General features: G+C 63.0%; 217 protein-coding genes, 3 tRNA genes, 1 other RNA gene and 1 riboswitch. Of the genes, 131 read left to right on the forward strand and 90 right to left on the reverse strand.

Going from position 1 to position 225525, the window contains the following annotated elements; genetic code table 11:
• The 12 genes from MOV80_RS09295 to speB all read left to right on the forward strand — a co-directional run.
• Positions 1–663 (forward strand): GspH/FimT family pseudopilin (locus tag MOV80_RS09295; RefSeq protein WP_249605072.1); only part of this gene is annotated, 663 nt, incomplete at its 5' end.
• A gap of 2 nt (positions 664–665) precedes the next feature.
• On the forward strand, positions 666–1235 hold the full coding sequence (gene pilV, locus MOV80_RS09300) for a type IV pilus modification protein PilV (RefSeq protein ID WP_052052115.1): 570 nt from the start codon (positions 666–668) through the stop codon (positions 1233–1235).
• Positions 1232–1990 carry a PilW family protein gene (locus tag MOV80_RS09305; RefSeq protein ID WP_249605073.1) on the forward strand — a complete coding sequence of 253 codons (759 nt, stop codon included), beginning with the start codon at positions 1232–1234 and terminating at the stop codon, positions 1988–1990. Before pilV ends, MOV80_RS09305 begins: the two co-directional genes overlap by 4 nt.
• Complete coding sequence (locus MOV80_RS09310; protein WP_019104580.1) at positions 1987–2394, forward strand: PilX N-terminal domain-containing pilus assembly protein; 408 nt, start codon at positions 1987–1989, stop codon at positions 2392–2394. Before MOV80_RS09305 ends, MOV80_RS09310 begins: the two co-directional genes overlap by 4 nt.
• A gap of 11 nt (positions 2395–2405) precedes the next feature.
• Positions 2406–6785, forward strand: a complete 4380-nt coding sequence (locus tag MOV80_RS09315) for a PilC/PilY family type IV pilus protein (RefSeq protein WP_043592429.1) — start codon at positions 2406–2408, stop codon at positions 6783–6785.
• A 9-nt stretch (positions 6786–6794) separates the two neighbouring features.
• The gene (locus MOV80_RS23430) at positions 6795–7244 is read left to right on the forward strand and encodes a type IV pilin protein (protein ID WP_019100700.1); all 450 of its coding nucleotides are present in this window, start codon (positions 6795–6797) and stop codon (positions 7242–7244) included.
• 293 nt (positions 7245–7537) lie between these two features.
• Positions 7538–8038, forward strand: coding sequence for a D-glycero-beta-D-manno-heptose 1-phosphate adenylyltransferase (gene rfaE2, locus MOV80_RS09330; protein ID WP_043592428.1), 501 nt, complete (start codon positions 7538–7540; stop codon positions 8036–8038).
• On the forward strand, positions 8035–9000 hold the full coding sequence (locus MOV80_RS09335; protein ID WP_019100846.1) for a biotin--[acetyl-CoA-carboxylase] ligase: 966 nt from the start codon (positions 8035–8037) through the stop codon (positions 8998–9000). Before rfaE2 ends, MOV80_RS09335 begins: the two co-directional genes overlap by 4 nt.
• Positions 8997–9713 carry a type III pantothenate kinase gene (locus MOV80_RS09340; RefSeq protein WP_019100845.1) on the forward strand — a complete coding sequence of 239 codons (717 nt, stop codon included), beginning with the start codon at positions 8997–8999 and terminating at the stop codon, positions 9711–9713. Before MOV80_RS09335 ends, MOV80_RS09340 begins: the two co-directional genes overlap by 4 nt.
• The gene (locus MOV80_RS09345) at positions 9710–10525 is read left to right on the forward strand and encodes an SPOR domain-containing protein (RefSeq protein WP_019100844.1); all 816 of its coding nucleotides are present in this window, start codon (positions 9710–9712) and stop codon (positions 10523–10525) included. The genes MOV80_RS09340 and MOV80_RS09345 overlap by 4 nt, the downstream gene beginning before the upstream one ends.
• Positions 10526–10671: 146 nt before the next feature.
• Positions 10672–11451, forward strand: coding sequence for a YoaK family protein (locus tag MOV80_RS09350; RefSeq protein ID WP_019100843.1), 780 nt, complete (start codon positions 10672–10674; stop codon positions 11449–11451).
• A 150-nt stretch (positions 11452–11601) separates the two neighbouring features.
• The gene (gene speB / locus MOV80_RS09355) at positions 11602–12567 is read left to right on the forward strand and encodes an agmatinase (protein WP_019100842.1); all 966 of its coding nucleotides are present in this window, start codon (positions 11602–11604) and stop codon (positions 12565–12567) included.
• Between the two features lie 31 nt (positions 12568–12598).
• Here speB and MOV80_RS09360 read toward each other — a convergent pair whose 3' ends face one another.
• The 4 genes from MOV80_RS09360 to cobT all read right to left on the reverse strand — a co-directional run bounded on the left by MOV80_RS09360 (position 12599) and on the right by cobT (position 15511).
• A complete protein-coding gene (locus tag MOV80_RS09360) occupies positions 12599–13063 on the reverse strand; it encodes a GNAT family N-acetyltransferase (RefSeq protein WP_019100841.1) in 465 nt (154 codons plus the stop codon).
• Between the two features lie 89 nt (positions 13064–13152).
• Positions 13153–13881 (reverse strand): adenosylcobinamide-GDP ribazoletransferase, encoded by a 729-nt coding sequence (gene cobS, locus MOV80_RS09365; protein ID WP_019100840.1) that lies wholly within the window; start codon positions 13879–13881, stop codon positions 13153–13155.
• Positions 13869–14471 carry a histidine phosphatase family protein gene (locus tag MOV80_RS09370; protein WP_019100839.1) on the reverse strand — a complete coding sequence of 201 codons (603 nt, stop codon included), beginning with the start codon at positions 14469–14471 and terminating at the stop codon, positions 13869–13871. The genes cobS and MOV80_RS09370 overlap by 13 nt, the downstream gene beginning before the upstream one ends.
• Positions 14468–15511, reverse strand: coding sequence for a nicotinate-nucleotide--dimethylbenzimidazole phosphoribosyltransferase (gene cobT, locus MOV80_RS09375; protein ID WP_043592424.1), 1044 nt, complete (start codon positions 15509–15511; stop codon positions 14468–14470). The genes MOV80_RS09370 and cobT overlap by 4 nt, the downstream gene beginning before the upstream one ends.
• 149 nt (positions 15512–15660) lie before the next feature.
• Positions 15661–15906, forward strand: a riboswitch (cobalamin riboswitch).
• A 180-nt stretch (positions 15907–16086) separates the two neighbouring features.
• On the opposite strand from cobT, the gene MOV80_RS09380 reads away from it, so the two are divergent.
• From MOV80_RS09380 to MOV80_RS09415, 8 genes are all read left to right on the forward strand, one after another.
• Positions 16087–17946, forward strand: coding sequence for a TonB-dependent receptor (locus MOV80_RS09380; protein WP_118266337.1), 1860 nt, complete (start codon positions 16087–16089; stop codon positions 17944–17946).
• A gap of 9 nt (positions 17947–17955) precedes the next feature.
• The gene (gene cobU / locus MOV80_RS09385; protein WP_019101797.1) at positions 17956–18489 is read left to right on the forward strand and encodes a bifunctional adenosylcobinamide kinase/adenosylcobinamide-phosphate guanylyltransferase; all 534 of its coding nucleotides are present in this window, start codon (positions 17956–17958) and stop codon (positions 18487–18489) included.
• The gene (locus MOV80_RS09390) at positions 18486–19358 is read left to right on the forward strand and encodes a cobalamin-binding protein (protein ID WP_118266339.1); all 873 of its coding nucleotides are present in this window, start codon (positions 18486–18488) and stop codon (positions 19356–19358) included. Before cobU ends, MOV80_RS09390 begins: the two co-directional genes overlap by 4 nt.
• A gap of 21 nt (positions 19359–19379) precedes the next feature.
• Positions 19380–19589 (forward strand): hypothetical protein, encoded by a 210-nt coding sequence (locus tag MOV80_RS09395; protein ID WP_019101794.1) that lies wholly within the window; start codon positions 19380–19382, stop codon positions 19587–19589.
• Entirely contained in the window at positions 19586–19897 is a 312-nt protein-coding gene (locus tag MOV80_RS09400) for a cell division protein ZapA (RefSeq protein WP_019101793.1), read from the forward strand. Before MOV80_RS09395 ends, MOV80_RS09400 begins: the two co-directional genes overlap by 4 nt.
• 31 nt (positions 19898–19928) lie before the next feature.
• Positions 19929–20112, forward strand: a non-coding RNA gene (gene ssrS / locus MOV80_RS09405) — 6S RNA.
• Between the two features lie 10 nt (positions 20113–20122).
• The gene (locus MOV80_RS09410) at positions 20123–20740 is read left to right on the forward strand and encodes a 5-formyltetrahydrofolate cyclo-ligase (RefSeq protein ID WP_051002646.1); all 618 of its coding nucleotides are present in this window, start codon (positions 20123–20125) and stop codon (positions 20738–20740) included.
• Entirely contained in the window at positions 20731–21063 is a 333-nt protein-coding gene (locus tag MOV80_RS09415) for a DUF1294 domain-containing protein (protein ID WP_019101791.1), read from the forward strand. The genes MOV80_RS09410 and MOV80_RS09415 overlap by 10 nt, the downstream gene beginning before the upstream one ends.
• A gap of 4 nt (positions 21064–21067) precedes the next feature.
• On the opposite strand, the gene MOV80_RS09420 is transcribed toward MOV80_RS09415, so the two are convergent.
• Complete coding sequence (locus MOV80_RS09420; protein WP_162835138.1) at positions 21068–21241, reverse strand: hypothetical protein; 174 nt, start codon at positions 21239–21241, stop codon at positions 21068–21070.
• 128 nt (positions 21242–21369) lie between these two features.
• Here MOV80_RS09420 and MOV80_RS09425 point away from each other — a divergent pair, with 128 nt between their 5' ends.
• The 8 genes from MOV80_RS09425 (at position 21370) to MOV80_RS09460 (ending at position 29064) form a co-directional block, all read left to right on the forward strand.
• Positions 21370–21834, forward strand: coding sequence for an EVE domain-containing protein (locus MOV80_RS09425; RefSeq protein ID WP_043638290.1), 465 nt, complete (start codon positions 21370–21372; stop codon positions 21832–21834).
• A complete protein-coding gene (locus MOV80_RS09430; protein WP_249605074.1) occupies positions 21828–22649 on the forward strand; it encodes a sulfite exporter TauE/SafE family protein in 822 nt (273 codons plus the stop codon). Before MOV80_RS09425 ends, MOV80_RS09430 begins: the two co-directional genes overlap by 7 nt.
• Positions 22650–22688: 39 nt before the next feature.
• Entirely contained in the window at positions 22689–23642 is a 954-nt protein-coding gene (gene pip, locus MOV80_RS09435) for a prolyl aminopeptidase (RefSeq protein ID WP_107732978.1), read from the forward strand.
• Positions 23643–23776: 134 nt separating this feature from the next.
• Positions 23777–24166: a hypothetical protein gene (locus MOV80_RS09440; protein ID WP_081576195.1), complete on the forward strand. Its 390-nt coding sequence runs from the start codon at positions 23777–23779 to the stop codon at positions 24164–24166.
• Between the two features lie 192 nt (positions 24167–24358).
• Positions 24359–26977, forward strand: a complete 2619-nt coding sequence (gene leuS, locus MOV80_RS09445; protein WP_118266341.1) for a leucine--tRNA ligase — start codon at positions 24359–24361, stop codon at positions 26975–26977.
• Between the two features lie 81 nt (positions 26978–27058).
• Positions 27059–27619 (forward strand): LPS assembly lipoprotein LptE, encoded by a 561-nt coding sequence (gene lptE / locus MOV80_RS09450; protein ID WP_019101784.1) that lies wholly within the window; start codon positions 27059–27061, stop codon positions 27617–27619.
• Positions 27600–28604, forward strand: coding sequence for a DNA polymerase III subunit delta (gene holA / locus MOV80_RS09455; RefSeq protein WP_019101783.1), 1005 nt, complete (start codon positions 27600–27602; stop codon positions 28602–28604). The genes lptE and holA overlap by 20 nt, the downstream gene beginning before the upstream one ends.
• 67 nt (positions 28605–28671) lie before the next feature.
• Positions 28672–29064 (forward strand): YidB family protein, encoded by a 393-nt coding sequence (locus MOV80_RS09460; protein WP_249605075.1) that lies wholly within the window; start codon positions 28672–28674, stop codon positions 29062–29064.
• Between the two features lie 216 nt (positions 29065–29280).
• Here MOV80_RS09460 and MOV80_RS09465 read toward each other — a convergent pair whose 3' ends face one another.
• Positions 29281–29796 (reverse strand): YcnI family protein, encoded by a 516-nt coding sequence (locus MOV80_RS09465; protein WP_019101781.1) that lies wholly within the window; start codon positions 29794–29796, stop codon positions 29281–29283.
• A 237-nt stretch (positions 29797–30033) separates the two neighbouring features.
• Between MOV80_RS09465 and MOV80_RS09470 the strand changes: the two genes are divergently transcribed.
• From MOV80_RS09470 to MOV80_RS09480, 3 genes are all read left to right on the forward strand, one after another.
• A complete protein-coding gene (locus tag MOV80_RS09470; protein ID WP_249605076.1) occupies positions 30034–32007 on the forward strand; it encodes a prolyl oligopeptidase family serine peptidase in 1974 nt (657 codons plus the stop codon).
• On the forward strand, positions 31988–32449 hold the full coding sequence (locus MOV80_RS09475; protein WP_043592417.1) for a YiiD C-terminal domain-containing protein: 462 nt from the start codon (positions 31988–31990) through the stop codon (positions 32447–32449). Before MOV80_RS09470 ends, MOV80_RS09475 begins: the two co-directional genes overlap by 20 nt.
• 185 nt (positions 32450–32634) lie before the next feature.
• Complete coding sequence (locus MOV80_RS09480) at positions 32635–33261, forward strand: hypothetical protein (RefSeq protein ID WP_019101778.1); 627 nt, start codon at positions 32635–32637, stop codon at positions 33259–33261.
• Between the two features lie 198 nt (positions 33262–33459).
• Here the strand turns inward: MOV80_RS09480 and MOV80_RS09485 are convergent, their stop codons facing one another.
• The 3 genes from MOV80_RS09485 to uraH all read right to left on the reverse strand — a co-directional run bounded on the left by MOV80_RS09485 (position 33460) and on the right by uraH (position 35949).
• Complete coding sequence (locus tag MOV80_RS09485) at positions 33460–33909, reverse strand: hypothetical protein (RefSeq protein ID WP_043592416.1); 450 nt, start codon at positions 33907–33909, stop codon at positions 33460–33462.
• 399 nt (positions 33910–34308) lie between these two features.
• A complete protein-coding gene (locus tag MOV80_RS09490) occupies positions 34309–35562 on the reverse strand; it encodes a urate hydroxylase PuuD (protein WP_019102212.1) in 1254 nt (417 codons plus the stop codon).
• Between the two features lie 33 nt (positions 35563–35595).
• Positions 35596–35949 (reverse strand): hydroxyisourate hydrolase, encoded by a 354-nt coding sequence (uraH, locus tag MOV80_RS09495; RefSeq protein WP_019102211.1) that lies wholly within the window; start codon positions 35947–35949, stop codon positions 35596–35598.
• A gap of 177 nt (positions 35950–36126) precedes the next feature.
• Here uraH and MOV80_RS09500 point away from each other — a divergent pair, with 177 nt between their 5' ends.
• The 7 genes from MOV80_RS09500 to MOV80_RS09530 all read left to right on the forward strand — a co-directional run bounded on the left by MOV80_RS09500 (position 36127) and on the right by MOV80_RS09530 (position 42055).
• On the forward strand, positions 36127–36870 hold the full coding sequence (locus MOV80_RS09500) for a GntR family transcriptional regulator (protein WP_019102210.1): 744 nt from the start codon (positions 36127–36129) through the stop codon (positions 36868–36870).
• Between the two features lie 17 nt (positions 36871–36887).
• Entirely contained in the window at positions 36888–37826 is a 939-nt protein-coding gene (gene puuE / locus MOV80_RS09505; RefSeq protein ID WP_202948733.1) for an allantoinase PuuE, read from the forward strand.
• Positions 37817–38326: a 2-oxo-4-hydroxy-4-carboxy-5-ureidoimidazoline decarboxylase gene (gene uraD, locus MOV80_RS09510; RefSeq protein WP_043592413.1), complete on the forward strand. Its 510-nt coding sequence runs from the start codon at positions 37817–37819 to the stop codon at positions 38324–38326. Before puuE ends, uraD begins: the two co-directional genes overlap by 10 nt.
• A gap of 11 nt (positions 38327–38337) precedes the next feature.
• The gene (locus MOV80_RS09515; RefSeq protein ID WP_019102207.1) at positions 38338–38955 is read left to right on the forward strand and encodes a LysE family translocator; all 618 of its coding nucleotides are present in this window, start codon (positions 38338–38340) and stop codon (positions 38953–38955) included.
• Between the two features lie 47 nt (positions 38956–39002).
• The gene (gene alc, locus MOV80_RS09520; protein WP_019102206.1) at positions 39003–40043 is read left to right on the forward strand and encodes an allantoicase; all 1041 of its coding nucleotides are present in this window, start codon (positions 39003–39005) and stop codon (positions 40041–40043) included.
• Positions 40044–40079: 36 nt separating this feature from the next.
• A complete protein-coding gene (locus tag MOV80_RS09525; protein WP_019102205.1) occupies positions 40080–40589 on the forward strand; it encodes an ureidoglycolate lyase in 510 nt (169 codons plus the stop codon).
• A gap of 110 nt (positions 40590–40699) precedes the next feature.
• On the forward strand, positions 40700–42055 hold the full coding sequence (locus MOV80_RS09530) for a nucleobase:cation symporter-2 family protein (protein ID WP_081574443.1): 1356 nt from the start codon (positions 40700–40702) through the stop codon (positions 42053–42055).
• A gap of 23 nt (positions 42056–42078) precedes the next feature.
• On the opposite strand, the gene MOV80_RS09535 is transcribed toward MOV80_RS09530, so the two are convergent.
• The 18 genes from MOV80_RS09535 to MOV80_RS09620 all read right to left on the reverse strand — a co-directional run bounded on the left by MOV80_RS09535 (position 42079) and on the right by MOV80_RS09620 (position 61437).
• Positions 42079–43536: a sensor domain-containing diguanylate cyclase gene (locus MOV80_RS09535; protein ID WP_161523058.1), complete on the reverse strand. Its 1458-nt coding sequence runs from the start codon at positions 43534–43536 to the stop codon at positions 42079–42081.
• Between the two features lie 387 nt (positions 43537–43923).
• Positions 43924–45624: a hydrogenase maturation protein gene (locus tag MOV80_RS09540; RefSeq protein WP_043592412.1), complete on the reverse strand. Its 1701-nt coding sequence runs from the start codon at positions 45622–45624 to the stop codon at positions 43924–43926.
• A gap of 227 nt (positions 45625–45851) precedes the next feature.
• On the reverse strand, positions 45852–46592 hold the full coding sequence (locus MOV80_RS09545) for a LytTR family DNA-binding domain-containing protein (protein WP_043592411.1): 741 nt from the start codon (positions 46590–46592) through the stop codon (positions 45852–45854).
• Complete coding sequence (locus tag MOV80_RS09550; protein ID WP_019102367.1) at positions 46580–48295, reverse strand: tetratricopeptide repeat-containing response regulator; 1716 nt, start codon at positions 48293–48295, stop codon at positions 46580–46582. The genes MOV80_RS09545 and MOV80_RS09550 overlap by 13 nt, the downstream gene beginning before the upstream one ends.
• Before the next feature lie 96 nt (positions 48296–48391).
• A complete protein-coding gene (locus tag MOV80_RS09555) occupies positions 48392–50548 on the reverse strand; it encodes a UvrD-helicase domain-containing protein (RefSeq protein ID WP_249605077.1) in 2157 nt (718 codons plus the stop codon).
• Positions 50549–50667: 119 nt separating this feature from the next.
• A complete protein-coding gene (locus tag MOV80_RS09560; protein WP_249605078.1) occupies positions 50668–52758 on the reverse strand; it encodes an acyltransferase family protein in 2091 nt (696 codons plus the stop codon).
• A gap of 69 nt (positions 52759–52827) precedes the next feature.
• Positions 52828–53298 carry a DUF2269 domain-containing protein gene (locus tag MOV80_RS09565; RefSeq protein ID WP_249605079.1) on the reverse strand — a complete coding sequence of 157 codons (471 nt, stop codon included), beginning with the start codon at positions 53296–53298 and terminating at the stop codon, positions 52828–52830.
• Positions 53295–53663, reverse strand: coding sequence for a DoxX-like family protein (locus MOV80_RS09570; protein WP_249605080.1), 369 nt, complete (start codon positions 53661–53663; stop codon positions 53295–53297). Before MOV80_RS09570 ends, MOV80_RS09565 begins: the two co-directional genes overlap by 4 nt.
• Positions 53660–54499: a complex I NDUFA9 subunit family protein gene (locus MOV80_RS09575; RefSeq protein WP_043592407.1), complete on the reverse strand. Its 840-nt coding sequence runs from the start codon at positions 54497–54499 to the stop codon at positions 53660–53662. Before MOV80_RS09575 ends, MOV80_RS09570 begins: the two co-directional genes overlap by 4 nt.
• Positions 54496–54867, reverse strand: coding sequence for a hypothetical protein (locus MOV80_RS09580; protein WP_019102372.1), 372 nt, complete (start codon positions 54865–54867; stop codon positions 54496–54498). Before MOV80_RS09580 ends, MOV80_RS09575 begins: the two co-directional genes overlap by 4 nt.
• Before the next feature lie 100 nt (positions 54868–54967).
• Positions 54968–55495, reverse strand: coding sequence for a MarR family transcriptional regulator (locus MOV80_RS09585; RefSeq protein ID WP_019102373.1), 528 nt, complete (start codon positions 55493–55495; stop codon positions 54968–54970).
• A gap of 119 nt (positions 55496–55614) precedes the next feature.
• On the reverse strand, positions 55615–55845 hold the full coding sequence (locus tag MOV80_RS09590; protein WP_019102374.1) for a DUF2061 domain-containing protein: 231 nt from the start codon (positions 55843–55845) through the stop codon (positions 55615–55617).
• A 157-nt stretch (positions 55846–56002) separates the two neighbouring features.
• The gene (locus MOV80_RS09595) at positions 56003–56845 is read right to left on the reverse strand and encodes a 2OG-Fe(II) oxygenase family protein (RefSeq protein ID WP_118266352.1); all 843 of its coding nucleotides are present in this window, start codon (positions 56843–56845) and stop codon (positions 56003–56005) included.
• 145 nt (positions 56846–56990) lie between these two features.
• Positions 56991–57797: a DUF3658 domain-containing protein gene (locus MOV80_RS09600; RefSeq protein ID WP_200122693.1), complete on the reverse strand. Its 807-nt coding sequence runs from the start codon at positions 57795–57797 to the stop codon at positions 56991–56993.
• Positions 57794–58576 (reverse strand): serine O-acetyltransferase, encoded by a 783-nt coding sequence (gene cysE / locus MOV80_RS09605; protein WP_019102377.1) that lies wholly within the window; start codon positions 58574–58576, stop codon positions 57794–57796. The genes MOV80_RS09600 and cysE overlap by 4 nt, the downstream gene beginning before the upstream one ends.
• 33 nt (positions 58577–58609) lie before the next feature.
• Positions 58610–59320, reverse strand: a complete 711-nt coding sequence (locus MOV80_RS09610; RefSeq protein WP_019102378.1) for a TIGR02117 family protein — start codon at positions 59318–59320, stop codon at positions 58610–58612.
• Positions 59321–59326: 6 nt separating this feature from the next.
• Positions 59327–60823, reverse strand: a complete 1497-nt coding sequence (gene rng, locus MOV80_RS09615) for a ribonuclease G (protein WP_039755437.1) — start codon at positions 60821–60823, stop codon at positions 59327–59329.
• 17 nt (positions 60824–60840) lie between these two features.
• Positions 60841–61437 carry a Maf family protein gene (locus MOV80_RS09620; protein ID WP_043592405.1) on the reverse strand — a complete coding sequence of 199 codons (597 nt, stop codon included), beginning with the start codon at positions 61435–61437 and terminating at the stop codon, positions 60841–60843.
• A gap of 248 nt (positions 61438–61685) precedes the next feature.
• On the opposite strand from MOV80_RS09620, the gene MOV80_RS09625 reads away from it, so the two are divergent.
• The 6 genes from MOV80_RS09625 to MOV80_RS09650 all read left to right on the forward strand — a co-directional run bounded on the left by MOV80_RS09625 (position 61686) and on the right by MOV80_RS09650 (position 67184).
• Positions 61686–62867 carry a Bcr/CflA family efflux MFS transporter gene (locus MOV80_RS09625; RefSeq protein WP_019102381.1) on the forward strand — a complete coding sequence of 394 codons (1182 nt, stop codon included), beginning with the start codon at positions 61686–61688 and terminating at the stop codon, positions 62865–62867.
• Positions 62868–63043: 176 nt separating this feature from the next.
• Positions 63044–63841: a 16S rRNA (adenine(1518)-N(6)/adenine(1519)-N(6))-dimethyltransferase RsmA gene (gene rsmA / locus MOV80_RS09630; RefSeq protein ID WP_019102382.1), complete on the forward strand. Its 798-nt coding sequence runs from the start codon at positions 63044–63046 to the stop codon at positions 63839–63841.
• A 123-nt stretch (positions 63842–63964) separates the two neighbouring features.
• Positions 63965–64870 carry a glutamate/aspartate ABC transporter substrate-binding protein gene (locus MOV80_RS09635; RefSeq protein WP_019102383.1) on the forward strand — a complete coding sequence of 302 codons (906 nt, stop codon included), beginning with the start codon at positions 63965–63967 and terminating at the stop codon, positions 64868–64870.
• Positions 64871–65032: 162 nt separating this feature from the next.
• Complete coding sequence (locus MOV80_RS09640) at positions 65033–65773, forward strand: amino acid ABC transporter permease (RefSeq protein ID WP_043592404.1); 741 nt, start codon at positions 65033–65035, stop codon at positions 65771–65773.
• Positions 65770–66444 (forward strand): ABC transporter permease subunit, encoded by a 675-nt coding sequence (locus MOV80_RS09645; RefSeq protein WP_174243629.1) that lies wholly within the window; start codon positions 65770–65772, stop codon positions 66442–66444. Before MOV80_RS09640 ends, MOV80_RS09645 begins: the two co-directional genes overlap by 4 nt.
• 5 nt (positions 66445–66449) lie before the next feature.
• Positions 66450–67184, forward strand: coding sequence for an amino acid ABC transporter ATP-binding protein (locus tag MOV80_RS09650; protein ID WP_043592403.1), 735 nt, complete (start codon positions 66450–66452; stop codon positions 67182–67184).
• A 204-nt stretch (positions 67185–67388) separates the two neighbouring features.
• Here MOV80_RS09650 and MOV80_RS09655 read toward each other — a convergent pair whose 3' ends face one another.
• From MOV80_RS09655 to MOV80_RS09680, 6 genes are all read right to left on the reverse strand, one after another.
• On the reverse strand, positions 67389–67730 hold the full coding sequence (locus tag MOV80_RS09655; RefSeq protein ID WP_019101103.1) for a hypothetical protein: 342 nt from the start codon (positions 67728–67730) through the stop codon (positions 67389–67391).
• 65 nt (positions 67731–67795) lie between these two features.
• Positions 67796–68164: a GIY-YIG nuclease family protein gene (locus MOV80_RS09660; RefSeq protein WP_081950366.1), complete on the reverse strand. Its 369-nt coding sequence runs from the start codon at positions 68162–68164 to the stop codon at positions 67796–67798.
• Entirely contained in the window at positions 68151–69731 is a 1581-nt protein-coding gene (locus MOV80_RS09665; RefSeq protein ID WP_043592402.1) for a TerC family protein, read from the reverse strand. The genes MOV80_RS09660 and MOV80_RS09665 overlap by 14 nt, the downstream gene beginning before the upstream one ends.
• A 251-nt stretch (positions 69732–69982) precedes the next feature.
• A complete protein-coding gene (ccsB, locus tag MOV80_RS09670; RefSeq protein WP_043592442.1) occupies positions 69983–71128 on the reverse strand; it encodes a c-type cytochrome biogenesis protein CcsB in 1146 nt (381 codons plus the stop codon).
• Complete coding sequence (locus tag MOV80_RS09675) at positions 71128–73146, reverse strand: cytochrome c biogenesis protein ResB (protein ID WP_043592401.1); 2019 nt, start codon at positions 73144–73146, stop codon at positions 71128–71130. Before MOV80_RS09675 ends, ccsB begins: the two co-directional genes overlap by 1 nt.
• Before the next feature lie 168 nt (positions 73147–73314).
• Positions 73315–73932, reverse strand: a complete 618-nt coding sequence (locus MOV80_RS09680; protein WP_039755110.1) for a c-type cytochrome — start codon at positions 73930–73932, stop codon at positions 73315–73317.
• 91 nt (positions 73933–74023) lie between these two features.
• Between MOV80_RS09680 and yihA the strand changes: the two genes are divergently transcribed.
• Positions 74024–74656 (forward strand): ribosome biogenesis GTP-binding protein YihA/YsxC, encoded by a 633-nt coding sequence (gene yihA, locus MOV80_RS09685; RefSeq protein WP_039755109.1) that lies wholly within the window; start codon positions 74024–74026, stop codon positions 74654–74656.
• A 179-nt stretch (positions 74657–74835) separates the two neighbouring features.
• Here yihA and MOV80_RS09690 read toward each other — a convergent pair whose 3' ends face one another.
• The 3 genes from MOV80_RS09690 to MOV80_RS09700 form a co-directional block, all read right to left on the reverse strand.
• Complete coding sequence (locus MOV80_RS09690) at positions 74836–75708, reverse strand: septal ring lytic transglycosylase RlpA family protein (RefSeq protein ID WP_039755108.1); 873 nt, start codon at positions 75706–75708, stop codon at positions 74836–74838.
• Positions 75709–75839: 131 nt separating this feature from the next.
• On the reverse strand, positions 75840–76304 hold the full coding sequence (locus tag MOV80_RS09695; RefSeq protein WP_081574427.1) for a tRNA (cytidine(34)-2'-O)-methyltransferase: 465 nt from the start codon (positions 76302–76304) through the stop codon (positions 75840–75842).
• Between the two features lie 40 nt (positions 76305–76344).
• The gene (locus MOV80_RS09700; RefSeq protein WP_039755113.1) at positions 76345–77055 is read right to left on the reverse strand and encodes a ComF family protein; all 711 of its coding nucleotides are present in this window, start codon (positions 77053–77055) and stop codon (positions 76345–76347) included.
• A gap of 144 nt (positions 77056–77199) precedes the next feature.
• Between MOV80_RS09700 and bioB the strand changes: the two genes are divergently transcribed.
• The 10 genes from bioB to MOV80_RS09750 all read left to right on the forward strand — a co-directional run bounded on the left by bioB (position 77200) and on the right by MOV80_RS09750 (position 87871).
• A complete protein-coding gene (gene bioB, locus MOV80_RS09705) occupies positions 77200–78183 on the forward strand; it encodes a biotin synthase BioB (RefSeq protein ID WP_043592400.1) in 984 nt (327 codons plus the stop codon).
• 116 nt (positions 78184–78299) lie between these two features.
• Positions 78300–79454, forward strand: coding sequence for an 8-amino-7-oxononanoate synthase (gene bioF / locus MOV80_RS09710; protein ID WP_019101750.1), 1155 nt, complete (start codon positions 78300–78302; stop codon positions 79452–79454).
• 72 nt (positions 79455–79526) lie between these two features.
• Positions 79527–82376 (forward strand): EAL domain-containing protein, encoded by a 2850-nt coding sequence (locus MOV80_RS09715; RefSeq protein WP_083860640.1) that lies wholly within the window; start codon positions 79527–79529, stop codon positions 82374–82376.
• The gene (locus MOV80_RS09720; protein WP_019101748.1) at positions 82366–82995 is read left to right on the forward strand and encodes a class I SAM-dependent methyltransferase; all 630 of its coding nucleotides are present in this window, start codon (positions 82366–82368) and stop codon (positions 82993–82995) included. Before MOV80_RS09715 ends, MOV80_RS09720 begins: the two co-directional genes overlap by 11 nt.
• 24 nt (positions 82996–83019) lie before the next feature.
• A complete protein-coding gene (gene bioH / locus MOV80_RS09725) occupies positions 83020–83784 on the forward strand; it encodes a pimeloyl-ACP methyl ester esterase BioH (protein WP_019101747.1) in 765 nt (254 codons plus the stop codon).
• A complete protein-coding gene (gene bioC / locus MOV80_RS09730; protein ID WP_019101746.1) occupies positions 83781–84683 on the forward strand; it encodes a malonyl-ACP O-methyltransferase BioC in 903 nt (300 codons plus the stop codon). Before bioH ends, bioC begins: the two co-directional genes overlap by 4 nt.
• A 2-nt stretch (positions 84684–84685) precedes the next feature.
• A complete protein-coding gene (locus MOV80_RS09735) occupies positions 84686–85231 on the forward strand; it encodes a GNAT family N-acetyltransferase (protein WP_019101745.1) in 546 nt (181 codons plus the stop codon).
• Positions 85232–85246: 15 nt separating this feature from the next.
• Complete coding sequence (locus MOV80_RS09740) at positions 85247–86146, forward strand: patatin-like phospholipase family protein (protein WP_107732973.1); 900 nt, start codon at positions 85247–85249, stop codon at positions 86144–86146.
• Between the two features lie 90 nt (positions 86147–86236).
• Positions 86237–86890 (forward strand): glutathione S-transferase family protein, encoded by a 654-nt coding sequence (locus MOV80_RS09745; protein ID WP_118266356.1) that lies wholly within the window; start codon positions 86237–86239, stop codon positions 86888–86890.
• A gap of 123 nt (positions 86891–87013) precedes the next feature.
• Complete coding sequence (locus MOV80_RS09750) at positions 87014–87871, forward strand: sterol desaturase family protein (RefSeq protein ID WP_019101742.1); 858 nt, start codon at positions 87014–87016, stop codon at positions 87869–87871.
• 293 nt (positions 87872–88164) lie between these two features.
• On the opposite strand, the gene MOV80_RS09755 is transcribed toward MOV80_RS09750, so the two are convergent.
• On the reverse strand, positions 88165–88887 hold the full coding sequence (locus tag MOV80_RS09755) for a glycine zipper 2TM domain-containing protein (protein WP_081574422.1): 723 nt from the start codon (positions 88885–88887) through the stop codon (positions 88165–88167).
• 514 nt (positions 88888–89401) lie between these two features.
• Between MOV80_RS09755 and MOV80_RS09760 the strand changes: the two genes are divergently transcribed.
• From MOV80_RS09760 to MOV80_RS09770, 3 genes are all read left to right on the forward strand, one after another.
• Positions 89402–90778: an amino acid permease gene (locus MOV80_RS09760; RefSeq protein WP_052052110.1), complete on the forward strand. Its 1377-nt coding sequence runs from the start codon at positions 89402–89404 to the stop codon at positions 90776–90778.
• 353 nt (positions 90779–91131) lie between these two features.
• Entirely contained in the window at positions 91132–92508 is a 1377-nt protein-coding gene (locus MOV80_RS09765; protein ID WP_043592393.1) for an amino acid permease, read from the forward strand.
• A 216-nt stretch (positions 92509–92724) separates the two neighbouring features.
• A complete protein-coding gene (locus tag MOV80_RS09770; RefSeq protein ID WP_019103917.1) occupies positions 92725–94038 on the forward strand; it encodes a sodium-dependent transporter in 1314 nt (437 codons plus the stop codon).
• 236 nt (positions 94039–94274) lie between these two features.
• On the opposite strand, the gene MOV80_RS09775 is transcribed toward MOV80_RS09770, so the two are convergent.
• From MOV80_RS09775 to MOV80_RS09790, 4 genes are all read right to left on the reverse strand, one after another.
• Positions 94275–94586: an AzlD domain-containing protein gene (locus MOV80_RS09775; RefSeq protein WP_019103918.1), complete on the reverse strand. Its 312-nt coding sequence runs from the start codon at positions 94584–94586 to the stop codon at positions 94275–94277.
• A complete protein-coding gene (locus tag MOV80_RS09780) occupies positions 94583–95287 on the reverse strand; it encodes an AzlC family ABC transporter permease (protein WP_019103919.1) in 705 nt (234 codons plus the stop codon). The genes MOV80_RS09775 and MOV80_RS09780 overlap by 4 nt, the downstream gene beginning before the upstream one ends.
• Positions 95288–95444: 157 nt before the next feature.
• Complete coding sequence (locus MOV80_RS09785) at positions 95445–96278, reverse strand: AraC family transcriptional regulator (RefSeq protein ID WP_107732970.1); 834 nt, start codon at positions 96276–96278, stop codon at positions 95445–95447.
• 21 nt (positions 96279–96299) lie between these two features.
• Positions 96300–96944 carry a MarC family NAAT transporter gene (locus MOV80_RS09790; RefSeq protein ID WP_043592391.1) on the reverse strand — a complete coding sequence of 215 codons (645 nt, stop codon included), beginning with the start codon at positions 96942–96944 and terminating at the stop codon, positions 96300–96302.
• Between the two features lie 188 nt (positions 96945–97132).
• On the opposite strand from MOV80_RS09790, the gene MOV80_RS09795 reads away from it, so the two are divergent.
• From MOV80_RS09795 to dinB, 3 genes are all read left to right on the forward strand, one after another.
• Positions 97133–97606 carry a copper chaperone PCu(A)C gene (locus MOV80_RS09795; RefSeq protein ID WP_043592390.1) on the forward strand — a complete coding sequence of 158 codons (474 nt, stop codon included), beginning with the start codon at positions 97133–97135 and terminating at the stop codon, positions 97604–97606.
• Between the two features lie 337 nt (positions 97607–97943).
• Positions 97944–98249 (forward strand): SelT/SelW/SelH family protein, encoded by a 306-nt coding sequence (locus MOV80_RS09800; protein ID WP_019103923.1) that lies wholly within the window; start codon positions 97944–97946, stop codon positions 98247–98249.
• Between the two features lie 13 nt (positions 98250–98262).
• On the forward strand, positions 98263–99420 hold the full coding sequence (dinB, locus tag MOV80_RS09805; protein WP_019103924.1) for a DNA polymerase IV: 1158 nt from the start codon (positions 98263–98265) through the stop codon (positions 99418–99420).
• 22 nt (positions 99421–99442) lie between these two features.
• Here dinB and MOV80_RS09810 read toward each other — a convergent pair whose 3' ends face one another.
• The 6 genes from MOV80_RS09810 to MOV80_RS09835 all read right to left on the reverse strand — a co-directional run bounded on the left by MOV80_RS09810 (position 99443) and on the right by MOV80_RS09835 (position 108125).
• Positions 99443–102178 carry a pitrilysin family protein gene (locus MOV80_RS09810; RefSeq protein ID WP_249605081.1) on the reverse strand — a complete coding sequence of 912 codons (2736 nt, stop codon included), beginning with the start codon at positions 102176–102178 and terminating at the stop codon, positions 99443–99445.
• Between the two features lie 317 nt (positions 102179–102495).
• The gene (gene rodA / locus MOV80_RS09815) at positions 102496–103590 is read right to left on the reverse strand and encodes a rod shape-determining protein RodA (RefSeq protein WP_019103926.1); all 1095 of its coding nucleotides are present in this window, start codon (positions 103588–103590) and stop codon (positions 102496–102498) included.
• Positions 103571–105511, reverse strand: coding sequence for a penicillin-binding protein 2 (mrdA, locus tag MOV80_RS09820; protein WP_081574417.1), 1941 nt, complete (start codon positions 105509–105511; stop codon positions 103571–103573). The genes rodA and mrdA overlap by 20 nt, the downstream gene beginning before the upstream one ends.
• Before the next feature lie 15 nt (positions 105512–105526).
• Positions 105527–106030 (reverse strand): rod shape-determining protein MreD, encoded by a 504-nt coding sequence (gene mreD / locus MOV80_RS09825; RefSeq protein WP_019101651.1) that lies wholly within the window; start codon positions 106028–106030, stop codon positions 105527–105529.
• 6 nt (positions 106031–106036) lie between these two features.
• Positions 106037–106942, reverse strand: coding sequence for a rod shape-determining protein MreC (gene mreC / locus MOV80_RS09830; protein WP_249605082.1), 906 nt, complete (start codon positions 106940–106942; stop codon positions 106037–106039).
• Between the two features lie 139 nt (positions 106943–107081).
• Positions 107082–108125, reverse strand: coding sequence for a rod shape-determining protein (locus MOV80_RS09835; protein WP_043592385.1), 1044 nt, complete (start codon positions 108123–108125; stop codon positions 107082–107084).
• Positions 108126–108491: 366 nt separating this feature from the next.
• On the opposite strand from MOV80_RS09835, the gene gatC reads away from it, so the two are divergent.
• The 21 genes from gatC to moaC all read left to right on the forward strand — a co-directional run bounded on the left by gatC (position 108492) and on the right by moaC (position 130734).
• Complete coding sequence (gene gatC, locus MOV80_RS09840; RefSeq protein WP_043592439.1) at positions 108492–108779, forward strand: Asp-tRNA(Asn)/Glu-tRNA(Gln) amidotransferase subunit GatC; 288 nt, start codon at positions 108492–108494, stop codon at positions 108777–108779.
• Positions 108780–108890: 111 nt separating this feature from the next.
• Positions 108891–110342 carry an Asp-tRNA(Asn)/Glu-tRNA(Gln) amidotransferase subunit GatA gene (gene gatA / locus MOV80_RS09845; RefSeq protein WP_249605083.1) on the forward strand — a complete coding sequence of 484 codons (1452 nt, stop codon included), beginning with the start codon at positions 108891–108893 and terminating at the stop codon, positions 110340–110342.
• 152 nt (positions 110343–110494) lie between these two features.
• Positions 110495–111922: an Asp-tRNA(Asn)/Glu-tRNA(Gln) amidotransferase subunit GatB gene (gene gatB, locus MOV80_RS09850; protein ID WP_118266363.1), complete on the forward strand. Its 1428-nt coding sequence runs from the start codon at positions 110495–110497 to the stop codon at positions 111920–111922.
• 375 nt (positions 111923–112297) lie between these two features.
• Positions 112298–112744, forward strand: coding sequence for a division/cell wall cluster transcriptional repressor MraZ (mraZ, locus tag MOV80_RS09855; protein WP_039755270.1), 447 nt, complete (start codon positions 112298–112300; stop codon positions 112742–112744).
• Entirely contained in the window at positions 112741–113703 is a 963-nt protein-coding gene (rsmH, locus tag MOV80_RS09860) for a 16S rRNA (cytosine(1402)-N(4))-methyltransferase RsmH (protein WP_019102081.1), read from the forward strand. Before mraZ ends, rsmH begins: the two co-directional genes overlap by 4 nt.
• Entirely contained in the window at positions 113700–113972 is a 273-nt protein-coding gene (gene ftsL, locus MOV80_RS09865) for a cell division protein FtsL (protein ID WP_019102080.1), read from the forward strand. The genes rsmH and ftsL overlap by 4 nt, the downstream gene beginning before the upstream one ends.
• Entirely contained in the window at positions 113972–115720 is a 1749-nt protein-coding gene (locus MOV80_RS09870; RefSeq protein ID WP_019102079.1) for a penicillin-binding transpeptidase domain-containing protein, read from the forward strand. The genes ftsL and MOV80_RS09870 overlap by 1 nt, the downstream gene beginning before the upstream one ends.
• Before the next feature lie 7 nt (positions 115721–115727).
• Positions 115728–117209, forward strand: a complete 1482-nt coding sequence (locus tag MOV80_RS09875) for a UDP-N-acetylmuramoyl-L-alanyl-D-glutamate--2,6-diaminopimelate ligase (protein ID WP_043635481.1) — start codon at positions 115728–115730, stop codon at positions 117207–117209.
• Positions 117206–118567: a UDP-N-acetylmuramoyl-tripeptide--D-alanyl-D-alanine ligase gene (gene murF, locus MOV80_RS09880; RefSeq protein WP_118266366.1), complete on the forward strand. Its 1362-nt coding sequence runs from the start codon at positions 117206–117208 to the stop codon at positions 118565–118567. The genes MOV80_RS09875 and murF overlap by 4 nt, the downstream gene beginning before the upstream one ends.
• A 22-nt stretch (positions 118568–118589) precedes the next feature.
• Positions 118590–119654 carry a phospho-N-acetylmuramoyl-pentapeptide-transferase gene (gene mraY / locus MOV80_RS09885; protein WP_211104354.1) on the forward strand — a complete coding sequence of 355 codons (1065 nt, stop codon included), beginning with the start codon at positions 118590–118592 and terminating at the stop codon, positions 119652–119654.
• A gap of 8 nt (positions 119655–119662) precedes the next feature.
• Positions 119663–121042 (forward strand): UDP-N-acetylmuramoyl-L-alanine--D-glutamate ligase, encoded by a 1380-nt coding sequence (gene murD / locus MOV80_RS09890; RefSeq protein ID WP_107732962.1) that lies wholly within the window; start codon positions 119663–119665, stop codon positions 121040–121042.
• On the forward strand, positions 121039–122196 hold the full coding sequence (gene ftsW, locus MOV80_RS09895) for a putative lipid II flippase FtsW (RefSeq protein ID WP_019102074.1): 1158 nt from the start codon (positions 121039–121041) through the stop codon (positions 122194–122196). The genes murD and ftsW overlap by 4 nt, the downstream gene beginning before the upstream one ends.
• A 130-nt stretch (positions 122197–122326) precedes the next feature.
• Positions 122327–123409 carry an undecaprenyldiphospho-muramoylpentapeptide beta-N-acetylglucosaminyltransferase gene (murG, locus tag MOV80_RS09900; RefSeq protein ID WP_039755268.1) on the forward strand — a complete coding sequence of 361 codons (1083 nt, stop codon included), beginning with the start codon at positions 122327–122329 and terminating at the stop codon, positions 123407–123409.
• 37 nt (positions 123410–123446) lie between these two features.
• Positions 123447–124838: a UDP-N-acetylmuramate--L-alanine ligase gene (murC, locus tag MOV80_RS09905; RefSeq protein WP_249605084.1), complete on the forward strand. Its 1392-nt coding sequence runs from the start codon at positions 123447–123449 to the stop codon at positions 124836–124838.
• A 23-nt stretch (positions 124839–124861) separates the two neighbouring features.
• Positions 124862–125773: a D-alanine--D-alanine ligase gene (locus MOV80_RS09910; protein WP_249605100.1), complete on the forward strand. Its 912-nt coding sequence runs from the start codon at positions 124862–124864 to the stop codon at positions 125771–125773.
• The gene (locus MOV80_RS09915) at positions 125763–126488 is read left to right on the forward strand and encodes a cell division protein FtsQ/DivIB (protein WP_019102324.1); all 726 of its coding nucleotides are present in this window, start codon (positions 125763–125765) and stop codon (positions 126486–126488) included. The genes MOV80_RS09910 and MOV80_RS09915 overlap by 11 nt, the downstream gene beginning before the upstream one ends.
• A 46-nt stretch (positions 126489–126534) precedes the next feature.
• A complete protein-coding gene (gene ftsA, locus MOV80_RS09920) occupies positions 126535–127746 on the forward strand; it encodes a cell division protein FtsA (protein ID WP_019102325.1) in 1212 nt (403 codons plus the stop codon).
• A 90-nt stretch (positions 127747–127836) separates the two neighbouring features.
• Complete coding sequence (ftsZ, locus tag MOV80_RS09925; RefSeq protein WP_039755403.1) at positions 127837–129027, forward strand: cell division protein FtsZ; 1191 nt, start codon at positions 127837–127839, stop codon at positions 129025–129027.
• Between the two features lie 111 nt (positions 129028–129138).
• On the forward strand, positions 129139–130050 hold the full coding sequence (lpxC, locus tag MOV80_RS09930; RefSeq protein WP_039755405.1) for a UDP-3-O-acyl-N-acetylglucosamine deacetylase: 912 nt from the start codon (positions 129139–129141) through the stop codon (positions 130048–130050).
• Between the two features lie 2 nt (positions 130051–130052).
• Positions 130053–130235, forward strand: coding sequence for a hypothetical protein (locus tag MOV80_RS09935; RefSeq protein WP_019102328.1), 183 nt, complete (start codon positions 130053–130055; stop codon positions 130233–130235).
• A gap of 19 nt (positions 130236–130254) precedes the next feature.
• Entirely contained in the window at positions 130255–130734 is a 480-nt protein-coding gene (gene moaC, locus MOV80_RS09940) for a cyclic pyranopterin monophosphate synthase MoaC (RefSeq protein WP_019102329.1), read from the forward strand.
• 30 nt (positions 130735–130764) lie between these two features.
• On the opposite strand, the gene MOV80_RS09945 is transcribed toward moaC, so the two are convergent.
• Positions 130765–131706 carry a bile acid:sodium symporter family protein gene (locus MOV80_RS09945; protein WP_118266368.1) on the reverse strand — a complete coding sequence of 314 codons (942 nt, stop codon included), beginning with the start codon at positions 131704–131706 and terminating at the stop codon, positions 130765–130767.
• Between the two features lie 171 nt (positions 131707–131877).
• Here MOV80_RS09945 and dsdA point away from each other — a divergent pair, with 171 nt between their 5' ends.
• The 4 genes from dsdA (at position 131878) to MOV80_RS09965 (ending at position 137051) form a co-directional block, all read left to right on the forward strand.
• Entirely contained in the window at positions 131878–133236 is a 1359-nt protein-coding gene (dsdA, locus tag MOV80_RS09950; protein WP_118268579.1) for a D-serine ammonia-lyase, read from the forward strand.
• Positions 133237–133250: 14 nt separating this feature from the next.
• Entirely contained in the window at positions 133251–134177 is a 927-nt protein-coding gene (gene dsdC / locus MOV80_RS09955; protein WP_118268580.1) for a DNA-binding transcriptional regulator DsdC, read from the forward strand.
• A gap of 99 nt (positions 134178–134276) precedes the next feature.
• Positions 134277–134975: a glutathione S-transferase family protein gene (locus MOV80_RS09960; protein ID WP_249605085.1), complete on the forward strand. Its 699-nt coding sequence runs from the start codon at positions 134277–134279 to the stop codon at positions 134973–134975.
• Between the two features lie 51 nt (positions 134976–135026).
• A complete protein-coding gene (locus tag MOV80_RS09965) occupies positions 135027–137051 on the forward strand; it encodes a M13 family metallopeptidase (protein WP_240333848.1) in 2025 nt (674 codons plus the stop codon).
• A 153-nt stretch (positions 137052–137204) separates the two neighbouring features.
• Here MOV80_RS09965 and MOV80_RS09970 read toward each other — a convergent pair whose 3' ends face one another.
• Positions 137205–137981, reverse strand: a complete 777-nt coding sequence (locus tag MOV80_RS09970) for a helix-turn-helix transcriptional regulator (RefSeq protein ID WP_118266370.1) — start codon at positions 137979–137981, stop codon at positions 137205–137207.
• Between the two features lie 95 nt (positions 137982–138076).
• Here MOV80_RS09970 and MOV80_RS09975 point away from each other — a divergent pair, with 95 nt between their 5' ends.
• The gene (locus tag MOV80_RS09975) at positions 138077–139249 is read left to right on the forward strand and encodes an MFS transporter (protein ID WP_118266372.1); all 1173 of its coding nucleotides are present in this window, start codon (positions 138077–138079) and stop codon (positions 139247–139249) included.
• A gap of 87 nt (positions 139250–139336) precedes the next feature.
• Here the strand turns inward: MOV80_RS09975 and MOV80_RS09980 are convergent, their stop codons facing one another.
• Genes MOV80_RS09980 through MOV80_RS09995 form a run of 4 tightly spaced genes read right to left on the reverse strand, consistent with a single transcriptional unit; the run spans position 139337 to position 143610 of the window.
• A complete protein-coding gene (locus tag MOV80_RS09980) occupies positions 139337–140674 on the reverse strand; it encodes a CsgG/HfaB family protein (protein WP_118266374.1) in 1338 nt (445 codons plus the stop codon).
• Between the two features lie 27 nt (positions 140675–140701).
• Positions 140702–141343, reverse strand: a complete 642-nt coding sequence (locus MOV80_RS09985) for a hypothetical protein (protein WP_081574403.1) — start codon at positions 141341–141343, stop codon at positions 140702–140704.
• A 42-nt stretch (positions 141344–141385) separates the two neighbouring features.
• The gene (locus MOV80_RS09990) at positions 141386–142450 is read right to left on the reverse strand and encodes a hypothetical protein (RefSeq protein WP_249605086.1); all 1065 of its coding nucleotides are present in this window, start codon (positions 142448–142450) and stop codon (positions 141386–141388) included.
• A complete protein-coding gene (locus MOV80_RS09995) occupies positions 142441–143610 on the reverse strand; it encodes a hypothetical protein (protein WP_205422979.1) in 1170 nt (389 codons plus the stop codon). The genes MOV80_RS09990 and MOV80_RS09995 overlap by 10 nt, the downstream gene beginning before the upstream one ends.
• Before the next feature lie 335 nt (positions 143611–143945).
• Here MOV80_RS09995 and MOV80_RS10000 point away from each other — a divergent pair, with 335 nt between their 5' ends.
• Positions 143946–144320 carry a cupin domain-containing protein gene (locus tag MOV80_RS10000; protein WP_043592368.1) on the forward strand — a complete coding sequence of 125 codons (375 nt, stop codon included), beginning with the start codon at positions 143946–143948 and terminating at the stop codon, positions 144318–144320.
• Positions 144321–144388: 68 nt separating this feature from the next.
• On the opposite strand, the gene MOV80_RS10005 is transcribed toward MOV80_RS10000, so the two are convergent.
• Together MOV80_RS10005 and MOV80_RS10010 are read right to left on the reverse strand one after the other, a co-directional pair.
• On the reverse strand, positions 144389–144928 hold the full coding sequence (locus MOV80_RS10005) for a YfaZ family outer membrane protein (protein WP_162896943.1): 540 nt from the start codon (positions 144926–144928) through the stop codon (positions 144389–144391).
• Positions 144929–145020: 92 nt separating this feature from the next.
• Entirely contained in the window at positions 145021–145662 is a 642-nt protein-coding gene (locus tag MOV80_RS10010) for a YceH family protein (protein WP_019103765.1), read from the reverse strand.
• 172 nt (positions 145663–145834) lie between these two features.
• On the opposite strand from MOV80_RS10010, the gene MOV80_RS10015 reads away from it, so the two are divergent.
• Entirely contained in the window at positions 145835–146581 is a 747-nt protein-coding gene (locus MOV80_RS10015; RefSeq protein ID WP_118266380.1) for a TlyA family RNA methyltransferase, read from the forward strand.
• 59 nt (positions 146582–146640) lie between these two features.
• Here MOV80_RS10015 and MOV80_RS10020 read toward each other — a convergent pair whose 3' ends face one another.
• Positions 146641–147117, reverse strand: a complete 477-nt coding sequence (locus tag MOV80_RS10020) for a universal stress protein (RefSeq protein ID WP_019103763.1) — start codon at positions 147115–147117, stop codon at positions 146641–146643.
• 168 nt (positions 147118–147285) lie between these two features.
• Here MOV80_RS10020 and MOV80_RS10025 point away from each other — a divergent pair, with 168 nt between their 5' ends.
• The gene (locus MOV80_RS10025; RefSeq protein WP_118266382.1) at positions 147286–147606 is read left to right on the forward strand and encodes a hypothetical protein; all 321 of its coding nucleotides are present in this window, start codon (positions 147286–147288) and stop codon (positions 147604–147606) included.
• Between the two features lie 68 nt (positions 147607–147674).
• Here the strand turns inward: MOV80_RS10025 and MOV80_RS10030 are convergent, their stop codons facing one another.
• From MOV80_RS10030 to MOV80_RS10060, 7 genes are all read right to left on the reverse strand, one after another.
• Positions 147675–149024, reverse strand: coding sequence for a glutamine synthetase family protein (locus MOV80_RS10030; protein ID WP_081574399.1), 1350 nt, complete (start codon positions 149022–149024; stop codon positions 147675–147677).
• A gap of 251 nt (positions 149025–149275) precedes the next feature.
• Entirely contained in the window at positions 149276–150883 is a 1608-nt protein-coding gene (locus MOV80_RS10035) for a methyl-accepting chemotaxis protein (RefSeq protein ID WP_019103760.1), read from the reverse strand.
• Between the two features lie 186 nt (positions 150884–151069).
• A complete protein-coding gene (locus MOV80_RS10040) occupies positions 151070–152461 on the reverse strand; it encodes a DUF2252 domain-containing protein (RefSeq protein ID WP_019103759.1) in 1392 nt (463 codons plus the stop codon).
• A gap of 295 nt (positions 152462–152756) precedes the next feature.
• On the reverse strand, positions 152757–153140 hold the full coding sequence (locus MOV80_RS10045) for a hypothetical protein (protein WP_043592362.1): 384 nt from the start codon (positions 153138–153140) through the stop codon (positions 152757–152759).
• Positions 153141–153288: 148 nt separating this feature from the next.
• Positions 153289–153711: a DUF2214 family protein gene (locus MOV80_RS10050; protein ID WP_019103757.1), complete on the reverse strand. Its 423-nt coding sequence runs from the start codon at positions 153709–153711 to the stop codon at positions 153289–153291.
• A 71-nt stretch (positions 153712–153782) separates the two neighbouring features.
• The gene (locus MOV80_RS10055) at positions 153783–154259 is read right to left on the reverse strand and encodes a WbuC family cupin fold metalloprotein (protein ID WP_118266384.1); all 477 of its coding nucleotides are present in this window, start codon (positions 154257–154259) and stop codon (positions 153783–153785) included.
• A gap of 125 nt (positions 154260–154384) precedes the next feature.
• Positions 154385–155644 carry a glutamate-5-semialdehyde dehydrogenase gene (locus MOV80_RS10060; protein ID WP_019103755.1) on the reverse strand — a complete coding sequence of 420 codons (1260 nt, stop codon included), beginning with the start codon at positions 155642–155644 and terminating at the stop codon, positions 154385–154387.
• Positions 155645–155853: 209 nt separating this feature from the next.
• On the opposite strand from MOV80_RS10060, the gene MOV80_RS10065 reads away from it, so the two are divergent.
• From MOV80_RS10065 to MOV80_RS10080, 4 genes are read left to right on the forward strand one after another with little or no spacing between them, the layout of a single operon-like run.
• Positions 155854–156846, forward strand: a complete 993-nt coding sequence (locus MOV80_RS10065; protein ID WP_019103754.1) for a sulfate ABC transporter substrate-binding protein — start codon at positions 155854–155856, stop codon at positions 156844–156846.
• 31 nt (positions 156847–156877) lie between these two features.
• Entirely contained in the window at positions 156878–157708 is an 831-nt protein-coding gene (cysT, locus tag MOV80_RS10070) for a sulfate ABC transporter permease subunit CysT (protein WP_231138319.1), read from the forward strand.
• A 1-nt stretch (position 157709) separates the two neighbouring features.
• Complete coding sequence (cysW, locus tag MOV80_RS10075; RefSeq protein WP_019103752.1) at positions 157710–158606, forward strand: sulfate ABC transporter permease subunit CysW; 897 nt, start codon at positions 157710–157712, stop codon at positions 158604–158606.
• Complete coding sequence (locus tag MOV80_RS10080; RefSeq protein WP_019103751.1) at positions 158603–159679, forward strand: sulfate ABC transporter ATP-binding protein; 1077 nt, start codon at positions 158603–158605, stop codon at positions 159677–159679. Before cysW ends, MOV80_RS10080 begins: the two co-directional genes overlap by 4 nt.
• A 114-nt stretch (positions 159680–159793) precedes the next feature.
• Here MOV80_RS10080 and MOV80_RS10085 read toward each other — a convergent pair whose 3' ends face one another.
• The 3 genes from MOV80_RS10085 to MOV80_RS10095 all read right to left on the reverse strand — a co-directional run bounded on the left by MOV80_RS10085 (position 159794) and on the right by MOV80_RS10095 (position 163709).
• Positions 159794–160243 carry a hypothetical protein gene (locus tag MOV80_RS10085; RefSeq protein WP_118266386.1) on the reverse strand — a complete coding sequence of 150 codons (450 nt, stop codon included), beginning with the start codon at positions 160241–160243 and terminating at the stop codon, positions 159794–159796.
• Between the two features lie 792 nt (positions 160244–161035).
• On the reverse strand, positions 161036–162700 hold the full coding sequence (locus MOV80_RS10090; RefSeq protein ID WP_249605087.1) for an acid phosphatase: 1665 nt from the start codon (positions 162698–162700) through the stop codon (positions 161036–161038).
• Positions 162701–162821: 121 nt separating this feature from the next.
• A complete protein-coding gene (locus MOV80_RS10095) occupies positions 162822–163709 on the reverse strand; it encodes a phytanoyl-CoA dioxygenase family protein (protein ID WP_052052105.1) in 888 nt (295 codons plus the stop codon).
• A gap of 238 nt (positions 163710–163947) precedes the next feature.
• Between MOV80_RS10095 and MOV80_RS10100 the strand changes: the two genes are divergently transcribed.
• Entirely contained in the window at positions 163948–165558 is a 1611-nt protein-coding gene (locus tag MOV80_RS10100; RefSeq protein WP_043592359.1) for an FMN-binding glutamate synthase family protein, read from the forward strand.
• A 2-nt stretch (positions 165559–165560) separates the two neighbouring features.
• On the opposite strand, the gene MOV80_RS10105 is transcribed toward MOV80_RS10100, so the two are convergent.
• From MOV80_RS10105 to MOV80_RS10125, 5 genes are all read right to left on the reverse strand, one after another.
• A complete protein-coding gene (locus MOV80_RS10105; RefSeq protein WP_118266391.1) occupies positions 165561–165965 on the reverse strand; it encodes a hypothetical protein in 405 nt (134 codons plus the stop codon).
• A gap of 68 nt (positions 165966–166033) precedes the next feature.
• On the reverse strand, positions 166034–166459 hold the full coding sequence (locus MOV80_RS10110; protein WP_019101716.1) for a DUF721 domain-containing protein: 426 nt from the start codon (positions 166457–166459) through the stop codon (positions 166034–166036).
• A gap of 100 nt (positions 166460–166559) precedes the next feature.
• Positions 166560–167873, reverse strand: a complete 1314-nt coding sequence (locus MOV80_RS10115) for a nitrate/sulfonate/bicarbonate ABC transporter ATP-binding protein (protein WP_118266393.1) — start codon at positions 167871–167873, stop codon at positions 166560–166562.
• A gap of 10 nt (positions 167874–167883) precedes the next feature.
• On the reverse strand, positions 167884–169623 hold the full coding sequence (locus MOV80_RS10120) for an ABC transporter permease subunit (protein WP_019101718.1): 1740 nt from the start codon (positions 169621–169623) through the stop codon (positions 167884–167886).
• A gap of 358 nt (positions 169624–169981) precedes the next feature.
• On the reverse strand, positions 169982–172021 hold the full coding sequence (locus MOV80_RS10125) for an alkaline phosphatase D family protein (protein WP_081574342.1): 2040 nt from the start codon (positions 172019–172021) through the stop codon (positions 169982–169984).
• A 428-nt stretch (positions 172022–172449) separates the two neighbouring features.
• Here MOV80_RS10125 and secA point away from each other — a divergent pair, with 428 nt between their 5' ends.
• Both secA and MOV80_RS10135 read left to right on the forward strand, forming a co-directional pair.
• The gene (gene secA / locus MOV80_RS10130) at positions 172450–175161 is read left to right on the forward strand and encodes a preprotein translocase subunit SecA (protein WP_043592356.1); all 2712 of its coding nucleotides are present in this window, start codon (positions 172450–172452) and stop codon (positions 175159–175161) included.
• A gap of 247 nt (positions 175162–175408) precedes the next feature.
• Positions 175409–175933: a DUF2087 domain-containing protein gene (locus MOV80_RS10135; protein ID WP_081546888.1), complete on the forward strand. Its 525-nt coding sequence runs from the start codon at positions 175409–175411 to the stop codon at positions 175931–175933.
• 45 nt (positions 175934–175978) lie between these two features.
• Here MOV80_RS10135 and MOV80_RS10140 read toward each other — a convergent pair whose 3' ends face one another.
• The gene (locus MOV80_RS10140) at positions 175979–176455 is read right to left on the reverse strand and encodes a TlpA disulfide reductase family protein (RefSeq protein WP_039756458.1); all 477 of its coding nucleotides are present in this window, start codon (positions 176453–176455) and stop codon (positions 175979–175981) included.
• A 122-nt stretch (positions 176456–176577) separates the two neighbouring features.
• On the opposite strand from MOV80_RS10140, the gene MOV80_RS10145 reads away from it, so the two are divergent.
• The 7 genes from MOV80_RS10145 (at position 176578) to MOV80_RS10175 (ending at position 182997) form a co-directional block, all read left to right on the forward strand.
• Positions 176578–177522 carry a carbohydrate kinase family protein gene (locus MOV80_RS10145; protein WP_019103990.1) on the forward strand — a complete coding sequence of 315 codons (945 nt, stop codon included), beginning with the start codon at positions 176578–176580 and terminating at the stop codon, positions 177520–177522.
• 139 nt (positions 177523–177661) lie between these two features.
• The gene (gene gshA, locus MOV80_RS10150) at positions 177662–178951 is read left to right on the forward strand and encodes a glutamate--cysteine ligase (protein ID WP_249605088.1); all 1290 of its coding nucleotides are present in this window, start codon (positions 177662–177664) and stop codon (positions 178949–178951) included.
• A complete protein-coding gene (locus MOV80_RS10155; RefSeq protein WP_019103988.1) occupies positions 178948–179565 on the forward strand; it encodes a hypothetical protein in 618 nt (205 codons plus the stop codon). Before gshA ends, MOV80_RS10155 begins: the two co-directional genes overlap by 4 nt.
• 2 nt (positions 179566–179567) lie before the next feature.
• Positions 179568–180527: a glutathione synthase gene (gene gshB / locus MOV80_RS10160; protein WP_019103987.1), complete on the forward strand. Its 960-nt coding sequence runs from the start codon at positions 179568–179570 to the stop codon at positions 180525–180527.
• A 122-nt stretch (positions 180528–180649) separates the two neighbouring features.
• Positions 180650–181021, forward strand: coding sequence for a diacylglycerol kinase (locus MOV80_RS10165; RefSeq protein WP_107732954.1), 372 nt, complete (start codon positions 180650–180652; stop codon positions 181019–181021).
• Between the two features lie 42 nt (positions 181022–181063).
• Complete coding sequence (locus MOV80_RS10170; protein WP_019102176.1) at positions 181064–181447, forward strand: DUF1622 domain-containing protein; 384 nt, start codon at positions 181064–181066, stop codon at positions 181445–181447.
• Positions 181448–181710: 263 nt separating this feature from the next.
• A complete protein-coding gene (locus tag MOV80_RS10175) occupies positions 181711–182997 on the forward strand; it encodes a hypothetical protein (RefSeq protein ID WP_043592349.1) in 1287 nt (428 codons plus the stop codon).
• Between the two features lie 68 nt (positions 182998–183065).
• Here the strand turns inward: MOV80_RS10175 and topA are convergent, their stop codons facing one another.
• The 4 genes from topA to MOV80_RS10195 all read right to left on the reverse strand — a co-directional run bounded on the left by topA (position 183066) and on the right by MOV80_RS10195 (position 188234).
• On the reverse strand, positions 183066–185366 hold the full coding sequence (topA, locus tag MOV80_RS10180; RefSeq protein ID WP_043592348.1) for a type I DNA topoisomerase: 2301 nt from the start codon (positions 185364–185366) through the stop codon (positions 183066–183068).
• A 264-nt stretch (positions 185367–185630) separates the two neighbouring features.
• Positions 185631–186089: a DUF494 domain-containing protein gene (locus MOV80_RS10185; RefSeq protein WP_019103374.1), complete on the reverse strand. Its 459-nt coding sequence runs from the start codon at positions 186087–186089 to the stop codon at positions 185631–185633.
• A gap of 34 nt (positions 186090–186123) precedes the next feature.
• On the reverse strand, positions 186124–187203 hold the full coding sequence (gene dprA / locus MOV80_RS10190) for a DNA-processing protein DprA (protein WP_043592347.1): 1080 nt from the start codon (positions 187201–187203) through the stop codon (positions 186124–186126).
• Entirely contained in the window at positions 187200–188234 is a 1035-nt protein-coding gene (locus MOV80_RS10195; protein WP_043592346.1) for a LysM peptidoglycan-binding domain-containing protein, read from the reverse strand. Before MOV80_RS10195 ends, dprA begins: the two co-directional genes overlap by 4 nt.
• Before the next feature lie 150 nt (positions 188235–188384).
• Between MOV80_RS10195 and def the strand changes: the two genes are divergently transcribed.
• The 8 genes from def (at position 188385) to moeB (ending at position 197024) form a co-directional block, all read left to right on the forward strand.
• Entirely contained in the window at positions 188385–188888 is a 504-nt protein-coding gene (def, locus tag MOV80_RS10200) for a peptide deformylase (RefSeq protein ID WP_019103371.1), read from the forward strand.
• Between the two features lie 37 nt (positions 188889–188925).
• Complete coding sequence (gene fmt / locus MOV80_RS10205; RefSeq protein ID WP_019103370.1) at positions 188926–189846, forward strand: methionyl-tRNA formyltransferase; 921 nt, start codon at positions 188926–188928, stop codon at positions 189844–189846.
• Positions 189847–189880: 34 nt separating this feature from the next.
• Positions 189881–190738, forward strand: a complete 858-nt coding sequence (gene htpX / locus MOV80_RS10210; RefSeq protein WP_043635619.1) for a zinc metalloprotease HtpX — start codon at positions 189881–189883, stop codon at positions 190736–190738.
• Between the two features lie 96 nt (positions 190739–190834).
• Complete coding sequence (gene rsmB / locus MOV80_RS10215; RefSeq protein ID WP_043592330.1) at positions 190835–192085, forward strand: 16S rRNA (cytosine(967)-C(5))-methyltransferase RsmB; 1251 nt, start codon at positions 190835–190837, stop codon at positions 192083–192085.
• Entirely contained in the window at positions 192048–192644 is a 597-nt protein-coding gene (locus tag MOV80_RS10220; protein ID WP_039756103.1) for a DUF4390 domain-containing protein, read from the forward strand. The genes rsmB and MOV80_RS10220 overlap by 38 nt, the downstream gene beginning before the upstream one ends.
• Positions 192644–194752: an ATP-binding protein gene (locus tag MOV80_RS10225; protein WP_043592329.1), complete on the forward strand. Its 2109-nt coding sequence runs from the start codon at positions 192644–192646 to the stop codon at positions 194750–194752. Before MOV80_RS10220 ends, MOV80_RS10225 begins: the two co-directional genes overlap by 1 nt.
• Positions 194752–196020 carry a sigma-54 dependent transcriptional regulator gene (locus MOV80_RS10230; protein WP_019100015.1) on the forward strand — a complete coding sequence of 423 codons (1269 nt, stop codon included), beginning with the start codon at positions 194752–194754 and terminating at the stop codon, positions 196018–196020. The genes MOV80_RS10225 and MOV80_RS10230 overlap by 1 nt, the downstream gene beginning before the upstream one ends.
• 248 nt (positions 196021–196268) lie before the next feature.
• Positions 196269–197024, forward strand: a complete 756-nt coding sequence (moeB, locus tag MOV80_RS10235) for a molybdopterin-synthase adenylyltransferase MoeB (RefSeq protein WP_043592327.1) — start codon at positions 196269–196271, stop codon at positions 197022–197024.
• Between the two features lie 45 nt (positions 197025–197069).
• Here moeB and MOV80_RS10240 read toward each other — a convergent pair whose 3' ends face one another.
• From MOV80_RS10240 to MOV80_RS10260, 5 genes are all read right to left on the reverse strand, one after another.
• Positions 197070–197555 carry a TlpA disulfide reductase family protein gene (locus tag MOV80_RS10240; RefSeq protein ID WP_043592325.1) on the reverse strand — a complete coding sequence of 162 codons (486 nt, stop codon included), beginning with the start codon at positions 197553–197555 and terminating at the stop codon, positions 197070–197072.
• A gap of 55 nt (positions 197556–197610) precedes the next feature.
• Positions 197611–198024: a thioesterase family protein gene (locus MOV80_RS10245; RefSeq protein ID WP_118266402.1), complete on the reverse strand. Its 414-nt coding sequence runs from the start codon at positions 198022–198024 to the stop codon at positions 197611–197613.
• A gap of 69 nt (positions 198025–198093) precedes the next feature.
• A complete protein-coding gene (locus tag MOV80_RS10250) occupies positions 198094–198462 on the reverse strand; it encodes a VacJ (RefSeq protein WP_081555036.1) in 369 nt (122 codons plus the stop codon).
• Positions 198463–198482: 20 nt separating this feature from the next.
• Positions 198483–199343: an energy transducer TonB gene (locus tag MOV80_RS10255; protein ID WP_081555037.1), complete on the reverse strand. Its 861-nt coding sequence runs from the start codon at positions 199341–199343 to the stop codon at positions 198483–198485.
• Between the two features lie 147 nt (positions 199344–199490).
• On the reverse strand, positions 199491–199958 hold the full coding sequence (locus tag MOV80_RS10260) for a Dps family protein (protein ID WP_019100310.1): 468 nt from the start codon (positions 199956–199958) through the stop codon (positions 199491–199493).
• Positions 199959–200057: 99 nt separating this feature from the next.
• Here MOV80_RS10260 and MOV80_RS10265 point away from each other — a divergent pair, with 99 nt between their 5' ends.
• Positions 200058–200354, forward strand: a complete 297-nt coding sequence (locus MOV80_RS10265) for a DUF167 domain-containing protein (RefSeq protein ID WP_019100311.1) — start codon at positions 200058–200060, stop codon at positions 200352–200354.
• On the opposite strand, the gene MOV80_RS10270 is transcribed toward MOV80_RS10265, so the two are convergent.
• Positions 200348–200785, reverse strand: coding sequence for an FxsA family protein (locus tag MOV80_RS10270; protein WP_043592319.1), 438 nt, complete (start codon positions 200783–200785; stop codon positions 200348–200350). The two genes, MOV80_RS10265 and MOV80_RS10270, sit on opposite strands and share 7 nt — an antisense overlap.
• Before the next feature lie 258 nt (positions 200786–201043).
• Between MOV80_RS10270 and MOV80_RS10275 the strand changes: the two genes are divergently transcribed.
• From MOV80_RS10275 to MOV80_RS10300, 6 genes are all read left to right on the forward strand, one after another.
• A tRNA-Lys gene (locus MOV80_RS10275) sits at positions 201044–201119 on the forward strand.
• 37 nt (positions 201120–201156) lie between these two features.
• Positions 201157–201232 (forward strand) — tRNA-Lys (locus MOV80_RS10280).
• A gap of 25 nt (positions 201233–201257) precedes the next feature.
• Positions 201258–201333, forward strand: a tRNA-Lys gene (locus MOV80_RS10285).
• A 253-nt stretch (positions 201334–201586) separates the two neighbouring features.
• The gene (locus MOV80_RS10290; protein WP_118266405.1) at positions 201587–202168 is read left to right on the forward strand and encodes a biliverdin-producing heme oxygenase; all 582 of its coding nucleotides are present in this window, start codon (positions 201587–201589) and stop codon (positions 202166–202168) included.
• A complete protein-coding gene (locus MOV80_RS10295; protein WP_233620821.1) occupies positions 202165–202599 on the forward strand; it encodes a YbaN family protein in 435 nt (144 codons plus the stop codon). The genes MOV80_RS10290 and MOV80_RS10295 overlap by 4 nt, the downstream gene beginning before the upstream one ends.
• 35 nt (positions 202600–202634) lie before the next feature.
• Positions 202635–202964, forward strand: coding sequence for a hypothetical protein (locus MOV80_RS10300; protein WP_052370440.1), 330 nt, complete (start codon positions 202635–202637; stop codon positions 202962–202964).
• Between the two features lie 13 nt (positions 202965–202977).
• Here the strand turns inward: MOV80_RS10300 and MOV80_RS10305 are convergent, their stop codons facing one another.
• Positions 202978–203571: a DUF4124 domain-containing protein gene (locus tag MOV80_RS10305; RefSeq protein WP_019100591.1), complete on the reverse strand. Its 594-nt coding sequence runs from the start codon at positions 203569–203571 to the stop codon at positions 202978–202980.
• The gene (gene pyrE / locus MOV80_RS10310; RefSeq protein WP_019100590.1) at positions 203571–204215 is read right to left on the reverse strand and encodes an orotate phosphoribosyltransferase; all 645 of its coding nucleotides are present in this window, start codon (positions 204213–204215) and stop codon (positions 203571–203573) included. The genes MOV80_RS10305 and pyrE overlap by 1 nt, the downstream gene beginning before the upstream one ends.
• Positions 204216–204289: 74 nt before the next feature.
• Here pyrE and MOV80_RS10315 point away from each other — a divergent pair, with 74 nt between their 5' ends.
• Both MOV80_RS10315 and MOV80_RS10320 read left to right on the forward strand, forming a co-directional pair.
• Positions 204290–205066 carry an exodeoxyribonuclease III gene (locus MOV80_RS10315; RefSeq protein WP_039753942.1) on the forward strand — a complete coding sequence of 259 codons (777 nt, stop codon included), beginning with the start codon at positions 204290–204292 and terminating at the stop codon, positions 205064–205066.
• Positions 205066–205659, forward strand: a complete 594-nt coding sequence (locus MOV80_RS10320; protein ID WP_019100588.1) for an alpha/beta hydrolase — start codon at positions 205066–205068, stop codon at positions 205657–205659. Before MOV80_RS10315 ends, MOV80_RS10320 begins: the two co-directional genes overlap by 1 nt.
• Before the next feature lie 2 nt (positions 205660–205661).
• On the opposite strand, the gene MOV80_RS10325 is transcribed toward MOV80_RS10320, so the two are convergent.
• Both MOV80_RS10325 and MOV80_RS23555 read right to left on the reverse strand, forming a co-directional pair.
• Positions 205662–206498: a sulfurtransferase gene (locus MOV80_RS10325; RefSeq protein ID WP_019100587.1), complete on the reverse strand. Its 837-nt coding sequence runs from the start codon at positions 206496–206498 to the stop codon at positions 205662–205664.
• A 255-nt stretch (positions 206499–206753) separates the two neighbouring features.
• The gene (locus MOV80_RS23555; RefSeq protein ID WP_118268583.1) at positions 206754–207419 is read right to left on the reverse strand and encodes an HIT family protein; all 666 of its coding nucleotides are present in this window, start codon (positions 207417–207419) and stop codon (positions 206754–206756) included.
• 179 nt (positions 207420–207598) lie between these two features.
• On the opposite strand from MOV80_RS23555, the gene MOV80_RS10335 reads away from it, so the two are divergent.
• From MOV80_RS10335 to MOV80_RS10350, 3 genes are all read left to right on the forward strand, one after another.
• Positions 207599–208897 carry a hemolysin family protein gene (locus MOV80_RS10335; protein WP_019100585.1) on the forward strand — a complete coding sequence of 433 codons (1299 nt, stop codon included), beginning with the start codon at positions 207599–207601 and terminating at the stop codon, positions 208895–208897.
• A gap of 58 nt (positions 208898–208955) precedes the next feature.
• The gene (locus MOV80_RS10340) at positions 208956–209288 is read left to right on the forward strand and encodes a hypothetical protein (RefSeq protein WP_205422980.1); all 333 of its coding nucleotides are present in this window, start codon (positions 208956–208958) and stop codon (positions 209286–209288) included.
• A gap of 519 nt (positions 209289–209807) precedes the next feature.
• A complete protein-coding gene (locus MOV80_RS10350; protein ID WP_118266410.1) occupies positions 209808–211418 on the forward strand; it encodes a glycosyl hydrolase family 18 protein in 1611 nt (536 codons plus the stop codon).
• A 101-nt stretch (positions 211419–211519) separates the two neighbouring features.
• Here MOV80_RS10350 and MOV80_RS10355 read toward each other — a convergent pair whose 3' ends face one another.
• Positions 211520–215371, reverse strand: a complete 3852-nt coding sequence (locus tag MOV80_RS10355) for a DUF3683 domain-containing protein (RefSeq protein ID WP_118266413.1) — start codon at positions 215369–215371, stop codon at positions 211520–211522.
• A gap of 306 nt (positions 215372–215677) precedes the next feature.
• On the opposite strand from MOV80_RS10355, the gene MOV80_RS10360 reads away from it, so the two are divergent.
• Genes MOV80_RS10360 through MOV80_RS10370 form a run of 3 tightly spaced genes read left to right on the forward strand, consistent with a single transcriptional unit; the run spans position 215678 to position 217630 of the window.
• Positions 215678–216280, forward strand: a complete 603-nt coding sequence (locus MOV80_RS10360; RefSeq protein WP_107733151.1) for a LemA family protein — start codon at positions 215678–215680, stop codon at positions 216278–216280.
• A gap of 1 nt (position 216281) precedes the next feature.
• Complete coding sequence (locus MOV80_RS10365; RefSeq protein ID WP_118266415.1) at positions 216282–217124, forward strand: TPM domain-containing protein; 843 nt, start codon at positions 216282–216284, stop codon at positions 217122–217124.
• The gene (locus tag MOV80_RS10370; RefSeq protein WP_118266419.1) at positions 217124–217630 is read left to right on the forward strand and encodes a TPM domain-containing protein; all 507 of its coding nucleotides are present in this window, start codon (positions 217124–217126) and stop codon (positions 217628–217630) included. Before MOV80_RS10365 ends, MOV80_RS10370 begins: the two co-directional genes overlap by 1 nt.
• 1 nt (position 217631) lies before the next feature.
• On the opposite strand, the gene pdxA is transcribed toward MOV80_RS10370, so the two are convergent.
• The 3 genes from pdxA to MOV80_RS10385 are packed head-to-tail and all read right to left on the reverse strand — an operon-like array spanning position 217632 to position 222187.
• Positions 217632–218612, reverse strand: coding sequence for a 4-hydroxythreonine-4-phosphate dehydrogenase PdxA (pdxA, locus tag MOV80_RS10375; RefSeq protein WP_249605089.1), 981 nt, complete (start codon positions 218610–218612; stop codon positions 217632–217634).
• Positions 218613–218614: 2 nt separating this feature from the next.
• Entirely contained in the window at positions 218615–219904 is a 1290-nt protein-coding gene (locus tag MOV80_RS10380; protein ID WP_174243630.1) for a peptidylprolyl isomerase, read from the reverse strand.
• 9 nt (positions 219905–219913) lie between these two features.
• A complete protein-coding gene (locus MOV80_RS10385) occupies positions 219914–222187 on the reverse strand; it encodes an LPS-assembly protein LptD (RefSeq protein WP_043592336.1) in 2274 nt (757 codons plus the stop codon).
• 74 nt (positions 222188–222261) lie between these two features.
• On the opposite strand from MOV80_RS10385, the gene amgK reads away from it, so the two are divergent.
• From amgK to ruvA, 4 genes are read left to right on the forward strand one after another with little or no spacing between them, the layout of a single operon-like run.
• Positions 222262–223293, forward strand: a complete 1032-nt coding sequence (gene amgK, locus MOV80_RS10390) for an N-acetylmuramate/N-acetylglucosamine kinase AmgK (RefSeq protein ID WP_019100529.1) — start codon at positions 222262–222264, stop codon at positions 223291–223293.
• A gap of 2 nt (positions 223294–223295) precedes the next feature.
• Positions 223296–224003: an N-acetylmuramate alpha-1-phosphate uridylyltransferase MurU gene (gene murU, locus MOV80_RS10395; protein ID WP_198001634.1), complete on the forward strand. Its 708-nt coding sequence runs from the start codon at positions 223296–223298 to the stop codon at positions 224001–224003.
• Positions 224004–224007: 4 nt separating this feature from the next.
• The gene (ruvC, locus tag MOV80_RS10400) at positions 224008–224559 is read left to right on the forward strand and encodes a crossover junction endodeoxyribonuclease RuvC (RefSeq protein WP_043592300.1); all 552 of its coding nucleotides are present in this window, start codon (positions 224008–224010) and stop codon (positions 224557–224559) included.
• Between the two features lie 38 nt (positions 224560–224597).
• Positions 224598–225191, forward strand: a complete 594-nt coding sequence (ruvA, locus tag MOV80_RS10405; protein WP_249605090.1) for a Holliday junction branch migration protein RuvA — start codon at positions 224598–224600, stop codon at positions 225189–225191.
• The last annotated feature ends 334 nt before the right edge of the window (positions 225192–225525 follow it).

The raw sequence follows: 225525 nt of genomic DNA on the forward strand, positions 1-225525 counted from the left end.
GCGCCGCCGTCCGGCGGCTCAATCCCGTTTGCCTCTCTGTTTTACCCTTTGTCTTGCTTTAGTTGCCGCTTGTCCAGCCAAGCTTGCCTGCATACTCTTCTCTATACAATCCTGAAAAACAGCTTAAGCAACGGGAATGGAATGGGCCGGCGAGCGACGTTGGGGGGCTTCACCATGGTTGAGCTATTGGTGGCCATTGCGGTGGTGGGGGTTGGCCTGGCATTGGCGGTGCCGGCGTTCAACCAATTCATCGACACGAATCGTTACCAGGCGCTGTCGCGCGCTTTGGTGGCGGACATGACCAATGCCCGTGCCGAAGCGATTCGCCGTGGCGTGCCAGTGGGTGTGTGCGCATCCACCGATGGCAGCAGTTGTTCCAATTCAGCCAGCAATTGGTCGGTGGGGTGGTTGGTTTTCGCCGATCTCGATGGTAGCGGCGCGCCTTCGAGCAGTGAAATTCTGTCAGTGCATAATCCTGGAGGCGCAGCGGTTGCTTCTAGCACGGTGGCCGGTTTTCGTTTTGCGCCTAGCGGCGAGGCAAGGGGAGCGACGGCTAGCGGCACGCGCCTGACCACCACGTTGCAGATTCAGTTTCAAAGCCAGACCACTACGGCCAGCAGTACGGTGCAGGTAGCGCCGTACGGCTTGATCAGCGGGAATTGAATATGCGAACAGGGAAGAAAGCGGAGGCCGGGTTTTCCTTGCTGGAGGTGCTGATCTCAGTGCTGGTCGTGGCGCTGGGCTTATTGGCCATGGCCGGCATGCAGCTGAAGTCTATCCGCGATTCGCATGATGCTTATATGCGCAGCCTGGCCTCGGAGTTGGCGGTGGAGGCGGCTGAGCGGGTGAGAGCGGCGACCGGCGATCAGATTTATGCCTTGAACTCCGCCAGCAATCAGATGGATTTGAATAGCGCGCTGGGATGCTACGCCTCCGGGGTGGCGACGTCGGAGTGTACGAGCAACATCGCTTCCATTCAGAACATCGCGGCGTCTGATACCGCCTATTTCGCCTCAGCGACTACCAGCATGTTCGGCTCTGGCTCTGTGCAAGTTCTGTTGAAAAAAACGGACGGCACGACGGCCAGCACCTTAAGCGCTTGCAGTTATAGCCTGGCCGGCGCTTCCGGCACAGGCACGGCCTGCCAGGTTTCAGTCAGCGTCAGTTGGCAGGAAAAAGCGGCGAGCGGCACCACGCCCATGCAAACCCAGACCTTCGAGTACCGATTCCGATGAAAACCTTGGCGATGCGCAGCCGCCATGAACGCGGCATGACCTTGATCGAGCTGATGGTGGCGTTGACGCTGGGCTTGATGGTGGTGCTGGTGGTCGGCCAGGTGTTCTATTCCAACAAGACCGTGTTTCGCAGCCAGGCGGCGCAAGCCGAGGTGCAGGAGAAGGGGCGTTTCGCCCTCCGCTGGGTATCGGAGCAATTGCGTCAGGCCGGTTATGTGGATACCACCAGGCTAGCCAATGGCCTGGCCTCCAATTTCCCCATCAGCAACCCCACGTTTGCCAGCGCGGGAACTGTGTTGCTGGAGGCGAGCGGCACTTTGAACTACCGTTTTTACGGCAATGGCGATAATAAGATCGTCGATTGCCAGGGCAGCCCAGTGGCCAGCGCGGTGATTACCAATTTTGCGATTGCCCGTACCGCCAGCGATGTGATGACTTGCACCTCGGCGGGCAGCACCAGCACGGTGCTCAGCGGGGTGAAGCAGTTGGTGCTGATGTATGGGGAGGATCTTAGTACTCCGGCAGACAATGTTCCTGATATATATCGCTCTGCTGCTAGTGTTGCCAATTGGATGAATGTTCATGTGGTTCAGGTCTGCATCCTGGTGGAGTCGGACACCCAGTACACCGCGCCCAGTGGCTATTCGGTGACCGATTGCAATGGCAGCGCTTATCCGGCGGTTGGGGTGTCCAATAATGGCAAACTGGCGCGCACTTTCCGGACGTCCATCTTCTTGCGGAACAATCTGTCATGACGGCCAAGGCACAACAGCAGGGGTTTTCATTATTGGTGGCCCTGATTTTCCTGACGGTGCTGGCGATGCTTGGTTTCGGCGCCGTGCGTTCAGCTCTGATGGAAGAAAAATTGGGCGGCAACAACCGCGAGCGGGCCATCGCCTTCATGGCCGCGGAAGTGGCGATGCGCCAGGCTGAGACTTATATCGCCACGGCGGACAATTTGCCGGCGAGCGGCACCACGGCGAGTGGCACCGTTGCGGTGTCCAATTCGGCCGCGTCCGCTACCTTTACCATCAGCTATGTCAGCACCAGCGGGGGCCGCGATTATTACCTGTTGCGGGCGACGGGTTATGGCGGCCGCAAGACCCTGTTGAACACAACCCAGACGCAATTGGAATCGGTTGTCTGGGTGGAGCAGTAAGGAGAAGGAAGATGGCGCGCATCATATTGCGAGGTTGCTTGAGTCTGATCTTGGCCTTGATCCAGGGAAGCCTGGCCTGGGCGCTGACCATTCCGACCCAGCCCCTATTGCAAAACACTTTGCAAGTGAATCCGATCAACCTGCTGGTGATGGGCAAGAGCCATAATCTGTTTGTCGCGGCTTACAACGACTATACCGATCTGGACGGTGTCGGGATGCCGGACATCGGTTACAAGCCCAAGTCCATCGACTATTACGGCTATTTCGACTCCTTCAAGTGTTACACCTACAGTTCGTCCAGCGGCGCCTTCGTCCCCTACTCCACCACGAGTGACAAGACCTGCGACGGCTCGCACTGGAGCGGGGACTTCCTCAACTACGTCACCATGTCGCGCATCGATGTGCTGCGCAAATCGCTGTATGGCGGCAAGCGGGCCAGCGCTTCGCCGGCCACCCTGATCCGCTCCAATATCCCGCTGGACGCCCATGTGTGGGGCAAGTCTTTCGGTAGCGTCATCTCGACCAGCCCCACAGTGTCCTTGGCGTCCTATATCGACACTACGCTGGGCGTGTCCAAATATGAAAACGGCGCCGGCACCACCACCAGCACCATAGCCAGCATGCTGTCGGCGGGCCGCAACATTGTCATGGTGAATATGGATAGCGGCACCTATCCCGGTACGCCGGTGCTGCGGATCGCGGCTATGGATCCGACCAAGAACGTGATGACGGACTGGGTCAGCACCGAGAGCAACGGCAAGCTTTCGCAGAACTTCACCGCCTTGACCCTGCAAGTGCGGGTTTGCGTGGCGGGTCTGCTGGAGAGCAATTGCAACCAGTACGGTAGCAATTACCTGCCCACCGGCCTGCTGCACAAATACGGCATCAGCAGTAATATGGAGTTTGGCTTGCTGACCGGTTCTTACGATTCGCCGCAGCTGGGCGGGGTGCTGCGCGACGCCATCGGCAAGTTCGGCAATGAGTTGAACAGCGACGGCACTTTCAAGGCCGGGGGGATTGCCGACATCATCGACCGCCTCAGGATCAACAAGTCCGGCTCCAGCTACGATACCTCCACCAGCGGCAGCGGCAACTGGGGCAACCCGGTGGCTACCATGTATTACGAGGGCCTGCGTTATCTGGCGGGTAAGAGTGGGCCCAAATTCATCACCGGTTCCACCTCAATCGACACCAGTACTCTGGGGTTGCCCAAGATCACTAGTTGGACCAATCCCTATAACGGCAGGGCCTGGTGCACCAAGCCCTTTGTCACAGTGATCAGCGAGGCCTTGACCTCCTACGACAGCCAGATGCCAGGTTCGCCCTGGGGTTTCTCCTACAGCAATGATTTGAGCGGGATGAACGTTAGCCAGCTGGGCAGCACGCTATGGGGCTATCAGTTTGGCAGCGGCAGCAAAAACGTGATGATAGGCGAGGTGTCCGGCGGCACCGCCGACGGCTTGCCTACCAGCAAGTCCGCCTCCAATTTCGACGTTCGCGGTTTGTCGCCGGAGGAGCCGACGCGTCAGGGTAGTTTTTACGCGGCGATGGCCGCCTATTATGCACGCACCAATATCCTGGTGACACCGACCAGCCCGCCCAGCGGCGCCACTTTGGCGCCGGTGCGCACTTTCGCGGTGGGGCTGTCCTCGCCCTTGCCCAAGATCACCGTGCCCTTGGCCGGCGGTTCGGTGACGCTGGTGCCTTTCGGCAAGGTGGTGAACGGTGCAAGCAACACCATGACCATCACCAACTTCTTCTTGACCAGCGCGGCCAGTGACGGTAGTTCTTATTCTTTTCAGGCGAACTTTGACGACAGCGAGTTCGGCAGCGACTACGACCTGGACTCGATCGCCACCTATCAGATCACCAAGGTGGGCAGCAATCAGGTGCAGGTGACGGTCAACTCCACCTATGCCGCCAGCGGCTATTGGAACCACCTCGGCTTCATCATTTCCGGTGTGCAGCCCTTGGCCGGGGCCTCTACCGAGAACAAGGCCGGTGCTTATCTGGTGGTGCGCGAGAACGATACCACCCAGAACACCGCGACCCAGTGCATTGGCACCAGCAGCGGTCAGACCGGCTATAACCCGTTGAACTATGGTCTCAGCAGCGGCTCTTGCCGCGTGTTGCCGTTGACCTTCACCGCCACCTTCACATTGGACCCCACCAAGGGCTCGACCACGTTGTTTGAGAGCCCGCTATGGTATATGGCGAAGTACGGCGGCTTCACGGACAACAAGACCAATCCCAGCAATCCCAATTCTTTCGACCCCAACAATGTCTGGCAATGGGATGCCGACGGCGACGGCAACCCCGACAATTACTCTCTGGTCAGCAACCCGTCCAAGTTGAACGCCCAGTTGGATCAGGCCTTCCAAAACATCAGCAACCAGAACGGCTCGGGCTCGGCCGGCGTGGGCAGCAAGTCCACGATTAGCGGCGACACCTATTACTACGAAGCCTCCGTCAACAGCGCGGACTGGTCCGGGGATTTGAGCGCGCGCAAGATTTTGGTCAGCGGCACCAGCCTGTCCTTGAGCAGTCCATTGTGGAACGCCAAACTGAAGGTAAACAGCGATACCGGTCGCCAGATTATTACTTCCAGCGGTGGCATCGGCGGGGGGCAGGCCTTCCAGTGGTCCAGCCTGAATACCGTGCAGCAGCAGGCTTTGCGGGCTTCGCTGACCGAGCTTAGCTCAGTGACGCAAAGCCGGCTGAACTATCTGCGGGGCAGCCCGGCGAACGAGGGCTACGGCAGCACCCAGTTCCGGCCGCGGCCCGCCACCAAGCTGGGGGATATCGTCAATTCCTCGCCGGCTTACCTCCCTGCGCCGGCGAGCGGCTCCAGCGATCCCAACTACAATACCCCTAGCTACCAGTCCTTCGTGGGGAGCAAGGGTAGTCGTTCCTCCATGGTGTACGTGGGCGCGAACGACGGCATGTTGCATGGCTTCCAGGCCACGACCGGCATGGAACTGTTGGCCTACATTCCCTCGCCGGTATTCGGCAACCTGAACCAATTGGCCAGCAACTCCTATACCCATAATTTTTATGTCGACTCGACCCCGGCCGCCGTCGACGCCCAGATCGGCACCACCTGGGGCAGCTACCTGGCCGGCGGCCTGGGCGCGGGGGGCAAGGGCCTGTATCTGCTCGATATCACCAGTCCGGACAGCTTCAGTGAAAGCAGCGCCGCTTCCATCGCCAAATGGGAATTCAACGCCACCAACGATCTGGATATGGGCTATGTGTTCGGCGCGCCTCAGATCATCAAACTCAATGACGGCAAGTGGTATGTAGTCAGCCACAATGGTTACAACAGCACCAACGGCGACGCCGCTCTGCTGATTCTGTCGCTGAACCCCAGCGTTAGCTGGATCCTGAACAGCAACTACTACAAGCTCTCCACTTTGTCCGGCACCGCGGTGTCGCCCAACGGCCTGTCCAGCATCGAGCCGGTGGACCTGGATGGCAACGGTACGATAGACGTGATCTACGCGGGGGACCTGAAGGGTAATTTGTGGAAATTCGACCTCAGTTCCAACACTCCGTCCAGTTGGAAAGTGGCGCTGAACGGCGTGCCGTTGTTTAGCGCGAAAGATGGCAGCGGCGTGGCGCAGCCCATCGTGTTGGCGCCAGTGACGGCTACCATGCCGGTTAGTAACGGGGCTACAACGGCGAGCAACACCAACCGAATGGTGATGTTCGGCACCGGCAAGTACATTGAAAGCTGCGACAAGACCAGCAGCTGCAGCCCGGAATCCAACAGCCACAGCGTGTACGGCATTTGGGACTGGGGCGCGCCGGTCTGCGATCGCCGCCTGTTGTTGCAACAGACGCTGTCCACCAATGTGATCAGCGGCACCACATACCGGCAGGCCACCAATACTTCGATCAGTTGGAAAGACTACACGCTGGCCAGCGCGACGGCGAACCTGAGCTGCTCGACGCAATACAGCTCGATCGGTACCACCTCCGGCAAGCTGGGCTGGTACGAGGATTTGAACATCAGCGGCGAGCGGGTGGTGGGGATGTTGAATTATTATTCGAAGACGCTGGAATACCAGACCTACATCCCCTCTTCGGATAGCAGCGACATTTGCACGCCCAAGGACGCCGCCTATATTCTGCGGGTGCAGTACGACAACGGCGGCGCCGGGATCAAGCCCAAGCTGGCGGACACCGTGGCGCAGACGACGGACTCCTCCGGCAGCTACAAGCCCATCATCGGCAAGCAGATGGGCGGTTCGCTAGGCACCACCGATTTTGTCCTGAGCGGCAAGGTCTTTTCACTGTCCAGCAGCACCACGGGCAGCACCTCGATCACGGGCTGGAACCTGGGGCGCAGCTGGAAGCGGGTCACTTGGCGCGAACTGACCAATAACTGAGGGCGGGGAATGAAACATCGCAATAAGCGGACACGGCGCACGCAGCGCGGCTTTACCTTGATAGAGCTGATCATCGTGGTGGCCATCGTCGGGATTTTGGCCAGCATCGCCTTGCCGGCGTACACCAACTATGTGCAGCGCACCTATCGGGCCGAAGCGCAGACCGAGTTGCAAGCCATTGCCCAGGCGCAGGAAAAATACTTCACGCTCAATAACGGTTATGCGTCCACGCTGACTGCGCTGGGCTATGCGTCCTCCAGCATCAGCAGCCAGGACAGCCGCTACACCATCACCATGGGCGACCTGAGCGCCTCCGCCACGCTGGCCAATGGCCAGGGGTATTCGCTGCAGGCGGCGCCGGCCGGGGGACAGGTGGGGGAGAGCTGCGGCACGTTAAGCCTGAACAGCTTGGGCAGCAAAGGGGCAGCCAGCGGCACGGTCAGTAACTGCTGGCGTTGATATGCTGTGTAAAGTCTCGCGAGCCAGAGCGGGGCGCAGGGGGAAAACGACGGAGAAAATGGAGTGTACGCATGGCGTACCAGCATGTCGAAGCGGGTTCAACACCCTTGCCTAACTATCCCGCCGAAGCGGAGCAGGTATTGAGCGGGTTCTGAGGGCGAAACGAGACAGCCTCGCGTCGGAGTGCGCTGCGTGGCTAGCGGCAGCGGTGGGGGGCTGTGGTATCCTTCGCAACTTGATGTCCGTGGGGGACGTGTCCGCCCATGAACGATTGCCGAGTTTGAAGGAAGCCGATGTCCTACCCGACGCCTTTGTTCGAAAATAAAGTCTGCACCCAGGAACAGCTGGCGGACAAGCTGGCGGCCTTGCCGCGCCCCATTGTTTTTACCAACGGCTGCTTCGATATCCTGCACCGCGGGCATGTGACCTATCTGGCGCAGGCGCGCGCCTTGGGCGCCAGCCTGGTGCTGGGTCTGAACACCGATGCTTCGGTGCGCCGCCTGGGCAAGGGCGACGACCGGCCCATCAATCATCAGGAAGACCGAGCGGCGGTATTGGCCGCGCTGGAAAGCGTGAGCCTGGTGATCTGTTTCGACGAAGACACCCCGGCGCAATTGATCGAGCTGGTTCGCCCCGACGTGTTGGTCAAAGGCGGCGACTGGACACCGGATAAAATCGTCGGCAGCGCCGAGACGCTGGCGCGAGGCGGCTCGGTGCATTCCATACCTTTCCTGTTTGATACTTCCACTACTGCTACTCTGCATAAGATTCGGGCCAACGAGGCCAAGCAGTGAGCGAGCACGCTTTCGCGGTGTTGCGCCATCTCGCTGACGGCCGCTTCCATTCAGGCGAGGACATCGCCGGCGAATTGGGGTGTTCCCGCACCCTGGTCTGGCAGGCCGTGCGCGTCATCCAGCAGGACTTGGGTGTTACCGTTTTCAGCGTGCGGGGCCAAGGCTATCGCTTGGTGGCACCGTTTGAGTGGTTGGACGTGGCGGCTATCCGCGATGGCCTGGACGAAGCGGCCGCGGACACCTTCACGCTGGCGGTGGCGGAGCGTACGGACTCCACCAATTCCCAACTGTTGGCACGCGCCGCCAGCGGCGGCTTGCACGGCTTGGTGTTGGCGACGGAGTTGCAAACCGCCGGCCGGGGCCGGCTGGGGCGACGTTGGCAGGCTCGGCTGGGCTCGGGCCTGACCTTCTCCCTGCTGTGGCGTTTCGACCGCGGCCTGTCCCAGTTGGCAGGCCTGTCCTTGGCGGTGGGGGTGGCTTTGGCGCGGACGTTGCGGCGCTTGGGCGCGCCGGTGGCCTTGAAGTGGCCGAACGATGTGTTGCTGAACGAACGCAAGCTGGCCGGCATCCTGATCGAGCTGTCCGGCGATGCGCTGGGGCCGACCGCGGTGGTGATCGGCGTCGGCATGAATGTGAGCGATCCGGGCGAAGTGGACCAGCCGGTGGCCTGTTTGGCCGAGGCTGGCGTCAAGCTGCCGCGCAGCGCGCTGCTGGCGGAGCTGCTGAACGAATTGCACCGCGTGCTGAGCGATTTCGACCGCCATGGCTTCATGCCCTTGCGTCAAGAGTGGATGAGTTTGTCCGCGCATCAGGACGCGCCGGTTTGTCTGAGTTTTTCCCATGGCGAGCCGGTACAGGGCGTGGCGCGCGGGGTGGCCGAAAGCGGCGCGCTGCTGGTGGACACCGCTGACGGGATGAAAACCTATCACGCCGGCGAGGTCAGTTTGAGGAAACTGGCATGAAGTTGTTGATCGACGCCGGTAATAGCCGGGTCAAATGGGCGGTGCATGATGGCCGTGGCTGGTTGGTGCAGGGCGCGGTGGAGCATGGCGAGATCGCCAGCCTGGCCGAAGTCTGGCGGCAATGGCCGATTATGACCGCCTGGGGCGCGTCGGTGGCGCGGGACGAGGTGGCGCAAGCCTTGGCGGCGGCGACGCCCTGCCCCTTGCGCTGGGTGCGCGCGGAGGCTGGTTTCGGCGATGTGCGCAATGCTTACCGCAACCCTGCCGAGCAGGGCGCCGATCGCTGGCTGGCGGTGCTGGCCGCGAGGCAACTGCATCAGGGAGATGTGATCGTCGCCTGCGCTGGCACTGCCTTGACTGTGGAGGCTTTGACGGCGGAGGGCGAATATCTGGGCGGGTTGATTGTGCCCGGGTTGAATCTGATGTTGAGCAGCCTGGCGCGCAATACCGCCAATTTGAACCGCGCCGTCGGCGTGGTGACGCCATTCCCGCAAGGAACCGAAGACGCCTTGGCCAGCGGCGCGGTATACGCGCTGACCGGTGCGGTGGAAGCGCAGCGCCGGCAATTGCAAGCCCATACCGGACGCGCTCCGGTGCGGGTGTTGCTGACAGGCGGCGACGCCGCGAGGTTGGCGCCTTGGCTCGCCGGGCCGGTCGAGATCGTGGATAATCTGGTGTTATTGGGCTTATTAAGAGTGGCCGACGAAAAATGAAGTGGTTTCTAGTTTTGGTCGTGGTGCTGAATTTGTTGGTGGCGATGTATGGCTCGTTCAAGCAGCGTCCGCCGGCGGATGTGCGGGCGCAGGAAGTGAGCCCGGAGTTGGTCAAACTGCTGCCGGCCAACTGGAAGCCGAACACCGCCTCCGCGCCGGCCGCGTCCGCTTCTGCGGCGGAGCCTTTGCGCGAATCCTCCGCGCCCAAGGCGGACCAGCCCGCAGCGCCCAAGAAAGCTCTGGAAGCGTCCGCGCCGAAAACGCCGACGGCCAAAGCCGAAGCTGCCAAGTCCGAACCAGGCAAAGCGGACGCCAAGTCCGAAGCGGCCAAGCCGGCGGAAACCGCCGCGGTTTGCTTGCAATGGGGGCCGCTGGACGAGAAGCTGCTGGCCAGAGTCAAGGGCGGCGTGCCGCAACTCAAGCTCAAGGCCGGTCAGATGAGCGAGGCCAGCAAGGAAGAAACCGGCGGCGGCGGCCGCTTCTGGGTTTACTACCCCCCGCTGGCGACTCAGGCGGAGACCTCGACTCTGTCATCGGAGCTGAAGGGCAAGGGTTTTGACAACTACATCGTCAAGAGCGTCGATTTCAAAGGCCACCTGTCGCTGGGCCTGTTTGGCAAGGAAGAGGCGGCCAAGGGTTTGGCCGCGCGACTGAAGGCGGCGGGCTACGACAAGGCGCTGGTACAGCAAAAGGGGCAGAAGGCGAGCAAGACCACGCTGAGCTTCAAGACGCTGGACGCGCAGCAGGCCGACAAGCTAAAGGCGCTGCAAAAGCGGCTGACCCCGGGAATCGGCCTGAAATCCTGCGGATGAGGCGGCTAGTCTTGATCTGACTGCTTGCCAGCGCCGACGCGGCGATGCACTATCAAGCATCGCCCGCGGCAGGGCGCAGGCGCAGTGTCTTCATTTCTCAGATAGCGGCGGCCATTGGCCGCCGTTGTTCATTCTGTCAGCAGGATATGTCCAGACGAACCAACATCACCCGGCTGTTGGACCGGGGCCGTTTCAACGACCACACCTTGCGGCATTTGGGATGGTCCATGGCCTTCATCGCCGGCGCGCTCAACGCCGGCGGCTTCCTCGCCGTGCACCGCTACACCTCGCACATGTCCGGGATCGTGTCCGGCATGGCCGACGAGTTTGCGCTGGGCGAGGTGACATTGGGCTTGTCCCTGCTGGTGATGCTGCTGTGCTTCATCGCCGGCGCCATGCACAGCTCCTGGCTGATTCTTTGGGCGCGCCGGCAGCGGCTGCGCGGCGGCTACGGCGTCTCCATGATGGAGGAGGCCGGCCTGCTGCTGTTGTTTGGCTTGCTGGGGGCCGCGCTCTCTTTGCACAAGGGCTTTTTCACTCCGTTAACCGTGATGCTGCTCTGCTTCATCATGGGCATGCACAACACCATCGTTACCAAGCTATCCGGCGGTCTGTTGCGCAGTACCCACATGACCGGCATCGCCACCGACATCGGCATCGAACTGGCCAAGCTCAGTTACTACGGCCGTAAAAGCATGCCCAAGGTCAAGGACGTGCGCGCCAACCGCGTCAAACTGCGCACTTATTTGCTAATCCTGCTGTCGTTTTTCGGTGGCGGCGTGGTGGGCGCGCTGGGCTTCAAGCATATGGGATACAGCTTCACCCTGCCGCTGGCGCTGCTCTTGTTTTTGCTGGGCTTGCGTCCGGTCTGGTACGACGTTCGGCTGCGCTTCCGGTTATGGCGCATCCAGCTGGAAAGCCATTGATTCGATTGGCTCTTGTGCGGGCGCGCGCATCGCGGCAAACTCCGGGGTTCCGCCCCAAGGGGGGCGGCAGCCTCAAGCCGTCGGCTGTGCAAGATGGACGGTAATCGTCGGGACGCCTGAGCCCGGCGTACTCTCTCGCGGAGAGTATTCATGAGCGAAACCATTTTCGGCGACGGCGCGATCCGCCGTCAGGGCCTATACGGCTCTTCCATTGAAAACACCTATGCCGGCGTGCTGTCCTTCATGCGCCGCAACTACAGCCGCGATCTGACCGGCGCCGACGTGGTGGTGTCCGGCATTCCGCTGGACTTGTCCACCACGTTCCGCTCCGGCGCGCGGCTGGGCCCGCAAGCTATCCGCGCCGCCAGCGTGCAGCTGGCCGAGTTGAGCCCCTTCCCCTGGGGCTTCAATCCCTTCGACGACCTGGCCGTGATCGACTACGGCGATTGCTGGTTCGACGCGCATAATCCGTTGACCATCAAGCCCTCCATCATCGAACACGCGCGCACCATCCTGGCCTCCGGCGCCAAGATGCTGACTTTTGGCGGCGACCACTTCATCACCTACCCGTTGCTGATCGCGCACGCCGAGAAATACGGCAAACCGCTGGCGCTGCTGCACTTCGACGCTCACTGCGATACCTGGCCGGACGACGAGCCGGACAGCCTGAATCACGGCACCATGTTCTACAAGGCGGTGAAAGAGGGTTTGGTCGATCCTGAGAAATCGGTGCAAGTGGGCATTCGTACCTGGAACGACGACTTCATGGGCATGAACGTGCTGGACGCGCCCTGGGTACACGATAACGGAGTGGATGCCACCATCGCGCGCATCAAGGAAGTCATCGGCGACAGCCCGGTCTACTTGACCTTCGACATCGACTGTCTGGACCCGGCGTTCGCGCCTGGCACCGGAACCCCGGTGCCAGGCGGCCTCAGCAGCGCCCAGGCCTTGAAGATCGTCCGCAACCTAGGCGATCTGAACATCGTCGGCATGGACGTGGTGGAAGTCGCGCCCGCTTACGACAACAGCGAATTGACCGCTATCGCCGCCGCGCATTTGGCCTGTGATATGCTGTGCCTGATGCGCAATAAAAAGCTGGCCGGCACGCTTTGAACCGTTGACGCATACAAGAACGCCGCTCTCATCAAGCGGCGTTTTTATTTGCGCGGAACCAGGACCAGGCGCGTGTCGGCTGCGCCGCTGGCTCGCGCAGCAGCTCCATATAGCGTTCTCCATCGCGTAGCTCGGTGAAGCCCAGCCGGCGGTAGAAGGGGCGCGCGTCGCGCGACACCAGTAGGAATCGCCGCAGTTGCTGTAGATCGGGGTGGGACAGCGCTGCCTCCATCAAAGCGCGCCCGACGCCTAGACGGCGGGCCTCGGCCAGTACGAACACATCGGATAGATAAGCGAAGCTGACGTAGTCAGTGACGATGCGAGCAAAGCCCAGTTGCCGCTGCCCGCTGTAGGCGCCGAACACCAAAGAGTGCTCGATGGCCTTGTCCAACTGCGTCCGAGTCAGGTTTTGCGCCCAGTGAGTCTGGGCCAGGAAGCGCAGAATCATGTCGCGGTCCAGCCGGCCGCGCTCGCAGCTGATCTCCAGGTGGGCCATGGCGGCTCCGTGCGATGAAGACGCCGCCAGTATCCGCGCGGGGCATCTCCGCCGGATGACAGGGAAATGGCGGAATCTTTACTGCGTAGCTAGAGTGTTGGCCAGCGGACCGTCAGCAGCAGCAAGAGGCCGATTTCGCACAGCTCTATACCCGCACCCAGGCAGTCTCCCGTCATGCCGCCCAGCTTGCGCAATAGGAAGCGACGCCAAGCCAGCGCCGCTAACGGAGCCAACAATAAGGATGGGGCCAGCCAGGCCGACAGCCCTGCCAGCAGCGTCGCGTTGACGGCCAGGCTGGGCCAGTGGCGGCTCCAGGCGAAGCGCTCGCCGTTGCCGGGGGCGAGCGCCGGCAGGCTGGCGGACCAGTACACGGCAAAACAGCGACACCAGGCGGGAATCAGCAGCAGGCCCCAAGCCGGTGCCGATTGTTTGGCCAGCAGCATCAGCAAGACCAGTTTGGCGACGATGGCCAGGATCAACGCCAGCGCGCCGAAGCTGCCGACGTGAGGGTCTTTCAGCACTTCAAAGAAACGCTCGCGCGAGCGGTGCGCCGCGCCCAGCGCGTCGGCGAGATCGCCCAGGCCATCCAAGTGCAGGCCGCCAGTGACCCAGGCCCACATCAACAGCGCCAACAGCGCCGCCAGCCAGGGGTCGCTCAGGCGGCCCAGGCTTAGCGCCGCTAGCAGCAGCGCGCCGACGATCAGGCCCACCGCGGCGAACCAGCGCGCGCTGTCTGCCAGCCACTCCTGTTTGAATTCGCGCAGTTGAGGTGTGGGCAGGCGGGTTAGGAATTGCAGCGCCAGAATCAGTCCGCGCACGGGGCTTCCAGACGCATCAGGTAGGCCGGATGTCCTTCCAGGATGGACAATTGGGCAAAGCCGCCGCGCTGCACCGTCATCAGCTTGGCTACCGAGAAATCCGCGCCCAGCAGTTCCGCCAGCAAGGTGGTGATGACGCCGCCGTGGGTGACCAGCACCCGGTGGCTGCCGTTGGCCGTCGTCATCCATTCGGACAGGCCGGCTAGCACCCGAGTGCGGAAAGCTTCGTAGGGCTCGCCGCCGGGCGGCGTCAGTTCGCCGGCGGCCAGTTTGGCGCGCCAGTCCGGATAGCGTTGCGCCAGAACCTGTACGTCCATGCAGTCCCAGTCGCCGAAGTCCATTTCAGCGAACCGCGGGTCCACTTTCAGCGTCAGCGAGCCATGCAAGGCGTGCCGGACCGCGAACTCGCGGCAGCGCTGCAAGGGCGAACTGGCCATCGCCGTTACCGGCGCCAGCGCGCAAATGCGCTGCCAACTTTGCGCCATTTGTATGTGCCCCGTAGCGTTTAGCGGCAAATCGCTGCTGCCGATCAAACGGCCGTCATGGTCGATTTCGCCGTGGCGCAGCAGGGTCAGCGTGTAGGGGTTCATTCCGCTTTCCCGGTGATGCCTGCCTCGGCGAAGGTGGCCATCTCGTTATGCAGGCGGATGGCCATTTGCAGCAAGGGCACGCACAGCGCGGCGCCGGAGCCCTCGCCCAGATGCATGCCCAGGTCCAGCACCGGCTCCAGCTTCAGCGCGTGCAGCGCCAGAAGGTGGCCGGTTTCCTCCGAGCGATGGCTGGCCAGCAGCCAATCTCCCACGCGCGGCTCCAGCGCCTGCGCGCACAGCGCGGCGGCGCTGGCAATGAAGCCGTCCACCAGCGCCGGCGCGCCTTGCGCGGCGCTTTCCAGGTAGAAGCCGGCCATGGCGGCGATTTCCAGGCCGCCCAGTTCGGCCAGGGTTTCCAGGGCGGACAACTCGCGGCCGACGACCCGGGCCAGCGCGGCGCGTACCACTTGGCGCTTGGTTTCCAGACCGGCCTCGTTCAGGCCGGTGCCGCGGCCGACAATGCGTTCCGGTGATAAGCCGGCCAGCCTGCAGATCAGCGCGGCGGACGCAGTGGTGTTGCCTATGCCCATGTCGCCGGCGATCAGCAGGTTGGCGCCGCCGGCCAAGGCGCGGTGTGCGGCCTGGCGGCCCACCTCCAGCGCGGCTTCGGCCTGCGCCGGCGTCATCGCGGCCTCCCTGGCCAGATTGCCGGTGCCGGCCCGCACTTTGGCGTGGACGATGGGCAGCGCGGAGACGTCGCTGAGCACGCCGGCGTCCACCACCTCCAGGCGCGCGTCCAGACTTTGCGCCAGCACACAGATAGCCGCGCCGCCGTTGGCGAAATTGCGCACCATCTCGCCGGTTACCACCGATGGATAGGCGGACACGCCTTCCGCCGTCACGCCGTGATCGCCGGCGAACACCGTGATGGCCGGCCGCAGCGCGTCCGGGCAGACCTTGCCCTGCCAGGCGGCGAAGCGGCAGGCCAGCTCTTCCAGCCTGCCCAGGCTGCCCGCCGGCTTGGTGAGTGTAGCCTGGCGGGCGAGGGCGGCCTGGTAGGCGGCGAAATCGGGTGAGCGAAAGGTATCGATGAATGTCATGAGATGGCCAACTCCAGCCTGGATGAGAGAGTGATTCAGCGGCGACTTTAAGCGATAGCCTGCCACCGGGGCAACCCGCAGCCGGTGGACGATTTGATCCTAACTAAACATATTTCTTTTGGCGCCATCCCGTCGGGATGCTCTCCGGTATAATCCGGAACCTAGCAGGTGTCCGCGGCTCAAGCGCCGCGGATGAAACGGGAAGCCGGTGCAAGACCGGCGCTGCCCCCGCAACGGTAAGGCCTGGCGTGTGAAGCTGTTCAACCGAGTCGCGCTCGACGCGCGAGGCGTTGAACCTCAACGCCCAGGCGATGCAACGGCCACTGTCCATCGGATGGGAAGGCGCATCGCCGCAAGGCCGAGCCCGGAGACCGGCCTGCTGGCATGCGCGATCATGGAAACCACACTCGCGCCCGCCCAATGGCCGCCCGGAAGGCGGCCGCACTGGAGTATCGCGGGGAGGCGATCCGACAGACGGCCCGGCGTCCTGCCGCGGCGTCCCCCTTTTTATGCCTTCTTCGCACTCTTCCTAACCATGCCGCCGCGGCGGCCAGATTCGATGTGGAGTGTGTTTCATGTTCAAACCCCAACAATGCGCGTTGCTGGTCTCGCTGGTCTCGCTGGCCTGCTCCGGCCAGGCCTATGCCGCCAATGTGCCCGAGTTCGCCGGGGATCCGGTAGTGGTGACGGCGGGTCGCGTGGCGCAATCGCTGTCGCGCACGCTAGCCGATGCGACCGTGGTCACGCGCGAGGAAATCGAAGAAAGCGGGGCGCAAACCCTGCAACAAGTGTTGTCGCGTCAAGCGGCTGTTTCTATCGCCAGCAATGGCGGCCCTGGCAGCGCCAGCAGCATCTATATCCGCGGCAACAAGGATAGCCATACGGTGGTGCTGGTGGACGGCGTGCGAATTTATTCCGCCACGCTCGGTACCACGACGATTCAGAATATTCCATTGGCCCAGATCGAGCGCATTGAAATTCTGCGCGGGCCTGCGTCCAGTTTATACGGCGCAGATGCCATTGGCGGGGTGATTCAGATCTTCACTCGCAAAGGCGAGGGCGAGCCACGATGGAACGCGGGGGTGGAGTTTGGCAGCCGAGGCACAGGCAAGCTAAGCGCCGGCGTAGCGGGAAAGTCGGGGAGTACCGCTTATAGTCTGCAGTTCTCGCATGCTCAGTCCGATGGTTTTTCGGCGACGAATTCACGCAACACGGATTACTACAACCCGGACAACGACGGGTATCGCAATGATAGTTACGCCGCTAGCTTGACGCAGACCTTGTCGCCTGGCCATGACTTGACCGTGCGTCTATTCCAGACCTTCGCTGAGGCTGACATTGACTATACCAATGCGTGGAAGGGGCAAGATCGCTCCAAGTCGCGCCTGACTGGGCAGAGCGTTGAATCAAAAAATCGCTTCAATGACGTTTGGACCAGCACTCTGCGTTTTGCTCGCAGTCAAGATAAGTCCGAGGAGTTCCATAACGGTGATTTCGATCGGCGCACCAGCTTTTTCCAGACTACGCAGAACGAATGGCAGTGGCAGAATGATCTGAGTACCAAGCTTGGCGTATTTATTCTGGGCGCTTCTCATTTGGATCAGAAAATCGCTAGTGATGGCACTTATACCAAGAACAGCCGAACCACCAATGCCGGATTCGTGAGCTACCAGTTGGAGTTGGGCAAGCATCTTCTGCAAGCTAGCCTTCGAAACGATCATGATGATCAATTTGGGGGGAAAATGACCGGTAAAGCCGGTTATGGCTATCGTTTCGCCGATGGTTGGCTTGCGCGTGTAGGTTATGGCACAGGGTATAAAGCACCGTCCTTTAACGATCTGTACTATCCAGACAGCGGCAACCCCAATCTAAAGCCGGAGAGTTCAAAGAATACAGAACTGGCCCTGCAATACCGAAAAGATGGCCGTTCGGCTAGCTTGACCCTATTTCAGAACAAAGTGGAGCAGTTGATTCAGTGGGCACAAACTAATCCCGCTGATTCCAATTCATGGCGCCCGAGCAATGTGGATCGCGCAACGATCCGGGGGCTGTCATTGGAGGCGGCGGCCCAATGGCTCAGCATCGACTGGCAAGGTAATTTGACGTTGATGGATGCACGAGACGATAAGACAGGCAGTTGGTTGGCGAACCGGCCGCGCCAGAGTGCTAGCGTCTCCGCCGCCAAGCAGTGGGAAAAATGGACGCTGGGAGCGGAGCAGCAAGTCGCGTCGCGCCGAGCGGGAGATGCGACTAATTCGGAGGCCAAAGCGCTGCACGGTTACGGCGTGACCAATTTTTTTGCCAATTATCGTTTTGCCAAAAATTGGACTGCCACGGCTCGAGCGGACAATCTGTTCAATCGCGAATATGAAACTGCTTATGGGTACAACACCGGCGGACTGGGTGTTTTCCTTGGGGTTCGTTTCAGTCAGTAAGGAATTCCCATGCCCCACCTGATCACCGGCGGCGCGCGCAGCGGCAAGAGCCGCTACGCCGAATCCCTGGCCCTGGCTCATCCCGGCCCGGTTTGCTATCTGGCCACGGCGGAGCTGCGCGGCGGCGACGCCGAGTTCGCCGCCCGCGTCGAGCATCATCGCCGGAGGCGTCCGGCACAGTGGTCGCAAGCGGAGGCCGGTCGTGGGCTGGCCGCTGAGTTGTTGCGCCATGACATAGTGAGCGGCCTGCTGCTGATAGATTGCCTGGGCATGTGGCTGATGCGCTTTTTCGACGAGGACGGCGATTTCGACGCCGCCGGTTTCGAACAGGAGCGTGCCGAGCTGCTGGCCGCGCTGGAGCAGGCGAGGGGCGAGGTGTTGCTGGTCAGCAATGAAATCGGCTGGGGCGTGGTGTCGGTCAATGCCCAGACTCGTTGCTTTGTCGACGAGTTGGGACGTTTGAACCAAGCGGTGGCGGCGGTCTGTCGGCGGGTGACGTTGGTGGCCTGCGGCTTGCCGCTGGTGTTGAAAGGAGAGGCATGAGGCGGTTATTGGGTTTGACGCTGCTGTTGAGCGCGCTGCAGGCGACGGCGGCGGTCAGCGTTCAGGACGGCAGCGGACAGACCATCACGTTGGCGCAGCCGGCGCAAAGGATTTTGACCCTGGTGCCGCACGCCACGGAAATGTTGTACGCGATCGGCGCCGGCGACAAGCTGGTGGCCACGGTGGAGTATAGCGACCACCCGGACGCCGCCAAGCGCTTGCCGCGGGTGGGCAGCTTCACCGGCTTCAGCCTGGAGGAGGTCATGCGCCAGCGGCCGGACCTGGTGGTGGCCTGGCGCGACGGCGGAGCGCCGCGTGAACTGGAGCGTTTGCGCGGCCTGGGCATTCCCGTTTATCTGAGCCACCCCTTGCAGCCGGACGACGTGGCCAAGGAAATGCTGGCGCTGGGGCGGCTGGCCGGCGCGGATGGGAGCTCCGCCAAGGCGGCGGCAGGCTATCGCCAGCGCTTGGCGGACCTACGCCAGCGTTATGGCGCGCGCGCGCCGGTGAGGGTGTTCTACCAAGTCAGCCAGACGCCCATCTTCACCGTCAGCGACCAAAGCTTCATGGGGCCGTTGATTCGCCTGTGCGGCGGCGTCAATGTGTTTGGCGATGTCCGGCAACCTGCGCCGCAAGTGTCCGCCGCCACTGTGGTGGCGGCGCGTCCGCAGGCGATTCTGACCGGAGACGAAGCCAGCCTGCGGATGTGGCGTCGTTGGCAAACGCTGCCGGCGGTGGCCAAAAACGCGCTGTTCGCCCTGCCGGGCGACGCCATGGTCGTGCCCGGCCCGCGGCTGGTGGACGGCGCGGAGGCCTTGTGTCTCGCGCTGGACACAGCGCGGCAGCGGCTGGGTTTGACGGCCAAGTGAGCGCCGGCTATCCTCGCCGCCATGGACAAGGAACTGGAATATCTCGAGTCGAGGGTGACGGCGTTGGTGGCGCGCATTCGCGAACTTGAAACACAAAACGGCCGTTTTGCCGAAGCGCTGTCCGAAGCGCTGCGCGACAATGCGGAGCTGAACTTCAAAGTCAACGAAACCCGCGCGCGGGTGGCGGCTCTGGTCGAGCGCCTGCCCAAGGCGTCGGAGGATGCGGAATGAGCGACGTGGCTCAGGTTGAAATCGAACTGCTGGGGCGTTCCTTCACCATTGGCACCCCGGCGGAAGAAAAGGAAACGCTGCAAGAGGCGGTGCGTCTGCTGGCCGGCAAGATCGAAATGATCCAGCAGCACGGCAAGGTAATGGACGCCGACAAGATAGCCATCATGGCCGCGCTGAACATTGCCCACGATTTGTTGAAGACAAAAGTGGGAGAGGGCTTGGAGATGGCGGCGTTTCAGCGTAAAATACGCAGTATGAGCGAAGCCGCCGACCAAGCGCTTCGCGAAAGCCAGCAAGCGCTGTTTTAAACGCAGAGCCGCTGGCGAACACCAAGGTCAGTACCCCCTGCGGTGTTTGTGAAGGCACACAATTCCTTTGTACCAATGCGTTCGCTTCAGGCTGCTAGCGTGAGTCATGGGCGTGCCGCGTCCTCTTGAGGATGCGCCCGAAATGACTGGCAGGCGGCCCTCCCTGGAAACAGGGTACAAGCGAATTTTGCCCGAACGACACTCGCGGGGGCTCCCCCCTCTGCCATGACCGCACTTTCCTTTGTTTCCGATCCGGTTTCCCTAGACAAGCCCGCATTGCGCAGGCGGATTCGCCGTGCGCGCCAGGCGCTGAGCCCTGGCTATCGTTTGCAGGCGATGAGGGCGATCGCCCGTCATGCCTCGCGGCTGCTCAAACGCGGCAAGCGCGTGGGCGCTTATCTGGCCGCCGGTTCTGAGCTGGATCTGGAGGTCCTGATGAGCGCCGCGCTGTGGCGCGGCGCGGAAGTCTATCTGCCGCAGATCCCGCGGCGCGGCCGTCGGCTCTGGTTCAGCCGCTTGGGCGCGGCGGACCGCTGGTATCTGCATCCGCGTTACCGGATCGTCGAATACGATGGCCCGGCGCTGCGCGCGGAACGGCTGGACGTGTTGTTTGTGCCGCTGCTGGCGATTGACGACGATGGCTATCGCATGGGCCAGGGCGGGGGGTTCTACGACACCACGCTGGCCTTCCGCCAGCGCGCGCGCCAGTTCGGCAAGCCCTTGCTGGTGGGCGTGGCCTATGATTGCCAACGCGTGGAGCGGGTGCCGCGCGAAGCGTGGGACGTCCGGCTCGATTATTTGTTGACCGAATCCGGCCTGCGCCGGCTGCCCTTATGCCCCTAGCCGTCGTCTTTCTGGCCGTTTTGCCGGCGCTTGCTCTGCTGGGGCGTTTGGAATGGGCGGTGGCGTGGCTGTATCTGAGCCTGAGCCTGCTGTGCTTTGTTTTGTATTGGCGGGACAAGCGGGCGGCGGAGCGCGGCGGGCCGCGTACGCCTGAGGCCAGGCTGTTGTGGCTGGGCGTGTTGTGCGGCTGGCCGGGCGGGCTGATGGCGCGCAGGTTGTTCCGCCATAAAACCGTCAGGCAGCCGTTCCGGCTTTTGTTCTGGTGCGGCGCGGCCTTGAATCTGGCCGCGCTGGGCGGCTGGCTGTACTTGCGGACACATTGAGCGATCAGCGCCAGTCATGGCGGCCGCCGTAGTAATAGCCGTAAACCGGCGTCACCACCACCGGGGCCGGCCTGACCACCACCGGCCTGACGGCCACCCTGGGCGGTTCTACTACGCAAGCGCTTAAGCCGGCGGCCAGCGCCAGTCCCAGCAGACATTGTTTGGCACGGGTATTCATCGCCTTCATCCTTTCTTTCAGTTATCGCCATATCCCCTTGGGATGCCAATGTCAGCATAAACGGCAATCTTTCCAGTAAGATTGAGCAAGCGTTAACCCTTTTCCTGACTAATTAACAGACATTGCCCATGCGATATTGGCTGATGAAGTCCGAACCGGACGATACTTCGATCGACGATCTCGCCGCCGAGCCCGAGCGCTTGTTCGAGTGGACCGGCGTGCGCAATTATCAGGCGCGCAATTTCATGCGCGACGGCATGCAAGTGGGAGACCGGCTGCTGTTCTGGCATTCGTCTTGTCCGGAACCGGGGGTGGCCGGTCTGGCGGAAATCGCAGCCGCCGCTCATCCGGACTCCAGTCAGTTTGATCCTGAAAGCCCTTACTACGACCCCAAGTCTTCACCCGACGCGCCGCGTTGGCTGGCGGTGGACGTGCGTTTCCTGCGCAAGACCCGGCTGCTGTCGCCGGCGGAGCTGCGTCAACACCCGCCCCTGGCTGAGATGACGGTGCTCAAGCGCGGCAATCGCTTGTCCATCACCCCGTTGAGCGAGGACGAATGGCGCTACATCACTGAACAGTTGCTGGCATGCTGAGCGTTCCGCTGATTCTGGCGCTGCTGACCTGCGGCGCGGTGGCCGGCTTCCTGGCCGGCTTCCTGGCCGGATTGCTCGGCGTCGGCGGCGGCCTGGTCATTGTGCCGGTGGTTTTGGGCGTCTTGTCCGCCGCGCAGTTGGGCGGCGATCATGCCCAACATCTGGCGGTGGGCACTTCGCTGGCGGTCATGGTGTTCACCAGCCTATCTAGCGTGCGGGCCCATCATAAGAAGGGTGCGGTGGATTGGCGCATCGTGAGGGCGATGGCGCCGGCGATGGTGGTTGGCACCCTGCTGGGCAGCCTGGTGGCCGGCGCGATCTCCGGGCTGGCGCTGAAATGGTTCTTCGTGGGCTATGCCTATCTGGTTGCCGTGCAGATGTTCTTCAACCTCAGGCCGCACGCCAGCCGCGGAATACCGGGTCAGGCCGGGCAATGGAGCGCCGGCGGGCTGATCGGCATGATCTCCAGCTGGGTGGGCATAGGCGGCGGCTCGATGAGCGTGCCCTATATGAGCTGGTGCAATGTGCCGGTGCACACCGCCATCGCCACCAGCGCGGCGCTGGGCTGGCCTATCGCCGTATCCGGCGCCGTCGGCTACCTTTATAGCGGCTGGGGCGCGGCCGGCTTGCCGGCCGGCGCCTTGGGCTTCGTTTATCTGCCGGCCATGCTGGCGCTGATGCTGATGACGGTGTTGATGGCCCCCTTGGGGGCGCGCGCCGCGCACAAGCTGCCGGTGGCCCGCTTGAAGCAGGTGTTCGCCGCCTTGATGGCGGTAATGGCCAGCGAGATGCTATACGACCTGCTGCGCGGTTGAGCGCGGCGCGTTTTCCCTTGTTCCCCGTATGGAGAGGCCATGTTGTATCCGCCTATAGCACCGTTCGCCAGCGGCATGTTGCCGCTGGATGGCTTGCATGCGATGTATTGGGAGCAATGCGGTTTGCCGCAGGGCTATCCGGCGCTCTATCTTCACGGCGGACCGGGCGATGGCTGCGTGCCGGCCTGCCGTCAGTTGTTCGACCCCGGCTTTTACCGCGCGGTGCTGTTCGATCAGCGTGGCAGCGGCCGTTCGACGCCGCGCGGCGAGCTGCGCGACAACAGCACCGCCCATCTGGTGGCGGACATCGAGCGGCTGCGCGAGCACCTGGGTATTGAGCGCTGGCTGGTGTTCGGAGGCTCCTGGGGCAGCACGCTGGCGCTGGCTTACGCCCAGGCGCATCCGGACCGTGTCAGCGGGCTGATCCTGCGCGGCATCTTCCTGGGCGAGCGCAGCGAGATCGACTGGTTCCTGCACGGCATGGGCCAGTTCTTTCCCGAGGAATGGCAGCGTTTCGTCGCGCCCATCCCGGAGGCTGAACGCGGAGACTTGCTGGCCGCGTACTACCGGCGTCTGACCGATCCCGATCCGGCGGTGCACCTGCCGGCTTGTCGCGCCTGGGGACGTTACGAGGGCGCTTGCGTCGCGCTGCGCCCCAACGCCGACGCCGCCGAACGCGCCGGCAGCGAATACGTGGCATTGTCGCTGGCGCGGCTGGAAGCTCATTACTTCGTCAACCGCGTGTTTCTGCCGGAAGGCGCGCTGTTGGACGGGCTGGCGCGCATCCGCCATATTCCCGCCGCCATCGTGCAAGGTCGCTATGACGTGGTCTGTCCGCCGGCCACCGCGCTGCGCTTGGCCCAGGCCTGGCCGCAGGCCCACTACGAACTGGTGGAGGCCGCCGGCCACTCGCTGTGGGAGCCGGGCATACTTGAGGCGCTGCTGCGGCAACTGGAGCGTTTCCGCGATGCTCACCTGGCCGGGCGGGTCTGAGAAAGCGGCTGTTCGAACCCCCCTGTCTAACGGCTCCGTCTACGCGCGGCGGACATTGAAGCGCTTCTGAGCCGGCGCAACTATTTGGCGCCTTGGCAGGTCGAACCTGGCTTTCGACATGGAAAGAATGGCAATTGAAAACTCTCGTTCTCTGCGCCGCGGCCGTACTGGCCGGAATACCGGCCGCCGCCTCTGCCTACAGCGACGAAGCGCGCTTGCCGTTTGCCGGCCAGCCGGGCGAACTGCCGCTTGAGGTGGTGCTGCGCTTTGCCAAGAACCGCCTGGGCGAGGACGGCCAGTTCGAGTACCGCAGCCTGAAAGTGATCCAGACCAGCCAGCCGGAAGCGTTCGACAAAGCCAGCATCGCCTTGCTGCGCGAAGGCCTGATGGACGACAGCGTCAAGGGCACGCGCCAGCGCTTCAAGCTTAGCCGCGAGAACGATGTCTGGACCATACGCGCGGTGAAGGAGGACTTCTCCTGCTGGCGCGGCCGCAAAGGCTGGGGCGTCAAGCTCTGCCCGTGATTGCGCTAGGCTGAGTAGCCGGCCAAGCATTTGTTTTTTTGGGGTCTTATCGCGGGAGCGAAGACGCCGTTATAATGGGGGCAACCTTTTTGCGGACGGGCTATCCAGAGCGCGGCTCATCACTGGCGCCTCCGGGCAGCCCGCCTTTTGTATTTCCGCCTTTTGAATTTCAGAGTCCAGACAAAGATCGCCATGCAAGAACAATACAGCCCGCGCGCGGTAGAAGCCGCCGCCCAGCAGAAATGGCAGAAGACTGCCGCCTTCAAAGCCGTGGAAGACGCCTCGCGTCCCAAATACTACGCTTTGTCGATGTTCCCGTATCCGTCCGGCAAGCTGCACATGGGCCATGTGCGCAACTACACCATCACCGACGTGCTGGCCCGCTTCAAGCGCCTGCAAGGCTTCAACGTGCTGCAGCCGATGGGCTGGGACGCCTTCGGCCTGCCGGCCGAGAACGCCGCTATGAAAAACGGCGGCGCGCCGGCTGCCTGGACTTACGCCAACATCGAGTACATGAAGCAGCAACTGGACAGCCTGGGTTTTGCGCTGGACTGGGAGCGCGAGCTGGCCACCTGCAAGCCGGACTACTACCGTTGGGAACAGTGGCTGTTCACCCGTTTGTTTGAAAAAGGCGTGATCTACAAGAAAAATGGCGTGGTCAACTGGGACCCGGTGGATCAGACCGTGCTGGCCAACGAACAAGTGGTGGACGGCCGCGGCTGGCGCTCCGGCGCGCTGGTGGAAAAGCGCGAAATCCCGATGTATTACTTCCGCATCACCGACTACGCCGAGCAGTTGCTGGCGGACCTGGACAAGCTGGACGGCTGGCCGGAGCAGGTCAAGACCATGCAACGCAACTGGATAGGCAAGAGCTTTGGCTCCGACGTGGCCTTCGCCTACGACGAAGCCAGCATCGGCCATGCAGGCCAGCTCAAGGTCTACACCACCCGCCCGGACACCCTGATGGGCGCCACCTATGTCGCCGTGGCCGCCGAACACCCGCTGGCCACCCAGGCCGCGGCCGGCAAGCCGGAGCTGCAAGCCTTCATCGCTGAATGCAAGGCCGGCTCCGTGGCCGAGGCCGATGTGGCCAAGATGGAAAAGAAGGGCATGGACACCGGCCTGTTCGTCGTCCACCCGCTGACCGGCGCCAAGCTGCCGGTATGGGTGGCCAACTACGTGCTGTGGGGCTACGGCGAAGGCGCGGTGATGGCGGTGCCGGCGCACGACGAGCGCGACTTCGAATTCGCCAACAAATACCAGCTGCCGATCCAGCAGGTCTACGCGCCGGCCAACGGCGACGACAACTTCGACGCCGCCGTTTGGCAGGACTGGTACGCGGCCAAGGATGACAGCATCCGCACCGTGAACAGCGGCAAATACGACGGGCGGAACTTCGCCGCCGCCTTCGACGCCATCGTCGGCGATCTGGAAGCCAAGGCCGCCGGCCAGAAGAAAACCCAGTACCGTCTGCGCGACTGGGGTATTTCGCGCCAGCGCTACTGGGGCTGCCCTATCCCCATCATCCACTGCCAGAGCTGCGGCGATGTGCCGGTGCCGGAAAAAGACCTGCCGGTGACGTTGCCGGAAAACGTGATTCCGGACGGCGCGGGCTCCCCGTTGGCCAAAATGCCGGAATTCTACGAAACCAGCTGCCCGAAATGCGGCGGCGCGGCCAAGCGCGAAACCGACACCATGGACACTTTCGTCGAGTCCAGCTGGTACTACGCGCGCTACGCCTCGCCCAAGTGCGACACCGCGATGGTGGACAAGAAGGCGGCGGACTACTGGCTGCAAGTGGACCAGTACGTCGGCGGCATCGAACACGCCATTTTGCACCTGCTGTACGCGCGCTTCTTCCATAAGCTGATGCGCGACGAAGGCCTGGTGTCCAGCGACGAGCCGTTCAAGAGCCTGCTGACCCAGGGCATGGTGGTGTGCGAAACCTTCTACCGCGAACTGCCCAACGGCGCCACCGATTGGATCGCGCCGCAGGACGTGGTGCTGGAGCGCGACGCCAAGGGCAAGATCGTCGCCGCCAAGCATCGCGTCGACGGCCTGCCGGTGGTGGTGGGCGGCATCGAGAAGATGTCCAAGTCCAAGAACAACGGCGTGGACCCGCAGGAATTCATTGAAAACTACGGCGCGGACACCGCACGTTTGTTCATGATGTTCGCGGCTCCGCCGGAACAGAGCCTGGAATGGTCGGACGCGGGCGTGGAAGGCGCGTTCCGCTTCCTCAAGCGTTTGTGGAAAGTGACGAACGAGCATGTAGCCGCCGGCCTGGCTCCGGCCTACAGCGGCGGCGAACTGTCCGCCGGCCTGAAGGATCTGCGCTTCAAGCTGCACGCCACCATCCAGAAAGTGGCCGATGACTACGGCCGCCGTCAGCAATTCAACACCGCCATCGCCGCGGTGATGGAACTGCTGAACACCTACGACAAAACCGACAAGTCCGGCGACGCCGGCCGCGCGGTGGCGCAGGAAACGCTGGAAACCGTCGTGCTGCTGCTGTCTCCCATCGTGCCGCATATCTGCGACGCGCTGTGGAACGCGCTGCGCCCGGGCAGCGAACTGCTGCAACAAACCTGGCCGAAAGTAGACGAGAGCGCGCTGGTCAAGAGCGAGATCGAACTGATGGTGCAGGTGGGCGGCAAGCTGCGCGGCAGCGTCACCGTGGCCGCGGATGCGGCCAAGGACGCGATCGAGGCCGCGGCGCTGGCGCATGAAAACGTGCAGAAGTTCATGGAAGGCAAGCCGGCCAAAAAAATCATCGTAGTGCCGGGCCGCCTGGTCAACATCGTGGTGTAAACCGACGTGGCCCCGGTCCTGGGCGCGGCCTGCGCGCTGGACCGGGCCAGGCAAGCATTGTTTCCCGATAAGGAATCGTGAATGAGACTTTCCCTGCAATGGTTGTGGCTGGCGCTGCTGGCCGTCACGCTGAGCGCTTGCGGCTTCCACCTGCGCGGCCTGGGCGGCCCGATGAAGCCGCTGCCGTTCGCCTCGCTGTATTTCGACGGCGGCGGCACCGCGGTGGCCGGCGATGTGCGCACCGTGCTGGCGCGCGACCCGCGCCTGCAAGTGCTGGACAATTCCAAGCAGGCCGAGGCGGTGGTGACCATCCTCAGCGAAAACCAGTCCAAGGACATCCTGACCCTGAACGTGGGCGGCAAGATCAACGAGTACCAGCTGACCTATACCGCCGTGGTGCGCACCGTGCTGTTCGGAGTGCCGGTGGAGCCGGACATGACCGTGGTCGTGCGACGCAGCATGAACTACTCGGATAGCGCCATCCTCGGCAAGGAGCAGGAAGAAGCCCTGATCTGGGCCGACGCCCGTCGCGACGCGGCCGAGCAGATCGTGCGCCGGCTGGCTTACCTGAAAAAGCCGGCCGCCGCGCCGCTGACCGGCCCGCAAAGCCTGAAGCCCGCCGATGCCCAGCCTAAGCCCTGACGCGCTGATCGCGGCGCTGGGCAAGGGCCTGGCGCCGCTGTACCTGATCCACGGCGAGGAAGCGCTGCTGGCCTTGGAGGCCGCCGACGCGCTGCGTCAGGCGGCGCGCGATCAAGGCTATCAGGAGCGCGAAGTGTTGACGGTGGAGGCGGGTTTCGATTGGTCGCAGCTGCGCGACGCGATGAGCAGCGTTTCGCTGTTCGCCGAGCAAAAGCTGCTGGAAATCCGCATTCCGAACGGCAAGCCCGGCACTGAAGGCGCCGAGGCGCTGCAACAGCTGGCGGCCCAGCCGCCGCAGGACACGGTGACCCTGATTACCCTGCCCAAGCTGGAGCGCGCGCAGCAGCAGTCCAAGTGGTTCCAGGCACTGGAAAAGCTGGCGGTGACCGTGGAGGCCCGATTGGTGGGCCGCGCTGAGCTGCCAAGCTGGATCTCGCGCCGGCTCAAGGCCCAGGGCCAGTCGCTGGGCGGCGAAGCGCTGGCCTTCTTTGTTGATCGCGTCGAAGGCAATTTGCTGGCCGCGCGCCAGGAAGTGGACAAGCTGGCCCTACTGTACCCGGCCGGAGAATTGACGCTGGAGCAACTGCGCGCCGCGGTGGCGAATGTGGCCCGCTTCGACGTGTTCCATTTGTCCGAATCCTGGCTGGCCGGCGATGTGCCGCGGGTGTTGCGCATGTTGGACGGCTTGATGGCCGAAGGCGAGGCGCCGGTGCTGGTGTTGTGGTCGCTGACCGAAGACGTGCGCATGTTGCTGCGCCTGCGGCAGGGCCTGAAGGATGGACGCAACGCGCGCGACATGGCGCGCGAACTGCGTTTATGGGGCGACAAGCAGCGTTTGGCCGAGCCGGCCTTGCGCCGCATCGGCCCGCGCAAGCTGATGACCGCGCTGGACGAGTGCGCACGCATAGACCGTCAGATCAAGGGCGTGGAAACCGGCGATCCTTGGCAGACGATGCGAGGGTTGGCGGGTTTGCTAGCGGCTTGAGCCGGCGCGCTAACGCTGCCGTTTTTACCGAGATTCGCGCCCCGTGCGCGGCAAACAGGAGAGCACCATGGCTTTATTCGATTCCTTGAGCGGTTTGCTGTCCGGCGGCGCGGAAGGCGGCGCTGGCGGAGCCTTGCAGGCCTTGCTGCAACAGCAGGGCGGCCTATCCAGCCTGTTGGAGCAATTCCAGCAAGGCGGCCTGGGCGAGCTGGTGTCGTCCTGGGTGGGCCAGGGCGGCAATCTGCCGGTGTCCGCCGAGCAGATTCAGCAAGTGCTGGGCTTGGAGCAGCTGTCCGGCCTGGCCGAGAAGTTTGGCCTGGAGCAGGGCCAACTGTCGCAGCTGGTGGCTGAGCACTTGCCCGGTCTGGTGGACAAGCTGACCCCCAACGGCCAGGTGCCGCAAGGCGAGGATCTGTTGTCCCAGGGGACGGACCTGCTCAAGGGCTTATTCCGCAGCTGACCCTGTTTACGATCTGCTGCGCGTCGGCGATACGGCGTTGAAAACCCCTTCGAAATGCTCATGTACCGTATGTACTTCCGCTTTCTCAGCGGTTTTCGCCTTGTCTCGCTCTAGCTCGCAAGATCGTAAATAGGCTCTGGCTCCACCCATCCATGCAACAACGCCGGCCGCGAGAGACTCGCCGTCGGCGTTTTTCATGGGAGCTAGGGAGAAGGCTTAATGATGATGGCCGGCCGCGCCTGCCGCCGTCACCGTCAACTCCGCCGCCGGGCTCTTCAGCTCATGCGCGTCCTGGCCGGCGGCCGGAATCTCCGCCCAGTTGGTCTCGCCCTGCTCGCATTGCTGCTTCACCTTGAAGAACAGCTTGCCCGGCTGGGCGGCGATCTTGGCCTGGAACACGAACTCATCGTAGAAATTGGACGGCAGCTTGCCGCCCTTCCAGGTGATGCGGCTCACATCCTCGCTCACCTTGCGGCCGTAGTTGTCGAAAGGCTTGACCGCGCTCTTGACCACTTCCACTTCCCAGCCGGCTTTCGGCATCGGCTGCGCCAGGCGCACGCCTTCCGGCATTTCCACGCTGACGGCGGTGGTGGGGCTGCCGTTGCAGCCATGGCCGATTTTCAGCACGCCCTTGTAATAACCGCCGCTGGCGGCGGTGGGGGTTTCCAGGGTGACGTGGGCGAAGGCGGAGCCGGAGGCGGCCAGCAAGGCCAGCAGGGCGAGTTTTTTCATGGAAGTTCTTTGCGGATAAAGGTTAGCGCCGTTGCCGGCCAGGGGCGGCAAATGCGAATGAGGATTGACCGCATCAGTTTAGCGCCTGCCCATTCCTTCCGCATGCGACAAAGTGTCGCATAGTTCGTATGAGAATAATACATTTGTAACGTCATTGTCATGGTCGCTATACTGGTCCGCCCACCGAATGGTTCAGGAGCAGTCATGATGGTTCGTGCTTTATCCGCGGCAACGCTAATGATGCTTTCCACTCATGGCTGGGCCGCTAGCGGCTACAGCGGCCTTGGCGCCGCCAGCGTCAGCGCGGAGGACGTGGCGCGCTACCGCGCCGCGCCGCTGCCGGCGGAACTGAGCCGCAAAGTGCAGAACATGTTGGACCTGCGCGCGCCCGGCGCCGGCGTGCTGGCCCCGGACGGCAAGGCCTTGTACTTCAGCTGGCGCGTCACCGGCGTGCCGCAAGTCTGGAAGCTGGACGGCCCGCAACGCTTCCCGGTGCAGCTGACCGGCGGCGAGGACGCCACCCTGATTCAGGAGGTCAGCCCGGACGGGCGCTGGCTGGTGCTCAGCCGCGACCGCAAGGGCGAGGAAAACCCCGGCCTCTATCTGCAAGCCGCCAACGGCGGCGCGCTGCGCGAAGTGCAGCACAAGCCCGGCGTGCAGACCCAGTTCCAGTTCCTCAGCAAGGACGGCCAGTGGCTGTACTACCGCAGCAATGACGAGCGGGCCGACAGCTACACCCTGTACCGTTACCGGCTGGCCGACGGCCGCCGCGAGCGCCTGTTCGGCGAGCGCGGCGCCTGGAGCATTGCCGGCCACCGCGACGACGGCCGCCTGTTGCTGCAAAAAACGCTGAGCAACGCCAGCGCCGAATTTTATCTGTGGACGCCGGACGGCAAGCCCTTGCAGCCGCTGCTGGGCCAAGGCGAAACCACCGACTATCGTATGGACTTCGGCCTGCGCGACGGCGAATACCTGGTGCGCACCAATAAGTTCGGCGAATACCATCGCCTCTATCTGTGGCGCGCCGGCGCGTTCCAGCCGCTGACGCCGGAAACGCGCGGCGACGTCGAGAACCTCAACATCGACCGCGAGCAGGGCCGCGTTTACTACACGCTGAGCCAGGACGGCTACGGCAAGGCGCTGGCCTTGGACGGCCGCCGCCATTACCGCGCGCTGAAGCTGCCGGCCTTCCCCGGCGCGGCCCAGGTCAATGTGGTCAACCTCAGCCGCGACGGTCGCTACGTCAATTTCAGCGTGGAAACCGACACCGCGCCGGCCAGCAGCCATGTTTGGGACAGCAAGAGCGGCAAGCTCGGCCAATGGTTGCTGCCGTCCACGCCGGAGCTGGATACCCGCGGCTTCGCCAAGGCCAGCCTGGAAAGCTATCCGGCGCGCGACGGCACGCCGATTCCGATGTTTGTGCGTCGACCGGCTCGCTGCGCGGCCACGCCCTGTCCGGTAGTGGTCAACTTCCACGGCGGCCCGGAAGGACAGAGCCGCGCCGGCTTCTCGCCGCAGGCGCAGTTGTTCGTCGACGCCGGCTTCATCTATGTGCAGCCCAATGTGCGCGGCTCCATTGGCTACGGCAAAACCTGGCTGGACAGCGACAACGGCCCGCGCCGGCTGCAAGTGCTGTCCGATATCGAAGACGCCGCGCTTTACATCCGCAGCCAGTGGGGCGCGGCCGGCGTTGCGCCCAAGGTCGGCGTGATGGGCGGCAGCTACGGCGGCTACTCCACGCTGGCGGCGATGACCATCTTCGCCGGCGCCTACGACGCAGGCGTGTCCAATGTCGGCATCGCCAACCTGGTCAGCTTCCTGCAAAACACCGCGCCTTACCGCCGCGCGCTGCGCGCCGCCGAGTACGGCGAGCTGGACCGGGATCGCGCCGCGCTGGAGCAATTGTCGCCCATCAACCATATCGACAAGCTGCGCGACCCGCTGCTGATCATCCAGGGCGTCAGCGACCCGCGGGTGCCGGTGGGCGAGGCGCGGCAAATGTTCCGCGCCATGGCCGGCAAAGGCGTGGACGGCGGCCTGATCCTGTTCCCGGACGAAGGCCACGGCGCGGCCAAGCGCGAAAACCAGGTGCTGCAACTGGGCCACAGCCTGTGGTTTTTCCAACGCCACCTGTTGGGGCAGAATGGAGGCGGCGCCGCCAAAGCCGGCCGCGCCGAACCGGGAGAAAAACATGAGTCCACAGGCGCTTGAAGACTACCTGCACCAACACATCCCGCTGTCCGCCGCGATGGCGGTTGGCGTGGTCGAGGCCAGCGGCGATAGCGTGATCCTGCGCGCGCCGCTGGCGCCCAATATCAACCACCGCGCCACCGTGTTTGGCGGCAGCGCCTCGGCGGTGGCCATCCTCGCCGCCTGGTGTCTGGTGTTCATGCGCTTGTGCGAACGCGGCTTGCCCGGCCGCGTCATCATCCACGGCAACAGCATGCGTTACGACAAGCCCATCGCCGCCGGCTTCCTGGCCCGCGCCGCCGCGCCGGAGCCGGCCGCCTGGGACAAACTGGAGCGTGCCTTGCGGCGCGGACGCATGGGACGGCTGCGGCTGGCGGTGGCGCTGGAATGCGACGGCGAAGCGGTGGGCGGCCTGGACGGCGAGTTCGTGGTGCTGCCCGGCGAAGGGGATGCCCAAGACTGAAACACGCCCCGCGGTGGCGCGGCATCGCTTATCAAACTTTAAATCCAATCTGAATAGCTTATTTTTTGTGCTAAAAAGAAATATCTTGTGCCGGGTTGGGTTGAGCGATAGCCAAAATAACCGCGTCTCGGCGTTTCGGCCACCGCCGCGCCGCAACGCCGCCGGACGTGCGCAGGGGGAGGCCGATGGCGTTAAAAGCGCAGAAGGAGCAGGAACTGGTGCTGCGGTTATTGCAGCGCAAGGGTTTGCACGCCGTGGACCGGCAGTCCTGGCCGCCGCCGCTGCCGGATGTCGGCGCCACCCTCAGCGACGGCCGGCGAATCGCTTTTGAAGTGACGGAAGTGCATGCGGATGAGCATCTTTTTGGCGGCGGCAAAGGCTGTCTGCGCGCGCGCGAAGTGCGCCAGGCGCAACAGGGCGAGGATGTGGACATCAGCGTGCCCAACGCCCCCATCGCCGCGATCAAATACCGGATTCAGGCCAAATGCGTGAAGCGTTACGCGGCCAAGCCGGGCTATGAATTGAGCCTGCTGCTGGCGGCCAATATCCCGCAGTTCGGCGGCGTGGCCGCCACCACCCTGTTTCCCGCCTTTATTCAGGAAGCGGCGCTGACTGCCGCTACTCATGATTTGCTAGAGTCGTCGGCATTCGAGCGCGTCTACCTGCATCTGATCCAGCCCGGCGTCTTGTATGAATGGAGCAAGCAGGAGGCTTGGGTGGAAATGGCCAAAGTCTCGGACGAGGGAACCCGCCCGCCTTTCTGGGCGGAACCTCTGCTTGGCGGCGTCTGTTGGCAGGGCGGCGCGTCCTGAAAGACAGGACGCGCGTTTTCATTCCGGCTCTTGTTTGCGGTAGCCGTCGCTCCACAAAATCCTTAACCGTGACGCACAAGGAAAGGCGGCGAGGCTAATCCCCGGCGGGGCTTGGTGGGTATTGCCTGCGGCTCCACCCACCCTACAAGACCATTCGCCGTGGGGTGGGTTGAGCGTAGCGATACCCACCAGCTTAGGTCAGCGGTTGCGCAGCCGGATACGGCGGAAGCGCGCTTCCAGGCTGAAGCGCTGTCCCAGCGCCAGATAGAGCTGATGTTGGCTATCCACATGGCGATAGACCCGGACCCGATCGGCCCCCAGCAGCATCATGATTTCCAGATAGTTGAAGAAGCCCATCCACTGGCCGCGTCCGTCGCGGTCGTCAAAGTCGATGTCGCGCGCCACACGGCTGAGCAGGCCCTTGCCGACGTATTCGCGGTTGTCCTTCATCCATTGCAGCAAATGCGCCGCGCATTCGCGGCCATAGGCGCTGTCGGCGGGGTAGTCCTTACGGGGCGTGGGCATTTGCCAGTAATGCCGATAGGTGCGGCCGGGGCAGAAACGAACAAAGGGGAGCAAGGCTTCCTGCTGCTCCAGCGAGTGCAGTTTGTAGCGGCGGCGACGGGGGAAGTTTTGAGCGTGATGCATGGTGTTTCTCCTGCTGTGACACAAGATAAACCACCTGCCGGGGAAGGCTGAGGTATTAGGCAGGCGCGTGGCAGGATTGGCGTACCGGACTGTCTCCAAACCGGCGAGTGCCATGGCACTCCCCCACCATGCGCCTGCCAAATGGCGCGGCCATGGTAAAGCAGCCTGCGCAGTTGCTGCGTAGGCCACAAAGATGGAGATGTACCGGGACGCCAATCCCGGGTGCCGCGTGTAGGCGGCAACGGGGGGATTGTTGCCGAGCGGCGGGCGGGGGTCAAGGCGAGGCGGCTTCTTCTTGATCGTTTCAAGATATCCACAGATGAGGCGGAATGGGAAAGTTATCCCCAGTCAACCCATATGGCTAAGCCGCTCGCTATTTTCAAACGGGTCGGCGTTGCGTTAGCGGCCGGGTGCCGGTCCCCATTTCGCCAGAGTCTCGCGCTCTTCCTGGGTCATCTGGGTCAAATTGGCCAGCGGCATGTATTTGGACGCCACCGCCTGCTTGATTCTGTGGGCGTTGATGAGGATTTCCTGCGCATCGTCAAACTTCAAACCGGCCGGCGGCGCCACGAAGCCGGCCTGGCTGGGCGTGGCCGAGTGGCAGGACAGACAGCGGTTCTGAATGATGGCGTGAATCTGGCGCAGACTGTCGGCTGTTTTTTGCGCCGTCGACGCCGCCAGCGAATCCGCCGCGGCTTGCGGTGCGGTTGGCGCGATGGTGGGCGGCGGCGGCGCGGCCAACAGCGCCATGCCGGCCAGCAACAGGCCGCCCAACGCCGGCAGCAGCGGCCGCTTGCGGCCGGAGTGACGCAGCACGAAGTATTGACGGATCAGCGCGCCGGACAGGATGAACAGCACCATGATCAGCCAGGCGTGGCGGTTGCCGTAGGTGAAGGAGTAGTGGTTGCTGATCATCAGGAACACCACCGGCAGCGTGAAATAGGTGTTGTGCACCGAGCGCTGCTTGCCGCGCAGGCCGTCCAGCGGATTGGGTTTGTCGCCGGCCCGGATGGCGCGCACCATGCGGCGCTGACCGGGGATGATCCAGAACAGCACATTGGCCGACATGCAGGTGGCCATCACCGCGCCGGTGATCAGGAAGGCGGCGCGGCCCTGGAAAATTTGGCTGCTGGCGTAAGCCACCAGCGTCATCAGCAGCGCCACCGCCATGCTGAGCGGGCCGTCGCGGTTCATGTCCGGGCTGATGCGGCGGCAGAGTTGGTCGTAAGCCAGCCAGCCGCCCAGCAGGAAGGCGGTGGCGATCAGCGCGGCTTGGCCGCCGGACAAGGCCGCCGCCCAGGCCCAGGGGCTGGCCGGGTTGACTAGGTAGAAGGAGGCGTTGAACAGGTAGAGCAGGGAGAACAGGCCGAAGCCGGACAGCCAGGTGGCGTAGGATTTCCAAAACGACCAGTGCAGCTTGTCGTCCAGCGGGAACGGCGGCTGGCCCAGGTATTTCTGGTTGTGGTAAAAGCCGCCGCCGTGCACGGCGAACATCTCGCCGTGCAGGCCGCGCCGGGCATCGGCGGCGGAGGGCGGGGACAGGCTGTTGTCCAGCATGACGAAGTAAATCGATTCGCCTATCCAGGCGATGGCGGCGATCACGTGCAACCAGCGCAGCAGCAGGTTGCCCAGCTCCAGCAGGTAGTTTTCCATGGCGAGGTTTCCGGGTGGGGGACGGGAACAGCGTCAACTGCCGCGATAGGTGGAGTAGGACCACGGGGTCACCACCAGCGGCACATGGTAGTTTTCGTCCGCATTGGAGATGCCGAAACGCAGCGTTACCTGATCGAGGAAGCGCGGTTCCGGCAGTTTCACGCCCTGGGCGGCGAAGTAATCGCCGGCATGGAACAGCAGTTCGTACACGCCGGCGCGCAGTGATTCGCCTTCCAGCAGCGGGCGCTCGCAGCGGCCGTCGCGGTTGGTCGCCGCATCGGCCAGCAACTGGCGTTGCTCTCCGTCCAGCCGGTACAACTGGCAGCGCACGCCTGCCGCCGGCTTGCCGTGCATGGTGTCCAGCACATGGGTGGTCAATTTGCCCACGGTTGTTTCTCCTTTGTTGTGCGGCCCGATCTGGCGGACCTGTTGTCGATCTTGTTGTTCGCGATGGCGATTTAAAATTGTCGACAATTTGTGTTGACGATAGTGTTTGCTCACGACAATAATTGTCAACAAAATTCTGAAAGCATAGAGCAGGATATGGAAATACCAGGAGGAGACATGTTGCATTCCGCTAACGGAACCCAGGCCGCCGCCGCGCCCAGGGCGTCCACCCTGGTGGGCGACGGCGCGCCGAGCAATGACGCCGACCGCTTGTACTGGGAAATCTTCGACGCGGTGATCGATCAGCGGCTATTGCCGGGGGTCAAGCTAACCGAGGCGGTGTTGTGCGACGCCTTCCAGTGTTCGCGCAGCAGCGCCCGCAGCGCGCTGGCCCAGTTGGCGCACGACAAGATTGTGGACATCCAGCCCAACCGCGGCGCCTTCGTCGCCAAGCCGGACGAGAAGGAAACCCGAGATGTGTTCGAGGCGCGGCGCATGGTGGAGGCGGCGATTCTGGACAAGCTGCTGGCCTTGTCCGATCTGGCCGAGCGTTTGCCGCCGATGCGGCGCATGGTGGCCGACGAGCGCGCGGCTTTCGAACGCGGCGACCGGGTCAGCTGGATTCGCCTGTCCAACGCTTTTCACGTGCAGCTGGCGCGGCTGGCCGACAACGAGGTGTTGACCGAGCTGATGCACGGCCTGTGCTCGCGCACTTCGTTGATCATTGCTTTGTACGATGTGCCCGGCCGCAGCGCCTGCTCCTTCGACGAACATGAGGCGATTCTGACGCGGCTGGAGGCGGGAGACCGCGCCGGCGCGGCGGCGGCGATGCATCATCATCTGGAAGACTGCGAACGGCGGATGAAGGTGGAAGCCCCCAGCCGCCTGGACCCGTGGACGGTGTTCAACCTCAAACGCTGATTGCGGGAAGGATGGCCATGCAGGGGGATTATCCACGCGATTTGATCGGCTACGGCCGCGAACTGCCGGAGGCTAATTGGCCGGGGGGGGCGCGCATCGCCGTGCAGTTCGTGCTCAATTACGAGGAGGGCGGCGAGAACAATGTGCTGCATGGCGACGCCGGCTCCGAGCAGTTCTTGTCGGAAATCATCGGCGCGGAGACGTATCCGGCGCGGCATCTGTCGATGGAGTCGGTTTACGAGTATGGCTCGCGCGCCGGGGTATGGCGCGTGCTGCGCGAGTTTGAGCGGCGGGGTCTGCCGCTGACGGTGTTCGGCGTGGGCATGGCGCTGGAACGACACCCGGAGCTGGCCAGTGCGCTGGCGGAGCTGGACCATGAGGTGGCCGGCCACGGCTATCGCTGGATTCATTACCAAGAAGTGGACGAAGCGGTGGAGCGCGAGCATATGCGGCGTTGCGTGGAGGCGATCCGCCGCCTGACCGGCCAGCGTCCGTCCGGTTGGTACACCGGCCGGGACAGCCCCAACACGCGTCGGCTAGTGGCGGACGACGGCGGCTTTCTCTACGACTCCGACTACTACGGCGACGATTTGCCGTTCTGGACCCGGGTGCGGCGCAGCGACGGCGGCGAGCAGCCGCATCTGATCGTGCCTTACGCGCTGGACACCAACGACATGCGCTTCGCCACCGCTCAGGGTTTCAATACCGGCGAGCACTTCTTCAGCTATCTGAAAGACGCGTTCGACGTGCTCTACGCCGAGGGCGCCGACAAACCGCGCATGTTGTCGGTGGGGCTGCATTGCCGGCTGATCGGCCGGCCCGGCCGCTTTGCCGGCCTGTGCCGCTTTCTCGATTATCTGGAGCGGCATCCGCGAGTGTGGGTGTGCCGGCGGGTGGATATCGCCCGGCATTGGCGGGAAGCGCATCCTTTCACCGGAGACGGGTCATGTCCTTGACGCTGACGCAGTTGAACGCGCTGCCGACGGAGCGGTTCGTTGCCGCGCTGGGCGGCATTTTCGAACATTCGCCCTGGGTGGCGGCGCAGGCGGCCGGCCTGCGGCCGTTCGCCAGCGTGGCCGATTTGCATGGCTGCATGCGGCGACAGGTGGAGGAGGCGGGCGCGGAGGCGCAATTGCGCTTGATCCGCGCCCACCCTGAGCTGGCCGGGAAGGCGGCGCTGCGCGGGGAGGTGACCGCTGAATCCGCCGCCGAGCAAGGCGGCGCCGGCCTGGACCGCTGCTCGCCGCAGGAGCTGGAACTGTTGCGGCGCTTGAACGCGGACTACCGGGCGCGTTTTGGCTTCCCCTTCATCCTGGCGGTGCGGGGTTATCAGCGCGCCGACATCATCGCCGAATTTCAACGGCGGCTGGCCGCCGAGCCGGAAGCGGAGCGGCAGGCCTGTTTGCAGCAGATCTATCGGATCGCCGGCCTGCGTCTGGCCGAACTGATCGCCTAGCCGGAGCCGCCATGTCCAGCCAGATTCTCGTCATGTATTTGTTGTCCATCCTGGTGGTGATCGCCGTGCCCGGACCGCTGTCGCTGTTTATGGTGACCACCAGCGCCGAGCATGGCCTGCTGCGCGCCTGGCCGGCGTTTGCCGGCGGCGTGTTGGCTTCTTTGTCGCTGCTGCTGTTGTCCGCCTTGGGCGTGGGCGCGCTGATCCTGGCCTCGCCCGGCCTGTTCGCCGGCTTGCAGTTGCTGGGCGCTGGCTATCTGCTGTGGCTGGGCTTCAAGGCCTGGCGCGGCGCAGGGCAGGCCGCGGCCGCGCAGAATGGCCGGAGCGGCGCGCCGGCGCAATGGTTTTCCCATGCCTTTCTGCTGGGCATCAGCAACCCCAAGGACATCGCTTTTTTCGTGGCGCTGCTGCCGCAGTTCATCAACGCCCAAGCGTCGCTGGCGCCGCAACTGGGCTGGATGGCGGCCGGCTGGGTGGTGATCGATTTATCGTGCAAGACCGCGTACGGCCTGTTGGCGGAGCTGTTCTTCCAGCGTCTGGCGGTGCTGCGCATCGTGTTTCTCAAGGCTTCGGCCTTGTTTTTCCTGGCCCTGGGGCTGGCGTTGATCTGGAGCCGGCTGACGGCATGAACGGCGAACGGCGCGCGCGCCGACGTCATTGATAAGGAGAAAGTCTGATGGCGCTAGTCAATCACCCGGCGGGAACGGTGCTGCACGCTCCGGCGGCCGATGTGCCGGAATTCGCCCGACGTTACGCCAACCTGGCCGCCGCCGATTTCGGCGCCAGAGTCCTGGCCTGTTCCGATCAGTGGTTCGCCGCGGCGGAGCGGATGCTGCAAGCGTCCGAGCCGGTGTTCATCGTCGGCGAGTTCGACGATCACGGCAAATGGATGGACGGCTGGGAAACCCGCCGCCGCCGCAACGGAGGCTACGACCACGCGGTGATCCAGCTGGGCTTGCCCGGTGTGATCAAGGGGCTGGACATTGATACCAGCCACTTTAGCGGCAACTATCCGCCGGCGGCCTCGGTGGAGGCTTGCCGCTCGGCCGGAGATCCGGACGAGCGGACCGAGTGGGTGGAGATCCTGCCGGCCGCGTCCTTGGGCCCCAGCGCCCATCATTTCATCGCCATCGACGATGCGCGCTGCTGGACTCATCTGCGCCTGAATATCTATCCGGATGGCGGCGTGGCGCGCTTTCGGGTCTACGGCCAGCCGGTTTGCGACTGGGAGCGGCAGGACCCGGCTGTGCCGCACGAGGTGTCGGCGCTGACGAAGGGCGGCCGCATCGTCGCCTATAACGACGCCCATTTCGGCGTGCCGTTCCGGCTGCTGATGCCGGGACGCGGTGTCAATATGGGCGACGGCTGGGAAACCCGACGCCGCAGGGAGCCGGGCAACGATTGGTGCATCGTCGAGCTGGGGCATGCGGCGCTGGTGGAGAGCATCGAAGTGGACACCGCCCACTTCAAGGGCAATTATCCGGACCGGATTTCGGTGCAGGCCGCCTATGTCCGCCATGGCACCGATCAGTCCATCGTGACCCAGGCGATGTTTTGGGATGTTTTGCTGCCGGAGCAGAAAACGGAAATGGACCGGCAGCATTTTTATGGCAAGGAGTTGCTGCGCGATCTGGGCGCGGTCACCCATGTCCGCCTGAACATTTTCCCTGACGGCGGGGTCAGCCGGCTGCGAATCTGGGGACGGTTGGCGGATTGAACCGCCTGGGTCCGCCACCCCACGGAGGAGCGCGGCATGATGATTTTAAGCTTGGAGCCTTTGACCAAACAGGCTTTCGCCCCGTTTGGCGACGTGATTGAAGCCGATGGCAGCGATTGGTTTCCCATCAACCAGGGCAGCACTCGCCGCTATCACCGGCTGGGTCTGATCGATGTCGCCGGCGACGGCGGCCTGCCCGGCATCAGCATGGCGCGCGGCGACGCGCATCATCTGCCGCTGGAGATCCGCATGCTGGAGCGGCACCCGCTGGGCAGCCAGGCTTTCATCCCTTGCAACGGCGTCCCTTGCGTGGTGGTGGTGGCACCGGCTTGCGTCGGCGACCGGCCGGACGAAAGCCGGATCCGAGCCTTTCTGGCGCGCGGCGATCAGGGCGTCAACTACCATCGCGGCACTTGGCATCACCCGCTGACTTGTCTGGAGCGGGCCGGCGATTTCATCCTGCTGGACCGGATCGGCGCCGGCGACAATTGCGACGAGGCGATGCTGTCGCAGTCCTATCTCATCCAATCGGTCAGCGCGGACTAGCCTGCGTAGGCCTCCTTTTTTAGCGGTCAAGGAGTCGTTGTGTAATACCAGCAAGTCGTCAGGGCTGCGGTGTTTGAAAAAGCGGCCCGGCATCTATAAAGGAGACGAGCATGGATTCCAAGCTGTCGGTACACCCCGTGGATCAACGCCTGCCCTTGGGCAAGCTGTTCACTCTGGGCCTGCAACATGTGTTGGTGATGTACGCCGGTGCGGTGGCGGTGCCGCTGATCATCGGTAGTTCCCTGGGCCTGCCCAAGGAGCAAATCGCGTTTTTGATCAGCGCGGACCTGTTCTGTTGCGGGGTGGTGACCTTATTGCAGTGCGTGGGCGTCCGCGGCTTGGGCATCCGCTTGCCGGTCATCATGGCGGTGACTTTCGCCGCGGTGGGGCCGATGGTGGCCATAGGCGGCAATCCGGCGCTGGGCCTCCCCGGCATTTTCGGCGCGACCATCGGCGCCGGAGTGCTCAGCTTGTTGCTGGTGCCGCTGATGGGACGGTTGATCGGCCTGTTTCCTCCGCTGGTCACCGGAGTGGTGATCACCTCCATCGGCCTGTCCATCATCCGCGTCGGCATTGACTGGGCCGCCGGTGGCAGAGGCAATCCGGATTACGGCCATCCGCTCTATCTGGGAGTATCGGTGGCGGTGCTGGTGTTCATTCTGCTGGTTACCCGTTATCTGAAAGGTTTCTTCTGCAATATCGCGGTGTTGCTGGGTTTGTTGTTCGGCTTTGCTCTGGCCTTGCTGCTGGGCAAGGTCAACTTGGGCGGCTTGGGCGAGGCGGCCTGGTTCGCGCCCATCGCGCCCTTCCGTTTCGGCATGCCGCGCTTTGAGTTGTGGTCCATCCTGACGTTGACCGTGGTGATGCTGATCATCTTCGTCGAGTCCATGGGCATGTTCCTGGCCCTGGGGGAGATTGTGGAGCGTCCGGTGGACAGAGCTGCCTTGGTGAGCGGTTTGCGGGTGGATGCGCTGGGTACGGTGATTGGCGGTCTGTTCAATTCCTTCCCGCATACCTCCTTCTCCCAGAACGTCGGCCTGGTGGGCGTTACCGGCGTCAGCAGCCGCTGGGTATGCGTGATGGCAGGCGGCATTCTGGTGGTGTTTGGCTTGGTGCCCAAGATGTCGCTGATCGTGGCGTCTATTCCGCCCTTTGTGTTGGGCGGGGCTGGCCTGGTGATGTTTGGCATGGTGTTGGCCACCGGGATCAAGATTCTGGGCAAGGTGGATTATCAGACTCAGCGGCATAATTTGCTGGTGGTGGCCATTAGCCTGGGTTTGGGCATGATTCCGACGGTGTCGCCCGGCTTTTTCCGGCAATTGCCGGAGGTGCTGGCGCCCTTATTGCATAGCGGCATCCTGCTGGCCACGGTTAGCGCGGTGGCATTGAATGTCTGGTTCAACGGCCTGGCGCGGCCGCGGGAAACGGCGTCGCCGGGCGTCGCGCTTGGGGAGGCTGCGCATTAGGGCCGTGTTGCGGCGGCCTGGGATCAGGCCGTCTCGGCGCCCGCCGCCGCGATCTCGCGTTTATTCCCGTACATCTTCCGGTCAGCCACCGTCAGCAGCTCGTCGATCAACAAGCCGTCCTCCGGGTAATAGGCGATGCCGATACTGACGCCCACTGAAATTAAATGATCGTTGACCTCGTAGGGTTGGTGGATCACTTGTTTCAGGCGATTGACGATTTTGTCCGCCTCGCGGTTGGATTCGATGTCTTCCATCAACACCACGAACTCGTCGCCGCCCAGCCGCGCCACGGTGTCTTCGCCGCGCAATTCTTCCTTGATGCGGGCTGCGATCAGTTGCAGGATGCGGTCGCCTGTGATGTGGCCGTAGGTGTCATTGACCGGTTTGAAGCGGTCCAAGTCCAGAAACAGCAGGGCCAGCCGTTTGCCGCTGCGATCCACGCGCGAGATGGCGTGCTGCAGCCGGTCGTAGAATAAGTTGCGGTTGGCCAGCCCGGTAAGTCGGTCGTGGTTGGCCAGGTAGAACAGTTGGTTTTCTCGTTGGCGGCGGCCGTGCGCCAATTGCAGGTAGTGATGGGACACCAACAGCAAGCCGGTCAGCAGAGCCAGCGACAGGACCAGCAGCATGCCCCATTCGAACGTGCCGATCTGTCGCCAGCCCAGTTGCTGGTTGATAGTGAGCAAGAGCGGTTGGTTGGCGCCGCCCAGCGGGTGGCGAGCTTCCAAGCGCGGGAACAGCAGGGTCTCCAAGGCGCTGGCGCGCTCGGGGCCGCGCAGCAGGGCGGGTGGGCCTGGCGGAGGATCGTTGCGGTGGAACAGGCGAACTTCCACGCCTTCCCGCAGCGACAGCGGGCTGGGCAGCAGGCTGTCGGCGCGTATAGCCATGGCGGCGAAGTGCGCCGGCGCCAGGGAGGCGGCCAGCGGTTTGCTCAGCATGTCGTCCATGGCGCGGATGAGCAGGTAGCCGGCCGGCAGGCCGGGCAGTTTGATCTGGCTGGAGATTTCCATCCGGCCGCTTTCCAGCGTGTTCTGCAGGGCTTGGCGCGCGGCTTGCAGCCGGCCCAGGTCCGCGGCCAGCAGGTTGGACTGGGGCATGGGTTCGATGAAGACTAGCGGGAACAGGCCAAAGCGGCCTTCCCAGCCGCCGCCGCTGGCGGTGGGCATGGGCAGCGCTTGGCCGTACAGTTGCTTCAGGCGTTGGCCGAACATCGGCAACTGGTCAGGGCTTATGCGTTCGATATGACCCAGCCACTGGATTTGCGGATAGCGGCGGAGCAGTTGCCGAGCCAGTCTTTTTTCAGACGGCAGATCCCGGCGGCGATCCAGCGCGCTGAAGGTGGCGTAGCTGTCCAGCACGGTTTCATGGCTTTGTAGTTTTTGATTGAGCTGTTCGGATAGCAGTAGAGCGTCACGGTTGAATTGTTGCTCGGCGCCCAGCAACGCGTGACTGGCGATCGACAGAGCGACTAGCGCACTCAGCACCAGCCATATCGCGATGCATCCTGCATAAACCAGCCGTGTCCGCATGTAGCAACCGTAGGAAGGGGGAAAGAGGGGATGACAGATTTTATAAGAAGGCGCGGCTATTTTTTAGCTTTGACTGATGAAAAAGCGGGTTTTAAGTAGTTGTACGTAAAACAATACTGTTGTTTTTCGTCATGAAATTGAAACCAAACGGCCCGCCTAGGCGGGCCGTTTTGGTGATTGAAAACCGGCTGGGCGCTGCTTAGCGCCTGTTCAAAGTCTCGCGAGCAAGGGTGAGACAAGGCGAAAACGAACGAAAAAGCGGAATGTACGAGTGGTACATGAGCATTTTGAGCTTGTTTTTAACGCCGTATGGCTGAAGCGCAGCAGACTAGGAACAGGTTCTTAGCGCGTCTGCGCCCAATCGGCGACCAGGCGTTGCGGCGTGCCGCAGGCCTTGCGCTTGAACACGAAATTGCGGCATTTCTCCAAAAACTGGCCGCGGTTTTCCACCATGTCCTGGCGCATTTCCAGCAGCTCGGTTTGGCGGCAGCGCTCCATCCGTTCCAAGTCCAGCTCGGCCTTGCGCGCGCGTTGCGGGCGGAAGCGGTCGTCGTTCAGCGCCAGCCCGGCGGCTTGTCGCAACCAGACGCCGAAGTCGTGCGGGTCGTGCGGGCCGATGTCGTGAACCATGCCAAGACGCCAAGCTTCGCGCGCGCTCAGCGGCAGGCAGGCGTCGGTGAGCAGCCGGGCCTGTTCTTCGCCCACCGCGCGCGGCAGGCTGTAGGTCCAGTATTCCGAGCCGTACAGACCCATGGTCTTGTAGTGAGGGTTAAGCACCACGCCGCCGCGGGCGAAGACCAGGTCGGCGGCCAAGGCTAGCATCACGCCGCCGGCGCCGGCGTTGCCGGTCAGGCCGGATACCACCAGTTGGCGCGCGGTCAACATTTCCTGGCAGACGTCGTCGATGGCCTGGATATTGGCCCATGCCTCCAAGCCCGGTTCCGGCGCGGCCTGAATCACGTTGAGGTGGACGCCGTTGCTGAAGCTGCCGCGGCCGCCGCGCACCAGCAACACGCTGGTGTCCTGGGCCTTGGCCCAGCGCAGCGCCTCGCTTAGCCGTTGGCATTGTTCGGTACTCATCGCGCCGTTGTAGAACTCGAAGGTGAGTTCGCCTACGCGGCCGTATTCGCGGTAGCGGATGGGCTGGTAGCTTTCCTCGCAGTGTGGGTGGGTATTGATGGACCAGTCCAGCCGCGGCACGCCGTCCAGCAAACCGGCCAGCACATGTCGCGCCGGGCGCTTGAAGGTTTCCTCGCCGGCCTCCGGTTTGCGCCGCAGCGCGCCCAGCCACAGGCTGTGCTCGCCGGCGCCCACCAGCACGGCGTCGTCGTGCACCGCCAGTAGTTTGCCGGGCTGGCCGGCGCGGTGGTCCAGATGGGCGTCGTAGACGTAGTAGTCGCCACCGGCCAACTGCGTCAGCACGCCGGGCTGGCCGTCGGCGGCGTCGATGCGGCGCTTGATCTCTACGGCGGGCTGTTGCCACAGGAAAGCGCGGTCGCTTTGCTTCATATTGGGTTGCAACCGGCCGCGCACATGAACTTGGCCGTAGTCCAGCGGCGCGGGCTCGAAGCCGGTACCGAACTTCTCCACCACGTCGCGGATGCAATACATGGCGGCGTCGCTGACCGGGCCGTTGTAGAGCTCGGATTTACGCGTTTCCGCCGGCATGTCGAATTCGCAGCTGGACCAGATCGGGCCGGCGTCCATTTCCTCCACCGCTTGCAGCGCGGTGACGCCCCAGCGTTTTTCTCGCAGGGTGATGGCCCAATCCAGCGCCGAAGCGCCGCGGTCGCCGACGATGCCGGGGTGGATGATGACCACCGGCCGGCTGGCGTCGCGCCATAGGGTTTCCGGTACCCGGTCTTTGAGGAAGGGGCAGATGACGAGATCGGCGCCGGATTGCTGGATGTTGGCGCCGACCTCTTGCTCATTGGTGAATAGCTGCACGCTGACTTGGTGACCGGACTGGCGTAATTCCAGCCAAGCGCGTTGGGTGAGACCGTTGAACGCCGACGATAACAAAATGATTTTCAAAGACTGCATGACCACTCCTTGCCCAAAAATGAATGCATGGCCGGCGGTGGATGGCTGCCGCGTGGACCGTGCGCATGGGCGAGGATAATAGTTTTAGTTCTGATAATGACAAATGACTAATGTCAAGCTTGATGCGATTGAAAATCAAAACGCATTATTCTGTCTAAAATAATGACAGATACTTTATTTTTGTGATCTGTATATTGCTTGCGGTGGAATCAGAGGGGAGGTGCTGCCTAGTCCTGCTGGTTCAAGCATTGCTTGATGCTGGCCAACTGTCGCCGGCTGACCGGCAGAGGTTGGCCGATATCGGCCAGACGCACTTGCCATTGTTCTTCGCCGTCGGCGTTGGCGCGGAACAGTTCGCGCAGCGCGTGACGCATCACCAGGCAATTGCGATGGATACGCACGGCAGCGTCGCCCAGGCGTTGTTCCAGCGCAATCAGGGTTTCGTCCAGCAGGTATTCCGCGTCCGGGGTCACCAGAGTGACGTATTTGAGTTCGGCTTTGAGATAACGGGCCTGGGAGAAAGGGATGGGCAGTAGGCGGTCGCGCTGGCGCACTGTGAAGCTGGCTTCCGGCTGCGGCGCATCGCCGCGCTGGCGGCAGGCGCGTTCCAGCGCCTGGCGCAGCCGTTCGCGACGCACCGGTTTGAGCAGGTAGTCTATGGCTTCCAGTTCAAAGGCGTTGACCGCGTACTGTTCATGGGCGGTGGTGAAGATCAGCTGCGGCGCCAACGGCTGGCGGCGCAGCTGCTGGGCCAGTTCCAGGCCGGAAACGCCGGGCATGGAGATATCGGCCAGCACGATATCGGCTAGGTTCTGTGTCAGCCAGGCCATGGCCTGGCGGCTATCGGTCAGGCAGTAGACGTGTTGCAGCCCTTGTTCCCGCAAGAGCTGGCGCAGTCGTTCACAGGCCAGCGGCTCGTCGTCCACCACCAGCGCGCGCCAGTCTTGCCAGGGGCTTACAGCACCCATTGCGGCTTGCCCAGCTTTTCCACCAGCATGCGCCAGGCTTGAAGGATTTTCTGGAACTTGTTGTTGGTGGGGGCGATGTCGCGCACCTTGCCCAGCATGTCGTGGGCGCGGCGCATATGGCTTTCGTGCCAGCCTTGACGGTGGACGTAGGCCATGGTGGCGTTGATCAGGTTGAGCATGACCTGGATGTTTTGCGGCATTTCCTCGTGGGCTTTGACGAAGCGTTCGATGGCGGAGTCGAATTGCCCTGCCTGGGCTTCCCGCACCGCCTGGTTGTTGAGCTCCAGCACCGATTGCACGTTGTCGGCGATCAGCTGGCGGCCGTCTTCGCCCAGGCCCACTTCTTCGAACATGTCGCCGAAGCGTGCGAGCAGTTCCTCGTCGTCGTGATGGTTGCGCACCAGATCGCGCATCACATTGTTGCCGGCGTCCTTGTGCCCCTGGGCGTAGCAGGCGCGGGCGAACTCCATCTGCGCGTCGCTGCTGAGTTTGGGCGCCAGTTGGCGGAATTTGGCTTCGGCGTCGCTGAACAACTGTCGGGCCTTGTCGCGGTTGCCCTTCTTGTTTTGCAGCTGGCTGTCCACCACGCCGGCCATCCATTCGCCTTCTTCGTTGTAGCGATAGTCGCGGCGCAGATTGGACAGGGTGCGGCCGACGTTGGCGGTGTCGCCGCGCGCCAGTTGCACCCGCGCCAGCGCGGCGTAGTGGGTGGGACTGCGGTGCCAGGTGTATTTGGCGATGTCCAGCGTGGTCTGGCAGGCGTTTTCCGCCACTTCCAGCTGATTGTTGAGCAGGGCCACTTCCGCTAGCTGTTGCTGGCGGCGGAACACCACCGGCGAGATATCGGTGGCCTGCTTCAAGGTGGCCTGGGCTTCGTCCAGATTGTGGTTGCTGCGATAGAGTTTGGCCAGCCAGTCGTAGGCTTCCATCACCCGGTCGTTGTCGGTGAGCACTTCTTCGAACAGCAGCCGCGCCTCGTCGTAGGCTTTCAGGCCGGTCAGCGATTTGGCCAGGCCCATCTTGGCCCAGGGCACCGGCTTGATGCGCAGCACGTCCATATACAAGGAGCGCGCGCTGTCGAAGTCGCCAATCTTCAGCGCCAGCGAGCCCTTGAGTTTCATGAAGTCCAGCGTGAATTCGCCGCGCTCGCTAATCAGACGCGAGCAGACTTCGATGGCGCTCAGGTATTCGTGGCGCATGATGGCCTCGTCCACGAGGCGGAAGGCTTCGCGGCGGCGCATCGCCTTCTCCAGCCGTTCGCGCAGCACTTCGCCGGTGAAGGGTTTGAGCAGGTAGTCGTCCGGCCCCAGTTCCGCGGCGGAGATCACGCGCTGGGAGCGGCGCTCGCCGGTGACGATCATGAACACGCAAGACTGTTTGATCAGATTGCGCTCCTTGACCTCTTCGAACAGATAGAGGCCGTCGTAGCCGTTACCCAGATCGTAGTCGCACAGCACCACGTCGAACTCGTACTTGGCCATCTTGGCCAGCGCATCGCCGGCCTTGCTGGCGTACTCCACCTTGTCGGCGCCGAAGGACGACAGGGTCATCGCCAGCGCGCGTTGCATTTCCGGCAGGCTGTCGATGATCAGGAACAGGCGCTTGCTGTACGGATCGTCGTAGTTCTTCCGCGCGGAGGCGCCGGGCTTGCTCGCGGCGGCGACGCTCTGGAAGGTGGTGGAGTTGGTGTTGGCTGTGCTCATCTGGCTATCTTTGACGATTCTCCGCAAACTGTCATCAGTGCGACTTACAAAAATCGCTCAAGCGGCCGCCGCGGCGGCAAGCGGCTCAGCCCGAACTCAGCCGGCGCTCAGCTTGGCGTAGCGTAAATCCAGCCACTTCACGCCGTGTTCGGCGAAGTTGATTTGCAGGCGCACATCCTCGCCGCCGCCTTCGGCGTTGATCACCACGCCGCTGCCGAACTTGGCGTGTTCCACCGATTGGCCGATGCGGAAGCCCTGGCTGTTGTCGGCGGCCACGCGGCCCACCTTGGGAGCCGCGCGCCAGGAAGCGTTGGCTGATGCATTTGTCGTGGCCTGCGTTTTCACTTTAGCAGATAGGTCGTGGGTGAGCTCCGTCGGGATTTCGTCGACGAAGCGCGAGCGGATGGGGTAGCGGCTCTGGCCGTGCAGCATGCGGCTTTGCGCATTGGACAGATAGAGCCGCTGGCGGGCGCGGGTGATGGCCACGTACATCAGCCGGCGTTCCTCTTGCAGGCCCTTGCCGTCGTTCATGCTGTTCTCGTGCGGGAATAGGCCTTCTTCCAGGCCGGAGACGAAGACGGCGTCGAATTCCAGGCCCTTGGCGGCGTGCACCGTCATCAGTTGCAGCGCGTCGCTGCCGGCTTCGGCCTGGTGTTCGCCGGCTTCCAGGCTGGCGGCGCTGAGGAATTCGGTCAGCGCCTGCGCCGGCTCGTCCGGCATGAAGCCGGCGGCGGCGTTGATCAATTCGTCCAGGTTGGCTAGCCGCTCTTCGCCTTCTTTCTTGTCTTGCTCGTACATCGCGCGCAGGCCGGAGTCGTCTATGGCCAGGCTGACGGCTTCGGCCAGCGGCAGCTCGCGGCCCCGTTCGCGCATGCGTTCCACCAGCAGCACGAACTCGCCCAGTTTGGCCGCGGTGCGGCCGCCGCCGGAGGCGCAGGCGGCCTGCCACAGCGTGACGCCCTGTTCGCGGCTGACGGCCTGAAGGCCTTCCACCGTGCGCGCGCCGATGCCGCGCGCCGGCACATTGATCACGCGTAGCAGCGCGTTGTCGTCTTCCGGATTGGCGATCAGACGCAGATAGGCCAGTGCGTGCTTGACTTCCTGGCGCTCGAAAAAGCGCAGGCCGCCGTAGATGCGGTAGGGAATCTGGGCGTTGACCAGCACATGCTCCAGCAGTCGCGACTGGGCGTTGGAGCGGTAGAGAATGGCCATGTCGGACAGGTTGAAACCGTCGCGCTTGAGGCTGCGCACCTCGTCGGTGATGAATTCGGCTTCCTCGCCGTCGGAATAGGCTTCGAACAGACGGATCTTTTCGCCCTCGCCGGCGTCGGTCCACAGATTCTTGCCCAGTCGACCGTCGTTCTGCTCAATCAGCGCGTTGGCGGCGTTGAGGATGTTGCCCATCGAGCGGTAGTTTTGCTCCAGGCGCACCGGCTCGCTGACCGAGAAATCGTTGAGAAGAGAACGCATATTGCCCACTTCCGCGCCTCGGAAGGCGTAGATGCTCTGGTCGTCGTCGCCGACGGCGAACAAGGCGCCGCCGTCGCCGGCCAAGAGCTTGAGCCAGGCGTACTGCAGGCGGTTGGTGTCCTGGAACTCGTCCACCAGGATGTGGTGGAAGCGGCTGCAATAATGTTGGCGCAGCGCCTGGTTGGCGCTCAGCAGCTCGTAGCTGCGCAACAGTAGTTCGGCGAAGTCCACCACGCCTTCGCGGCGGCATTGGGCGTCGTAGGCGGCGTACAGCTCCACCAGCTTGGCTTCGTAGGGATTGAGCGCCGGCGGCAGCTTATCGGCGCGCAGGCCGGCTTCCTTGCTGCCGTTGATGAAGCTTTGCACCGCGCGCGGCGGAAATTTCTCGTCGGATAGCTCCAGGCTTTTCAGCAGGCGCTTGATGGCCGCTTGTTGGTCGGCGGAGTCCAGGATCTGGAAGGTTTGCGGCAGGCCGGCGTCGCGGTAGTGCGAGCGCAGAAAGCGGTTGCACAGGCCATGGAAGGTGCCTATCCACATGGTGCGCACGTTGACCGGCACCATGCTCGCCAGCCGAGTCTGCATCTCGCGCGCGGCCTTGTTGGTGAAGGTCACCGCCAAAACGCCGCTGGGGCTGGTTTGCCCGGTGGACAGCAGCCAGGCGATGCGGGTGGTCAGCACCCGGGTCTTGCCGCTACCCGCGCCGGCCAGCACCAGCGCGCTCTTGTCGGGCCAGGTGACGGCGCGCAGTTGTTCTGGATTGAGGCCGGCGAGGAGATCTGTCATGGCGAGGTGTCTATCTGGTTCAGGCAAAACGCCATTTTACACTAGGCGTCGACGTCGTCGGCATTGCGTGGGGAAAAGCGCGAATGGCAGCCAAGAGGCTGCCATTCGCGGGGCCGGGTTTAGCGTTCGGCGTTTCTTGCCCAGTCGAAGCTGGGACGGAAGCTTTCCGTCAAGGTCAGCGCCATGCTGGCGGTGATGTGGTCCTTGTCTTGATAGCGCACTTTGCCGTCACGGCTGGCGAAGCAGGTCTTGGCGTCGCAGAACTGGTCCAAAGGATCCCACAGCCGGATATTGGCGTGACGGGCGGCAACGCGTTGCAATAGTTGAACAATCTGCAGGCGACGGCTCTCAACTTCCGCGCGCGGAGCATCGCAGGCCGCCGCGCCCAAACGGGCCACGCATTCCGGCGGCGGCTTGCTCATCTCCGCTTCCGGCAGCACTAGGACGATTTTCAAGCCCAGGCCGGCCATGTCTTGCGCGCTGCGGTCCAGCGATTGCTCCAGGACCTGCAGCGAGGAGGCGCGGTCCAGCGGAGCGACGCCGGCCTTCATGCCGCCGGAGACGCTGGGGACGCCTTCGAGGCCGGCCGCCACCAGACCGGTCATGGCCGGTCTGCCCGGCAGATCTTGGGCGGTATAGCTGTTCCAGCGCGCGTTGAGCAGTACGCCGGTGACGCCTTGGGCCGCCAGCTGCGGCAATTCCGCGCGCACGGCCCGCGCGAAGCTGGGGCACCAACTGCGTTTTTTGCCTTCGCCCACCGGCATGGCGTCGGCCAGAGGCGGGCAACCGTGGTAGACCCTGCGCAGGATGGCGATGCCGCGCTCCTTGGCCAGCGCGTCGTACAGCGGCATCAGATGGTCGGTGTGGGAATCGCCCCAGGCCAGCAGTTTAAGCGGCGCGCCGGGCGCACCGACCTGGCATTGGGAGCGCGGGGACAAGGGGACGCCGGAGGTCGGCATGCCGCAATCGCCGACAAAATGGAAAGCGTCGCGCTTGGCTTGCAGAATGTTTTGTTGTCCCGGCCAAGGAAAGTGCTTGGGCAAATACATGGCGGCCGTGCCCAGCAACCACAGGCTTAGGGTAATGCTCAGGCCGGTCCGCAGCGTGGGTTTGACGTCGCGCAGCTTTCGCCATTGTCCCCGGCGCAGCGGCTGCTCCACATAGCGGTAGCTGAGCCAGGCCAGCGCCAGCGCCAGGATGCCGCCCAAGAGCAGGTCGCGCGTCAGGTCGCGCTCGCCCAGGCCCCAGTAACGGCCCAGCGCCAGCAGCGGCCAGTGCCACAGATAAAAGCCGTAGGACAAAAGGCCGACGTTGGTCCAGGGGCGGGAGCCGATGCAGCGGCTGATCGGGTTGGACGGGTCCAGCATGCCGGCCAGAATGAACAGCACGCTGCCGGCGACCGGCAGCAACACGATGACGCCGGGAAAGACCATGCGCTCATTCAGCAGCGCGATGGACCCCAGCAATAGCGCCAGGCCGAGCGCGGCGATGGGCAATGCCCAGCGCCTTCGCTTGCGTGGAGGCGGCAGCACCGCCAGCAAGGCGCCGGCGGCGAATTCCCAGGCGCGGGCGGGCATCAGGTAAAAGGCCTGCGGCGTATCGCGATAGGACAGCCATAAGCTCAGGGCCAGCGATCCGAGCAAGACCGCGCCAAGCGTCAAGCGCATGCGCACGTCGGTGATATGGCGATCCGCCTTGCTTAAGCGGAAGACGCCCCAGAGCAGCAAGGGCCAGACCAGATAGTACTGCTCCTCCACCGCCAGCGACCAAGTGTGCAGCAAGACTTTGAGATCGGCGTCGGAGTCGAAATAATCGAAGGCGTGCTTGAGAAAGTGATGGTTGGCGGACAGGGTGGCGACCGCGCGCACCTCCCGCCCCAGCTTGATCTGGTCGTCCGGCAGCATCACGAAGTAGGCCAGGATCAGGCTGGAGATCAATACCAGTGCCAGGGCCGGCGCCAGCCTGCGGATGCGACGCGCGTAGAATGCCTTGAAGTCAATGCGGCCTTGCGCCAGCAATTCTTGACGCAGCAGGCCGCTGATCAGAAAACCGGAAATGACGAAAAAAATGTCTACGCCGACAAAACCGCCGCCAAACCCAGGCAGGCCGATGTGGAACGCGACCACGCTGAGCACGGCCAGCGCGCGCAAGCCGTCGATGTCCGGCCGGTAAGCTTTGGCGTCGATGCAGGAATGAGGAGTGAGCGACATATTGCAGAGGGATCAAGCCGTGATTCGGGCTTGAATAATAAAAACCAAGCATTTTATCTGCTTTTCAGCTCAAACAGCCGGTTTTATCACCATAAGAAAGTATGTTGTTAGCATTGAAAGGAAGGCCGGATAGCCTAGGAACTCCCAATAGCGGGCGTAGCGCCAGTAACGCGCCGGCAGCGGCTGGCCGGCGGCCACGGCCGTGAGTGCTATCTCCGCCATGCGGACTTGCAGCCGCAGCACCGGCAGCCAGCACAGGCCGGCGAACAGGAACAGTCCGATGGAGGCGAGCAGCCAGCCGCTGGCCAGAGGCCAACCGGCCTGCCGCGCCAGCCACAGACCGGACAGCGGCTGAAAAATCATTGCTGGAGTGGTGAACCACCAGTCGGCGCGCACCACAAGCCGCGCTACCTCGGCCTGGGCGGCGCTCTTGCGGCGGCGGTTGACGAAGAACATGTAGAAGGCTGAGCCGAAGCCGGTGCCCACCATCAGGGTGGCGGACAGGATATGCAAGGTTTTGACCACGAGATAGGCGTTCATGCGGAAGTCTCCCGGCGAGCGCCCAGCCAAAGCAGCATGGCCAGAATGGGCAGGTTTTTCATTAAGGGCGCGAACGGATGCAGCCAGTTTTCCGGCAGCCAGATCGCCAGCGTAAGGCTGTAGCCGGCGACCGCGGCGGCCTGGGCCCGCCACAAGGCGCGGCAGGGGTGCAGTAGGGTCAGCATACCGAAGGCGAGGTCTAGGCCGCAGGCGGCGAGGAAGAGCGGCGCTGCCCAGCCGGTGGGTAGAGGCAAGCGTTGCAGCATGACAATGGATATGTCCCAAGCGCTGAGCGGCGGCTGTAGGCCGCTCCACAGCCACAGCGCCGCCAGCGCGTATTCGATATTGCGTGTGGACGGGTTCATGGCGCTTCCCGGAATTGGCTGCTGGCCAGCGGGGCGCGTTGCAGCAGCGCGCCGAGGGCGGCCGGGTCGCCGCAGCTGCCGCGGTTCAGCATGGCCAGGGTATCGCGGCTGATCAGGCTGGCCGGCCAGCGTTCGGCCAGCGTCGCCAGCGCCCGACTGGCTTGAGGCGGCAGGTTGAGTATGTAGGCGGGCGAGGGCAGGCCTTGCAGTTGGCGCAGCTGGCGCAGATAGTCGGCCAGCGTCAGCGCTTCGGCGCCGACGAAATCGACGACGCCCTCCGGCGCTTCATCGGCCGCGGCCAGCCTCGCCAGACCGTCGATCACGTCGTCGCGCGCGACCGGCTGCACCCGTTGGCTGCCGCCGTCGGGCAGCAGCCACAGCGGCAGCCGCGCCAGTTGCAGCAGCAGACGGCTGCTGGCGCCTTGTGGCCCGTAGATCAGCGAGGGGCGCGCGATGCGCGCCTCCAGGCCGCTGGCCAACAGGGCGGCGTCGCCGCGGCCCTTGCCGGCCAGGAACAGGGTGTCCGCTTGCGGATCCGCGCCGAGGGCCGACAATTGCACCCAGCGGCGGACATCGGCCTGATAGGCCATGCTGGCCAGCTGCAGCGGCCCCAGGTGATGAATGGCTTCCAGCGCGCCGGCCGGGCGGTCCAGCAGCTGGCCGGCGGCGTTGACCACCACGTCGACGTTTTCCAGCCAGTGACGCCAGTCGGCGCGCGGCTGGCGCAGGTCCAGCTGACGACGGCTGGGCGCGCTGACGTGATGGCCGTCTCGTTCCAGGCGCTGACGCAGCGGCCGGCCGATGAAGCCGCTGCCACCCAAGAGCAGTATCTTCATTGCGCAGCCTCCAGGGGAGCGGCCGGCGCGGTTTGGACCTGATGGGCGCCGGGACGCGGCGCCACTTGTCGCCACACCAGACGCAGCAGCACCAGCATTTGCGCCACTACGCCCAGCAAGGCCCACATCAGGATGCCGCGGATGTCCAGCCATAAGGAGGCGGAGGGGACATCCGGCGCGAACAGCAGCACGGCTAGCAGCGGGCCGGCCAGGATCAGGATCAAGAAGGCGCGTTGCCAGAACGGGCCGCCAGCGCCGTGCTCGCAAAGCGCTTGGGTCACTTGCCGCAAAGGCCCGGCCAGCAGCCACCAGCACAGCAGGCCGCACAACAGGGGGATGATGATCATACTGATGATGAATCCGCTCATGGTGTTCTCCTTGATTTCTGAAATTTCTGTCAAAACAGAAATTTAGTGGCAAAAAAAGGGCGGGCATTGTGGCTGCGCCGATCCAACCCGCGCCGTGTGTTTACTTGTCCCGGCCCAGCAGCTTCTGGATGCTGGCGCCCATCTTCAATACCCGGCTCAGGGTGGCGGTGGACAGTCGCAGCATTTCACGGGTCCAGGAGGTCAGCGTGTCCATGAACTGCCAGGTGTTGCGGATGCGTTCTTGCGCCAGCGGGCTTTCCTGCTGAAAGTCCGGGCTGTCCATGCATTCCTTCAGCACCAGCAGCGTGGGTTCGATTTCGCGACGTTGCCGCTCCGCCACGATGATGCGGAACAGTTCCCAGACATCGCCCGAGGTCTCGAAGTGGTCGCGGCGGTCGCCCAGCACATGCACGGTGCGGATCAGTTGCCAGTTTTGCAGCTCTTTCAGACTATTGCTGATGTTGGAGCGGGCCACGTTGAGGGTGTCGGCCAGTTCCTCGGCGTTCAGCGGGCGTCCGGTAATGAACAGCAGCGCGTGTATTTGAGCAACGGTGCGGTTCACGCCCCAGCGGGTGCCCATTTCGCCCCAGTGCAGCACGAAGCGTTGAGATACGGGTGTCAGTTCCATGGGGTTAACAATATTTGTTTCCGAAATTTCTGTCAACACAGAAATTCATTGGCATGATGAAAAAAAGGGAGCGGAGGGGAAGGGGCCGTGCCCGGTGAGCGGGCACGGCGTCGAAGAAGTCAGTGCTGATGGAACAGGGCGTTGTGCCCGGCAGCGCCGGTTTCGGCGGCTTGGGCCTTGCGGCCGCGGATGCGGTCCCACACTTTTTCGTGGAAGTAATAAGCCACGGTGTTGACCAGCGGTTCCACCAGGGCCAGCAGGCTGGAAACGCCGATATTGCCGGTCAGTAGATAGGCCACGCTAAAGGCGACAGTGAAATGGCAGATGGCGAAGGTGATGGTCTTGAGCATGGCTAGGCTCCTCGGTGAGAATCAACTAAATGATAGTCATTCTCATTTCCGTGCGCCAGTTGATTCTTTTGCTCAAGTCGATAGCGTAACACTAATGAATGTTTGATCTTAATTGTGGAATCCGCCGGCGGAGAGTGGGGCTTCCGCCGGCAGGGGCTTACTGTTTGACGCCCAGTTCGCGTAGGCGCTCGTTCAGATAGCTGTCCGCGGTGTAGCGGTTGGACAGCACGACTTCCGGCCGCGGGTGCAGGAACAGCGGCAGCGAGATGCGGCTCTTGGTCGCGCCTTCGCCGGTGGGGTTGACCACGCGGTGCTGGGTGGACGGGTAGTAGCCGCCGGAGGCTTCTTGCAGCATGTCGCCGATATTGACCACCAGGGTGCCGAAATCACAGGGTACGTCCAGCCACTCGCCTTGCTTGTCCTGTACTTGCAAACCGGGTTCGTTGGCGGCGGGCAGGATGGTCAGCAGATTGATGTCGCCGTGGGCGGCGGCGCGCAGCGAGCCGGCGGGTTCCTGGCCGGTGAGCGGCGGATAGCGCAGCACGCGCAGCAGGGTCTTCTGGCTGTCTGCGATCATGTGGGACAGCGGTTCGGTGTAGCTGGCGGCGATGTGGGCCGGGGTGTATTGCTGCACCCAGGACAGCAGTTCTTGAGCCAACTGGTTGGCGACGGCGTAGTAGCGGTCGGCATCCGCCTTGAGTTCCGGCGGCACACGGCCCCACGGGTAGATGTGGAAGTATTCCTTGATGTCTTTCAGGCTTGAGCCCTTGGCGGTTTCCGACACCTCCGGGGAAAACCAGCCATCCTGGCGCTCCATGGAGAAGGCGTAGTCGTATTTGGCCTGGCTGTTGAAGAAGGCAAGCCAGTCCGCATAGATTTTTTCGACCAGGTCCTGGGGTACCGGATGATTGACCAGCACGCCGAAGCCGGTTTCGTGCAGCGAACGGGTGAATTGTTCCGCGGCGTCCGGCGCGTGGTAGTCGACAACTCTGACATTCATGGGGTGGGGTTCCTGAGGATTGCAGGACGCTGCCATTCAATGGCGGGGCAGGCGTCAAGGGCTGGGATTTTACCCGCGCGGCTGTGCATCACCAAGCGCTTGCTGTAGTCCTTCAGGGCAGATGTCGCGCTGTAGCAACTGGGCTTCAGGCGCAGCGGCGGATTCGGGGGGAAGAACCCGTCGTTCCAGCCGCGCTTTCGGCGCAGAGCCGACCTGCGCGCAGCAGTTGCTGCACGCGCCAGAACAGAAGGTCGGATGAAACCAGTGCGTCCCGGATGCGGATGAACGCGGCGCCGACCAGGCGCTGGATAGCGAGCGGGTCCGCGCCGGCCTGTTCCAGCAGCAGCGCATCGTAATGCTCCAGCGGCGCTTCAACGATGGTGTTGTCCTGCCAGCGGCGTAGTCCCTGGCCGTGTTCGCGCCAGTGGCGCCATTGCGCGGCCAGCGCTTGCCGTTCCGCGGCGCTGAGCGGGCGTTGCAGCGACCTGCAGGCGGCCAGCCGGTCCAGCGGCAGCATGGCCAGGCTCCATTCCGCCATCTCGTCGCCGGCTTGCCATGCCGGCTCCGGCACGGTGATGACGGACAGCGGGCAGTGTGCAGGCAGTTGTTCTGCCAGCAGCGCCAGCGTCAGGTGGTCGCCGGCGTTGCGGCCCAGCCAGACGGTGAGCGGGCGCGGCTGTTCCAGAAGCCGCAGCAGCGCTTTGCGGCTGGCTTGGTGGCGGAGCAGCCAGCCGTCCTCGTATTCCGGCAGCCAGGGTTGAGCTTGTAGCAGCTGTTGGTGCCAGGCCATGCGCAGGCCTTGATCGATGGCGTCGGCGTCCAGAAGCGGGCCGGCGCTCAGATCTTCGATGAAGGGTAGGACGTCGCCGTTGAGCAGGCCGTCGCGTCGCAGCGCGTTCAGCATGCCGGCGGCGGAGTCGCCGACAGCGAGGTGGGCCCGCTCAGCGCTCATACGCGCTGATCCATATCCAGCGCCGGGGTGCCTTCGCATGCGCGGGCCACCACGCGGGCGGGTACGCCGACTACGGTGGTGTGGGCCGGCACGTCTTCCAGCACCACGCTGCCGGCGCCTATCTTGGCGCAGGCGCCCACCTGGATGTTGCCGAGGATGGAGGTGTTGGCGCCGATCAGCACGCCGTCGGCGATCTTGGGATGGCGGTCGCCGTGTTCCTTGCCGGTTCCGCCCAGGGTGACGCCCTGCAGCATCGAGACGTTGTCGCCGATGACGGCGGTTTCGCCCACCACGACGCCCGTGCCGTGGTCCAGCATCACGCCCTGGCCGATGCGGGCGGCCGGGTGGATGTCGGCGCCGGTGACTTCGGAAATGCGGTTTTGCAGGAACAGCGCCAGGGTTTTGCGCTCTTCCCGCCACAGCCAGTGGGTGATGCGCTGGCACTGGATGGCGTGGAAGCCTTTGAAATAGAGCAGCGGGGTGGAGTAGTTGTCGCAGGCCGGATCGCGGTCAAAGCAGGCGCTGATGTCGGCGCGCGTGGCGGCGCTGATGGCCGGGTCGGCGTCCAGCGCTTCTCGGAACAGTTCCATCAGCGCGCGGGCGTCCATCACCGGGCTGGCGAGCTTGCTGGACAGGTGAAAGGCCAGCACGTCTTCCAGGGTATTGTGGCGCAGCACGGTCATGTGCAGGAAACTGGCCAGCATGGGCTCGTCTTGCGCGGCTTGTTCGGCTTCCTGCCGGATGGCGAACCAGAGCGGATCGCCGTTTTCTTCGTTCATTTTGCGAAACTCCCTTACGCCGAGGCGATCGTCTCAGCGGTCTTTCAATTGCCAGAATAGTGCGTGGTCGAATGGGGACCACCAAGCGGTGCGCACGCCGCTGGCCGCCAGCGCGTCGCGCACCCACTGGTTGCAGGTGGTCAACGGGCTATAGCGGCCGTTGGCCAGATAAAACGCATCCTGATCATGATAATGATAGCCCTGCATCCAGAGGGCTTTTCCGATTGCGTCGCGGGCGACGGAGGCCTGGATGAAGCCGGCCAGCCGCCGGTATTGTTCCGGCGCAAGCATCAGGCGCCGGGTGGCGGCACCTTCGCGCGGCATCGGCAGATATTCCACATGCAGTACGGCGCCGTCCAGCCCGGACAGGGCGTAAAGCGCTTTGCCTGGGGTGAGGTCCAACCAGTCCCGTGTTTCCAGGAAAAAGCTGCGGCTGCCCCAGCCTATGCCCACATAGGGCAGTTTGTCCAGATTGGGCCCGGCGCGCGGATGCCCTGGGGGAAAGGTCTCGTCCCAGTTCATGCCGGGGCCGCTGCGCGGCAGCAGCAGGCCAGCGTGCACACCATTGCTGTCCAGGAAAACCGGAATGCCGGCGCCGCTCTGCCGCCAGTCACGGTTGACCGGGAGCAGCCCAAGCGTCAGCGCGGCGAGCAGGTAGAGAGAAATCAGCGCCAGCAGGCCCAGCGCCGCGCGGGACAACAGACGCGGCAGCCGGGCCGCCAGACGAAACGGGCGGAATGACATGGCGGCTTACAGCAGGACGACGTCGAATTGCTCCTGGGTGTAGGTGGCTTCCACAGACAGCGAGATCGGCTTGCCGATGAAGTCGATCAGCATCGCCAGGCTTTGCGATTCTTCGTCGATGAACATGTCGATCACCGATTGCGCGGCCAAGATGCGGTAACCCTTGGCGTCGAACTGACGCGCTTCGCGCACAATCTCGCGCTGGATCTCGTAGCACACGGTTTGCGCGGTCTTGATCTCGCCGCGGCCCTGACAGGTGGGGCAGGGCTCGCACAGTACGTGGGCCAGGCTTTCGCGGGTGCGCTTGCGGGTGATTTCCACCAGGCCCAGGCTGGTAAAGCCGTTGAGGGTGACGCGGGTACGGTCGCGCGCCATCGCCTTGGCCAGCTCCGCCAGCACCGCGGATTGGTGCTCGTCGTTGTCCATGTCGATGAAGTCGACGATGATGATGCCGCCCAGATTGCGCAGCCGCAGCTGTCGGGCGATGGTCTGGGTGGCTTCCAGATTGGTCTTGAAGATGGTTTCGTCGAAATTGCGGTTGCCGACGAAGCCGCCGGTGTTGACGTCAATGGTGGTCATCGCCTCGGTCTGGTCGATGATCAGATAGCCGCCGAACTTCAGGTTGACGCGGCGCGCCAGCGCCTTGTCGATCTCGGCCTCGATGCCATGCAGCTCGAACAGCGGGCGTTCTCCGCTGTAGCGTTCTATCTTGTCCACGGCGATCTGCACGTATTGCTCGGCGAACTCCACCATGCGGCTGTAGTTTTCCGTGGAGTCCACCACCACCTGGTCGGTGAAGCCGCTGACCATGTCGCGCAGCACGCGCACCGCCAGCGGCAGGTCCTCGTAGAGCAGGCTTTGCGCCGGCAGATGCTGGGATTTGTGGCGGATGTCGGACCACAGCTTGGACAAGTAGCCGATGTCGGCGGCCAATTCGTCGTCGCGCGCGGTCTCGGCGCTGGTGCGGATGATGTAGCCGCGAGGGCTGTTGGCCGGCAATAGCTTTTCCAGCCTGGATTTCAGATTGTGGCGCTCGCTTTCGCTGTCTATCTTCTGCGATACGCCAATGTGCTCTTCCTGCGGCAAGTGCACGAGGAAGCGTCCGGCCAGCGAGATCTGGGTGGACAGACGCGCGCCCTTGGTGCCAATCGGATCCTTGATCACCTGCACCAGCACGGTCTGCCCCTCGAAGAGCATCTTCTCGATGCGCTGGGGTTCGGTCGGGTGCTGGCGCTGTTCCAGCACGTCGGCGATATGCAGAAAAGCGGCGCGTTCCAGGCCGATTTCAATGAAGGCGCTCTGCATGCCGGGCAGCACGCGCTTGACCTGGCCCAGATAGATGTTGCCGACAATGCCGCGGCTGGCTGCGCGCTCCACATGCAGTTCCTGAACCACGGCGTCTTCCAGCACCGCGACTCGGGTTTCCTGCGGGGTGATGTTGACCAGGATTTGTTCCTTGGGGCGCGGCAGATCGCGCGGCAGGGGTATCGATTGATGCAGCATGGTGGTCCCCCGGGCGCTCATGGAAACTGGAAGCCGAATTCGCTCAGCAGCGCCGCGGTTTCGAAGATAGGCAGGCCCATCACGCCGCTGTGGCTGCCGTGGATGCGCTCGACGAAGACGCTGGCTTTGCCCTGGATGCCGTAAGCGCCGGCCTTGTCGAAAGGCTCGCCGCTGTCCAGGTAGCGCTCAATGTCCTGCTCGCTGAGCGGACGGAAGAACACCTCGGTGACCGAGGTCTTGAGCCGCACCTTGTCGCCTTCGCGCACCGCCACGCTGGTGATGGCTTGATGGCTGCGGCCGGAGAAGGCCCGCAGCATGCGGCGGGCGTCGTCGGCGTTTTCCGGCTTGCCGAAGATTTCGCCGTCCATCGCCACCGTGGTGTCGGCGGCCAGCAAGGGCCGGGACGGCAGTCCGCAAGACACCACGACCTGCCAGCCGGCCTCGGCCTTGGACCGCGCCAGCCGTTCTGTGTAAGCGACGGCGGATTCGCCGGGCCGCACCGATTCGTCGATATCGGCGTGGATGCGCTCCAGGTGCATGCCCAACTGTTCCAGAATTTCGCGGCGGCGAGGGCTGCCGGAGGACAGGTAAATCCGGGTGTCATTTGCGGTCATGATAGTCTGCTCATTTGTTCTTTCGGTCGCTGTCTAGGTTACCAGACGCGTGATGCCGCAACCATCGAATCCATCAGGCGCCAGGCTTTTTCAGGCCGCCGCTGTCCGTGTTAAGTGGCATCAATTTACTGTTTTTAAAGGCGCGGAAGCGGCGCCCACGCGGGTTTTTTTCCGGCGTTCTGCTGCGGCGACGCGCGCTCCCCGGTATCATGGCGGCTTGCTTCTCCATCCCCTGCCGTCATACCCCGATGCCGAATTCCAGCGTTTCCCCGTTTGCCCGCGCCGCCACCATGGCGGCCATCCTGTTGATCCTGTTCAATCCTCTGGGGATCGATCTTTACCTGTCGGCGATGCCGGCGATGCAGCGGCACTTCCAGGCCGATGTCGCGATCAGCCTCAGCGTGTTCATCTTCAGCCTGGGACTGGGGCAGTTGCTGTTCGGCCCGCTGGCGGACCGGATAGGCCGCAAGCCGGTGGCCTTGGGCGGCCTGCTGCTGTACGCGGCGGCGGCCTTCCTGGCCAGTCGCAGCGACAGCCTGGGCGGATTCCTGGGGCTGCGCGCGCTGCAGGGCTTGGGCGCCAGCGCCAGCTCGGTGTGCGCGTTCACCCTAGTGCGCGATTGTTTTTCCGGCAATGCCGCCGCGCAGCGCTACAGCCTGCTCAATGCCGCTCTGAACGTGGTGCCGGCGATGGCGCCCTTGCTGGGCGGCTGGCTGACTGCGCGCTGGGGCTGGCAGTCCTGCTTCCTGGCGCTGGCGGGCAGCGCGGTGCTGGCGGCGGCGTGGCTGGCCTGGAAGATGCCGGAAACCCGGCCCGTAGTCGCCAGCGCCGACGGAGGGCCGGCGATCAGCATGCGCCAAGTGCTGTCCACGCAGGCGCTGCGCCGCTACGGGGCTTGCTGCTGCGCGGCGCTGGCTTTGATCGTCAGCTATGTGACGCTGGCGCCGGCGGTGCTGATTGAGCGCGGCGGGGTGGACGCCACCACCTTCGGCCTGCTGTTCGGCGGCAACGCCCTCTTGGTGATGGCGGCCAGCTTCCTGGGCCTGAAGCTGATCGGCCGCTTCGGCCAGAAGGCGATGTTGCGTTACGGCCTCAACATCATGTTGCTGGCTGGCGTCTTGCTGCTGGCGCTGTCGGGGCAGCCGGGCGCTTGGCACTATATGTTGCCGATAGGCGTGCTGAGCGTGGGTTTCGCCTGGACGCTGGGGCCGGCCAGCGGCATGGCGATGGCGCCGTTTTCCCAGGCGGCCGGCCGCGCCGCCGCCTTGCTGGGCTGCGGCCAGATGCTGTTCGCCGCCGGCGTGTCGGCTGGCCTCGCCGCTTTGCCGTTGCCGGGCGAATGGGCGCTGGGCGCAATGGTATTGCTGCTGGCCGGCCTGTGTCGCTGGCTGACCCGCCCCGCCGCGGCGATTCGGGAAAATCCTCACTGATTTTCAAGTGTTTGGCATGTATTGTGAGATTTGTGGCGAATGGCCGGCTTTAGCTCTTGTCGGGCAGCCTACAATCGGCAGACAATTGGCCAAAACTTGAGAATTAACTTCGACAATGAGGCGCGACGGCAAGCTGCCCGGCGCTTCTCCGTTCTTTGTACTGATTAGCAGATTTCATGAACAAACATATTCCGCGCAAGCGCTTCGGCCAGAATTTCCTGCAGGACGCCAGCGTCATCGCCAACATCGTGCATGCGGTGAATCCGCAGCCGGACGATGTCGTCATCGAGATCGGCCCCGGACTAGGCGCGATCACCAAGCCGCTATTGGCCGCGCTCAAGCATTTGCACGTGGTGGAGATCGACCGCGACATCATCAGCCGTTTGCAAACGGAGTTTCCCGCCGAGCGTTTGAGCATTCACGCCGGCGACGCGCTGGTGTTCGACTTCGCCTCGGTGGCGGAGGGCAAACTGAAGATCGTCGGCAATCTGCCCTACAATATTTCCACGCCCTTGCTATTCCATCTGGCTACTTACGGCCAGAAGGTCACCGACATGCATTTCATGTTGCAAAAAGAGGTGATCGAACGCATGGTGGCGGAGCCGTCCACCGCCGACTACGGCCGGCTGACGGTGATGTTGCAGTACCGCTTTGAAATGGAGAACATCCTGCATGTGCCGCCGGAAGCGTTCTGGCCGCCGCCGAAGGTGGACTCCGCGGTGGTGCGGATGATTCCGGCGCCGGGCCGTTGCGGCGTGGCCGTCGACGAGGCGCTGCTGGAGCAGGTGGTGACCACGGCGTTCTCGCAGCGGCGCAAGACGCTGAAGAACAACCTGAAGGGCCTGCTGGACGCGGACGGCTTCGCCGCGCTGGAGCTGGACCCCGGGCTGCGGCCGGAAAACCTGCCGGTGGAGGATTACGTCCGCCTGGCCAATTATCTGAGCGGGAAAGGCCATAAGGCCAAACGCCCGTAACGGGGCGTTGTAAAGCAAAAATACGAGCGGGCGTTCAGCGCCCGCCGCACTACAAAGAGTCGTCCGTCCCCGTCCTTGTCGGCGGGGGCTGTCTATCACAGGAAGTGAAAAAGGAGAAACTTCATGCGTATTCGCTCCACCCTGATCTGTGCCGCCACTCTGGGCGCCTTCTGCGCCGCGCCGGCCATGGCCGCCGAACTGACCGGCACCCTGAAGAAGATCAAGGATTCCGGCGTGATCGTCCTGGGCAACCGCGACGCGTCCATTCCGTTTTCCTACTACGACAACAATCAGAAGCCGGTGGGCTACTCGGTTGACCTGGCCAACAAAGTGGTCGAGCAGGTGAAAAAAGAGCTGAAAATGCCCAACCTGCAGGTCAAGTACAATCTGGTGACCTCGCAGACCCGCATCCCGCTGGTGCAGAACGGCACCGTGGATCTGGAGTGCGGCTCCACCACCAATAACGTGGAACGTCAGAAGCAAGTGGCGTTCTCGGTGGGCATCTTCGAGATCGGCACCCGTCTGCTGACCGCCAAGACCTCGGGCATCAAGGACTTCCCGGACCTCAAGGGCAAGAATGTGGTCACCACCGCCGGAACCACCTCCGAGCGCCTGATCAAGGCGATGAACGCCGACAAGAAGCTGGGCATGAACATCATCTCGGCCAAGGATCACGGCGAATCCTTCCTGATGCTGGAGTCCGGCCGCGCCGCGGCCTTCATGATGGACGACGCGCTGTTGTACGGCGAGATGGCCAAGGCCAAGAGCCCGGCCAACTGGGTGGTAACCGGCAAGGCCCAGTCCTACGAGATCTACGGCTGCATGATGCGCAAGGAAGACCCCGCCTTCAAGAAGGTGGTGGACGCCGCGCTGAGCAACACCTTCAAGTCCGGCGAGGTCAACAAGATCTACGCCAAGTGGTTCACCAGCCCGGTGCCGCCCAAGGGCCTGAACCTGAACTTCCCGATGTCCGATGAATTCAAGGAGCTGATCGCCAAGCCGACCGACAAGTCTGCCGAGCAGATGTAAGTCGCGGTTGGCGCGCCGCCGCCCCGTCCTCCTCGCCGTTGCGCGCGGAGCCGGGGCGCACGGCCGTACCCGCTTTCTTTGTGTGTGGCCGGGCGCTTGCGCCGGGCCGCGGCCCGGCGGCGCATGAGCGCGCCCGACGGGCTGGCGTTGTGGGAGTGAAGCATGAATTACCACTGGGACTGGATGGTGTTTTTCAAGTCCACCGGGGTGGGTAGCGAGATCTATCTGAACTGGTTCGTCTCCGGCCTGGGCTGGACCATCGCCGTGGCGCTGGCCGGCTGGGCGATCGCCCTGGCTTTGGGCTCGGTGCTGGGCGTGATGCGCACGGTATCGAACCGGTGGGTGGCGGGCATCGCCACCGCCTACGTCGAGTTGTTCCGCAATGTGCCCTTGTTGGTGCAATTGTTCGTCTGGTACTTTCTGATCCCGGATCTGCTGCCCGAGGGCGCGCAAACCTGGTTCAAGCAGGACCTGGCGCCGGCCACTTCCGCCTTTTTGTCGGTAGTGGTGTGTTTGGGGCTGTTCACCGCCGCGCGGGTGTGCGAGCAAGTGCGCACCGGTATCGAGGCCCTGCCGCGCGGTCAGCGCAACGCGGCGCAGGCGATGGGCTTCACCTTGCCGCAAGCCTACCGGCACGTGTTGTTGCCCCAGGCCTTCCGCATCATCATTCCGCCGCTGACCAGCGAGTTTTTGAATATTTTCAAGAACTCCTCGGTGGCTTCGCTGATCGGCCTGATGGAGCTGCTGGCTCAAACCAAGCAGACCGCGGAGTTCTCCGCCAACATCTTTGAGGCCTTCACCCTGGCCACCATCATCTATTTCGTGCTCAATATGAGCTTGATGACGCTGATGGCCTGGATCGAGCGGCGCGTGCGCATTCCCGGCATGATGGGGGGCAAATGATGGAATTGGATTTCAGTCAGATCGTTCCGGCGCTGCCGGGTTTGTGGCAAGGCATGCAGTTGACCCTGAAGCTGCTGGTGATGGCGGTAGCGGGCGGCGTGGTGTTGGGCACCTTGCTGGCCCTGGCCCGGCTCTCCGAGCACCGGGTGTTGTCGCCGCTGGCCAAGTTCTATGTTAATTACTTCCGTTCCATCCCCTTGCTGCTGGTGATCTCCTGGTTCTATCTGGTGGTGCCGATGGTGTTGAACTGGATTACCGGCAGCCTGGAACCGGTGGGCGCGTTTACCTCCTGCCTGGTGGCCTTCGTGATGTTCGAGGCGGCGTATTTCTCCGAAATCGTCCGCGCGGGCATCCAGGCGATTCCCAAGGGGCAGGCCGGCGCGGCCTACGCGCTGGGGATGAACTATGGCCAGGTGATGCGGCTGGTGATCTTGCCGCAGGCCTTCCGCAAGATGACGCCCTTGCTGCTGCAGCAGTCCATCATTCTGTTCCAGGACACTTCGCTGGTGTACGCTGTGGGTTTGATGGATTTCCTGAACACCGCCCGCTCCAAGGGCGATGTCGTCGGTTTGCCGCATGAGTTCCTGCTGTTTGCCGGCGCAGTCTATTTCGTGATCAGTTTCGGCGCTTCGCGGCTGGTGAAGCGCATGCAAAAAAGGTTGGCTGTATGAGCGCAATGATTTCCCTGAAGCAAGTCAGCAAGTGGTACGGACAGTTCCAGGTTCTGACCGATTGCACCACCCAGGTCGCCAAGGGCGAGGTGGTGGTGGTGTGCGGGCCGTCCGGCTCCGGCAAATCCACCTTGATCAAGTGCGTGAACGCGCTGGAGCCGTTCCAGAAGGGCGAGATCATCGTCGACGGCATCTCGGTGGGCGATCCCAAGACCGATCTGCCCAAGCTGCGCAGCCGCGTCGGCATGGTGTTCCAGCACTTCGAGCTGTTCCCGCACCTGTCCATCACCGAGAACCTGGCCATCGCCCAGATCAAGGTGCTGGGCCGCGGCCAGGACGAGGCGCGGGACAAGGGCCTGAAGCTATTGGACCGCGTGGGCTTGAAAGCGCACGCAGATAAGTTTCCCAGCCAGTTGTCCGGCGGCCAACAGCAGCGGGTGGCGATTGCGCGCGCGCTGGCGATGGACCCGATCGCGATGCTGTTCGACGAGCCCACCAGCGCGCTGGACCCGGAGATGATCAACGAGGTGCTGGACGTGATGACCGAGTTGGCGCACGAGGGCATGACCATGATGTGCGTGACCCACGAGATGGGCTTTGCCCGCCGCGTGGCCAACCGCGTGATCTTCATGGACCAGGGGCACATCGTCGAGGATTGCGACAAGGACGAGTTCTTCGGCAATCTGGATGGCCGCTCCGAGCGGGCCCGTCATTTTCTGTCCAAGATCCTGCAGCACTAAGAACCTATTTACGATCCCGCGAACTAAGGCGAGACAAGGCGAAAACGGCTGAGAAAGCGGAATGTACAGGTGGTGCATGAGCATTTTGAGCTCGGTTTCAACGCCGTATCGCCGACGCGCAGCAGATCGTAAACAGGTTCTAAGCCAGGCTCTGGTCAAAAACAAAGCCCGCCGTTTGGCGGGTTTTTTGTTTGGGCGGCGGGCTCAGTTGCCGTTCTTGATCTGCTGGCTGACCTGGTTTTCCTCCTGGTTCAGCGTCTTTTGTTCCTGCCGGGTGATGTGGCCGTGGTCCAGCTTGGCCATGCCCTGTTCCTGCCGGCGGATGTCGCGGTCTTCGCCGCGCAGCTTGCGCGCTTCGTCGCGGCTGATTTTGCCTTCCTTCAGTTCGTGGTGGATGCGGCGATCCTGGTGGTGCAGCCGCTGATTGACTTCCTCGCGGCGCGGGTGTTCCTTCTGCCATTCGGATTCGGCCCGGGCCTGGGAGGCGAACAATAGGCTGGCGGCGAGCAGGCCGGTCAGCAGGAGGGGGCGAGCGTTCGTTTTCATCTTGATCTCCTTGGGTGGCAATGATTGCCAGATGTCAGCCTAGGAGAGCGCGCGGCAAGTGTTTGTTAAGGCTGGTTAATCTGTGTTGCCGGCGGCGGGGGCGACATGAAAACTGAGAAATCCCCGTCCGCGGGCGCGTGGCGGTTCAGAAAGTCCAGCTTGGCGGCGCGGTCCAGCCGCTTGAACGCGTATTCGGCCTTCAGCGCCTCGGAACGGCCGGCGCAGACCAGCACCAGGGCCAGCGCCTGCGGCGGGTTGAGCCGGGTGTAGCGCGCGCCCTTGCCGGCGGCGTGCTGGGCGTAGCGGCGCGTCACGTCGGTGGTGACGCCGGTGTAGAGCGCGCCGTCGCGGCAGCGCAGCACGTACAAAAACCAGGGCCGGGGGGAAGCCCGGCCCTGAGTGTCCCGCGCGGCGGCGGATTTAGATGCTGGCATCCAGATTGACCAGCGGGCTAATCAGCACCCGCTCGGTGCGGTTGCCCTTTTGCACGGTGACGCGCAGCTTCCATTCGCCGACGGTGATTTCATCGCCCTCGCGCGGAATGCGCTCCAGGCAGTCCATCAGCAGGCCGGCCACGGTGTGGAAGTCTTCGTCCTCGAAGTCGCCCAGCGCGATGTGCTGTTCCAGCGTCACCAGCTCCAGGCTGCCTTCCACGTCGAAGCTGCCGTCGGCCTGCTGCACGATGGCCGGCAGCTCGTGACGTTCGTGCTCTTCCGGAAACTCGCCGGCGATGGCCTCCATTAAGTCCTTCTGGGTGACGATGCCTTCCAGGCTGCCAAATTCGTTGACCACGAAGGCCATGTCCGCCGAATGTTGGCGGAAGCTCTCCAGCGCCTTGAGCACGGTGACGGTCTCCGGCAGCACCAGCGGCTGGCGCAGCGCGGCGTCGATATTCATTTCGCCGCCGTCCAGCAACTGGGTCAGCAAGTCCTTGCGCGCGACGATGCCCAGCGGCTCGTCGATGCTGCCGTCCTTGATCACCACCAGCCGCGAGTAGGGGCTGTCGCGCAGCACTTTGCGCTGCGCGTCGTGGCTCTGGCTCAGGTCCAGGCGATGCACGTCGGCGCGCGGCGTGGCGATCACGCGGATCGGCCGCTCGGCCAGGGTCAGCACGCTGTGTATCATCGCGCGCTCGTTCTGGGCGAAAGCCTCTTGCTGCTCGGCGTCCTTGCTGTCCTCCACCTTGCCTTCGTCGGCGCTGGGGCTGGTCAGCTTGCTGCCCATCAGGCTCAGCACCGCGTTGGCGGTGCGTTCGCGCAAGGACTGGTTGCGGTTCAGGTAGCGGATGCGGTTAGCCTGCGATACCTGGTTGAAGGCTTCGATCAATACCGAGAAACCGATCGCCGCGTACAAATAGCCCTTGGGAATGTGGAAGCCGAAGCCTTCCGCCACCAGGCTGAAGCCGATCATCAGCAGGAAGCCCAGGCACAGCATAACCACGGTGGGGTGGGCGTTGACGAAGGCGGTCAGCGGTTTGCTGGCGGCGATCATCATCAGCATGGCGATGATAACGGCCAGCATCATCACCGGCAGGTGTTCGGCCATGCCGATGGCGGTGACCACCGAGTCGATGGAGAATACCGCGTCCAGCACCAGGATCTGGGCGACGACGGTGCCGAAGGCGGCGTAAGCCTTCTGGCCATTGCTCTTCACTTCATCCACGCCTTCCAGGCGTTCGTGCAGTTCCGTGGTGGCTTTGAACAACAGGAACACCCCGCCGCCCAGCATGATGAGATCTCGCCCCGAGAAGGGTTGGCTGAGCACATGGAACAGCGGCGAGGTCAGCGTCACCAGCCAGGAGATGCTGGCCAGCAGCACTAGACGCATGATCAGGGCGAGCGACAAGCCGGTGATGCGGGCGCGGTCGCGTTGGTGCGGGGGGAGCTTTTCCGCCAGGATGGCGACGAAGATCAGGTTGTCAACGCCCAGCACCACCTCCAGGATGATCAGCGTGAGGAGGCCAAGCCAGGCGGAAGGGTCAGACAGCCACGAAACGTCCATGATGAAAACGAAGATTCCTTATAAATAAAAACGGGGTAAAAATAGCACAGTCGGGGCGCGATTAACAAAAATCCGTCGCGACCGGCCGCACCGGCAAGAGAAAAACCCCGCGTTGGCGGGGTGGCTCGGGAGGAGGTTTAGAACACGCTTACGATCTCGCAAGCTTGAGCGTTGAGGCTGAGAAAACGGAGTGTACCCGTTGTACACCCCGTGTCACATTCCACGAAGAGCAGCAGATCGCAAGCAGGCTCTTACAGGCCGCCGTAGGAATGCAGGCCGGCCAGGAACATATTGACGCCGAGGAAGGCGAAGCTGGTGACGAACAAGCCCACCACCGCCCACCAGGCCAGCGGCGCGCCGCGCCAACCCTTCACCAGGCGAATGTGCAGCCAGGCGGCGTAGTTCAGCCACACGATCAAAGCCCAGGTTTCCTTGGGATCCCAGCTCCAGTAACCGCCCCAGGCGTCTGCGGCCCACATTGCGCCCAAGATGGTGGCGATGGTGAAGAACAGGAAGCCGACGGCGATGGCTTTGTACATCACCTCGTCCAGCACTTCGGCCGGCGGCAGCTTGTCCTTGAGCCAGCCCTTCAGTGAGAGGAGTTCAGCGATGCCGAGCATGGCGGCGATGGCGAAAGCGCCGTAGCCGACGAAATTGGCCGGCACGTGTATCTTCATCCACCAGGATTGCAGCGCTGGGATCAGCGGCTGGATCTCATGGGCCTGGCGGTCGAAGGTGTACCACAGGATGAAGCCGACCGAGGCGCAGATCACCAGCAGCACGAAGGCGCCCATCTGACGCGCCGCGTACTTGGCTTCGTAGTACAGATACATCAGCGAGGTGATCAGCGTGAACAAGACGAAAACTTCGTACAGATTGGACACCGGTATGTGGCCGATGTCCGGACTGATCAGGTAGCTTTCGTACCAACGGGTGAACAAGCCGGCCAGGCCCATCACCGACGCGGCCCAGGTCAGGCCGGTACCCATGCGGTTGAGGGTGTCGGAGCGAGTCAGCAAGCCGATCCAGTACGAGAAGGCGGCCAGGAAAAACAGCGTGCACATCCACATGATGGAGGATTGACTGGACAGCATGTATTTGAGCAAGAAGGCGGTCTGCCCGCGTGCGAGCTCATGCTGATAAACCTGGATCGCCAGCAGCGAGATACAGCCGGCCAGCGGGAAGAACCAGCGCCAGGATTTCCAGAACCAGCCCAGGCCGATCAAGCCCAGCGCCGAGCCGGCCAGGATAGCCTGCTCGTAGCCGTCCATGTAATGGTTGTACAGCGCGTAGCTATAGACGGCGGCGCCCAGCACCAGCAGCGCGTAGAGCCAGTCGGCCAGATTCAGCCGTTTCAGCAGCGGCTGTTGCGAGAAAGAAGCGTGGGCCAGTTCCATCATGCACCTCGTACCAGCTGTTTGATAAGTTGAGTATGGCGCGCAAAGTCGCCGTCCAGATCGCGATTATGCCGGTTTGACGTCATCGCGACCCGTACTTTGGAACCGTTGACGCGAACCCACAGACGCAGCTCGCGCACGTAGAACATCAGGATGATGCCGAAGACCAGCAGCACCGAGCCCAGATAGACCAGGTTCTTGCCGGGCGAGCGGGTCAGCTGCAGACCGGAGGCTTGAACCTGCTCGAAGCCTTCCAGTTGCAGGAACACCGGCGCGCCGTAGTCGTGCAGCGAGCTGACCGCCACCAGGCTGTCCAGCAGGAAGCGGTAATGCTCGCTGTCCAGCTTCATCGCCGGCAGGCCGGCTTTTTCGTCCGCCACCGCCATCACGTCCGCCACCGCGCCTTGCAAAATCTTGATATAGGTCTGCGCCACCGCCTGGCGTTTGTCCTGCGGCACGCGGTCGTCCAGGAACTTCTCCAGGCCAACGAAGCCGCTGTCGCCGAAGCGGGCCAACACCCATTTGACGCTGTCGGTGAACTGCTGCTGCATCGCCGGGCTGATGGCGTCGCCTTTCAGCGCTTTGTGCGCGGCGTGGCGGGCGATCTCGTCATAACGCGCCGGGTCCAGCAAGGCGGCGCGCAGGCGCATGAAGCGTTCCACGCTCATATCCTCGTCCAAGGGAATGCGCACGTATTGGAACGGTTCAGCCACGGTCTTGCGCACGCCGGCCATCTGATAGCTGGCGCCGTCCTGCTGAATCGGGGCCATGTAATGCATGAACTCCACCGCCTGGCCCTGGGCATCGCGCAGTTTGAAGCTGATCGACGGGCCCTGGTTTTTCAGCTGCTTGTCTTGCTTGACCTCGCGAGCGTCGTGCATGCGCTGCGATAGAGTGCGCTGCTCGTCCTGAGGCTTGCCGATATTTTCTATGTTGAATACGCGCAGTTCTCCCACTTCCAGCGTGTAGTCCTTGCCGTTGGCTTTCAGGGGTTGGCTGGACATCGACACTGCCGGAATCTCGGTGGGACGCGCCTGCGGCGCGGCCAGGTTCCAGGCCTTGAACTTGAGCGGGGACGCGCCGTCGCCGAAGCTGGACTGGTAGATGGCGATGCCGTCCACGATCAGCGGGTGGTTGACCTTGACCGTGGCTTCGGTGGTCTTGCCGCTGGCCTTGTCGGTGACCACGATGTCGCTGGCGAACAGCTTGGGCATGCCGTTGCTGTAGTAGTCGACGTGGAATTTCTTCAAGGTGATGATGAAGGGCAGTTCCTGCACCAGATAGCCGTTGCCGGCGTTGAGGAAGGTGACGTCGGCGCTCTTGTTCTCCGCAATGGTGACGTTGCCGCGGAAGGACAGATTGTTCGAACCCAAGCGGCTGGCCGCCGGAATCTGGTTCTGCGGCACATCGCGGGTCTCCGGCACCACCTGGCCGGTCAGCTCGCCGATTTTCAAGGGCAGGTTGCCGTCCAGCAGGCCGCCGATGCAGATCACCACCAGCGCGATGTGGGCGAAGAAATAACCCAGCTTGCCGGCCGCGCCTTTCTTGGCCGCCAGCACCAGGCCGCCGTCCGCGCGCGGCTGCTCCTTGAGGCGGAAGCCCTGGGCCTGCAGATAGGCGCGCGCCGCGTCGGCGTCGAAGCCTTCGGCCTCGAAGCTGGCGCTGTGCTTCATCGCCGCCAGCGAGTTGTCGGAGGCTTTTTCGCGGTAGGCGCGCATTTCCTTGATGAAGCCGGGGCCGTTGCGCAGAATGCACAAGCTGGTGGACAGCACCAGGAAGGCGAGAATGGTCAGGAACCACGCCGAATGGTAGACGTCGTACAAGCCTAGCCATTCAAACGCTTGAAACCAGAATTGCCCGAATTCGAAGGCGTAATTGGGATAGGGTTCGTTCTGTTTCAGAACCGTCCCGATGACCGAGGCGATGGCCAGTATCGTCAGCAGACCGATGGCGAAGCGCATCGAGCTTAGCAACTCATACCAGGCGTGAGCCAGGCTGTTGCGGCTAGTTTTTTTCATAGTGGCGTAAAGTGCAAAAAGGAAAGCTCGTTGACGAGTCTTCCCTTTTGAGCCGGCGTGCCGGTCAAAGTTGCCGGCGCGCCCCGGAGCGCGGGCGGCGGAGCCCCCGCAGGGGCGGCCCCTGAGGGGCCGTCAGGCTCGGCCGGTGGCGGCCGGGCTGCTCAACGCTTAGCGCAAGCCGGAAATGTACTCGGCCACCGCCTTCATTTCGGCGTCGCTCATGCGATTGGCGATGTCCTGCATCGGGCCGTTCTTGCGGTCGGCACCGGCCTTGAAGTCTTGCAATTGCTTGACGATGTAGCCGGCGTGCTGGCTGCCCAGACGCGGGTACTGGTCGGGCAGACCCTTCCCGGCGGGGCCGTGGCAGGACATACAGGCGGGGACTTGGGTGCCGGCGTTGCCGACGCGGTAGATCTTGGCGCCCAGCGGCATTTGCGTCTTGTCGGAGGCCTCGCGGTCCTTCGGCTTTTGCTCGCTGTAGTAGGCGGCGACATTGCGCATATCGTCTTCGGACAGCGTGGAGGCCATGCCCAGCATGGTCGGGTTCTTGCGCACGCCCGCCTTGAACGCCTTCAACTGGGTGTACAGATAGTGCGCGTTCTGACCCGCCAGCGTGGGGTTGGCCGCGGCTACGCTGTTGCCGTCAGTGCCGTGGCAAGCCGCGCAAACCGTTTCTACGATCTGTTTGGCCTTCACCGGGTCCGCCTTGACGGCTACCGGCGTAGCCGCCAACGCGTTTCCGGCCAGGGTTGCAGCCGCCATCGCCAACAGCATCATACGTTTCATGGTCGCTCCTTTAGGGGCTATCCCTAAATATCTGTAAAAGTGGCAATTTCAAACCTGCTATTCTATACCAACTGATTTCACCCTTACTACTATGTCGACTTTTCAAAACGCCCGATTTTATACCACCGTCAACCACATGAAGGACTTGCCGCCCACCCGCGCGGAGGTCGCCTTCGTGGGCCGCTCCAACGCCGGCAAGTCCAGCGCCATCAACACACTGGCCAATCACGCCCGTCTGGCGCGGGTGTCCAAGACGCCGGGCCGCACCCAGCACATCAATTTTTTTGAGCTGGGCAACGAATGTTTTCTAGTCGATTTACCCGGTTATGGCTATGCCGAGGTGCCGGAAGCGGTGCGCGCGCACTGGGTGGAGCTGCTGGGACGCTATCTGCAATCGCGCCAGAGCCTGATCGGCCTGCTGCTGATCATGGACGCGCGCCATCCCTTGAAAGAGCTGGATCGCAAGATGCTGGAGTTCTTCCGCGTGACCCGGCGGCCGGTGCACATCCTGTTGTCCAAAGCCGACAAGCTGTCGCGCCAGGAGCAATCCAAGGTGCTGGCTCTGGTCAAGCGCGAGCTGAATGACTATCCGGACGTCAGCGTGCAGATGTTCTCCAGCCTGAAGAAAAGCGGGGTAGAGGACGTGGAGCGGGTGGTGAACGGCTGGTTCGGCCAGTACATGGAACCGCCGGCTTCGGACGAGGCCGAGCCGCCGGAACTTTAGGAACAGGCCCGCACCTAAACAAGCAGGTGGCCAACACCTCCCGCTTGCCTCCCTGAGCGGGGCCTGGATTGATCAGGCTTGCCCCGGCAGCAGCTTGCCGGGGTTTTTTATCGGCGGCGGAAACAAGAAAGGCGAAGGAGATGACTCCTTCGCCTTTGTCATGAACGCGGTCTTGCGGTTTACAGGCTGGTGACCACGGTTTCCACGTGCAGGTTCTCGGCGGCGTTGCGCACCGCGTCGCTGGAGCGGAACGGCCCCAGGCGCACTTTATAGATGCCTTCTTGGTTCACGATGCCGAGCTTGGACTCGTACTTGTCGTCCATCTCGCCCAGCATTTTCTGCACCATCGCCTCGGCGTTGGCCAGTTTGGAGAAGCTGCCCAGTTGCAAATACTTGGGCGTGTCTTCGGCTCGGCGCGCGGTGCTGACGGGACGGGTGCTGGCGACGTTCTCGCCGCCGGCGTCCGGCCACACGCGTTCGATGGCTATCTTGGCGCTGCCTTGCTTGACGAAGCCCAGGCGATAGGCCGCCGCATAGGAAAGGTCCATCAGGCGGTTCTTGTGGAAGGGGCCGCGGTCATTGACCCGCACCACCACGGATTTGCCGTTATTCAGATTGGTGACCCGGGCATAGCTCGGGATCGGCAGCGTAGGATGGGCGGCGGTCATGGCGAACATATCGTATTTCTCGCCGGAGGACGTTTTGCGGCCATGGAACTGCTTGCCGTACCAAGAGGCGCGGCCCGTGGCTTGATAGGGCTTCTCGCGCGTGTCGGGGCGGAAGCTCATCCCCAGAGCCGTGTAGGGCAGGTTGGCTGATCTGATCAGCGGCTCTTCCTGCGGCACGGCGTCCGGCACCAGGTTCAGGTTGACCGGAATATGGTCGGCGGGACCATCGTTCTGGAAATAAGCTCCATTCTTGGCAACGGTTTTCTTGTTGCCGGTCGACGAGGAGGCCGACTGGTTGGTGGCGCTGGCCGTCTTCACGGTGGAACAGGCCACGAGTACGAGACTGACGAACACAAGCCACAGCCATCGGAGTACTGATTGCATAGATCTCCCTTATGCTGTCGGAACCACTGCAAACCTCGGCGCGCCGCTTCAACGTCGGCGCTTCGCGCTTGCTAGCAAGCGCTCGGACCAGGTTTTTCAGAGTCCCTTGTTGGGCCGATCTGCGAACCGCTTCAGCTTCCCCCTGAGAAATCTAGCTGTCGCCAAGCCTCGAACACCGTCACCGCAACCGCGTTCGAAAGATTGAGACTTCTTGATTCTGGACGCATCGGCAAACGAATCCTCTGCTGCGGAGGCAAAGACTCCAGCACTTCAGGCGGCAGACCGCGGGATTCGGGACCGAACAAAAAAACGTCCCCAGGTTGATAGGAAATCCGGTCATGGCGCTCGGAGCCCTTGGTGGTGGCGGCGAAAATCCGCCGTCCGCGCAAAGTCTCTTGACAAGCCGCCCAATCCTCATGAACTACAACGCGAGCGTACTCGTGGTAATCGAGTCCCGCGCGCCGCAGTTTGGCATCCTCCAGAGGGAAGCCCATGGGCTTGACCAGATGCAGTTCACAGCCGGTGTTGGCACATAAACGAATCACATTGCCCGTGTTGGGCGGTATTTCCGGCTGAAAAAGAATTACAGTGAACATCGTTGGCAGCCTGGATTGTTCCAAAGAATCAAAATCTTGGTCAAGTTTTAGGAGAAAAGGCCCTGGCGAGCACCCAGCCATCGACCCGTTTTGCCCCCTGTTTTTTCAAAATTTCGGCCAGCGCCGACAGGGTGGCGCCGCTGGTGGCGACGTCATCGACAATGGCGATGGAAAGCCCGTCACAGCGGCAATTTACGCCGAAAGCATGGCGGAGGTTTTTCCGACGTTCGATGCGTCCGAGAGAGGCTTGGGGCGGAGTGTTGTATTTTCGCCAACAAACTTCGGCGCTTAAACGGCTCGCCATTGTAGCAGCGAATGCTTTTGCCAACTCATGACTTTGATTGAAACCGCGCTCGGCCAGCCGTTCTTTTGCCAGTGGAACAGGAATGACGAGGTGATATTTTGGGCTGAGCGGGAGGGCGAAATCAGCGAGCAAGCCACCCAAGGCCGCGCCCATCTGCAGCTGTTTTCCGTATTTGAAGGCGTGGATCAGCGCGGCGAGTGGGTAATCGAACAAATACGGCGCGTACAGCGCGTCGAAGGCGGGTGGCCGGCGCTGACACTGACCGCACAAGCCGGAGACGGACAGCGGCTCCGCGCAGCGCGCGCATTGCGCCGACGGCAGAGCCGGCAACTGCCGGCGGCAGTCCTGGCAAAAGCCCCGGTCTGCCCGCCAGTCCCCGCAGAGCAAACATGGTTGATTAAATATTGTGCACTTGTTAGATATGAACCTTTTCAGGTTTGACAGCATGGCGCCCTCCCCAGCAAGATGCGCGGATTCGCCCCACGCCCGGCCGGGCGTGGCACTCTGACGGTCCTGACGGCGCAATCCGGAATTATCCTTGCCTGATCAAGGTCTTCCATCGCTGGGCAGTGACCACAGCCAGGATAGACCATGCATTCTTCCGCTATTGAATTCAAGCCTTCCGCCACCCCGCACCCGGAATCACCCAGCTGGACTGTGGCGGAAATCGAAACTCTGCTGGCCTTGCCCTTCATGGAGCTGGTGTTCCGCGCGGCCGAGATTCATCGACAGTTCTTCGACCCCACCAAGGTGCAACTGTCCACGCTGATTTCCATCAAGACCGGCGGCTGTCCGGAGGACTGCGGCTACTGCCCGCAATCGACGCATCACGACACGCCGGTGCCCAACCAGCCGATGCTGACGGTGGACGAGGTCTTGAGCGCCGCGCGCTCGGCCAAGGCCAACGGCGCCAGCCGCTTTTGCATGGGCGCGGCCTGGCGCGGCCCTAAGGACGCGGACTTGGAGAAGACGTTGGAAATGGTCAAGGAAGTCAAAGCCTTGGGTCTGGAAACCTGCGCCACCTTTGGTTTGCTGAAGGGAGGACAGGCGGAAAAACTGAAGGCGGCGGGCCTGGATTATTACAATCACAATCTGGATACCTCACCGGATAAATATTCCGATATCATTGCCACGCGGGACTATGAAGATCGCCTCGACACTTTGGGAAAAGTACGCAGCGCGGGTCTATCGGTGTGCTGTGGTGGTATTGTTGGCATGAATGAAACCCGCAACGATCGCGCAGGTCTGATTGCACAGCTAGCGAATCTTGAGCCGCAACCGGAATCGGTGCCTATCAACAAGCTGGTCAAGGTAGAGGGCACGCCGCTGGAAGGCGCCGAGCCGCTGGACTGGACCGAGTTTGTGCGCACCATCGCGGTGGCCCGCATCGTGATGCCCAAAACCTATGTGCGATTGTCCGCCGGACGCCGCGAAATGGATGAGTCCACGCAGGCTTTGTGCTTCCTTGCCGGGGCCAATTCCATCTTTTACGGCGACAAGCTCTTGACAACCGGCAACCCCGAGGTGGATGCCGACCGGCAGCTGCTGGAAAAGCTTGATCTGACGCCGCTTTGAACGGATTGGGCGGCGGATTCGCGGGCGATGTAAAAAATGTATATATAAGGAATAGCTTGGGCGGCCGGCGAGGCTGGTTCCGGCCAAGCCCTTTTCACGGGATATTTCGAGCCGATATGCGCCTTCAAGACCTGCCTGCCGCCCTGCTGGACCTTTCCGCCACCCATTGCCGTCGCCAACGCGCGGTCATCGACAGCCCTCAAGGGGTCGAAGTGGTGGTGGACGGGCGTTCCTATGTCTCTTTCGCCAGCAACGATTACCTTGGATTAGCCGATCACCCGGTTCTGGTGCGCGCCGCGCAGCAGGGTCTTGAACGTTGGGGGGTGGGCGGCGGCTCCTCGCATTTGCTGGCCGGTCACTTCAGCGTGCAACAGCAGGCCGAGGAGGCGTTGGCGGAATTCGTCGGCCAGCCTGCGGCATTATTGTTTGGCTCCGGCTACGCGGCCAATCTGGCGATTGTCAGCAGTTTGCTGGACCGCGGCGACGCGGTGTTCGCCGACCGGCTGAACCATGCCTCGTTGAACGACGCCTGTAGACTGAGCCGCGCCGAGTTCAAGCGCTTTCATCACAACGACCTGGCGCAGCTGGAGCGTTTGCTGGCGGAGTCCAAGGCGCGCTCTAAACTGATCGCGGTGGAGTCGGTGTACAGCATGGACGGCGATGAAGCCCCGCTGTCGGCGTTGCTGGCCTTGGCCGAGCGCTATGACGCCTGGCTGTATGTGGACGACGCCCATGGCTTCGGTGTGTTGGGCGATGGCCGCGGCGCGCTGGCCGAGCATGGGTTGTCCAGCCCGCGCTTGATTTACATGGCGACCTTGGGCAAGGCCGCCGGCGTGGCCGGCGCCTTCATCTCCGGCGGGACGGACTTGGTGGAGTGGCTGATCAATTCCGCGCGCAGCTATATTTACACCACCTCTCAGCCGCCGGCGTTGGCCTGTGCGATTCTGGCTAGTCTGCGTTTGATTGCAGAGGCGGACGAGCGACGTGCGCGGCTGCGGGAATCGATAGAAACCGTCAAATCCGGACTATCTGAATTCAAATACTCCGTAGGGGCTTCCCGAACGCCGATTCAGCCACTTATCATAGGCGGCGAAGAACAGGCGTTGGCCCTGGCCGCCCGTCTGCGCGACCAGGGCTTGTGGGTGCCGGCGATTCGCCCGCCCACGGTAGCGGCCGGGACGGCGCGCTTGCGTCTGTCTTTGTCGGCCATGCATCAGCCGGAACACTTGCAGCGCCTGCTGTCCTGTATTCAGCGCGCCGCGGCGTCCTGAGCCGGCGCGCCCATGGGGAGGGGCGCACCGGCATGGCCGGATTTTCCAGCTAACTCATACTACGATAATCACATGAAGAGCATGGCTGAATATCTGGCGACGCCAGAGCAGGCCGCCGCAATGGCGCTGTCTCTGCTGCAAGAGCAGGGAGGGGTGCGCGTTGCCGCGGTCTGGCGTCAGCTGGGGGCGGCCTGGCAGCTCTTGGCGGCCTTGGGCGCCGCCGACGCTTTGCCCAGCGCGGAGACGCTGGAGGGCGGAGGCCGGTTGGACGCGGGCTGTGAGGCGATGCCCTTGCGAGCCGGGGAGCAGGTGCTGGGATGGTTGGTGTGGCGCGGGGACGCCGGGCCGGCGCTGAACCCGTCCGCCGCCTTGCTGTGCGCCCATCTGCTGTGCGCGCGGCTGGGCGCGGAGCAGGTGGCCGCGCGAGAAGCCAATGAAGCCTTGTTCGATATTTCGCAGTTGGCCGAAGAGTGCGGCACCATCGATCAGGTTCTGCCCGGCCTGCACCGCCAGATGATGCGGTTGATGGACGCCAGCAACTTCTACATCGCGCTGTACGACGATGAAGCCCAGGTCATCCACTTTCCTTTCTACATAGACCAACGCGATCCCGCTCCGCCCGCCAGCGACGCCATTTTTCCGCTGGCCGGCCACGCCCAGTCCTTGACTGCCTGGTTGATCCGCGGGGGCAAGCCGGTGGTGCTGAGCCGGGAGCGCCTGCTGGAAGTGTGCCAGCAGGAGGGGCTGAGCCGGCAGGGACTGCTGCCGGCTAGTTGGATGGGCGCGCCGCTGGCCAATGCCGGCGGCCATGTGATCGGCGCAGTGGTGTTGCAGCTGTACGAGGATCAAACGCCGCTGACTTCGGCCGAGCAGCAGTTGTTTCTGTTCGCCGCCCGCCATGTCGGTTTTGTGCTGGAGCGGGTGTTGCATCGCAGCCAGTTGGAGCGCCAGGTTTGGCTGCGCACCAGCGAGCTCGAAGGCGCCAACGCGCGATTGCGCGCGGAGGTGGCCGAACGCAAGCGCGCCGAGCGTTTCCAGGGCGCCTTGTTCCGTATCGCGGAGTTGTCCAATACCAGCTTGTCGCTGGAAGCTTTTCTCGGCGGTTTGCACCGGCTGCTGGCCGAAATGGTGCCGGCGCGCAATTGTCTGGTGGCTTTGTACGATCAGGCCGAGGATTGCATCAGCTTCCCCTACTGCGCCGACGAATACGCACCGCCGCTCAAGCCGCATCGGCCCGGCAAGGGCTTTGTCGAACAGGTGCTGCACAGCGGACGGCCTTTGCTGATTGATCCCTATTCGCAGCAGAACCGCCAGCCCGAGGCTGATGAGGAGCTGCCCCGGCCCAAGAGCTGGCTGGGCGTGCCCTTGTATTGCGGCACCGATCTCCTGGGCGTGCTGGCGGTGCAAAGCTATGAAGAGGACGTGGTCTACAACTTCCGCGATCAAGAAGTGCTGGAGTTCGTCGCCAACCATATCGGGGCGGCGCTGACCCGGGTCAAGGCGCTGGAGAGCCTGCAAACCGCTTACGTGGAGCTGGAGCAGCGGGTGCGCGAGCGCACCAGCGAACTGGACGCGGTCAACGCCCAGCTGGAGTTCGACAGCCTGCACGATCCGCTAACCAAGCTGCCCAACCGCAGTTATTTTTCCAAGGCCTTGCGCCGGGCCTGGGAGACGTATTCGCATGGCGGAGGCGAGCGCTTTGCGGTGCTGTTCATCGATCTGGATCGCTTCAAGCTGGTCAACGACACCTTGGGTCATCTGGCCGGCGACCACCTGCTGTTCGAGGCCGGCGCGCGCATCCGTTCCTGCTTGCGCCATTACGATTTTCTGGCGCGGCTGGGCGGCGACGAGTTCGCGGTGTTGATGTTCGGCATGGACGGCGGCGGCGACTGCGAGCGCATCGCGCAGCGCATCGTCAGCGAGTTCGAGCGGCCGGTGATCCTGGCCGGGCGGGAGGTGTTTTCCACCGCCAGCGTAGGCGTGGTGCTGGCGGACCACGAGCATTACCACAAGGCCGACGACCTGCTGCGCGACGCGGACCACGCGATGTATTGCACCAAGCAGCAGGGGCGGCAGGGTTATACCTTGTTCAACCATGAGTTGCGCATCAACCAGGCGGACCAGTTGGCGCTGGAGAGCGAACTGCGGCGCGCGCTGGAGGAAGAGGGGCAGCTACTGCCGTATTTCCAGCCCTTCATCGAAGGCGACAGCGGCGAACTGGTCGGCTTTGAAGCTTTGGCCCGCTGGCAGCATCCGCAGCGCGGTCTGATTTCGCCCGGCTTGTTCCTGCCCATCGCGGAGGAAAGCGGGCTGATTACCCGTCTGGACCGCTATATGTTGAACGCCGCCTGCGCTCAATTGAGCGCGTGGCGCGCTCAGGGCCGGGTGGGGCCGGAGGTGGCCCTGCACATCAATCTGTCGTCGGCCCATTTCCACGATCCGGAACTGGCGGCCTGGATAGGCGAGCGCATTCGGCATTACCGGCTGCCGCCGGCGACGCTGCATCTGGAAATCACCGAAAGCGCGCTGATCGATCAGCCGGAAATCGCCGCTACCGTGATGCACGCGCTGCATGAACTGGGAGTGAGGCTGGCGTTGGACGACTTCGGCACCGGTTATTCGGCGCTGTCCTATCTGCACCGCTATCGCTTCGACGTGCTGAAAATAGACCAGTCCTTCGTGTTCGACCTGGACCGCACTCAGGAATCGGCGGCCATTGTGCGGGCTATTCTGGCGTTGGCCAAGGCCTTGGATCTGGAGGTGGTGGCCGAAGGCGTGGAAACGGCCGCTCAACTGGCCATGCTCAAAAAGATGGGCTGCGGCAAACTGCAGGGCTTTTACTTCGCGGCTCCGGCGCCGGCTCAGGGCGTGGACTGGGAGCGGCTGGCTCGCTTCCGCAAGGAGTTCCAAGGTGAGCGCTAGCGGATGGCGGCGCTGGCCGCAGGCATTCAACCGCTGGCGCTACAATCTGTACGCGCCGGTCTACGACAGGGTAGCGCAGGCTTTCGCCGCGCGCCGTCGCCGTTCCATCGCCCTGCTCAATCCGCAGCCAGAGGAACGCATCCTGTTGGTGGCCGCCGGCACCGGCTTGGATCTGGACTTTATGGTGCGCTGCCGCCATGTGGCCGCCATCGACATCTCGGACGGCATGCTGGCGCGGCTGAGCGCTCACGCGGAGGCCCTGGGCATGGCGGTGAACGCCAGGGTGATGGACGCGCAGGCGATGGATTTCCCCGACGCCAGCTTCGACGCGGTGGTGCTGCATTTGGCGCTGGCGGTGGTGCCGGACCCGCAAGCTTGCATCCGCGAAGTGGAGCGCGTGCTCAAGCCTGGCGGCCGGGCGGCGGTGTTCGATAAATTCCTGCCAGACGGCCGGCGGCCGTCTTTGTTGCGCAGCGCCGGCAATCTGCTGTCGCGCGTGATCGCCACCGACATCAACCGCCGGCTGGAGGATATCCTGGCGGCCTGTCGTTTAAGCAAGGTTCATGACGAAGATGCCGGACTAGGTGGTTTCTTTCGCATCGCGATCTTGCGAAAATGAAGGTTTCACCCCATCTGGTCGTCCATGAGTCTGTTTGTTGAAACGCTGGGTCAAGGCCCGGACGTAGTCCTGCTGCACGGTTGGGGCTTGCATGGCGGCGTGTTCAGCCGCGTGGCGGCGCAATTGGCTGCCCGTCATTGCGTGCACCTGGTCGATCTGCCCGGTCACGGCGCGTCCGCCCCATTGGCCTCCTTCGACGCCGACGCGGTGGCCGATCTGTTGGATCAGGCTTTTCCCTTGCCGCTGCAATTGGTGGGCTGGTCGCTGGGCGGCTTGATCGCCCAGCATTGGGCGGCCCGCCATCCCGACAAGATCAAGAGCCTGGCCTTGGTGGCGACCAGCCCGCGCTTTGTGCGCGAGGAAGGCTGGCCGCACGCGCAGGAGCGCAAGTCCATTGAAGCCGTGGCCGCCAGTCTGGACGGCGCCTTCGAGCAGACGCTGGAACGTTTCCTGGCTTTGCAGATGATGGGCGCTCCCTCCGCGCGCGACACGCTGAAGGCCTTGCGCGCGGACTTGTTCGCCCATGGCCGGCCGCAAGGCTTGCTGCCGGCGCTGGAGCTGCTGCTTATGGCCGACGCGCGCGCGCTGGCCGGCCGCATTCAATGCCCGGTGGGCCTGTTCTACGGCGCCCGCGACGCCATCACGCCGATAGGCGCCGGCCGTTGGCTGGCCGACGCGCTGGGCGATGCCCGGCTTTATGAATTTCCGCAAGCGTCGCACGCGCCGTTTCTGTCGCACGAAGCCGAATTCGTCGCCGCGCTTGCCCAGCATTTGGAAACCCATGCATGACTGAAGCGTTTTACACCGACAAGGCGCGCGTGCGCGCCTCGTTCGAGAAGGCCGCCGCCAGTTACGACTCCGCCGCGGTCTTGCAGCGCGAAGTCTCCGATCGGATGTCCGAGCGGCTGGATTACATCAAGTTTCAGCCGCAAGTGGTGCTGGACGCCGGCGCCGGCACTGGTTACGGCTCGGCCCAACTACGCGCCCGTTATCCAGATGCGCGCGTGGTGGAGCTGGACCTGGCCCAGGCGATGCTGCAAGCCTCCCGCGCCAAGCAGCAGAGCGGCGACGGCTTGTTGAAGAAACTGTTTCGCCCCAGCCTGCCGTGGCAGGTTGTGGCCGACGTCGAGCGCTTGCCGCTGGCGGACGCCAGCGTGGATATGATCTGGTCCAGCCTCACCATCCAGTGGGTCAACGTGCCGGATAGCGTGTTCGCCGAATTCCGCCGCGTGTTGAAGCCCGAAGGCATGCTGATGTTTTCCACCCTGGGCCCGGACACCCTGCATGAACTGCGGGGCGCCTTTGCCGGAGTGGACCGCGCCACCCACGTCAACCAATTCATCGACATGCACGATCTGGGCGACGCGCTGATGCGCGCCGGTTTCGCCGAGCCGGTGATGGACATGGAAAAAATCGTGTTGACCTATGGCCGCGCCCGCGAGGTGATGGCGGACCTGAAAGCCATCGGCGCGCACAACGCCACTAGCGGCCGCGGCCGCGGCCTGATGGGCAAGCACGCCTGGCAGCGGGTGGAGGCGGCGTATGAGGATCTGCGCCGCGACGGCAAGCTGCCGGCCACCTACGAGGTGGTGTATGGCCATGCCTGGAAGGGCGGCGACAAGAAACTGGCCAAGTTCAGCGACGACGGCCGCCAGGTGATCGAGTTCGTCAAGAAACGGCCGGAATAAGGATGCCGATCATCCGCTCGGCGACGCAGGCAGACGCCGCTTGCCTGGCCGCCTTGTCGATTCAAGTGTGGCTGAGCACCTACGTGACCGACGGCGTCCGCCGGGACATGGCCGACTATGTGCTGAACGAATTCACGCCGGTCAATTTCGAGGCGCTGATCGCCAGCCCCTCGCATCATCTGCTGGCGATGGAGCAAGATGGATTTTTGCTTGGCTATGCGCTGATGAAGCTGGACAGCCCATGCCGAGGCTGCGATTTCCCCACCGTGGAAATGCTCCGGCTTTACCTGGTGGAGAGCCGAACCGGGGAAGGCCTGGGCCGACGTTTGCTGGAAGCGGCGCGGCGATGGGCGCTCGATCTTCCCGGACAACCGCGTTTGTGGTTGACGGTGTGGCACCGCAACGAGCGCGCGATCGCGTTCTACCGCCGGCTAGGCATGACCGTTCACGGCGAATGCCATTTCGAATTGGAGGGCGCGCGGCATCTGAATTACATGATGCTGGATTGCGCGTCCGTTGGGGCGGTTCCGACCACCGCCGATGCCTGAAAGCCCGATGAAATCATGATGAGTAAACACACACTCCGCCCCTGGCTGTTGGCGGGCATGGCCGCGCTGCTGTCGGCTTGCACCAGCTTGTCTTCCCCTCCCGCTGCGGTGGCGCCCAAGCCGGCGCTGAAGCCCAAGATAGGCTTGGCGCTGGGCGGCGGCGCGGCCAAGGGCTTCGCCCACGTCGGCGTGATCAAGGTGTTGGAAGCCGCCGGCCTCACGCCGGACCTGGTGACCGGCACCAGCGCCGGCAGCGTGGTCGGCAGCCTGTACGCATCCGGTCTCAGCGGCATGCAGTTGCAAAGCCGGGCGATTCAATTGGACGAATCCAATCTCACCGACTGGACCTTGTCCAGCAAGGGCGTGATCAAGGGCGAGAAACTACAGAATTGGATCAACGCTCAGGTGGCCAACAAGACCATGGAACAACTGCCGCGCCCGTTCGGCGCGGTGGCCACCGAACTGGACAGCGGCCGCAAAGTAGTGTTCCGTCTGGGCAACACCGGCCAGGCCGTGCGCGCCTCTGCCAGCATTCCCAATGTGTTCCTGCCGGTGAAGATAGGCAACAAGAGTTATGTGGACGGCGGCCTGGTCAGCCCGGTGCCGGTCAGCGCCGCGCGCGAGATGGGCGCGGACTTCGTCATCGCCGTCGATATCTCGGCGCGGCCGCGCAAGGGCGCCGCCACCGGCTTTCTGTCCATGCTGGACCAAAGCCTGAACATCATGAACGGACCGGCGCTGGCGCAGGAGCTGAAGCAGGCCGACGTGGTGATCCGCCCGCAAGTGCAGAATATCGGGTCCGCTCAATTCGACGCGCGTCATCAGGCTATTCTGGAAGGTGAGCGCGCCGCGCAGGCGGCGCTGCCCCAGATCCGGCAGTTGCTGCAGCAAAAAGCCATTGCCATGAATAAGTAATGGCATAATGCTGCCGGGCTGGTCCTGCATCGCAGCATGGCCGGCCGTCTTCCATCAGCAACCGCAGGCACGGCCTGCCTGGAGACCTGAATGATCAAGCTTTACGGCGCTGCGCTGTCCCCTTATTACAACAAGGTCAAAATCGCCTTGCTGGAAAAGGGCGTCAACTTCCAAGAAATCCTCACCGCCCCTTCGCAGCAGGAAGAACTGCTGGCGAAGAGCCCGATGGGCAAGATTCCTTTTGTCGAAGTGGGCGGCCACGCCATGGCGGAGTCATCGGTGATCCTGGAGTGGCTGGAGGACGCTTATCCCACCGCCTCCTTGCTGCCGCCTACGCCGAACGGCCGCGCTCACGCGCGCCAACTGAGCGCAATGCTGGATTTGTACGTGTTGATGCCGGCGCTGCCGCTATACCGCCATTGGCTGTTCGGCAGCCCGCTGGAAGCCGGCGCCATTGAAGCCGCTCGCCAGCAGGTCACGCGAGGCGTGGCGGCCTGCGCGCAGTTGCTGGATTACGGGCCTTGGGCCTGTGGCGAAGATTTCAGCAGCGCCGACATCAGCGCCGCCTGCATCCTGCCGGCGCTGGAGCAGATGAGCAAAGCCTTGCTGGGCGAAGACATCACCGCCGGTTTTCCCGACCGCGAGGCTTATCTGCAGCGTCTGTCCGGACGCAGGAGCGTGAACCGGACCTGGAGCGAGAGGGAGGCGGCCTTGACCGCGTTCCGCGCGCGTCAGCAGCAGTAGGGTAGACCGCAGGACAGGGCTGATCCGCTTGCCGGCATTCGGCGTTTGAGTAATTATAGAGCTCAAACTCCAATCAAGTGTTTGCGTTAGCGCGTGGACACAGTTCCCAAGCGGGAGGCGGTGATGAAGTTTGACATTCAGCTGCTGCTGCTGGCGATGGCGCCGGTGTTTCTGGCCTTCGTGGCCGGCGAGTTGTGGCATCTGCGCCGGCAGGGCCGGCTCAGCCTTTACGACTGGCGGGACTCGGTGTGCTGCGCCTGTTTGGGTTTGTTGCATCAGGGCGCGGACAAGCTGGCCTGGGTGCTGGTGCTGCCCTTGTACGCATGGATTTATCAGCAGCACCGCTTGTTTCAGTTTTCCGATTCCTGGCTCAGCTTCCTGCTGTTGTTCATAGGCCAGGATTTTCTCTACTACTGGTTCCACCGCGTCAGTCATCGCGTGCGCTGGCTGTGGGCGGCGCACAGCGTTCATCACAGCTCCACCCGCATGAATTTCACCACCGCCTTCCGTCAAAGCCTGATGTATCCATTGGCCGGCATGTGGGCGTTCTGGCTGCCGCTGGCCTGGCTGGGTTTCCCGCCGGAGCAGGTGGTGGGCGTGGTGTTGCTGAACCTGGCGTTCCAGTTCTTTGTGCATACCCAGGCCTGCCCCAAACTGGGCTGGCTGGAGTACGTGCTCAACACCCCGTCCATCCATCGCGGCCATCATGCCAAGAATCCGCGCTACATCGACCACAACTACGCAGGCGTACTGGTGGTCTGGGACCGCCTGTTCGGCACCTATGTCGAAGAGAGCGCCGACGATCCTTGCGACTACGGCACGGTCAAGCCGGTGAACAGCTTCAATCCGCTGTGGGTCAGCGTGGTGGAATGGCGCGACATGCTGCGCGAAGCCTGGCGCGCGCCCAACTGGAAAGACCGTTGGACGGTCTTGTTCGGCCCGCCAGAAGAGGCGGAGGCGGTTGCTGCGCGTTGGCGCTGAGAACCTGTTTGCAATCGGCCTCCGCGTCGGTGGTGACATTGCGCGATGCGTATCGGTTTCGAAATGCTCGTATACCGTATTGAGCAAAGCGGGCTTCGCTGCGGCAGCGCCTTGCTTCACTTTAGCGCGCGAGACTTTGAACAGGCCCTGAGGGTATGAAAAAAGCGGACCGGGAGGTCCGCTTTTGCGTGGCAAGGCTTAGGGGGTTAAGCGCGACCAAAAAATTCAGCTTTTACGGCTGAAGCAAGTCGCGCGGCAAGTCGGTGCAACGCAGCATCAGGATTTTAGCCGTTCTAAACCAGCACCTTGCCGTTCTTGGCCGGCAAGGTTTTACCCTTGGGCTTGCGATCCATGCGTACGGTGCCGGTCTTGCCGTCAAGCGAGTATTTGACGTCGTAGCCGACGACCTTCTCGCTGCTTTCGTTCACTTCATTGCAAATAGTCTGGGTGCTGTTGACCTGATCGCGTTGCTGCATGCCTTCCTGCACCTTGTTGCCAGCCAGACCGCCGGCCAATGCGCCAATCACGGTGGCGGCCTTCTTGCCGTTGCCGCCGCCCACTTGATTGCCCAGCACGCCCCCGAGTACGCCGCCTATCACGGAGCCGGCGATGCGGTTTTCATCCTGCACCGGCGCCTGGTGAGTCACTTGCTGCTGATGGCAGACCTGCTTGGGCGCATTGACGGTTTCCTTGATTGGCGTCACCGCCAGAATGCGGGCATGCGTGGCGTGAACCGGCGCCGCCGGCTTGGCCGGCGCGCTTGGTTCGGTGGGCTTCGCAACGGCTTGAGCCGTTTGAGCGGCGGCCGGCGCGGCCGCCGCGACGGTAACCGGAGCGGAGGCCACCGTGGGCGGCAGAACCGCGGCGGCGGATGCTGCGGCCGGCGCGCTGGCGGTTTGCTGAGGCGCGGTCGCGGTTTGCGGGTTGGATTTCACGGCCTGATAGCCGGCTACGCCCAGGCCGCCAAGGGCAATGCCGCCGCCCAGCACGCTGGCGATCAACAAGGATTGTTTCATGGTTCGTCTCCAAAAAGCAGGCCGTCTATGCGGCCGTAATCATGATGAGTGAGATGAAATTCAGACACTTTATGGTGGCAGACAGTTGCAAATTAAATGTTTTCCATTTGTTACTAAAAGTGGCGAGTCGTTAGCGTTTACGGGAGCGAGGACGGGGGGTGACTATCGATAGCGGTTTGATTTAAATCAAGATATCGGCAAGCAAACGCTTGCTTATGTGTCATTGTACTGATACGGACGGAGGAGAGGGAGCGTGGCAGAAATTTGCAGTAGTCTGTAGCTTGTTGAGCAATTTGAGCAAAGTATTTGTTTAAATAATCGAATTTAATTTCATTGTATTCAATATATGACGTGATCGAGGCATAAAAATCCAATGTCGTCGTTTGACTCAGTCTGCGCTTAGGTGCTTAATGTTCAGCTTGTCGATGTTTGCAACAGGAACGACGCGGCTTGCCTGAATTGTCATGCTGTTGGTATTAATGTTGCTGGAAAATGATGATTTGAGGGGGCAGCCTTGACTGATATCTCCACCGAAGCCGGTTTGAAACGCGGCTTGAAAAACCGCCACATACAATTGATCGCGCTGGGCGGCGCGGTCGGCACCGGCCTGTTCCTCGGTTCGGCCAGCGTGCTGAAAGCCGCCGGCCCGTCGATGATTCTGGGCTACGCCATCGCCGGCCTGATCGCCTTCATGATCATGCGCCAACTGGGCGAAATGGTGGCACAGGAGCCGGTGGCCGGCTCGTTCAGCCACTTCGCTTATCGTTACTGGGGCGATTTCGCCGGCTTCCTGTCCGGCTGGAACTACTGGGTGTTGTACATCCTGGTCAGCATGGCCGAGCTCACCGCCGTAGGCGCCTATGTCCAGTACTGGTGGCCCCATGTGCCGACCTGGGTGTCAGCGCTGGTGTTCTTCGTCTGTATCAACGGCATCAACCTGGCCAACGTCAAAGTTTACGGCGAAGCGGAGTTTTGGTTCGCCTTGATCAAGGTGGTGGCGGTGATCGCGATGATTCTGTTTGGCGGCTATCTGCTGCTGACGGGCACCGGCGGTCCGCAGGCCTCGGTGAGCAATTTGTGGAGCGACGGCGGCTTCTTCCCGCACGGCTTTGGCGGCTTGTTCATGATGATGGCGGTGATCATGTTCTCCTTCGGCGGCTTGGAGCTGATTGGCTTGACCGCGGCTGAGGCGGACAATCCGCGCACCACCATCCCCAAGGCGGTGAATCAGGTGATTTACCGTATCCTGATCTTCTACATCGGTTCGCTGGTGGTGCTGCTGTCCTTGTATCCGTGGAGCAAGGTGGCGTCCGGCGGCAGCCCTTTCGTGATGATTTTCCAGCAGATTGGCTCCGGCCTCACCGCCAACCTGCTTAACTTTGTGGTGTTGACCGCGGCGCTGTCGGTGTACAACAGCAGCGTCTACGCCAATAGCCGCATGCTGTACGGGCTGGCCAAGCAAGGCAATGCGCCCAAGGCCTTGATGCAGGTGGACAAGCGCGGCGTGCCGGTGATGGCGATCCTGGTTTCGGCGGCGGCGACTTTCGCCTGCGTGATCCTCAACTATGTGTTGCCGGGCGAGGCATTGGGCATCTTGATGTCGCTGGTGGTGGCCGCCTTGGTGACCAACTGGGCGATGATCAGTCTGACGCACTTGAAGTTCCGTCGCGCCAAGATCGAGGCCGGCGAACAGCTGGTGTTCAAATCCTTCTGGTTCCCGCTGACCAACTGGGTCTGCCTGGCCTTCATGGCGATGATTTTGCTGATCCTGCTGCTGACGCCGGGTGCCGCGGTATCGGTCTATGTGTTGCCGATATGGTTGGGGCTGTTGTGGGTGGGTTATCGCGCCAAGGGCACACCGGCGGCGGAGCCCGCGCGTCAAACGCCTTGAGGATGACTTCATCGGTCGCCGCTCTGGCGAGACCGTAATCGGCAGGGCCGCCTCAGCAGGCGGCCCTGCTCTTTTACGCCGGTTTCTCCGACATTGAAATGTTTTTGGACAAAGTGTCCGATAATTTGAAGCTATAGCATTGGTCGGCAATTCTTTGCTAAATGCAGTGAAATGCTTTTTGACCTTATGTCTTGTTTTGTTTAATCTGGTCGTGGTTTGTTTGAAGTTGATGTATGTAATAGGGATGTCTTGCTGGTTTTGTTGGACTTATTGTCCAATTTTGAGTGGTAAGGGCCTTGCTGCATTGATGAAGCAATACCGTTCCATTCACTCAATCAGCAGGAGGCGCCAAAGTGAGCGTTACCCCCACTTCCACCGGTTTGAAGCGCGAGCTGAAAAACCGCCATATTCAGTTGATCGCGCTGGGCGGCGCGATCGGCACTGGTCTCTTCCTGGGCTCGGCCAGCGTGTTGAAAGCGGCCGGACCGGCGATGATTCTCGGCTACGCCGTCGCCGGCTTCATCATTTTCCTGATCATGCGCCAATTGGGCGAGATGTTGGTCGAGGAGCCGGTGGCCGGCTCGCTCAGCCATTTCGCCGATCGCTACTGGGGCAAGTTTCCCGCCTTCCTGTCCGGCTGGAATTACTGGGCGCTGTATGTGCTGGCCGGCATGGCCGAACTGACGGCCGCCGGCGAATACGTGCGCTACTGGTGGCCGGATGTGCCCACTTGGGTCACCGCGCTGGTCTTCTTCACGGTGATCACCGGCGTCAATCTGAGCAGCGTCAAATATTACGGCGAGACGGAGTTCTGGTTCGCGCTGATCAAGGTGGGCGCGGTCATCGCGATGATCGTGTTCGGCGGCTATCTGCTCTTGTCCGGAAACGGCGGTCCGCAGGCCTCGGTGAGCAATCTGTGGCGCGATGGCGGCTTCTTCCCGCACGGCGTCGGAGGCCTGTTCATGACGATGGCGGTGATCATGTTCTCCTTTGGCGGCCTGGAACTGATAGGCATGGCGGCGGCGGAGACCCAGGACCCGCAGAAAACTATCCCCAAGGCGGTGAATCAGGTGATCTACCGCGTGCTGATTTTTTACATCGGCTCGCTGTTGGTGCTGCTGTCTTTGTATCCGTGGAGCAAGGTGGCTGCCGGCGGCAGCCCCTTTGTGATGATTTTTGAGCAGATCGGGGCTGGTTTCGCCGCGCACGGGCTTAATTTCGTGGTGCTGACCGCAGCCTTGTCGGTGTACAACGGCGGCGTCTACGCCACCAGCCGCATGTTGTTCAGCCTGGCTCAGCAGGGCAATGCGCCCACGCGCATGGCCAAGCTGGACAAGCGGGGGGTGCCGGTCAACGCCACTTTGTTCTCGGCGCTGGCGACTTTCGCCGGCGTGGTGCTCAATTACCTGCTGCCCAACGGCGCGCTGGCGCTGTTGATGTCGCTGGTGGTCACCGCGCTGGTGATCAACTGGGCGATGATCAGCTTCACGCATTTGAAGTTCCGCCGCGCCCAGGGCGGCCGCAAGCTGGTGTTCGCCTCCCTGTGGCATCCGTTCGCCAACTGGCTGTGTCTGGCCTTCATGCTGATGATTCTGGGCGTGATGTTGTTCACGCCGGGCATTGCGGTGTCGGTGTATGTGTTGCCGGCCTGGTTGCTGGCGCTGTGGCTGGGTTTCCGGCTGAAGAGGACGGGGCCGTCCGCGACGGGCTTGGCCGTCGACAAGGCGTGAGCGTGCATGCCGGGCTTGACGCGCGGGGGCGGAAACCGGCATGCTGACGCCCTTATGAAGCAGATCATCCCTTTCCAGACCAAATCGTGGTGGTGGCGCAGCTAATCGGCGCGCCAGGGATTTTTGCATCTGTTTTCCGGGCCGCCGTCATGGGCGGCCTTGTTGTATCCAGCCTTACCCCGTGCGGCGGCAAATTGTTCTGACTCAGGAGTTGTCATGTCTCGCACGCAATGGGGTTCCCGCCTCGGTTTCATTCTGGCTTCGGCCGGCGCCACGGTCGGTCTGGGCTCCATCTGGAAGTTTCCCTACGTCACCGCGATGAACGGCGGCGGCGCGTTTCTGCTGATCTATCTATTGTTGACCTTCACCCTGGGCATCGCCTTGCTGATGGCCGAGATCGCCATCGGCCGCGCGGCGGCCTGCGGCGCGGTGAGCGCGTTCGCGCGGCTGGGCTCGCGCCGCTGGAAGCTGGTGGGCTACGCCGGCGTGTTGTGCGGCTTCCTGGTGTTTTCCTTCTACAGCGTGGTGGGCGGCTGGACCCTGGGCTATCTGCTGCGCGCCCTCGACGGCCGGGTGATGAGCAACGACCCGGCGGCGCTGGCGCGGCTGTTCGGCGATTACGTGTCCGACCCCTTCGAATCGCTGCTGACTCACGCCTTGTTCACCGGGCTGACCTTGCTGGTGGTGATGTGCGGGGTGCAGAAGGGGATTGAGCGGGCGGGCAAGGTGTTGATGCCGCTATTGTTCCTGCTGATGCTGGGCTTGATCGCGCGCTCGCTGACCTTGCCGGGCGCGGAGGCCGGCGTGGCGGCCCTGCTGACGCCGGATTTCTCCAAAGTGACGCCGGGCATGCTGGTGGAGGCCTTGGGTTTGGCATTCTTCTCCTTGTCGGTGGGCGCCGGCTGCATGATCGCCTACGGTTCCTACCTGGGCAGGGACGCGAAATTGGCGGGCGCGGCTTTGTGGGTCACCGGCCTGACCACGCTGACCTCGGTCCTGGCCGGCCTGATGATCTTCCCGGCGATCTACGCTTTCGGTCTGGATCCGCAGGCCGGTCCGGGCCTGACCTATATGACCATGCCGGTGGTGTTCAACCACCTGCCTTTCGGCCAAGGCTTGGCGGCGGCTTTCTTTCTGCTGCTGCTGATGGCGGCGCTGACTTCTTCGGTGTCTCTGCTGGAGTTGGTGGCGGTGTTTCCCATCGATGAGTGGGGCGTCGGCCGACGCAAGGCGACGCTGCTCATTTGTCTGCTGGTGTTTTGCGCCGGAGTGCCGGCGGCGTTGTCCTTTGGGCCGCTGGCGGGTTGGAAGTTGTTCGGCCGCAATGTGTTCGAGCTGATGGACTACACCGCGTCCAACATCCTGCTGCCGCTGGGCGGCATCGGCACCGCCTGCTTCGCCGGCTGGGTGATCTGGCCGACCATGCGAGCCGAGTTGAAATTGCCCAGCGCCTTGGCCTCCGGCGTGCGCTTTATTTATTGCTGGGCGGCTCCGGTCCTGATCAGCTTGGTGCTGGTCTACAATATCTGAGCCGAGGTTCCGCGCGCGGCCCGCGGCCCGCGGCCCGCTGCCCATTGCCGGCCGCGCGCCGCAAAGCGGCTCACGCTGGCTCCGAACGGGCTCTTAGAACGTGTTTACGATCTCGCGAGCTAAGGCGAGACAAGGCGAAAACGAGCGAAAAAGCGGAATGTACAAGTGGTACATGAGCATTTTGAGCTTGGTTTCAACACCGTATCGCCGACGCGCAGCAGATCGTAAACAGGTTCTTAGAGCCAGCGCAGCAAGCCGTAGACGATGAAGCTGACCACAATGGCGAGCAGAGTCTTGCCGTTTTTCCACGCCACCGCGACGGCAACCAAGGTGCCGATCAGATAGGCGTTGCCCAGCGACAGGTCGATGCGTCCGGCGGGAGCCAGGGCCATCGGCGCCACCAGCGCCGACAGCACCGCCGCCGGGACATAGTGCAGCGCGCGGTTAAGCCAGTCCGGGAAAGCCAGCCGCTGACCGAACACCAGGAAGCTGGCGCGGATCATCAAGGTGGCCGCCAGCATGCCGAGTATCATCCACCAATGATTCATGCCGCCTCCTTGCGCTTGCCTTCCAGCAAGAATCCGGCGCCGACGCCCAGCAGCGCCGCCAGCATCAGATCCAGTTTGTAGGGGAGGCCGCGCGCCAACAGCGCGGTCAGGCCGGCTACTGTCGCGGCCGCCAGCGTGGGCCGTTTTTTCAATTGCGGCGCGACGATGGCGGCGAAGGTGGCCACCATGGCGAAGTCCAGCCCCAGTTGCGCCAGCCCCGGCACTGAACGTCCCAGCAGCACGCCGGCCAGCGTCCATGCCTGCCAGTTGCCGTACATCGCCAGCGAAGAGCCCAGCCAATACCACTGGCCGCCGGCCGCGCCCTGGGTGCGGAAGCGGTGCTCGACCACGGCGAAGGTTTCGTCTGTGAGCCAGAACGCCAGCGGCCAGCGCCAGGCCAGCGGCCATTGCCGCGCGTAAGGCAGCAGGGTGGCGCTGTACAGCGCGTGACGAAGATTGACCACGAAAGTGGTCAGCCACAGTACCGGCAGCGCGGCGCCGGCCGCCACCAGGCTGACGGCGATGAATTGCGAGGAGCCGGCGAAAACCAGCAGGGACATGGCTTGGGTCGTCAGCGGGCTGAGGCCGGCGGCGATGGCCAGGGTGCCGAAGATCACGCCGAAGGGCGCGGCGCCTATCAGCATGGGGAGGCTGTCGCGCGCGCCTTGCAGTGCCCAGGCGACGGGGGTGGAGCTCGTCATCGGAACGGGTCCTTGCGGAAACGAAGTCCATTCATCATGCCGCCGAAACCAGTCGTCGTCTTGAACGATTTTGCAGGATGGGTTTGCGGTGTGGCCTGGCGCTTGCGCACTAGCGCGAGATGGGGCGGCTGCGGTGGAGAAAAGCGTGAACAGATGTTCAGCGGCGCAGACCCAGCGCGCGTTGATAAGCCGCCGGCGCCAGCCCCACGGTGTGGCGGAAGGCGCGGGTGAGATGAGCCTGGTCGGCGAAGCCCAGGCTGAGCGCCACCGCGCCCGGCGTCTGGCCCTGAGCCAATAGCTGGCGCGCGCGGTTGACGCGCAACTGATTGCGCCAGGCCACCGGCGGCAGGCCGAAGTGCTGGCGGAACTGGCGGCATAGTTGCCACGGCGAGAGCTGGGCCGCTTCCGCCAGCGCTTGCAGAGACAGGTTCTCGTTGATGGCGTCGGCCAGCATTTGCCGCGCCAGCTCCACCGCGCGCGGAGCGGCGGCGTGCGTCTGGCCGCGCACCTGCATATGGCGTTGCAGCACCGCGCCGAATACCCGCTGCAAGGCGGATTCGCGCAACAGCCGGTCTTGGCTGCCGCGCAGTAGCCGGTGCAACTGGTCCAGGCCGACGGCCAGCGTAGCGTCCAGCACCACGGTGTCGCGAAAATAAGGCCGGGAGTGGGCGTCGCCGCTGATGTCGGCGGCCAGCCGCTGGAGGAAGTCCGCTGATGGATAGAAGCCGCGGTAGGCCCAGCCGCGCGCATCAGCGGTTTCGCCGGTATGCACTTCGCCGGGATTGATCAGCACCAGCGCGCCGACGCCGGCGCGGTGGGTGCCGCCGCGGTGGTGGTAAGACTGCGCGCCCAGGGTTAATGCGTTGACTACGTATTCTTCATGGAAATGGGGCGGAAACACGCGCTGGGCGTAGCTGGCGTCCAGGCATTCCAACTGGCCGATGTCGTCGGCGCGGAAGAAGTCGGAACGGTCGGACGCCTGATAAAACATGGCAGGGCGTCGCGGCCGGCCTCAGGAACCGGCCATGAAGGTGCGGATGCCGGAACCGACGAATTGCACGCCAATGCAGATCAGCAAGAAACCCATCAGCCGCGTCATCACCTCGCGGCCGCCCCGGCCTAGGCGCTGGGCGATCAACTGCGAGGATTGCAGCGTCAACCACATGCCGAAGCAAGTGCCGCCGATGGCGGCGAAGGTCATCGCGAAGGCCAGCGCCTTGGCTGGCAGAGTCGTCAGTTCGGCAATCTCCGTGGAAATGCCGATGACCACGGCAATGGTGCCGGGCCCGCTGATGCCGGGCATGGCCAGCGGGAAGAAAGCGTAGTCCTCGCGCTCGCCGGTCTTGGGCGCGTTGCCCGGATCCTGCGACAGGAACAGCATGCGGTAGCCGAGCACGGCGACGACGAAGCCGCCGGAAATGCGCAGCGCGCCGTAGGAAATGCCGAAAGCGGACATGATCACGTTGCCGGCCAGCAGGCTGACTACCATGATGGCCGCCGCGAACACGCAGGCGCGGCGCGCCTGGTTGTCGCGCGCAGAGTCCGTCATTTCGCGGGTCAGGGTGATGAACAGCGGAATTTTGGACAGCGGGTTAGTGATGGTGATCAGGCTGAGTAGCCCGCCGAACAGGAATTGGAGCGACAACGTCTTGAGCATGGCACTACGCTGATGAAGCGAACATTACAATGGATGGACGCAGTCTGCCTGAGGCCGCGGGCCGGTGACAAGGGAAATTCTGCTAGGAGCCCCGCGGCGCGCGCGCGGCATGACATTGGCTGTGGCATTATGCCGCACGGCTGCTGTGGGCGGCTGTGCTAGAGTGCGGAAAACCCAAGGAGTTGATTATGCGAAAGACATTGAGCGCCCTGCTGGGCCTGTGCCTGCTCAGCGCCGGAGCGATGGCGCACGAATTCAAGCTGGGCGATATCAAGATCGGCCATCCGTGGAGCCGGGCAATGCCGGAAAGCAGCCCCACCGGCGGTGTTTATCTGTCGTTGAACAATCAGGGCAAGACCGCCGACAAGCTGCTGTCGGCCAGCACGCCGCGCGCGGCCAAGGCCGAATTGCACACCCATCTCAACGACAAGGGCGTGATGCGCATGCGCGAAGTGGCCGGCGGCGTGGCCGTGGCCGCGGGCCAGGAAGTCAAATTCGCGCCCGGCAGCTATCACGTGATGCTGATGGGGCTGAAGCAGCCGCTGCGCGTGGGCGACCGTTTCCCGCTGACCTTGCGGTTCGAGAAGGCGGGCAGCGTAACCGTTGAAGTGGTGGTGGAAGACGGCGTCGCGGCGGCCGCCCCGGCAGAACACGCGCATTGATTCGCTAGGCGTGATCGTTTGCTACCGGTAACGTTGCGCCGAAGTTACATCGTGCAGCGCAGCAATCGGCGCGGGCTGGAGTAAATGCTTTACCCCGAGCCGGCGACTGGGCAGACTTGGCCTCGGGAATGTGTTGCGAACAAGACGTCATTGCCACTGCCGGCGCCCTGAACAAGGTCAAAACGCCAAGTCTGCACAAAGAGAGAAACGATGGAGGAGCGGGCGCTTGCGCTCGCACACAACAAAATCCAGGGACGCCGGCAGTTCCTTTCCCCTCCATGCCCCCTTCTATACTGTTATGCTGTCAGCCATCCTGTAGCCGACCGCGTTTTCCCGCATGACATCTTCTATCCCCCCCGCCAAAACTCCGAGCCTGAGCATTGAGTACTGCACCGGATGCCGCTGGCTGCTGCGCGCCGCCTGGATGGCGCAGGAGCTGCTGACCACCTTCGAGAAGGAATTGGCTGAAGTAGCCTTGCAGCCCGGTAGCGGCGGCGTGTTCCGCGTGGAGCTGGACGGCGAGCTGTTGTGGGACCGCAAGGCCGACGGTGGCTTCCCCGACATCAAGCTGCTGAAGCAGCGGGTGCGCGACCGGGTGGCGCCGCAGCGTTCGCTGGGCCATAGCGACGGCGCCGTCTCCTGATTCAAGCATCGCCATGAGCGAGCCGCAGCGCAAAATCATCCACGTCGATTGCGATTGTTTCTACGCCGCCATCGAGATGCGCGACGACCCCGCCTTGCGGCCCTTGCCGCTGGCGGTGGGCGGCCGGCCGGAGAGCCGCGGCGTCATCGCCACCTGCAATTACATCGCGCGCCGCTACGGCGTGCGCTCGGCGATGTCATCGGCGCGCGCGCTGCGCCTGTGTCCCGATCTGCTGATCCTGCCGCCGGACATGGCGCGCTACCGCGAGGCCAGCCAGCAGATCATGCGCATCTACGAGCGCTACACGCCCTTGATCGAACCCTTGTCGCTGGACGAGGCCTATCTGGATGTGAGCGGCCAGCCGCACGAGCAGGGCAGCGCCACGCGGATGGCGGAGGCGATTCGCCGCCAGATTCGCGAGGAGGTGGGCATCACCGCCTCGGCCGGCATCGCGCCGAATAAATTCCTGGCCAAGGTGGCCAGCGACTGGAACAAGCCGGACGGGCAGTTCCTGATCCGGCCGCAGGATGTGGCCGGCTTCGTTGCCGCGCTGCCGGTGGAGAAGATACACGGCGTGGGCCGGGTCACCGCGCAGCGGCTGAACGAATTGGGCATCCGGCGCTGCGGCGACATGCTGGCCTGGGAGCTGGCCGATCTGCTGCGCCACTTCGGCCGTTTCGGCGAGCGCCTCTACGAGTTGGCGCGTGGAGTGGATCCGCGGCCGGTGTCCACTGACCGCAGCCGCAAATCGATCAGCGTTGAGGAGACCTACGCGGTGGACCTGCCCGACGCCGCCGCCTGTCTATCCAAGCTGCCGGAGCTGATAGACCGGCTGAGCGCGCGCATCGCGCGCAGCGGCAATCCCGCGTTCAAGGGCTTGTCGGTCAAGCTCAAGTTCGACGATTTCAGCCAGACCACGGTGGAGCACACCGGCGGACAGTTGTCGCCGGCGCGTTTTGGAGAGTTGTTGCGGGTGGGCTTCGAGCGCGGCCGGCGGCCGGTGCGCTTGGTGGGCGTCGGCGTCAAGCTGGCGGACGAGCACGACCTGCCGCGTCAGTTGCGCCTGTTCGGCCGCGACGGCCGTCCGCTGCCGGACCAGCCGGCGGACGCTGCCGCGGGCGAGGCGGAGCCGCCTATGATAGACGCCGACCAGCCCCCGCAGAACAGCTGAGGCCAGCCGGCGCAAGGCCGGATCAGGGGCGCTTGAAGTCGCCGGCGTAGACCTGGAGCAGTTGGGCCGGGTTGATGTGTTTGCGCAGCGCGGCGTTGACCTGCTCCACCGTCAGCGCGGCGATGGCGGCATCCACCTTGGCGTTGAACTCCATGCCGCGGCCGATCTGCAACTGGCCGTCCAGCGCGCCGCTCAGTGCGCCGTCCTGAGCGCGGGCGATTTCCCTTTCCTGTTGCAGCGCCTTCTTGGCGTCGGCCAGCTCGGCGGCGTTGACGCCGTCGCGGATGAAGCGCGTCAGCTCCTCGGCCACCCCCTGTTTCAGCTTGTCCAGGTTCTGCGGCGCGTAGATGGCCACCAGGCTCAGGCTGGCCACCGGCTCGAAGCTGCCGGCCTTGAACTGGCTGCCGGCGTAGTAGCTGATGCCGTCCTTCTGGCGCAGGCGGTCCAGCAGTCGCGATTTGACGCCGCCGCCCAGGATCTTGTTGGCGACCAGCATTGCCGGGTAGTCGGCGTCGCTGTCCCGCATCGCCAACGGCGCGGTGGCCAGGTAGAAGGCGTTGGCTTTGTCCTTGGCCTGCAGTTGTTGTTGGCCCGGCTTGGCCGGCGGCAGCAAGCTGGGCGCGCGGCTGTACGGCACAGGGCTGTTCCAGCCGCCGAACAATTTTTGCAGCTGGCTTTGCGCGGCCTTGGCGTCGAAGTCGCCGACCAGGGCGAAGCGGGCGTGGTTGGCGCCGTAGAACTGGCGGTGGAAGCGCTTGAGCTCGTCCAGCTTGGCGGCTTTCAGCTCGGCGGCGGCCTCGTCCAGCGTCGGACGGTAGCGCAGATCGCCCTTGCGATAGATGTTGAGCGCCTGGCCAACAGCCTGGGTGGCCATGGCCTGCGGCTCGTTGCGCTGGGCGTCGATGGCGGTCAGTTCTTCCTTGCGCAGCAGCTCGAACTCGTGTTCCGGGAAGCTGGGCTGCTTGAGCAGGCCGGCGATCAGGTCCAGCAGCGCCGGCAGATGGGCGCGGGTGGTTTCAAAATCCACGCTGACTTCCTGACCGGAGCCGGAAATGCTGAGCTTGGCTTTCAGCTGATCCAGGCGATTGCTGATTTCGGCGCGGCTGAGCTTGCCGCTGCCGCGTTCCAGCATGTCGGCGGCGAGGCTGGACACGGCGCCGCGGCCGAACAGGCTTTTCTCGTCGCCGAAGGCGAAGCTGAAACTGCCGTTGACGGTTTCGCCGCGGGTCTTCTTGGACAGCAGCGCCAGCTTGGCGCCGTTGGCGAGCGTGGTTTTCTCGGTGCGGGCGTCGATATTGGCCGGGCTGGGATCGAAGGCCTCGCCCTGGCTGATCGCGGCGCGGCCCTTGTAGCCGTCCACCAGCTTGGCCACGTCCGGCGTGGCCGGGATCACACTGCGGTCCGGCTTGGCGGTGGGCACGAACTGGCCGTAGGTGCGGTTGGACGGCTTGAAGTAGTTTTCGGCGGCCCGCTCCACGTCCTTGACGCTCAGCGCCTCGATGCGGTCGCGGGTCAGGAAGAACAGGCGCCAGTCGCCCTTGGCGATGGCCTCGGACATCTCCACCGCCAGCTGCTGCGGATCGTTCAGGGTCTTGTCGATGTCGTTGAGCAGGCTGGTCTTGGCGCGCTTGAGTTCGGCCTCGGTCACCGGCTTGCTCTTGAAGCCTTCGATGGCGGCGAGCAGCGCCTGGCGCGCGTCGGCCAGTTTTTGGTCCTTGTTCAGCTCTGCCCAGAAGATGATGTAGCCGGGTTCGGCCAGCGCGAACGGCCAGGCCTCGACGCCGACGGCTTTCTTGCCGCCCACCAGCGCCTGGTACAGCCGGCCGTTGGGCGTGCTGGCCAGGATGTCGGCCAGCACGAGGATGGCCGCCGCGTCCGGGTGGCTGCCGGCGGAGATTGGATACAGCACCGCGGCCAGCTGGGTGTCGCCGATGCGCTCCACGGTCAGCTCGCGCGCGCCGTCGCGCTGCGGCTCCTCGGTCCAGGTGGGCGTCAGCTGGCGCTGCGGCTTGGCGATCTTGCCGAAGGCCTGCCGGACGACGGCCAGCGTCGCCGCCGGGTCGAACTTGCCGCTGATCATCAGCACCGCGTTGTCCGGCTGGTAGTACTTGCGGTAGAAGGCCTGCAGATTGTCGATGCGGACTTTTTCCACGTCCGAGCGCGCGCCTATGGTGTTGTGGCCGTAGTTGTGCCAATCGTAGCTGACCGCGGTCATCTGCTTCCACAGCACGCGGCGGGGATTGTTTTCCCCCATCTCCATTTCATTGCGCACCACCGAGAACTCGGTGTCCAGATCGCTCCTGGCGATCTTGCTGTTGACCATGCGGTCGGCTTCCATTTCCAGCGCCCAGCGCAGATTGTCGTCGTTGGCGGGGAAGGTTTCGTAGTAGTTGGTGCGGTCCAGGAAGGTGGTGCCATTGAACTGCATGCCGCGCTTGCCCAGCTCCTGCATCAGATTGCCGCTGCTGGGCGTGCCCTTGAACAGCATGTGTTCCAGCAAGTGGGCCATGCCGGTTTCGCCGTAGCTTTCGTGACGGCTGCCCACCAGATAGGTGATGTTGACGGTGGTGGTGGGCTTGGAGGCGTCCGGCGCCAGCAGGACGCGCAGGCCGTTGGGCAGCCGGTATTCGGTGATGCCTTCCACGCTGGTGTAGGCTTGCAGCTGGCTTTGGCTGGCGACGACGGGTTCGGCGGCGATGGCCGGCAGGGTGTGGCCCAGGGACAGGGCGAGCAGCAGGCTCAGGATCTTGATGCGCATGCGGTGGCGTTTCCTCTGGCATGAATGCGGGACAGGGCGCGCGGCGGCGCCGGAATTCTATAGGCTTGCGATTTTGCCTGCGTTCGTCAAGTCGGAAACCTTCCGGGCATGACGTAAGTCTGGGGCAAACAGGGGTAGGCCGCCGCGGCGGGGCATTGGTTCCCGCCATGGAACTCAGAGCCTGTTTACGATCTCGCGAGCAAGAGCGAGACAAGGCGGAAATGACCGAAGAAGCGGAATGTACATACGGTACATGAGCATTCTGAGGTCATTTCCAACGGCGTGTCGCCGAAGCGCAGCAGATCGTAAACAGGCTCTCAGCGTTTTAGATTGCTGATGCTCATCAGCATGCCCATGCCGACGAACAAGGTGACGGTGGCGGTGCCTCCGTAGGACATGAAGGGCAGCGGCACGCCCACCACGGGCAGGATGCCGGACACCATGCCCATGTTGACGAAGGCGTAGACGAAGAAGGACAGAGTGATGGAGCCGGCCATCAGCCGGCCGTACAGCGTTTGCGCGCTGGCGGTGATCATCATCGCGCGGCTGAGCACCAGCAGATAGAGCACCAGCAGAAGCACATTGCCGGCCAGGCCGAACTCCTCCGAGTACACGGCGAAGATGAAGTCCGTGGTCCGCTCCGGGATGTAATCGAGGTGGGTCTGAGTGCCGTTGAGCCAGCCTTTGCCCCAGGGGCCGCCGGAGCCGATGGCGATCATGGACTGGATGATGTGGTAGCCGTCGCCCAAGGGGTCGGTGGTGGGGTCTATCATGGTCAGCACCCGGCGGCGCTGGTAGTCGTGCAGCAGGTTCCAGACGATGGGCAGGCTGGCGGCGCCCAGGCCGATGCCGGCGAAGATCACTTTCCAGGGCAGGCCGGCGAAGAACAGCACGAACAGGCCGGCGGCGGCGATCAGCAGCGTGGTGCCCAGATCCGGCTGCTTCAGCACCAGCGCGCTGGGCACGGCCATCAGCAAGGCGGCCACCAGGTAGTGCCACCAGCGCATTGATAGTTCGTATTTCTGGAAGAACCAGGCCAGCATCATCGGCAACGCGATCTTCATGATCTCGGACGGCTGGATGCGGGTAATGCCCAGTTCCAGCCAGCGGGTGGAGCCGTTGACGGTGACGCCCTTGAAGTGGACGGCCAGCAGCAGCAGCACGCCCAGCCCGTAGATGGGCGGCGCGAAGTTCATGATGCTTTGCGGCCGCATGCGGGCGATGATCCACATGATGATCAGCGACAGGCTGGTGTAGATCAGCTTGTTGTCTATCTTGTCGAAGGACTGGTTGTTGGCCGAATACAGCAGCACCATGCTGACCACGAAGATCATGCCCAGGAACAGCATCAGCCAGCCGTCCAGCGGTTCTTGGATCTGTTGCCAGACGCGTTTAATTAGAGAGGTCTGCATTGTCGTTGGCGGTGTCGGTGGGCATGGTCTTCAGTGTGCCTTCGATGTCTTTCGGCACCTTGCCCAGCAAGTAGTAATCGAACAGCGCGCGCACGATGGGCGCGGCGGCGGCGGCGCCGAAGCCGGCGTTCTCCACGATCACCGCCACGGCGATGCGGGGCTTGTCCACCGGGGCGAAGGCGATGAACCAACTGTGGTCGCGGTATTGCTCGGCCAGGGCGGAGGCGTTGTACTTGGCGCCTTGTTTGATTTGCACGACTTGGGCGGTGCCGGTCTTGCCCGCCATCGAGTACTGCAGGCCCACGCCCAGCCGCGCGCCGGTGCCGCGCGTCATCACGCCCTCCATGCCGCGCTTCACGTATTCGAAGTTTTCCTGCTTGAACGGAATCTGGCGGATGGGCATCGGTTCGATGATGCGCGCCTTGCCGCTGCGGGTGTCCACCACTTGCTGCACCAGGTGTGGCTTGAACACCTGGCCGTCGTTGGCGAGGATGGCGGTGGCGTTGGCCATTTGCAGCGGGGTGTAGGCGTTGAAGCCCTGGCCGATGCCGATGCTGACCACGTCGGCCGGATACCAGCGGCGGAATTCCTCTTTGTAGCGGGAGAAGCGGCGCGCCTTCCATTCCTTGGACGGCAGCACGCCTATGGACTCGCCGTCCAGGTCGATGCCGCTCTTGCTGCCCAGACCGAACTGCGCCAGCGCAGGGTGGATCTTGTCTATGCCCATGTCCCAGGCCAGCTTGTAGAAGAAGGTGTCGCTGGAGACTTCGATCGCGCGCTGCAGATTGATCATGCCGTTGCCGGCCTTCTTGCTGTCGCGGAACTGGTGGCTGGAGCCGGGCAGGGTGAAGTAGCCGGGCGCCGGGCGGATGTCGCGCATGCCGATGGCGTGGTTCTCCAGCGCCGCCATCGCCATGAAGGGCTTGAAGGTGGAGCCGGGCGGGTAGGTGCCGCGCAGCGCGCGGTTGATCATCGGCTTCTGCCAGTCGTTGTTCAGATTGGTCCAGGTCTGGGTGTCGATGCCGTCGATGAACAGATTGGGGTCGAAGCCCGGCTTGGACAGGAAGGCGAGCACGCCGCCGGTGGACGGCTCTATCGCCACCAGCGCGCCGCGGCGGTTGCCGAACAATTTGTCCGCCATTTCCTGCAGGCGGATGTCCAGCGCCAGCTTCAGGGTATTGCCGTTGACCGGCGGCGTGCGGCGCAGCGAACGCACCGCGCGGCCGCCGGAGTCGGTTTCCACCTCCTCGAAGCCGACTTTGCCGTGCAGGTCGTCCTCGTACACCGCTTCCAGACCGGTCTTGCCTATGTAGTTGGAGCCCTTGTAATTGGCGGTTTTTTCTTCCTCTTCCAGCCGCTCCTTGTCGCGCTGGTTGATGCGGCCGATGTAGCCGAGCACATGGCTGGTCATTTCCTTGAACGGATAGTCGCGGAACAGCCGCGCCTTGACTTCCACGCCAGGGAAGCGCCAGGCCTGGGCGGCGACCCGAGCGGCCTCTTCCTCGCTGAGCTTGGTTTTCAGCGGGATGGATTCGAAGTTTTTGCTTTCAGTCAGCAGGCGTTTGAACTGGCGCTCGTCACGCGGGGTGATCTCCACCAACTTGCGCAGCTCGGCCTCGGTGGCGGCCAGGTCCGGGATCTTGCTGGGCGTCAGCTCCAGCGTGTAGGCGGAGTAGTTCTGCGCCAGCACCACGCCGTTGCGGTCCAAAATCAGGCCGCGGTTGGGCAGGATGGGCACCAGCGAAATGCGGTTGTTCTGAGCCAGCGTGGAAAAGTGTTCGTGCTGCAGCACTTGCAGCCAGATGAAACGCGTGAGCAATACCAGAAACATCAGCACGATCAACGCGTAAGCGACGATCAAGCGCAGCTGGAACTGGCTGTCTTCGGCCTGCGGGTTCTTGAAACGGGTGGGTTGAGGCATGGACGGTCCGCGGCGCTACACCGCGTTGTGGCGGTAGGGCATCAGCATCAGCTTGGTCAGCAACGGCCATAGCAGGGCGCCGATCAAGGGCGGCAGGAAGTAACCCCAGCCGACGAAGGCGGAGCCGGTGAGCATGCGCACCACCACCATGATGATCTGGTTGGTCAGCAACAGGCCCAGCACCACCAGCGTTTGCTGGCCCAGGTTGAACATCACCACCTGGCGCTGGCGCGCCAAGGCCAGATAGGCTGTGATCGAATAGGCCAGCGCGTGCTGGCCGAACAATCCCGCGGTGGAGATGTCTGCCACCAGGCCCAGCAAGAAGGCGGTGCCGATATTGACCCGGCGCGGCTGGTTGATCACCCAGTACAGAATCAGCATGCCGATGAAATCCGGCAGCCAGCGCGTGCTGCCGTGCGGCAGCGGGATCAGTTCGATCAGGACGGCGAAGATGAAGGTGAACAGGATGAAGCGGCGCTTCACCGGTTTGAGCAGTTCCTTGGGGCGCTCGAACGTCATCGGGGCTTACTCCTCGGCGGCGGCTTTCTTGCCGCCCCTGCTCTTTTTGACGATGGGGGCCGGTTCCGGCGGGCGCGGCGGCGCCTGCTTTTCGCCCAGCACCAGCATGTAGCGGGTTTGCTGCACGCCGGCTAGCGGCGCGGTGGCGATGCGTGCGAAGGTGGCGCCTTGGTTTCGCTCCACCCGGGTCACGCGGGCCACCGGGATGCCGGCGGGATAAACGCCGTCCACTCCGGACGTGACGATGTGATCGCCGTCCTTGATGTCGGCGCTTTGCGGCAGATAGCGGATTTCCACGCCGCCGCCGTAGCCGTACAGGATGGCGCGCTGGCCGGTGCGGGTCACCATGACCGGCACCATCTGGTTCTTGTCTATGACCAGAGTGACTTCCGCGGTCAGCGGCTGCACCCGGGTGACTTGGCCTAGCAGGCCGGTGGCGTCCACGACCGGCTGGCCGGCCTTCAGGTTGGCGTCGCTGCCTTTGTCGATGATGATTTTGTAGGAAAACGGATCGCGGCCGGTATACAGCGTTTCGGCCATCTGCGCCTGTTGGTGATAGCTGGACTTGATGCCGTTTAGCTTGCGCACTTCGTCCAGTTCCCGTTGCAGGGTTTGCAGCCGCGACAGTTGCGCCGACATTTCCAGCTGGCGCACGCGCAAGGCGGTGTTTTCCTGTTTCAGTTCAGTTTGGGAGCTGAGAAAGTCGCTGACGTGGCGCATCGCCTGCGCGGGCATGTTCACCGCGCGCTGTACGGGGTAGAGCGCCAGCGAAGTGGCTTCGCGCGCCTGTTCCATCAGGCCGAAATAGCTGTCGCCGACCAGGAGCGCCACCGAGGCGGCCACGGCCATGGCCAAGCGCGCGCCGGGCGGCGGCCCGGAGCGGAAAAAGCTGGGGGTGTTGGCAAAGTCCATCGGCTCAGACCTCGCCCCTTGACACGGGGCGCTGTGCTTCAAAAACGGGCGCGCTTGCCGCGCGCCCGCCATCATCGCTTGCTTTACGAGCGGCCGCCGCCGCCGGAGCCGGGCTCAGGCGGACGGCGGCCGTTCCGGTTTAAGGGACGTTGGTGAAAATAGTGCCAATCTTGTCCATTTTCTCCAGCGCCTTGCCGGAGCCGCGCACCACGCAGGTCAGCGGTTCTTCGGCCACGAACACCGGCAGGCCGGTTTCTTCGGCCAGCAGGCGGTCGATGTCTTTCAGCAGCGCGCCGCCGCCGGTCAGCACCATGCCCTTGTCGGCGATGTCGGCACCCAGTTCCGGCGGAGTTTGTTCCAGCGCGATCTTCACCGCGGACACGATCTGGTTCAAGGGTTCGGTCAGCGCTTCCAGGATTTCGTTGGACGACACGGTGAAGGCGCGCGGAATGCCTTCGGCCAGGTTGCGGCCCTTGACTTCCATTTCGCGCACCTCGGCGCCCGGGAAGGCGGAGCCGATGGTCTTCTTGATTTCTTCGGCGGTGGTTTCACCGATCAGCATGCCGTAGTTGCGGCGGATGTAGTTGATGATGGCTTCGTCGAACTTGTCGCCGCCGACGCGGACGGAGTTGGAATACACCACGCCGCCCAGCGAAATCACGCCGACTTCGGTAGTGCCGCCGCCGATGTCCACCACCATGGAACCGGTGGGTTCCTCAACCGGCAGGCCGGCGCCGATGGCGGCCGCCATCGGCTCTTCGATCAGTTCCACGCGGCGCGCGCCGGCGGCCAGCGCCGAGTCGCGGATCGCCTTGCGCTCCACCTGGGTGGAGCCGCAGGGCACGCAGATCACGATGCGGGGGCTGGCGGCGAAGAAGCGGTTGGGGTTCACCTTCTTGATGAACTGCTTGAGCATCTGTTCGGTGACGGTGAAGTCGGCGATTACGCCGTCCTTCATCGGGCGGATCGCCTGGATGCTGCCCGGGGTGCGGCCCAGCATGCGTTTGGCTTCCAGGCCCACGGCCAGGATGGATTTCTTGTTGGTGGGCGCGTCGCTGTGAATGGCGACAACCGAGGGCTCGTCCAGCACGATGCCTTTGGCGCGCATGTAGATGAGGGTGTTGGCTGTGCCAAGGTCAATGGCGAGGTCGTTGGAGAAGTATCCGGTCAGCGAACGAAACATTGGGCGATCCTGGTCAGTTTTCGTCATGTGGCGGACGCGCCGTCGCGTCCGCGTTTAATCTGTTGTTTGTTGTCTACTCGTACGACCCGAGTCTACCCGCCGCGTGGCAAAACGACGCTTGGCGCCCACTGGGCGACACCGGCTAAGCGGCTTCGCCCGGCTGGCCTTGCGCATCATTTTCCGACGCTGTGTCGGGTTGATGAGGCCTGCACGATCCGGCCCCGGCGCGGCGGCTTGCCGCCTGTCGGCCGCGCGGTGAAAGCGCTGCCGAAATAACGCCGTGGCGTGATGTCGATCTTGGGAGAATCAAGCGGGCTATGATACCCTATAACGCTTGAAATATTAAAGGTTTTGAACGAGGACACCATGTCGCTGACGCATCAGGATGTCGCACGAATTGCCAAGCTTGCCCGCATCAATGTCAATGAAGCGGAAATTGCCGCGACAAGCAAGCAACTCAATAATATTTTTGGCCTGATCGAACAGATGCAAGCGGTGAACACCGACGGCATCGAGCCGATGGCCCATCCGCAGGATGTCTCTTTGCGTTTGCGCGAAGATATCGTTACCGAAACCAATCAGCGCGAAGCTTTCCAGGCCGTGGCCCCGCAAGTGGAAAAGGGCTTGTTCCTGGTTCCCAAGGTCATCGAGTGATGCTCTGATTGCCTGCGCCGGTTTAGGTTCCCCCCGCGCGGGAGGCCGGCGCCGGTCGCTGTCTGAAAGGACGGCGGCGCCATTCCCGGATAGCTAAAGATTCCATTTGAAATGACACAGTCTACTTTAAAGCAACTGTCGCGGCAGCTGGCGGCCAAGGAAGTCTCCAGCGTTGAGCTGGCCACCCAATATCTGGATCGGGTCGAGGCGCTGAACCCGGCGCTCAACGCGCTGGTCACCGTCGACCGGGCCAAGACCCTGGCCGAAGCCGCGGCCGCCGACGCGCGCATCGCCGCCGGCGACGCCCATGCGCTGACCGGCGTGCCCATCATCCACAAAGATCTGTTCTGTCAGCAGGGCTGGAGAACCAGCTGCGGCTCCAAGATGCTGGACAACTTCGTGTCGCCTTACAGCGCTCACGTGGTTGAGCAATGCCAGGCCGCCGGCCTGGTGACGCTGGGGCGCGCCAATATGGACGAGTTCGCGATGGGTTCGTCCAACGAGAACTCCTTCTACGGCGCCGTGAAAAATCCCTGGGACCAGAAGGCGGTGCCGGGCGGCAGTTCCGGCGGTTCCGCCGCCGCCGTGGCCGCGCGGCTGACGCCGGTGGCCACCGCCACCGACACCGGCGGCTCCATCCGCCAGCCGGCTTCCCATTGCGGCGTTACCGGCATCAAGCCGACTTACGGCGTGGTGTCCCGATACGGCATGGTGGCCTACGCCTCCTCGCTGGACCAGGGCGGCCCGATCGCGCAGACCGCCGAGGACTGCGCGTTGATGTTGAATGTGATGGCCGGCTTCGACCAACGCGACTCCACCAGCCTGGAACGCGCCCGCGAAGACTACGCCCGCGATCTGAACCAGCCGCTGGCCGGCCTCAAAGTGGGCCTGCCGCGCGAATACTTCGCCGCTGGCCTGAGCGCCGACGTGGCGCGCGCCGTGGACGAGGCGGTGGCGGTGTTGAAGAAGCAGGGCGCGCAGGTGGTGGAAATCAGCCTGCCCAATACCGAGCTGTCCATTCCGGCTTACTACGTGATCGCGCCGGCCGAGGCCTCGACCAATTTGTCGCGCTACGACGGTGTGCGCTACGGCCATCGCGCCGCCGAGTACAAGGACCTGGTGGACATGTACGAGAAGACCCGCGCCGAAGGGTTCGGCAGCGAGGTCAAGCGCCGCATCCTGGTGGGCAGCTATGTGCTGTCGCACGGCTATTACGACGCCTATTACCTCAAGGCCCAGAAGATCCGCCGTCTGATCGCCAACGATTTCAAGGCCGCCTTCGAGCAGTGCGACGTGATTCTGGGGCCGGTGGCGCCGACCGCGGCCTTCGACATCGGCGAGATGAACGACGATCCGGTGCAGATGTATCTGTCCGACATCTACACGCTGTCGGTGAACCTGGCCGGCTTGCCAGGCATGAGCGTGCCGGCCGGCTTCAGCGGCAATGGCCGCCCGATCGGCTTGCAGATCATCGGCAACTACTTCGGCGAAGCCAAGATGTTGAACGTCGCGCATCAGTTCCAGTTGGCTACCGATTGGCACAGCCGCGCGCCGGTTTTGTAATTGAATGAATTAGCCACGGAAGTACACGGAAAGGCACAGGCAAACCCTGGCTTCCAAGGGGCGGATTAGCTGATGGGGGCTAGTGTCAGCCGTTTTTCTTCCGTGTTTTCCGTGTGCTTCCGTGGCAAAAATAATAGAAGGATTTTCCAACCATGAAATGGGAAGTCGTCATCGGCATCGAGGTGCATGTGCAGCTCAATACCGTCTCCAAGATTTTCTCCGGCTCCAGCACCGCCTTCGGCGCGGAGCCGAACACCCAGGCCTCCGCGGTGGAGCTGGCCTTTCCCGGCGTGCTGCCGGTATTGAACAAGGCGGTGGTGGACAAGGCCATCCGTCTGGGCCTGGCGCTGGACGCCAAGATCAATCAGAAGAACGTGTTCGCGCGCAAGAACTACTTCTATCCGGATCTCCCCAAGGGCTACCAGATCAGCCAGATGGACCTGCCCATCGTCGAGCACGGTCAGCTGAAGATCCTGGTGGGCGAGCAGGAGAAGGTGATAGGCGTGACTCGCGCCCATATGGAAGAGGACGCCGGCAAGAGCCTGCATGAAGACTTCCACGGCCTGTCCGGCATCGACCTCAACCGCGCCGGCACGCCGCTGCTGGAAGTGGTGTCCGAACCGGACATGCGCTCGGTGGACGAGGCGCTGGCCTATGTCAAAGCCTTGTACGCGCTGGTGACCTGGCTGGGCATCTGCGACGGCAATATGCAGGAAGGCAGCTTCCGCATGGACGTCAACGTGTCGGTGCGCCCGGAGGGGCAGAAGGAATTCGGCACCCGCCGCGAGATCAAGAACCTTAACTCCTTCCGCTTCCTGGAGCAGGCCGCCAAGTACGAAATCCAGTGGCAGATCGACACCCTGGAAGACGGCGGCAAAGTGCAGCAGGCCACCGTGCTGTTCGACCCGGATACCGGCGAGACCCGGATGATGCGCAGCAAGGAAGACGCGCATGATTACCGCTACTTCCCGGACCCGGACCTGCTGCCGGTGCGTATTTCCGACGAGCAGATCGCCCGCATCCGCGGTGAGATGCCGGAGCTGCCGGCGGCGATGCAAGTCCGTTTGGCCGAGACCTACGGCGTGTCCGCCTACGACGCAGCGCTGCTGACTTCCAGCCTGGCCCTGGCTCAGTACTTCGAAGCCGCGGCCAAGGCTTCCGGCCAGGGTAAGCTGGCCGCCAACTGGATCAACGGCGAGATCGCCGCGCGGCTGAATCGCGACGGCAAGGAGATCGCGGACTGCCCGATCTCGGCGGAGCGTCTGTCCGGCCTGATCGCGCGCATCGCCGATAACACCCTGTCCAGCAAGCTGGCCAAGCAGGTGTTCGACGCCTTGTGGGACAGCGAACTCTCCGCCGACGCCATCATCGAGCGCGACGGCCTGAAGCAGGTGTCCGACGTCGGCGCCATCGAGAAGATGGTGGAAGAAGCGATCGCCGCCAATCCCAAGGCGGTGGAAGAATTCCGCGCCGGCAAGGAAAAGGCGCTCAACGCCTTGGCCGGTCAGGTGATGAAGGCTTCCAAGGGCAAGGCCAACCCGGCCCAGGTGCAGGACATACTGCGCCAAAAACTGGCCTGATCCTGCGGGACTCCAGGACGGCGGCGCCGAATGCGGCGCCGCCGTCCTGTTTTTGTGCTGCGGCGCGGAAAGTGGTCTTGCATTGGACTGTCCTTGGAAATATTCCCAGGCCCGGGGTGTGGTGTTTCGGGAATAGTTCGAGTGTTAACAGCTCACTTTGACTGATGTTTTTAAGCCTCTGATTTGACAAGGAATCCGCTTTTTGCGCTGTCCGCTAAGTCATTGTCTCAAAAGGTGAATTAGAACTTCTCGATGTTGACCGTGGAGAAGTTCTTTCTTATAGTGGCGGAAAGTGGGGCGAAGTGGGTGAAAGTGGGGCATTTGCCCCAGGGGGCGACGGCCCCTTAGGTTTATTCGGTCAGCGGGCTCGAAATCATGATTGGTGGTGTCAGCATCTTGTCTCTCGATAGCAAGGGGCGTTTGGCTATTCCGGCTAAACACCGCGAGACACTGCTGTCCGCTTTCGGGCACAAACTGGTCGTCACCCTCGAGTCCCAAGACCACTTGCTGATCTACCCCGAACCCAACTGGCGTCCGGTCGAAGCCCGTCTGTTAGCCCTTCCCACCGGCAATCCCACTCTGAAACGTTACCAGCGCCTCGTGCTCGGCCACGCGGAAACGCTGGAAATGGACAGTGCCGGACGCATTCTGCTGCCCGCGCGCTTGCGCGATCTCACCGGACTCGACAAAGACGTCGCGCTGGTGGGCATGGGCAACCGCTTCGAGCTGTGGAACGCAGAGGAATGGGACAGCCAGACCGCTGACGCCCTGGCCATCGATCAAACCGATCTGGCCCAACACCTTGGAGACTTTACGCTGTGAGCACCACCCCTTTCGTGCACCTGACGGTGCTCTTGACCGAAGCGGTCGACGCGCTTGCCATCCGGCCGGATGGCACCTACGTCGATTGTACTTTCGGTCGAGGTGGCCACAGCCGCTTGATCCTGTCACGACTGGGGCCGCAAGGCCGCCTGATCGCCTTCGACAAGGATCCCGAAGCCATCGCCGTGGCCACGCGGCTGGCGGAGGAAGACCCGCGCTTTCAGATCGTGCACAACGGTTTTGAAGCGCTGGGGCAGGAACTGGACCGCCTGGGCGTGCCCCAGGTGGATGGCGTGTTGATGGATCTGGGCGTGTCCTCGCCGCAGATCGACGACGGGCGGCGCGGTTTCAGTTTCCGTTTCGACGCGCCCCTGGACATGCGTATGGATACCACCCGCGGCATCACCGCGGCCGAATGGTTGGCGACGGCAGACGAGGCCGATATCAGAGAGGTCATCAAGACTTATGGTGAAGAGCGGTTTGCTCGCAAGATCGCAGCAGCCATTGTTGCGCAAAGGGCTGACGCCCCCCTCCAGACCACGCGTGAGCTCGCCGTGCTCGTTGGGCAAAACGTCCGTACTCGGGAACCGGGTCAGGACCCCGCAACGCGTACCTTCCAAGCGATCCGGATCTTTGTGAACCGCGAGCTGGACGAACTCAAGGCGGTGCTGCCGCAGGCGGCGCGCCGCCTGGCGGAAAACGGCCGTCTGGCGGTGATCAGCTTCCATTCGCTGGAAGACCGCATCGTCAAGCAATACTTGCGCGACGCCAGCAGCGAGGAAAAGCTGCCGGCTTGGGCGATGGTGCGTGCTTCCGACATGGCGCAGCCACCGATGTCCACCGTGGGCAAGCCGGTGCGCGCGGGCGATGAGGAGGTGCGCGCCAATGCGCGCTCCCGCAGCGCCATCATGCGCGTGGCCGAACGCACCGCCGCGCCGTGGCGGGAGATCGACGCATGAACAAGCTCAACGCGATACTGCTGGTCATCGTGGTGCTGTCCGCCTGGTCGGTGGTCACCTCGACCCATGTGTCGCGCAAGCTCTACAGCGATTTGCAGAAAGAACGCAAATCCGCCCAGCAGCTGGAGATCGAGTTCGGACAGCTGCAGCTGGAGCAGAGCACTTGGGGCGCGCATGCGGTGATTGAGAAAGCCGCGTCCAGCCGCCTCGACATGCATACCCCGGATCCGCGTCAGATCCAGGTGGTTTCACCTGGAAAGGGGATGTGATGCGCACTTACTCCCCGCGCCATCAGCAACGCATCCCGGATGCCAGCCCCGCGCTGCGAATGAAGCCGGGCCGCGTGCGTTTCGTGCTGCTCATGCTGGCGCTGTTGTTCCTGGCGCTGATCGGCCGCGCGGTTTACCTGCAAGTGATGCAGCAGGATTTTCTGCAGAACCAGGGCGAGGCCCGTTTCCGCCGTGCGCTGACGCTGGAGGCCAACCGCGGCGTGATCACCGATCGCAACGGCGAACCGCTGGCGATCAGCTCGCCGGTGCAGACCATCTGGGCCAGCCCGGCGGACATGGAGCCGGTGCCGCCGGCCAAGCTGCGCGAACTGGCGGCGATGCTGGATCTGTCGCCGGAAGAGTTGTCGGCCAAACTGTCCGACCGCAAGAAAGAATTTGTTTACATCAAGCGCCAGATCAGCCCGGAGTTGGCCGACAAAGTAATGGCGCTGGGCGTGCCCGGCATCGCCAAGCAGCAGGAATTCCGCCGTTTCTACCCGGCCGGCGAGATTGTGTCCCACATCATCGGCTTCACCGGCGTGGACGGCAAAGGCCAGGAAGGCGTGGAACTGGCGCGCGAGAAGATGCTGGCCGGCAAGGATGGCCGCCGCGTGGTACTGAAGGATCGCCGCGGCCACATCATTGAAGACGTCGCCGCCATCGAGCCGCCGCGAGACGGCCAGAAGCTGGCGTTGGCGGTGGATCACCGCATCCAGTATTTGGCTTACCGCGAGCTGAAGGCGGCTGTGGAGCTTAACAAGGCCAAGGCGGGCAGCGTGGTGGTGCTGGATGCCCACACCGGCGAACTGCTGGCGCTGGCCAACTATCCGTCGTTCAACCCCAACAACCGCAGCGGTGTGACGCCGGAAATGATGCGCAACCGCGGCGTGATCGACCTGTTCGAGCCGGGTTCGACGATGAAGCCGCTGTCCATCGCGCTGGCGCTGGAAAACGGCAAGGCCGGCCTCAACACGGTGCTGGACACCCACACTTACATGATAGGCCCGGCCACCATCCGCGACGTGGCGCCGCGCCCCAGCCTGGACATCCTCGGCATCATCCAGAAATCGTCCAACGTCGGCACCAGCAAGCTGGCGCTGATGAGCTCGCCGGAACAAACCTGGAAGCATTACGACGCGCTGGGCTTCGGCCGCGCGCCGGAAACCGGCTTCCCCGGCGAGGCCGGCGGCCGGCTGCGAGACTGGCACAACTGGCGGCCCATCGAGCAGGCGACGATGTCCTTCGGCTACGGCATCTCGGTCAGCCTGATCCAGATGGCGCGCGCCTACACCGTGTTCGCCAACGACGGCGTGATGCTGCCTATCTCGCTGTACAAGACCAATACGCCGATGCCGGGCAAACGCGTGCTGGCGGAAAAGACCGCGCATGAAATGCGCGACCTGCTGATCGCCAACAGCCAGCCGGGCGGCGGCGCAGTAGGCGGCCGCATCATCGGTTACAGCATCGGCGGCAAAAGCGGCACCGCGCGCAAGCTGGAGGGCCGCACTTACGTGGCCAACAAGCACCGCGCGCTGTTCATGGGCTTCGCGCCGGGCAAATCGCCGCGCGTGATTGTGTCGGTGATGATAGACGAGCCCTCCGCGGGCAAATATTACGGCGGCGCGGTGGCTGCGCCGGTGTTCTCGCAGATCGCCGGCGGCGCGCTGCGAGTGCTGAACGTGCAGCCGGACGAGCCCTCCAACAACACTTTATTGCCGGAATCCACCCCGGTGCCGGTGGATTTTTGATCAAATCATGAAAAGCCGTTTGACCCCCATGCCGGATTGGAATCCGGCCGACATCAAGCAGTTGGGACTGCCCGTCAAGCGGGTGGAGACCGACAGCCGCCGCGTGCTGCCCGGCGACGTGTTCCTGGCGTGCCCCGGCCTGCATTCCGACGGCCGCGACTACATCCAGGCCGCGCTGGCGAAAGGCGCGGCCGCGGTGTTGTGGGACGATGCCGGCGGCTTCGCCTGGAACCCGCTGTGGCAAGCGCCCAATCTGCCGGTGCCGCATCTGCGCGACCGCATCGGCATGCTGGCGGCCGAGGTCTACGGTTACCCCAGCCGCGCGCTGCGCGTAATCGGCATCACCGGCACCAACGGCAAGACTTCTATTTCCCATTGGCTGGCGCAGGCTTTTTCGCTGCTGGGCCAGAAGGCGGCGCTGATCGGCACCGTCGGCAATGGTTTTTACGGCGAACTGACCGAAACGACCCACACCACGCCGGACCCGGTGACCATTCAGCAGAAACTGGCTGAATACCGCCGTCAGGGCGCGCATGTGGTGACGATGGAGGTATCCAGCCACAGCCTGGATCAAAGCCGCGTCAACGGCGTGGACTTCGCCACGGCGGTGCTGACTAATCTGACTCGCGATCATCTGGACTATCACGGTTCGATGGAAGCCTACGGCGAATCCAAGAAGAAGCTGTTTTTCTGGGAAGGCCTGAAACACGCGGTGATCAACGCCGACGATGAATTCGGCAGGCAATTGGCCGCCGAAATCGATCCGGCCCAGACCCAAGTGGTGACTTACGGCCTGGAGCAGGGCGATGTGCGTCCGCTGGCGCTGGCCGCGACGCTGGACGGCCTGCAACTGACGGTGACCACCCCCTGGGGCATCGCCGATGTGCGCACCGGCTTGGTAGGACGCTTCAACGCCGCTAATCTGCTGGCCTGTCTGGCCACCTTGTGCGTCAACGGCGTCAGCCTGCGCGACGCCGCCGCGGTGATGGCGCGCATCCAGCCGGCGCGAGGCCGCATGCAGAGCGTGGGCGGCGCGCACGAGCCGCTAGTGGTGATCGACTACGCCCACACCCCGGACGCGCTGGAAAAAGCCTTGTCCACCTTGGCCGAGATTCGCCCGGAAGGCGGCCGCCTGTTCTGCGTGTTCGGCTGCGGCGGCGACCGCGATCCGGGCAAGCGCCCGATGATGGGCGCCATCGCCGAGAAAATCGCCGACGTGGCGGTGCTGACCAGCGACAACCCGCGCACTGAAGACCCGCAAGCCATTCTGCGCGACGTGTTGGCCGGCATGGACGCCGCGCGCACTCACGTTGAGGTAGACCGCGAAGCGGCCATCCACTGGGCGGTGGGCCAGGCGCGCGCCGGCGACGTGGTGCTGGTGGCCGGCAAGGGCCATGAGGAATACCAGGACATAGCCGGCGTCAAACGGCCGTTCTCCGACTTCCGCGTGGCGGAAGAGGCGCTGACCGCTTGGGGGGAACGCGCATGATGACGCTGCTGCAGGCCGCCGAACTGGCCCGGGGCGCTTTGAGCGGCCCGGACGGCGACATCCTGCGCGTAGTGACCGATAGCCGCGAGGCCGGTCCCGGCGATCTGTTCGTCGCCTTGAAGGGCGAACGCTTCGACGCCCACGACTTTGTCGCCGAGGTTGTCGCCAAGGGCGCGGCCGCGCTGGTGCGCGCGGATTTTGACTTGCCCGGCGCGAGCCTGATCCGCGTCGACGATACCCGGCTGGCCCTGGGCCGGCTGGCTTCCGGCTGGGCGCTGCGCCAAGCGGCGCTGCGCATTGGCGTCACCGGTTCCAACGGCAAGACCACGGTCAAGGAAATGCTGGCGGCGATTCTGCGTCGCCACGCCGGCGCCGACGCGGTGCTGGCCACCGCCGGCAACTTCAACAACGACATTGGCCTGCCGCTGACCCTGCTGCGCCTGACGCCGGAGCATCGCTACGCGGTGCTGGAGATGGGCATGAACCATCATGGCGAGCTGCGTTACCTGACCGGCCTGGCCCGGCCGCGCATCGCGCTGGTCAATAACGCGATGCGCGCTCACTTCGGTTATTTCGGCTCCACCGAGGAGGTGGCGCGCGCCAAGGCGGAAATCTTCGAAGGTCTGGACGCCGACGGCGTGGCGGTGTTGAACGCCGATGACGCCAATCTGGCGCTGTTCCGCCGCGCGGCGGACGGCCATCGCCAGATCGCCTTCGGTCTGAACCCCGAAGCCGATGTTCACGCCGTCGACATCGAGCTGGGCGCCTTGAACAGCCGCTTCACACTGCGCTGCGCCGACGGCGAGCGGCGGATAGAACTGCCGGCGCCGGGCGAACACAATGTGCGCAACGCGCTGGCCGCCGCCAGCCTGGCCCTGGCCGCCGGCGTGCCGTTGGATGGCATCGCCACCGGTTTGGCGGCCTTCGGCGGGGCCAAGGGCCGTTTGCAGCTCAAGCAAAGTCCGCGCGGCTTGAGCGTGATCGACGACAGTTACAACGCCAATCCGGACTCGATGAAGGCCGGAATCGACGTGCTGACGCGCTTGCCCGCGCCGCGCTGCTTCGTGATGGGCGACATCGGCGAATTGGGCGAAGCCGCCGATGCGCTGCACGCGGAAGTGGGCGAGTACGCCCAGGCGCGCGGCATTGATCTGCTGCTGACCTTGGGCGAAGCCTCCCGTCACGCCGCCGTCGCCTGCGGCGCGGGCGGCAAACATTTTGATTCGATTGACGAGTTGTACGAGTTTCTCGACGCGCAGTTGCCGTCGGGTGCCTCCGTTCTGGTCAAGGGGTCGCGCTTCATGCGCATGGAACGGGTGGTGGAACACCTGATGCAACAATTTAGAGAGGAACAATAACGTGCTGCTCTGGCTGGCTGAAATGCTGGGCTCCCACATCCGGGCCTTCAACGTCTTCAACTACATCACGCTGCGCGCGGTGATGGCGGCGCTGACCGCGCTGGCGATCTCGCTACTGCTGGGGCCGTGGGTGATCCGCAAACTGACCGAGCTCAAAGTGGGCCAGGCGGTGCGCAACGATGGCCCGCAAACCCATCTGGTCAAGGCCGGCACCCCGACCATGGGCGGCTCGTTGATCCTGCTGGCCATCGGCCTGACCACGCTGCTGTGGGCGGACCTGTCCAATAAATACGTGTGGCTGCTGCTGGCGGTGATGTTCGGCACCGGCGCGCTGGGTTTTTACGACGATTGGCGCAAGGTGGTGTACAAGGACCCGAAAGGGGTGTCCGCCAAGTTCAAGATGGTCTGGCAGTCCGCCATCGCCATCGGCGCCGGCGTGTTCCTGATCGCCACCGCCAAGCTGCCGGCGTCCACCGAGCTGATCGTGCCTTTCGTCAAGACCATCTCCTATCCGCTGGGCGCGATCGGTTTCTGCATCCTGACCTATTTCGTCATCGTAGGCACTTCCAACGCGGTGAACCTGACCGATGGCCTGGACGGCCTGGCGGCCTTGCCCACCGTTCTGGTGGCGGCCGGTCTGTCCATCTTCGCCTATGTCGCCGGCCACGCGGTGTTTTCCAAATACCTGGGCCTGCCCTTCATTCCCGGCGCCCACGAGGTGGTGGTGTTCTGCGCGGCGATGTGCGGCGCCTGCCTGGGGTTCTTATGGTTCAACGCCTATCCAGCCCAGGTGTTCATGGGCGACGTCGGCGCGCTGGCGCTGGGCGCGGCGCTGGGCACCGTGGCGGTGATTGTGCGTCAGGAAATCGTGCTCTTGATCATGGGCGGCCTGTTCGTGATGGAAGCGCTGTCCGTGATGATCCAGGTGGCTTCGTTCAAGCTCACCGGCAAGCGGGTGTTCCGCATGGCGCCGCTGCATCACCACTATGAATTGAAAGGCTGGAAGGAAACGCAAGTGGTGGTGCGTTTCTGGATCATCACCATGATGCTGGTGCTTGCCGGCCTGTCCACCATCAAGCTGCGTTGAGGAAGAACATGGATTACGCGAATCGTCACGTCGTGGTGGTGGGCTTGGGAGGCTCGGGCCTGGCGGCCGCGCGCTACCTGGCCGCGCACGGCGCGCGCGTGAGCGTGGCCGACGCAAAACCGTCGGCCGAGCGCGTGGCCGAACTGCGCGCCTTCCTGCCGCAGGCGGAAGTGCGCGGCGGCGACTTCAACGAACAGACCTTCGCCGACGCCGACCTGCTGGTGCTGAGTCCGGGCGTGCCGCTGAAGAACCCGGCCGTCGCCGCCTTCCGCCAAGCCGGCGGCGAGGTGATAGGCGATATCGAAGTGCTGGCGCGCGCGATTCGCGGCGACGGCAGCAAGGTGATCGCCATCACCGGCTCCAACGGCAAGAGCACAGTCACCAGCCTGGCCGGCCATCTGTGCGCCGTAGCCGGCCTGGACGTGGTGGTGGCCGGCAATATCGGTCTGGCGGTGCTGGAAGCGCAGCTGGAGCGCGAGCAAAGCGGCAAGCGTCCGGACGTGTGGGTGCTTGAACTGTCCAGCTTTCAGCTGGAATCCACTTACAGCCTGGAGGCCGACGCGGCCACGGTGCTGAACATTTCCGAGGACCACCTCGACCGTTACGACGACCTGCTGGACTACGCCCACACCAAGACCCGGGTGTTCCATGGCGCCGGCGTCCAGGTGCTGAACCGCGACGACGCGCTGGTGCGCGCGATGGTGCGGCCCGGCCGCGCGGTCAAATGGTTCTCGCTGACAAAGAATGCCGCATTCGCGTTGCAGCAGGATGACGGCAGCTACTGGCTGAGCCTGGACGGAGAGCGGGCCTTCGATTGCGCCGAAATGCGTCTGCAGGGCCTGCACAACGCCGCCAACGCGCTGGCCGCGCTGGCTTTGTGCGAAGCCGTGGGCGCGCCGCGCGCGGCGCTGCTGCAAGGGCTGAAAACCTTCCAGGGTCTGGAACATCGCGTCGAACTGGTAGACGAAATCGGTTCGGTTGCGTTTATCGATGATTCCAAGGGCACCAATGTCGGTGCCACCGAGGCGGCCCTGAACGGCATGACCCGTCCGGTGGTGTTGATCGCCGGCGGTGACGGCAAGGGACAGGACTTCGCGCCGCTGGCGCCGGCCTGCCGCCGCATCGCCCGCGCCGTGCTGTTGATTGGCCGCGACGCCGGCAAGATTCGCGCCGCGCTGGCCGCCACCGGCCTGCCGCTGCAGGACTGCGCGACGCTGGAAGAAGCCACCCGCCGCGCGGCGGAACTGGCGCGGCCCGGCGACGTGGTGCTGCTGTCGCCAGCCTGCGCCAGCCTGGACATGTTCCGCAACTACGCGCATCGCGCCCAGGTGTTCATCGACGCCGTGCGCGAGCTGAAGGCGCGGCAAGCGGAGGCGACGCGGCCATGATCGTGCACGGAGCCCGGCGCTACGCCGCCATCAAGCCGTTCGACGAAGCGCTGTCCTGGGCGCTGGCCCTGCTGTTGTCGATCAGCCTGGTAATGGTGTACTCGGCGTCCATCGCTTACGCCGAGGCCGACGCGGCCACGCACAACCGTTACTTCTATCTGATCCGTCACATGATCTTCATGACGATAGGGCTGAGCGCGGCCTATATCGCCTTCCAGATTCCAACGGCGTTTTGGCAGAAGTACTCCGGCAAGATTTTTCTGATTGGGCTGGTATTGCTGGTGCTGGTGCTGATTCCCGGCATCGGCAAGATGGTCAACGGCTCGCGGCGCTGGATCAACTTGATCGTGTTGAACCTGCAGCCGTCCGAAGTGATGAAGTTCGCCACCGTGCTGTACGCGGCGGATTACACCGTGCGCAAGAGCCATCTGCTGCACAGCCTGAAAGAAGGCTTCGCGCCGATGTTCGCCGCCATGGTAGTGGTGGCCTTCCTGCTGCTGCGCGAGCCGGACTTCGGCGCGCTGATGGTGGTGATGAGCATCGCGATGGGCGTGCTCTTCCTCGGCGGCATCAATATGCGCATCTTCAGCGGGCTGGCGGTGATGGCGGTGGGCGCCATCGTGGTGCTGATCATCTCCTCGCCGTATCGCTTGAAGCGGGTGTTGGGCTTCATGGACCCGTGGGACGACCCGTACGGCAAGGGCTATCAGTTGTCGCACTCCTTGATCGCCATCGGTCGCGGCGAGTGGTTCGGCGTCGGTCTGGGCGGCAGCATAGAGAAGCTGTTTTACCTGCCGGAGGCGCATACCGACTTCATCATGGCGGTGATTTCGGAAGAGTTCGGTTTTGCCGGCATTTGCGTGGTGGTGGGTTTGTACGCCTGGATTGTGCGGCGCGCCTTCCACATCGGCGTGGAGTCGAAAAAGCTGGAGCGCTATTACCAGTCGCTGGTGGCGCAGGGTCTGGGCATCTGGCTCGGCATCCAGGTGTTTTTCAACATCGGGGTGAATATGGGCCTGCTGCCGACCAAGGGTTTGACCTTGCCGCTGATGTCCTTCGGCGGCTCGGCGATGTTGATGAATTTGATCGCGGTGGCGGTGCTGCTGCGGGTTGATTATGAAAACCGCCGCATCATGCGCGGCTACAAAGTGTAGCCGCACATGAGCAGCGCTGTCAGGCGCGTGAGGGCGTAAGCCCGTAGGTGGCGGTTTCTGCGAGCCCGAAGGGCGAAGCAAAAACCGGCGCATGATGCGCGGCAACGAGAGTTAACGGAACGGATTAGAGATGGCGAATCGCACGGTCATGGTGATGGCGGCTGGTACGGGTGGACACATCGTCCCCGGCCTTGCCGTGGCCAAGGAATTGCAAAACCGGGGCTGGAACGTGGTGTGGCTGGGCACCCGGCGCGGCATGGAGAACAAATTGGTGCCGCCCACCGGCATTCCGCTGGAGCGGCTGAACTTCCACGGTGTGCGCGGCAAGGGCCTGTTGGGCTCGGCCAAGGGCGCGTTGCAGCTGCTTGGCGCTTTCTTCAGCAGCGCGGCGCAGATTTTCCGCCATCGCCCGGACGTGGTGCTGGGCATGGGCGGCTACGTCTGCCTGCCCGGCGGCGTGATGGCGGGCCTGCTGTGGAAGCCGCTGGTGTTGGTGAACGCCGACGCCGGCCTGTTGTTGAGCAACAAGGCCTTGCTGCCGTTCGCCAAGAAACTGGTCTGCGGTTTCGATGGGGACGCGGCGCGCAACGGCAAGGCCCTGGTCACCGGTAATCCGGTGCGCGGCGAGATCGAGAGCATCGCCCCGCCGGCTGAGCGTTTTGCCGGCCGCGGCGGGCCGCTGAAGGTGCTAGTGGTGGGCGGCAGCCTGGGGGCCAAGATTTTGAATGACACTTTGCCGCAGGCGATGGCCAAGTTGCCGGCCGACAAGCGACCGCAATTGACGCACCAGACCGGCGAAGCGAATTTCGCCGTGGTCGAAGCCGCTTATCAGGCCGCTGGCTTGCGGGATCAGGTGGAATTGTTGCCCTTTGTCGACGACATGCCTAAGCGCCTGGCCGAATGCGACTTGGTGATTTGCCGCGCCGGCGCGATCACGGTCAGCGAATTGTGCGCGGCCGGCGTGCCCAGCGTGCTGGTGCCGCTGGTGGTGTCCACCACCGGCCATCAGCGCGACAACGCCGAGTGGATGGCGAAGGCCGGCGCGGCCTGGCATCTGCCGCAGAAAGAATTGAACGCCGATGGGCTTGCGGGCTTGTTGGCGGGTTTGGATAGAGACCAGTTGCTGGACAAGGCCGAACGCGCGCGCGCGCTGGCCCATTCCGGCGCGGCCGGCCGGGTGGCCGACCTGTGCCAGCAACTGGCCAGGGAATGACAGGGCGTCATATGAGCGCTCAAGCAGAGACACAGACATGAAACACAGGGTCAAACACATACATTTCGTCGGCATCGGCGGCGTGGGCATGTGCGGCATCGCCGAGGTGCTGTACGGCCTGGGCTTTACCGTGTCCGGCTCCGACATGACGGAGAGCGCTACCAGCAAACGGCTGATCGATCAGGGCATTCGCGTGTTCTACGGCCACGACGCCACCTATATGCACGGCGCCGACGTGGTGGTGACCTCCACCGCGGTCAAGTCCGACAATCCTGAAGTGCTGGAAGCGCGCGCCAACAAAATTCCGGTGATCCCGCGCGCGCTGATGTTGGCTGAGTTGATGCGCTTCAAGCAGGGCATCGCCATCGCCGGCACCCACGGCAAGACCACCACCACCAGCCTGACCGCCTCGGTGCTGGGCGCGGCCGGTTTGGATCCCACCTTCGTCATCGGCGGCAAGCTGACCGCGGCCGGCACCAACGCGCGGCTGGGGTCCGGCGAATTCCTGGTGGCCGAGGCCGACGAATCGGACGCCTCCTTCTTGCATTTGACTCCGGTGATGGCGGTGGTGACCAATATCGACGCCGATCACATGGACACCTACGACCACAGCTTCGACAAGCTCAAGCAGGCTTTCGTGGACTTTCTGCAGCGCTTGCCGTTCTACGGCCGCGCGGTACTGTGTGTGGACGACCCCAATGTGCGAGAGATCCGCGGCCGCATCACCAAGCCGGTGACCACTTATGGCCTGGACGATTCCGCCGACATCTACGCGGAGAACGTCCGCGCCGCGGCCGGACAGATGCATTTCGACGTGGTGGTGAAGAACGGCAAGGAAGTGCGCTTCCCGGTTGTGCTGAACATGCCGGGCCGCCACAACGTGCTCAACGCGCTGTCCGCCATCGCCATCGGCCTGGAGTGCGGCGCCAGCGTGGAAGCTATCCAGCAAGGCCTGGCCGAGTTCGCCGGCGTCGGCCGCCGCTTCCAGCGCTATGGCGAAGTGCCGGCCAAGGACGGCGGCAGTTTCACCCTGGTGGACGACTACGGCCACCATCCGGTGGAAATGGCCGCCACGCTGGCCGCGGTGCGCGGCGCCTTCCCGGACAAGCGTCTGGTGCTGGCCTTCCAGCCGCACCGCTACACCCGCACCCGGGACCTGTTCGAGGACTTCGTCAAAGTGCTGTCCGGCGTGGACGCGCTGCTGTTGTCCGAAGTCTACGCCGCCGGCGAAGCGCCCATCGTCGCCGCCGACGGCCGCGCGCTGGCGCGCGCGGTGCGGGTGCTGGGCAAGGTGGAGCCGGTGTTCGTCGAGGACATCGCCGAGATGCAGCAGACCATTTTCGATCAAGCTCGCGACGGCGACGTGGTGGTGACCATGGGCGCGGGCTCCATCGGCGCGGTGCCGGCCAAAGTGGCGGCGGGCGCGTGATGATGAATGACAAGGACAAGGCAATGAAGCAGTACGGCAAGGTGGCGGTGATGATGGGCGGCAGTTCCTCCGAGCGCGAAGTGTCGCTGATGAGCGGCGCCGGCGTGCTCAAGGCCCTGCAGTCCCGCGGCGTGAACGCTCACAAGTTCGATCCGTCGGAACAACCGCTGAGCGCGTTGAAGGAAGAAGGCTTCGACCGCGTGTTCAACATCCTGCATGGCCCCTTCGGAGAAGACGGCACCTTGCAAGGCGTGCTGGAAAGCATGGGGCTGCCATATACCGGCTGCGGGGTGATGGCGTCGGCGATCTGCATGGACAAATGGCGCACCAAGCTGTTGTGGCAGGGCGCCGGCCTGCCGATCCCGGAGTTCGAGCTGCTGGACGAGAACAGCGACTTCGCCGCGGTGGAGGCCAAGCTTGGTCTGCCCATCTTCGTCAAGCCGGCCACTGAGGGCTCCAGCATCGGCGTGACCAAGGTCAAGCAGCCGGGCGAGCTGAAAGCCGCGTTCGAAGAGGCGCGCAAATACGACAGCATCGTGATTGCCGAGCGATTCATCGGCGGCGGCGAGTACACCTGTGCGGTGATAGGCGACACCGCCTATCCGACCATCAAGATCGAGCCGGCGACCGAGTTCTACGACTACGACGCCAAGTATTTCCGCGACGACACCGTCTACCGTTGCCCGTCCGGCCTGAGCGAAGCGCTGGAACAGCGCGCGCGCGAACTGTCGCTGGCCGCGTTCCGCGTATTGGGCGGCCGCGGCTGGGGCCGGGTGGATTTCCTGATGGACGAGGCCGGAGGCATTTACTTGCTGGAAGCCAACACCAATCCGGGCATGACCAGCCACAGCCTGGTGCCGATGGCGGCGCGGGCGATGGGCATCAGTTACGAGGATTTGTGCCTCAAGGTGCTGGATATGGTGCATGTGGGATAACCATCGGTTGCTAAGAGGCCTGGCCAATTTGATGCTGGCCGCCGCAGCGCTGATGTTGCTGTATGCAGGAGGGTTCTGGTTGACGCACGCTCCGGTGTTTCCGGTGAAGAAGATCCAGATTCGCGGCGACATGAAACGCGTGACGCCGGAACAGCTGAAGTTCATTGCCGAGCATGAACTGTCCGGCACCTTCTTCACGCTGGACATCGACAAGACGCGGGCGGCCTTCGGCAAATTGCCGTGGGTGCGGGATGCCCAGGTGCGACGGCGCTGGCCGGACGCGCTGGACATTTCAGTGGAAGAGCATGTGGCGCTTGCGCGCTGGGGAGAGAACGGCCTGGTCAATACCCGAGGAGAGCGGTTCGACGCCGCCAGCGATCAGGACCTGCCGGTGTTTTACGGGCCGGCGGGGGCAGAGAAGGACATGAGCGAAATGCTGGGCGGCCTGCGCCAGGATCTGGCTCCGGCGGGCGTCAAGCCCGCGGCGCTGTGGCTGTCCAGCCGCCGCGCCTGGAAAGTGGGGCTGGACAACCAGGTGCAGCTGGAGTTGGGACGCAACGACGTAAGTCCGCGCGCCCGCCGCTTCGCCCAGTACTGGAAGAGCAAATTGGCGGCGTTGCCGTATCACGTGGAATACGTGGATATGCGCTACCCGAATGGATTCGCCGTGCGGATGCCCGATTACAAGGCGCCGCCGGCCAAGGGAAACAAGTAATTAGCAGTTGGAGCGACAGGTGAGCAAACCAAAGGAAAGCAAGAACATGCTGGTTGGCCTCGACATCGGCACATCCAAGATCGTGGCGATCGTCGCAGAAGTCCTGGAGGACGGCCAACTCAATATCGTCGGCATGGGCCACACCCCGTCGCGCGGTTTGAAGCGCGGCATGGTGGTGAACATCGAATCCACGGTGCAGGCGATCCAGCGCGCGCTGGAAGAGGCCGAGCTGATGGCCGACTGCAAGATTCACGAAGTGTTCGCCGGCATCGCCGGCAGCCACATCAAGAGCGTGAACTCGCACGGCATGGTGGCGATCAAGGATCGCGAAGTCACCAAGATGGACATCGACCGCGTGATTGAAACCGCGCGCGCGGTGACCATCCCGCCCGACCATCAGGTGCTGCACATCCTGACTCAGGAATACAGCATCGACGGCCAGGAAGGCGTGCGCGAACCGCTGGGCATGAGCGGCGTGCGGCTGGAGGCCAAGGTGCACATCGTCACCGGCGCGGTGTCCGCCGCCCAGAACGTGACCAAGTGCGTGCGCCGCTGCGGTCTGGAAGTGTCCGACCTGGTGCTGCAGCCGATGGCCTCCGCCATCGCGGTGCTGTCGGAAGACGAAAAAGACCTGGGCGTGTGCCTGATCGACATCGGCGGCGGCACCACCGACATCGCGGTGTACGCCAACGGCGCGATTCGTCACACCGCGGTGATTCCGATCGCCGGCGACCAGATCACCAACGACATCGCCATGGCCTTGCGCACGCCCACCAAGGAGGCCGAGGACATCAAGATCCAGCACGCGGTGGCGCTGGTGGCGATGGCCGACCCCAGCCAGATGATAGAAGTGCCGGGCGTGGGCGAGCGCGGGCCGCGTCAGATGTCGCGCGCCACGCTGGCCGAAGTGGTTGAGCCGCGGGTGGAAGAGCTGTTCCAACTGGTGCAGCAGGAACTGCGCCGCAGCGGTTTTGAGGATTTGCTGTCCTCCGGCATCGTGCTGACCGGCGGCGCCAGCCTGATGCCGGGCATGGTGGAGCTGGCGGAGGAAGTGTTCCACATGCCGGTGCGCGTCGGCGTGCCCAAGTATGTGGGCGGCCTGGCGGAAGTGGTGAAGACCCCGCGCTTCTCCACCGGCGTCGGCCTGCTGTTGTATGGCAAGGATCAGATTCAAACGCATACCGGCCCCAAGGTGGAGTCGGCGGGTGTAGGCCAGATGTTCACGCGCATGAAGGCGTGGTTCGCTGGCAATTTCTAAGCGCTACGCGGCCGGCGCACTCGCTGGCCACGATAGCGATCGGGCAGATGTATATGAAGTCGGTAGCTCATCTTTATTGAGGAGAGGAAAATGAGCGGAATGGTCTTTGAAGTTATGCAAGAAACCGCCAATGTGGCGATCATCAAAGTCATCGGCGTTGGCGGCGGCGGTTGCAACGCCATCGACAATATGATCGACGGCAATGTGCACGGCGTGGAATTCATCTGCGCCAATACCGACGCTCAGTCGCTGCTGCGCAACAAGTCGCCGCAGAAACTGCAGTTGGGCAACAACCTGACTCGCGGCCTGGGCGCGGGCGCCAATCCGGAAGTGGGCCGCAGCGCGGCGCTGGAAGACCGCGAGCGCATCGCCGAGATGCTGCGCGGCTCCAATATGGTGTTCGTCACCGCCGGCATGGGCGGCGGCACCGGCACCGGCGCGGCGCCGGTGGTGGCCGAAGTGGCCAAGGAAATGGGCATCCTGACCGTGGGCGTGGTCACCCGTCCGTTCGAGCACGAAGGCAAGCGCATGAAAGTGGCGCAGAACGGCATCGAAGACCTGAAAAAGCACGTCGATTCGCTGATCGTGATCCCCAATGAAAAACTGATGGAAGTGCTGGGCGACGACGTGACCATGCGCGAAGCCTTCCGCGCCGCCGACGATGTGCTCAAGGGCGCGGTGGCCGGCATTGCCGAAGTCATCACTTGCCCGGGCCTGATCAACGTAGACTTCGCCGACGTGCGCACCGTGATGAGCGAAATGGGCCTGGCGATGATGGGTTCCGCCTACGCTTCCGGCATCGACCGCGCCCGCGTGGCCGCCGAGCAGGCCGTGGCCAGCCCGCTGCTGGACAATATCACTCTGGAAGGCGCGCGCGGCGTGCTGGTCAACATCTCCACCGCGCCGGGCTGCCTGAAGATGAGCGAGTATCGCGAAATCATGGGCATCGTGCGCCAGTACGCGGACGAAGACGCGCAGATCAAGTTCGGCACCGCCGAAGTGGAAGACATGCCTGAAGACACCATCCGCGTGACCTTGATCGCTACTGGTCTGGGCCAGAAAAAGACCGCGCGCAACACCGAGGAGCGTCCGGAGTACATCAAGATCGTGAAGACCGGCACCGACGACCGCGCGGTGGAAGTGGTCAGCTACGACGACTTCGACACCCCGGCCATCATGCGCCAGGGCCGTCGCCGCGCCGCGCCGTCCATGGACTTCTCCAATCCGGAAGTGAGCGAAAGCTACGATATCCCGGCCTTCCTGCGCAAGCAGGCGGACTGAGGCGGAGTCGCTATAGAAGAAAGCTATTTAATACTGCAAATCAATCAATAAAGTGCGGTTTTTGACTGTGCTAGAATCGGGCATTCCCATCCGTTTGAGAAGTCCGACATGATATTGCAGCGCACGCTGAAACAAGCGATAAGCGCCACGGGTGTGGGTTTGCACTCCGGCGAGCGGGTGAAACTCACCCTGCTGCCGGCCGCGCCCGACACCGGGATCGTCTTTCGCCGCACCGACTTGCCCGAGCCGGTGGAGGTGAAAGCGGATCCATCGCTCGTCAACGACACGCGACTCTCCTCCACGCTGGTGACTGACACCGGCGTGCGTGTCGGCACGATCGAGCATTTGATGTCGGCCCTGGCGGGCTTTGGCATCGACAACCTCGTGATTGAGGTCACGGCGGCGGAAATCCCCATCATGGACGGATCCGCCGCCCCTTTCATTTACCTGCTGCAGACCGCGGGCGTGGCCGAGCAGAACGCCAAGAAGCGTTTCATCCGCGTCACCCGGACGGTGGAGGTGGAAGAGCGCGGCGTGTGGGTGAAGCTGGAGCCGCACGACGGCTTCAAGGTCACCCTGTCCATAGACTTCAACCATCCGGCTTTCAATCTGGCGCCTCAGACCGTGGCGGTGGATTTCGCGCGCCATTCCTATACCGACGAGATCAGCCGCGCGCGCACCTTCGGCTTCATGCACGAGGTGGAATACATGCGCAACCACGGCCTGGGCCGTGGCGGCAGCCTGGACAACGCCATCGTCATCGACGACGAATATGTGCTGAACCCGGAAGGCCTGCGCTTTCCGGATGAATTCGTCCGCCATAAAATCCTGGACGCCATCGGCGACCTTTACATCATCGGCCATCCGCTGATCGCCGCCTTCTCCGGCCACAAGTCCGGCCACGCGATGAACAACAAGCTGCTGCGCAAGCTGCTGGAAACGCCGGAAGCCTGGGAATACGTCAGCTACGACGATCCGCTGGACGCGCCGTCCAGCTTCCACCGGCTGCCGGAGGTGGCCTAGCGGTGTTCGGCTTCTGGCGCTTGTGGCTGCTCGTCACCATCCTGTTGTTGGGCTGGGCAGGCGTCTGTTATCTATTGACCCGCAATCCGCTCTACCTGCGCTACCTTGGCCGCATCGCCCGCTGGAGCGGCGGCCTGGTGGTGCTGGTCAGCGCCTTCTGGCTGATTTACCGGCTGCTGTCCTAGCAGGCCGGAGGAGATATCCATGTCCGAATTGACCCATTTCGATGCCGGCGGCCAGGCCCATATGGTCGACGTCGGCGCCAAGGCGCACACCCGCCGCCGCGCGGTGGCCGAAGGCCATATCCGCATGCTGCCCGCCACCTTCGCGCTGGTGAAGGGCGGCGGCCATAAAAAAGGCGACGTGCTAGGCATCGCTCGCATCGCCGCCATCATGGCGTCCAAGAAAGCCGCCGACCTGATCCCGCTCTGCCACCCGATCGCGCTGACCCGCGTGGCGGTGGACTTCGAACTGCTGGAGGCCGACAACGCGGTGCGTATCGAAGTCACCGCGGAATGCAGCGGCCAGACCGGGGTGGAAATGGAAGCGCTGACCGCCGCCAACGTCGGCCTGTTGACCATTTACGATATGTGCAAGGCGGTGGACCGCGGCATGGTCATCGACGGCGTGCGGCTGCTGGAGAAAGAGGGCGGCAAGAGCGGGCATTGGCGGGTGGAGAGCTGATCCGGCGCGATGTCGCGCGCAGTTTCATCGTTACCCGTGTTGTTCCGCACCGGCCGGCGTCCGCTCGGCGGGCTTGTCCCGCCAATAGCCGGCCAGCAGCGAGCCGGAAATATTGTGCCAGACCGAAAACAGCGCTCCCGGCAGCGCCGCTAGCGGGCTGAAGTAGGCCTTGCCCAGCTGGGCGGCCAGGCCGGAGTTCTGCATGCCTACCTCGATCGCCAGCGTGCGGCATACCGATTCGTCGAAGCCCAGCAAGCGTCCTCCCCAATACCCGCCCAACAGGCCGATGGCGTTGTGCAGCATCACCGCCAGAATAGTCAGACCGCCCACCGCGGCGATGTGGTTCTTGCTGCCGGCGACGATGGCGGCGATCAGCGCGACGATGGCCAGCATCGACAACAGCGGCAGCAGCGGCTCCAGCCGGCGGACCTGAGGCGCGAAGAAACGGTGGGCCAGCAAGCCCAGCCCTATCGGCAGGATGACGATTTGGAGAATGCTCAGCAGCATCGCCGCCACTTCCACCTTGATCGCCGCGTCCACGTACAGCCGGGTCAGCAGCGGCGTGGCCACCACGCCCACCAGCGTGGATAGCGAAGAGATGGTGACCGACAGCGCCACATCGCCGCGCGATAGATAGATGATCACATTGGACGCGGTACCGCTGGCGACGCTGCCCACCAGAATCATGCCTATGGCCAGCTGCGGCGGCATCTGGAACAGCTGCGCCAGTGCCCAGGCCGCCAGCGGCATCACCAGATAGTGCAGACCGAGTCCGGCCAATACCGGTGCCGGCCGGCTCAGCACCCGTTTGAAATCGTCCAGCGTCAGCGTTAGCCCCATCGCGAACATGATCACCGCCAGCAGCAGCCCGGTATGCGGCAGCAGCGGAGTGAACGTCGCCGGCCGCTGGTAAGCGATGGCGGATAGCAGCAAGGCCCATAGCGGAAACAGGCGGGTGATCTTGGCGAGCACGGCGACTCCTGACGGCGGATAATCCGCACATCATAGGAGATGGACCCCGGCGCGTGGCAAGTCCCCGAGTCCGCATGGCTGATCCAGCGTCAGCCGTCGCTTGCGCAATCGTCTTTTGCCAGCGGCGGCGCGGCGCGGTTTAATCGGGTCTTCGATTCCATGGAGCGCGCGATGCAAGCGACGATTGCCGGCAAGACCGTGGCCGATTGGCAGGCCAGCCACCCCTTATTGACGCCCTTGATGGCCTTGCAGCCTTTGAGCTGGTTCAATCCCGCACGGGCGCCGGCGGCGGAAGCTTTGGCCGACGTGGGCTTGAGCCGGGCCGACGTCGAGGACGCCGACGCGCGGCTGCGCCGCTTCGCGCCCTATCTGGCGCGGGTGTTCCCGGACGCGGCCGCCAGCGGCGGCATCATAGAGTCGCCGCTGTTGCCGATTCCGGCGATGCGCGCGGCGCTATGGGCCGAGGCCGGCTTGGAGGCGGGCGGCAGCCTGTGGCTGAAGGCGGACAATTTGCTGCCGATTTCCGGCTCAATCAAGGCGCGCGGCGGCATCTACGAGGTGCTGAAACACGCGGAAGCCTTGGCGCTCAGCCACGGCCTGCTGCGGGAGGGCGACGACTATGCCGGATTGGACAGCGATGAGGCGCGAGCCTTCTTCAGCGGCTATCGGGTGGCGGTGGGCTCCACCGGGAATTTGGGCCTGTCCATCGGCATCATCAGCGCCAAGCTGGGTTTCCAGGCCAGCGTGCATATGTCGGCGGACGCGCGGCAGTGGAAGAAGGACTTGCTGCGCAGCCACGGCGTCAATGTGCTTGAGTATCCGTCCGATTACAGCGTGGCGGTGGCCGAAGGCCGCAAGCAGGCGGCGTCCGATCCGCGCTGCCATTTTGTCGACGACGAGAATTCGAAGAACCTGTTTCTAGGCTACGCGGTGGCGGCTGAGCGCCTGCGTGGCCAATTGGCGGAGCAGGGCGTCCGGGTGGACGCGGAACACCCGCTGCTGGTGTATCTGCCCTGCGGCGTGGGCGGCGGGCCGGGCGGGGTGGCCTTCGGCCTCAAACTGGCTTTCGGCGACGCCGTGCATTGCCTGTTCGCCGAACCCACCCACGCGCCCTGCATGCTGCTGGGCGTCTACACCGGGCTGCATGACGCGGTGGCGGTGCAGGATTTCGGCATCGACAATCTGACCGCCGCCGACGGTCTGGCGGTGGGGCGTCCGTCCGGCTTCGTCGGCCGCGCGATGCAGCGGCTGATCGACGGTTATTACACGGTGGACGATGGCGAGTTGTACCGTTTACTGGCCTTATTGGAACGGGAGCAGGGGTTGAAGCTGGAGCCGTCGGCGCTGGCCGGCATGCCGGGCCCGCTGAGGGTGCTAGGCGAGTCCCAGGGCTACCGCCAGCGGATGGGCTTGAGTGCGGAGAGGCTGGCGCGCGCCGCGCATCTGGTATGGGGCACCGGCGGCGGCATGGTGCCGCCGGCGGAAATGGACACCTATCTGGCGGAAGGCCGGCGGCGGCTGCCTGCGTGAACGATAATGGCGGCATGCTGAACCTTCCCCCACGCGCCGGCGTTCGGCTGGACGGCGCACAATGGTCCAATCTGCACACCTTCGCGGCGGCGGCGCGGCATCTGAGCTTTGCCCGCGCCGCCGAGGAACTGTGCCTGAGCGCCAGCGCGGTCAGTCATCGCATCGCCCGGCTGGAACGGGCGCTGGGCACCCGCTTGTTTCTGCGGCTGACCCGCAGCCTGCGGCTGAGCGAGGACGGCGAGCGCATCTACCAGGCCTGGCTGGCCGGCCAGACGCAATTGGAGGCGGCCCTGAATCCACAGGACGACGCCGAGCCGGCCGGCGCGGTGGCGCTGTACGCGCGGCCCTCGCTGGCGCAATGCTGGCTGGCGCCGCGGCTGGCGGATTTCACCGAGCGCCACCCACGCATCGCGCTGGACATCCGCAGCGGCAACGAGATGGTGGATTTTCGCACCTGGAACATCGACCTGGCGCTGTATTACTCCACCGGCGAGTTTCCCAGCCTGGAGGCGCAGCGCCTGATGGACGAGCAAGTAGCGCCGGTGTGCAGCCCGGAGTACGCGGACCGGCATGGCCTGCGCGGTAATCCGGCGGCCCTGGCCGATTGTTTGCTGTTGCACGACGCCCAGGCTTGGGAGCGGGCGGCCCACGATGCTGAATGGCGCGAGTGGGCGCGCCGCCGCGGCGTGGCGCTGCCGTCGCGCGGCATGAGTTTTGACCGTTCCGATTTGTGCGCGCAGGCGGCCGCGCATCACGCCGGGGTGGCGCTGGGTCGGCGGCGTCTGGTTCAAGAACGGGTGGAGCGCGGCGAACTGATGCTGCCGCTAGGGCCGTTCGAGCCGCTGGGACCACAGGCGTATTATCTGGTGCGCGCGCCGCAAGCGCCGTCCCCTCGGGTGCGGGCGGTCATGGACTGGCTGCATCGTTGCGCGGCGGATTAACTCTCTTCTCCCCCTTTTCACGCAGCCCTCTCGCGCGGGCTCCCGACGGCGTGCTAGTCTGCCTCAGTTCAATGTCATGTTGGCAGCGGGAGGCGCTTGATGATCACCCTGTACCAGTTTGGCCCGGCCATGGGCCTGATGGATCCCAGCCCCTTTGTGGTGAAGGCGGATCTGCTGCTTAAGCTGTCCGGCCTCCCGTACCGCCGCGTGCGCGGCGATATGCGCAAGGTCCCCAAGGGCAAACTGCCCTGCATCGACGACGACGGCCAGATGGTGCCGGACTCCACGCTGATCCGCCTGCACTTGGCGGACAAGCATGGCATCACGCTGGACGCCGGCCTGAACGCCGAGCAGAAAGCGCTGGCCTGGAGCGTGGACTGTATGCTGGGAGAGCATTTCTACTGGGGCATCGTGCATGAGCGTTGGATGGTGGACGCGCATTTCGAGCGCGGCCCCGGCGTATTCTTCAAGGGCGTGCCGTCGTTGCTGCGCGGATTGGTGGTGGCGCTGGTGCGGCGTAAAGTGCGCGCCAATCTGTGGGGGCAGGGCATGGGACGTTTCAGCGAGGCGGAGCGTTTGCGGCTTCTGGAAGCGGATGTGGAGGCGCTGTCAGCCTTGTTGGGCGAGCGGCGTTATTTCATGGGCGACGCCGCCACATGGATTGACGCCAGCGTCTACGCCTTCGTCAGTGGCGCGCTGACCGACGCCATGGGCGAAACGCCGTCGCGGGCGCTGGTGTCGGCGCGCCCCAATCTGGTGGCGTATGCGGAGAGGCTGCGGGCTGAGTTTTACCCTTGATAAGTTAGAGGATCCGCCGCGAGGCAACACGATAAAAGCAAAGGGGAAAACATGAAGATGAACAGACTGCTGCCTTTGGCGGCCTGGTTGTGCGCGGCCGGCGCATGGGCGGATAGCGGATTGGACTACGGCCGCTACGGCATCGATTTGAACGGCATCGATCCGGCGGTGCGGGTGCAGGATAATCTGTCGCTGCACGCTAACGGGGGCTGGCTCAAGCACGCGGAGATTCCGGCCGAGCGTTCCTCTATCGGCGTGGCGGAAGTGTTGGCGGAGCGTAATCTGGAACGGCTGCGACAGTTGATAGAGCAGGCCGGTCAGGGCGCGGACGTCGGCAAGGAGGCGAGTCAGATAGCCGCCTTGTACCGCAGCTTTATGGACGAGGACACCATTGCCCATCGCGGGCTGGAGCCGCTGCGCGAATCGCTGCGGGCGGTGGCCGGCCTGAATTCGACGGAGGAGGCGGTGCGTTATATGGGCCGGTTGCAGGATCAGCCGGTGGATACGCCGTTTCGCTTCTATGTCAGCCAGGACCCCAAGGACTCCGCCGTCTATCTGGCTGGAGTCGGCCAGTCAGGCCTGGCGATGGACCAGGATTACTACCTGGGCAAATCGGCGGATTTTGCCGCCGCGCGTCAGGCTTACTTGAAGTATCTGGAGCGCTTGTTCGAGCAGGCGGAACTGGACCAGCCGCAAAGCCGCGCTCGTGATGTGCTGGCTTTCGAAACGCGCTTGGCAAAAATCCAATGGACCAATGTCGAGAACCGCGACATCCAGAAAACCTACAACAAGCTGAGCCTGGCCGAGCTGGCTCGCCGGCAGCCGGGCTATGATTGGTCGGCTTTGTTGAGCGACGCCGGCCTGGGCGCGGCCAAGCAATTGAACTTGGATCAGCCCGGCTATCTGAGCAAGCTGGCGCCGCTGCTGCGGACCACATCGGCGGCCACATTGCGCAATTATCTGCTGGCGCGCACGCTGGACGCCTACGCGCCCAGCCTGACGCCGGCCTTCGTCGACGCCCACTTCGATTTCTACGGCAAGACGCTGGAAGGCCGCAAGCAAAACCGGCCGCGCTGGAAACGCGGCGTGAGCGTGGTGGAAAGCGGGCTGGGAGAGGCGCTGGGCAAACTTTACGTGGCGCGCTATTTCACGCCGGAAGCCAAGCGCCAGGCCGACGAACTGGTGCGCAATCTGCTGAAAGCCTATGACCAGTCCATCGACACTCTGGACTGGATGAGCGAGGCCACCAAGCGGCAGGCTCATGTCAAGTTGTCCAAATACGCCTTGAAGATAGGCTATCCGGACAAGTGGAGGAATTACGAGGGCCTGGAGTTGTCCCCGGACGATTTGGCCGGCAATGCGCGGCGCATCGCAAGCTTCAACTACCAGTATATGATCGGCAAGCTAGGCCAGCCGGTGGACCGCAAGGAATGGAGCATGACACCGCAGACGGTCAACGCCTATTACAACCCGGCCAATAACGAGATCGTGTTTCCAGCCGCCATCCTGCAAGCGCCGTATTTCGATCCCGGCTTCGACCCGGCGGTCAACTACGGCAGCATTGGGGCCACCATCGGCCACGAAATCAGCCACGGTTTCGACGACCAAGGCAGCCAATTCGACGGCGACGGCAATATGCGCAACTGGTGGACCTCCACGGACAACGCGCGCTTCAAGGCCGCCACGCGCAAGCTGGTCAAGCAATACGGCCGTTACCAGCCGGTGCCCGGCCATTACGTCAACGGCGAGCTGACGCTGGGCGAGAACATCGCCGACAACGCCGGCCTGGAAGTGGCGTACAAAGCCTACCATTTGGCGTTGGGCGGCAAGGAGGCTCCAGTGCTGGACGGCATGAGCGGCGACCAGCGCTTCTTTATCGCCTTCGCCCAATCCTGGCGCAGCAAAACCCGCGACGAGGCCACGCTCAAGCAACTAGTGTCGGACCCGCACACGCCGGACTTGTGGCGCCCCATCGGCACCGCCAGCAATATGGAGCCGTTTTACCAGGCTTTCGACGTCAAGCCGGGCGACAAGATGTATTTGCCGCCCAAGCAGCGCTTCCATTTGTGGTGGTAAGAACCTGTTCATAATCTGCTGCGCTGCGTGAGACGCCCCACGGTGAGTACCGCTTCGAAATGCTCATGTACCACTTGTACATTCCGCTTTCTCCGCCGTTTTCGCCTTGTCTCGCTCTTGCTCGCAAGATTTTGAACAGGCTCTAAGACATTCTCAGAGTAAACGTTTGAGTTGGCCGGGCGTGAGCCCGGCATGGCGGCGGAACATGGCGATGAAGGCGCTGTTCTGCGCATAGCCCAGTTCCGTCGCCACCCTGCTTACGCTTTCCCCCTCGGCCAGCAGCCGGCTGGCTTCCATTATTTTCAGTTGCCGCCTCCAGGCGCTGAAGCCAAGACCGGTCTGTTGCTGGAACAGCCTGTTGACGGTGCGGCTGCTGGCGCCGGCCTGAGCCGCCAGTTGTTCCAAAGTGGCTTCGTCGCCGGGCTGCTGCAAGAGCTGCTCGGCAATGCGCAGCAGCCGTCGGTCCTGCGGCAGCGGCAAACTCAGCGCCTGCTCCGGCGCGCGGCCGGCCTCGTCCAGCAATACCTCCACCAGCCGTTCTTGCTCAGGCTCCAACGGCGACAACGGCCACTCCGCCACCCGCACGATCAGCTCCCGCAGCAATGGACTGACGGCGATGATCTGCGGCCGACGCGGCAGAGAGGGATAGACCGCAGGGTCGAAATACAGGCTGCGGTAGGCGAAGGGCTTGCCGGTTTCGGCCTGGTGCCATAGTCCCGAGGGAATCCAGGCGGCCATCGTGGGGGGCAGCACGCAGCGGGTATGGCCGATGCGGATTTGCAGCACGCCGCTGACCGCGTACATCAGTTGCGCGCGGCAATGGCGATGCAGGCCGGAATCGTGCGGCGCCGGCGCGTCTATGGCCATGCCCACGATGGGGTCCGCCAGTTGGTCCGGGTCCGGGGCCGTGGCGGGCTGGTAGCGCGGCATATTGTCTGATTCTCAATGTTTCATGGCTATCCATCGATAATAGGCGGGACTTCGTTCTCCTACAATCCGTGCTCGATGTTTGAAGGAGAACAAAAATGAAATCCGCGATCCGTGCGGCGCCGCTGGCGCTGCTGATTCTATTGCTGGGTTTTCCGCAATTGAGCGAAACCATTTACGCGCCGGCCTTGACCGAGATCGCCCAGGCTTACCATGTCAGCGCCGGCCAGGCGCAATTGACGATGAGCGTCTACTTCCTGGCTTTCGCCTTCGGCGTGGTGTGCTGGGGACGCTGCGCCGACGTGTACGGCAGACGGCCGGCTTTGCTGTCCGCTCTGGGGTGCTACGGCGCGGGCGCAGTCCTGGCGGTGATGAGCCGCGATTTCGCCGTGCTGTTGCTGGCGCGCCTATTGCTGGCTTTCGGCGCCAGCGCGGGTTCGGTGGTGGTGCAGACCATGTTGCGAGATCGCTATCAAGGCCCGGCCTTGCTGGCGGTGTTCGCCACCGTCAGCGCCGCCTTGTCGCTGTCCCCGGCCTTGGGCCCGCCGCTGGGGGCGCTGTTGGTGGCCGGTTTCGGTCATCTTGGCGTGTTCGCGGCCTTGTGCGGCTTGGCGGCATGGCTGCTGCTGCTGTCCTGGAGGCTGGCCGGCGAGACCCGGCCGGCGGATTTGCCGCCTCCGGCGGCGCTATGCGCGGTGGCGGTCAGAATGGCGCGAGATCCGCGGGTATTGGCCACAGTGTGGCTGGTGGCGGGTTTCAATCTGTTGTTGTTCGGCTTTTACACCCTGGCCCCGTTCACGCTGCAATTGCTGGGCATGCCGGCCTGGTTGTTCGGCCTCAGCGGTTTGCTGGTGGCCGCCGGCGGCTTGTTCGGCGGCGCGGTCAATCGCCGGCTGGCGGCGCGAGGCGGCGCGGAACGCTTGCCGCGCCTGGCCTTGATGGCCGCCGGAGCGGCGGCCCTGGTTCAGTTGCTCAGCGGCTGGCCGGGTCTGCTGCCGACCGTGGCCGTCGGCGTGCTGTTGCTCAGCCAACTGACGATTTCCGCGGCCTTCGGCTGCGCGATTCCGCCGCTGCTGGCGGGGGCCCTGCGGGATTACCGCCAAGTGCAGGGCACGGCCGGCGCCTTATTGGGCCTGATGTACTACCTGCTGATCGCCGGCGGTCTGGGTTTGCTTGGCGCGGCTTATCAGCCGTATGTCTTGTACCAGCCCATGGCCATGGCGCTGCTGTGCGCGGCGATGTGGCCGGCGGCGCGGCGATTGAATCGGTAGGCCTGTACCAAAAAAACAGCCCGCGGCGATATGCCGACGGGCTGTTTGTCTGTCTGACGCGCAGTGGAGTCTATGACGATCAGGGACTTACCACTTATCCTTGTCACCGGCGAACAGGTTTTCCTCCGCCTTGCGCTTTTTGCCCGCTGTCGCTTTCTTGCCGACGGCGCCGGCGGAAGCCGTGGTCTTGTCCGAGGCCGGAGAGGCGGCGAGTTCGCGCAGTTGCAAGCCGCCTGGGGGCGCTTGCTCCAGAGGGATGCGCACGTTCTCCAGATGGCCCTGAGACATGGTGGGCGTGACTTTGTCCACGATCACTTCGCAGCAATCGTACTCGGTGCGGCCCAAGGATTGTCCGGTTTGCGGGTCCTTGATTTCCTCGCCCAGCGAAACCAGCTTGTAGCGCGCGCCTTCGCGCACCGACTGTCCGCCCTGGCTCAGCACCACATTGTTGCCGGTGCGGGAGGCGACGGTGATCGGGAAGGTGCGAACCAGAATGGCGTTGACGATGCGATCGACGATCTGTCCTTCCATGCCCTGACGCACCTGCTCCGGGTTGCTGTTGCCCAGCTTGCCCACATTGCCCTTGAGCATGCTGGAGAGCTGAACCTGGCGGTTGGCGACGTTGATCACCCGCTGCGACAGCATCCAGTTGCCGGCGGACTTGTCGTAGTTGAACGCGCTGATGTGGCCGGTCCAGATCAGGTCGGCGCTAACGGCTTGGCTCATCTTGGAACGTTCCGCCGACGGCGCCTGGCCTGAACCGATCATATCCAGTTCCTGGCGGACATCGTCGCCCAGTTCGCGGTCCAACACGGTGAAGCGGCCGGTATTGGTCAATGCGTCCAGGGTTTGCTGATGGATTTCGCGGGCGACTTGTTCCGACGGCACGGCAACGCCGGCCACCTTGAACGAGTCCCGATCAATCATGATCGGTCCCACGACGATCCGCAGCTTGCCGCTGCCGGCCGGCTGGCTGAACTTGGCGATCTTGGCTTCGATCGTGGCCTTGTAGGTCTTGCTCAGCAGGCCGGGCTCTTCCAGCTTGACCAGTTTGAAGCCGGTGACCACGCCGCCGGACTCCTGCTGGACATACTCGGTGAAGGCGTTGGCGCTCAGTTGCGCGGCATCCTTGCCGGCCGCGGCGCTGAGCGTGGCCTTGAGCTGTTCCGAAGCCATGTCGAAGGAAACGCCGTTGACTTGCTTGATCGCCAGTTTCAACGCTTCTTCCACCGCCTCCGCCGCGCTGGCGCCGGTTCCGGTGGCGCTGGCCGCCACCGATTCCACCTTGCCCACGTCCGGCATGGCTTGCGCCAGGCTCTTGTTGGCGGCTTTGGCTGGCTGGGGCTGAGCGGCTTCTTCCTTTTGGGAACAAGCCGCCAACGCCAGCGCCAGCCCTGCCGCGCCAATAGCGAGAGTTAACTTCATGCGCCCTCCAGAGCGGAATCCGCTGGCTTACAGCGCTTGGGTCGCGTCTTTGGGCACGGGGATGTCGTTGCTCTTGGCGAAGCTGACGGCCTGTTTCAGCGTTTCATACAGATTCTTGCTGTTGCTGGGCAGGCTGGTCAGGATGTAGGAGCCGGTGGACAGTTTGGGCAGGTCCATCGGGGACGCGCTGCTCAAGGCCGATTTGAAGCCGTCGAACTGCTTGGTCATACCGGCGTATTTCAGCAGGCCTTTGCCCAGGGAAGCCAGGCCTTCGGTGTAGGTTTTCTTGGCTTCGGCGTCCATGGCGCTGCCGGAGGCTTTCTGACGCTCGCTGATGATTTTGGAGACGTTGCTCTGCACCGAGTCGGCTTTGCTCAGATTGTCCTTGGTGGCGCCGGAGGCCAGGGCGTCGGCTTCCGCCTTGGCCAGTGCGGCGGCGTCTTTGGCGCCCAGCGCGTTGGCCATCTTGTACTGGGACAGCAGGATTTCCTTGTTGGCGGCCACGTAGGAGTTCACCAATTGCTCCTGCTGGGACACCAGGTCGGCGCCGGCGGCGCTGTTGTTGTTGCCGCCGGCCAGGCTGGTGACGGCGTCGAACATGCCGGCGTGGGCGGGAACGGCTGCCAGGGAAGCGGCGGCCACGGCCAGGGCGATCAGGGTTTTGCGCATTATCATCTCCGGTTGATTTCAGGTGTTGTTGTGGTTGGGGGGTTATTTGAGGCCGACGTTGGTCATCTGGCTCAGCAGTTCGCGGGCGACGTCCTGCGCGGCTTTTTTCAGCGCGTTGACTTGGGCTTCTTCTTCGGTCGGGCCCAGGCCGGCGGCCTGGATCGGGCCGACTTCCGCCTTGGTCTCGGGGATGGATTCGCTGGCGTCCAGCAGCTTGCCGGTGGCGGCCACGGAGACGCGGTACATGCCGGTGGCAGGGTCGGTGTCGGCCAGGCGCACGTCCAGGGTGCCGTAAGCGATGTAAGGCACTTTGGCGTTCTGCAAGCCGTTGGCCACGTCGCGCTCGGTTTGCGGCTGCAAGTCGTTGCCGGACTTGAAGTCGCCCTCCACGTTCTTGATCTTCAGCAGGCCTTTGCTGTACGGCTCCAGATAGGCGGCGTCGACCACTTTGAAGCCGGCGGAGGCGAACACGCCGTTGAAGACGCTTTTCAGGTAGTTGCTGGGGAAGATGGTGTAAGTCTTCTTGGTGGCCTTGCGAGTGGTGCTGCCGCCGGTCTCCGCCGACGCGCGATAGCGGGCGGCGTTCTTGCTGGCCTTGCCTTGCTCCTTGACTTCGATGCTCTGGTACTCGCGATCATCGAAGCGCTGAGAGGTGTCGGTCTGGCGAGAAACAAAGATGAAGGTCAGCTTGGACTTCTGGCCGTTGCCGGCCTGGGCCACCGCGGAAGTGGACTTGACCGCGTTGTTGAGTTGAGACACGTTCAGCGTGGCGCGGACAGTGACGGTGTACTGACCCATGTCCGGGCGGTCCTCTTCGCTGAGGATGGCGGTTTCCAGAATGTAGCGCTCGGGGTCGGCTTTGACCTTGTCGCGTATCGCGTCCAGGTTCTGAGTCTGGGCGTCGCCGGCTTCGGCATAGTGTTTTTCCACCGCGCGCAACTGGGCCTGCAGCAGCGCCTGGGCCCGCACTTCCGGCGTCACTTTCTTGCCGAACAGCGAGGTTTCGTATTTGACGGTGGCTTGGCCCTTGGCGGTGGCCGTGGCGGCGCTGGCCTGGTGGCCCACCACCAGCAGCAGCGATAGCAATAGTGCGCGGATCATTTGCATGACTTGAGTAGCTCTTGTGTGGACGAAATTTGTTTGTCGATATCCGAGGCCGAAGTGGCTGATTTCAGCCAGGCGCTGCGGTTGCCGGCCAGGTTGTCGGACAGCTTGTTGTACAAGCCCTTGATGGCGTCGTAATAGGCGGGGAAGTCGTCTATCGTGTCTTGGGACGCCGGAACGAGCTTGACTTCGCCGTTCTTGAAGTCCGCGTCCAGATAGCGTTTTCCGGACACAGGCTCCTGGATTTCGACATGAGAGTAGGCGCCGTAAATGTAGCTGGCGCCGGCGGCGGCTTCGCCGCTCTTGATGCGTTTGAAGCGCGGCAGATCCAGGGTGATGGCGTAGTCCGCCTCCGGCAGCTTCAGCATGAAGACTTCGCCGTCGGAGATGCGCATGGACATCACATTGCCGATGGCGTAGCCCTTGGAGTAAGGCAGCAGCGGCACGTCGGTTTTACTGGACAGGCTCTCGGCGAATAGGTCGGCCACCCAGGTTTCGGCGGTGCCGGGAGTTTGGGTCAGTTTGGCGGGCAGCGCCTGAAGGGCCTCAGGCCCCAGCTTGACCTTGGCGACTTGCAGGTAGCGCGGCACCTGATTGGGCAGCGCAGCCTTGTTCACGATGTCGGCGAAGCGGGCGATGATGCCCGGCTTGTCCTGATCGCCGAAGTACACTGCCTGGAAGCGCCGCTGCATTTCCTTGGGGCTGGGTTCCCGGTCGATCAGATCCAGGTGCGCGAAGCTGAACGGATAGGAGCGCAGCACCGTCATGGTCTTGAAATCGAAGAACATGGCCTGGGCGTTGACCTGGGTCATCAGTTTGGCCACGCCGCCGAATTGTTCCGCCGATACGGTTTCGCCGGTGATGACCAGGGCCAGCACAATCGCCTGGTCCTGACCTTTCAAGGAGGAAAGGCCGGCCTGATTCAGCTCGAAGTGGCGCGGCGGGTTTTGACTCAGTACGGCGTTGAGTTGTTTGTTGAGCGGAGCGCCGGAGGCTTGCAGCGCTTTTTCCAGACGCAGGCTGTAGGGAAAACGGGCGGCGACGGATTTGCTGTCTCCGGAGTAGGCCAGTCCGGCGAAAGTGACGCTGGCGGCTTGAGTGGCGTTGACGACGAGCAAGGCGAGCATGCCGGCCAGACAAGACAATAGGTGTTTGTTACGCACTGCCGAATCCATCCTCATTCTTTTTGGTGAATCTGGCTGCCGTCATACACAGCCTTGATAGTTCACTTGTGAATATTCTACAAATCAAATGCCAGTATGATACACCCACGACATTCGATATTCCATTTGTTTAAAAAATTACTTTATTAATAGTTTGTATGTATATGAATTAAATGGAATGATTTGGAGTCGCTGATGCGCGAATGAAGGAGGATGGGCGTTTTGGAGGAGGCGACGAAGTGAGGATGGAGGCTTGAATCTTATGGATGCTTGAGTATTTTGATCAACTCATGGCATTGTGTTGAAAATTTCAAACAACCATGGAGAGCAGAGCGATGAAACAGGCCAGCGATATCATTGTGTTCCAGCGTCACGACGTGGCGTTGGAATCGTTTGTGGCGGCCGAAGATCGCCGCATCGCCGGCGAGTGCCGGCAAAGCGTGGCCAACCATTATTCCGATCCCAGCGGCCAGTTTCACGCCGGCATTTGGAGCGGTGGTCTGGGCAGCTGGAAAGTGCGCTACAGCGAACATGAGTTCTGCACCTTGCTGCAAGGCCGGGTGCGGGTCAGCGACGAGGCCGGGCACAGCGTGGAGTTGGCGCAGGGCGACCACTTTGTGATCCCCGCCGGCTTTGTAGGCACCTGGCAAGTGCTTGAGCCGGCTTGCAAGACGTATGCGGTGTTCGAGCCGCGGCAGCCGCAGGAATAGGGCGGCGGCCCTGAAATGCGAAACAGCCCCGCACTGCGGGGCTGTTTTTTGTGGGGGAGGCGCTGAGCTTAAAAAGTGAAGCCGGCGCCGATGTACATGCCGTCGGCCAAGCGGCGGTTGCGGTTGCCGTCCTTGCGTTCGATGTCGAAGTAGCGGTAGCCGGCTTCGACGGTGAACGGGCCGATCGGATTCCAGCGCACGCCGGCGGCGAGGTCGCTGACGTTCTTGACGCTGCCGCTGGCCATGCTGTCGCCGGCGTAATAGGCCTGGCCGTAGAGGCTGACCTTGGGCGCCAGCTGGATGTTGGCGCGGCCGCCCAGCAAGGCTGCGGTGCCGGAACCGCTATCCGGGTTCAGGCTCATCAGCTTGCCGCCGCCGGCCAGGGTGACCGGGCCCAGCGGAATCGCGAACTCCAGGCCGGCGCCGCCGGCGTTGCCCTTGTGGTCGCTGTTCAGGTAGTCGATGGAAAGACCCAGGCCCAGTCCTTGCGGGGTGCGGCTGAATTGCTGGAAATCCTTGCCGGCGATGAAGCTGTAATCGGCGGCGTGGGCAGCGGCGGCAGCCAGGGAGAGCAGCGCGGCGGCGGCGCCCAGTTGCAGAGTTTTCATGGGGTCACTTTTCTTGGGTGAGTTAGACAACAAGGGAAGTGACCGCTTTTTAAATAACAAGTTCGCATTCCACCCAATATTTCTTGTGCGGATCATTCGCTGGCGAGCAGATTTTCCAGTTCCAGCAGCCGGGTCTTGAGGGCGGCCACTTCCGCTTCCAGCGCGGCGACGCGGCCGGCCATGCCCACTTCGATCACGCCGCAGCCGTTGTCGCCTGCGGCCGGCAAAGACGGCGGTTCGCCGCTGAGCAAGTGAGCCCAGCGCGCCTCGCGTTCGCCGGGCTGGCGTTCCAGCTTCAGCACCAGCGGCGGGTATTTGTCGGCCAGCGCGTTGAGCGCGATTTCAACTTCCTCCACGCCGCTGAAGCCGTAGATGCGGCCTGAGCGGGTGCGGATCTCCGCCGCTGTCTGCGGCCCGCGCAACATCAGCAGCGCCAGAGCGGCCAGCCGCGCGCCTTCGATATTCCATTCGTAATTGAGCCTGTGCTCGTACTTGGCTACCCGGCTGCCGGCCGGCAGCCGCTCGTTCACCAGTTTCTTGGCGATCAGGCTGTCCAGCGCCGCGCTGATGTCGGCTTCGGACAGTTGCATCACTGGTTCGCGACTGGTCAGCTGATTGCAGGCCGAGGCAAGACCGTTCAAGGTCATCGGGTAGGCGTCCGGGGTCAGCGCCTGTTTTTCCATCAGGGCGCCCAGCACGCGCACTTCATGCGCTTCCAGTTGATGTGTGTCCATCCATGTCTCCGCTTGAGGCTGCCGACGCCGGGGGCGGCGGCGGGCCGGGTTGGCATATAGCGATTCTAGCGCGGTTGGAGGGGCCTCCGCACGGTGAGATCGTGACCTTGGCTTGACAGCGGCCGGCGCGCTTGCCACGCTGTGCGGTTTTGTCGATGGTTGGGAGAGCGCTATGACGCGAGTGGACGTGTTGCTGGTGGAACTAGGCCTGGCGGCTTCGCGCACGGCGGCGCAAAACTTGATCGCCGCCGGGCGGGTCAGTTGCGATGGCGCGCTGGTGAGCAAGCCCAGCCAGAAATGCGCGCCGGGCAGCCGTTTCGATATCGCCGCCGATCCGTCCGATCGTTTCGTCTCGCGCGGCGGGCTGAAAATGCTGGGCGCTTTGGAGTCGTCCGGCCTGGATCCGCGCGACGCGCTGGCTTTGGATGTGGGCCAGTCCACTGGCGGTTTTAGCGATTGCCTGCTGCAACAAGGCGCGCGGAGGGTGGTGGGGGTGGACGTGGGCCACGATCAATTGCATCCGCGGCTGCGGACGGACGCGCGCGTTCGTTATTTCGAAGGCGTAAACGCCAGGGCGTTGGACCACGTCGCCTTGTTGGCGGCCAATGACGGGCTGCCCTTCGACCTGATGGTATGCGACGTGTCCTTTATTTCCCTGACCCTGGTGTTGCCGTCGGCGCTGCCCTTGATCCGTCCCGGTGGGCATCTGCTCAGCCTGGTGAAGCCGCAGTTCGAGGTGGGACGCGAAGGTTTGGCCAGAGGGGGTATCGTACGCGACGAGAGTCTGTATCCGCGAGTGAGGGAAAAAATCAGCGAAGCCGTGCGGGAGCAGGGGTTCGAGCTGTTGAAGTGGTTCGACAGCCCGATCACAGGCGGCGACGGCAACCGCGAGTTTTTCATCTACGCGCGCAAACGCTGAGCGGCGCGAGGCGAAGCTTTTTATGATGAAGGCATCGCCACGGCCGCGCGTCGCGGTTATTATTCCGCTTGGCCGAATTCGCTTTGTTCGCTGCGCAACACCATGACCGGACAGTTGGCCCGACGCAGCAGGTTTTGGGCGAAGCTGCCCAGCAACAGGTGGGCGATGCCGCTGCGGCCATGCGTGCCGAGCACGACCAGATTGGCGTTGTGGCTGTCCGCATAGCGCACCAGCAGTTCCGCCATGTCGGCGCCGCCGTCCCAGCTTTCCGCCATGTGGATCTGCACTTGTTCCACGCCGGCTTCCACTGCTTGCTTACGTGCGTGTTCCAGCACGCGGTTGCCGTCGCGGAAGGCTTGATCGTGTAGTTCGTGGGTGCCGAGCAGGCCGACGCCTTCCACCGCCAGGTCGCGCAGGCTGGCGATGTGGAACAGCGTCAGGCTGGCTTTGCAGAACTTGGCGATGCGAATGGCCTCCAGCAGCGCCTTGTCCGAATTGCTGCTGCCGTCCAGCGCGGCGATGATGTGTTGGTACATGTTCGATGTCCTTTATGGCTGGTGAGACGGAGGGCTATCGTGACAGCATATCGCGGAGGGCTGCTCAGGCCAAGTCGGCATAGGCCGGGCTTGACCTGGCGCAAAGCATTGACGAAGGGGCTGGGCGGTGTTTTACAATTCAATCTTCAGTTAAAGGTTTGATTTGAAATGCTTGTTTTTCTATTGATCATCGGCTCGTGCTTGCTGGCTTTGCTGGGGTGGATTTTGTACTCGCGCCGCGCGCCGCGCCAGGTCAAAAGGACGAGGGCCGAGGACAAGGTGTACGCCTTGAATACTCAGATCCGCGTGGTGGAGCCGCCGGAGCATTCCACGGGGATGGCTTTCGGCGTGTTGCTCAAGGCCGCGCGCGGCGATCGCGCCGCGGTGGAAAAGTGGATAGTGGCCGAGCAATATCGCGGTAACGTGCCGGTCAGCCGCGATGAGGCGATCGAGCTGCTGGCGAGACGGCTGTTATTGAGCCGCAACTGAGGTTTTCAGCGCGAGAGAATAAAAACAGGCCCGCATAAACGGGCCTGTTTTCATTGACCAACCGGTTCTCAGGCCAGCAGGCCCAGGTATTGACGCTCCCACGGCGTAATCTGGCTATGGTAGTGGCTCAGTTCCACCTCCTTCACCGCGAGATAGGCGGCGCTGAACTCCGCGCCGAACAGCCGCTTGGCGGCGTCGCCGCCGGCCATGGCCTCGCAGGCTGCGTCCAGGGTGTTGGGCAGGCTGGCGCGTTCGCTCTTGAATACATTGCCGGTGGCGGGCTCGCTGGGCCGCAAGCGTTCTTCAATGCCCAGCAGGCCGGCGCCCAGGCTGGCCGCCAGCGACAAATAGGGGTTGGCGTCGCAGCCGGGCAGCCGGTTTTCCACGCGGCGGCCTTCGGGGCCGGACACCGGCACCCGCAGCCCCACCGAGCGATTGTCCAGACCCCAGCTCAGGTTGACCGGCGCGGCCATGCCCTTGACGAAGCGGCGATAGGAGTTGGGACTGGGGCAGAACAAGGGCATCAGTTCCGGCAGATAACGCTGCAGTCCGGCGATGAAGCCGTGGAAAGTGTCCGAGGCTTCGCCGTCGGCGCGGCTGAACACATTGTCGCCGCGCTGGTCCACAACGCTTTGGTGCAGGTGCATCGAACTGCCCGGCTGGCCCGGCAGCGGCTTGGCCATGCACACCACGCTGAGGCCATGGAGGTTGCCTATCTCCTTCAGCGCGGTCTTGAACAGGAAGGTTTGGTCGGCCAGCGCCAGCGCGTCGCCGTGTTTGAGATTGATTTCAAACTGGCTGGGGCCCATCTCGTGGACGAAGGTGTCGGTGGCGATGCCCAGCATCTCGCAGGCGCGGTACAGATCGTCAAAATAAGCTTCCAGATCGTTGAGCGAGGAGAAGCTGAAGGAGTCGAAGCCGGCTTCGCGGCGGCCGCTGCGCAGCGTTGGAGGTTGAAACGGCTGTTGCGGGTCGCCGTGGGCGGCGAAGATGTAGAACTCCAGCTCCGGCGCCACCACCGGCGTCCAGCCTAGCGCCGCGTAGCGCGCCAGCACCGCTTTCAGCGCCGAGCGCGGCGCCAGCGGCGTGAGGTTGCCGTCGTGATCGACGCAGTCGCAGATCACGCTGGCGCGCGGGGTCTTGGCCCAAGGCACCTGGCGCAGAGTGGCGAAGTCCGGCGCCAGGGTGACGTCGGGATCGTGCTCGCCGTAGAAGCGGTAGTCCGGAAACTCCCCTATGCAGCTTTGAATGGGCACCGCCCGCGCAATGCGCAGCGGTTGCCCCTTGATGAAGGCTTTGGCCGGCAGAGTTTTGCCGCGGGCAAAACCGTGCACGTCGGCGAAAGCCAGTTCTACGTCACGAACATTCTGTTGAATCAGCCATTCGGCCAAGTCCGCCGGGATGGTGGCCTGGGACATGAGTCTCTCCCGATGCGCTTGCGCGTTATTGTTTGCATGTTTGGGTCTGTCTGTCCGTGGCGTGGTTTTATTTTTGGAGCGTTTGCTCTGCGGCCATTATGCCATCAGGCAGGGGCGGGAGGGCAAGCTCGGAATGAAGGCGGCAAAAAGCCCCGGCGGACCGGGGCTTGGGGGAGGGAAAGGCTTGGAGCGTGTTTTCAACGCCCTTTTCTATCGGTCTAGCCGCAGCGCAGCAGATCGAAAACAGGCTTTTAGAGGCGGAAGCGGCCCACGGTCTGCTGCAATGTATCCGCCTGCTGATCGATGGCGCGTACTGCTTGCACTGCGTTGCTGACCGAGTTCTGGGTTTCCTCCACCACGCCGGCCACCTGTTCGACATTGCCGGCGATATTGGTGCCGGCCTGGCTTTGTTCGCCCATCGCCACTACGACATTGTGCACGTTCTCCAGCGCCTGGCTGGCTTGCTTGCTGATGGCGTCCAGGGTCTGGGCCGCCTGCTGCACCTGTTCAACGCCGCCCTCCACCGCCGGACGGATGTCGTCCATCTGGTTGGATACGCTGCCGGTTTCGCTAACCACCGCTTGCACGATGGTGGAGATTTCATCGGTGGCGGTGGCGGTGCGTTCGGCCAGTTTGCGCACCTCGTCGGCCACCACCGCGAAGCCGCGGCCGGTTTCGCCGGCGCGGGCGGCTTCGATGGCGGCGTTCAGCGCCAGCAGATTAGTCTGGTTGGCGATATCGCGTATGGTCTCGGCGATGCCGCTGATGTTGCGGGTGCGCTCGGCTAGTTTGCCCACCATATCGCTGGCCGCATGCACTTGGCCGGCGATATTGCGGATGCCGTCGGCAGCCTGGGCGGCCAGCGCTTCGCCTTGGCGCGCCAGTTCCACGGTGCCGCGCGAGCCGGACTCGGTGTCGCGAGCGCTGGCGGTGACGTGGTCGATGCTGACCGACAGCTGTTCAATGGCGGCGGCGGCGGAACTGGTGGAGGAGCTGGCCACGCCGGACACTTCGTGCACCTTGTCCATGTCGCTGGACAGCTGGCGGCTGGCCTGGTTGATATTGGTGGCCGCCAGGCGGATCTCTTCTATCATCTGGCGTAGTTTCAGCTGCATTTCGCGCATCGCCGCCAGCAGGCTGTGCGGCGGGCCCTGCACCGCGATGTCGGTGCCCAGGTCGCCGTCGGCGATGGCCTTGACCACCTGCGCGGCGTAGTTGGGGTCGCCGCCCAGAGATTGCATGATGCTGCGCGACACCAGCAGGATCAGCCCGGCCAGCGTGATCATGCCGATGGCGGCGATGATCAGCAGCGTGCGCGCCTGACTCCAGAACAGTTGGTCGATGTCGTCGATGAAAATGCCGGTGCCCACCATCCAGCCCCAAGGCTCGAAGCGCACCACGCCGTTGAGTTTGGGAAACTCTTCCTTGCTGCCCTTGCGCGAGGTCTGGATGGTCACCAGGCCGTAGTGGTCCTTCTGCAGCGCCTCTTCATACACCGCCACCGTGGTGCGGCCGTCCGGCAGCGTGCTGCCCATGTCCACTTTGCCCACCCGGTCCTTGTTGGGGTGGAACATCACCACGTTTTGCGGATTGCGGCCGAAGAAGTAGATGTCATCCACCTTGAGCGCGTTGAGCGCGGCGATGGCTTGTTTTTGGGCGTCGGCGCGCGGCAGGCCTTTTTCTTCCAGCTTTTGGAAGTGGCTCATCGTGCCTTCGGCCATGCGCAGCAGGTGGGTGATTTGCTCGCGCTTTTCCTGGACCAGCGTGGCGCGGGTGGAGAGCAGCGCCACGGCCGCGATGCTGAGCAGAGCCAGCAGGCTGGCCGCCATGATGATGAACAGTCTGGTATTGACCCGCATGATGTTCGCTTTTCGAAGGTGGATGTCTGATTTTGGGCGGTAGTACTGCCTTTGCCGGCGGCAAGAGCAGGACCGGGATTATCGCCTGTTGTAGTATGGTTTTATGACATTACAAGCAGCAAGATCAAGGGTTTGGTATTAATACGGTGGGCTTGGCGCCGCTGCTGGCGGCGCCGTTGCGGGTTTTTAGTCGTGGACTTGCAGCCGTCCGCTGGCGATGGCGGCCTTGAACACTTGGTAATCGGCCTCTACCTGATCCGCGTAGGCCAGCGCGTAGTCGGCGATGGCCTGGTCCAACCTGTCGCTGTCGCCCACATAGCCCGCCAGCTGGGCGGCTTGGCCGCCGGATTTGGAATGCGCCCGCGCCAGCGCCCAGGCGCAGGCCTGGCCGTAGGCGGTTAGCGCCTCCGGCGTGGCGAAGGCTTCCAGCGACGGCGCGGCCTTCATGTCGCGCAGCTGGCGCACGTAGAAGTGGCGGCCGGCGGGGCCGGTGGTCCAACCCAGGAACAGGTCGCTGGCGGCTTGCATCAGGCGTTGGCCAAACACGACTCGCTTGCCCTGATGGCCATGCACGCAGGCCTGGGTGTAGGGCTCCAGCACCGAAGAGCGCGCCTCCTTCAATTGCAGGAACAGCGGTTGGTCGAAATTGTCCTGCAACAGCATCACCAGACAGCGGGTGCCCACGCTGCCCACGCCCACTACCTTGAACGCGCAATCCACAAGCCGGAAACGCTCCAGCAACTGGCGACGGTCTTCCTTCAGGGTGGCGATGTAGTTGTCCAGCATCGGCTTGACCAAGGCCTCGGCGTCGGAGGTGGACAGCCAGCTGTCGTCGTTGTCCAGCAGGGTGTTCTTGTCGTGCAGGTGGAAGATCACTGGTGGGTTGTCGCGCAGCCGCAGTGTGCCGTCCTCCAGCTCAGTCATCTTGGGCAGCAGCTTTTCTTGGGTCTGATGCCTGGCCTTGTCGGAGAGCTTGAGCATTTGCTGGCGGATGGCGTCGGTGGGCGCGCGCTCCAGCAATTGCTCGAAGCCCACCTTGGTGTACCACAGCTCCAATTGGCCCATGCGGGCGTACTCGTTGACGCGGCGGCGGTAGACCTCGCTGGCGCGGCTCACCATGTCCCGCGCCTGGCTTTCGCTGAAGCCCTGGCCGCGCGCGGCCAGCACTAGGCTGACTGCCAGCCGTTTCAAATCCCACTCCCATGGGCCGTGGTGGGTTTCGTCGAAGTCGTTGATGTCGAAGATCAGTTGCCGCTCGGGGGAGGCGAAGAAGCCGTAGTTCATCAGGTGGGCGTCGCCGCAGATCTGCAGCTTCAAGCCGCTGGAAGGGTTGGCGGCCAAGTCGGCGGCCTGGATCATGGCGAAGCCGCGGAAAAAGGTGAACGGCGATACCTGCATTCGGCTGTAGCGCAGCGGAATCAGGCCTTGCACCCGCCCCTGAGAGGTTTGCTCCACCATGGCCACCACGTCGCGCGGCGCGCTGAGCCGGTTTTCCGCTTGCAGGGTGCGGGAGCAGGATTGACGCAGCGCCTTGCCGGCGGCGTAGTGCAGTTCGTACTTGGCGTGGTAATTGGACATGCGGGCTCCTGGACAAAGATCTTCTGTCCAGTGTAACCGCTGGAGAATTTTTGTCAGGTGGCAGCGGCGGCTAGGTTTATCCACAAAGTTGTCCCCGTTTCATCCACATTGCACACAGCGCGGCCGGCGTTCCAGAAGTTGTGCACAAAGTAGAAAGGCAAGCGGACGCAATCAAACCGGGCGTCTGCCGGGGTTTTTATTATTTTATCCACAGATTTGTGCACAGTTTGCGCACACTTTCCACAGCGGCGGGGCTGCGGACAGCACTGTCCACAGGCCCGCAGGGGGGGAGACGTCAGCCGCGTTGCGCGCAGTCATTGACCAGTTTGCGCCATGCCTTGCTGTAGCTAAGGCCGTGGGTGTTCACCGTTAGCTTGCTGGCGTCGCCGTCCGGGCGGATGAGGATTTCCAGTCCGTCTTTATTAGTGGCGGGATTGGTCAGACGCACGGTTTCTCCGCGGTCTTTGCCGCGTTCGCGTTCGATGTATTCGCTGGGAATGCGCAGCTTGCGCATGCGCTCGTCCAGGCAGGTGGCGACGACGGGCGGAGGCGCTTTGGCTTTCAGCGTGGCGACCGGGTCGTTCAGGTTGGCGAGCGCCGGCACCACCGCGCAGCTCAGGGCGACGCCGAGCGCGGTTTGCAGCAATAGGGATTTGCAGTGTTCGATCAGATTGGGCATGGCTTTTACTTGCGTGAAGGACGACGTACCAGGATTGGAAACGCCGAGGCGCGCGCAAGTTCGAGTGAGGCCAGTTGCAGGTGTTAAGGAGTTTGAGGTCCGAGGAGCGTCCAGAACCGGCTCAAAGTCTACGAGCGTGAACGGGGCTTCACCCGTGTAGCGCGACGGATTCGCCGACGACGGCGAGCAGCAGCCAGATTTGCCAATAGCTGCTGCGCGCCAGCGAATCGGCGCCGCGCAGTTCCAGGCTGCGCTGGATGCGCAGCTGACTTTGCCAACGCATAAGACCGCGGGAGGCGCGGACTTCCAGCAGCAGCAGCGGGGTCAAGGTCAGCAGTTTGAGAATGAAAAGCGGATGTTGCAGACGGGAGGGGTCTAGCGAGAGCAGGCCCAAGCCGCTGATGGTCCACAGCATCAGCGCCAGCAGCCACCAGCGATGGCTGCGGAATAGCTGAGAGGTCTGGCTGGGGAATTGCCGCTGGCGCAGCAGGCCGGCGCGGCTCCATAGCGCGGCCAGGCCGGCGCCCAAAGCCAGTAGATGCAAGCTTGCCAGCAGCCAGTGCCACAACATGGTTTGCCTCCCGTCCCCAAGAGATGCCCTACACGGTAAACAGGGGCGCGGCGGCTGGCAAGCTTATTTGCTTAGCTGTCGAAGCGCTGGCCCGCTTGGGCGCGGTGCAGGAAATCCAGCATCGCCGGCACGCGCTCAGAGCCTTCGGCTGGCGACCAGGCCGCCTGGTTTTGCGGCTGCAAGGGCAGGTAGGGGCCGTGCTTGACTTCAAACACCACGCTGCCCGGCAGCAGCGACACCACGGAATGCCAGGTGTTGGCCGGCATTTCGAACACCTTGGCGCCGTCTTCGCCCAGGCGATGGCGGCCTTGCACCACGCCGGCCTCGTCGAACACGATCACCTCGAAGGCGCCGCTGAGCGCGATCAACATTTCCCAGCTGTGGTCGTGGCGGTGCGGGCGCACGTAGGTGTCCGGCTCCATGGCGATGGCCAGGCGCTGGATGGGGTCTTCCAGTTGAGCGTGGAAATTCTGGTTGGCGCGCAGGCGCGGCGCACAGGCGGCTTTGGCCGACAGCGCGGCCAGGTCTTGTTGGTTCAGGGTCAGCATGGAATCGCCCGGTAGGGAAGCAAAGCAGCGATTATCAATGAAAACGCCGCCGGCAGCGAGGCCGGCGGTGTGTGTCCCGCCAGAGCGAGAAGCCTGCCACGCGGCCGGCTCCCAAGGCGGCGAAATCAGGAACGGATCTGGCCGTCGCCCAGCACGATCCATTTCTGGCTGGTCAGGCCGGTCAGGCCCACTGGGCCGCGCGCGTGGATCTTGTCGGTGGAAATGCCGATTTCCGCGCCCAGCCCGTATTCGAAACCGTCGGCGAAGCGGGTGGAGGCGTTGACCATCACGCTGGCGGAGTCCACCTCGCGCAGGAAGCGGCGCGTGCGCCCGTAGTCCTCGGACACGATGGCGTCGGTGTGGTGGCTGCCCCAGTGATTGATATGCTCGATGGCCTCGTCAAGGTCTTTGACCACCTTGATGGCTAGAATGGGCGCCAGATATTCGCTGGCCCAGTCCTCGTCGCTGGCCGGCCGAACCTTGTCGCCCAGGATGGCGCGCGTGCGTTCACAACCGCGCAGCTCCACGTCTTTTTCCCAATAGGCCTCGGCCAGGCGCGGCAGGATGAATTCCGCGAAGGCGGTGTGCACCAGCAGGGTTTCCATGGTGTTGCAGGTGCCGTAGCGGTGGGTCTTGGCGTTTAGAGCGATGTCGAAAGCTTTGTCCGGGCTGGCGGTGTCGTCAATGTAGACATGACAGTTGCCGTCCAGATGCTTGATCACCGGCACCCGCGCTTCGGCGCTGATGCGGGCGATCAGGCCCTTGCCGCCGCGCGGCACGATCACGTCCACGTATTGCGGCATGGTGATCAACTCGCCTACCGCGGCGCGGTCGGTGGTGGCCAGCACCTGCACCGCTTCCGCCGGCAGTCCGGCCGCGCGCAGGCCTTCGTGCACGCAGGCGGCGATAGCCTGATTGCTGTGGAAGGCCTCGGAACCGCCGCGCAGCAAAGCGGCGTTGCCGGATTTCAGGCACAGGCCGGCGGCGTCGGCGGTGACGTTGGGACGCGCCTCGTAAATGATGCCCACCACGCCCAGCGGCACCCGCATCTTGCCTAGCTGAATGCCGGACGGCCGGTAGGCCATCTCGCTGACCTCGCCCACCGGGTCCGGCAGTGCGGCGATTTGGCGTAGCCCTTCGGCCATGCCGACGATGGTTTTCTCAGTCAAAGCCAGCCGCTCCAGCAGCGCCGGTTCCAAGCCGGCCTTGCGCGCCGCCTCCATGTCCTGAGCATTGGCGTCCAACAGCTTGGACTGATCGCGTAGGATGGCGTCAGCCATCGCCAGCAGCGCGCGGTTTTTCTGCGCGGTGTCTGCGCGGGCCAGCTCGCGGCTGGCCTTGCGGGCGGCCTTGCCCGTCTGTTGCATATAGTCTTTGACGTTCATCGTGGAAACTTCCGAGAGCCAGAATAGAGAATTGACTCTGAGAGTAAACCAAAGCGGGGAGGGGGGCCAGAGCGGGAACGCCTTGGGGGCGGGTTGGTTTTGTTAGATGATTGAGGGATAAGAGTATTTCACAATATTATTTATGGATATAACAGTCCTTGGGTATAGTCGGGAACATCGCCGATCATCCATTAAGAAAAGGTCTGTCCATGAAGCTCCGCCTTGCCCTGGCCGCACTGTTGCTGGCCGCGACCGGCTCCGCGCTGGCCGACGCCACTCTGCTCAACGTGTCCTATGACGTGATGCGCGACTTCTATAAGGACTACAACCCGGCTTTCCAGAAAGCCTATAAGGCCAAGACCGGCGAAACCGTCACCCTGCAACAGTCGCACGGCGGCTCCAGCAAGCAGGCGCTGGCGGTGGCCAACGGCCTGGCCGCCGATGTGATCACCATGAACCAGGCCACCGATATCGACTTGCTGGCGGGCAAGGGCTTGGTGCCGGCCAACTGGGCCAGCCGGCTGCCCAACCACGCGGTGCCGTTCACCTCCACCATCGTGTTTCTGGTGCGCAAGGGCAACCCGCAGCAAGTGCGCGACTGGAGCGACCTGGCCAAGCCGGGTTTGAAAGTGGTCATTCCCAACCCCAAGACCTCCGGCAACGGCCGTTACAGCTATCTGGCGGCCTGGGGCTATGCCTTGAAGCAGCCGGGCGGCAATGAGGCCAAGGCCCAGGACCTGGTGGGCAAAATCTTCAAGAACGTGCCTGTGCTGGACGGCGGCGGCCGCGCCGCCACCACTACCTTCATGCAGCGCCAGATCGGCGATGTGTTGGTGACCTTCGAGAACGAGGCGGAAATGATCGCCCGCGAATTCGGCCGCGGCGGCTTTGAAGTGGTTTACCCCAGCCTGTCGGTGCTGGCCGAGAACCCGGTGTCGGTGGTGGACAAGGTGGTGGACCGCAAGGGCAGCCGCAAGCAGGCGGAAGCCTATCTGCAATACTTGTGGAGCCCGGAAGGCCAGAAACTGGCCGCGGAAAACTACCTGCGTCCGCAAGACCCGGTGGTGGCCAAGCAGTTCGCCTCCCGCTTCCCGGCGGTGAAGACCTTCACCGTGGCCAGCGTGTTCGGCTCCTGGGCCGCGGTCAACCAGAAGCATTTCGCCGACGGCGGCAGCTTCGACCAGATCTTCAGCAAGAAATGAGCGCATGATGGCGGCCAGCGGCTTTAATCTGATCAATAAGCGCCACTCGGTGCTGCCCGGCTTCGGCCTGTCCTTCGGCATTACCCTGTTCTGGCTGGGCCTGATCGTGCTGTTGCCCTTCGCCGCGCTGCTGTGGTCCGCGCACGGCATGGGCTGGGCGGCCTTCGTCGATGCGGTGGCCCATGAGCGCGTGGTCGCCGCCATCCGCCTGTCCTTCGTCTCCGCCGGCATCGCCGCGCTGATCAATCTGCTGTTCGGCTTTCTGGTGGCCTGGGTGCTGGTGCGTTACCGCTTTCCCGGCAAACGGCTGATTGACGCGTTGGTGGACCTGCCGTTCGCGCTGCCCACCGCCGTGGCTGGCATCGCGCTGACCACGCTGTACGCGCCCAACGGCTGGATAGGCCAATACCTGGAGCCGCTGGGCCTGAAAGTGTCGTTCACCCCGCTGGGCATCATCGTGGCGTTGACCTTCATCGGCCTGCCCTTTGTGGTGCGCACGGTGCAGCCGGTGTTGGAAGACCTGGAGCGCGAACTGGAAGAAGCCGCCACCTGCCTGGGCGCCGGGCGCTGGGACATCTTCCGGCGCGTGATCTTCCCGGCGGCGCTGCCGGCCTTGATCACCGGCGGCGCGATGGCCTTCGCTCGCGCCACCGGCGAATACGGCTCGGTGATCTTCATCGCCGGCAATATCCCCATGGTGTCGGAAATCGCCCCGCTGATCATCGCCGCCAAGCTGGACCAGTTCGACCAGCACGGCGCGGTAGCGGTGGCGCTGGTGATGCTGGCCATCTCCTTCCTGATTCTTTTCGCCATCAACCTCATCCAATGGTGGGCCGCGCGCCGCCACGGCGCGGGTAAATGATATGCAAAGCCTGACCACTGAATCGCGCCTGGTGCGCTATCTGTTGACCGGCCTGGCCTTGGTCTTTTTGTTCCTGTTCCTGTTGGTGCCGCTGTTGGCGGTGTTCTGGGAAGCTTTCCGCAAAGGTTGGGACCTGTACCTGGCAGCGCTGACCGAGCCGGACGCGCTGGCGGCGATCAAGCTGACCTTGATCGCCGCCGTCATCGCCGTGCCGCTGAACCTGGTGTTCGGCGTAGCGGCGGCCTGGGCCATTGCTCGTTTTGAATTCCGCGGCAAGAGTTTCCTGACCACGCTGATCGACCTGCCGTTCGCGGTGTCGCCGGTGGTGGCCGGCCTGATGTACGTGCTCTTGTTCGGCGTCAACACCGCGCTGGGCGGCTGGCTGCAACAGCATGGCCTGCAAGTGATCTTCGCCGTCCCCGGCATCGTGTTGGCCACCGTCTTCGTCACCTTCCCCTTCGTGGCCCGCGAACTGATTCCGCTGATGCAGGCGCAAGGCGCGGACGAGGAGCAGGCGGCGCTGGTGTTGGGCGCGTCTGGATGGCAAACCTTTTGGCGCGTCACCCTCCCCAATGTCAAATGGGGCCTGCTCTACGGCGTGATCCTGACCAATGCCCGCGCGATGGGGGAATTCGGCGCGGTGAGCGTGGTTTCCGGCCATATCCGCGGCCAGACCAACACCATTCCGCTGCATGTAGAAATCCTGTACAACGAGTACAACTTCGTCGGCGCCTTCGCCTGCGCTTCGCTCTTGGCCTTCCTCGCCCTGGTCACCCTGGGCGTCAAGAGCCTGGTGGAGTGGCGGATGGCGCGACAGAGCGACGCCGCCGCGGAACGCAGCGCGGCCGCTCGCCTGGCCGCCGCCGGCCGCGCCATAGCTAAGGACCAGCCCGCATGAGCATAGAAATCCGCAATATCCGCAAACAGTTCGGCGACTTCGTCGCGCTGGACAATGTCAGCCTCAACGTGGAGGCCGGCGAACTGCTGGCGCTGCTGGGGCCGTCCGGCTGCGGCAAGACCACCTTGCTGCGCATCATCGCCGGCCTGGAACAGCCGGACGCCGGGCAAGTGCTGTTTGCCGGCGCCGACGCCACCCACACCCACGTGGCCGAGCGCGAAGTGGGCTTCGTGTTCCAGCATTACGCGTTGTTCCGCCACATGACGGTGTTCGACAACGTGGCCTTCGGCCTCAGCGTCAAGCCGCGCAAGAGCCGGCCTGGCAAAGACGAAATCCGCGACAAAGTAATGCAGCTGCTGAAAATGGTGCAGCTGGACTGGCTGGCGGACGCCTATCCCGGCCAGCTGTCCGGCGGCCAGCGTCAGCGCATCGCCCTGGCGCGTTCGCTGGCGGTGGAGCCCAAGGTGCTGCTGCTGGACGAACCCTTCGGCGCGCTGGACGCCAAGGTGCGCAAGGACTTGCGCCGTTGGCTGCGCGACCTGCACAACGATATGCACATCACCAGCGTGTTCGTCACTCACGATCAGGAAGAGGCGCTGGAAGTGTCGGACCGGGTAGTGGTGATGGACCACGGCCACATCGAGCAAGTGGGCCGTCCAGACGACATCTACGAAAACCCGGCCACCCCCTTTGTCACCCAGTTCCTGGGCGATGTGAACCTGTTCCACGGCCGCATCGAGCGCGGGCAATTGCAGATTGGCGGCTACGCCCATGCGCTGGAAGGGCTGAGCCTAGCCAGCGGCGACGAGGCGGTGGCCTATGTGCGCCCGCACGACTTGGACCTGTCGCGCCAGGCCGACGGCGCGCTGGCGCAGGGCACGGTGGAGCATATCCACGCGGTGGGGCCCATCGTGAGGGTGGAACTGGTGCAGGCCGACGGCCGGAGCATAGAGGCGGCGGTGAGCAAGGAGCGTTACCGCGAGTTGGGCGTCTTGCCCGGCGACAGCCTGTACGTGACGCCGAAGAAGCTGTCGGTGTTCGCCAAACAGGAAGGTCAGGATTACGTGATCTGAGAGCTTGTCGTCTTCATTCAAAACGCCCCGGAAACCGGGGCGTTTTTTGTTTGAACGATGGTTGGTCTAGCTTGTTGGTGGGTATCGCCTGCGGCTCCACCCACCGCAAGGCGCTTAGCGGTTTCGCAGGCGGATGCGGCGGAAGCGCGCTTCCAGCTTGAGCCGTTGTCCCAGCACCAGGTAGAGCTGGTGTTGGCTATCTACATGGCGGTAAACCCGGACCCGGTCCGCGCCCAACAGCATCATGATTTCCAGATAGTTGAAAAAGCCCATCCACTGGCCGCGTCCGTCGCGGTCGTCAAAGTCGATGTCCCGCGCCACGCGGCTGAGCAGGCCTTTGCCAACGTATTCGCGGTTGTCCTTCATCCATTGCAACAGGTGAGCCGCGCATTCGCGGCCGTAGGCGCTGTCGGCGGGGTAATCCTTGCGGGGCGCGGGCATTTGCCAGTAATGCCGATAGGTGCGGCCGGGGCAGAGGCGGACGAAGGGGAGCAGGGCTTCCTGCTGTTCCAGCGAGTGCAGTTTGTAGCGGCGACGACGGGGAAAGTTTTGAGCGTGATGCATGGTGTTTCTCCTGCTGTGACACAAGATAAACCACCTGCCGGGGGAAGCTGAGGTATTAGGCAGGCGCGTGGCAGGATTGGCGTACCGGTCCGAAGTCTAGCCGGCGAGTGCATAGCACTCTCCCACCATGCGCCTGCCAAAATGGCTTTGCCATGGATAAAGCAGCCAACGCAGCATGCTGCGTTGGCTTGTCGACTTCGGAAACGAGACGCCAATCCCGTGTGCCGCATGTGGGCGGCAACGTGGGGATTGTTCCTGAGGGAGTGCTTGGGGTCAAGGCGGTGTGGCTGGTTCAGCAAGGTGTGCGGGTGAGGATTAGGCAAGCGCGTAGCGGGATTGGCGTACCGAGTGAACTCCAAACCGGTGAGTGCATTACACTCTCCCTCCATGCGCCTGCCAAATGACGTAGCAAGGCTGGGATTGTTGCCGAGGAAAAGGGGTGGATCAAGGCGACGTGGTGAGTTTGGTTAGGTGAGAGGGTTTTGAATCCGCTGCGCGGATGATGATTTTCATTGCCGGGGCTGCCCGGCGGGCAGGAAGGGGAATTTGCGCGGCCAAATTCCCCTTCACCCCAAAGGCCGCCCTGCAAGCCTGGCCTACGGCTTCCCGCCGGGGCCCGTCAGGCCCGAGGCGCGGCTGAACTCGCAGCGCGCTACCGTCGCGCTGCTCGAACAGGCAGCCGCTTAAGACCTCGGGCCTGCCACCCGTCGGCAGGCTTGAAGGGACTGGGGGCGCGTCGGCTACGTGGTTTCTTCTTGAAACATCATCCGCAAAGCGGATGCAACAACCCCCTCACGCAAATACCAAAGCCCCGGTCAAATCCCCCGGCGGCTGCGCGCCGCGCGCGCGGAACGCCGCATTGCGCGCGCTGACCCCTTCTAGCTCCGGCAAATCATGCAGCCGGCTGATGAAACGGATGATGGACGTTGTATCGTAAAAAGTGTGATCCACATGCCCGCGCTTGGCGAACGGCGACACGATGATCGCCGGAATCCGCGAACCCGGTCCCCAGCGGTCCCCCTGAGGCGGCGCCACATGATCCCACCAGCCGCCGTTCTCATCATGGGTGATCACCACCAGCATATGCTTCCATTGCGGTCCGCTCATCAAATGCTGCAACACATTGGCTACATGACGATCGCCGGACTCCACGTCGGAATAGCCCGCATGCATGTTCAGATTGCCCTGCGGCTTGTAGAACGCCACCGCGGGCAGCTTGCCGGCCACGGCGTCAGCGATGAAGCGGTTGGAAATCGGGCTATCGCCCAGGCCGCCGTCCAGCAGATGGCGCTCGCGCGCGGCGCTGCCCGGCGCGAACTGGTGGAAGTAATTGAAGGGCTGGTGATGGTATTGAAAGTTGGGCGCGTCGCCGCCGCCCTTGCCGTCCAGCGCGGCTTGCCAACTGCCGCCGTACCAGGCCCAGCCGATGTGTTTTTCGGACAAAAGATCGCCTATGGTGCGGTAGCTTTGCGGCGGCAGGGTGCTGGGGTCTTGCGGGTCGGCATAGCGTTTGTCGCCGCCCTCCGCCGGCCGCACGAAGCTGGGCTGGTAGGGCGGGGCCATGGTGTTGACCGCGTAGCCGTCCGGGGTGATGGCGCCGTTGTTGACGAATTTGGGCGGACCGTCCAGCGCCGAGGCCGGGGATTTGGGGTCCAGCGCCAGCCGGCGGCCGGTAGGGCCGTCGGCCAGCACGGCGATTTTCTTCTTGGCCGGGGTCTGGGCGGCGTTGAAGTATTCCGGAGTGCGCGCGGCGATCAGAAATTGGTGGTTGAGGTAGGAGCCGCCAAAAGCCGCCATGAAGAAGTTGTCGCACAGGGTGAAGCGGCGGGCGATCTGCCATTGATTGAGGGTGCGCGCGGTGTCCGGGTAGTGGCCCATCACCAGCGCGCCGGAATCGGCCCAGGCGACGAACTGGTCGTTGCGGCCGTCGTTGATCTGCATCTGGTTGTGATAGAACAGATGGCAGAGGTCGCGGGTGATCACCGCTTCCGGCAAGGGCTGGCCTTCGGTATCTTTCAGCGGGAACGGCGCGTTGGGTAGGCCGTGGATGTCTTTTTCTTCGATGAAGTAGCGCTTGCCGGCCACGGTCTGGCCGGTGGGCACCAGGCCTCCCCAGATCTTGGGCAGGCCGGACAGCGGGCGGCCGTCGCGGTCGTTTTGCAACGCCTGCTCCGGCTTGACGGCGCTTAGCGGCTGGGCCACGCCGGGGAAGTTGCCGTAGAGGTTGTTGAAGCTGCGGTTTTCCTGGTAGATCACCACCACATTCTTGATATTGGCCTTGAGCAAGGCGTCCAGCTGGCCGCGGCGTGGATGGCCGGACGGCGTTGCCGCCGCCGTGGGCAGCGCATAGCTAGCGCCGATGGCGGCCAGGCCTTCGAACAGGCGGCGGCGGGAAGGGTCTTGCGGGGCGTCCGTTTCGGCTTGCTGCGGGCTGTCCTGATCTTCGCTGGCGTTCATGCTGTGATCCTTGGTCTAGAGAGTGCGGTGGCGGCGCGCGTCAGCCGGATGGCCGGCGTGTTCCATTGTCCATCATCCCGCCGCGGTATTGCGGCGGGATGTCGGCGTGCGGAGATTAAGATTAATCGATGCGCAACGCGGCGGCGCGCGCTTCCGCCAGCGGTTGGATAATTTCCTCCGGCAGGAATTCGCGGAACAGCGCGTCCGCCGGCGGCTGGTCGCGCAGCAGTTCTATCGGGTCGCGGCCGTCTATGCTGCCAAGGTTGGGCGCGTGGACAAAGTAACCCAGCAGCCGTTGCAACCGCGGCGGCAGCGTGCGGGCCAGTTCCCGGGAGACGGCGAGGTATTGGTTCTCCGCCTGGCGCAGCCAGCCCAGGTTGTAGCTGATGACGACGCCGGTGCGCGCTTGTGCGCTCTGGTTGGCGCCGCCGCCGTGGATCAGCGAGCCCAGATAGATCAGCACCGAGCCGGCGGGCATGGCGGCGCTGATGACTTCTTCCGGCTTGGGATCGCGCGGTTCCGGCCAGCGGTGGCTGCCGGGCACTACGCAGGTGGCGCCGTTCTGTTCGGTGAAGTCGTCCAACGCGTACATGCAGTTGATCATTTTTTCCGATCCGGGCGCGGTGCCGGGAAACATCAGGTCGTCGCTGTGCAGGAATTGACGCGGTTCGCCGGGGCCGATGCTGATGGCCTGGGTGAGGTTGAGCTGGTATTCGCGGCAGCCGCGCAGCAGGAAGGCGTCCATCACTTGCAGGATCAAGGGGTGGATGGCGAGTTCGCGGGTGACGGGCACGCGTTCTATCAGGCCGCTGATCCTGCGGGTGGCGTAGCCGTAGAAGTCGCCCTGGCAGGGGGAGGAGCGGTCCAGCAGCGGTTGCAGCTGGGAGCGGAACTGCGCCAGGCCATCCGGGGTCAACAGATGTTCTATCACGATGCCGCCGTCTTGTTCTAGCGCGGCGATCAGGGTTTCCGGAGCGGTGTCCGGGAGGAAGCGTTGCAGGCAGGGCATGTCTTGGGTTCCATCGTTTTATTAAAGAACCGGCGGCAGGGCCGCGGCGGTGTGGATGTCGAGAGATGTTATCTTCTGGATATTTACCGTGCCTGCGGAGCCGGCCTTTAGGTCAGGTGATAGATTATCTTTATAGTGAATGTATTTATTAATGTGAATTCGCGCCTGCCGCGCCTTGTGTCCGGCGGGTTGTCGACCTTACCCTGAGCCTTCCCCGCCACCCCAGTCTGGAGTCCACATGAGTGTGTCCTTGTTGAGCCGCTACGCTTTTTTCTCCTGTTGCCTGTTGTTCACGCTGTTCAGCTTGCCCTTCGTTCACTATGAGTGGTTGTGGCCGTTCACGCTGGCCGCCGCCGCGTTGACGCTGCTGGGGGTGTTCGATTTGCTGCAAACTCGCCATGCGGTGCGTCGCAACTATCCGATTCTGGGCAATATCCGTTACCTGGTGGAAAGCATTCGCCCGGAAATCCGCCAGTACCTGCTGGAGTCCGACCGCGAGCAACTGCCGTTCTCGCGCGCTCAGCGTTCTTTGGTGTACGCGCGGGCCAAAAACGAGGGCGCGGACAAGCCGTTCGGCACCTTGATCGATGTGTATCAGCCAGGTTTCGAGTTCATCAGTCATTCGATGCGGCCGGCGCCGCTGAGCGATCCGGCCGGTTTCCGCGTGGAAATCGGCGGCCCGCAGTGCAGCCAGCCGTATTCGGCTTCTTTGTTCAATGTGTCGGCGATGAGCTTTGGCGCGCTCAGCGCCAACGCCATCCGCGCCTTGAATCAGGGCGCGCAGCGCGGCGATTTCTACCACGACACCGGCGAGGGCAGCATCAGCCCTTACCACTTGGAGCATGGCGGCGCGCTGGTGTGGGAGCTGGGCAGCGGCTATTTCGGCTGCCGAGACGCGGCCGGCGGTTTCGATGCGGAGCGCTTTGCCGAACAGGCGCGCAATCCACAGGTGAAGATGGTAGAGATCAAGCTGAGCCAGGGCGCGAAGCCCGGCCACGGCGGCATTTTGCCCAAGCACAAGGTGACGCCCGAAATCGCCGCCACCCGCGGCGTGCCGCTGGGGCAGGATTGCGTGTCGCCGTCGCGCCACAGCGCGTTTTCAACGCCGATCGAGCTGATGCGCTTCATCGCCCGGCTGCGTGAGCTGTCCGGCGGCAAGCCGGTGGGCTTCAAGTTTTGTCTGGGTCATCCGTGGGAGTTCATGGGCATTGCCAAGGCGATGCTGGAAACGGGGATTCTGCCGGACTTCATCGTGGTGGATGGCAAGGAAGGCGGCACGGGGGCGGCGCCGCTGGAGTTCACCGACCATATCGGCGTGCCGCTGCGCGAAGGTTTGCTGTTTGTCCACAATGTGCTGGTGGGCTTGAATCTGCGCGACAAGATCAAGATCGGCGCCAGCGGCAAGCTGGTCAGCGCTTTCGACATCGCCAGCGTGCTGGCGATAGGCGCGGACTGGGCCAATTCCGCGCGCGGCTTCATGTTCGCCATCGGCTGCATCCAAAGCCAGAGCTGTCACACCAACCGTTGCCCCACCGGGGTGGCGACGCAGGACGCGCTGCGTCAGCGCGCGCTGGTGGTGCCGGATAAGGCGGACCGGGTGTTCCATTTTCATCGCAACACCATGAAGGCGCTGGCGGAGATGCTGGCCTCGGCCGGGCTGGAGCACCCGTCGCAGTTGCGGCCGCACCATTTGGTGCGCCGCGTCAGCGACACCGAGATCAGGCTGTTTTCGCAGCTGCACGTCTTTTTGCAGCCGGGCGAGTTGCTGGAGCCGGAGATCAAGGCGGCGTTCTACGGCCGCATGTGGCAGATGGCGCGGGCGGACAGCTTCGAGGCGCAGCCTGTCTGAGTCTATTGCGGAGAGGGCGAGACGCCGGCTTCTTCGTCGTCCGCGTCCTTGGACGGCGGCACGATGCGCCATTGGCCGTCCTGACGGCTGAAGCGCATCCGCTGCTCGCGCTCCACCGGCTTGCCGGTAAGTTTGCGGCCCTGGTAGCTGACTTCGCAGTCCAGGGTGGCGTTTTCTTCATCGTTCTGACAGTCGCTCACCGAGGTGACGCGCAGGTCCTTGAGCATGGATTCCAGCATCGAGCGCATCAGCACGGTGTGGGTGGATTCCGGCTTGTTGTTGAATTCGGCGAGGGCCTGGGTCTTGAAGGCGGCTTCCGCCTCGGCCAGCGTTGGTTGCTCGCTCGGGGCGGCTTGGGAGAGGCCGGCGGCCAGGCCGGCGAGCGCCATGATGATGTATTTTTTCATGCCGCGACTTTAAGCCGGTTTGCCCGGCGGCGGCAAGATAGTAGGTGGTGTCGACCCGGCGCGGGTTTTTATTTGCGGTGGTGGGCGATCAGCTTGGCCAGCGCGGCGCTGACCAGCGGGTTGCTGACGCTGGCGGCCGCCTCTTCCATGCCGTCCAATGCGTTCTGGCTGATCTTCAGCGTTTTTTCCTTGGGTTTGCGCGCCAGGCGGATATCCACTTTGACCCGTACTTTGCCGGCCACATAGCCTTGCTGCGCCAATTGCGGCAGCAGGCCGGGGGCCAGCATGCGCAGGCGAGCGGCGATGATGCCGGTATCGGTGTAAATCACTAGTTCGTCGTCGCGGATGCGCACGGCGCGGCAAGTGCCGGCCAGTTGCGGCGGCAGCAGTTTCTGGAAGGCGCGGTCCAGCCGCATCAGCGCCTGGGCTTCGGCGGTGAGGCGGGTCAGGGTGCCGTCGAGACGGGCGATATCGGTGAATTGGCGTCCGGACATGGCGGGCTGCGGAATGAAAACAAGTCATTGTAGCCGCTGGCGGGCCGTGTTTGGAGATAAGCTGGCGTCCTCGTCCCGTCGACCAGGCCGCCAGCGGCGCTTATTGACCGCCTTCCACGTCTTCCAGACTGAAGGTTTCGGTGTGGTCGTTGTAGGAGAAGATTTCCGCGTAGCGTCCCCAGCTGATCACGGTGTCCAGCGTCTCCTCGGCGGTTTCGTCGGACAGAGAGTCCTCCAGTTCCTGAGCGAAGCGCAGCCGCGGTGCGCGTTCGCCTGGACGCTCTTGCAGCACTTTGCGGATGTGGGCGGCCATGGGCACATGGCGCAGCAGGTGTTCGGCGAACTGCACTTTGCGTTCCTGGGTGCCGTAGTCGGCGAACAGTTTGCCGGCGGCGGTGAGCAGGATGTCGCCGTCTTTCAGTTCGGCGAAGCCCAGATGTTCCAGGATTTCGGCCACCGGGAACAGTTCGTCCACTTCCAGCCGTAGTTTCTCCGCGATTTCCGGCATATCCGCTTTGCCGTGATAGGGCGCTTGAGCCACTTCCTCAATCAAGCCGGCCATCAGGTTGGTGGACACCTCGCTTAACTGGCTGCCGATTTCCAGCGGCAACTTGTGCAGGGTGTGGGCGCTGCGGCGCGCGGTCATCAGCGCGTAGATGTCGTCCACCATTTTGCGGAAGGCCGGGTCCAGCCGGTTGCGGCGGTGCGGGAACGGCACTTTGATTTCCGCCACCACGCGGCCGGGGTTGGACGACAGCACCAGGATGCGGTCGCACATGAATACGGCTTCTTCGATATTGTGGGTGACGATGAGCACGGACTGGATGGGCAGCTGGCCTTCGCTCCACAGGTCCAGCATGTCGGTGCGCAGCGTTTCGGCGGTGAGCACGTCCAGCGCGGAGAAGGGTTCGTCCATCAAGAGCAGGGTGGGGTTGACCACCAGGCCGCGGGCGAAGCCGACGCGTTGGCGCATGCCGCCGGACAGTTCGCGCGGGTAGGCGTTCTCGAAACCGTCCAGACCGATCAGGTCGATGGCGGCCAGCGCGCGGCGGCGGCGTTCCTTGGCTTCCACGCCCAGCGCCTCCAGCCCGGCTTCCACGTTTTGCAGCACGGTCAGCCAGGGGAATAGCGCGAAGGTCTGGAACACCATGGCCACGCCTTCGGCCGGGCCGGTCAGGGGCTTGCCGTGGTAACTGACATTGCCGCTGCTTTGTTTGATCAGGCCGGCGATGATGCGCAGCAAGGTGGATTTGCCGGAGCCGGAACGGCCCAGCAGGCCGACGATCTCGCCTTCGCGCAGCGTCAGGTTGACGTCGTCCAGCACCTGGATTTCATCGTTGCCCTTGTTAAAGCCGCGGCAAACGTTTTCCAGCCGGAAAATCTCCCGCCCCGGGGTGATGGTGTCTTGATTCATGGTTGCCCCCTTAGTTGAGACGGAGTTTGTTTTCGGCGGCGGCGTACATCGGCCGCCACAGCAGGCGGTTGAACAGAACCACGAAGATGGACATCACGGTGATGCCGAGCAGTATCTTCGGGTAGTCGCCGGCGGCGGTGGTCTGGGCGATGTAGGCGCCCAGGCCGTGGGCGGCCAGCTTGTCGTCGCCCCAGGACACGTATTCGGACACGATGCTGGCGTTCCAGGCCCCCCCCGATGCGGTAATCGCGCCGGTGACGTAGTAGGGGAAGATGCCGGGCAGCATCACTTGCCGCCACCATTGCCAGCCGCGGATGCGGAAATTGGCCGCCGCTTCGCGAAAATCGTTGGGGAAGGCGCTGGCGCCGGCCACCACATTAAACAGGATGTACCACTGGGTGCCGAGCACGATCAGCGGCGACAGCCAGATATCCGGGTTGAGTTTGAAGTGGACGATGAAGACCACGAACACCGGGAACAGCAAATTGGCCGGGAAGGCGGCCAGGAACTGGGCCAGCGGCTGGATCTTTTCCGCCAGCGCCGGGCGCAGGCCGATGTGCACGCCCAGCGGTACCCAGACGATGGAGGCGAGCAGGATCAGCAGTGATACCCGCACCAGGGTGATCAGACCCAGGCCCAGCACGCGCAGCACTTCGGAGACGCCCACCTCGGTGTGGATGAAGGTCACCAGTTTCCAGCTGGTCAGCAGGCCCAGCACCGCCACCAGCAGCCACCAGACCACGTCTATGCCGCGAGACACCGAGGTTTGCGCCTCCGAGTGCAGACCTTGCGGCAGGCGGTAATTGAGGCGTAGCCGGGCGGTTTTGCGCAGTAACTTGCCAAAGGGTTTGAGCAGCAGCTGGATGGCGCGGGTGCGCTGGATCAGCTTGAGCACCCAGGACTCCGGCGCGGATTGGCTGGCGGTGTCTTCCAGGCGGAATTTATCGGCCCAAGCCACCATCGGGCGGAACAGGAACTGGTCGTAGATGACGATGACCACGGTCATGGTCAGAATCACCCAGCCCACGGCGGCCAGATTCTTGTTCTGTATGGCCATGGCCAGGTAGGAGCCGACGCCGGGCAGGGTGACGGTCTTGTCGCCGACGGTGATGGCTTCCGAAGCCACCACGAAGAACCAGCCGCCGGACATGCTCATCATCATGTTCCAGATCATGCCGGGCATGGAGAACGGCACTTCCAGCTTCCAGAACTTTTGCCACGGCGTGAGCCGCAGATTGAGCGAGACTTCTTCCAGATCGCGCGGCACGGTGCGCAGCGATTGGTAGAAGCTGAAGGTCATGTTCCAGGCCTGGCTGGTGAAGATGGCGAAGATGGCGGCGAACTCCGCGCCCAGCACCCGGCCGGGAAACAGCGCCAGGAAGAAGGTGACGGTGAAGGAGATATAGCCCAGCACCGGCACTGATTGAAGGATGTCCAGCATGGGCACCAGCAGCAGGCCGGCTCGGCGGCTCTTGGCCGCCAGCGTGCCGTAGATCAGCGTGAAGACCAGTGCGGCGGCCATGGCGGCCAGCATGCGCAGCGTGGTGCGCAGCGCGTATTCCGGCAGGTTGGCCGGGTCCAGCGTGATGGGCACGGTTTGCAGCGCGGTCAGCGGCGCCCAGGTTTCGCGGATGCCGGTGGTGGCCATCAGCAGGAAACCGAGCAGGAGCGGAAACGCGATCAGATCCCAGCGGTTGGGAATCAACCGTTTGGCCGTGGCGGGCATGAAATGGCGGACAACGGTAGTCATCTGGCCTCTCCGATTTAGCGCCGCCGATGCCGGCGGTTTGTTGTCTGTTTTGTCCGGGCGGAGTTGCGGCGGAAAGCCGGCCCGACGATCTGGCATTGCGGCGCGACGCGCGGCCGGGATCGGCCCGGCTGCCTTCACAGCATAGGTCAGCATCACGGCTGGCGAGGCTGTCGCGAGGGCGGATTGGTGGCAGGGAAATGCGCGTGGCGTAGGCGCTGGATACTAGCAGAGTTGCGTGGATGGGAATGTTACCGGCGTCGCAGATTTGTTGGGGTTTTGTGACGGATTGTACGGTTTGAAACTGAGTGGCGTTTCGCCACCCGCGCCGGGCGTTCCGTGCGGGTGGACGCGCCGATGCTTACAACACGTTGACGGAGGGGCTGCCGACCGCCACCTCCACGGTTTTGACGCTGGCTGTGGCCGGGTTGGGCGCCGAGCCGCCGCTCAGCGTGCCCACTTTGTGGAAGGCGCAGCTGAGTTTGGCCGGCGTCAGCGTCACTAGCGCGTAACCCTGAGCGTCGCTGTCCACGTATTTGAGCCAGCTGTTGAAGTTTTGCAAGGTGCTGGTGAAGGTGTTGACCACCTGGCCGCTGACCGTGGTGTAGATCAGCGGTTTGGCTTTGGAGAAGGCCGGCACGGTGTCCACCACGTTCTTGAAATAACTGAACAGCGAGTTGCTGGAAACGCCGGCGGTGACCAGATCCACCATCACCGGGCTGGGGCTGGCGGCGTCGTAGTCATCCATTACCGGGCCGGCGAAGAAGGCGTGGATGTCGCCGGTGAGCGCCACCACATTGGCGATGCCTTGAGCTTTCAGATAGGTCATCAGCGCTTTGCGCTCGGCATTGTAGCCGTCCCACTGGTCGGCGTTGAGGATGAATTTGTCGAAGAACATCGACGGGGGCAGGCTGGCGTCCAGGCCGGGCTTGATGGCGGTGTTGAACATGCCAGCGGAGATCGCGCCGCCGCTGAGGGTGCTCAACAGCGGCTGGGTGTTGGTATAACTGACGACGGGTGTGGAGCCGCTGGTGTTGGCGGCGGCCAGGTCCAGATAGAGCGCGCCTTGCAACTGGGCGATCTGCGGCTGGGTCAGCGTCAGGCCCAGGCCGGCCAGTTGCGGCGCCAGGCCCTGGGTCAGCAGCGAGGCCACCGCGATGGTGCCGTCGAAACCCATGCGCAGCAGCGAGACCTCATTGCCCCAAAGCTTCCACGTGGTGGAGGCGGACTTCATCTGGTTCTGCCACCAGGCGCGCTGGGTTTCACCCAGGATGGAGACATTGAGCAGATTGCCGCCAGTGGAGGCCATCTTGCTGGCCTCCACCTGGGCCAGGGTGTTTTTCTGCACGAAGTAGCGGCTGCCTATCTCGCTGCCGGCCTGGGTTTCCGGAATGATGTGGTCGCTGCGGTACAAGCGCTCGTCGGTCATCACCAAGGTGGCGAGGTCGCCGAACGTAAAGCTGCGGTAGATCTGGATGTTTTGGAACGAGGGGTTGTTCAGGTCCAACTGCACGTCGGCCGGCATATTCTCGAACCAGGCCTGGCTGGCGCTGCGGCGGCGCGCGGTTTGCGGCGAACTATCGTCGGTGGCGGTGTACTCCTGGCGGTCTTGCCAGCAGTCGTCGGAAAACTCGTGGTCGTCCCAGATCGCAATCATCGGGAAGCTGGCGTGCAGTTTCTGCAAGCGGGCGTCGTTGCGGTAGGACTTGTACAGCGAGCGGTAGTCCGCCAGCGTGGTGGCGTAGCGGGCGCCGTCGGCGCGCTGGGTACCGTTGGGCAGGCTCAGCGCCGGATGGCGGGTTTCGTTGCCGCCGCTCTGGAAGCCGGCGCCGACAGTTTCGTAGATGTAGTCGCCCAGATGGACGATGAAGTCCAGGTCCTGATTAGCGAGCTCGTCAAAAGCGCCCCAGTGGTTGACGCTCCAGTCCTGACAGGAAATGAAGGCGAATTTGAGCTGCGACAGCGGCGCGCCGGCGGCCGGCGCGGTCTTGGTGCGGCCGGTCATGCTGACCGCCTGGCCGGTGAGGAAGCGATAGTAGTAGGTGGCGGCGCTGTTAAGGCCGGTGACTTTGTGGCGGATTGTGTAGTCCCAGTCCGGCTGGGCGCTGAGTGCCACGTTCACCAGCAGGGCGGAGAAATCCGCGCGGTCGGACAACTGCAATGTGACCTTGACGTTTTGGAGGCCGTCGCCGCCGTCTGCCCGGGTCCACAGAACGATGCTGTCCGGTTTGGGGTCGCCGGAGGCTACGCCCTGGCCAAAGCCGCTGCCGTTGATGCCTAGCGCCGAGCCGGCGCCGCCTGGCAGGCTGCCGGCGCCTCCGCCGCCGCACGCGGTCAAGCCGCCGGCGGCGACGGAAGCGGTCAAGAAGCCGCTCCACTTCAGAAACTGTCTGCGGTCCATCGATGTCTCCCCTCTATTGTCTATGCGTGCTTGTGCTTGAATCGGGCCGTGGACGGCCCTTGTTGGAAAGGCGCTATTGTTGGAGGGGATTATTAAAGTGGCATGACAGCCAGTGTCAATTTAATTGAGTGTTTGCTCGAATTCGCTCGGAAAACGTGGATTAAAACCAACACTTGTTTGAGTTGGGGCGGGTTCCGCCCGCAAGCGCGGCGCCATGGCCGAGCGCTTGCGGACGAGGCCTCGCCGCGACGGGCGGTTTTCACGCTGCGGTGGGGCGGATACGAAAATAAAGACCGCGCGCAGGCGCTTGCCCCCTTGATACAGCGCAAGCGCGCCCCCATAAAATAAGGCGGCTAATGTGCTACACTTTCAAGCATTTTTGCGGACACCTTACCTAAACAGCCCGCTGGTCTCTGGAATTCGATTACATGATTTCTTCTTTGCTTAAAAAAGTATTCGGCAGCCGCAATGACCGGCTTCTGAAGCAATTCCACCAGACGGTGGTGCGCGTCAACGCTCTGGAAGAGGGCTTGAAAGCGTTGTCCGATGAGGCGTTGGCGGCCAAAACCGATGAGTTCAAGCAGCGCCTGGCCAAAGGCGAGACGGTGGACGACTTGTTGCCGGAAGCCTTTGCGGTGTGCCGCGAGGCCTCGCGTCGCGTGCTGGGCATGCGCCACTTCGACGTGCAGCTGATCGGCGGCATGGTGCTGCACTACGGCAAGATCGCCGAGATGCGCACCGGCGAGGGCAAGACTCTGGTGGCCACGCTGCCGTCCTACCTGAACGCGCTGACCGGCGACGGCGTGCACGTCGTCACCGTCAACGACTACCTGGCCAGCCGCGACGCCGGCATCATGGCCAAGTTGTACAACTTCCTGGGCCTCTCCGTCGGCGTCAACCTGTCCCAGATGCCGCACGACGAGAAGCAGCAAGCCTACGCTTGCGACATCACTTACGGCACCAACAACGAATTCGGCTTTGACTATCTGCGCGACAATATGGTGTTCAGCGTGGAAGAGAAGGTGCAGCGCAAGCTGGCCTACGCGGTGATCGACGAGGTGGACTCCATCCTGATCGACGAAGCGCGCACCCCGCTGATCATCTCCGGCCCGGCAGACGACAATATCGACATGTACCAGCGCATGAACGCGGTGCCGCCGATGCTGAAGCGTCAGGAAACCGAAGAGGGCGAGGGCGATTACTGGGTGGACGAAAAGGCCAACTCGGTGATGATGTCCGAAGCCGGTCACGAGCACAGCGAAGAAATCCTGACCCGCTTGGGCCTGCTGAAGGAAGGCGACAGCCTCTATTCCGCCACCAACATCACGCTGATGCACCATCTGATGGCCGCCCTGCGCGCCCATTCGCTGTTCCACAAGGACCAGCACTACGTGGTGCAGGACGGCGAAGTGGTGATCGTGGACGAATTCACCGGCCGCCTGATGTCCGGCCGCCGCTGGTCCGAAGGCCTGCACCAGGCGGTGGAAGCCAAGGAAGGCGTGGAGATCAACCGCGAAAACCAGACGCTGGCTTCGATCACCTTCCAGAACTACTTCCGCTTGTACGGCAAGCTGGCCGGCATGACCGGTACCGCCGACACCGAAGCTTACGAATTCCAGAGCATTTACGGCCTGGAAACCGTGGTGATCCCGACCAACCGGCCGATGATACGCAAGGACGCGCAGGACAAGGTCTACCGTTCCGCCAAGGAAAAGTACGACGCCATCCTGGCAGACATCAAAGACTGCCACGAGCGCGGCCAGCCGGTGTTGGTGGGCACCACCAGCATCGAAAACTCCGAGCTGATCGCTGATCTGCTGCAAAAAGCCAAGCTGCCGCACAATGTGCTGAACGCCAAGGAACACGCGCGCGAAGCCGACATCGTGGTGCAGGCCGGCCGCCCCGGCGTGATCACCGTGGCTACCAATATGGCCGGCCGCGGCACCGACATCGTGCTGGGCGGCAATCCGGAGCCGGAGATCAAGGGCATCGAGTCCGACGACAGCCTGTCCGCAGAGGAAAAGCGCGCGCGCATCGACAAGATCCGCGCCGATTGGAAAGTGGTCCATGATCAGGTGTTGGCCGCCGGCGGCCTGCACATCGTGGGCACCGAGCGCCATGAGTCGCGCCGCATCGACAATCAGCTGCGCGGCCGTTCCGGCCGTCAGGGCGACCCGGGCTCTTCCCGTTTCTACCTGTGCCTGGAAGACCCGCTGCTGCGTATCTTCGCTTCCGACCGCGTCGCCGCGATCATGGACCGCCTGAAAATGCCGGAAGGCGAGGCGATCGAGCACCCCTGGGTGTCCCGCTCCATCGAGAACGCCCAGCGCAAGGTGGAAGGCCGCAACTTCGACATCCGCAAGCAATTGCTGGAGTACGACGACGTCGCCAACGACCAGCGCAAAGTGATCTACCAGCAGCGCAATGAAATCCTGGTGGAAAGCGATGTGTCCGACGTGGTGGTCAATATGCGCGAAGGCGTGTTGTCCGACCTGGTGGACCAACACCTGCCGCCGGAATCCATGGAAGAGCAATGGGACCTGACCGGCCTGGAAAAAACGCTGGAAGCCGAATTCCTGCTGCCGATCAAGGTCAGCGAGTGGCTGAAGGCCGAGCCGGCGCTGGACATCGAAAGCATCCGCGAACGCATCATCGAGCAAGCCGCCGAGACCTATCAGGCCAAGGTGGAACTGGCCGGCGACGGCGTGATGCGCCAGTTCGAGCGTAGCCTGGTGCTGCAGATGCTGGACAATCACTGGCGCGAACACTTGGCGGCGATGGATCATCTGCGCCAGGGCATTCATCTGCGCGGTTACGCGCAGAAGAACCCGAAGCAGGAATACAAGCGCGAAGCCTTCGAACTGTTCGCCGACATGCTGGAGCGCATCAAGCGCAGCGTGGTCAATGTGCTGATGACGGTGCAAATCCGCAGCCAGGAAGACGTGGACGCGGTGGAGCCGCACCAGGTGGGCGAGTATGAAATGCAGCACGCCGCGCCGGGTTCTGCCCTGGGCGATGACGAAGAGAATCCGCTGTCTCCGGACGCGCTGGCCGCGCAGGGCCTGCGCATTGGCCGCAACGACGCCTGCCCTTGCGGCAGCGGCAAGAAGTACAAGCAGTGCCACGGCCGTTTGGAGTGATCCAGTAGCAAGAGCGTATAAAGCCGACGCGAGGGCGTCGGCTTTTTTCATGTTCATGCGCTTTGCAAGCCGACGGCGCGGTGTTAGCATCGTCGCGGGTCAACAGTTCACCCAGGCGTCGCCGGTGCCCTCACCACGCTAAACCTGTCTTGGCTAGACTCATCTCGCTTGGCTCGAACCCGTGCCAGGCCGTAAAGGCGACCGCGGCAGTCCATTCCGACCTTGGCACGACGACAGGATTCGAACCATGTCTCGTACGCTTTATCCCTTTTATTGCAGTGATATCTCCGCGCTGGCGCGTTCGCTCAAGCAGCAATGGGCGCAGGAAAGCGCTCCGCCCAGCCATGTGCACATTCTCAATATGCTGGCGCGTTCCGCCGGGTTTCAGAACTTCCAGCACTGGCGCGCGGAATGCGAACGTCCGGCTCCGCCAGCAGCTTTGTCCGCGGAGACGACGCGGCTGTTGCGTCATTACGACGCCGAGGGGCGCTTGACGCGCTGGCCGAAGAAGTTCAGCGAGCAGCGTCTCTGCCTATGGGCGTTGTGGGCCGGTTTGCCGCAGGGCGGACAATGGTCCGAGCCGGAGGTAAACGCCTTGATCCGCGCGGGCGAAGTCTTTGGCGATCATGTGCTGTTGCGGCGCGAGCTGGTGGAGCAGGGCTTGCTGGGACGCACGCCGGATTGCCGGCGCTATTGGCGCGTGGAGCGGCAATTGACGGCGGAAGCGGGGGAGCTGGCAGCGGAAGTGAGCCGGCGTAGAGCCGGCCGTTGAGGCGTGATTGGCGGCGGTTGACGCCAGAGGCCGCCGCCGGCTGATTTACAACTGGGTTTTGATCGCCGCTTCCAGTTTTTTCTCGTCCAGCAAGCCGGTGAGCTTGGCGGCGATCTTGCCCTTGCGGTCCAGGATCAGGGTGTAGGGCAGGCCGCCGGTGGCGTTGCCCAGGCTGCGCATCAGGTTCAGGGTGTCGCTGTCGCCCAGCAGGATTGGGTAGCCTATCTTCAACTGGTTGACGAAGGCGCTGACTTCTTCTTTGTTGTCCAGCGCCACGCCCACCACTTCCACGCCTTTGGGCGCCAGTTTGGCGCGCAGGCGGTTCAGCATCGGCATTTCTTCGCGGCAAGGCCCGCACCAAGTGGCCCAGAAGTTCAGCACCGTGACCTTGCCCTTATAGGAGGCGATGGTGGCGTTGCCGCCTTGTAGCTTGGTGAAGTTGGTTTGTTCCAGCGTGGGCGCGGCCATGGCGGATAGCGGCAGCAGCGCGATCAGCGCGGGGGCGAGCAGTCGTTTCAGCATTGTGTTGAGCTTCCGGTAGGTGTTTGAAGTGTATTGGATATCCGACAAGGTCAAAGTTCTCGATGTGAACCAAACAAATGTTTCATGTTAAAATGGTCGATTGACCTTTTTGCGGAGTGGGCATGTCTATCCTCGTCTGCGGGGCCCTCGCATACGATACCCTGTTCTCGTTTCATGGCCGTTTTGATAGCCAGATCCTGCCGGATCAGCTGCACAAAATTTCCACGACTTTCCTGGCCCCGACCATGCGCCGCGAATTTGGCGGCATGGCCGGCAATATCGCTTACAGCCTGTGTCTGTTGGGCGAAACCCCCATCGTCATGGGCGTGGTGGGTGAGGATTTCGAGCCGTATCGCCAACATCTGAAACGCGCTGGCGTGGACGACCGCTTCATTCGCTTGATCCGCAAGCAGTATACCTCGCAGTGCTTCGGCATCGCCGACAAGGATGGCAATCAGTTGATGGCCTTCCATCCCGGCGCCATGGATTTTGCCATCGAAAACCACGTATCGGATATCCCGGACCCGATCGAGCTGGCGATTCTGTCGCCTGGAGGCTATCGCGCCTTCCTGCAGCATTCCAAGGAGCTGGCCGCGGCCGGCATTCCCTTCATCTTCGATCCGGGTCAGGAGCTGCCGCTGCTGTCGCGCGACGAGATCCACGAGATTGTAGAGCTGGCCAGCTATGTGGCCATCAACGATTACGAGAGCGAACTGATGCGCGAACGCGCCGGATTGTCGGTGGAGGATCTGCGCAAGAAGGTAGACGCGTTGATTGTCACCCGCGGCTCCAAGGGCGCTGAAATCTACGTCGGCGACACTGTGCACCTGATCCCGCGCGTGCAGATGCCGATCAAGCCGGTGGATCCGATGGGCTGCGGCGACGCCTTCCGCGCCGGCCTGCTCTACGGCATCAGCCGAGGCCTGGACTGGAAGATTACCGGCCGGCTGGCCAATGTGATCGGCGCGATCAAGGTCACCACTCCGGGTTGTCAGAATCACTTCTTCGACTGGGAGTCGCTGAAGGACTTGTATCAGCAGGCTTACGGCGAACCCTGGCCATTGTGACGAGGCGGCCGGTGGGCCAAACCGACAAGGACGCGCAAGCGTCCTTTGCTTTTTGACGGTCCCAACACAACAAGTCTTGAATTCATCCCGCGCCACCCCCACCATTAGCGAATTCAATTCGAAAACCCAAGGGGATTCCATGCCGCCCGTTCCGCATCTGGCAACCGCACTGACCGGCCCGCTTTACGAGCTGGAAAGCCGCATCCTGACTGCCCAGCCTCAGATCGAACACTGGTTCCGCAGTCAATGGCATAACCACGCGGCGCCGTTCTATGGCTCGGTGGACCTGCGCAACAGCGGTTTCAAGCTGGCGCCGGTGGACATGAACCTGTTTCCCGGCGGCCACAATAACTTGAACCGCGATTTTCTGCCGCTGGCGGTGCACGCCGCGCAAAGCGCGGTGGAAAAAGTGTGTCCGGAAGCGCGCAGCGTGCTGCTGATCCCGGAAAACCACACCCGCAACACCTTCTATCTGCAGAACATCGCCGCGCTGGTGCATATTTTCGAACAGGCCGGCCTCAAGGTGCGCCTGGGTTCGCTGAACCCGGAAATCACCGAACCGACCGAGCTGCAGTCAGCCAACGGGGACACCGTGCGGCTGGAGCCCACCGAACGCCGTGGCAACCGCCTGGTGCTGGCGGACGGCTTCAACCCCTGCGTGGTTTTGCTCAACAACGACTTGTCCGGCGGCATCCCCGACCTGCTCAAGGGCCTGGAGCAGAACCTGCTGCCGCCGCTGCACGCCGGCTGGGCGGTGCGCCGCAAGAGCAATCACTTCGCCGCCTACGACAAGGTGTGCGAGGACTTCGCCCGCTTGATCTCCATCGACCCCTGGACCATCAACCCGTATTTCGCCAGCTGTAGCGGCCTGGACTTCCACGCCCGCACCGGCGAAGAGCAATTGGCGGACGAGGTGTCGCGGATGCTGGACAAGATCCGCGTCAAATACCGCGAGTACGGCATAGACAACGATCCCTTCGTCATCGTCAAGGCCGACGCCGGTACCTACGGCATGGGCGTGATGAGCGTGAAGAGCCCGGACGAAGTGCTGGGCCTGAACCGCAAGGCGCGCAACAAGATGTCGGTGGTCAAGGAGGGCCTGGAGGTGTCCGAGGTCATCGTGCAAGAGGGTGTGTACACCTTCGAGACGGTGGAGGACGCGGTGGCTGAGCCGGTGGTCTACATGATGGACCGCTATGTGACCGGCGGCTTCTACCGTGTGCACACCGGCCGCGGCATCGACGAAAACCTGAACGCGCCCGGCATGCATTTCGTGCCGCTGTCGTTCGAAACCGCCTGCCTGCCGGACAAGCAGGGCACGCCGGACTGCGCGCCCAACCGTTTCTACTCCTACGGCGTGATTTCGCGGCTGGCGCTGCTGGCTGCCTCGCTGGAGCTGGAAGCCACCGATCCGGACGCCGAGGAATGAAAGCCTGGCTGAGCATGGCGCTGCTGGCGGCTACGGCCCCCGCGCTCGCCGACGAAGCCTTGACGCCGCAGGCGCTGGAGGAACTGGTGCAGTGCGCATCCTTCGAGCGCTACCAGGCGCTGCAACCGGCCTTGCTGGACGTGGTGTTCGACAAGGGGCCGGACTGGATACGCAAGAACGAGCGGGCCAGCACCCTGGGGGTTTACGCCTACGATCTGAAGCGGCCGATCCGGGTGTTCGGCGCGGAGACGACGCGGCTGGCGCTGCACAAGGAGTACGTGTCGGTGCCGCTGCCGTCTGGCTGGACGATGGCCGAGGCCGCGTCGCGGTTGCGGCTCAAGCGGGCGCCGATCAAGGCGGCGGAGCAGCATTACCGCTTTGTCGGTAATGACGGCCCGATGTTGTCCGCCTACGAGATGCCGGCCAATCCTCTGGCGGCGCTGCTGGGCGCGCCGCAGGGCGAGCCGCTGCGCTATCTGGGCTGTTCCTATAATGGGGCCAGCGAAGAAACCTTTCTTTCCGTTGCCGCCCAGGCCGACGAGATGATGCAAAAAGCGCGCGGCGACATGGAGCGCATGTTGCGCGACGTCGCCAAGCCTAGCGAGGACCAATAAACATGCGCATCCTGTTCATTGCCGATCCCCTGGATCACTTCAAGCTTTACAAGGACACCACCTTTGCGATGATGCAGGAGGCCGCCGCGCGCGGCCACGCCTTGAGCTTCGCTCAGGCTCATCAACTGTCGGTGGAGGGCGGGCGCGTGTTGGTGGACGCGCGCGATCTAAGCCTGACTGGCCAGTACGAGGGCGAGCACCCGGCCTGGTTCAAGCTGGGCGAGGTGCATCGCCAGCCTTTGCAGTCTTTCAGCGCAACCGTGATGCGCAAGGATCCGCCGTTCGACATGGAATACCTGTACGCCTCGCAGCTGTTCACGCTGGCGGAGGCGCAGGGGGCCAAGGTGTTCACCAGCGGTCAGGCCCTGCGCGATTTCAACGAGAAGCTGGCTATCTTGCAGTTTCCGGAGTTGACCGCGCCCACGCTGATCACCGGCGAATCGCATCGCTTGCGCGCCTTCGTCAATCAGCATCAGGACGTGATCCTGAAGCCGCTGGACAGCATGGGCGGGGACAGCATCTTCCGGGTGCGTCCGGACGACGCCAACCTGTCGGTGATTATCGAAACCATCACTCTGCGCGGCAAGCGAACGGTGATGGCGCAGCGCTACATTCCGGAAATCCGCGACGGCGACAAACGCATTCTGGTGATAGACGGGGTGGCGGTGGACTGGTGCCTGGCGCGCATTCCGGCGGCGGGCGAGACGCGCGGCAATCTGGCCGCAGGCGGTCGCGGCGAGGCGCGGCCGCTGACCGAGCGCGATCGCGAAATCGCCGAGACGGTGGGGCCGGAGTTGAAGAAGCGCGGCATCCTGCTGGCGGGCCTGGACGTGATCGGCAATTATCTGACCGAGGTTAACGTTACCAGCCCGACCTGCTTCCGCGAAATCATGGACCAGACCGAGATCAACGTCGCCGGTCTATACATCGACGCGCTGGAGCGGCGCTGCCAGCCGCACTGACGCCGCTGTTTCTCCATTTCGTCACGGCCGGCCGCGTTGCCGGCCGTTTTGTTTTTTATTGGCGTCATCTTGGGCTGGCATGCTGAGGCGCCGGCCGCCGCGCCAATCTTACGGACTCCCCCATGAAAGAAAGTCCATTCAAAGGCAAAACCGGGATTACCCGCCTGATCAACGCTTTCGGCTATTCGCTGGACGGCCTCAAGGCGGCATTCCGGCATGAGGACGCCTTCCGCCAACTGGTGTTGCTGGCGGCGGTGCTGATCCCGCTGGCCTTCGTCATCCACGCTCAGCCGCTGGAGCGTGCCTTGCTGGTGGCCAGCTCGCTGGCGACCCTGATCATCGAATTGCTGAATTCCGCGATCGAGGCGGCGGTGGACCATACCTCGCTGGAGAGACACCCGCTAGCCAAGCGCGCCAAGGACATGGGCAGCGCCGCCCAGTTGCTGGGCCTGATCAATCTGACCGCGGTGTGGTGTCTGGTGTTGTTTGGCTGAAGCGGGTAAGGTGACGGCTGCCTGAAACAAGAGGAAGCCGTCATGATGATGTCGCCAGTAGAGTCCGGAGTCGAGGAGTGGGTGTTGAACATCGTGCTCTGGCTCAAGCTGGGCGTGGAGGCGCTGGGCGCGCTGGTGATAGGCGTAGGCATCCTGGCCCTGGGCGTTCGCTATGTTCGCCGCTGCCTCAGCGCCAACCATGACGATTACAACCAGGTGCGGCTTAGCTTCGCCCGCTTCCTGGCGCTGGCGCTGGAGTTGCAACTGGCGGCGGATATTCTGTCTACAGCGGTGGCGCCCAGTTGGGACCAGATCGGCAAGCTGGGTGCTATCGCGGTGCTGCGCACCGCGCTCAATTACTTTCTGGGCAGGGAAATTCGCGAAGCCGAGGCTGCGCGTCAGACTAGTGATCTCCCTATCCACTGAGTCAATCCCGGTTTGGTGGCGTCTGCTGCGTGCCTGGCGCTTCTGCGTTTCCCTAATGTCTTTCCTGATCGTTCGGTCAGTTTGATCTAAGCGCAGTCAATTCTTGCTGGTGATATGTGGCGTAAGGTATATGCTTATGCCATACAAAAGCGAGGTCAAGGATGCCGCGGCTGGCTGGCGTGGTGAATCTACTTTGCCCGCGTGCCATGCCTGTTATCGGGTGAGTGTTTTCTCTTAAATCCGTGTGAATAGGAGTTTAACTCATGAACGATAAAGTAAACGAGGCAATAGTTTCTCCCCCCAATATCGGTGATATCGACGGGCTGTGGCAGGCGGCAATCAACTATCGCTTGAATGGCGTCAATGATGTTCAGGCGATGGATCATATCTATGATGCGCTGCCGGCAAGCCTAGGATTTCAGGATATGGCAAACGTCTTCAGCGGTGTTTACTGTGATGCTTACTGGGAAACCGACCGCGAGAAACCGGCCATCCTTGCTCAGCATATGACCCAGGCTTTGTCTATTGCCCTGACTTCGTCCACCCAGTACGCCAATAAGGCGATGCAACAGTGGCGAGGTGTTTTATGCCGTAAGAACTTTGGCGATAACGGGGTGATCCCAACCATAGGGGCTTATACCGACTCCCCTGATATTATTTGTAATCAGGACGTGGAGCTACCGCCGGCCAAGTTGATTGATAATTGGAATACTGAATTCTGGAAAGTGCCCAAGGTTGGGAAGAACTATATCTACACGCGGTGCCAGAATAAGTCATTCTTCGGCAAGATCAATGACTCCAAGGTGAGGATGTACTACGCCAATGGCGGCTTCAACCAGCCGCCGTCGTCTTGGATACAGTGTTTGACCGTGAGCGGCAAAAACAAGGATGGCAAGGTGTTGAACCGGGATGGTCGGAATGCGATTCTGACTGTGGGCGAGCGCGGCGCCTCTGAAGCCTTCATGCTGGATTTGAAGTCTACGCAGCATATTTGCCTGATTGCTACCGTCAGCTACCCCTTTTTCACTGAAAATAATCCCTTGCAATTTTCTGAGGGCAACTGGAATTCCGTGCAATGGATTCTTTATAACGGCGCCGGGGCATGGCGTAATGTGACACCTGTATCCAAGAGCGGGGGGGAGGAATCCCTGACGTTCCATAACCAGGATTCCACGCCTGAGCAGTTCAGCTTCAGCATGAGGTGTCGCCGGGTGCCGGAAGGCTCCACCTTGCGGATGTATTCCGACGATCCTGTGGCTTCTTTTGACACCCGACGAGTGAAAGTGCTGAGAAGCAGCCAGGAGCTCAATATTGCGGTTCAGTTGCCGCCGCACTACGCCGGTCATATCAAGGTGCAGTTGGAGGGGCCGGATGGCAAGCCATTGCCCAGCAGCGCTGCGGTGCAGATTTGCATGCATTGGTGCGTGCCGCATTCGAGTCCCCATTATCTGCGGGCGGCAGCGATGTTGGGGGCCTTGGAGGCGGTGCCGACCTTGCAGAGCCTGCAGTTGCCGGTGGGCTACTTCACGTTTGTCGGCGCAGGAGACTAGACTCGCGCAATAAACAACAGCCCTGCACGGAAAACCGTGCAGGGCTGTTGTCGCAAGCGCGGGCCGTGTTAGCCCGGTTCGGCTTCCTTGCCTTCCGGCGGCGCGATCACCTCGCTATAGCCGCATTCCTTCTGCGGGCAGACTTTTTCAGTGCCGCGGCGCTTGGTGGTCTTGATGGTCAGGATGGGCCAATTGCATTTCGGGCAGGGCTCGGCCACCGGCGGGTTCCAGGTGGCGTATTTGCACTTGGGATAGGTATTGCAGCTGTAGAAGAGCTTGCCGTAGCGGCTCTTGCGTTCGATCAGCTGGCCAGCCTTGCATTCCGGGCACTCCACGCCGGTTTCGCGAGGCTTTTCCAGCGGTTCGATGTGCTTGCACTTCGGATAGTTGGCGCAGCCGATGAACTTGCCGTAGCGGCCCTTCTTGATGTGCAGTTCGCCGCCGCATTCCGGGCAGCTGCGGCCCTCGATCACCGTCGGCGCTTCCGCTTCCTCCGCAGCCTGCTCGGCGGTTTCACCCATATTGCGGGTGTAATCGCAGTCCGGATAGCCGGTGCAGGCGATGAAGCGGCCGCGTTTGCCGAACTTGATGGACAGCGGCTTGCTGCATTTTGGACAGGCTTCGTCCAGGCTCTCGGTAGTGACTTCGGCGCGGGAAATGCTTTCCTTCTCGGCGATCTGCTTGGAGAAGTTTTTCCAGAAGCTGTCCATCACCGGGACCCACTCGCGTTGGCCATTGGCCACTTCATCCAGCTGGTTTTCCAGCTTGGCGGTGAAGTTGTAGTCCACGTATTGCGCGAAGTGTTCGGTCAGGAATTTATTGACGATGTCGCCGGTATCGGTGGGCTGGAAGCGCTTCTTGTCCAGCACCACGTATTCGCGGTCTTTCAGCGTCGAGATGATGCTGGCGTAGGTGGACGGACGGCCGATGCCGAATTCTTCCAAAGCCTTCACCAGCGAGGCTTCCGAGTAACGCGGCGGCGGCTGGGTGAAGTGCTGGGTGCCGTAGAGCTTGTCCACCGGCAGGGTCTCGCCCTCTTCCAGCAGCGGCAGCTTGGCGTTGTCCTCGTCCTCGGCGTCGTCGACGTCTTCTTCATACACGGCGAGGAAGCCGGCGAAGGTCTGCACCTGGCCGGTGGCGCGGAACACGCCTTCGCCGACGGCGATGTCGATGCTGGTGGTGTCGAACTTGGCCGGGGCCATCTGGCAGGCCAGCGTCCGCTTCCAGACCATGTCGTAGAGCTTGAACTGGTCCGAGGTCAGGAAGGGCTTGACCATGTCAGGGGTGCGCAGAATGGACGTGGGGCGGATCGCCTCGTGCGCCTCCTGGGCGTTCTTGGACTTGTTCTTGTAGGCCACAGGGTTCTTCGGCAGATAATCTCCGTCGAATTTAAGGCCGATATAGCCGCGGATTTCCTCCACCGCCTCGTTCGCCAGCGCCACCGAGTCGGTACGCATATAGGTGATCAGGCCGACGGTGCCCTGGCCGATATCAATGCCCTCGTACAGCTGTTGCGCGGTGCGCATGGTGCGGTCGGTGGTCATCCCCAGCTTGCGCACGGCTTCCTGTTGCAGCGTGGAGGTGGTGAACGGCGCGGCCGGGCTGCGCGATTTCTTTTTCTTCTCGATGCTGCTGACCACCGCCGGGTGGCCTTCCAGCCTCGTCAGGATGCTGGCCTGTTCGGCTTCATTGGGGATGTCGAACTGTTCCAGCTTCTTGCCGGCCATCGTGGTCAGCTTGGCGCCGAACTTGGTGCGGCCCTTGTGGCTGTCCAGATGCACCGACCAGTATTCCTGCTCGACGAAGGCGCGGATCTCGTTCTCGCGCTCGCAGATCAGCCGCAAAGCCGGGCTCTGCACCCGGCCGGCGGACAGGCCGCGGCGGATTTTCTTCCACAGCAGCGGCGACAGGTTGAAGCCCACCAGATAGTCAAGCGCGCGGCGGGTCTGCTGCGCGTCCACCAGGTTTTGCGCGATCTCGCGCGGGTTCTGGATCGCTTCCAGCACCGCGTTCTTGGTGATTTCGTGGAACACCACGCGCTGAGCGGTCTTGTTTTTCAGCAGCTTCTTGCCGTTGAGGATCTGCACCAGATGCCAGGAAATGGCCTCGCCTTCGCGGTCCGGGTCAGTTGCCAGGTAGATGTGCTGGGCGTCGCCCACCGCTTTGACGATGGCGTCGACGTGCTTGCTGTTGCGCGCGATCAGCTGGTATTTCATGGCGAACCCTTTTTCAGGGTCCACTGCGCCATTCTTGGGCACCAGATCGCGGACATGGCCGTAGGAGGCCAGGACTTCAAAGTCCGAGCCTAAATATTTCTTTAGCGTTTTCGCCTTGGAGGGCGATTCGACGATCAAGAGACTGGTGGGCATATTATCTTTTCGTATGTGCAATCGCCGGCGTGCCGGCCGGTCCGTCCAGACCGGGCGCTTCTGCGGAGCGGCAGAAGGGCGCCTGGCCCGTGCGTGGGCTGCTGCGTTCCCGTCGACAAGGGGATGAGGGCTTCATCCTAAAATTTCGCGCCGACAGAAAATATATTCGTCAAATAAAACAAGAGCGCAAGAGCGCTCTTGGATTGGACGCCGGCAGCGGCGTCCAAGGGCGGCATGTTAAGCCCGCTCCATGAGGCTGACAAGTCATTGCATGGTGGGTTCGCCATGCACGGCATCCAACAACGCCTCGCCCAGCAGAATGGGCAGTTCCGCTTGTTGCGCCCACAACACCATCAAGGCCACCAGCTTGGCGCTGCCGACGTTGATGTCGTCGCTGTGCAGTTCCATCAGGCGGTCGATGACCATTTCGCGCTGCGCGGGCGTCAAGGCGCCGTGGTCCTCCAGAAACTGAAGCAGGCCGCGCACGTCGGCGGGTAGGTGCTCCAGTTCGTCTTCGGCGTAAACACGCATGCCGCTGGCTTCGTTGGCGCCGACGTAGACGCTGTCGTCCAGGCCGCTGATGCCGTCCAGCCAATCCAGCGCGTCGTTGATCTCCTCGTCCTCGAAACCGGCGGCCTCCAATTGGCGCATCAGCACGCCGCGGTCGCCGAAAGCGTCCGGATCGCGGAATTGTTCAAACAGGAAGGCGAGTACGTCAAACATCAATCTATCTTCTTAAAGTGCGGGTTAGCGCGGTTCAGCCCAGGTTCAGGCGCTGAAAAAGCCCGCCGGGATGGCTGGCCACCAGGCCGGCCAGCTCAAGTTCGAGCAGCATCGCGTAAAGCTCCCCCACAGTCAACCCGAGCGTGGTCGAAAGCGCATCCATACTGATGGGGTCAAATCCCATGGCTTCAAGCAGCGGCGATTCCGCGGTGGGGGCCGCCGGTTTGGCGCGGGGGCGTTTGCGTTGCAGCCTGCCGACTTCGTCCAGCACGTCGTCCACGGTTTCCACCAGCTTGGCGCCGTCCTTGATCAGCCGGTGACAGCCGCGAGACTGGGGGTTGTGGATGGAGCCGGGGATGGCCATCACTTCGCGATTGTTCTCCATCGCCAGCCGCGCGGTGATCAGCGAGCCGGATCCGGTGTTGGCCTCCGCCACCAGGCAGCCGCGGCTGAGGCCGGCGATGATGCGGTTGCGACGCGGAAAATGAGCGGCCAGCGGTCCCATGCCCAGCGCGAACTCGGACAGAATCAGGCCTTCCTCCGCGATGCGGTGCGCCAACTGGCGGTTGCTGGCCGGATAGACTCGGTCTATGCCGGTGCCGACCACCGCGACGGTGGAGGACGCTTGTCCGAGCGCGCCGTGATGAGCCGCGGCGTCTATGCCGCTGGCCAGGCCGCTGACGATGCAATAGCCGTGTTCGGCCAAGTCGCGGGAGAAGTTCTCCGCGTTCTGCTTGCCCTGAGGCGTGGCGGCGCGGCTGCCCACGATGGCGAGCATGGGTTCGGCCAGTAGTTCGCGCCTCCCGCGGGCAAACAGCAGCGGCGGCGGCGCGTTGGATTCGGCCAGTTGCGGCGGGTAGTCGTCGTCCAGCAGCGACACCAGCTGGCAGCCTGGCGTCTGCGCCCACTCTAGCGCCGCTTCGGCGGAGGCGGCGGCCTCGCGACGCTGCAGGGCTTCGGCCGCTTCTTTGCCGATCAAGGGCTCCGTTTGGCGGCTGTTGGCGTTTAGAGCGGCGTCCGCGCCGCCGAAGGCGTCGATCAACCGGAGAAAGCCGGCCGGGCCGATGCCGGGCGTCAGCGCCAGCAGCAGCCAGTCGTGCGGCGGAGCCTTCATTCCTGCTCGGGGCTGGCCACGCTGTCGCCCACGTAGATCGGCCCGCGGCTGTCCAGCACCAGCGCGTAGGAGACTTTGTCGAACACGCGGTAGACGAAGGCGTTGCCGGCGCGTTCCGCCGGCAGCGTCACCGTGCGCTTGCCTTGTTCGTCCTTGATTTCCAGCGGGCGTCCTTTTTTGAACAGGCCGAACACATGGCCGTTTTCGACGCCCTGCGACTGGCCCAGATTGAGTACAATAGTAGAGTATTGGGCCGCGCCGTCCACGCCGTTGTAGACCGAGACCACCTTGCCGCTCAGATGGGCGTCGGCCGGGTGCGGCGCGTAGTTGTTGAAGTTTTGCAGCGGCGCGCGCATCAGGTGGTCGCCCACCAGGATTTCCTCGCTGACGCTCCGGACTTTCAGAGTCTGGACTTCGCCCTGAGGCTTGTCCGCGGTCAGATCGCCGCTGTAAGTCGCCTCCACGCCCAGCACCTTCTTGGTGTCCGGGTCCAGCAGCGGCTTGCCCAGCCGGTAAGCCTGCCAGGTGCCGGCCTCGTTGACGCCGGTGGCGTAGACGCGGTCTCCGGTGGCGACGGTGAGATGCTCCTCCGGCCCGGCGATCAGCTTGGGCGACTGCAGGAACTGCGCCATGTCCACCACCAGCGGCCGTTTGAGGAAGGGCTCGATCGCCGAGGCGGGAATGCTGGCCACCGCCTGGTCCAGCATCTCGACGCGGGCTTGCGGCGACAGCTTGACTTCGCGCTGAGCGCCGCGCGCCAGCGATAGCCGCGGCTGGCCGTCCACGTAGTCCAGCGCCAATACGTCGCCCGGGTAGATCCAGTGCGGATTCTTGATTTCGCCCTGGTTCATCCGCCACAGGCGGGGCCACTTCCAGGGGCTATTCAGGTAGCGCCCGGAAATGCTCCACAGCGTGTCGCCGCGCTTCACGGTGTAGCGGCTGGGCGCATCCGCTTTCAGTTGCAGGTCTGCAGCGAAACCGGGCATGGCGAACCCGAGGGCCAAGGCGAAGGATATAATGCTTTTACGCATGGGAAATGCCCCAATATGAAGGTGGACGGACACCTGCGGGGGGTGGCCCGCATGCAACGAATCGCGTTTCGAACATGTCTATTATCGGCGTGCCGATTGCGATACGACAACTTGATGAGTGATTGAAACGATGGGGAGTCATTAAATCCGATGGCATTGTTGAATATTTTGCATTACCCGGATGAACGGCTGCACACCGTGGCCAAGCCGGTGGAGGTCTTCGACGAGGCCTTGCAGACGCAGATCGACAATATGTTCGAGACCATGTACGAAGCCAAAGGCATCGGCTTGGCCGCGACTCAGGTCGATTTTCACCGCCGCTTGGTGGTGATGGATATTTCCGAGGAAAGAAATGAACGCCGCGTGTTCATCAACCCGGAAATCCTGAGCAAGGACGGCGAGACGGTGTATGAAGAGGGCTGTTTGTCCGTGCCCGGCATTTACGACAAAGTGACCCGCGCCGAGCACGTCAAGGTGCGCGCGCTGGACCGCAACGGCAAACCGTTCGAACTGGAAGCCGACGGCCTGCTGGCGATTTGCATCCAGCACGAGATCGATCATCTGGACGGCAAGGTGTTTGTCGAATACCTGTCGCAGATGAAGCAGACCCGTATCAAGAGCAAGCTGAAAAAGCGTGAAAAACAGAATATGTGACGGCGGTGCCGTGGGCGCCCTGTCCGGAATGGTTTGAATGAAATTGATCTTTGCCGGTACGCCGGAGTTTGCCGCCGCCGCGCTGCGCGAGTTGATCGCCGCCGGCCATGAAATCGCCCTGGTGCTGACCCAGCCGGACCGCCCGGCCGGCCGCGGCATGAAATTGAAGCCCAGCCCGGTCAAGGAAGTCGCGCTGGAGCACGGTCTGCGCGTGGAGCAGCCGGCGTCCTTGCGCAATGACGAAGCGCAGCAGATGCTGCGCGACATCGGCGCCGAACTGATGGTGGTGGCCGCTTACGGGTTGATCCTGCCGCAGGCGGTGTTGGACATTCCCGCGCGCGGCTGTTTGAACATCCACGCCTCGCTGCTGCCCCGCTGGCGCGGCGCGGCGCCCATCCAGCGCGCCATCTTGGCGGGCGACGCCGAAACCGGCATCACCATCATGCAAATGGACGTGGGTCTGGACACCGGCGACATGCTGTCCATCCATCCGGTGGCCATCGCCGCCGACGAGACCGCCGCCACGCTGCACGATAAGCTGGCTGCGGAGGGCGCGCGCGCCATCGTGTCCACGCTGGCCGGATTGGAGACGATTCAGCCGGTCAAGCAGCCTGAAGCGGGCGTCACTTACGCGCAGAAGCTGAGCAAAGCAGAGGCTCTGGTGGACTGGAATCTGCCGGCGGAAGATGTCGCTCGGGCCATCCGCGCCTACAATCCTGCCCCCGGCGCGCATACGCTGCTGGCCGGCGAGGCGCTGAAACTGTGGATGGCAGTCGCGGAAGCCGGCCAAGCCGAGCCCGGCCTGGTCATCGCCGCGGATGCGGACGGCGTATTGGTGGGCTGCGGTTCCGGCCTGGCGCGGCTGACGGTGTTGCAGGCGGCTGGCGGCAAGCGCTTGGCCGCGCGTGACTTCGTTGCGGGCAGAAGCCAACTGACGGGCACGCGTTTGGGTGTGTGATCGGATCGACTGAAGCGAGATGAAAGGGTAGGGGATGACGGACAACTGGTTCAAGACCACCTTGCTGATGGCGGCGATTCTGGCCTTGTTCGCCGTGATCGGCGGCATGATAGGCGGCAAGAGCGGCATGATTCTGGCGCTGTTGTTCGGCGGGGCTATGAATGTGTTCGCCTGGTGGAATTCCGACCAGATGGTGCTGCGCATGTACAACGCGCAGGAGGTGGACGCCCAGAGCGCGCCGGAATTCTACGGCATGGTGGCGGAACTGGCGCAGCGCGCCGGCCTGCCTATGCCGCGCGTCTATGTGATCCATGAAGAGCAGCCCAACGCCTTCGCCACCGGCCGCAGTCCGGAGCACGCGGCGGTGGCCGCCACCAGCGGCATCATGCGCATGCTGGACTATCGCGAGCTGCGCGGGGTGATGGCGCACGAGTTGGCCCACGTCCAGCACCGCGACACCTTGATCTCCACTATTTCCGCCACCATGGCCGGCGCGATTTCCGCGTTGGCCAACTTCGCCATGTTCTTTGGCGGCCGCGATGAGAACGGTCAGCCAGTGGGTTTGTTGCCGCGTTTGGCCATCGCCCTGTTGGCGCCGTTGGCCGCCAGCCTGATACAGATGGCGATTTCCCGCGCGCGCGAATTTGAAGCCGACCGCGGCGGCGCCGAGATTTCAGGCGACCCGCTGGCTTTGGCTTCCGCCTTGCAGAAAATCGAATACTACGCCCAGGGCATCGTGATGCCCACCGCCGAGGCGCATCCGGAAACGGCGCAGATGATGATCATCAACCCGCTGTCCGGCGGCGGCGGAATGGGCGATCTGTTCCGCACCCATCCGCAAACCGCGGACCGCATAGAACGGCTGCAAGCGATGGCGCGCGGCGTATATTAATTGACGAGCGTCGGGCGGCCGCCGCGCCGTCTGGATCGCGCAAGGCCAATGCCGTCCGGCATTGGCCTGTTTGTTATGGTTTGATAGAAAGCACCCATGCATCATATTCAGCAATTGGCCGCCAATATTCTGTTGCGCGTCGAATCCGGAACCAACCTGACCGAGGCGCTGGCCGAAGCTCAACGCAAGGCGCCGGAGTTGACGCCGTCCGAGCGTGGGGCTTTGCAGGATTTGACCTATGGCAGCCTGCGTCATTTGGCGCGGCTGCGTTTTTATTTGCGCCAGTTGGTGGCCAAGCCCTTGCCTGAGCCGGTGTTGGAGCGGGTGTTGATCGTGGCTTTCTATCAATTGCTGCATACCCGCGCCGCTGAGTACGCCGTGGTGAACGAGGCGGTGACCCTGGCCAGCCGGCTGGCCAAGGGCAATTTCAAGGGGCTGGTCAACGGCGTGCTGCGCAACTTCCTGCGTCAGCGCGCGGCGCTGGAGCGGGCGGCGGAAAGAGACATCGAAGCCAGCTTCAACCACCCGTTGTGGTGGATCAAGGGTTTGCAGCGCGCTTATCCCGATGCCTGGCAAGCCATTTTGGATGCCGACAACGGCCATCCTCCGATGACTTTGCGCGTCAATCGCCGCCATGGCGACGCCGCGGCCTATCTGGAGCGGCTGCGGGCCGCGGGACTGGACGGGGAGGCGCTGGACAGCGGTTCGATCAAGCTGGCGCGGCCGGTCAATGTGCGCGAGCTGCCCGGCTTCGCCGACGGCGAGGTGTCGGTGCAGGACTGGGGCGCGCAGCAGGCCGCGCATTGGCTGGATCTGAGCGCTGGCCAGCGGGTGCTGGACGCCTGCGCGGCGCCCGGCGGCAAGACCGGCCATATTCTGGAGAGCGCCAATGTCGAAGTCACCGCGCTGGACATCGACGAGCAGCGCTTGCAGCGTGTGGCGGACAATCTGGAGCGCATCGGCGCCACCGCGCGGCTGTATGTGGCCGACGCCGGCCAGCCGGCCGGCTGGTGGGACGGCCAGCCCTTCGACCGCATCCTCGCCGACGTGCCTTGCTCCGCCAGCGGCGTGGTGCGCCGTCATCCGGACATCAAGTGGCTGCGCCGCCCGGGCGATTTCGCCGCGCTGGGCGTGCAACAAGCTGCGATGGCCGATGCGCTGTGGCCTTTGCTCGCCTCCGGCGGCAAAATGCTTTACGCTACGTGCTCCATTTTCCCTGAAGAGAATCAGCAACAGCTAGACTCCTTTCTGAAACGCCATGCGGATGCCGCGTGCTTGAGACAGGAGCAGTTGCTTCCTTGTGAGCGTCATGACGGCTTTTATTACGCGTTGCTTGAAAAACGTTAGCCTGCTGCTGTGTTTGCTGGCCGGCCTCGCCATGGCGGCGCAGGCGGAGACCATCGGATCGCGTCGCGCTGAAGCCGAGGTGACGACGGACGGCCAGCTGTCCGTCAGCACCCGTTTTCAGACGCGGCTGACGCCCAGCCTCAGTGATGCGCTGGAGCAGGGCGTGGTGTTGCCGTTCCGGCTGGAGTTCCAGCTGACCAAGCCGCGGCTGACCGCTTACTATCTGAACTTCAGCGAGTGGTTCGATCCGCACGCCCAACTCGGCTTCAAGCTGTCCTATCAGTCGCTGACCAATCGCTATCGCGTCACCATCGGTGGCCTCTCCAATTACTATCCCTCCCTGCGTGAGGCGCTGGGCGCGGTGGGCGCGATCCAGGGCTGGCGAGTTCTCAACTCCGGCACCTTGGACCCGCGGGCTCCGGGGCGCGTTGCCGGCCAGGTGCGGCTATTGCTGGACATCGGCGAGCTTCCCAAACCATTCCAACTGAACGCGCTGGGCTCGGCGGATTGGTCGCTGTCGTCCGACTGGGTCAAGCTGGACGTAAAGGATGGCGGCTGATGCGTTACGCGGTGATCGCGCTGGCGACGCTGGGCGCCATCCTGCTTTATCTGCTGGCCTTGGCCACCGGTAACGCATCCAAACTCAACGAATACTACTGGTGGGTGTTCGGCCTGAACGGCCTCTTGCTCGCCACGCTGCTGGGCGTAGTGGCGCGCCAGTTGCTGCGGTTGCGCCAGCGGGTGCGGCAACGGGTGTTCGGCGCCAAGCTGACCCAAAAGCTGGTGATGATGTTCGCGGTGGTGGCCTTGGTGCCGGGCATTCTGGTGTTCACCGTTTCCGCCCAGTTCCTGACCCGCAGCATCGAAAGCTGGTTCGACGTCCGAGTCGAGTCGGCGCTGGAGCGCAGCCTGGGCCTGGCGCGCAATTCGTTGCAGTATGTGCAGGAGGATCTAGGCCGCCGCGCGCGTTCGGTTCAGGACGATATCGAATCCTTGCCTGAAAGCCTATTGCCGGCGCGGTTGGAGCGCTTGCGCGAGCAATTGGGATTGCGCGAACTTGCTGTCTATAGCCGCAGCGGCCAGTTGCTGGCCTTCGCCGGCGGGCTCAGCGAGCGAGTGCCTCCTCCGCTGTCGCGCGAGAGCATAGGCAAGCTCAAACCGCGTCAGACGCTGGGCAGTTACGAGAACGACGGCGGCAGCGGCCTGGTGCTGAAGTCGCTGTTGATTTACCGCAATCTGGACAGCCAGCAGCGTGTGTTGCAGGCCCTGCAATCCGCGCCAGGACGCATCGCCCAGGACGCGGAGCAGATCGAGACCGCGCGGGCGGAGTACCGCCAGCTGTTGTTGGGCCGCGAAGGCCTGACGACCTTCTACATGCTGACGCTGGCCTTGTCCGCGCTGTTGGCGCTGACCGCGGCGCTGGCTTTCGCCTTATTCCTGTCCGAGCGACTTTCCGCACCCTTGTCCGAGTTGGCCGCCGGCACCCGGGCAGTGGCGCAGGGCGACTTCTCCAAGCGCCACCCGGTGTACCGGCGAGACGAATTGGGCATGCTGACCACCTTGTTCAACCGGATGACGCAACAGCTAGAGGACGCGCGCCATGCCGCCGACCTCAGCCGCAGCGAGCTGGAAAGCAGCAAGCTCTACCTGGAAAGCATCTTGGCCAACCTGAGCGCCGGGGTGATCGCCTTCGGCGCCGACTGGCAGCTGCGCGCCGCCAATACCAGCGCCTCGCGCATTCTGGGCGTGGATTTCGCCGAGGTGTCGGATCAGGATTTCCCGCACTGGGCCACGTCGATTCCGGCGGTGGCGCCGCTGGTGGAATGCGTGCTGGAGTACGCGTCCAAGAACAGCGACAGCGACTGGAAAACCCAGCTCAACTATTTGACGGTGCAGGGCGAGCGCACCTTGCTGGTGCGCGGCGCCCATCTGCCGGAAGCGTCCGCAGTGGGGTACGTGGTGGTGTTCGACGACATCACCGAACTGGCGCGCGCCCAGCGCGACGCGGCCTGGGGCGAGGTGGCCAAACGGCTGGCGCACGAGATCCGCAATCCGCTGACGCCGATACAGCTGTCGGCCGAGCGCCTGGCGATGAAGCTGCAGGACAAGCTGGCCGGCGTCGACGCCGACATGCTGCGCCGCTCCACCGACACCATCATCAAGCAGGTGGGCGCGCTCAAGGCCATGGTGGACGCGTTCCGCGATTACGCGCGCGCGCCGCGCACCAAGTTGACCGAATTGGACCTGAATCAAGTGGTGCGGGAGGTGATGGCTCTTTACGAATCCAACTCTGCTGTTAAGATGGCGCTTGATGAAAGGCCGTTGATGATCATGGCGGATGCGGCATTGTTGCGGCAGGTTTTACATAACCTGATTCAGAACGCGCAAGATGCGGTCCTTGACGTTGACATCCCGATGATTCAAATTAGCAGCCGAAAAGAAGAAGGCTATGCGCTCGTTTGCGTGGAGGATAATGGTCCGGGCTTCGCTCCGGAGATCCTGCAACGCGTGTTCGAACCCTATGTGACCAGCAAGACCAAAGGCACCGGTCTTGGCCTGGCGGTGGTCAAGAAGATTCTTGAAGACCACCACGGGCAGATCAAAGTGGGCAATCTCGAACCCAACGGCGCGCGCATCCTTCTCTCCCTGCCATTGCTGGAGGCCTAATGCGTAGCAGCGATATTTTGATTGTTGACGACGAGATCGGTATCCGTGAATTGCTCTCCGAGATACTGCAGGATGAGGGGTACACCGTCGCGCTGGCGGAAAACGCCGAGGTAGCCAGACAGTTGCGCAACCAGACGCGTCCAGCGTTGGTGTTGCTGGACATTTGGATGCCGGATTGCGACGGCGTGACTTTGCTCAAGGAGTGGGCCAAGTCCGGTCAGCTGAACATGCCGGTGGTGATGATGTCCGGCCACGCCAGCATAGACACCGCGGTGGAGGCGACTCGCATCGGCGCTTTCGACTTCCTCGAGAAGCCGATTGCGCTGCAAAAGCTGCTGACCACAGTGCAGCGAGCGCTGAAGTACGGCGACATGCAGGCCAACACTTCGTTGAACCTGGACAAGCTGGGTCGCAGCGAGCCTATCCAGGAGCTGAAGCGGCAGCTGGAGCGCGTGGCCAAGGTCAAGTCGCCGGTGTTGTTGACAGGCGAGCCCGGCTCCGGCTTCGAACTGGTAGCGCGCTTCTTCCATCAGGGCAATACCCCGTGGGTGACGCCGGCCAAGCAGGAGCAACTGGCTGACGCCCCGCTGGAACTGCTGCAAAAGGCCAATAACGGCGTGTTGTTCCTGCCGGAGATCGGCCAGTACGGCCGCCGCGTGCAACAAGGGCTGCTGTTCCTGCTGTCCAAGCTGGACCGCTTCAATGTGCGGCTGCTGTGCTCTTGCAGCCGTCCGCTGCAGGAATTGCTGGTGGATCCCGAGTGCGACAACCGGTTGCTGACGGCCTTGTCCAGCGTGATCGTGCCGATTCCGCCGCTGCGCGAGCACTCCGAAGACATCATCTTCATTGCCGAGCAGATTCTGACCGAGTTGGTGGAGTCCAAGCAGGTGCCGGCGCGCAAGCTGACCACGGCCGCGCTCAACGCGCTTCGCCAGTACGACTGGCCGGGCAACCTTGAGCAGTTGCGCAGCATCATCAAGAGCCTGGCGCTGACTTCCGAGTCGGACGAAGTGGACGCGGGAGAAGTCAACAAGGTGCTGGCTCAGTTCCGCCACGAGAAGCCGGTGGAGGAGTCCGGTTTCGACTTCAACATGCCGCTGCGCGAATTGCGCGAACAGTTGGAGCGCCGTTACTTCGAATACCATATCTCGCTGGAGAACGGCAATATGAGCCGGGTGGCGCAGAAAGTCGGCCTGGAACGCACCCATCTGTATCGCAAGCTCAAGCAGTTGGGCATCAAGTTCGCCCGCAAGACGGTGGAAGAATAAGTCCGCTTTGCTGTTTGACGCATAAGAACGTGTTTACGATCTCGCGAGCTAAGGCGGGCCAAGACGTTGAGGCTGAGAAAGCGGAATGTACATGTGGTACATGAACATTTCGAACGTTGCTCTAGTCCAAACACAATTCCGCTGACGCGTAGCAGATCGAAAACAGTTTATAAGGCCAGCCGCATCCCGGCTGGCCTTATGCTTTTGGATGATGGCGCGACGGCGGCGTTCGGATTAGGCTAACAATCATGATTGAACTCAACGATGAGGCGCTTTTGCGCTATAGCCGGCACATTCTGCTGCCGGAGATCGACATTGTCGGCCAACAACGGCTGAGCCGGGCGCGCGCGCTGATCGTCGGCGCCGGCGGGCTGGGCTCGCCGGTAGCGCTTTATCTGGCCAGCGCCGGGGTAGGGCAGATCAGCATCGCCGACGACGATGTGGTGGAGTTGTCCAATCTGCAGCGTCAGATTGTTCATGACAGCGACAGCCTGGGGCGTTTGAAAGCGGAGTCCGCCGCCGAGCGGATGCGCTGCATCAATCCCGAGGTGGACGCGCGGCCGCTGGCGCGGCGGCTGGACCAAGCGGCTTTGGATGAGTTGGCGGCCGGTCATGACCTGGTGCTGGACTGCAGCGATAATTTCACTACCCGACATGCGGTGAACCGCGCCTGTGTGGCAGCCGGCACGCCGCTGGTGTCGGGCGCGGCGGTGCGTTTCGCCGGCCAACTGGCGGTGTTCGATCCACGCGATGCGGCGTCGCCTTGCTATCACTGCCTGTTTCCGGACGAGGGGGAGGCCGGCGACGGGCCATGTGCGACTTTTGGCGTGTTGTCGCCATTGGTTGGGGTGATAGGAAGCCTGCAGGCGGTGGAAGCGGTCAAGCTTTTGGCGGGCATCGCGCCGCATTTGGGGCGGTTGACCCTGTATGACGGGCTGAGCGGAGAGTTCCGCCAGATCAAGGTGCCGCGGGATCCGGCTTGCACGGTGTGCTCCGCGCGATGAGAAACGCCCCGGTGGACCGGGGCGTTTATTTTTGAGGGGGGGGGCTCACAGGTGCTGCCGCACCAGCTTGCGCACCTCCTCGAAGTCCATCACGCCAACATAGCGTTTGATGATCTTGCCCTGTTTGTCGATCAGGAACGTGGTTGGCGCTAATTGGATGTCGCCGAAAGCCTTGGCGATCTGGCCGTTGCTGTCCAGCGCCACGAAGAAGGGCAGCTGGTATTTGTCCACGAAGCTTTTCACGTAATTGGGCGGGTCGTAGCTCAGCGCCACCGCGATGGTTTCATAGCCCTTGCCGGCGAATTCCTGATGCATCTTCTTGATTTCCGGCATTTCCTCTACGCAGCCCGGACAGCTGGTGGCCCAGAAGTTGACCAGCACCACCTTGCCTTTCAGCGATTCGGTGCTGGCGGTTTGGCCGTTGAGCGAGGTGTAGCTGACCTGGGGGGCCGGCGAGCCGGCGAACAGCGCCATATAGGCGACGGCGGCGACCAGCGCGACGCCCAGCAGCGCGAGCAGACCTTTCTTCATTTCCTTGTCCTGCGGTAAGGTCCGGGCGCGGCCCGGACTGTTTATGCCATGACGATCAAGCCTGTTCGGCCAGCATTTGCTCCAGTAGTTCCTTCAGCTTGCCGTCCAGCGCCACCGCCTTGCCTTGTTTGGCGTCAAACACCGCGAAGGTGACGTCGGCCTCGGCCACCAGCTTGCCGCCGCCGGCCAGGCTCACGCGCTGATGCATCACCGCGCTGCGGGTGCCTATGCTCTTGACCCCGGTCTCGATCACGAGCTCGTCGCCCATGGTGGCAGGGTAGCGGTAGTCGATATTGATGTTGACGACCACCAGCGCCAGGCCGGACTGCAGGAACCAGGGGAGATCCCCGCGGCTCTCGAAGTAGTTCCAGCGCGCCTCTTCCAGAAACTCCAGATAACGGGCGTTGTTGACGTGGCCGTATAGGTCCAGATGGTAGCCGCGCACTTTGATCTTGGTATTGTGCTGCATGATGGTGTTTCTCCCTTGCTCGTGATGGCGCCCGGCGCCGCCATGGGCGACGCCGTGGCGCGCGTATGCTTATTCGCCCAGTTCCAGCGGCACGAAGGCCTCGCGCTCCAGCGCCTCGTCGACCAGGTCGGTGACGATGGAATGGATTTCCAGCGAGAACCATTGTTGGAACAGTTCCAGCGAAAGTTCTTCCGGCCACAGGGCGTCATCCTCGCACCAGTCGGCCAGCTCGGCTTGGAACAGCTGTTGATACCGTTCGAAAACGAAGGCTTGGGCGTCGGCGTAATCTTCCGCCGCCGGGATCAGCAGGGCGTTGCAGTCCTGGCCCAGGTGCGCCAACGAGATCTCCTCATCCAAGCCGCCGGGCAATGATTGCAGCCAGGCGTGGAAGGGGGCGAGGGGACGGATCAGGGCGATACTGCGATTGACTTCGTACATAGAGATTCCTTGATGATGTGTCAGCGACTGGATAGTTGGTTGTCGCGAGTGAAAACGAATTTTTGACGAATGCGTTGCGAGCTGTATTGTTCCGCGAGCGACGCCGGGAACGGCGGGTAGGGCGCGGCCAGTTCCACGATGCGACGCGCGGCCTCATCCAGCACGCCGAAGCCGGAACTGCGCAGCACGCGCACCTCGCGGAGGCCGCCGTCGGCGGCGATCAGCACTTCCAGCGTCACCGCGCCGTGAATGTTCTGGCGGCGAGCGGCTTCCGGGTAGTTGAGGTTGCCGATGCGCTCCACTTTGAGTCGCCAGTCTTCCTGATAACGGGCCCAGGGGTAGCCGCGGGCGCTTTCGGCCAGCTTGCCCTGTTTGCCGCCGCTTTCCTGTTCGTTGTCGGCGAGACCGCTGTCGCCCAATTGCCGGCTCATCTCTCCGACCTGGGCCAGCAGGCTGCCGGCGCTGACATGTCCGACCGTGCCGGATTGAGAGGGCGGCAGTGCAGGCTTTTTGCCTGCCTCCGGGGGACGGGCGATGGTTTGTTGCCGCGGGGAGGCGTCGGCGGGTTCGGGCGTGCCGGGATCGGCCGGGGCGGCGACTGGCTTAGCGCGATGGCTGGCAAGCTTGTCCGTCTGTGCGCTGTTGCCCGCGCCCAGGTTGTTCTGTTCCGCCAGCCGGCGGGTTTTGGGCGTCAGCCGGCTGGGTGTCTGGTTCAACTGCACATTGATGATTTGGGCGGAGGCGGGTGGGGGCGGGCTGGAACGCGGGCGCATCTCCAGGCTGAACAGCAGCGCATGGACCAGCAGCGAGGCGAGCAGCGTCAAGCACAGCGGCAGCATGGTGGCGCTGGAGGACGTGGACGAGGACGGGCTAGTGGACATGGATGGCTGTTGGCTTTCACCGGGTAAGCGGAGTTCGCCGCGGCTGTCGCCGCAGGCGGAACCGAGTGCAGCTGAAAGTGTAGCACGGCGGCCAGCAAAAACGCCGCGCTGAGCGCGGCGTGGCGGATGCCTCAGGGTCTGCGGATATTATTTTTCCAGCAGGCTGCGCAGCATCCAGGCGGTCTTCTCGTGAACCTGAAGGCGCTGGGTCAGCAGGTCGGCGCTGGGCTCGTCCGAAGCGCGCTCAACCACGGCGAAAATGCTGCGCGCGGTGCGACATACGGTTTCATGGCCGTCCACCAGTTGGCGGATCATTTCCTCGGCTTTGGGCGGGGCGCCGGCGGCTTCCTGGATCGCAGTCAGTTTGGCGTAGTCGGCGTAGCTGCCCGGCGCGTGGTGGCCCAGGGCGCGGATGCGCTCGGCCACGGCGTCCACTGCCAGAGCCAGTTCGTTGTACTGGGTTTCAAACATCAGGTGCAGGGTGTTGAACATCGGCCCGGTGACGTTCCAGTGGAAGTTGTGGGTTTTCAGATACAAGGTGTAAGTGTCGGCCAGCAGGCGGGACAAGCCATGAGCGATTTCCTGGCGGTCTTGTTCGTTGATTCCAATATCCATCGCGATATCCTCATAAGTGAAGGGAGAGCCGACGCCTCGTCGGCTGACGCCGGCGCTGGGTCTTTTGGACTACACTCTCCCGATTTGCGGGAAAAAATCATGAAACCTTGGCTGGACTGCCGTAACGGCACCATCCGTCTTACTCTGCACGTGCAGCCCGGCGCCAAGAAAACCGAGGCGGCGGGAGAACATGGAGACTGCCTGAAAATACGCTTGGCGGCGCCGCCGGTGGACGGCAAGGCCAATGCGGCCCTGCTGGCCTGGCTGGCGCAACGCTTCTCCGTGGCCAAGCGCGACGTCCAACTATTGTCCGGCGACAAGAGCCGGCGCAAGGTGGTTTTGCTTCAGTGCGAGGCCTCTGAAGAGGACGCTCTGCAGCGGCTGGACCTTCAGTGAAGGCGCCGGTCGGGCGGAGTGGTTTTGTCCACCCGAGTATATTCTCCATCAATGATGTCGGGGTCGGCGGCGGGGCCGGGCCCCTGCGCCGAGTGGGTATTGACGGCGATGCTGGGGCCTTTGAAAGGCAGCAGCAATAGTACGGCGGCCAGGTCGCTGATGACGCCTGGTATCAGAAACAACACACCCGCCAGCAAGTAGCGCAGCGGCCAGAGCAAGGAATACAGCGATACCCGGTCGCCCTGGCGCATCACACTGCCCAAGGTGAACAAGGCGCCGATCTGCTGATTGCGCAGCATCCACAGGCCCAGCAAGGAAGACAGTACGACGAACAGGAAAACGGCTAAACCTCCGAAGCGATCCGCCAAAGCCACCAGGGCGGCGATTTCTGCGAAGGGGTACAGCAACAGCAGGATGAGGAAGGTGCGCATGGGCAACTGAATCCGATAAGTGGGTGTCGCGATCAAGACGACGGACGAGTCAATCTGATCCCTTGTTGTACACATGGGTATGGCTGGGCGGCTTTCAAGGCCGGCTTGGAATTATCGTTCGGGCTTAGATGATATCTTGACGCTTCGGTTCCCGTTTCAATCCGGCTTTCCCGTGCGTGTCAGTGTCATTCTCATGAAAAAAAATACAAAAACCCGTTGACGACCCTGAACTGTTTCATTATAGTTGCGCTCTCTCTTGGGTCGTTAGCTCAGCTGGTAGAGCAGCGGACTTTTAATCCGTTGGTCGCAGGTTCGAATCCCGCACGACCCACCAGTTTCCGATACTGGAAATTGCCAAGAGTTTTGTTCGAGGGTCGTTAGCTCAGCTGGTAGAGCAGCGGACTTTTAATCCGTTGGTCGCAGGTTCGAATCCCGCACGACCCACCACGACAAACTCTTAGCGCTCAGGCTCGGGTCGTTAGCTCAGCTGGTAGAGCAGCGGACTTTTAATCCGTTGGTCGCAGGTTCGAATCCCGCACGACCCACCAAATTTATAGCAATCAGGCCAGTTCGCGAGAACTGGCCTTTTTGTTTTTGCTTTACCTCCCGTGTTCTGTGTTTCCTCTCCCCATGTTTGTCTGTGCCTTGACGGGTCTCGGTGCGTCAATGGCCTTGCTATGGTAAATTTGATAATGATTGTAAGAATCATTCGCATTATAATGGCGAGTTAACCGCATCATCCCGCCGTCCGCGCTGTCGAGCGCGGACCTTCGGTTTCGCATCAAATAGGAAACGCAGAGCATGACTACCGTTGTCGAGAACACCCGCACCCAGGACCTGAAAGCCCGCACCCACGAAACGCACGATGCGCTGGACCAACGCATCATGGCGAATCAGCCGTTCGCCACTCGTGAAAACTACGCGCGCTTTTTGCTGGCGCAATACCGCTTCCTGCGAGACGCCGACGCGCTTTACGACAATCCTGGGCTGGCGCGCTTGTTCCCGGATCTGGCCGAGCGCCGTCGTTACGACAGCATCGCCGCCGATCTGCGTGATCTGGACCGGCCGCTGCCGGAATTGCGCGAAGCGCCGATCAGCAGCACGCTGGACGTGGCGAGCGCGATGGGTTGGCTCTACGTGGTAGAGGGTTCCAAACTGGGCGCGGCAATTCTTTACAAGCTGGCTGGCAAGTTGGGCTTGGATGAGAACTGCGGCGCTCGCCACCTGGCCGGCCATCCGGATGGCCGTGCTCGTCACTGGCGCGCCTTCACCGCCGTGTTGGACGGCTTGCAACTGGACGAGGCGGCCGAGCAGCGCGTTACCGCCGGCGCGGTGGCTGCGTTTGCCTGCATGAACCGCCATCTGGATCAGGTGTACGCTTGAGTCATCCCGCGCGGCACCCCGCGGTGCGCTGGTTCTACTTGTGCGCCGGCGTGGCGATGCTGGTCTTGGGCATTATCGGCGCGCTGTTGCCGGTGATGCCCACTACGATCTTCCTGATTTTGGCGCTAGCCTGCTTCAGCAAATCCTCCCCGCGGCTGGAGCAGCGGCTATTGGCGCATCCGCGTTACGGACCGGGGCTGCGCCGCTGGCGCGAGCAGCGCGTGGTGCCGGTCAAGGCCAAGTGTTTTGCCGCGCTGGGCATGGGCATGGGTTTCGCCGCTCTGCTGCTGACGCGGCCGCCGCACTGGGTCCCGTGGCTGGTAGGAGCGATTGAGCTGAGCGTCTTGCTTTATTTGTTGTCGCGGCCTTCGCATGTGAAGCCGGTCTTGGCGCCGCAGCCGGATTTAGCCAAAACGCTTCCGCCGCGTTAAGCTTGTGCATCTACACCAAAAACGGGAGCTGTGTGATGAAGGTAAACGGAATCGTAGCGGTCTTGGCCGCACTGGCGTTGCCGGCGCTGGTTTTGGCGCAGACGGCGGATGAACAGCTGTTGGCGGCACAGATGTACTACCAGCAAGTGCGCGGCACGCAGCAAAAGGCGGATGCGCGTTTGGCGCAGGCCGAGTCCGACAAGGTTAAGGCGGAACAGCGTTTGGCGGAAGCGCAGGCGGGCTTGAGCGGGGCCAACGCGGAATTGGAGGCGGCGAAGTCGGCTCAAGCCGCCGCGGCGCAGATCAGCGAGGCGGCCACCAAGGCCTTGAACGAGGCTTGGCAGCGCAAGGACGGCGGACAGTAATGCGACCGGCTCGCTATTCGCCGCGTAATTGCCGGTAACGGTTCAGATCGTTCTGGGTTTTTTGGCGGAATGCGGCCAGCTCCTGTTGCTTGATGGAGATCTGCTTGGCCAGTTCGCTTTGTTCCGACTGCAGCACATGCAGATTGCGTTGGCTGTTTTGCGGTGGCGCTTGTTTGTTGCGCAGGCTATGGGCAATGTCCTGCTGAATGCCTTGAATCTGCAGCGTCAGGCCGCGGGCGCGTTGTTGTAGCGCGTCCAGCGCGCTTTGCAGCACAGCCTGTTGTTTGGCCCGCTCGGCTTGCAGTTGCTGCAGGTTGGCGTAGCTTTCCACCAGCGCGTTGTCGCGGCGGGTATTTTCCAGTTGATGGGCGTCGCGTTGTTTTTGCGCCGCTTCGGCGGCCTCTCGCGCTTGGCGCGCGGCGGGGCTTTCCGCCGGTTTGGTGACGGAACCCTGCTTGGAAAGCTCGGCAACGCCCTGCTGCTGACTCTGGAGCGGAGGTGAGTCGCTGTAATGCACTTTGCCGGACTCGTCCACCCACTTGTAGAGTCCGCCGGCATAGGCGACGGTTCCCAGTATCAGCAGCGCGAATCCGGCAAGCGGTTTCATCAGTCGTTGACTCCGTATTGCGCCCGGTAGGCGCGCACTGCGTCCAGGTGCGCCGCCAGTTCCGGACTATGTTCCAGGAAGCCGAGCAGGTCTTTCAGCGTGGCGATGGCGATGACCGGCAGGCCATGTTGCTGGGCTACTTCCTGCACCGCCGATAATTCGCCGCTGCCTCGCTCCATGCGGTCCAATGCAATGGCCACCCCCGCCGGTTCGGCGCCGGCGGCGCGGATCAATTGCACCGATTCGCGCACCGAGGTGCCGGCCGAGATCACGTCGTCGATGATCAGAACCTTGCCTTGTAGCGGGGCGCCCACCAGGGTGCCGCCTTCGCCGTGGTCCTTGGCTTCCTTGCGGTTGTAGGCGAAGGGCACATTGCGGCCTTGCTCCGCCATGGCCATGCACGCACCGGCTGCCAGGATGATGCCTTTATAGGCCGGACCGAAGAGCATGTCGAATTGCACGCCGCTTTCCAGTATCGACTTGGCGTAGAAGCGGGACAAGTTCAAAGTGGACAGGCCGTCGTTGAACAGGCCGGCGTTGAAGAAGTAGGGTGACTTGCGGCCGGCCTTGGTGATGAACTCGCCAAACTTCAAAACCTGCTTGTCGAGCGCAAAACGAATAAAATCCTGACGGAAATCGCTCATCGTTACTCCTTATTAACTGTTAACAGTTTGAACGGCTGAAAAAATTGCCGGCAAGCATATCACGGGAGAGTCTCTTGCTTCGAATCGTTTCCGCTAATTTGAACGGCATCCGCTCCGCCGATAAAAAAGGTTTCTTTGACTGGTTGGCCGGCATAGACGCCGACTTTGTCTGCGTGCAGGAGCTGAAGGCCCAGGCGGCCGACTTGTCCGAACGCATGCGACAGCCGGACGGGATGACCGGTTACTTCCACTATGCGGAAAAGAAAGGTTATAGCGGCGTGGGCCTGTATACCCGTCATCAGCCGGATGCGGTGGTGGAGGGATTGGGCGTTGATTGGATCGACGCCGAAGGCCGTTTTCTGCAACTGGACTTCGGCAATCTCAGCGTGATTTCACTGTATCTGCCGTCAGGCTCCAGCAGCGATGAGCGCCAGCAAGTGAAATTCGATTTTCTGGACGTGTTCATGCCACATCTGGAAACGCTGCGCGCGGCCGGCCGCGACATCGTGATCTGCGGCGACTGGAACATCGCTCATAACGAGATCGATCTGAAAAACTGGAAGGGCAATCTGAAGAACTCCGGCTTCCTGCCGGAAGAGCGCGCCTGGATGACCGACTTGCTGGACCGCGTGGGCTGGTGCGACGTGTGGCGCCGCCTGTACCCCGACACGCCGGGCTACACATGGTGGAGCAACCGCGGCCAGGCTTACGCCAAAGACGTGGGTTGGCGCATCGATTACCACATTGTGACGCCGTCGTTGATGGCGCAAGCTCGCAGCGCATCGGTGTATAAGGACGAGAAGTTCTCCGATCATGCGCCGCTGATCGTCGATTACGAGCGGAGCCTGTGATGTTGGACGAGGACGACGTCACCTTGATCACGGTGCCGGGGTGGGGCAACTCCGGCGCCGAGCACTGGCAGACCAGTTGGGAGCGCTGCTATCCGTTAGCCCGCAGAGTGGAGCAAGACGATTGGCTGTACCCGGAATGCGAGGCTTGGGTAGAGGGCATCAGGCGCACGCTGGAGCAGGTACCGGGCCGCTGGCTGCTGGCGGCGCACAGCCTGGGCTGTCATGCGGCGGCGGCCTGGTTGCGCACCTTGTCCCTGTCTGGACAGAAGCGCTTGCAAGGGCTGTTGCTGGTGGCGCCGCCGGCCTTGCCCATCAGCGAGGCGAGGGCGCGCGCCAGCGGCGAATTGCCGGATGACGCGCCCTTGCCTACGTTTGCCGGCTTCAGTGCGCCCACGCTGCGCTTGCCCGCCCCCGCCTTGCTGGTGGCCAGCCGCGACGACTTGTTCTGCGAGATGGCGGAGGCGGAGGCGATGGCCCGCGTTTGGGGCTGTCCCTTGGTTGACGCCGGCGCGAATGGGCATTTAGGCAGCGCCGCGCGTCTTGGGCATTGGCGCTTCGGCCAGGATCTGCTGCAGGAACTGATGCTGGCCTGAGTCTAGCGGGCGACCGGCCGCGTCGGATCGCTGCACCACTCGCTCCAGGAACCGGGGTAGAGCCGGGCGCCTTCGAAACCGGCGTGACGCATCGCCAGCAGGTTGTGGCAGGCGGTGACGCCGGAGCCGCATTGATGAACGATGCTCGTCGGATCGGCGTCGCCAAGCACGGCCAGCCATTCGGCGCGTAGTTGTTCCACCGGCTTGAAGCGGTTGTCGGCGTCGACGTTGTGCATGAAGAAGCGATTGGCCGCGCCGGGGATATGGCCGCCCACCGGGTCCAGTGTTTCGCCTTCGCCGCGGTAACGTTCGGCGGAGCGAGCGTCTACCACGGTGAAAGCCGCTTGCTCGATATTGGCCAGCACGGCGGAGGCGTCGACGGTGTCTTCAAGCGCCGGCCTGATCGAGAAACGGCAGGGGCGGCGTTCCGCGGCCTGCTTGTCTAGAGCGTAGCCGGCCCGGGTCCAGGCTTGGATGCCGCCGTCCAGTACCGCAACCGCGGAGTGCCCCAGCCAGCGGAGCAACCACCAGGCGCGGGCAGCGTATTGCCCGGCGGCGTCGTCGTAGGCGACGACCTGGGTGTCCGGCGTGATGCCGATTGCTCCGAAGTCCACGGCCAAGCGGCTGCCGTCGGGCAGCGGGTGACGGCCGTTGTCGCCGGTCTTGCTGCCGGAAAGGTGGTACTCCAGATTCAGGTAGTGCGCGTTTGGCAGATGGCCGGCTTCATAGACGGTCAAGCCATAATCCGCTTGTTCCAGCCGGAAGCGGCAATCCAGAATCACAAGGCGTTCAGCCGGCAGAGCCGCCAGTTGTTCCGCGGAGATCAAGGTTTGGTGCATGGCATTCCTCTTTCAGATTGGGGGGCTGCAGGTCCTGCGCTTGTCGAATCCGCTGCCTGATTGGCGGCATTGGGCGTGTTGATTCGGCCTTTTACGATGCGGAAGACCGCCAGCGGGTCTCGGAACCTGTTTACGATCTGCTACGTGTCGTGGAGCGTTGCACGGTGGGCGCGTCTTCAAAATGCTCGTGTGCCGTGTCTACACTCCGCTTTTTCAGCCGTTTTCGCTTTGACTCGCGAGAGCGTCAACACGCTCTCAGTGCAGGAGTTCGGCTTGATAAAGGCGAGAACAGGGCAGTTGCCGGTAGCTGCCGGGCTCCAGGCGCAAGGTATCCACTTGTTCCGCGCCATCCCGGCCGCAGCGGCGCAGGGCTAGCCAGTGACGTCCATCGGCGTCAATTCCGTCGACAGGCCAAGCCAGGCCGGATTCCGCGAAGAAGCGGTAGCAGGCTAAATCGGCGCCTTCGAGCCCGTCCGGTATCTGATCGACCTGGATCTGATAGTCCAGCCAGCAATGGCTCTGAGAAGAGGCGAACTGCCGGCGTAATTGTTCCGCCAGCTGCGGCCAGGCGCGCGGGGGGCCTTGGCGGCGGGCGGCCGCCCAGATCGGGGCGGGGAAATGGGCGTCGTCGGCGAAGCGGGGAATCACGTGCCAATGCAGGTGCGGCACCATATTGCCCAGGCTGGCCAGATTGATCTTGTCGGCTTGCGTGCAGCGCCGCAGTGCGGCTTCGACGTTATGGACCCAGTCCAGCAGGTGCAAACGGTCGCAGGGGGACAGGTCCGTCATTTCCTTGATGTGGGTCTTCCAGATCACCCGGCAGAAGCCGGGATAGCCTTCCTCGTCGACCAGTAGGACTTTTAGGCGGTCGTCTTCGTGCAATACTTGGCCGGACGGGCCACGGCACAATTCACAATCCATGATGGCGGCCTTCTGAAATGCGGGAACCTTATTGTAACGGTTGCCGCGAGCTTCGGCTAAACCCCGGTTCGCTGCTATCATTACGGAAATTATGATTTGAACTATTTATCATGCCTTCTGCCGTATGCCGTCGCCTGTGCGGTGTTCAGGCGCTGCGGCGGGCACAAATGGAGAGCTTGATGACGGATATGATGATTATTCTGGCGCTGATCCTGGCCAGCGCCTTTTTCTCAGTGTCGGAGATATCGCTGGCGGCCTCGCGCAAGATCCGTTTGCGTCAAATGTTGGACGAGGGCAACGACAACGCCGGAAAGGTCTTGGCCTTGCAGGAGCATCCAGGCCATTTTTTCACCGTGGTGCAGATCGGCGTCAATGCGGTGGCTATTCTCGGCGGTATTGTCGGCGAGGCGGCGTTCACGCCTTTCTTCGCCCGGGTGCTGGGTTTTTTCTTGTCCCCCGAACTGGCGCAGAGCCTGGGTTTTCTGGCTTCCTTCCTGCTGGTGACCAGCCTATTCATCCTGTTCGCCGACTTGACTCCCAAGCGCGTGGGCATGGTGGCGGCGGAGTCTGTGGCGGTTCGCATTGTGCGGCCGATGCTGTTCATGGTGCTGCTGTTCAAGCCGCTGGTGTGGTTGTTCAATGAAATGTCCGGCGTATTGCTGCGTTTGGCGGGCATGCCCACCAGCCCGCGCGACGAAATCACCAGCGACGATATTTCGGCGATGATGGACGCCGGCGCTGAAGCCGGCGTGCTGCATCGGCAAGAACATCAAGTGATTGAAAACGTATTCGAACTGGAAAGCCGGCTGGTGCCGTCGTCGATGACGCCGCGCGAGAGCATCATCTACTTCACCTTGGACGAGGGAGAGGAGAGTATTAAGTCGAAAGTGGCCGAGCAGCCGCATTCCAAGTTTCTGGTCTGCGACAACGGTATCGACAATGTGGTGGGCTACGTCGACTCCAAGGACTTGCTGCGGAGGGTGTTGGCCGGGCGCGCAATCTCCTTGAAGGAGCCCGGTTTGTTGAAAACGGTTCTGATGATTCCGGATTCCCTGACCTTGTCGGAATCCTTGGATCAATTCAAGGGCACCCGAGAGGACTTCGCCGTCATTCTGAATGAATATGGTTTTGTGGTGGGTCTGATTACCCTTAACGATGTGATGTCCACGGTGATGGGTGACCTAGTGGGGCAGGGGCAGGAGGAACAGATCGTCAAGCGCGACGAGAACTCCTGGCTGGTGGACGGCATCACGCCTGTGGAGGATGTGCTGCGGGTATTGGAGATCGACGAATTGCCCGACGATCAGAACTACGAGACGGTAGCGGGTTTCATGATGTATATGCTGCGCAAGATTCCGCGGCGCACCGATTGCGTGCAATACGCAGGTTACAAGTTCGAGGTGGTGGACATCGACAACCACAAGATCGATCAGATTCTGGTCACGCGGGTGGCCAGCAAGGAGCCGGCGCAAACTTGAGCTTTGTACGATCGGTTACATGATTTAACACAGGCCTCACAGACTGCGGCGAGTCGGCTTGCATATGATGAATACAAGGATGCACCAGGACGGTGCCCTGACAACCGCTAAGTCGCAGATTTGGAGAAACACCATGAAAAAAATCGCCGCACTGATTCTGGCTTCCGTACTCGGCCTGACTTCCGCTGCCTCCTTCGCCGCCGACGCTTCCGCTCCGGCCGCCAAGGCTGCCGCTCCGGCGCATGCCAAGAAGCATCACGCCAAGAAGCACCATCACAAGAAGCACGCCAAGAAAGCGGCTTCCGCTCCGGCCGCGCAAAAAGCCCAAGCAGCCAAGAAGCATGCCAAGAAGCATCACCACAAAAAAACGCATGTGAAAAAAGCGGCTTGATTCTGCGGCTACAGGCAGGGTATCGAAAGGAGGCTACGGCCTCCTTTTTGTATTGTTGGCTGGCTGTTTTAGGGTGTGATTAAAAATGTAATGGTTTTGTAGTGGCATGGCTTTGTGAAGTCTCTGCTTGTTCTGTGAAGTTTTGTCTCCAATTGCCAACAGGCAACCCTCCTACGCTTGGATTGTTTTCTTTCTGAGGAAACAGTCCTCTCCAACTGCGTTTTTTACGTCCTTTTTTCCGCTTTATTTGCGATAAATTCCATCAAATCAACGAAATTATGATTTTTTGTCACTTTTTGTGCACCCGCCGCATCAGTATCAACGTAAGGCAATCATTTTGACCTGTTTTAACTGTTATTAAGGACAGGTTGGTGAAATTTGGGTTGGCAGTCGTGGAGTGATTGCTCGAATCTGATACCACTGTAATACCACATGTCCGAACTAAAACGCCGGCTTGCGGTGCTGCAGCGGGGACAGCATGACGCTGCCGTGATCACTGACAGAATTGAGGAGGTCCGAATGTCGAAACTTTCGTTGACGTTGTCGGCGCTGTTTGGAGGGGCTGGCTTGTTGTTGAGCAGCGCGGCGGCGTTCGCCGCGCCGGCCTGCAGCGCGTGGAGCAATGCGCAGACCTATAACGGCGGCGATTACGCCTTGTACGCCAACAAGACCTGGCGCGCCAAGTGGTGGACGCAGAACAATCAGCCGGGCGCGGATCAATGGGGACCGTGGGAGGAGAGGCCGGCTAGCGAATGCACCCCGGGCGGCGGCGACCCCGGCCCCGGGCCGGGCACGGGCGTGCCTCCCGAGCCGACGCCGACGGTGGGCCGCCATGTTGGTTCCTATTTTGCGCAATGGAGCATTTACGGCCGTAATTACAAGCTGCGCAATCTGGTGGACGCAGGCGGCGACAAGAAGCTGACCTTCCTGAACTACGCTTTCGGCAATGTCTACGCCGACGGCAAATGCGGCATGGTGACTCGCGCGGAGAACGGCAACGGCGATGGCGGCGACGCTTGGGCCGATTACCAGAAGTCCTTCGGCGCCAACGAGTCGGTGGACGGCAAGGCCGACACCTGGAGCGACCCGTTGCGCGGCAACTTCAACCAATTGCGCAAGTTGAAGCTGGCCAACCCCTCGCTGAAAGTGCTGATTTCGCTGGGAGGCTGGACCTGGTCTAAGAATTTCGGCAAATTCGCCGCCACCGACGCCGGCCGCAAGGCCATGGTGGCATCCTGCATCGACCTGTACCTGAAAGGCAATTTGCCGGTGGGCGAGAACGCCGGCGGCGCCGGAGCGGCCAAGGGGGTGTTCGACGGCATCGATATCGACTGGGAATACCCGGGCGGCGGCGGTCTGCCGAGCAATAGCGTGGACCCCAACGACAAGCAGAACTTCACCTTGCTGATGGCGGAATTCCGCAGCCAGTTGGATGCCTTGACCTCGCAGAACAAGCGTCGATACTACCTGACCGCGGCCATTGGCTCCGGCGTCGATAAAATCCGCCAGACCGAGCCGGCCAAGTACGCGGCCTACATGGACTGGATCAATGTGATGACCTACGACTTCAACGGCGGCTGGGACGCAAAAGGGCCGACCAACTTCCAGTCCAATCTGTTCCGCGATCCGGCCGCTCCGGTGACCGGAGATCGCGTTTACTACAATGTGGACGACTCGATCCAGACCTTGGTCAAGGCCGGCGTGCCCAAGACCAAGCTGAACGTGGGCATCCCGTTCTATGGACGCGGCTGGGCCGGCGTGGCGGCTGGACCCAAGGGCGATGGCTTGTACCAGGTGGCCACCGGCGCGGGCAAAGGCACTTACGAAGCCGGCATTGAGGACTACAAAGTGCTGAAAACCCGCTCCGCCAAGCAGTTTGTGCACCCAGTGAGCAAGCAGCTGTGGACTTACGACGGCAACGAGTTCTGGAGCTATGACGACCCTGCCACCATCCGCACCAAGCTGGACTATGTGCGTCAACAACAGCTGGGCGGGGTGTTCAGCTGGTCCTTGGATGGCGACGACGCCCAGGGCTCCTTGCTGAAGACCACCAGCGAAGTGCGTCAGGATGCCGCCGCGGCCAAGAAGAAGGCGGCGGCCAAGACCTCGGCCGCATCGCCGCTGAAGTAAGCCGGCAGCCGCTATAGAGACGCCGCCGGGCATGCCCGGCGGTTTTTGTTTAAGAGTGTGTTTACGATTTCGCTCTTGCTCGTGAGATCGTAAACACGTTCTTACAACAGCACGCGTTCGATGCCCCCGTCACGCGCTTGCTCCACGTACTGCTTCAACCAATCCGGGCCCAGCACATGCTTGGCGATTTCCACCACAATGTAGTCGGCCTCGGTGCCGGTATCCGGGCTATAGCGCGACAGACCTTGCAGGCAGGACGGGCAGGAGGTCAGGATCTTTACCGGTTGGGCCGGTTTGGCGCCGCCGGTCAGGGTTTGCAGATTCTTGTTGATTTCCTCTTCCTTGCGCGAGCGAACCTGGGTGGCGATGTCCGGCCGGCTGGCGGCGAAGGTGCCGGACTCCCCGCAGCAGCGGTCCGAAAGGGCCACGCCGCCGCCCAGCAGTTCATTGACCACCTTCATCGGCTGGTAGGCCTTCATCGGTGTATGGCAGGGATCGTGATACAGGTACTGCTGACCGCCGACGCCGTCTAGCTTGACGCCTTTTTCCATCAGGTATTCATGGATGTCGATGATGCGGCAGCCGGGGAAGATGTCCTCGAAGCGGTATTGCGACAACTGGTCGTAGCAGGTGCCGCAGCTGACCACCACGGTTTTGATGTCCAGATAATTCAGCGTGGTGGCCACGCGGTGGAACAACACCCGGTTCTCCGTGGTGATGGCGTCGCCCTTGTCTTGATAACCGGCGCTGGTTTGAGGATAGCCGCAGCACAGATAGCCGGGCGGCAGCACTGTTTGCGCGCCGACATGCCACAGCATGGCCTGGGTGGCGAGGCCGACCTGGCTGAACAAGCGCTCCGAACCGCAGCCTGGGAAGTAGAACACCGCTTCAGCGTCTTCCGAGAGCTTGGGGTTGCGGATGATGGGCACGATGCTGGCGTCTTCCACGTCCAGCAGCGCGCGCGCGGTTTTCTTGGGCAGGCCGCCGGGCATGGGTTTGTTGATGAAGTGGATCACCTGCTCCTTGACCGGAGCCTTGCCGACGGTGGCCGGAGGTTGCCGGGTCTGGGAGCCTATCAGCCCCAGGCGTTTACCCATCGCGTTGCCCAGTCGTTGGGCTTTGTAGGCGATGCCGACCAAGCCTGTGCGCAGCGCCTTGATGGTGGCCGGATCCTTGGCGGTAAGAAAGGCCATGCCGACGGCGGTGCCGGGGTTGAAGCTCTTGTTGCCGGTCTTGCGCAGGAAGTTGCGCATGGCCACCGAAACATCGCCGAAGTCGATCTTGACCGGGCAAGGTTTGACGCAACGATGGCAGACCGTGCAATGGTCGGCCACGTCGGACAGTTCCTCGAAGTGCTTGAGGCTGACGCCGCGGCGGGTCTGCTCCTCGTAGAGGAAGGCCTCGGTCAGCAGGCCGACGCCGAGGATCTTGTTGCGCGGCGAGTACAGCAGATTGGCGCGCGGTACGTGAGTGGAGCACACCGGCTTGCATTTGCCGCAGCGCAGGCAGTCCTTGATCGAATCGCTGATGGCGCCGATGTCGGACTGTTCCAGAATCAGAGACTCGGCGCCCAGCAGGGAGAACGACGGGGTATAGGCCATGGCGAGGTCGGCGCCGGGCAGCAGTTTTCCGCGGTTGAAGTGGCCGTTGGGGTCCACTTGCTGTTTGTAGGCGCGGAAGGGGGCGATTTCCTCCTCGCTGAGGAATTCCAGCTTGGTGATGCCGATGCCGTGCTCGCCGGAAATCACGCCGCCCAGCGCGCGCGCCAGCGCCATGATGCGTTCCACCGCCTTGTGCGCGGTTTGCAGCATCTCGTAGTCGTCGGAGTTGACCGGCAGGTTGGTGTGGACGTTGCCGTCGCCGGCGTGCATGTGCAGGGCGACGAAGACGCGGCTGCGCAGCACTTTTTGCTGGATGGCGCGGATGGCGGCCAGAATGGGGCCGTCGGTGTTGCCGGAGAACAGTTGTTCCAGTTCCGCCTGCATTTCGCGCTTCCAGCTGACACGCACGACCAGATCGCGCAACGCGTGAAATACGGTGTCCGGAGCGGCGGCGGCGTCTTCCAGCGGCGCGTGCGGCCAGCGTTCGCGGTATTCGTGGAAGGGACGGTCAAGGTGTTCCAACAGCCACTGCCAGCGGTCGCGAGTGATGGCGAGCTGGGACAACGCCGAGGCGCGGCGGTCGCCGATCAGCTCTTCAGACGGCAGATTGGTGTCCAGCTTGTCCACTGGCAGCCGGCCGTGGAAATACTCGGTCAGGGTGTCGAGCAGGCGCAGCTTGTTCTGGATCGACAATTCGATGTTGATGCGCTCGATGCCGTCGCTGTAGTCGCCCAGCCGCGGCAGCGGAATCACCACGTCTTCGTTGATCTTGAAGGCGTTGGTGTGCTTGGCGATGGCGGCGGTGCGGCTGCGGTCCAGCCAGAAGCGCTTGCGCGATTCCGGGGTAATGGCGATGAAGCCCTCGCCGTGGCGCGCATTGGCCAGCCGCACCACTTGGCTGGCGGCTTCCGCCACTGCATCCTCGTGGTCCGATACGAGGTCCGCAATCAACACCATCTTGGGCCGGCCCTTGCTTTTGGCCTTGGTCACATAGGACACCGCGCGCACATAGCGCCAGTCCAGATGTTCGAGGCCGGCCAGCTGCACGCCGGCGGCCAGTGCGGCGCCGCCGGGCTTGAACAAATCGGTGATTTCGACGATGGCCGGCGTGGCTTCGGCCACGGTGCCGAAGAATTCGAGGCAGACGGTGCGAATATGCTTGGGCATGCGGTGCAGCACGAAGCGCGCGCTGGTGATGATGCCGTCGCAGCCTTCTTTTTGCACGCCGGGCAGGCCGGCCAGGAATTTGTCAGTAACGTCTTTGCCCAGGCCCACTTTGCGGAAGGCGCTGCCGGGGATGTCCAGCTGACGGCTGGATACGACGGTGCGACCGTCATCCTTGAGCTGGCTGATGCGGAAGCGGGCGACGTCGACGTCGTGGATCTTGCCGTAGTTGTGGCCCAGGCGTTCAATGAATTGCCATTGGCCGTCCGCGTCCACCATTTTCCAGCTGGCGAGGTTGTCCAGCGTGGTGCCCCATAGCACTGCTTTCTTGCCGCCGGCGTTCATTGCGATATTGCCGCCGATACAGGAGGCCTCCGCCGAGGTGGGATCCACCGCGAACACCAGGCCGGCTGCCGCCGCGGCCTCGGCGACGCGGGCGGTGACCACGCCGGCGCCGCACTGTATGGTGGCGCGGGGGCCGTCCAGGCCGGGCAGCTCAATCTGTTCGACGCCGAGGTGGCGGTCCAGCTTCTCGGTATTGATCACTGCGCTCATGCGGTCCAGCGGCACCGCGCCGCCGGTGTAACCGGTGCCGCCGCCGCGGGGGATGATGGTGAGGCCCAGCTCAATACAGGCGCGCACCAGCGGCGCGATTTCAGCCTCGCTGTCCGGGCTCAGCACCACAAACGGATATTCGACTCGCCAGTCCGTCGCGTCGGTGACGTGGGCGACGCGGGACAGGCCGTCGAACTGGATGTTGTCGCGGCGGGTGAGCCGGGACAGCTTCTTGAGAATTTTGGCGCGCAGCTCGCGGGTGTCTTCGAACTGTTCCGCGAAGCGCTCGACGGCGGCGCGCGCCGCCGTCAACATTTTGCCGACCTTGTCGTTGCCCTCGCGGCGCTTCTCCACCTCGGCCAGCCGGTGGCGCATCGCGTCCACCAAGGCCGCCAGCCGCTTTGGGTTGTCCAGCAGATCGTCGACCAGATAGGGGTTGCGGTCCACCACCCAGATATCGCCCAAGACCTCGAACAGCATGCGGGCGGAGCGGCCGGTCTTGCGTTCGGCGCGCAGCTCCTCCAGCAGTTTCCACATCGGCGCGCCCAGCAGGCGGATGAAAATCTCGCGGTCGGAATACGAGGTGTAGTTGTACGGGATCTCCCGCACACGGGCTTGGGTGGTGGTGGTCATTGTCCGTGCAGCTGTCATTATTGGAAAAACGTCCACCAGTGTAGCCCAATTGTTGCGTTGCGAAAAACCCGCATTCACTAGGGATTTCCTTCTTTACTTCAAGATATTGGGGCGGATTGTATATTGTTGGGCAAGACAGCGCGCCCCCATCTCGGCGGCTTGGCCGCGCTGGGGAAGGAATGGTGTGCGCTATTCCATTTACAGGGCGAAAGCTGCTGATTTTATGCTTTTTATGGGTAAACTGAGGCTTGAACGCGCCGCGCTGATCGGGATGGCGCGGCCACGATGGGAATGGAGAATGTGATGATGTGGAAGAAGTGGGCTATGGCCTTGCTGCTGGCGGCGTCGCTGAGCGGCTGCGGCTACAACGCGATGCAGACTCAGGACGAGGCGGCCAACGCTGCCTGGTCCGAAGTCATCAATCAGTATCAGCGGCGTGCGGATCTGATTCCCAATCTGGTCAAGACGGTGCAGGGCTACGCCAAGCATGAAAAAGAAGTGCTGACTCAAGTGACCGCCGCGCGGGCGCGGGTGGGTAGCATTCAGATGGACCCGGGGACGGCGACCGACGAGAAAAAGCTCAATGACTTTGCCGCGGCGCAGAATCAGCTGGGTTCGGCGCTGTCACGCTTGTTGGTCGTGTCGGAGAACTACCCGCAGTTGAAGGCGGATCAATCCTTCCGCGATCTGCAGGCGCAGCTGGAGGGCACCGAAAACCGCATTGCGCTGGCGCGCAAGCGCTATATCGATTCGGTGCAGGCGTACAACAGCACGGTGCGCACCTTTCCCAATAATTTGACCGCGATGATGTTCAGCCTGAAGACCCGGCCTAATTTCACGGTGGAGAATGAGAAGGCCATCTCCGCCGCGCCTCAGGTCAACTTCGGCGAACCGGAGGCGAGCAAATAAGATGACGGCGCTATGGCGTTGCTTGGGCTTCGCGTTGCTGCTGTGCGGGCAGTTGGCGCGAGCGGAGCTGGCGGTGCCGCCGCCCAGTTCTCCCGTGGTGGACCTTGCCGGCTTCTTATCGGCGGACGAGCGAGGGCAATTGGAACAGCAATTGCTGACGTTTCATCAGCGCAAGGGCAGCCAGCTGGCGGTGTTGATCGTGCCGTCGGTGGAGCCGGAGACGCCGTTTGATTACGGCACCCGGGTGATGGATGCCTGGAAGCTGGGCCGCAAGGGAATAGACGACGGGGTGTTGTTGCTGATCGTTGCGGACCAGCGCAAGAGCCAACTGCTGGTGGGGCGCGGCTTGGAGGGTGCGATTCCGGATATTTACGCCAAGCGCATTCTGCAGGATACGCTGCGTCCGCTGTTTAGACAGGGACTGCGCTTCCAGGGCATACAGGCGGCGATTGCACAGCTGGAGGGCCTGATAGACGGGGAGAAGCTGCCGTCGCCGCCGGCTCAGACCCCGCAGCAGGGCTGGGAGGATAGCTGGCCGGCGTTGGCGTTCGCGGTCTTGTTCGGCGCCGGCGTGGTTAGCCGTCTGTTCGGACGGCTGATCGGCAGCTTCATCATGGGCTGTCTGGGCATTGTCGCTGCCTTGCTGTTGGGCGCCGGCGTCATGTTCGCCTTGTTGGCCGGCGCGGTGGCGGCGCTGCTTTGCCTGGTGATCGGTTCCCATGGCGTCTCGTTCGGTGGGGGCGGCGGCGGTTGGGGAGGCGGATCTGGAGGCAGCCGCGGAGGCGGCGGCTGGTCCGGCGGAGGCGGGGGTTTTGGCGGCGGCGGCGCTTCGGGAGATTGGTGATGTGGAAATCATGGAGTAGAGCGCTGCGTCACTTGGCCAGCACCGGCTGGTTGGCGCGGCGGCGGTTTCCCGCCTCGGAATTGGCGCGCTTGCAGCAGGGGATCGCGGCTTCGGAGCGCGAGCATGCGAGCCAGCTGCGCTTTGTGGTGGAGTCGGCGCTGGACTGGCGAGACGCTTGGCGCGGCATGAGCGCGCGCGAACGGGCGTTGGAGTGGTTTGGTCTGTTGCGGGTATGGGACACCGAGGAAAACACCGGCGTGTTGGTGTACGTGTTGCTGGCGGAGCGTCGTATCGAAATCATCGCCGACCGCGGCATTGATAGGCGGGTGCCGCCGCGAGCCTGGGAGAAGATTTGCGCCGAAGTCGGTGACTCGATGGCGAAGGGGCAGCGGGTGGCTGGCCTGGAGACCGGCTTGCGGCGCATACACGCGCTATTGGTCGAGCATGCGCCGCGCCGGGGTGGGCCCGGCGTCAACGAGCTACCGGACGAGGTGATCGTCCGCTGAGTCAGCTGGCGGCGTTGACGGCGAGCTGTGTCGCCAGCTGCACGGCTTCGAACAAGCTGCCGGGATGTGCGCGGCCGCTGCCGGCTAGGTCCAGCGCGGTGCCGTGGTCGACGGAGGTGCGGATGATGGGCAGGCCCAGCGTGATATTAATGCCGGCTCCGAAGCTGGCGTGCTTGAGCACCGGCAAACCTTGGTCGTGATACATCGCCAGCACCGCGTCGCAATGCCGCAGTTTGTCCGGATTGAACAGGGTATCGGCGGGCAGGGGCCCGATCAGGTCCAGGCCCTCGCCGCGCAGCCGCGTGAGCAAGGGTTCGATGATTTCGATTTCCTCGCGCCCCAGGTGGCCGCTTTCACCCGCGTGCGGATTGAGGCCCGCCACCAGCACTCGCGGCGCGGCGATGCCGAACTTGACGCGCAGGTCCGCGAGCAGGATGCGGATGACTTGTTCCAGATTGTCCGTCGTGATGGCGTCGGGGACGTCGCGCAGCGACAGGTGAGTCGTGGCCAGCGCCACGCGCATGCCGCCGCCCGCCAGCATCATCACTACTTTGGAAGTCCGCGTGCGTTCAGCCAGGTATTCGGTATGGCCGGAGAAGGCGACGCCGCCATCGTTGATCACGCCCTTGTGCACCGGCGCGGTGACCATGGCGGCGAATTCTCCGGCCAAGCAGCCGTCTATGGCGCGGTCCAGCGTCGCCAGCACATAGCTGGCATTGGCCGGGTCCAGCCGTCCGGGGACGGCGGCGGCCGCCAGCGGCACATCGCAAACTTCCAGTCCCTGTTTGGGGGCGGGAGCGCCGGGCGCGTAATCATGCAGCGTAAGCGAGAGGCCAAGCTGACGCGCACGCGCGGCCAGCATGGCCTTGTCGCCGATCAGCACGCAACGCGAGCCGGTTCCGAACTCCGTCAGCCTCAGCGCCAAGTCAGGGCCTACGCCGGCGGGTTCGCCGGTGGTGACGGCCAATACGGGGACGTCCATGCTTACTTCTCGTCCAGCCGTTCTTCGACGAAGGCCGAATCGCGCAGCTGGCGCACCCAGTCGGCGTACGCTTGTTCGATCTTGCGGGAACGGATCTGCTGTTTGACCGCCAGTCGCTCGCGGTCGCCGGACACGTCCTGATTGCGCTTGCCTTCCACCAGGATCAAATGCCAGCCGAAGGGGGTGCGCACCGCTTGCGACAGTTGGCCGATGGGCAATTGCGTCATCGCGCTTTCAAAATCCGGCACCAAGTCGCCCAGATTGACCCAGCCCAGATCGCCGCCTTTGGCGTTGCTGCCGTCTTCGGAGTAGAGCTTGGCCATGTCTGCGAACTTGGCGCCGCGCTGGATGCGATCGCGCACTTGTTCGATGCGGGCTTTGGCGTCGCTGGCCGACACCGCTTCGTTGGTGCGGATCAGAATGTGGCGCACATGGTATTGCTCCACCATCATCGGCGCGCCGCTGTCGCGCTTGTCCTGGAGTTGGAAGATGAAGAAGCCTTGCTGGGTGCGGATCACATTGGTGTGCTGGCCGGTTTTCAGTTGTTCCAGCATCTGTACGAATTCAACCGGCAGCGACACCGCGCTGCGCCAGCCCATGTCCCCGCCCTTCAGCGCATTGGGCGCATCGGAGTAGCTGGCCGATACTTTGGCGAAGGACTGTCCCGCCTCCAGCTCCGCCAGCGCTTTTTCGGCTTTCTTCGACAGGGCGTCGATCTGCTTGGCGTCGGCGCGTTCGGGAACATTGACCAGGATGCTGGCCAGGTGGTATTCGGCGCGGTTGCCGCTCTGTGCGCTTTTCAGCACTTGGTCGACTTCGGTTTCGTTGACGTTGACCTTGGCGGCGACCTCGCTGTCGCGCAAGCGAGCGATGGTCAGTTCTTTTCGGACTTCGGCGCGCAGCTTGTCGAAGGCTAGGCCTTCCTTGGCCAATTGGGCTTTCAGGCCGGCAACGTCCATCTTGTTCTGCTTGGCCAGATTGGCCACCGCCTGATCCACGGCGGCGTCGTCTATGCGCAGGCCGCCGCTGGCGGCGTACTGCAGTTGAACCTCCTCGGTGATCATCTGTTCCAGCATTTGCTTTTCCAGCACGGCGCGCGCTGGCGGCGTGACTTTCTGAGCTTGAAGCTGCTTGATGGCCTCGTCGACGCGGGTTTGCAGGTCCAGCCAGGTGATCACATTCTTGTTGACCACTGCAACGATGCGGTCCACTTCTTTGACCGGGGTTGCGGGAGCGGCGATGGCGCCTTGCAGGGCGCCGGCTAGCAGCAGGGCGAGCAGAGTCTGTTTCATGATCATCGCTTATAAATCGTTAGTCTTGCTATAGCCGGGAATCGCCAGCTTCAGCGTGTTGAGCGGATTGTTGCCGAAGCCGCCAAGTCCCTTGAATTCCAGCTGGAAATAAATGGCGTTCTTGGTGGTGGTCAGGTCGCTGACATAGCGCTGGCCGACCAGCCGCGCCGACCAGCAACCGTCGTTGTACTCGAATCCGGCCAGTTGTTCCAGCGGCTTGCGGTCGGCCAGCGAGTAATTGTAGCGGCCCAGCGCATACCATTTCTTGGCGATAGGCCACTGGGCGCCGATGTCGATCTGGCGCAAGGGGCCATACAGGGAGGTGTTGTCCTGTTGCTCGTAGCGGCCGTAGCGATAGCGCGCGCTGAGCACCTTGCCGGGCGCCGGGTTGTAGCGCAGTTGAGCGTTGTAGCGCTCGGTGGTTTTCAGCGCCTCGTTCCATTCATAGGAGCTGTCCAATCGCCAGCCCTTGGCTAGGTCGCCGCTGGCGCCAAGCAAGAGATTGGAGCCACTGACGGTTCGTTGTTGCGGCACGCCGGCCAGCGAGATGTCATCCTGGTTGAAGTAGTAACGCTTGCCCACGGTCAATCGGATTCGTTCCAGACCGTTTTCCTGGTTGATCAGGCGGCTGGTCAGCGCAGTGGTCAGCTGGTTGGCGCCGTTAACGCGGTCGGAGCCGGAGAAACGGTTCTCGGTGAACAACTGCGCAAAGTTGAAATCATTCTCCGAGGTGTCGAAGTTGGGCAGATTGTTTTGGCTGCGAGTCGGGATATTGACGTAGAACAGTCTCGGCTCCAGCGTCAGCAGGTGATCCTGTCCCAGGAACTCGGTATCGCGGTCGAAGTAGAGGCCGGCGTCGGTGCTGAAGATGGGCAGGCTGCGCGACACCGAGCGGGCTTGCTGACCGGGCAGCGCATCCAACTGGTATTCAGTCAGATGCATGCCGATCTTGGGCCGTAGAAAGCCCCAGCTTTTGTCCAGACTCCAAGTGAGGCTGGGATAGGCGACCAGGCGGTCGCCGTTTTGCAATGTCGGGTGAGAAAAGCGGGTCAGCTCGCTCTGAAGGTTGGCGCTGAAGCCTTGCGGCAGTTTCTGGTTGACGTTGAAAATCAGCTGAGGCAACCGCGCGTAAGGGATGTCGCCTGGGGCGGGCTTCTCCAGTAGCGTCTGGTAGCGCTGCGCGCGCAAGGTGGTGTTGGCCGAACCGCCCTGCCAGCCGAAACCGTAGCTGAGCCAGGCTTCGCGCACCAAGTTGACGTTGGCGGCGATGCTAAGACGATCGCCGAAATCCTTGAAGTAGTTGGGGTCCGAGACGTAGTTGGCGTTGTAGCCGAAGGTCAGGCCCGGCGCCAATGTCTGGTTATGAGTCGCATACCAGGCGTAGCGGTTTTTGTCGGTGACTTTGTCCTTGGGTAGTTGCTCAGTGTAGATCGAGCCGGAATAGCTGGGCTGCAGGTAGCGAAACTCCGCGCCCAACATGGTGCCGTGCTTGTCGTTGAAGTGCGGGGTGATGGTCGCGTCGTAGTTAGGCGCGATATTCCAGTAATACGGTAGCGCTACTTCAGTGCCGTTACTGCCGGTTTTGAAGGAGGGCGGCAGAAAGCCGCTTTTGCGGTTGCCGTTGAGCGGAAAATCCATCCACGGCGTGTATAGGATGGGCACGCCGTAGAAATTCAGCCGCGCGTTGCGGGCGGTGCCGACGCCGTTGACATAGTCCAGATCCAGCAGCGAGGAGTTCAAATACCAGGAATCGTCGCCGGGTTCGCAGCTATTGATGCGGCTGTTGTAGACCCGGTACTGGTTCTGGCCGCGGAAGTCCACTTGCTGGCCGTCGCCGCGCATTGGCACCGTGCTCATGGGACGGGGGCTGGCAGGCGCGCCTTTGGCGGCCGGCGCGGGTTTCCCCATGGCGAATACCGGGTCCATGCCGGTGCCGCTGTAGTTGGCCACGTTGTAATCCAGCGTGGTGCCGGTCACCACATCGACTCCGCGCGTCATCTTGAAGCGGTCGCCGGCCTTGACTCGGTCCTTGTTCTGGTAATAGTCCAGCCAGTCGGACTCCAGCTTCTGGTCGTCGCGAGTGACCACCACGTTGCCGCGGGCCTTCAGCTCCACATTCATCTCGCCGTCCATATCGTCGGCGGTGACGTGGGTCTGGCCTTCGGCCTTGGGCGGGGTAGGCAGGGCGATCGGGGCGTCTTCATCGGCCAAGGCCAGCGCCGGCTGCAGTGAAAACGCGGCCGCCAGCGCCAAGGCTAGCGGATTGGGTTTGATTCTGGGCATGCACAAAGCCATATCTAAGGGGCGGCGGGGCAGTATAAAATCAGCCAATTCTATCAGCACCAAGACGAAGCGACATGCATAGACAGGAACTCATCAAAAAATGGCTGGCGGATTTGTACCCGGGGCAGGACATCGGGCTCGAATTCGCCGCCGCGGATGCCGACTTCCGGCGCTACTTCCGTGCGACCTGGCCGGATGGCGCGAGTTGCATCGTGATGGATGCGCCGCCGGAAAAAATGAGCACCGACGCCTATGTGCAAGTGCGCGACGTTTTCGCCATGGTCAATGTTCCCAAGCTGCTGGCACGTGATCGCGAACAAGGTCTGTTGTTGTTGGAGGACCTGGGCCGGGTGACCTATTTGGCCGCCTTGGAGCATGATGGACGCGAGCAGGTGCGGCGTCATCTGCTGTTGGAGGCGCTGGATACCCTGGTGGAGATCCAGTCCGCCAGCCAGCCGGGAGTGTTGCCGGAATACGACGAAGCGTTGCTGACGCGCGAGTTGAACCTGTTTCCGGAATGGTTCTGCGCCAAGGAATTGGGACAGCCGCTGAATGTTGCCCAACGTCAGTTGTGGGAGGCTGGGGTCAAGGCTTTGTTACCAGTGTTGCTGGCCCAGTCCAAGGTGTTTGTGCATCGGGATTTCATTGTGCGCAATCTGATGCTGACCCCTGGAAAGCCGGGGGTGTTGGATTTCCAGGACGCGGTGTATGGTCCTATTAGCTACGACATCGTCAGTCTGTTGCGCGACGCTTTCATCGAATGGGACGAGCCTTTTGTGCTCGATATTGCGATCCGCTATTGGGAAAAGGCGCGCGCCGCCGACCTGCCGGTGCCGGCGGAGTTCGACGTTTTCTACCGTAATTTCGAGTGGATGGGGGTGCAGCGCCACTTGAAAGTGGCTGGCATCTTCGCGCGTTTGTTCCATCGAGACGGCAAGGACAAGTATCGCGCGGAGATTCCGCGTTTCATCAAATATCTGAAACGGACCACCCGTCGTTACCAGGAGCTGGCGCCGTTCTATCAATTGCTGTTGCAGTTGGTGGGTAAGGATCAGACCGACGAAGAACTACAGTCGGCCTATCCGGTAATGAGCTACAAGGGGTGAGCATGCCTAAAGCCATGATTCTGGCTGCCGGCCGCGGCGAGCGGATGCGGCCGCTGACCGACCATGCGCCCAAGCCCTTGTTGGCCGTGGGCGGTAAGCCCTTGATTGTTTGGCAGATCGAACGCCTGGTGGCTGCGGGTTTCGCCGATATCGTGATCAATCACGCCTGGCTTGGGGCGCAGATTGAACGGGAACTGGGCGACGGCGGCCGCTTTGGTGCGCGTATCGCTTACTCCGCCGAGGGCGAGCCATTAGAGACCGCCGGCGGCATCGCCAAAGCCTTGCCCCTATTGCGAGAAGGCAGAGAGCGCGCCTTTCTGTGCGTGGCGGCGGACATCTACACCGATTATGACTATGCCTGCCTGCTGCCGCGGCTGGATGCGCTGGAGCGGCGGGAAGAGCCGGGAATGTACCTGGTGATGACCGATAATCCGGACTTCCACGCCGGTGGCGATTTCGCGCTGGCGCCGGATGGGGGCTTGCGAGCCGACGGCGAGCGCAAACTGACTTTCTCCAGCATCGGTCTTTACGATACCCGTATGTTTGCCGGGCTTCTCGCGGGCCGTTTCGCGCCGATGCGCCCGTTATACGACGCCGCGATCGCGGCGGGGCGGGCCAGCGGCGAGTACTTCAACGGCGTCTGGCACAATGTAGGCACGCCGCAGCAATTGCAGCAGTTGGATGCGCAATTGCGCGCCGGTCCGGGTTGAGGCAATGTCGGCTTCGTCTCTTCCCGGCGCGCGTCGTATTCTCGGCATCGATCCCGGCAGTCGCATTACCGGCTTCGGGGTGATCGATTTGCTGGGGCAGCAGCGCCATTACGTGGCCTCCGGCTGCATCCGCACGCCGCAGGGAGCGCCCTTGAGTGAACGCATACGCGTGATCGTCGACGGCTTGTTCGGCGTGATCGATACCTACCGGCCGCAGGCGGCGGCGGTAGAGCAAGTGTTCGTCAACGTTAATCCCGCTGCCACGCTGATGTTGGGTCAAGCGCGCGGAGCCTGCATTACTGCGCTGGTGTTGAGAGATTTGCCGGTGGCGGAATATACCGCGCTGCAGGTCAAACAGTCCGTCGCAGGTCACGGTAAGGCCGCCAAGGAGCAGGTGCAACACATGGTGGTGCGTATGCTGAATTTGTCCGGCACGCCCCAGGCCGATGCCGCCGATGCGTTGGCGGTGGCCTTGGCGCACGCCAACCTCAGCGCCGGAGCCTTAGGCCTGCTGGCGCAAAGCGGCCTGAAAATTCGAGGCGGCCGGCTGGTGTAGCCGGCGTGCCTGTAATCGCTTGAAGAAAGAACCAGAACATGATTGGACGCCTGAGCGGCAACCTCATCGAAAAACTCCCTCCGCAAGTGGTGCTGGACGTCAACGGAGTCGGCTATGAAATCGATGTGCCGATGACCACTTTTTACCAACTGCCGGCTTTGGGTCAAAAAACCACGCTGTTCACCCACCTGGTGGTAAGAGAAGACGCCCACCTGCTGTTCGGCTTCGCCAGCAAGGAGGATAGACAGACCTTCCGGCAATTGGTGAAGGTAACCGGCATCGGCGCCAAGATCGCCCTGGCGATCCTCTCCGGCATGACTACCGACGACTTGGCGGTGGCGGTGGCCAGCGAGGATATCAAACGCCTGTCCGCGGTGCCGGGCATCGGCAAGAAAACCGCGGAACGCCTGGTGCTGGAGTTGCGCGGCAAATTGGCCACCGGCAGCAATCTGACCGCCCCGGGAGGCCTGGCTTTCGTCGCCACGCCGGATGAGAAGGGCGACATCGTCAACGCCTTGTTGGCGCTGGGGTACAACGAGAAGGAGGCTGCCGCCGCCACCAAGGGCTTGCCGGCTGACGTGACGGTGAGCGAGGGCGTGCGTCTTGCCTTGAAGAGTCTGATGAAGTTTTAAGAACCTGTTTACGATCTCGCGAGCAAGAGCGAGATAAGGCGAAAACGAGCGAAAAAGCGGAATGTACTCGTGGTACATGAGCATTTTGTGGGTGTTTTCAACGCCGTATCGCCGAAGCGCAGCAGACTTTGAACAGGTTTTAAGACCCGCTAACAAAACCCCTGATCCTGCGTTGCGCCTCCTTGTCGTACTACTTGTACTGCCTGCGTCGGCGCGCCTTGGCCCAGGTGCTCTGAGAGGTTTTGTTAGGACCGTCAAGGAAGAGTGGTGTGCGTTGGCCTCGCATAAAAAAAGCCGCCCAGAAGGGCGGCGAATGGAGGCGGGCACACATGCG

It is taken from the genome of Chromobacterium sp. IRSSSOUMB001 (assembly GCF_023507765.1).
Taxonomy (GTDB): domain Bacteria; phylum Pseudomonadota; class Gammaproteobacteria; order Burkholderiales; family Chromobacteriaceae; genus Chromobacterium; species Chromobacterium haemolyticum.

Bases quoted from the DNA above. Each gene is read 5' to 3' on its own strand.
- pilV (WP_052052115.1), top strand. From the start codon at position 666: ATGCGAACAGGGAAGAAAGCGGAGGCCGGGTTTTCCTTGCTGGAGGTG.
- MOV80_RS09305 (WP_249605073.1), top strand. From the start codon at position 1,232: ATGAAAACCTTGGCGATGCGCAGCCGCCATGAACGCGGCATGACCTTG.
- MOV80_RS09310 (WP_019104580.1), top strand. From the start codon at position 1,987: ATGACGGCCAAGGCACAACAGCAGGGGTTTTCATTATTGGTGGCCCTG.
- MOV80_RS09315 (WP_043592429.1), top strand. From the start codon at position 2,406: ATGGCGCGCATCATATTGCGAGGTTGCTTGAGTCTGATCTTGGCCTTG.
- MOV80_RS23430 (WP_019100700.1), top strand. From the start codon at position 6,795: ATGAAACATCGCAATAAGCGGACACGGCGCACGCAGCGCGGCTTTACC.
- rfaE2 (WP_043592428.1), top strand. From the start codon at position 7,538: ATGTCCTACCCGACGCCTTTGTTCGAAAATAAAGTCTGCACCCAGGAA.
- MOV80_RS09340 (WP_019100845.1), top strand. From the start codon at position 8,997: ATGAAGTTGTTGATCGACGCCGGTAATAGCCGGGTCAAATGGGCGGTG.
- MOV80_RS09345 (WP_019100844.1), top strand. From the start codon at position 9,710: ATGAAGTGGTTTCTAGTTTTGGTCGTGGTGCTGAATTTGTTGGTGGCG.
- MOV80_RS09350 (WP_019100843.1), top strand. From the start codon at position 10,672: ATGTCCAGACGAACCAACATCACCCGGCTGTTGGACCGGGGCCGTTTC.
- speB (WP_019100842.1), top strand. From the start codon at position 11,602: ATGAGCGAAACCATTTTCGGCGACGGCGCGATCCGCCGTCAGGGCCTA.
- MOV80_RS09360 (WP_019100841.1), bottom strand. From the start codon at position 13,063: ATGGCCCACCTGGAGATCAGCTGCGAGCGCGGCCGGCTGGACCGCGAC.
- MOV80_RS09370 (WP_019100839.1), bottom strand. From the start codon at position 14,471: ATGAACCCCTACACGCTGACCCTGCTGCGCCACGGCGAAATCGACCAT.
- cobT (WP_043592424.1), bottom strand. From the start codon at position 15,511: ATGACATTCATCGATACCTTTCGCTCACCCGATTTCGCCGCCTACCAG.
- MOV80_RS09380 (WP_118266337.1), top strand. From the start codon at position 16,087: ATGTTCAAACCCCAACAATGCGCGTTGCTGGTCTCGCTGGTCTCGCTG.
- cobU (WP_019101797.1), top strand. From the start codon at position 17,956: ATGCCCCACCTGATCACCGGCGGCGCGCGCAGCGGCAAGAGCCGCTAC.
- MOV80_RS09390 (WP_118266339.1), top strand. From the start codon at position 18,486: ATGAGGCGGTTATTGGGTTTGACGCTGCTGTTGAGCGCGCTGCAGGCG.
- MOV80_RS09395 (WP_019101794.1), top strand. From the start codon at position 19,380: ATGGACAAGGAACTGGAATATCTCGAGTCGAGGGTGACGGCGTTGGTG.
- MOV80_RS09400 (WP_019101793.1), top strand. From the start codon at position 19,586: ATGAGCGACGTGGCTCAGGTTGAAATCGAACTGCTGGGGCGTTCCTTC.
- MOV80_RS09410 (WP_051002646.1), top strand. From the start codon at position 20,123: ATGACCGCACTTTCCTTTGTTTCCGATCCGGTTTCCCTAGACAAGCCC.
- MOV80_RS09415 (WP_019101791.1), top strand. From the start codon at position 20,731: ATGCCCCTAGCCGTCGTCTTTCTGGCCGTTTTGCCGGCGCTTGCTCTG.
- MOV80_RS09420 (WP_162835138.1), bottom strand. From the start codon at position 21,241: ATGAATACCCGTGCCAAACAATGTCTGCTGGGACTGGCGCTGGCCGCC.
- MOV80_RS09425 (WP_043638290.1), top strand. From the start codon at position 21,370: ATGCGATATTGGCTGATGAAGTCCGAACCGGACGATACTTCGATCGAC.
- MOV80_RS09430 (WP_249605074.1), top strand. From the start codon at position 21,828: ATGCTGAGCGTTCCGCTGATTCTGGCGCTGCTGACCTGCGGCGCGGTG.
- pip (WP_107732978.1), top strand. From the start codon at position 22,689: ATGTTGTATCCGCCTATAGCACCGTTCGCCAGCGGCATGTTGCCGCTG.
- leuS (WP_118266341.1), top strand. From the start codon at position 24,359: ATGCAAGAACAATACAGCCCGCGCGCGGTAGAAGCCGCCGCCCAGCAG.
- lptE (WP_019101784.1), top strand. From the start codon at position 27,059: ATGAGACTTTCCCTGCAATGGTTGTGGCTGGCGCTGCTGGCCGTCACG.
- holA (WP_019101783.1), top strand. From the start codon at position 27,600: ATGCCCAGCCTAAGCCCTGACGCGCTGATCGCGGCGCTGGGCAAGGGC.
- MOV80_RS09460 (WP_249605075.1), top strand. From the start codon at position 28,672: ATGGCTTTATTCGATTCCTTGAGCGGTTTGCTGTCCGGCGGCGCGGAA.
- MOV80_RS09465 (WP_019101781.1), bottom strand. From the start codon at position 29,796: ATGAAAAAACTCGCCCTGCTGGCCTTGCTGGCCGCCTCCGGCTCCGCC.
- MOV80_RS09470 (WP_249605076.1), top strand. From the start codon at position 30,034: ATGATGCTTTCCACTCATGGCTGGGCCGCTAGCGGCTACAGCGGCCTT.
- MOV80_RS09475 (WP_043592417.1), top strand. From the start codon at position 31,988: ATGAGTCCACAGGCGCTTGAAGACTACCTGCACCAACACATCCCGCTG.
- MOV80_RS09480 (WP_019101778.1), top strand. From the start codon at position 32,635: ATGGCGTTAAAAGCGCAGAAGGAGCAGGAACTGGTGCTGCGGTTATTG.
- MOV80_RS09485 (WP_043592416.1), bottom strand. From the start codon at position 33,909: ATGCATCACGCTCAAAACTTCCCCCGTCGCCGCCGCTACAAACTGCAC.
- MOV80_RS09490 (WP_019102212.1), bottom strand. From the start codon at position 35,562: ATGGAAAACTACCTGCTGGAGCTGGGCAACCTGCTGCTGCGCTGGTTG.
- MOV80_RS09500 (WP_019102210.1), top strand. From the start codon at position 36,127: ATGTTGCATTCCGCTAACGGAACCCAGGCCGCCGCCGCGCCCAGGGCG.
- puuE (WP_202948733.1), top strand. From the start codon at position 36,888: ATGCAGGGGGATTATCCACGCGATTTGATCGGCTACGGCCGCGAACTG.
- uraD (WP_043592413.1), top strand. From the start codon at position 37,817: ATGTCCTTGACGCTGACGCAGTTGAACGCGCTGCCGACGGAGCGGTTC.
- MOV80_RS09515 (WP_019102207.1), top strand. From the start codon at position 38,338: ATGTCCAGCCAGATTCTCGTCATGTATTTGTTGTCCATCCTGGTGGTG.
- alc (WP_019102206.1), top strand. From the start codon at position 39,003: ATGGCGCTAGTCAATCACCCGGCGGGAACGGTGCTGCACGCTCCGGCG.
- MOV80_RS09525 (WP_019102205.1), top strand. From the start codon at position 40,080: ATGATGATTTTAAGCTTGGAGCCTTTGACCAAACAGGCTTTCGCCCCG.
- MOV80_RS09530 (WP_081574443.1), top strand. From the start codon at position 40,700: ATGGATTCCAAGCTGTCGGTACACCCCGTGGATCAACGCCTGCCCTTG.
- MOV80_RS09540 (WP_043592412.1), bottom strand. From the start codon at position 45,624: ATGCAGTCTTTGAAAATCATTTTGTTATCGTCGGCGTTCAACGGTCTC.
- MOV80_RS09545 (WP_043592411.1), bottom strand. From the start codon at position 46,592: ATGGGTGCTGTAAGCCCCTGGCAAGACTGGCGCGCGCTGGTGGTGGAC.
- MOV80_RS09550 (WP_019102367.1), bottom strand. From the start codon at position 48,295: ATGAGCACAGCCAACACCAACTCCACCACCTTCCAGAGCGTCGCCGCC.
- MOV80_RS09555 (WP_249605077.1), bottom strand. From the start codon at position 50,548: ATGACAGATCTCCTCGCCGGCCTCAATCCAGAACAACTGCGCGCCGTC.
- MOV80_RS09560 (WP_249605078.1), bottom strand. From the start codon at position 52,758: ATGTCGCTCACTCCTCATTCCTGCATCGACGCCAAAGCTTACCGGCCG.
- MOV80_RS09565 (WP_249605079.1), bottom strand. From the start codon at position 53,298: ATGAACGCCTATCTCGTGGTCAAAACCTTGCATATCCTGTCCGCCACC.
- MOV80_RS09570 (WP_249605080.1), bottom strand. From the start codon at position 53,663: ATGAACCCGTCCACACGCAATATCGAATACGCGCTGGCGGCGCTGTGG.
- MOV80_RS09575 (WP_043592407.1), bottom strand. From the start codon at position 54,499: ATGAAGATACTGCTCTTGGGTGGCAGCGGCTTCATCGGCCGGCCGCTG.
- MOV80_RS09580 (WP_019102372.1), bottom strand. From the start codon at position 54,867: ATGAGCGGATTCATCATCAGTATGATCATCATCCCCCTGTTGTGCGGC.
- MOV80_RS09585 (WP_019102373.1), bottom strand. From the start codon at position 55,495: ATGGAACTGACACCCGTATCTCAACGCTTCGTGCTGCACTGGGGCGAA.
- MOV80_RS09590 (WP_019102374.1), bottom strand. From the start codon at position 55,845: ATGCTCAAGACCATCACCTTCGCCATCTGCCATTTCACTGTCGCCTTT.
- MOV80_RS09595 (WP_118266352.1), bottom strand. From the start codon at position 56,845: ATGAATGTCAGAGTTGTCGACTACCACGCGCCGGACGCCGCGGAACAA.
- MOV80_RS09600 (WP_200122693.1), bottom strand. From the start codon at position 57,797: ATGAGCGCTGAGCGGGCCCACCTCGCTGTCGGCGACTCCGCCGCCGGC.
- cysE (WP_019102377.1), bottom strand. From the start codon at position 58,576: ATGAACGAAGAAAACGGCGATCCGCTCTGGTTCGCCATCCGGCAGGAA.
- MOV80_RS09610 (WP_019102378.1), bottom strand. From the start codon at position 59,320: ATGTCATTCCGCCCGTTTCGTCTGGCGGCCCGGCTGCCGCGTCTGTTG.
- rng (WP_039755437.1), bottom strand. From the start codon at position 60,823: ATGCTGCATCAATCGATACCCCTGCCGCGCGATCTGCCGCGCCCCAAG.
- MOV80_RS09620 (WP_043592405.1), bottom strand. From the start codon at position 61,437: ATGACCGCAAATGACACCCGGATTTACCTGTCCTCCGGCAGCCCTCGC.
- MOV80_RS09625 (WP_019102381.1), top strand. From the start codon at position 61,686: ATGCCGAATTCCAGCGTTTCCCCGTTTGCCCGCGCCGCCACCATGGCG.
- rsmA (WP_019102382.1), top strand. From the start codon at position 63,044: ATGAACAAACATATTCCGCGCAAGCGCTTCGGCCAGAATTTCCTGCAG.
- MOV80_RS09635 (WP_019102383.1), top strand. From the start codon at position 63,965: ATGCGTATTCGCTCCACCCTGATCTGTGCCGCCACTCTGGGCGCCTTC.
- MOV80_RS09640 (WP_043592404.1), top strand. From the start codon at position 65,033: ATGAATTACCACTGGGACTGGATGGTGTTTTTCAAGTCCACCGGGGTG.
- MOV80_RS09645 (WP_174243629.1), top strand. From the start codon at position 65,770: ATGATGGAATTGGATTTCAGTCAGATCGTTCCGGCGCTGCCGGGTTTG.
- MOV80_RS09650 (WP_043592403.1), top strand. From the start codon at position 66,450: ATGATTTCCCTGAAGCAAGTCAGCAAGTGGTACGGACAGTTCCAGGTT.
- MOV80_RS09655 (WP_019101103.1), bottom strand. From the start codon at position 67,730: ATGAAAACGAACGCTCGCCCCCTCCTGCTGACCGGCCTGCTCGCCGCC.
- MOV80_RS09660 (WP_081950366.1), bottom strand. From the start codon at position 68,164: ATGCCAGCATCTAAATCCGCCGCCGCGCGGGACACTCAGGGCCGGGCT.
- MOV80_RS09665 (WP_043592402.1), bottom strand. From the start codon at position 69,731: ATGGACGTTTCGTGGCTGTCTGACCCTTCCGCCTGGCTTGGCCTCCTC.
- ccsB (WP_043592442.1), bottom strand. From the start codon at position 71,128: ATGGAACTGGCCCACGCTTCTTTCTCGCAACAGCCGCTGCTGAAACGG.
- MOV80_RS09675 (WP_043592401.1), bottom strand. From the start codon at position 73,146: ATGAAAAAAACTAGCCGCAACAGCCTGGCTCACGCCTGGTATGAGTTG.
- MOV80_RS09680 (WP_039755110.1), bottom strand. From the start codon at position 73,932: ATGAAACGTATGATGCTGTTGGCGATGGCGGCTGCAACCCTGGCCGGA.
- yihA (WP_039755109.1), top strand. From the start codon at position 74,024: ATGTCGACTTTTCAAAACGCCCGATTTTATACCACCGTCAACCACATG.
- MOV80_RS09690 (WP_039755108.1), bottom strand. From the start codon at position 75,708: ATGCAATCAGTACTCCGATGGCTGTGGCTTGTGTTCGTCAGTCTCGTA.
- MOV80_RS09695 (WP_081574427.1), bottom strand. From the start codon at position 76,304: ATGTTCACTGTAATTCTTTTTCAGCCGGAAATACCGCCCAACACGGGC.
- MOV80_RS09700 (WP_039755113.1), bottom strand. From the start codon at position 77,055: ATGCTGTCAAACCTGAAAAGGTTCATATCTAACAAGTGCACAATATTT.
- bioB (WP_043592400.1), top strand. From the start codon at position 77,200: ATGCATTCTTCCGCTATTGAATTCAAGCCTTCCGCCACCCCGCACCCG.
- bioF (WP_019101750.1), top strand. From the start codon at position 78,300: ATGCGCCTTCAAGACCTGCCTGCCGCCCTGCTGGACCTTTCCGCCACC.
- MOV80_RS09715 (WP_083860640.1), top strand. From the start codon at position 79,527: ATGAAGAGCATGGCTGAATATCTGGCGACGCCAGAGCAGGCCGCCGCA.
- bioH (WP_019101747.1), top strand. From the start codon at position 83,020: ATGAGTCTGTTTGTTGAAACGCTGGGTCAAGGCCCGGACGTAGTCCTG.
- bioC (WP_019101746.1), top strand. From the start codon at position 83,781: ATGACTGAAGCGTTTTACACCGACAAGGCGCGCGTGCGCGCCTCGTTC.
- MOV80_RS09735 (WP_019101745.1), top strand. From the start codon at position 84,686: ATGCCGATCATCCGCTCGGCGACGCAGGCAGACGCCGCTTGCCTGGCC.
- MOV80_RS09740 (WP_107732973.1), top strand. From the start codon at position 85,247: ATGATGAGTAAACACACACTCCGCCCCTGGCTGTTGGCGGGCATGGCC.
- MOV80_RS09745 (WP_118266356.1), top strand. From the start codon at position 86,237: ATGATCAAGCTTTACGGCGCTGCGCTGTCCCCTTATTACAACAAGGTC.
- MOV80_RS09750 (WP_019101742.1), top strand. From the start codon at position 87,014: ATGAAGTTTGACATTCAGCTGCTGCTGCTGGCGATGGCGCCGGTGTTT.
- MOV80_RS09755 (WP_081574422.1), bottom strand. From the start codon at position 88,887: ATGAAACAATCCTTGTTGATCGCCAGCGTGCTGGGCGGCGGCATTGCC.
- MOV80_RS09770 (WP_019103917.1), top strand. From the start codon at position 92,725: ATGTCTCGCACGCAATGGGGTTCCCGCCTCGGTTTCATTCTGGCTTCG.
- MOV80_RS09775 (WP_019103918.1), bottom strand. From the start codon at position 94,586: ATGAATCATTGGTGGATGATACTCGGCATGCTGGCGGCCACCTTGATG.
- MOV80_RS09780 (WP_019103919.1), bottom strand. From the start codon at position 95,287: ATGACGAGCTCCACCCCCGTCGCCTGGGCACTGCAAGGCGCGCGCGAC.
- MOV80_RS09785 (WP_107732970.1), bottom strand. From the start codon at position 96,278: ATGTTTTATCAGGCGTCCGACCGTTCCGACTTCTTCCGCGCCGACGAC.
- MOV80_RS09790 (WP_043592391.1), bottom strand. From the start codon at position 96,944: ATGCTCAAGACGTTGTCGCTCCAATTCCTGTTCGGCGGGCTACTCAGC.
- MOV80_RS09795 (WP_043592390.1), top strand. From the start codon at position 97,133: ATGCGAAAGACATTGAGCGCCCTGCTGGGCCTGTGCCTGCTCAGCGCC.
- MOV80_RS09800 (WP_019103923.1), top strand. From the start codon at position 97,944: ATGACATCTTCTATCCCCCCCGCCAAAACTCCGAGCCTGAGCATTGAG.
- dinB (WP_019103924.1), top strand. From the start codon at position 98,263: ATGAGCGAGCCGCAGCGCAAAATCATCCACGTCGATTGCGATTGTTTC.
- MOV80_RS09810 (WP_249605081.1), bottom strand. From the start codon at position 102,178: ATGCGCATCAAGATCCTGAGCCTGCTGCTCGCCCTGTCCCTGGGCCAC.
- rodA (WP_019103926.1), bottom strand. From the start codon at position 103,590: ATGCAGACCTCTCTAATTAAACGCGTCTGGCAACAGATCCAAGAACCG.
- mrdA (WP_081574417.1), bottom strand. From the start codon at position 105,511: ATGCCTCAACCCACCCGTTTCAAGAACCCGCAGGCCGAAGACAGCCAG.
- mreD (WP_019101651.1), bottom strand. From the start codon at position 106,030: ATGACGTTCGAGCGCCCCAAGGAACTGCTCAAACCGGTGAAGCGCCGC.
- mreC (WP_249605082.1), bottom strand. From the start codon at position 106,942: ATGGACTTTGCCAACACCCCCAGCTTTTTCCGCTCCGGGCCGCCGCCC.
- MOV80_RS09835 (WP_043592385.1), bottom strand. From the start codon at position 108,125: ATGTTTCGTTCGCTGACCGGATACTTCTCCAACGACCTCGCCATTGAC.
- gatC (WP_043592439.1), top strand. From the start codon at position 108,492: ATGTCGCTGACGCATCAGGATGTCGCACGAATTGCCAAGCTTGCCCGC.
- gatA (WP_249605083.1), top strand. From the start codon at position 108,891: ATGACACAGTCTACTTTAAAGCAACTGTCGCGGCAGCTGGCGGCCAAG.
- gatB (WP_118266363.1), top strand. From the start codon at position 110,495: ATGAAATGGGAAGTCGTCATCGGCATCGAGGTGCATGTGCAGCTCAAT.
- mraZ (WP_039755270.1), top strand. From the start codon at position 112,298: ATGATTGGTGGTGTCAGCATCTTGTCTCTCGATAGCAAGGGGCGTTTG.
- ftsL (WP_019102080.1), top strand. From the start codon at position 113,700: ATGAACAAGCTCAACGCGATACTGCTGGTCATCGTGGTGCTGTCCGCC.
- MOV80_RS09870 (WP_019102079.1), top strand. From the start codon at position 113,972: ATGCGCACTTACTCCCCGCGCCATCAGCAACGCATCCCGGATGCCAGC.
- MOV80_RS09875 (WP_043635481.1), top strand. From the start codon at position 115,728: ATGAAAAGCCGTTTGACCCCCATGCCGGATTGGAATCCGGCCGACATC.
- murF (WP_118266366.1), top strand. From the start codon at position 117,206: ATGATGACGCTGCTGCAGGCCGCCGAACTGGCCCGGGGCGCTTTGAGC.
- mraY (WP_211104354.1), top strand. From the start codon at position 118,590: ATGCTGGGCTCCCACATCCGGGCCTTCAACGTCTTCAACTACATCACG.
- murD (WP_107732962.1), top strand. From the start codon at position 119,663: ATGGATTACGCGAATCGTCACGTCGTGGTGGTGGGCTTGGGAGGCTCG.
- ftsW (WP_019102074.1), top strand. From the start codon at position 121,039: ATGATCGTGCACGGAGCCCGGCGCTACGCCGCCATCAAGCCGTTCGAC.
- murG (WP_039755268.1), top strand. From the start codon at position 122,327: ATGGCGAATCGCACGGTCATGGTGATGGCGGCTGGTACGGGTGGACAC.
- murC (WP_249605084.1), top strand. From the start codon at position 123,447: ATGAAACACAGGGTCAAACACATACATTTCGTCGGCATCGGCGGCGTG.
- MOV80_RS09910 (WP_249605100.1), top strand. From the start codon at position 124,862: ATGAAGCAGTACGGCAAGGTGGCGGTGATGATGGGCGGCAGTTCCTCC.
- MOV80_RS09915 (WP_019102324.1), top strand. From the start codon at position 125,763: ATGTGGGATAACCATCGGTTGCTAAGAGGCCTGGCCAATTTGATGCTG.
- ftsA (WP_019102325.1), top strand. From the start codon at position 126,535: ATGCTGGTTGGCCTCGACATCGGCACATCCAAGATCGTGGCGATCGTC.
- ftsZ (WP_039755403.1), top strand. From the start codon at position 127,837: ATGAGCGGAATGGTCTTTGAAGTTATGCAAGAAACCGCCAATGTGGCG.
- moaC (WP_019102329.1), top strand. From the start codon at position 130,255: ATGTCCGAATTGACCCATTTCGATGCCGGCGGCCAGGCCCATATGGTC.
- dsdA (WP_118268579.1), top strand. From the start codon at position 131,878: ATGCAAGCGACGATTGCCGGCAAGACCGTGGCCGATTGGCAGGCCAGC.
- dsdC (WP_118268580.1), top strand. From the start codon at position 133,251: ATGCTGAACCTTCCCCCACGCGCCGGCGTTCGGCTGGACGGCGCACAA.
- MOV80_RS09960 (WP_249605085.1), top strand. From the start codon at position 134,277: ATGATCACCCTGTACCAGTTTGGCCCGGCCATGGGCCTGATGGATCCC.
- MOV80_RS09965 (WP_240333848.1), top strand. From the start codon at position 135,027: ATGAAGATGAACAGACTGCTGCCTTTGGCGGCCTGGTTGTGCGCGGCC.
- MOV80_RS09970 (WP_118266370.1), bottom strand. From the start codon at position 137,981: ATGCCGCGCTACCAGCCCGCCACGGCCCCGGACCCGGACCAACTGGCG.
- MOV80_RS09975 (WP_118266372.1), top strand. From the start codon at position 138,077: ATGAAATCCGCGATCCGTGCGGCGCCGCTGGCGCTGCTGATTCTATTG.
- MOV80_RS09980 (WP_118266374.1), bottom strand. From the start codon at position 140,674: ATGAAGTTAACTCTCGCTATTGGCGCGGCAGGGCTGGCGCTGGCGTTG.
- MOV80_RS09985 (WP_081574403.1), bottom strand. From the start codon at position 141,343: ATGCGCAAAACCCTGATCGCCCTGGCCGTGGCCGCCGCTTCCCTGGCA.
- MOV80_RS09990 (WP_249605086.1), bottom strand. From the start codon at position 142,450: ATGCAAATGATCCGCGCACTATTGCTATCGCTGCTGCTGGTGGTGGGC.
- MOV80_RS10000 (WP_043592368.1), top strand. From the start codon at position 143,946: ATGAAACAGGCCAGCGATATCATTGTGTTCCAGCGTCACGACGTGGCG.
- MOV80_RS10005 (WP_162896943.1), bottom strand. From the start codon at position 144,928: ATGAAAACTCTGCAACTGGGCGCCGCCGCCGCGCTGCTCTCCCTGGCT.
- MOV80_RS10010 (WP_019103765.1), bottom strand. From the start codon at position 145,662: ATGGACACACATCAACTGGAAGCGCATGAAGTGCGCGTGCTGGGCGCC.
- MOV80_RS10015 (WP_118266380.1), top strand. From the start codon at position 145,835: ATGACGCGAGTGGACGTGTTGCTGGTGGAACTAGGCCTGGCGGCTTCG.
- MOV80_RS10020 (WP_019103763.1), bottom strand. From the start codon at position 147,117: ATGTACCAACACATCATCGCCGCGCTGGACGGCAGCAGCAATTCGGAC.
- MOV80_RS10025 (WP_118266382.1), top strand. From the start codon at position 147,286: ATGCTTGTTTTTCTATTGATCATCGGCTCGTGCTTGCTGGCTTTGCTG.
- MOV80_RS10030 (WP_081574399.1), bottom strand. From the start codon at position 149,024: ATGTCCCAGGCCACCATCCCGGCGGACTTGGCCGAATGGCTGATTCAA.
- MOV80_RS10035 (WP_019103760.1), bottom strand. From the start codon at position 150,883: ATGCGGGTCAATACCAGACTGTTCATCATCATGGCGGCCAGCCTGCTG.
- MOV80_RS10040 (WP_019103759.1), bottom strand. From the start codon at position 152,461: ATGTCCAATTACCACGCCAAGTACGAACTGCACTACGCCGCCGGCAAG.
- MOV80_RS10045 (WP_043592362.1), bottom strand. From the start codon at position 153,140: ATGCCCAATCTGATCGAACACTGCAAATCCCTATTGCTGCAAACCGCG.
- MOV80_RS10050 (WP_019103757.1), bottom strand. From the start codon at position 153,711: ATGTTGTGGCACTGGCTGCTGGCAAGCTTGCATCTACTGGCTTTGGGC.
- MOV80_RS10055 (WP_118266384.1), bottom strand. From the start codon at position 154,259: ATGCTGACCCTGAACCAACAAGACCTGGCCGCGCTGTCGGCCAAAGCC.
- MOV80_RS10060 (WP_019103755.1), bottom strand. From the start codon at position 155,644: ATGAACGTCAAAGACTATATGCAACAGACGGGCAAGGCCGCCCGCAAG.
- MOV80_RS10065 (WP_019103754.1), top strand. From the start codon at position 155,854: ATGAAGCTCCGCCTTGCCCTGGCCGCACTGTTGCTGGCCGCGACCGGC.
- cysW (WP_019103752.1), top strand. From the start codon at position 157,710: ATGCAAAGCCTGACCACTGAATCGCGCCTGGTGCGCTATCTGTTGACC.
- MOV80_RS10080 (WP_019103751.1), top strand. From the start codon at position 158,603: ATGAGCATAGAAATCCGCAATATCCGCAAACAGTTCGGCGACTTCGTC.
- MOV80_RS10085 (WP_118266386.1), bottom strand. From the start codon at position 160,243: ATGCATCACGCTCAAAACTTTCCCCGTCGTCGCCGCTACAAACTGCAC.
- MOV80_RS10090 (WP_249605087.1), bottom strand. From the start codon at position 162,700: ATGAACGCCAGCGAAGATCAGGACAGCCCGCAGCAAGCCGAAACGGAC.
- MOV80_RS10095 (WP_052052105.1), bottom strand. From the start codon at position 163,709: ATGCCCTGCCTGCAACGCTTCCTCCCGGACACCGCTCCGGAAACCCTG.
- MOV80_RS10100 (WP_043592359.1), top strand. From the start codon at position 163,948: ATGAGTGTGTCCTTGTTGAGCCGCTACGCTTTTTTCTCCTGTTGCCTG.
- MOV80_RS10105 (WP_118266391.1), bottom strand. From the start codon at position 165,965: ATGAAAAAATACATCATCATGGCGCTCGCCGGCCTGGCCGCCGGCCTC.
- MOV80_RS10110 (WP_019101716.1), bottom strand. From the start codon at position 166,459: ATGTCCGGACGCCAATTCACCGATATCGCCCGTCTCGACGGCACCCTG.
- MOV80_RS10115 (WP_118266393.1), bottom strand. From the start codon at position 167,873: ATGAATCAAGACACCATCACCCCGGGGCGGGAGATTTTCCGGCTGGAA.
- MOV80_RS10120 (WP_019101718.1), bottom strand. From the start codon at position 169,623: ATGACTACCGTTGTCCGCCATTTCATGCCCGCCACGGCCAAACGGTTG.
- MOV80_RS10125 (WP_081574342.1), bottom strand. From the start codon at position 172,021: ATGGACCGCAGACAGTTTCTGAAGTGGAGCGGCTTCTTGACCGCTTCC.
- secA (WP_043592356.1), top strand. From the start codon at position 172,450: ATGATTTCTTCTTTGCTTAAAAAAGTATTCGGCAGCCGCAATGACCGG.
- MOV80_RS10135 (WP_081546888.1), top strand. From the start codon at position 175,409: ATGTCTCGTACGCTTTATCCCTTTTATTGCAGTGATATCTCCGCGCTG.
- MOV80_RS10140 (WP_039756458.1), bottom strand. From the start codon at position 176,455: ATGCTGAAACGACTGCTCGCCCCCGCGCTGATCGCGCTGCTGCCGCTA.
- MOV80_RS10145 (WP_019103990.1), top strand. From the start codon at position 176,578: ATGTCTATCCTCGTCTGCGGGGCCCTCGCATACGATACCCTGTTCTCG.
- gshA (WP_249605088.1), top strand. From the start codon at position 177,662: ATGCCGCCCGTTCCGCATCTGGCAACCGCACTGACCGGCCCGCTTTAC.
- MOV80_RS10155 (WP_019103988.1), top strand. From the start codon at position 178,948: ATGAAAGCCTGGCTGAGCATGGCGCTGCTGGCGGCTACGGCCCCCGCG.
- gshB (WP_019103987.1), top strand. From the start codon at position 179,568: ATGCGCATCCTGTTCATTGCCGATCCCCTGGATCACTTCAAGCTTTAC.
- MOV80_RS10165 (WP_107732954.1), top strand. From the start codon at position 180,650: ATGAAAGAAAGTCCATTCAAAGGCAAAACCGGGATTACCCGCCTGATC.
- MOV80_RS10170 (WP_019102176.1), top strand. From the start codon at position 181,064: ATGATGATGTCGCCAGTAGAGTCCGGAGTCGAGGAGTGGGTGTTGAAC.
- MOV80_RS10175 (WP_043592349.1), top strand. From the start codon at position 181,711: ATGAACGATAAAGTAAACGAGGCAATAGTTTCTCCCCCCAATATCGGT.
- topA (WP_043592348.1), bottom strand. From the start codon at position 185,366: ATGCCCACCAGTCTCTTGATCGTCGAATCGCCCTCCAAGGCGAAAACG.
- MOV80_RS10185 (WP_019103374.1), bottom strand. From the start codon at position 186,089: ATGTTTGACGTACTCGCCTTCCTGTTTGAACAATTCCGCGATCCGGAC.
- dprA (WP_043592347.1), bottom strand. From the start codon at position 187,203: ATGAAGGCTCCGCCGCACGACTGGCTGCTGCTGGCGCTGACGCCCGGC.
- MOV80_RS10195 (WP_043592346.1), bottom strand. From the start codon at position 188,234: ATGCGTAAAAGCATTATATCCTTCGCCTTGGCCCTCGGGTTCGCCATG.
- def (WP_019103371.1), top strand. From the start codon at position 188,385: ATGGCATTGTTGAATATTTTGCATTACCCGGATGAACGGCTGCACACC.
- fmt (WP_019103370.1), top strand. From the start codon at position 188,926: ATGAAATTGATCTTTGCCGGTACGCCGGAGTTTGCCGCCGCCGCGCTG.
- htpX (WP_043635619.1), top strand. From the start codon at position 189,881: ATGACGGACAACTGGTTCAAGACCACCTTGCTGATGGCGGCGATTCTG.
- rsmB (WP_043592330.1), top strand. From the start codon at position 190,835: ATGCATCATATTCAGCAATTGGCCGCCAATATTCTGTTGCGCGTCGAA.
- MOV80_RS10220 (WP_039756103.1), top strand. From the start codon at position 192,048: ATGACGGCTTTTATTACGCGTTGCTTGAAAAACGTTAGCCTGCTGCTG.
- MOV80_RS10225 (WP_043592329.1), top strand. From the start codon at position 192,644: ATGCGTTACGCGGTGATCGCGCTGGCGACGCTGGGCGCCATCCTGCTT.
- MOV80_RS10230 (WP_019100015.1), top strand. From the start codon at position 194,752: ATGCGTAGCAGCGATATTTTGATTGTTGACGACGAGATCGGTATCCGT.
- moeB (WP_043592327.1), top strand. From the start codon at position 196,269: ATGATTGAACTCAACGATGAGGCGCTTTTGCGCTATAGCCGGCACATT.
- MOV80_RS10240 (WP_043592325.1), bottom strand. From the start codon at position 197,555: ATGAAGAAAGGTCTGCTCGCGCTGCTGGGCGTCGCGCTGGTCGCCGCC.
- MOV80_RS10245 (WP_118266402.1), bottom strand. From the start codon at position 198,024: ATGCAGCACAATACCAAGATCAAAGTGCGCGGCTACCATCTGGACCTA.
- MOV80_RS10250 (WP_081555036.1), bottom strand. From the start codon at position 198,462: ATGTACGAAGTCAATCGCAGTATCGCCCTGATCCGTCCCCTCGCCCCC.
- MOV80_RS10255 (WP_081555037.1), bottom strand. From the start codon at position 199,343: ATGTCCACTAGCCCGTCCTCGTCCACGTCCTCCAGCGCCACCATGCTG.
- MOV80_RS10260 (WP_019100310.1), bottom strand. From the start codon at position 199,958: ATGGATATTGGAATCAACGAACAAGACCGCCAGGAAATCGCTCATGGC.
- MOV80_RS10265 (WP_019100311.1), top strand. From the start codon at position 200,058: ATGAAACCTTGGCTGGACTGCCGTAACGGCACCATCCGTCTTACTCTG.
- MOV80_RS10270 (WP_043592319.1), bottom strand. From the start codon at position 200,785: ATGCGCACCTTCCTCATCCTGCTGTTGCTGTACCCCTTCGCAGAAATC.
- MOV80_RS10290 (WP_118266405.1), top strand. From the start codon at position 201,587: ATGACTACCGTTGTCGAGAACACCCGCACCCAGGACCTGAAAGCCCGC.
- MOV80_RS10300 (WP_052370440.1), top strand. From the start codon at position 202,635: ATGAAGGTAAACGGAATCGTAGCGGTCTTGGCCGCACTGGCGTTGCCG.
- MOV80_RS10305 (WP_019100591.1), bottom strand. From the start codon at position 203,571: ATGAAACCGCTTGCCGGATTCGCGCTGCTGATACTGGGAACCGTCGCC.
- pyrE (WP_019100590.1), bottom strand. From the start codon at position 204,215: ATGAGCGATTTCCGTCAGGATTTTATTCGTTTTGCGCTCGACAAGCAG.
- MOV80_RS10320 (WP_019100588.1), top strand. From the start codon at position 205,066: ATGTTGGACGAGGACGACGTCACCTTGATCACGGTGCCGGGGTGGGGC.
- MOV80_RS10325 (WP_019100587.1), bottom strand. From the start codon at position 206,498: ATGCACCAAACCTTGATCTCCGCGGAACAACTGGCGGCTCTGCCGGCT.
- MOV80_RS23555 (WP_118268583.1), bottom strand. From the start codon at position 207,419: ATGGATTGTGAATTGTGCCGTGGCCCGTCCGGCCAAGTATTGCACGAA.
- MOV80_RS10335 (WP_019100585.1), top strand. From the start codon at position 207,599: ATGACGGATATGATGATTATTCTGGCGCTGATCCTGGCCAGCGCCTTT.
- MOV80_RS10350 (WP_118266410.1), top strand. From the start codon at position 209,808: ATGTCGAAACTTTCGTTGACGTTGTCGGCGCTGTTTGGAGGGGCTGGC.
- MOV80_RS10355 (WP_118266413.1), bottom strand. From the start codon at position 215,371: ATGACCACCACCACCCAAGCCCGTGTGCGGGAGATCCCGTACAACTAC.
- MOV80_RS10360 (WP_107733151.1), top strand. From the start codon at position 215,678: ATGTGGAAGAAGTGGGCTATGGCCTTGCTGCTGGCGGCGTCGCTGAGC.
- MOV80_RS10365 (WP_118266415.1), top strand. From the start codon at position 216,282: ATGACGGCGCTATGGCGTTGCTTGGGCTTCGCGTTGCTGCTGTGCGGG.
- MOV80_RS10370 (WP_118266419.1), top strand. From the start codon at position 217,124: ATGTGGAAATCATGGAGTAGAGCGCTGCGTCACTTGGCCAGCACCGGC.
- pdxA (WP_249605089.1), bottom strand. From the start codon at position 218,612: ATGGACGTCCCCGTATTGGCCGTCACCACCGGCGAACCCGCCGGCGTA.
- MOV80_RS10380 (WP_174243630.1), bottom strand. From the start codon at position 219,904: ATGAAACAGACTCTGCTCGCCCTGCTGCTAGCCGGCGCCCTGCAAGGC.
- MOV80_RS10385 (WP_043592336.1), bottom strand. From the start codon at position 222,187: ATGCCCAGAATCAAACCCAATCCGCTAGCCTTGGCGCTGGCGGCCGCG.
- amgK (WP_019100529.1), top strand. From the start codon at position 222,262: ATGCATAGACAGGAACTCATCAAAAAATGGCTGGCGGATTTGTACCCG.
- murU (WP_198001634.1), top strand. From the start codon at position 223,296: ATGCCTAAAGCCATGATTCTGGCTGCCGGCCGCGGCGAGCGGATGCGG.
- ruvC (WP_043592300.1), top strand. From the start codon at position 224,008: ATGTCGGCTTCGTCTCTTCCCGGCGCGCGTCGTATTCTCGGCATCGAT.
- ruvA (WP_249605090.1), top strand. From the start codon at position 224,598: ATGATTGGACGCCTGAGCGGCAACCTCATCGAAAAACTCCCTCCGCAA.